This window comes from Metabacillus sp. KUDC1714 (assembly GCF_014217835.1).
Lineage (GTDB): Bacteria > Bacillota > Bacilli > Bacillales > Bacillaceae > Metabacillus > Metabacillus rhizosphaerae.
Genome location: NZ_CP055263.1, coordinates 1,372,672 through 1,603,357, shown reverse-complemented (window position 1 = coordinate 1,603,357; position 230,686 = coordinate 1,372,672). Strand labels below are relative to the sequence as shown.

The window sequence follows — 230,686 nt, the reverse complement described above, 5'->3', positions numbered from 1 at the left end:
CAACCAACGAATTATTAGAGGATCTAATCTCTCAAATAAAAAAAGTATACGCATCATAAAAATGCGAGCACCCTGGGTGCTCGCATTTTTTGGCTTTATTTGGGGACATTTTAAATGGGGACAGTCCCCCACTGCGTTAAAGTGGTAAATGAGGGACAGTCCCCCACAACGTTAAAGCGCTAAAGAAAACTTCTTTATTCTACAACTAAACCTATCAAAAAAATCAGGCTTAAACTAAAATACCATTTTCATTCACATCTTTCTGCCAACCTGTTTATACTATACTACGGTTCAAAAAAATAGATTTAATGAATCGGACCAAAATCTATAAAAACAAGGAGGAATGCACAATTGCAAGTAAAAGATTTATTCGATTTATCAAATAAAACAGCAATTGTTACAGGTGGAGGTAGAGGCTTAGGTGAAATTATGGCCCACGCTATTGCTGAAGCTGGTGCAAATGTTGTTGTTTGTTCACGTGACCTAAAGGCATGTGAAGCTGTAAGTGATGCCTTGGTAAAAAAAGGTGTTTACTCGCTAGCATATGAGTGTGATGTAACGGTAAAAGAAGATATCGAACATGTAGTAGATGAAACAGTGAAGCACTTTGGAACAATTGATATTCTAATCAACAATAGCGGTACATCATGGATCTCACCAATTCTCGACATGCCAGCAGACAAATGGGACAAAGTCATGGCTGTAAACGTCAAAGGTGTTTTTTTATTTTCACAAGCAGTAGCAAAAGTAATGGCAAAACAAAAATCAGGAAAAATCATCAACATTGCCTCCGTATCAGGCTTTGGAGGCACACTAGAATCCTTCATGAACACAACCGCCTATAACACCAGCAAAGGTGCAGTCATGACATTCACAAAAGACTTAGCCGTAAAACTAGCACCCCACAACATTCAAGTCAACGCAATCGCCCCAGGCTTCTTCCCAACAAAACTATCAAAACCCGTACTCGACCACTTCAGCGAACCCGTCCTAGCTCGCACACCAGCAGGCAGAATCGGCGAAGAAAACGACATCAAAGGCGCCACACTATTCCTCGCCTCCCAAGCATCCAACTATATCATCGGCCATACTCTAGTAATTGATGGTGGAATGACAGCCCTAGCTTAGAGAGGACGCATGGAGGGGACGCGCATAGCAGGGGACAGTCCCCAAAAAGCTGCTGCATTGTGCATTGTGGAGAGTCCTCTAGCGTTAGGGGGACTGTCCCCAACGCAACAATCTCTCGACGCAATCAAGGATTCTATAGAAATAAGGAGTGGATAATACATTATTGGGGACAGTCCCCAATAAAAGTCCCCCAATCCAAAAAGGAGTGATCAACCAACATGTCAAACGATAAGGCAAACGAATTTTATAAAGATTTAAAGAAGCTTGCTCAAGGAGGAGAATCACTGCTGAATGAATTCATTCAAAAGTGGCTAAATCAAGAAGAACTAACTCGTCTGGTAGGGAATAACTCAAACATGACAGGCGAAATCATAAAACGACTTCAGAAATATCAAGACCTCGTAACAACGGCACTAAAAATCCCAACAAAAGATGACATCGCAAATGTTGCAAAGCTTGTTCTCCAATCAGAAGATAAACTAGAACTAATAGAAGAGCAATTTCAAAAGCTTCAAAATTCCTTAGGAAATAATTGTGCAGAAAAGGCGCAGGTTCTAGCAGATACATTAGACAAATTAAACGAAAAAGTAGAGTGTCTCTCACATCGCTTAAGAGAAATAGAGCCTGAAAAAGAAAGACACACTAAAAAATCCTCAAGCTCAAAAGAGGAAAAACTAGCATTCCTAAAAGAACAGTTACAAATTAAATTAAACGAAAGCACATCAAAAATGGTAGAAAATGTCCTAAATCAAGAATCTCCACTTACAGCATTAAAGCGGAGATTGAAAAAACGTGGCTAACCACGATAATTACAAAATAGAACTAGAAGAAGCAAAACGCTGGAAAGGCTTTTTAAGCCAATGGGATGATCAAAAGCCTAAAGTAGGGCAAACACCGAAAGAAGCAATTTGGAGAAAAAACAAAGCCACACTCTGGCACTATCCCTCACCCAATAAACAATTTAAAACACCACTTTACCTTATCTACTCTCTCATAAACGAACCATACATCCTTGACCTCGGTCCAAACATGAGCATGATTGAAGCATTTGGAAAAGAAGGCTATGAAGTATACCTAATAGATTTTGGCATACCAGGCTATGAAGATAAAGATATGACATTAGATGACTACTTCACACGCTATATCCAGCCCGGGGCAAAACGAGCATTATCCCATTCAAAAGCAGAAGCCCTCACAGTCATGGGCTTTTGCTTAGGCGGAACCTTAGCCGCGATCTACGCGGCAATTGCTGATGAACCGATTAAAAACCTTGTTCTTCTAACAACACCAGTTGATTTTAGTAATGTGCCTGTCCTTGATAAATGGGCAGAGGCCTTCAAGCACGGCTCTCTAGACCTTGAACCCGCAATAGACGCATTAGGTCTAATACCTGCCTCAGCCATATGGGCAGGTATGCGCCTCGTGACCTCTCCGATCTATTTCAGCCCGCAAGCATCATTACTGCAAAAAAGCTATGATGACAACTTTGTAGAACGCTGGCGTCGCTTCAATATGTGGGCAGAGGGGCACATCCCATTACCAGGTGCAACACTTAAGCAACTATTAAACGACCTAGGAAAAGAAAACAAGCTAATAAACAACAAACTCAAGATTAACAACAAACACGCCTCACTCAAAAACATCAAAGCCAATCTATTATCCATCTCAACAACCTATGACCGACTCGTACCAGAAGAACAAATCAAACCAATCATGAAACACGTAACAAGCAAAGACAAAACCCACCTAAGCATAGAAGGTGGGCACGCCTCAATCGCCCTCACTGGAAAAATCCCAGACTATCTTTCAAGTTGGTTAAAAGATAGGTCCTAGGATTAATTGGGGACAGTCCCCCATCAAGCGGGGACTGTCCCCAACTTTGTAAAAATCTCCACCTTTTTTATTCGAAAAATGGAAAATCACACTTAAAATTTAAAAAACCCTCTCTTAAGGGACAGTCCCCCAAAAAAGGTATGTTTCAATTTATAACGAACTTTACCTAAGAAAGATCATTCCATCAAAAAGAAGAAAGGTGTGTAACAATGGCTAGACAAAATCGAATATGTTTCCCTGGCGCAACCTACCACATAACGGCAAGGGGAAACAATAAAAACACAATATTTCATGACGAAAGAGATTACTTTAAGTATTTGGAATATGTGAAAGAAACCAATAGTAGATACCCCTTCTTGCTTCACTCCTATTGTTTAATGCCCAATCATCTTCACCTCCAAATTGAGACACCACAAGAATCTATCAGTAAAATTATGAAACTTATCCAAATGAGATATGCAATGTACTTTAATAAAAGATACTCATTAGTAGGTCATGTGTTTCAAGAAAGGTTTGGTTCAAAGATAATCCTAAACGCATCCTACTTCATGACAGTTAACCGATACATCCATTTAAATCCAGTAAAAGCAAACATCGTTAAAAAACCAGAAGATTATAAATGGAGTAGCTACACTACATACATCACCCCAAATAAAAACCCGCTTGTAACGACCAGCAAAACCCTATCCTACTTTACAAACTCAAATATTCAATTATATAAAGATTACATCGAAGAAACGAAGGAAGAAATCGAACTTTAATCTGATTGGGGGGACAGTCCCCACATCCATCACAGTCCCCACATCCATCAAAGGGACAGTCCCCCCAAACAACTTCCTCTACCATTTCCCACCAACATCGACTACAATAACTAAAAAACGCTTTCACAACCAAAGGTGGGATAAAATGCACTATTTCCGTCGTTTCCTATACATATCAACCTTTCTAGTATTCTTACTAACTGCTTTTCTAACACTATATTACGGCAAAGAAACGTTTCATTTTGCTGAGGGGACAGTCCCCACTCAAGCATTGGGGACTGTCCCCAACAATACCTACCACTTCGTCCTAATCCCAGAAGAACTCGACAACGACTACTGGCGCTTGGTCGAAGAGGGTGCGCGCGATGCTGCCGAGTATCATAACGTGTATTTAGAATACTTAGGCCCAAAACAAGCCAACAATGATGAGCACTTAAAAACAATTGATATGGCCATCGCAGGGCTCGTTGATGGCGTGATCACTCAAGGCTTAGGGGGAGAAGCGGAGTTCGAAAAGCTCGTCACAAAGGCAAAGGAAAAGCTCATCCCTGTCGTAACGATTGACACAGATGCGCCAAACAGTGACCGCGCTGTCTACGTGGGCACCGATAACTATTACTCTGGATTTCTCGCCGGCAAAGCGATCATTAATGACACAACTGGCCGACAACAAGTTGCCATCATCACCGGCCGCCTCGATGCTTCACATCAAAAGCTTCGTGTCCAAGGCTTCAAAGATGCGGTAGCAACTGAAAAGCGGATCAAAATCATAACAGTTGAGGAGTCAAACATTACCGAAATCGGGGCTGTCGAAGCGGCACATAAAATACTTAAAGCACACCCAGCAATTACAGCCTTCTACGGCACAAGTGCGCTCGACGGCATTGGCATTGCCCAGGTCGTGAAAAATGCAAAAGCAGAAAAAGACCTTTACATCATCGGCTTCGACATCCTTCCTGAAACACTTGAATACATAGAAGAAGGAACAATCGAAGCAACAGTTGTCCAATTCCCATATCAAATGGGCTATGAGGCAGTTGAAAAGATGATCGAACTCAACAAAGGAGAGGACCTTGAACCACTCCAGCATACAGATACAAAGGTAATCCATAAAGAGGATCTCCCAATTTCACCTGCAGCAATAGGCGGAGGGCAACAGCCATGACTAGAATTCAAAACAAAATTTTACTATACTTTCTTGCTTTTGTAGTTTTATTTAACGTCGTATCCTATTCGATTTACCTAAGCAGCTCACAAATTGTTTCCGAATATCACGGTAGCTTTGAGCGCTTTTTACTGTTCAATGAAATCACTCAACAATCAACGCAAATCTATGAAAAAATCAATGCCTATGTTGTCGAAAAAGACCAGGTGTTTATCGATGAATATGAAGACATAAAAAAGCGCCTCCAAAAAAACAACGAAAGTCTAGCAGAAGATGCGATGACAGGCATTAATAAAGAAGAACTCGAAAAATACCAAAGAATGATTAAAAACCTAATCTTTGAAAGTGACGTCACAATCGCAGCAGTGCGCTTTGGCAACCTTGACCAATACACAACACATGCAAAAGAAGTGCGCAACATCTCGTCCTACATACTCGAATCCACCCTCCAGCTCTTAAACCTAGAGCTAGCGGATTATCAAATGTTTTATCAGGAAATGGAGGAGCGCAGACATGCATTCAAATGGTTCACAATAAATTTATTCAGCTCAACCCTGCTTTTTGCGATTTTAGTAGCCGTTTGGTTTTCGCGCGGACTAACAAGGCCACTTCGCAGTTTATCAAAAGCAGCAAAGGAAATCTCAGAAGGCAACTTCGATGGCCCACCGATTAAGGTGAAAACAAATGACGAGGTCAAGGTACTAAGTGATTCCTTCCAACACATGCGTGAAAACATTAAACAACTTATTGATGAAATAAAGGAAAAATCAGAGCTCGATCAATTACTAAAGGAGCTCGAACTTAAGCATCTACAAAACCAAATCAACCCGCATTTCTTATTCAATACGCTGAATACAATTTCAAGAACCGCGTATTTAGAAGATGCAACTGTTACATCGCGCCTAATTCAATCTGTCTCAACCCTATTACGCTCAAGCCTAGGCGACATCAATAAAACCGTAACCTTAAGAGCAGAAACAAACGTCGTCAAAGAATACTTTTACATCCAACAAACAAGATTTGCAGAACGTATATCTTTTGAAACACATATTGATGAAAGCTGCTTAGACGTAAAAATACCAAGCCTAACGCTACAGCCATTGGTAGAAAACTCCTTCATACATGGGGTCGAGAAACTGGAAGAGGGTGGTGTGATCAGTCTATCAATCTATCACAAGCACGACGAGGTCATAATAGAGGTAGGCGACAATGGAATCGGAATGGATGAGCAAAGAAAACAACAAATTCTATCAAAAGCTCAGACCCATTTACATGAAGAGCATAGCGGGCACTCAACAGGCATCGGTCTGCGCAATGTCATCAAGCGACTAGAGCTAGTATACAAGAAGCCAGGAATATTAGAGATTCATTCAGAAAAAAACAAGGGCACAACTATTAAAATCAAACTGCCAAATACAATAGAGGTATAAAGCGAACAAGGGGGATAAGCAATGAACATCATCATTGTCGACGATGAAATCATCGAACGAAAAGCAATGAGAAAATTTATTGAGGAAAGCTTTACACACATCAAAGTGGTGGGTGAAGCAGCAAACGGCAGACTTGCCATCGAACAAGCCAAAATACATAAACCAGACATCATGTTCATGGATATCCACATGCCAGGAATCGATGGTCTTGAAGCGATCAGACAGATTCTTCAAGAGCTGCCAAAAACAAAATTCATTATGGTTTCTGCCTATAACTCGTTTGAATACGCGAAAGAAGCGATGAAGCAGGGGGTAAAAGAATACATCTTAAAACCAAGCAACAAACAAGAAACCCTTGAAGCCATAATAAGAGTTGAACAAGAAATCAACCAAGAAAAGCTGCAGCTGATTGAATCTCAAAAGCTTACAGAACAACATATCATCACAGCGATTATTCAAAATGAACAAACAACAGATATTGAAACAATGTATAAAAATTATTATCAAAACGCATCTATGGCATTTTTTCAAGTTTTCACACAGAGCAAACCAGCACTCATCACAAACCTCCTAAAGGAAAAAGCACCATTCCCATATATCGAAAAGGAACTAGGAGACAAGCATGCAGTACTATTTATTACGGATAAAAAATCAGCGCATCACGTTAAAGCAGATGCGCTCACATTAGCGCGCACAATGAGCCAAGCCCTGCCCACATCAACTACAATCGGCATTGGCAACCCATTTGCTCAGCTAGACAAATTGTCAATATCCTATCAGCAAGCATTATTGGCATCTGCCCAACTAACAAAGGAGGCCAATGTATCCTACGGCTATCCCTTAACAGAGGAAAACGTTGAGGACGGGACATTAATAAAGCTCGAAAAGTCCTTAGTCAATGAAATCCAAGCAGGCAGACTTGAGCAAGCAAACGACTACTTCCATTTATATTACGATTATCTAAGCAAAGAAACAGATGAAAAGAACATGATCCATATTCTCGGAGAATGGGGCATTCGTTTGAAACAGTCATTAGAGAGCCAAGGGATAAAGATACGTGACATCCCGATATTAGAAGCGCAAACAAAGCAGGACTTTCTTAAGCTCATCCGGCAATTTTGTGAAAAAATCACCCTTCAAAAAGAAGGAAACGACTCAATCACTATGGCAAAACACTTTATCCATGCCCATTATCAAGAATCCTTCAGCCTTGAGGATGTGGCCGCCTACGTAGATTTAACACCAACCTATTTTACAAAACTGTTCAAAGAGCAAACAAAGCTAACCTTTATCGACTATGTAACAGCATACCGAATCGAAAAAGCAAAGGAGCTCTTACTGCAAACAAAGCTCAGCTTAAAAGAAATCGCCTATGAAGTTGGCTATAAGGATCCAAATTACTTTAGTCGTGTGTTTAAAAAATGGACAAACCGAACACCAAAGCAATATCGCAAGCCCGATGGTGCAACCACAAAATAATACAGAAATAAATAAAATAGTGCAGAAGTTTTCTAGAAAGAACAGATGCACTGACCTATATAATGGGGTAGGTAAGCGATTTCAACATAAACAAGGGGGATGCAAGATGAAAAAGAGTTTCCTTTTATCATTATTTTTAATATTTACATTGATCGTATCTGCATGTAGCTCAAATTCGAGCACAGAAGAAAAACCAGAGGGCAACAACGAAGAAGGTGGCGGTGACGCATCCGCACCATTAGATATCTTTAGCTGGTGGACAGGTGCAGGTGAAGAAGACGGGTTAAAAGCATTATTGGCATTGTTTGAAGAGGAGTACCCAGATGTACCAATTGAAAACGCAGCCGTAGCTGGTGGAGCAGGGACTAATGCAAAGGCAGTACTCGCCAGCCGTATGCAGGGTGACGATCCTCCGGCAACATTCCAAGTTCATGGTGGTGCCGAGCTTAATGAAGGCTGGGTAGCAGCAGGAAAAATGGAAACGCTTAATGACTTCTATGAAGCGGAAGGCTTAAACGATAAATTCCCACAAGACTTAATTGACATGGTAAGTAAAGATGGCGACATCTACTCTGTACCTGTAAATATTCATCGTGGAAACGTATTATGGTACAACAAAAAAGTATTTGAAGATAACGGCTTAGAAGCACCAACAACTTTTGATGAGTTTTTTGAAGTAGCAGACGCATTAAAAGCAAAAGGCATCACACCGTTAGCGCTAGGTGACAAAGAGCCTTGGACAGCAACACATCTATATGAAACAGTGCTTTTAGGAGTACTAGGCAGTGAAGACTACGGCAAGCTTTGGACAGGTGAACTAGCATTTGATGATGCAAAAGTAGTAGAAGCAACTGAAATCTTCAAAAAAATGCTTTCATATATAAACGATGACCACAGCTCACGCAACTGGCAGGATGCTTCGCAATTAGTAGCAAACGGTGAAGCAGCAATGAACGTAATGGGCGACTGGGCAAAAGGCTACTTAGTAAATGACTTAAAACTAGGAGTAAATGAAGACTTTGGCTATGTGCCAACACCAGAAACTGAAGGACTCTTCATGGTCATCACCGACACATTCGGCCTACCAAAAGGCGTTGACAACCCTGAAGGAGTCAAAAAATTCCTAAGCGTACTAGCATCAGTTGAAGGCCAAGACGCATTCAACCCATTAAAAGGCTCAATCCCAGCACGTATTGATGCAGACGTAACAAAATACGACCAATACGGAAAAGACACAATGGTAGACTTCAAAGCAGCCAAACTAGCACCAAGCCTAGCCCACGGATCAGCAGCATCCGAAGGCTTCCTAACAAAAGTAAACCAAAACATCAACATCTTTGTCACACAACAAAACACAGACCAATTCACACAAGAAATGACAACTGCAGCTGCAGAACTTAAATAATTTGAGTAATTTGGGGACAGTCCCCAAATTACGTAAGGGGACTGTCCCCAAAAGCAAAAACAAGCACCCAATAGCAAAGGGACAAAAAGTGGGGACAGTCCCCACCAACAATAAAACCAGTCCACACAAGCAATGGAGACAATTTCATCTAAAAAAGAGGGACAGTCCCCCCACACCGTAATAGGGACTGTCCCCCAAACCAATATCTCCACCCAAAACAACGCCTCACAAGGAGGAGAACCAATGCAAACAGTCAAACCTTATCCACAACAGAACACGGTTGCATCCCTAGCTAAAAAGAAGAAGCTATCAAGTGATCATCTTATGGCCATCGCATTTATCTTGCCATCATTTTTACTTATCCTGATCTTTGTATACGGCTTTATCGGATGGACTGGTTATGTATCATTTAGTAATTGGAACTCACTCGTTCCTGACTTTTCATTCGTAGGCTTAAAAAACTACATCTATTTATTCCAAGATTTCCGTTTCCAAGCCGATTTACGGAACACGATCTTTTTCACAGTCCTATTCATCGGTCTTGTGATCATAAGCGGCATGGGTTTAGCCGTTCTGTTAGATCAAAAAATCAAAGCCGAACCAGTCTTCAGAAACCTGTTTTTTTTCCCAATGGCATTATCATTCGTTGTAACAGGTGTTGTCTGGCAATGGCTTTTAAATCCATCAACAGGTGTAAACTTATTTTTAAACAAACTCGGCTTAAGCCCGAAATGGTACACAGACACAAACATTCTAGCAGGCTTTCAGTGGGGAAAAATAGAATTCGGAATTCCGGCTGCACTGATCGCGGTTGTAATCGCAGCGGTTTGGCAAATGACAGGCTTCTCTCTTGCGATGTATTTAGCGGGCCTACGTGGAATCCCTGACGAGGTAAGGGAAGCGGCACGTATGGATGGGGCATCAGAATTCCTCATCTATCGAAAAATCATTTTACCATTATTACAACCAATTACAGTAAGTGTTATCATTATCATGGCCCATATTTCCTTGAAAATTTTTGATCTAATCTATGCGATGACTGGCCCTGGCGCAAACTTCGTAACAGACGTCCCAGGTGTCTACATGTTCGAAACAACCTTCCGTGGCAATTATTACGCAAACGGTGCAGCCATTGCGATTATCATGCTCGTATCTGTGGCAATCTTCATCGTGCCATATTTAATCAACAGCAGAAAGGCGGAGGCATAAAATGGTTCTTCAACGAATGAGCAAACCAATCATCTACCTAATTTTAATCGCCATGAGTCTCTTCTTTCTCATGCCTGTTTACGTCATGATCATCACAAGCCTAAAACCTTTTGACGAAGTAACACTAGCAACAATGTGGCAGCTTCCAACCACACTCGACTTCAGTGGTTACTCAGAAGCATTCACAAAACTATCGCCAAACTTAATCAACTCATTTTATCTCGTCATCCCAGCCACATTGCTATCAGCAATCCTAGGCGCGATGAACGGATATGTCCTTGCAAAATGGAAATTTAAAGGTGCAGACGTCTTATTCACGGTCATTTTATTCGGTATGTTCATCCCGTACCAAAGCATTCTAATCCCATTAATCCAATTCTTACGTGAAATCGGACTTTACAACACAATCCCAGGATTAGTTTTCGTTCACGTCGTCTACGGCTTACCAATCACAACACTGATGTTCCGTAACTTTTACGCAAATATTCCAGACGAAATGATCGAATCAGCGCAAATCGATGGGGCAGGATTCATCGGAATCTTCCGTCACATCATGATTCCACTTTCGATTACAAGCTTTGTTGTTGTAGCAATTTGGCAATTTACAAATATATGGAATGAATTCCTTTTCGCCGTAACCATTACAACCTCTGACCAACAGCCGATCATGGTTGCCTTACAAAACCTTTCGGGAAGTCAGATTGTCCATTGGAACGTGCAAATGGCTGGGGCATTATTAGCAGCGCTGCCGACCTTGCTAGTTTATATTCTACTTGGAAAATACTTTGTAAAAGGGCTGCTAGCCGGTTCTGTAAAAGGATAAAAATAAATAGACAGATCCTTACAAACTAACTGTAAGGGTCTTTTTCGATCCAATACATTTAGAACAGTAGTACTCTGAAAATTCATTTTTAATGATTAGCGATAAACACCAATAAGTTGTAAAATGATGTAGAAGGAGGTGAAGGAACGATGGAAGAAAGATTAAATAGGATCGAAGAAATGTTAACTAACCTGATGAAAATGGTAGGAAGCATGCGGGAAGAACAGACTTCAATGAAACAAGAATTAACTTCAATAAAGGAAGAACAAACATCAATGAAGGAAGAGCAAACTTCGACTCGAGTTGAATTAAACGCTCTGAAAGAGGAACAAAAATCAATGCGAATCGAAAATGCGGAACGTCATAAGGAAATCATAAGTAGATTTGAATCACTTGAAGCAGATCACGAGTTCACATGGGAAAAGACAGTTCGAAATGAAAGAGAAATTGCAAAAGTAAAAAAGCAATTTGAACTGTGAACGGATCAAAATCCCCCAAATCCCTCTATACGCTTCAGATCCAGAGAAAAAACGATTAATATAACTCCTCAATTAAAAATTCCATTATAAGAAGTAGTCTCCTTACATAAATAGTAGGTTGCTACTTCTTTTTTATATAACAACCCTATTCCCCCTGTTAAAATAGAACTATATCAACAAAAGGCGGTGTATCTATGAGCATAAATAGAAACGATCCTTGTATATGTGGTAGCGGAAAAAAGTATAAGAAATGCTGTATGAATAATAACGTAGTATCACTGAATCATATTCGTGATGGTGAATTAAATAAACTACAGTTTGAATTGTTGGCTTTTGCTAATAACGAGCATGAAAGCTTACTAACTGATGTGTTAGATGATTTTCTAGATGATGAAGATTTACTTGAGGAAGAGGAAGAACTTCTTACATTTTTCCTAACTGTTTGGTCAATCTTTTCGATTAGATCTGATCATGGTCAATCGATCTTTAGTCAGTTCATTGAGGAGAAAAAGAGAGAGAAAACATTGCGTAGTTCTACACTCAATCAGCTAGAAGCGTGGGATCAAACAACTGCCTCTCTTTCAATCATAACGGACATCATCGACGATCTCCATCTAGTGGTTGAGGACATCTTTACAAATGAAAAGAAGCAGGTCAAGCTAACTGAAAAAAATGAATATCTCGAAGTGGGTGGATCACTTCTTGGCTTTTTGCTTCCATATGGGACTGAATTTACTTATTTCACGGAGTACCTTGACTTCGACGCGAATGAAACACCAATTCTGACTTCAGAGATTTTAAATATCTTTGATGAAAGTGAATACGCAATACACGAGTCATTTATGTTGGATGCCTTTCCGAGCATTATTATAAGTATTATTGTAGGCGAAATGGGCGAGGGCCCAGACATTGAACAAATAAATTGGGAGAACCCAAAGTATGAAGCCGTAGCAAAATTGTACAATGAGAAAAATGAGGAAGAAGATCTACCAAAGCAATTCCGGGATTTAGGTATCACGTTGTGGTATATCTTCTGTACAAAGGAAAAACCAGTTATCCGTAAACCTGAAGTTTATGCTTCAGCATTACACTATTTTATAGACCAAAAAGTACCTTATTTTACTTTCAATACACAAGCTGAACTAGCTGAGATTTATCAAGTAAGCAAAGGTTCTTTATCAAAAGCGTATCATCAGCTTGAAAAAAGCTTAGCAAGTGAGTTAGCAGATCTGTATGATTTCATGGAGGAAGAAGATGATTCATACTACTTACCTGACTATGATCTAGACGATTTTGATGAGGATGATTTTGAGGAAATAGACGATGATGAAATTGATCTTGAAGACCTTTTTTCTGAAGATGAAGAATCTCCTTTTAATAAAAAGCGGAAATAAGTGCTAGGTTTATTAAATGAAAAACGCCTTTCCTATTTTAACCAATGGGAAAGGCATCACTTCACGTAAAATCAACTTTAGTTCAACAATAATGTGAATAATGCGGTTAAAATAAATGTAACAACTGGGAAAGAGATATACAAAAGCGTTTTATTTCGCTTTTTAACTCTAGCAATTTCCTCAGGTGTTGCCCAATAATGGTTTGACATCAAATTGTTCTCCTTTTAGGTATGATGGTAGCTGGCTAGCTTTGCCCTAAGGCAGAGGCCCCTAAAGCTTTGCGTCATCACTTTTAAGTGATTTTGCCATTTTTTCTTATATCGGCTGAAATATGTCGAATTTTGTAGGTCTTTTGACCTATTATGAACTTTTAATGTATTTTAGGATGAAACTCTTATGAAAAAAGGTACCAAGCCTTTTAGATATAATAATAAAAATGCAGAGGGACAGTCCCCACCAATGTCCCTCCCACAAAATATCACCCCAAAAAAAGATAGAAACTAACAATAAAAAACGCTTTCAATATTTCCCTACCCTGATAAACTAAATATAGATATTCGATTGACTCTAGTAATAGAGGAGATTGAAGGAATAATAGATACCTAAATTGGGGACAGTCCCCCAACGCTTTAAAGCGATGAGGGACTGTCCCCGACACACACAAGGAGGAACCAAAATGTACACAATCGGAATCGACCTAGGCGGCACAAACCTGCGCATCGGTCTCTTCAACGAACAAGGTGAAATCATCGAGGAGCACAGCCGCCCAACAGAGGCAGAAAAGGGACCGGAATATGCGGTCAATAATATGACAGAAGTGATTGACAAGTTAAAGACACAATACGAAATCAAAGCAGTTGGCATAGGCTCTCCAGGTCCTCTCAACGCATTCGAAGGCGTCATCATCGAGCCACCAAACCTACCAGGCTGGGTAAACATTCCACTTGTAAATATGCTAGAGGAAAAAATAGGTTTACCAGTAAAACTAGAAAACGACGCAAATGCAGCTGCTCTTGCAGAGGCAACACTTGGCGCAGGAAAAGGAGCTAGCAGCGTGTTTTTTGTAACCGTTAGCACCGGAGTTGGTGGAGGGTACGTTAACAATGGCCAGCTCGTCTCAGGTGCCCAAGGAAATTGCGGGGAAATAGGCAACATGATCGTCAATCCAGATCCGAATGCTTACCAAGGACCTGGTCTAAATAAAGGTGCGTTAGAGGGTCTCGCAAGCGGCACTGCAATTGGTCGCATCGGACAAGAACGCCTAGGCATAACCAACGGCGCCCAGGGAGTGTTCCAACTTGCAGAACAAGGTGACAAAGCTGCACAAGAGATTCTCGACGAAGCGATCAATTACCTTGCGATTGGTCTCGCAAATATCGTTCACACAGTAAACCCAGAAGTAATCGTCATCGGCGGCGGTGTGATGAAATCCAAAGACCTTATTCTCGAACCATTAATTGAAAAAACAAAGCAGTATTTGTATCCAAGCTTAAGAGAATCCTTCATCCTAAAGCCAGCTTTATTGGATCAAAAGGCGGGTTTAATTGGTGCAGGACTGTTACCTAAATAAAAAAATAATCCCTCTCACGTAATTGAGAGGGATTATTTATATAAAAGAATGTATTTACAATATAGTTTTCAATAAAAGAAAGAATGAAAACCACAATGTGATCATTTGCGAAAATTCCCACACATTCCCTTACTTCTATGAAATAAGCGCTCCTTTATTTGTTTACAGTAACTCTCAATGATGCTAATGAATTCTTGTGTAATACCTTTTCAGCATGTGGTTAAAATAACTACATATGAAAGATTTCCAATTACTTGTTTAGTAGAAAATATTACTTTCCATCTACTCTTTTGTTCTAATTTATAGTAATATTTTCGAGAGGTGTTAAATGAAGAATTTTGACAAACTTCCAAAATCAATAAAAAAGACATTAAGATATATAAACCAGGATGTTAATTCTGTAGATAAGTTAGAGCAAATTGAGAAAACAGTAAATCTATACATCCAGAAAAGAAAGCAGCAATTAAAAGATGATTCAAGTGCATAGCAAACCAAAATAAAAATCCATTCTTTCACTTGTAAAAGAATGGATTCGATCTATTTGTCTTTTAAAAAATTCACAATAAGCTTTTCAATAAAAGAAAGAATGACAACCACAATGGAATACTTAGTAACATCCCCCACATAATTCCGTTAAAAACATTTCCTTGTTCTTCCATGATCAAACACTCCTTCGTATGTAAAAGTAACTTCTAATGTATGCTTGTTCTTATAATATTTGAAAACGCTTTCAAAGTAAATAGCCTTTTCAAAAAATGATTAAAACGAACTAAAACTGTTCTGTAAAAAGTAAAAAACAAGTTCCTATTACCCTAAAAAAGTAGGGACTCGTCTTACAAGATTTCTAAGGTGTTCAGACCATACCAGACCTACTACCCATCTTAATCACAGCTTATTAGCGTACTCACTTAGCCTTTTTGAATTTAAGAAATGAAAAATGTTAATTCCTCTTCTATAGAAAATACTTCATAAAGCGTATTGCCCCTTCAAAGTTCACAATAATAACATTACCTGACCAGTATCATACTATTCTTTCCCAATACATAATGAAGCCTATCTCACCAAACTAATCATAAATCAGCTAGAAATAACAAAAACTAACAATAAGTCCGTAAAATATAGGAGGCATAAAGCATGGGATCAAATTCAGGTAGCTCAGGTAGAGTCACTGTCATCTTTCATCATGATGAACATTCACTAAAGAAAATTCATAACCTAGCTGAATTAACAGCATTATTAGGCTCAGACCTAATCTTTATTGATGAATTTAAAGAACCAAAGAAGCTTGATAAAAAGGTTTGGAAGAGCCATGTAAACGGAATGAGTCTCGAAGTGTATCTAAAGTAAGAACAATGAAAAAGAGGCCAAGTAAGGCCTCTTCTAAGAAAAATTAATTTAATAAAAGCGTCACTGCTGCACTCAATACAATCGTAACAACAGGAAGTGCGATCACAAGAAGAGTTTTCTTTCTCTTTCTAGTTCTCTCTATCTCTTCAGGTGTAGTCCATGTCATCAAACCAATCTCCTTTTTTTTATGGAAGCTAGCTTGCATTGCTATAAGTAGAACCTCTATAGCTTTCCGTCATCACTTTCAGATTTTCATCATTACCTAAATTATGGAATACTTTATCAAGAAATTCATAAGGCAAACTCACTATTATTGGTAGTACTTTCTTTGTGGATTTAAGCCAATCAAGATAACCTGTAACTCTTCTCATCATAAACCGTCTAATGATGATAAAGCTGTGATGTTTATTACATATCATATTGGAGGACCCACAATGAAAAGAAAACTCGCCCTCATCATCACAATTTCAACAATCGGACTATACGCCTGCGGTAACGACCAGCCCACAACATCAGGATCAAACGAACAACCACCAAAAGAAGACCCAGCAACAAGCATGCAACTAGAAGGCTACGTCGTTGAAAAGACAGCAAATACAGTATTAGTCGTAAACCCCAATCCAAAGGAAGCAACTCAATCCAATGGCCCAGCCTACTTTTCAAATACACCAGACACACTTAAGATCGGAGACAAAGTCAGCATCTCCTATGACGTCATGCTAGAATCCTACCCAGGCCAAGCAGAAGCAAAAGCCGTAAACGTCCTAGAAAGCCACAAACCAAGTGGAGCAGACCTCACTGAGGAACAAGTGCTCAATAAAGCCTTAAGCAATAAAGAATTAAAAACTCCAATCTTATCAGTCTTTCATTATAATAAGGAAACAGACACATGGAAGATACAGGTGGATAGTATCATGGGAGAAAAAGAAGAGTTTATAATAGAAGATAAATACTAAATAAAAAGGCATTAGCGCTAACCATCAACTATTGCTTCCTAACCTCAGATATAAAAAAACTTACTAAATAGCCACTCCATGAAAAAATATGTCACTTCTCTAAAACCTATAGAAATAAAAACGACTAAGAAAATAACTTTCGACATATTATGTTGATACTTGCTATAACTTGTCAATTTATATTTATTTATTATATAGGAAAAGAACAGTACTATTTAACTACAACTTCTGTTATTTAAACAGAAAAGGGCAAACCTTTCAAAAGATAGGGTCGCAAAGCTACAGGTCTAAGGTGATCAACTATGATGGCTGAGCTGCTTAAAATATTTGATATTTTAGGAGATCCACATGCTAAGTTCTTTAATTATAGAAAAAGGTCTAGACAAAGAGTGGGTAGAATTAATCTTATCCGCACTAGAAATAGGAATATCTGTTGAAGAAATTAAAGCTTTCATCAATCAATCTCCCAGACCTGAATAAGGTCTTTTTTTTTTTACAATCTTATGAACACGTCATTTTCCTTAATTACCTTTATTATTTATACGGAGTGAGCCAAATCATCTATGGATATATCTAGGAACACAATCTTAAATGTAGAACATCAACTAGAAAATACTATAAGAAAGGACTTAATACAAACCATTAGAATCTATGGATTAAGTCACGCAGAAACCATAGCTATCGGTCAAAAAATGGATAAATACATATTTGAACTTCAGCTTATCAAACAATTCAAAGGTAAATGGTTTGTTACCAAAAGCCTATAACGGTGAAATCCATGATGAATTTTGTCAATTTATATTTTCCTAATTTAATTCCAATTATGGTACCATTTTCACAAATATCATTTACATAAGGAAATAATAAATTTAAAAATCAGAAAAAGGCTAACCTATTGAAAAATAGGGTCGCAAAGTTACAGACCTAAGGTTTAACACTATGGTGGCTGGACTACCGGATTTACATTCAGGGGGCTGCTGCGGTTGAAAAAAATCAAAGCAATTATTTGTTTTATTAAAAAGAACCACAAATACAGCTATTATTCAAATCAGTGTATGAGATGTGGGAAGAAGAAGAGAAGAGCTGCTTAGAGTGGTTCTTTTTCCTTATATATTTTTTTGTATGTAACTGTATTTGAACTAAGCTTATTAAATGTCTTTCTTGTAACAAGTAAATTCATCATTAACTTCCTTTGAAAATATGCACGATCGAGGGATGTAGTTTAAAATGTCATGCAAGAAATTATTGTAAAAAACATTATCAGCGTTATGTTGTGCGAGCAAGGAGAAAAGAAAGTACCATATAAAATGGTTATCTTAAGTCTCCTCTAAAATATTCTTCTACAAACTTAGACCCTTCCATTTTAATGCTAAAATTAATTTTCATGGTACGGTCCAATGATTAACAGTCTAATGTAATCATTAGTACGATTCATTGGCTCTATCTTTCAACTAATGTCTTCTGACCTCAGAAGTAAACACCTTACTATATAACCACTCCACAAATCGATAGCACATATATAGAAGTATAAACAAAATCAACCCTGCAACATCATAGCCTACATCCAACAGCCTACCACTCCGTGAAAAAAACAACTGAGCCACTTCTGTCAAAAAAGCAAAGCCTACAGAAATAAGCACAACCAATAACCAACGCTGCAACGCCCAATAAAGCAACATGGCCAAAAAGAAAAAACAAATGAAATGGCCAAGCTTTTGAATAACATATGTAATATCGTATAAACTACGAAGATCGTTAAGAAAAAAATCAGCAAGATTTGGATGACGTGTAAACTGAAAATGTAGCTCTTGCTCAGTAATGAACAAAAACAAACTCTCCGTACATATAAACATTAAAAGAATTCCTATATATAGCATAACAACAAAGATCTTCAACTAGAGTTCACCTCTTTAAGAGGATAAACACCAATGCAGTTATTTATTCCTCTAAATGAAAAAAAGCATCTATACGAGATGCCTAAGCAAACATTCTTTTAACAGGTTTTTTTCCCTTCTTAATATACATCTTCCCATCCTGCTTACACTTAAATAGTTTGATCCTAAACAAACGAAGTGGTGTATACACCTCTTTTAATTGTACTAAAGGCATCCCTATTATCCTCCTTTAACTCTATTTTGAATATGACTATACCGCAATAAGAGACAGAAATGAACCGTTTTGTTCTTATTTGAGAACGAAGTTAATTGTAGATAAATGTCGAAATGAATTTCCAATATTATTCTGTTGAGTGCATATAAATATCAAAGTATATTCATGTAGTTCGTAATACCCACGTTATTAAGGTGTAGATACGATTAACTGTAAAGAAATTCAAGCCGAAATATTATATAAAGATAAAGATAAGATTCGACAACTTTGTCGAAAAAAAGGGGGTCATAAAAGATGGCAAATTGGGTAACACCAGAAGAAATCTCAAGAAAAAAGGAATTAAGAAAAAAACTCATCACTTATTCGTTTCCAGTTCTAGCAATTGTGATCGGTGCACTTGTAACAATTGCAGCAAACGGATTATAGAGGAAGACTACCACCATCAGTGGGTGTAGTGTTCCTTCTCCCCAAGACCTATAGTGAGACTTATCAGATCTTTACTGCCAATAATGACAGGTTTAAAAAAATTTGAATCTGTTACTCTGCATTATACAAAGGATGAAAACACTTCCAACAGCACTTTGGTACAAATTACCCAAAAAATAATGTAAAAAAGCTGACAAAAAGATGGTAAAATAAGTTTTGTAAGTGAAAAACAAGAAGAATAGTATCCTTTTCTGTAAGAAATTGTAGATTTCTTGTGGAAATAGTCATTATATTTCTTTATAATAGTCAAGTCGTACTAAATTAATAGATTAAAATCTTTGGAGGTTATCATGGAAGAAACTATCAGCTTGAAGGAGCTGTTTCAAACTTTAAAGAAACGTCTCTCACTTATTATAATTATTGCAGCTATTGCAACGGCAACAAGTGGAATAGTTAGTTATTTTCTCTTAACACCTATTTACCAATCCTCAACACAAATTCTCGTAAACCAATCAAAGTCTGATGAACAGGTCTATAACGCTGGAGAAGTACAGACAAACCTTCAATTAATAAACACTTACAACGTTATCATCAAAAGTCCTGCAATATTAGATAGAGTCATTCAAAAGGAAAAACTTGATATGTCAGCTGGAGCACTTAATGGATTAGTAACTGTTTCAAGTGAACAAAACTCACAGGTTGTAAACATTACAGTTCAAAATGAAGATCCACAAAAGGCAGCAAATATTGCAAATTCAATCGCAACAACCTTTCAAACTGAAATTTCTAAAATTATGAATGTTGATAATGTAACCATCTTAACGAAAGCTCAATTAGGTGAAGATCCATCACCAATAAAGCCTCAGCCAGTATTAAACATGGCGATTGCATTGGTAGTAGGATTAATGGCTGGTGTTGGTTTAGCCTTTTTGCTTGAATATCTTGATAATACAATCAAAACAGAGCAAGACATTGAAAATCAACTGGGTTTACCGGTATTAGGTGCTATTACTACGATTAATATGGATGGCGAAGCAAACGAACATGCTAGTAAATCATCAATGATTAGAACGCGAGGTGAGTCAGTTGGCTCGTAAGGATCGAAAGCAATTATTTCAACTGCAAAACAGAAGTTTAATTTCATTTACAAGTCCAAAATCACCAATTGCAGAGCAATTTCGAACGGTGAGAACGAATATTCAATTTTCTAGTGTTGATGAAGATCTACAAACGATGATTGTTACATCTTCTGGTCCAGCTGAAGGGAAGTCAACAACAACTGCAAATTTGGCTGTTGTGTTTGCTCAGCAAGGGAAACGTGTATTACTAATTGATGCGGATTTACGTAAACCAACTTCTCATTACACTTTCCGTACGGAGAATCATGTTGGTTTGTCGAATGTTTTAACAAGACAAGCAACACTAGATGAAGCGGTGAAAACAACTGATCAAGACAATCTTTGGGTGTTGACTAGTGGACCAATTCCACCAAATCCGTCAGAGATTCTTGGTTCAAAAGGAATGCAAATGTTATTGGAGAAAGCAAAGAATGAGTATGATGTAATCATTCTTGATTCACCACCAGTATTAGCTGTAACAGATGCTCAAGTGTTGTCTAATTTAACAGATGGTGTCGTTCTTGTTGTTAGTAGTGGGAAAACAGAGATAGAGTCTGCAAAGAAAGCAAAAGAACTTCTTGATAGTGCAAAAGCGAAGATCTTAGGAGTAGTATTAAACAACAAGAAGGTACAAGATAGCCAATATTATTATTACTACGGGGGAAAATAGTCATATTTCGACAATATACCCCCCTTTTCTTTGTTTTTTGACCGTGATACGATTACTTAAGCCAAAATTATAGGGAAATAGAAATAGATAATAACCAATAAATTCCCTTGGGGGTGGGTCCTTTGATTGACATTCATAGTCATATATTACCTGGTGTGGATGATGGTGCACAGACAGTTGAAGATGCGATTAATATGGCAAAGTTAGCTGTTGAAGAGGGGATTACAAAGATAATTGCTACACCTCATCATCAGAATGGGAAGTATTTTAATAAGAAACAAGACATTATAGATAGAGTCATTGAGCTCAACCGTTTACTTCAAAATGAGAATATCCCATTAGAAGTTTTACCAGGTCAGGAAACACGTATTTATGGGGAGTTGCTAGAGGATCTGGAAAAGGGTGATATTCTTCCTCTTAATCATTCAAATTATCTGTTTATTGAATTGCCTTCAGGACATGTACCAAGGTATACAGAAAAGCTCTTGTTCGATATTCAATTAAAAGGGTTAACTCCTGTAATTGTTCATCCGGAGAGAAATTCGGAAGTGATCGAAAATCCTGATAAATTACTTAACCTCGTTAAAAAAGGCTCTCTTACTCAAGTTACAGCAGGGAGTATTACCGGACACTTCGGAAAGAAGATTCAGAAGTTTTCATTGCAATTGATTGAATCCAATTTGACTCACTTTATATCTTCTGATGCCCATAATATATCAACTAGAAGCTTTAAAATGAGAGAATCAATATCTGAAATAGAAAAAGAGTTTGGTAGTCAGGCGGTTTATTACTTTAAAGAAAATGCTGAATTACTTATACAGGGGCAAACAGTGTATAAACAAGAACCAAGTCAAATTAAACGTAAAAAATTCTTAGGTATTTTTTAATTGTTCATTGGTGATGTCTCCTAACCGTTATCAATGGAGGCACTCGATCACACTGTGGGTGCCTTGGATACCTTAGACACTTGTTGTCAAAAGTGGGATGTGAGGAAGGGGTGGATGCCCTTTTACCAATTTATTAAAGTACACATATAAAGATTTTTAACGAAAGAGTGGTTAATAATAAGTGCTTTTCCGTTAGATATCTTACATTTTAAATAACTTAGAAAAGGTGAACACATATGAAAATAGCAGTAGTCGGTACTGGTTATGTTGGTTTAGTTACTGGTACATGTTTATCTGAGATTGGGCATACTGTGATGTGCATTGATATAGATCAGAACAAAGTAAATAAAATGCGTGAAGGTATATCGCCAATTTATGAACCAGGTTTAGATGAATTAATGATAAAAAACATTGAAGAAAAGAGACTTTTTTTTACAACTAATCATAGTGAAGGATTTGAAAATGTTGATGTCATTTATATTGCTGTTGGTACTCCTGAGAGAGAAGACGGTTCAGCTAACCTTTCATTTGTTGAGCAGGTAGCAAAAGATATTGCATCACATATCGAAAAGGATGTAATAGTAGTTACGAAAAGTACAGTCCCCGTAGGAACGAATGATTGGATTAAAAGTGTCATTCAAAATAATCTTGTAAATAACGTAAAGGTTGATATTGTATCAAATCCTGAATTTTTACGTGAAGGTGCTGCCATATATGATTCTTTTAATGGAGATCGTATAGTTGTTGGTGCTGAAAATGTAACTGCTGCAAATACTATAGGAGAATTAAATAAACCATTCGGGATTCCAGTATTTAAAACAGATATTCGCAGTGCGGAAATGATAAAATATGCAGCTAATGCATTCCTTGCTACTAAGATTAGCTTTATTAATGAAATTTCGAACATCTGTGAAAAAGTTGGAGCGAATGTAGAAGATGTTGCCAATGGAATGGGACAGGATAATAGAATAGGATCTCAATTTTTAAATGCCGGAATTGGTTACGGAGGATCTTGTTTCCCAAAGGATACAAAAGCCCTTGTGCAAATTGCAGGTAATGTAGATTATGAGTTTGAATTGTTAAAAGGTGTTATCCATGTAAATCAAAAGCAACAAGAAATCTTATTAAATAAATTGGATGATAGATTTGATAGTTTAGAAGGTAAAAAGATTGCAGTGTTAGGTTTAGCTTTTAAACCAAATACTGATGATATGAGAGAAGCGGCTTCTATTGTAATTACAAAGTATTTAATAGAAAAAGGTGCAAATGTTGTTGCATATGATCCAGTTGCAATGGAGAATGCCAAAAAAATTCTAGATTTAAATGTTAATTATGCATCAAATACAATTGAGGCTCTAAAAGACGCTGATGTTGCTTTAATTTTAACTGAATGGAATGAATTCAAAGATCTAGAAATAGGATCATTTGAAAAAAATATGAAATTACCAGTTATATTTGATGGTCGTAATTGTTATGATCCTAAAATCGTTGAAAATTTTCATGTCGAGTACCATTCAATGGGAAGACCATCTATTAAAAATATACATTTACTAAATGTTTGAAAATCAAGGAGGAAATAAATTGAAAAAAGTAAGAAAAGCAATTATACCAGCAGCAGGATTAGGAACACGTTTTTTACCAGCAACAAAAGCAATGCCAAAGGAAATGCTACCAATTGTGGACAAGCCAACAATTCAATATATTATTGAAGAGGCAATTGAATCAGGAATTGAAGACATTATTATTGTAACAGGTAAAGGAAAACGGGCAATTGAAGATCATTTTGACCATAATTTTGAGCTTGAACAGAATTTGATAGAAAAAGGGAAACTGGATCTGTTAAAAAAAGTACAACATTCATCTGAAATTAATCTACATTATATTCGTCAAAAAGAGCCGAAAGGGCTTGGGCATGCAGTTTGGTGTGCTAGAAAGTTTATTGGTGATGAGCCATTTGCGGTATTACTTGGCGATGATATTGTTGAGGCTGAAACACCTTGTTTAAAACAGTTGATAAATGAATATGAAAAAACGGGTTCCTCTGTTATTGGAGTTCAAACAGTAACTGATGATCAGACTGACCGGTATGGAATTATTGATCCGTTAGAGAAAGACGGAAATCTTCATAAAGTATATCGTTTTGTTGAAAAGCCAGTAAAGGGAACTGCACCATCTAATCTAGCTATTATGGGCAGATACTTATTAACTCCTGAAATTTTTGATCTTTTAGAAAATCAAGAAACTGGCGCTGGTGGAGAAATACAATTGACGGATGCAATTCAGAAGTTGAATGAGGTACAAGCGGTGTACGCCTATGACTTTGAGGGTATTCGTTATGACGTCGGAGAGAAGTTTGGATTTATTCAGACTACCATTGAGTTTGCATTGAAGCATGAAGAACTTAAGGAACAGCTATTAGAGTTAATGGGGAAATTAGTAGAGCAAGAAAAAGTAACTTTATAGGGTGAGGGGAGCGAATTGTAATGACTAACCTCGCAAATCATGAATCGATAAATGCTCCTAGAGAAGGGATAAAGAATGACCTTGAAAAGAAGGTACTCTATAACATCTCGAAAAGAACTTTGGATATATTTGGTGCGCTAGTTGGTTTAGTTATGTTAAGTTTTATTTTATTAGTAATAGCACTTTTAATAAAACTTGAAGATCCGAAGGGTCCAATCTTTTTTTGTCAGAAAAGATTGGGTAAAGACGGAAAAGAATTCAAAATGTATAAGTTTCGTTCAATGATAACTGATGCTGAAACAAAACTTGAAGAATTATTAAAGTATAATGAAGTTGAAGGAGCCATGTTTAAAATGAAAGATGATCCACGAGTTACAAGGATTGGCAGGTTCATTCGAAAGACCAGCATTGATGAATTGCCACAGTTGTTTAATGTGTTAAAGGGAGATATGAGTTTAGTAGGTCCAAGACCACCATTACCACGTGAAGTCAATGAATATACTAATTATCATTTGCAAAGATTATTTGTAACACCTGGTTGTACCGGTGTTTGGCAAGCAAGTGCTAGAAATAGTGTTGGATTTGAAGAAATGGTGGAAATGGACTTATATTATATTCGTAATCGAAGTTTTTGGTTGGATTTAAAGATCATCTTTAAAACCTTTTTGGTTTTATTTGGTTCAAAAAATGCTTTTTAGAAAATGCAAATAATGTTAGTTAATTTGTTTTAACATTTATTTAGAATGCTAATGAATTTTGTGGATTCAAGTTATGTTTACTAGCATGGTGGCACATTATTTAATAATGAAAGAGTGAGATTATGAAAATATGTTATGCAGCTTCATCGGGTGGTCACTTAGAGCAGATTATGATGCTCTATCCTATGATGGAGAAATATAACAGCTTTATTCTAACTGAAAAAACCTTATATGAATTTAATTCAAAGGGTAAGAAATTGTATAATGTTTCCCAAGTAAACAGACGTGAGCTATTATTTGTATTTAAGATATTTCTTGTACTTATACAAACTTTATATATTTTCTTTAAAGAAAAGCCAGATGTTGTAATTTCTACTGGCGCATTAGCGACAGTACCAATCTGTCTTTTAGCTAAATTGTTTAGAAAAAAACTAATTTTTATTGAATCTTTCTCAAAAATCACTTCACCAACTATCACTGGTAAGTTAATGTATAAGATTGCAGATATATTTATAATACAATGGGAAGAGTTAAAAAAGTTTTATCCAAACGGGATCTATGGAGGGGGAATATATTGATATTTGTTACTGTAGGTTCACAAAAGTTTCAATTTAATAGATTATTAGAGGAATTAGATAATTTAGTTGAAAATGATTTTCTAAATTCTCATGAAATATATGCTCAAACCGGCTATTCAACATACGAGCCAAAGTTTTATACGTTTAAAAAGTTTATCAATAAAGATGATTTCTTAATAACTATGGCTAAGAGTTCTATTATTATTACTCATGGGGGAACTGGTTCAATTATTAACGGTGTAAAAATGGAAAAAAAGGTTATTGGTGTTCCAAGATTGAAAGAATTTGGTGAGCATGTTGATAACCATCAACTAGAGATCATAGAACAGTTCTCTAATTCAGGTATGATCTATTCATTATCAGATATAAAAAATCTCGGGAAAGCAATAGATAAAGTGGAGAATATGGATTTTAGAAAATACCAATCAAATACAGAAAACATCATTAATATATTAGAATCTTTTTTATCGCATGAAGATAATTAGCTTCCAAAGTATGTATCAAAAAAGAATTAGAAAAGGTGATTCAATGAAAGTAATTATGATTGGCTCTCATCTGCGTGTAACAGGCGGAATTACTAGAGTTGTAAAAAACTATTTAGAATCTGGATTACCCCAAAAAGTAAATTTCGAATACTTCCCTACTTATCATGGTAGTAATCATTTCCTTAATATATTCTATTATTTTTATCAGTTTTTCAAGCTTTTTATTAGATTATATATACTAAATGAACAATATAATGTAGCTCATATTCATATGTCATATCGAGGAAGCTTTGTACGAAAGAGATTCATTATTAATCTATTAAAAAAGAAAAAAATACCAGTTATACTTCATATGCATGGATCACAATTTAAAGATTTTTATAATGAAAGTTCAAATAGCCGAAAAAAACAGATTAAAGAAACCCTTAATAAAGTTACAGTTATACTGGCATTAGGTGAACAATGGAAAAAATACTATAAATCGATTAGTAATACTAATGTTGTTTCTTTAGATAATGCTGTTTTTCCGAAACAACTAACTAATAGTCCGGAAGAAAAGATTTATGTAACGACGATGGGAGTCCTTTCAAAGAGAAAAGGGACATATGATTTAATAGAGGCAGTTTCGAAAATAAAAGGTAAAATAGATTCTAAGTATAAATTTATAATTGCCGGTGATGGTGAAATTGAAAAGGCCAAAACCAAGATAAAAGAATTAGAGCTAGATGATATGTTTGTTATACCTGGTTGGATATCTGATCAGGAAAAAATTGATGAAATATATAGAAAGAGCATTATCTATGTTTTGCCTTCTTATAATGAAGGTATGCCAATGTCAATTTTGGAGGCAATGAGTTATGGTTTACCAATAGTATCTACAGACATCGGTTCTATTCCATCAGTTGTTAATGAAGAGAACGGCATTATAATCAAACCAGGTGATATTGAAGCCCTTTCTAAAAGTATAATTCAACTCCTTAATAATAATAATAAATTAAAGAAAATTAGAAGAAACAACTCAGAAAAAGTTAAATTAAAATATAACATCTATAATTCAGTTGACGAATTGAATGAATTATATAAAAAAGTGGCAATTAATAATTAAGATTTAATGATTTTAAACCTTAGAAGACAAAACTTTAGTTCAGTAGATTGAATATCAAGATAATATAGTTTAGGAATTTTTAGAAATAACATCCTCAAATTTGAATAGGCTATTTCAAAAGCTAATAAATGTCAATTCCCTAAACTTGGCCAGGAAGAACTATGACTTACAGTTTCGGTTTAAGAAATATAGTATGAATTATTAAAACTTACGAGATAATATTGATTAAGGAACAGTATTAATAGAGCCTAAAAACATACTTTGTCAATTTGAGAAAGATATTATATAGATTATTTGAACTTCATAGTAGGTGTTTAAATGAAATTCAGTATTAAAAAGTTAATTGTTTTTATAATGGTGTGTACCTTTTTATTTCAGGATACAATCCTTTACTATTATAATTCTTCATTTGTAAATAGTTTGGATGAATTATTTATTCTTTTGTATGCTACAATTGCTATTTTTTATTGTATAGGTAATGGGAAAATTAACAGGACTAGCTTTTTTATATTTATCTTATCAATAATTTATTTATTTATAGGCTTCATTTCAGGTGTAATTAATAGTAATTATCAGATATACAACTTATTAATGGGTGGGTTCCTAGTGGTTAAAGTCTATATTTTGATTTTTTCAGTTATAAATGTCCCACTCAAGAAAAATACTTCTATTTATATTGTTGAAGCAATAAAGTTTGCCGCGTACATTTGTGCTATAGTAGGAATATTTAATTTTATTTTACCCAATTTATATTTGAAAATATTCCCTTTTGGTTTTACTGATTATAGATTAGGCTTTACAAGCGTAATGTCTTTATTTATCCATCCAGGAATATATGGGTGGTTTATGTTATTTACTGCCTTTTATTATTTTAGTGAATATACAAGAAAAAAAGAAAAAAAGCTTATCTATAGTTTTTTCTTTTTTTCAGTGATGGCAATATTGTCCTTTAAGGTTAAAGTTATACTAGCAATTTTAGTGGTAATAGTAGTATATGTATATGTTATTGAAAATAGGAAAATAAAAGCAACACAAATCTTTTCTACAATTGGCTTATTATCAATAATTTGGTTGTTTTTTGGGAGGTTAATTTATAATACTTATACACTATATTTTACTCAAACTGATACTATTAGTGCAAGGTATGCTCTTTCACATACAAGTTTAGAAATCTTAAGAGACTACTTTCCAATAGGGGTTGGATTTGGGAAATTTGCTAGCTGGTTTGCAAGAATTAATTATAGTGAATTTTATTATAAATATGGTATAAATGATGTTTACGGATTAGATCCTCAAAATCCCTTTTTTGGTACAGATACTTTTTGGCCAGCAGTTATAGGAGAAACTGGATTTTTAGGCTTTGTTGTATATTGCGTATTACTGATATATATATTTAAAAGGTTATATTCAATCTATAAAAAAAATAAAGACAATCATTTCTGTTTATTTTCAATTTTAATCTTAGTCCAAGCACTTGTTGAATCTTCGGGAGAGCCAATATTCAATAGTTCTCCACAAAATATTATCATAGGTGTCATTTTAGGATTGGCTTTATCGAAAAGGAAGGGATACAATGCAAAAAATAGCATTTTATATGCATAATTTTAATGGAGGCGGTGCAGAGAAAGTAACAATTACTCTTGCCGATTTATTATATAAAGATGGATTTGATGTTTCTATAATAGTTAAAAATAATACTGGTGTTTTAAGTAGTACAGTTCCAAAATATATAAAGATTATCGATCTGAATGTTTCCAATAGTACTAAGATATTACGGAATATAGTAAATGTTTTGAAGTTAATTCAAATATTTAATAAGAATGAGTTTAAATGTATTATAAGTGTCACTAGAGGAATGAATTTAATAGCCTCAATTGCACGACGACTAGCCATTAAAACTAATATTCCACTTTTAGGAACTATCCATAACTCTGTATCCCAAGAGAAGATAAACTATCCTAAAATTAAGAACTATTTAACTAAAAAGTTAGATAGACAGTTGAATAAGATAATTGTTGTATCAGAAGATGCAAGAAAAGAATATGTTAATTTAACAAAAGTAGATCCTAATAAGACTATTACTATATATAATCCAGTTGTAAGTTCTGATATTATTAGAAAGTCAGAAAATTCCTGTCCGCACCCATGGTTAAAAACAAATAGAAATTTTAAAACTATAATTACAGCAGGAAGATTAACTTATCAGAAGAACCAGATACTTTTGTTGGAAATGTTAATAAAACTAAAAGAAGAGGTTGACGTAAGACTGATAATTTTAGGAGAAGGAGAACTAAGGAAAGAACTAGAGTTGTTTTGTAAAAATAACAACATTGAAAAATTTGTTGATTTTGTAGGATTTGTAGATAATCCATATAGTTATTTTAAACATGCTGACGCCTTTATCTTATCTTCTAGATATGAAGGGTTACCTACAGTACTTATTGAAGCCCTAGCTTGTGGATGTAATATAGTTTCAACTGATTGCCCTACAGGACCTAAGGAAATTTTAGATGAAAACAAATATGGTTTTCTATGTAAATTAAATGATAGCGATGATTTATTATTAAAGACGAAAAAATGTTTAAACAATCCTATTAACAAATCGAAATTAGTTAAGCATTCATTAGAATACTCTACTGAAAAAAGTAAATCACAATATGTAAAGCTAATGAGGGAAGTAATAAATGGATAAAAAATTTAAAATATGTTTTTTTTCGGGTGATATATCAAGGAATGGTGGTACAGAAAGAGTTTCGACTATTATTGCAAATGAACTTGTTAAAAGGGGACATGAAGTATCATTTCTTAGTTATCGAAATGGCTTAAAATCCTATTATTATATAGATGAAAGAATACCATTATATAGTCTAGGTATGGAGAATTATAATGGTTTTTTGTCTAGAAAATTAATGCCATATAAAAAACTTATTAGTTTTTTTAAAACAAATAAGACAGATATAGTAATTGATATTGATGTCTTATTAAGCATTTATACACTACCAATAAAGAAAATAATCGGCACAAAGATAATTTCATGGGAGCATTTTAATTTAAGGGAAAATCGGATCAAGACTAGAGTTATTGCTAGAAGGCTTGCTACATTTTGTTCTGACAGTATAGTTACTCTAAATAAGAATGATATGGAAAATTATGTAGGTATTACTCCTTCATTTTATAAAAATAAAATAAGATACATTTATAATCCCGCAATAGCTAAGTATGAAACAAAAACTAATTTAAAAAATAAGACAGTTATTGCAGTTGGTAGATTAACATATCAAAAAAATTTCCACCTTCTAATAAAATTATGGAAAGAAATTGAGATATTAAATCCAAAGTGGAATTTAATAATAGTTGGTGAAGGTGAAGATAAGAAATCATTAGATGAATTAATATCGCACCTTGGAGTGAAAAATGTTGTTATAACAGGATTTAAAGAAAATATTGAAAAAATATATGAGGAATCATCTATTATGGTAATGACATCTAGATATGAAGGTCTACCAATGGTTTTATTAGAGGGGCAAAAAAAAGGATTACCTATTGTTGCATTTAATTGTCCTACAGGACCCGCTGAAATTATTATAAATGGACGTAATGGTTATTTAATTGATATCGGTGATCAACAAGAATTTATTAAAAAGTTACATGAATTAATTAATGACTATGATAAGTTGAAAGAATTTAGCTCTAATGCTATTAAAGATTCAGAGAAGTTTAATTTAACTAGCATAATTGATAACTGGATAAAACTATTTTATAAATTGAATTAGGTGAAGATGCCCATGATTAAGAGTAAGGAAGAATTAATTAATTATTTAGCTAAAGATAAAATAGCCTTATATAAAACTTATAAAAGACCTAAATTAATCGGAGACGAAATCTGGAGATTTCAGATTATCTATAGAAAATATGAATATACTAGGAATTGTTTAAAGAAAAAAATACATCTTCCATATCTATTATTTCTTAAATATAGATTTAATAAATTATCTATAAAATTGGGTTTTTCAATTCCAATCAACACAATAGAATCAGGACTTAGTATAGCGCATTATGGAACTATTGTTATAAATGGTAATTCTAAAATTGGGAAAAATTGCCGTATTCAAGAAGGGGTTACAATCGGTGCTACTAGTGGAGAAGTAAAAGCACCTTTAATTGGAGATAATGTATTCATAGGCTCTGGTGCAAAAATAATTGGAGATATTAAGATTGCTGATGATGTTGTTATAGGTGCTGGGAGTGTTGTTGTAAAAAGTATTTACGAAAAAGGAATAACAGTAGCAGGTGTTCCAGCAAAAAAAGCCAGCAATAATAACTCCCTCAAATTCATAAATTCTGACTTATTAAAATGACATGGAAATTGATAGAAAAGTTAACTATTATTCTATTTTATAAGAAACTGTATATAATACTTGTTTAGTCAAAAATCAATATAATCAATTAAAGGGCAATAGAGATATAGATATAGTCTTTGCAAGATATAAGTATAATAAAATATATACAAGAAATGAATTCTTTAAAAAGGTGATTTAGTGAATGTGAAAAAGAATTATTTGTATAATTTAATGTATAAAATATTAACTATGATTCTACCATTAGTAACTGTCCCATATGTTTCAAGGGTATTAAATCCTGAAGGAGTTGGAACGTATGCATATACTCTTTCGATAGTACAGTATTTTGTAATAATCGGTATGCTGGGAATAGGAACATACGGAAATAAAATGGTAGCAATGGCTAGGGATAATAAAGAAAATCTTAGTAAAACATTTCTTAGTATTTATTCATTGCAATTTATACTGACTCTTAGTTCTGTCTTTTTTTACTTAATATTTGTTTATGTATTTATGCAAGAATTTAGAATGATTGCACTAATTCAAACAATTTATTTACTTTCAATTGTCATAGACTGTACGTGGTTTTTCAGTGGACTAGAACAGTTTAAAAAAGTTGTAACTAGGGATGTTTTAATAAAAGTATTAGGATTAATATCAATTTTTACTTTTGTTAAAAATGAAGATGATTTAGTAATTTACACAATTATTATGAGCTTATCTGTACTTATTGGTCAATTAATAATGTGGTTTTATGTAAAAGAGTATATTATATTCACATCAGTATCATGGAATGATATTTTTCGACATATAAAACCAACTTTTGTTTATTTCCTTCCTCAAGTAGCTGCACAGGTATATTTTGTTCTAAATAAGACTATGATTGGCATTTTTTCGACTACTATTGAAGTGGGTATATTTGACTATGCCGATAAAATACTTAAGGTTGCTTTAGCAGTGGTAACATCTTTAGGTGTAGTTATGTTACCCAGAATGTCAAATACCTTTGCCAAAGGTGATATAGTTAAAGCTAAAGTGTATATTAATAAATCACTAGATTTTACAACACTATTAGCAGTACCCATTATGCTTGGATTAGCAGGTATAGCAAAAGAGCTTATACCATGGTATATGGGAGAAGATTTTAATAGAAGTATTCCGGTACTTATAATCATTAGTCCTACAATTTTACTAATGGCTTGGAGTGGAGTATTCGGTGCTCAATATATGGTCCCCCTAGGTAAAATGAAAGAATTTACAATTTCATTGTATGCAGGAGCAATTGTAAATTTAACAGTTAATTTACTTTTAATTAAGCCATTTGGGTCAATTGGCGCTGCAGTAGGAACTTTGAGTGCTGAATTAGCTGTAACTTTAGTCCAATTATTCTATGTAAGAAAAGAGATTAACGTATTATTAGTTATTCCAAAAACTATTAAATACTTAATATCTGGGATTATTATGTATATTCTAGTTAGATATATTGGGAATACATTGGGTTCATCTATGCTTGTAACATTTCTACAAATTGTCTTTGGAGCAATAATATATTTCACCTTTGTTATTATTTTTGAAATTATAAGTAAAGATGGTTTAATAATAAATGAAATTAAAAAAAGATGGAAAAAGTAAACTATTATTAAAAATGCTGATTGGCTACTGTTTTTAATTAAATATTCCTATAAAAAGGGGCTTAATTATATTAGGGGGAAAGAAGAGTATTTTCCCATTATTTTTGAGAACGAAACGTTTAATAAATCATTATATGAATTTAAAACTAGAATATATAAACCCAAATGATTACATTTACAAAAGCTGTTGATTATAAACATATTGTACAAACCATATGAGTGAATCAAGACTAACTCAGAGAAATAAGGTGAAAGTAAAATGGAAAATAGAGTTATTTACTTAGATATTCTACGTATTATTTCAATAATTGCGGTGATTTTTATACATGTTTCAATGGAATCCTGGATGAATTTTTCAATGAATTCTTCAAGTTGGCAAATCTCAAATGTTTTTAATTCTATTTCTCGTTTTGCAGTTCCTGTACTAATAATGGTAAGCGGTGTTCTATTTTTAAATCCAAGAAAGGCTATAGATTTTAAGTCAATCTTTAATAAGTATATATTCAGAATTGCTACTGCATTTATTTTTTGGTCTGCCCTGTATGCTTTGTTTAATGGTATTTTATTATATAAAGATATAAATATTTCAATGTTAAAATTTTCTGCTAAACGATTTATCATTGGAGAATATCATATGTGGTTCTTATATACAATAGTGGGAATGTACATAATTACTCCCTTTTTAAAAAAAATAGTAGAAAACAGAAAGCTTACTGAGCATTTTATTATACTTTCTTTTATTTTTGGTATTTTAATTCCAACCCTACAAGAGTTCCCTATTTTGAACAAAACGGTTTTTATATCTGATAAGTTAAATTTGTTTTTCTTTTTTGGATATTCATTTTATTTTGTGCTCGGTTATTACTTATTCTCGTATCATTTATCAAAACCAATTAAAAATATACTTTATATTTTAGGAATACTAAGCTTTATTGTTACATTATTAAGTACAAATTTATTGGTACATTATAACAAAATTAAGTATTTATCTACTGATTATGGCTATGAAATTAATTTAATGCCTCATATTGCTTTAATTTCTGTGGTTATTTTTTTAACTTTTAAAGATAAATTAAATTTAGAAAAAAGTACAAAACATAATTTTATATTTAAACTATCAACATTATCTTTTGGAGCTTATTTGATTCACGTTTTATTTATTAAAATTCTTAGTCTGTTAGGGTTATCGTCAGGTTTATTTAATCCTTTATTCTCTATTCCGCTAATTAGTAGTATTGTCATATTATTAAGTTTCTTTTCTTCTTATCTTTTAAGTAAAGTACCGTATGTTAATAAATATATTCTATAAATTTATTAACATAGAATCGAATTACCAAAAGGTCATTTTGTAAATGTACTTGTATAGTATTAATAGATTTAGATTTCTTGAAAATATTTATATTTATATTTACATTTTATAAATAATTATTCAATTTAAAAAAGTTAATTACTTAACTATTAACATATTGTAGATTTATGCTTTTAGGTCTAGATTTCAAGGTAGATTTAGTTTGAATTCACGTAAAGTTTATTTAATAGTTTATTTATTAGAGTGGATAATAGTTCTACTAAAAAGGAGGAGATTTAATGATTTTAGTAGTTGGTGGTGCTGGCTATATTGGTAGCCATCTAGTAAAAGAATTAATAAAAACTAAGGAAGTTGTAGTTTTGGATAATCTTTCAACTGGTCATCGGTTATCTGTTGATAAGCGTGCAGTTTTTGTGGAAGGTGATTTAGGAAATCTAGAGGTTTTAGAAGAGGTTTTCACAAAGTACTCTATAGAGGCAGTAATGCATTTTGCAGCATATAGTTTAGTTGGGGAATCTGTTACAGTACCCTTAAAATATTACCAAAATAATGTTGCATCTACACTTACTTTATTAGAAGCTATGGTTAAACATAACGTTAAGAAATTCATCTTTTCTTCGACAGCTGCAACTTATGGTATACCAAGTGTAGAAGTTATTACAGAAGATACAAAAACAAATCCTATTAATCCATACGGACATTCAAAGTTAATGATTGAACAAATCTTATCTGATTTTGCAGATGCTTATGGTCTTAAGTATGTAACGTTTCGTTATTTTAATGCTGCAGGAGCACATGAGACAGCAGAAGTTGGTGAAAAACATAATCCAGAAACACATTTAATCCCATTAGTATTACAGCATTTACTAGGTAGAAGAGAGCAAGTTGCAATTTTTGGTACTGACTATAATACTCCAGATGGAACATGTATACGAGACTATATTCATGTTACTGATTTAGCGAATGCACATATTTTAGGTCTTGAAGCCTTACTGGAAGGTAAAGTTTCTACTGCAACCTACAATCTTGGCAATAGTCTCGGTTTCTCTGTAAAAGAAATTATTGAGACATGCGAGAAGGTGACAGGTATAAAAGCTAATATTGTACTAAGTGACCGTCGTGAAGGTGACCCAGCTCAATTAGTTGCTTCGGCTGAAAAAATTTTTAATGAACTTGGCTGGAAGGCAAAGTATCAATTGGAGGAAATTATTCAAAGTGCCTTGAATTGGCATAAAAGTGAATCGTTTTAAAAACTATTTCTGTCCCTACTACCATGGTTTGTAGTAGGGGATATTTTCGATTTTCCACTTTATCATGTTATCCATGATGAAACTTTTTGAACTATGTATCCTCTCCTGTGGCTTTTTAGAGCAATGACTTTCTTGCACTAGGTAACCGTTCCTATCTTAATTTGAAAAATCCGCTAAGTAAAAGGTGCAATTATCAAGTTACATGGTATTACAATTTATCTCATAATTTACGATCATAAGAGAAATCAAAAATGGCATATAAAGCTGAATTTGACATTACGTGAAGGTACAATGGCTATTAATTAATTATTGGATAGAGGACATATGTGATTTTATTTCGTGCTTTTATTTCAAAAATAATCTTCAATTTGAGCAGTTTGAGCCTCTCTCTAAGAATCCAGAAATTACATTACTGTGACTTATTTGCCTCATCCTCAATTATTGAACCAAAACAATAACCGTCTTTTCTCTAGGTAGTAAATGACTTTTTTTAAAACCTCGGGATTCTTACCTTTTATATAATGATCATTAAGATATCAAGTTCATTATACAAATTATTTACTATATATTAATCATTAAAAACTAGACTGTAGTTTTCATTCAAAACAAAAAAGAGGAATTTTTCGCTAGAAATATTAAATGTATTGAAAAAGAAAATTTGTAATTAAATTAAGATAGGTTATTTTTTTAGACGATCTCCTATTTTTATTTCATCAAAGTAAACCTTAGCAGAAGAGTTTATAAAAGGATATCTGTATAAACCTAAACGAAAGTTTGTAGTATTGTTTAAATTTGGATATCCTAATGGACCGTTGTACTTAACAATTTCTTTACCATTTTTCCAAACATTTAAAATTCCGTTTAACCCTCCAGAATCGTCAATACGCATTTCAATCATAAAGTCAATCCAGTTATCTTTTTCAATTGTTTTATTATACTGAACTGTAATATTGTTGTGCTGATATTGTCCGTGCCTTGTTAATATACGCATCTTAAATTCATCAGAGTTTGGTGTTATTTCAAAGGCTATCGGTGGTGATGCCGGAGATCCTTGCCACCACTGTGCGAATAAGTTCCAATCAGTAGGTGGTTTGTAATCTTTAGGAAAGAAAACACTAAATCCAATGAATTTTGTTGAATTGTTCGGAATGTCAATAATCCTTATCTCGCTACGACTATCATTAGGAGGTAAACTAAATAATAAAGATTTGTTTCCCTCACGAGATCTGTCAATATCAACCTTTGTATTAATAGATTTTGTTGAGGAGTGTTGAATTGGAATTGATAGGTCATTGCTTTTTACGTTGTCCCCATCTATCACAGCATTTTCAAAATCAATAGATTGATTAGTTATTATTTCAAGACCATTATTTTTAGTTTGACTTTCTTCATGGGAATTATCCCTTTTAAAGAAGAAAAGTAAAATAATTAGCATTACTATTATGATAGCAAGAATAAAAATTATTTTTCTTTCTAGCAAATTATTCTATCTCCTTTCTTAATAAAATCTAACAATAGTATAACACTTCAAAAATAATTGTTGTTGTAATATATGTGAGATATTCAGTAATGTTTGGTTTGATTTGATAGTCGTGATACATAAGGAAGGTCATATGGTGAATAATAAGGTTTCCTTCACTGTGACGTCCCGAAAAATCTTGTTTCATAACAAAGTTCCACAAATACCCGTAACTATAACGAAACACAGGGACGGTTCCTGCTTCAATAGATGAAATTTACCGATGATCATTAACAGGACACGAAAATGGGTGAGGCATAGTTAACGCAGTTGGGCCTGATTCCAATGGTAAAGTGTACGCTAACATCCAAATCGACGGCACCACCCGTCTACTCACTGGAACCTATACACCTTTAAAAGTGCATTAAGACCATGGATGATGATTCAGATGAATTTCTAATAAAAGAGGGGCATACCGAGATTAAAGAACTATTATATGTGATAATTTAGAAAATAATAAGTTGTCAATGATATTTAGCATGTCGTAGGTTTCAAATTGATAGTTTAAAATATTGACAAGAAAAGATTTTTCTTCCTTTGTCCTACTAATTACTGTATTATACTTATAGTTCAAAAGAAGTAGCTAGGGGGAAGAGAAAATGAAAGAACGATTTAATGAGTTGGATTCTATCAGAGGTCTTGCAGCTTTAACAGTGATCTTCCATCACTATTTATTAATATTTCCCGAAATTGTCCAAGAAACAATGGGTGACAATAGTTATATAGCACTAAATATAGCAAAATACAGTCCTCTGCATATTTTATGGGCGGGACACGAAGCGGTAATAATGTTTTTTTTATTAAGTGGCTTTGTTCTGTCCTTGCCGTTTATTCAAGGGGGAAAAGTAAAGTATACTAAATATTTAATAAAAAGGATTTTTAGGATCTATATTCCCTATATTTTCTCAGTATTTATTGCTGTTTTCTGTTTAATGATGTTTTCAAGAGGAGGGATTGTAAACTTAAGTGATTGGTTTAACTCCAGTTGGAATAAGCCAATAGAATGGAAGTTGTTTTTTGAACATTTCTTACTAATAAATAGCTTTAAAAATGGAGAATTCGACCAAGTTTATTGGTCCCTTGTTCATGAGATGAGAATTTCTATAATCTTTCCTTTTCTTATGATTGCTGTTTTGAAATGGAATTGGAAATACATTTTAGGGTCTAGTCTATTTATTAGCTTATTTGGATTTTTATTAATCCATTTCCTAGGTAACACAATTGATTATTTTCTCACTTTACAGTACCTTTTTATGTTTATAGCAGGAAGTTTATTAGCGAAACATAGAATTCATTTAATAAGTTTATTTACTTCTTTATCAAATCCGATAAAGTATATACTAGTATCGTTAGCAGTCTTGTTTTATACCTTTAAATGGTGGGGGTACAATTTATCTCCTTTATACAATTCCTTTAGTGTTGATGTAGTTATAACTATAGGAGCATCAGTTTTCTTAATAATGTCATTATCATCAAAAAAGGTATCTAAATTTCTTAATCTTAAATCTGTACGATATATGGGTAAAATCTCTTACAGTATTTATTTGTATCACTGTATAGTTTTGTTTAGCTTAATAAATATTTTTTATGGTTCAATTAATATTACTTTGATACTGATTGGCTCATTAATTCTAACACTGTTAGTGGCATCATTAGCTTATAATTTAATTGAAATTCCTTCTATAACACTAGGTAGAAAATTATCTCAAGGAAAGAGTATTAAGCCCAAGGCGGTTGAAAAAGCGAGTTAATGACCTTTATAAAAATGAAAATTTATATAAATAATTGACACAATGAGGTGCTTGTTTTTGATTAAGAAAGTAATAAATCATTTATCTTGGCGGTATAACACTACAGTAATTAAACTGAAAAAAATGCATTTCAGACTTAATTACGGCGAAAGGGTTGACTTACCACCCGACCTCCTTTTTCGCAAAGGATTTAAATTGTTAGTTGAAAAAGAGGGGCGTTTCAAAATAGGGAATGGGTGTTTTTTTAATTTTAATTGCACAATCACATGCTTTGGAGATACGACTATAGGAAATGACTGTATCTTTGGAGAAAATGTTAAATTTTATGACCATAACCATAGATTCAGCGATACTGAAGTTTTAATAAGGAATCAAGGTTATAAAGTCGGATCAATCAAAATAGGGAATAACTGCTGGATTGGTAGTAACGTAACTATTTTGAAAGATATAACTATCGGAGACAATGTAGTAATTGGGGCAAACTGTTTAATTAATAAATCCATTCCTAGCAACACAATTGTAAAACCGAAAAATGAATTAATATTTGAAGAAAAAAGATTGTAACATAGTTCGATTTTGGAGGAAATTCCGAATTAGTGTGTATTGATAAATAATTGAATATGATAGTTTGCAAAATACGTTGGCAAAAAGGGCAATAAGATTTAAACTTGGATCAACTTGAAGATGAAGGAATTCATCGAAGAAGAAAAAATGTTACAAGAATATCGAGAGGAAAAGAAACGCCCATGGCTTGGTGCTTCTTTTTGTTAATGTATGGAATAAATTGAAGAAAAAAAGCAAGAATAATGGAGGGAAATAAAATGTAGGTAAAAGGTCTGTTTTTTATTGATATAAATTCCAATGAGTGAAAAAAGATGATTTTCTACAAAAAATAAGAAACGCCTCAGAAGATCTTGCACAATTATATATAGATTATTGGAGGCGATTTTATATCTAAAAATCGATAGAAGTAAAATTGAACTGACCCATCTAAATGAGACTTAGAAAAAACACTTAAGCAGCTGCCTGTTCTCCAAACTCAATTGGTGACAGGTAGTTTAATTTTGCCTGAATATGTATTTGGTTATAATAATACATGTATTGATTTACTATATACACTACTTTAGAATTAGGTATAGATGCTCTTCTTTGAGTGTTGAATCCTTCCGACTTTAGCGAAGCAGTGAAAGGATTCTATGACGACATTATCATGGTAGTTTCCTTTTCGGGATATGCCTGGATGATGCCTTCTTCTTTAGCTAAATTTTGAAAAGCATTGGTTTTCGTCACAGTGACGCCCCGAAAAATCTCGTTTCACAAGAAGTTCCACAGATTATTAGGGATGGTGCACAGTGACTCCCTGAGATTTGTCGAATTTAGTAGAATGGAGAAAAGGAGAGGTGTCTTTTGGCTTTTAAGAAACTTCCTCTCCCTTGTACTAAGTAATGAATCCCGAAATCACTAAATGCTAATACTCTATTTACACTTCTCCTACATTAAGATCAATCTCATATACTTTTAATTTAAACGATTTTATTCGCTTATTCTTTAAGCCCAAAACATACCTATTTTCAAAAAATGATCCATCTATTGGAGGTCTAAAAACATATCAGCAAAAAGATTGAGCTTAAAGAAACTATTCCTCCCATTCGACCCTAACATTCCCAAAGTGGATATCCCCAACTTAGAACTCATTTATATTGAAAATTTACAAGATATTATCGATATCCTTGCTGGACGACCACCACTTTTAGTTTATACAACCAAAACAATTTTTGAAGAGAATAGGGTAGTTGAAAAGGATTTTAATCAAATTATTGGCCATGAATTTGCGAAACGAGCCCTTGAAATTGTGGCAGCCGGTGAGCATTATGTTATGATGGACGGTCCCCCAGTTGCGGGAAAAGCCTTTTAGCAGAATCCTTCCCAACGATTTTGCCACCTTTGTTACAAGAAGCACAACTCGAGAAAATAAGTTTATATTAGTTAGCAGGCGCACCTTACAACTCATTTACTATTCCTCCCTACCGTCATCCTCACCATTCTGCTTCTGCTGTGTCCATCATTGGTGGTGGAACCAACCCAAAGCCTGGTTAAGTGTCTTTAGCTCATCAAAGGGTCCTTTTTTTAGATGAGTTAGGGGAGTTCTCGAAAAAAACATTAGATATGTTAAGGCAGCTCCTAGAAAATGCAAAAGTAACAATTAGCTGTGTTCATTCCACTGTGACATATCCCGCGAAATTTATTTTTATCGCAGCGATGAACCCTTGTCCATGTGGATATTTCTGTTCTGACCGTCAATATTGTACATGTTGTTTATTGCAAAATAAAAGTGCAGAGCTTTGCAAGGAAAAACTGCAAAGCCCTGCACTAATTTTATGTGCATAAAAAAAGACTTGGTAAAGGGCCAAGGGGACTCCCTCTGTCCCCTTCAAATTCCACTATTCTTCCTCAAATTTATCCGAACTATTTATCTCTTTATTTTGCGAAGGAAATAATGGATGATATTCAATTAAGAGTAAATTATACTAGTCTATTCGATAAATACTTACAAAAATTTGCGCAAATTTACATGAGTTTACATAAAATTTAAACAGGATTAATAGTACTTGTCTATACTAATTTTAATGATAACAAATGATAATAATAGATAAAAATGAACTATTAATTTGTTTCATCAGGAGAGAAAAATTCATAAGTAGGGAAGGATGTAAAAAATGACAATAAAGAAAAGATTTAAAAATGCAGCTGTACTTTTAGGATCTTTATTTGTATTGGCGGCATGTGGCAATGGGGCTGAATCAAGTTCTGGAAGCTCAGAAACACCTACATCTGATAACAGTACTGAATCTAGTAGTTCAGAAGAAACATTAGTGGTTTATACTAACTCAAACAGTGACGGCCGTGGTGAGTGGGTTGTTGAAAAAGCGGCTGAGGCAGGCTTTGCTATTGAAATTGTTGGTGCTGGTGGCGGCGACGTTACGAACCGTTTGATATCTGAAAAAGCAAATCCGGTAGCAGATGTTGTTTTTGGTTTAAATCACATGTTCTATGAGCAATTACAAGATGAAGATGCATTAATTCCATATGAGCCTGATTGGGCTGGTGAAATTGAAGAAGGTATAAACGATCCAGATGGTTATTACAATGGTTTAGTAAAGCAAGCCCTAATTCTATCTTTTAATCCTGAATTCGTTGATAAAGCAAATGCACCTGAAAGTTATCTTGACTTAGCTAATAATGAGGAATATGCAGGTATTTATCAGGCACGTGATGATTTAGGTGCTGCTACTTCAAAGGTTATTGTTGCAAGTATCTTATCCCAATTTGAGGATCCAGAAGGTGAATTAGGTATTTCTGATGAAGGTTGGGAAACAATCGATCGTTACTTTGAAAATGGCGTTCAAATTCCTGAAGGTGAAGATTACTTCTCAATGTTTTCATCTGGTGACGCACCTATTGGTACGATGATTTCTGGTGAATTGGCAGCTAAAACAGAACAATATGGAGCTGAACCCACTTTTATCCATCCAGAAGCAGGAACACCTCAGGTTGTTGAAAGTATCGGAATTGTTAATGGAACAGAACAAGAAGAACTAGCACAAGAATTTGTCGATTGGTTTGGTTCGGCTGAAGTACAAGGTGCTTTTGCGGCTGAATTTAATGCGATGCCTGCTAATATAGAAGCACAAGAACAAGTGACGGATTTCCAAAAGGAAGTTTTTGCAGACGTTGTATCACAAGATATTGACTGGGCATTTGTTACAGAAAATATTGACGCTTGGGTAGAAAAATTAGAATTAGAAATCTTCTAATTTATTATTGTCGCAAAATTCCAAAATATAATTTCATAACAGGATTGAAATAATGGTAGAATTACCAGTTGTTTCAATCCTGTTTTACTTAATAATAGACAGCATCTAAGGGAGAGGGATTTTATGATTACCTTTAAAAATATCACCATCAAATTTGACGATTTTGTAGCCGCGAAGAATTTAAATTTTCAAGTTAAGGATGGTGAATTCTTCACATTTTTAGGACCTTCCGGATGTGGCAAAACAACTACTTTACGATCGTTAGTTGGTTTTATTCATCCTGCAGCAGGAAGAATCTATGTAGACAAAAATGATATTACGGATTTACCAACCGAAAAACGTGATATCAAAATGGTTTTTCAAAGTTATGCGCTTTTTCCTACGATGACAGTATATGAAAATATAGCCTTTGGACCTAAGGTGAATAAGGCGAATAAAAATGATATTAAGCAAAGAGTTCACGAAATTGCAAAAAAAGTAGATCTTAATGAAAAGCAATTAAATAAAAAGGTCTCAGAATTATCAGGTGGTCAACAACAACGAGTCGCCATTGCTAGAGCACTTATCAATAAACCGAGCATTTTGGTATTAGACGAACCTTTATCAAATCTAGATGCCAAGCTAAGAAAGCAATTGCGAAATGAGTTAAAAAGTTTACAAAAAAACTTTGGTATTACAACAATCTATGTTACCCATGATCAAGAAGAAGCCCTAACATTGTCTGACCGGATTGCTGTATTTAATGATGGCGAAATTGAACAAATTGGTACACCAGAGGAGATTTATGAACATTCTGCTACCAAGTTCGTATGTAATTTCATTGGGGATAATAATCAACTTACACCACTGGTCAATAAATACCCTCAAAAGTTTAATCAACTCAAACTGGATGAACATACAGAATTTTATTCTCGAATTGAAAAATTAAAAGTTTTTTCAGCAGGGCAACCTTTTCAATTAACAGAAGATGAAATTTCGTTTGAAGGGGAATTGATTGATTCCGAATATTATGGAATTTACACGAAGTATTCCATAAAAGTTGAAAATATCGTTATTCGTACGATTTTAACGGAAAATATTCCAGTTGATTCCATTCAAAGTCAAAAAGTAACAGTCGTCCTTAACCAGAAAAATATTTTACAGTATGCATAGGAGAAGGTTGGAGATGAAAATTTTAAAGAATAAAACCAATAAGTTTAATCCAGTAACTATTATTTTATCCTTATTTATTATGTGGTTTATTTTCGCATTTTTGGTTTTCCCTAATGTTAATACAATTTATGAAACCTTTTTTGGAACCGGTACATTTTCACTTGAACCAGTTCAAAAGCTTTTAGGTTCCGAACGAGCAGTTGAAAGTATTTTGAATAGTATTATTTTAGCGATCATTTTGGTTTTTACAGTAAATATTATCGGCGTTTCTCTAGTTTTAATCATTCATTATTTTGATATTAAAGGTTCTAGAATTATAAAGTTCAGCTACTACACTACCCTTATTTATAGTGGAGTTGCTCTAAATTATGGTTATAAATTAGTTTATGGTGAAAACAGTCTGCTTACGAAGTTTTTGCTTCAAGTTAACCCGAATTTGAATGAAAGCTGGTTTAGTGGTTTATTTGCTGTAGCTTTTGTCATGACTTTTGCATGTACGTCTAATCATGTATTGTTTTTATCTAGCGCGTTAAAGAACGTAGATTATCAAACCATTGAGGCTTCTAAAAACTTAGGGGCATCACAAATAACAATCCTTAAAAATGTAGTGTTGCCAACCTTGAAACCAACTCTCTTTGCCTTAACGATCCTTACCTTTTTAGCAGGACTGGCAGCTACTTCAGCACCATTAGTGTTTGGCGGTGATGATTTTGAAACGATAACCCCTATGATTTTAACGTTTGCTAATAGTTCTAGCTCTAAAGATTTAGCAACCGTGCTTGCATTGATTTTAGGGATTGTTACGATAATTGTTTTATCTTTTATGTTGCGTTCCGAGGAAAAAGGTAATTATATATCAATTTCTAAAACAAAAACGAGTTTAAAAAAGCAAAAGATTGAAAATAAAACGGTTAATATTATCGTTCATATAGCTGCTTACTTATTGTTTATTATCTATATGATGCCTGTACTAACAATTATCGTATATTCCCTTACTGATTCATTAGCTATTTCATCAGGAGTCATTAATATAGATAGTTTAACTTTTAATAATTATTTGCTAACCTTTTCGAGCGTAGAATCACTGCAACCTTATTTAATATCCTTAGGCTACGGACTTACAGCTTCTTTTTTAGTTGTTGTTTTTTGTTTATTATGCTCCTACCTTATGAAAAAATATCAAAATCGATTTACAAAATGGCTAGATTACCTCTTAATGATTCCTTGGTTTCTGCCATCAACATTAATTGCAGTAGGGTTAACGGTAACCTTTAATAAGAGCCAGTGGGTATTGTTTAATCAATTCTTGACAGGGACACTTTGGCTGCTGTTAATTGGTTATATTGTTGCTAATATACCTTTCACATTACGTATTACCAAATCTGCCTTTTTCGGCATCAATAATGAAATTGATGAGGCTGCAAAAAACTTAGGTGCAAATCCTTTCTATACGTTTGTAAAAGTATTATTGCCAATTATCATTCCCTCTATATTAGGTGTCTTTGCTTTAAACTTTATCGGCATTCTGCCAGATTATGATTTAACTGTTTTTCTTTACCATCCTTTATATGAACCTTTAGGTATCACAATTATGAATGCTACAGGTAATTCTGCTACAGCAGATACCAAGGCTTTGAGTTTAGTTTATACCGTCATTTTAATGGTCATTAATACAATTATATTAACGTTAGTATATGGTAATTTAAGTTTTAATAGAAGAAAGAATGGTGGATATGAATAATTTTAGAATTGCTACTTATAACATCCGGATGGAAACACCATCTGATCATGATGATCTTTGGACAAATCGTAAAGCAGATGTCATGAAAATCATTCAAGATTATGATTTTGATATTGTCGGGTTGCAAGAAGTTAAGGGGAGTCAACTAAACGATATAAAGGAATTAACAGATTATGATTATTTTGGATTTGGCAGATCAAATGATGAAGCCAATGAATATAATACAATTTTATATAAAAAGGCAAAATTCAATAAGTTGGAATCAGGTACATTTTGGCTGTCAGAAACGCTTAAATACGCAGAAAAGCCTAAAAGATGGGATGCTGATTGTTCCAGAATTTGTACTTGGGGTCAATTTAGTCTAAAAACAACAGGAAAAGTGTTTTATGTTTTTAATACACATTTTGATCATATGAGTGAAGATGCTCGCTATCATTCGGCGGGAATTTTACTAAATAAACTCTCTAGTATAGGTTCAGACACCCCATTTTTTTTAACAGGTGATTTTAATGGCAATAATAATGAACGCTTTTATCAACTATTAATTTCTAAGCTAGTGAATGTTGTTGAACAGTCACCGCATCATATTGGCCCAAAAGTAACTTGCACAGGGAGCGGTTTTAATCATGAGCTTAGTTGGGAGAAGTACCAATGCATTGACTATATCTTTACAAATGCATTTTCCAAGATTGTTAAAACAATGGTCATTACTGATCAATTTAACCGTCGTTATCCTTCAGACCACTTCCCTGTGTGCTTGGATACAATTTTGTGAGGGAGGGACAAGAGGGACAGTGAGGAAACACGTGGACGGTTCCTGTGCTTCTTTAGGTGATACAGATGCCTCGTGGACCTAAGGTAATGTCATAGTGACCACCCGAAATTTGTCGAAGATTTATAAAATAAAAGAAAAGGAGAGTAATCATTTTTTGATCAGCTCTCCTTTTCTTGGTATAAATAGGTAATGTCACAGTGACCACCCGAGATTTGTCGAATGGTTGAGAGGTAGTTTTGTTATGGGTGTGTTAAAATAAGTATATAGTACCTAAAGCTCCTGTTTTATCCTCAGATTCTATTCTTATATTCTTTCTCTTTTCAATACATTCTATCAATTTCATATTTATTCCCTTTTATCTTTTTATATAATAACCTAGCAAGGAGGTTTTTTAATTGACCGTAAAAATTTCAAGTATTGGCTTAAGAGGACTTGAGGGTTACCGTGTACAGGTGGAGGTACAAGTTTCGGCGGGAAAGGAGTCGATGGTGATTGTTGGGTTGCCGGATGCGTCTGTGAAGGAGTCAAAGGAGAGAGTGTTATCAGCGGTCCGTACGCTGAACTGTGATGTAACCGACCAAAAAATCGTCGTGAACTTATCTCCATCTGAACAAAAGAAAAATGGGCCCTTTTTTGATCTAGCAATGGCAATCGGAGTACTAAAGGATATGGGAGAGTTCAAAGGGGAAATTCCGGAAGATTCCGTGTTTATTGGTGTTTTGTCATTAGACGGAACGGTAGAGAAGGTAGAAGGCATGCTTCCAGCGCTTATTGCAGCCAAGACTTTAGGGTTCATGAGAGTTTATTTGCCATATGATCCATTGCTTCCGGTAGAGATGCTTGAAGGATTGGAATGTATAGTGATTCAACATATTAATGAAGTGCTACAGCATCTAGACGGACAAGGTATTCTTCCACTCCATGACTTTATGTCATCACAAACAACAATGGAACTGACAGAGTCTACATATAAACATTCGAAGGATTTCTGTCATATCATTGGTCATGAACAAGCAAAAGAGGCATTGGAAATTGCAGCGGCTGGTGAACATAATGTCTTGATGAGCGGCCCTCCAGGTTGTGGGAAAAGTCTTTTAGCTGAAACGTTTCCTTCCATTTTACCCCCTTTAACTAAAGAAGCGCAGCTTGAAGTGATCAGCCTTTATCAGTTAGCGAAAGAACAGTATCTTTCACCACAAATCGCACCATATCGAAGCCCACATCACTCTGCATCATCTGTTGCCATTATAGGCGGTGGTTCATATCCGAAACCAGGAGAAATATCACTTGCTCATCGTGGTGTTTTGTTTCTGGACGAAATGGCAGAGTTCCAGAAGAAAACATTGGATATGCTAAGACAGCCGCTAGAAGCAGGGAAGGTCACGATTAGTCGATCACACTCTACGGTTAAGTATCCATCCTCTTTTATCCTCATTGCGGCCATGAATCCCTGTCCATGTGGATTTCTAGGTACCAGTACCCACTATTGCACGTGCACAGCCAAACAAATCCAATCGTACAAAAATAGAATTTCGGGTCCTGTTTATGATCGAATTGATATTCTGCTTTTTTTACAATCGGTCAATTTGAATCAACCGGTGAAAAAAGTAATATGTTCTGCTGATATTCGCGAAAAAGTAGAGCAGGCTCGAGAAAGGCAATATGAGAGATATCAGGAGCAAGTTTGTAACGCGAAAATTCCATTTGAAACATTAATGAAAACAAGTCCTTTAAAGGAACATCAGCTCGGCATGATTAGACAGGTGGCATCGAAACAGCAATGGAGCAACCGCGTTCAAATCAAAATCATTCGGTTGGCTCGAACGATTTCTGATTTAGAAGGAAGTCGAGAGATCACAGATGAATCGATTTGGAAAGGGATCACATTACGTCGTGAGCATCACCGCAAAGCACAGATAAAGGCAGGGGAAAGATAATGCCATACAAGAAAAGAATCTGGATTCCGAATCGATTTTACCATGTCGTTTGTCGTGGAAATCGCCGTGATCCGCTTTTTCGTTCCCATACCGATTTTCAAGCACTCTTTCATATCCTCGAACAGCTCCATCAGAAATATCCATTTGAACTTGCCTCCTACTGCTTTATGACGAACCATTTCCATCTACAGATTCGATCACAAGAGGTACCTCTTTCTAAAGTGATGTCACTTCTCAATAAGCGGTATGCAAATTATTATAATACTCGTTATCGGTTGACTGGCCATGTGTTTGAAAAACGTTTTTATGACAAATTAATAGAAGACAAAGAGGGGATGCTTGAGGTAAGCCGTTATATTCATTTAAATCCTGTCGAGGCAAAGATGGTAAAGAAGCCGGAATTCTATCAATGGAGCAGTTTTTATTTCTTTAAGGATGATCGTTATATTCCCCCATGTTTTTTGAATGTCAATCATATACTTGATTTTTATCTTGGGGAGACGGAGGAAAGAAGGGGGAAATATTGTGCGTCTGTAATATCACAGTGACCACTCGATATTTGTCGAGGATTATTAGAATTTTATTAATTAAATTTACAAAATTTCTTTATTTGACTACCGCTTTTAAGCGAATGGAGATCCTAAGCAGGTGTTAATACACTTGCTCTTTTAATTTTAGTATCAATAAACCCTAATTTTTAGTGTTATGATTAGAATTGGTTAAGGAGGCTATCAAATATGGAGACAATTATTTTTGACGTAGATGATACATTATATGACCAAGCACTTTCTTTTCATAAGACATTTAGAAAAATGTTTGAGGGGCCGTTTACAGATGAAGAGATGGATCAAATTTATAGAGTTAGTCGAAAGTATAGTGAAATTCTATTTGATCAAAGTGAAGCCGGTGAAATCACCCAATTTGAATGGCAGACTGGGCGTATTACCTCTGCATGTAACGAGTTTAATATTCCGATTGATACATAAAAAGCCGTTTCATTTCAACACCTTTATGTGGAGGAACAACAGAAAATCATCTTATTTGATGAAGTGAAAGAATTATTAGAAACTCTTTACAAGGATGGGAAACAGCTTGCAATTCTTACGAATGGGGAGGAAAAGCACCAGTCGAAGAAGATTGAGCAGTTAGAGCTTACTAGGTGGATTTCCGCAGAAAACATCTTTATATCTGGAACACACGGATATGCTAAACCAAAACGAGAAATCTTTGAGATTATGGAAGAAAAACTGGGGCTTGATAAAATAAAAACGGTTTATATCGGGGACTCTTTTGAAAAAGATGTTGTCGGGGCAAAACAAGTTGGGTGGCAGGCAATCTGGATGAATCATCGTAAAAGGTCTTTACCTGAAAACGCTGCTTTTAAGCCGGATCAAGAAGTATATAGTGCAAAAGAGCTTTTGAATGTGTTTGTTGGTAAGTAGAAAGGACGTGGTTCAATGGGTAATCTCTCAGTGACCACCCGAAATTTGTCGAAGATTTATATAATTAAAGAAAAGGAGAGTCAGTCATATAAATTAAATGATTGCCTCCCTTTCATTTATATATTTACTTATGTTTGCAGTTAAAGTTCATTTAAGTGCTTTTTTAGCTGTTAATCTTTTAAATTGTTCTTTCGCTTCGGCTAAGTAATCTTTAAAAGGTGGCTTATCTTGGCATATAGTAGCGATTGCATTTTCATCAAATTTAAGGATTTCTAGTTCTATTACATCACCATTTTTATTTACTTTATGTAGAACTCTGCGCGAATTAATATTTAGTGACCCGTTGTCATTCTTCAAGCTCATCTATTTCCCTCCTTAATAGTTTCCACTCTATTTATAGATAAATCATATAATTGTAAGAAATATCAAAGTTTGCTTCAATCCACTTATTGGGTTTTACTGAATTTATTTCAAGGAAATCTTTCGAATAATGGTTGGTAAGGTAAAAGAACAGCACTTAACCAAAGGGCTGACATTAAAGCGATTTGTCAGCCCTAAAAGGCTTTATTATACAAGTGCAATTTCCGTTACATTACGGTCAATAACTCTTGCACCTTTCTTTGATACAAATTCTCCATCAGTTGAAATAAAAATATTAGCTGCTAAGATTTGATCCATTGCTGCATTTAGGGCAGTTTGATCAACTGGTTCTACTGGAGAATCCACACTGATTTTCACTGTTTTCCCTGCTGTGTTTAAAAATTGAAGCTCTAATGTTTTCGCCATTTTTTTCCCTCCTTTCCTTCCTCATTTGGTTTGTTTTCCTTTAAACGATGTTACGCATCAATTTGATTTGTGTCATTACGCTCAACGAATGTTAGTGTTTCTGATTGTAAGCTTGCAATCGCTTGTGCTGCTTGAAGCAATTGGTCAGGTGTTGCTGATGTTTTGACGTTGTTGTAGTTTTTACGTTTATAGATGTCTTTGCCATTCTCGTCCACTCCCATGTTAAACACTAGGCTTAATTGAGAATCTAATAATGTTGCAACTGCCATGCTCTCACCTCCTTTCACCCTTTATATATAGAGAAAGGGTAGGTAGAGTAGCGTAGTATTTCTATTTTTTTATAAATAATGGATGTACTAGCTTATGTTGCTAACTTCTGGTCTTACTTGATTCCCAAAAGAACCTCAATAGAATGCTTCTTGAGTTTAGCAATCGCATCCCTACGCCATGCTTTAACTGCAGATATTGACACCCCTTCATCCTTTGCAACTTCACTTGGTGTTTTATTTTTAATACAGTAGGCTTTTAACCATTTGCTTTGATTTGAAGTCAAAAGGGAGGCAATACTTTCAATATTAGAATTTGATAGTAGAAGTTTAAAATCATCTTCGCTTGTTTTTTTTTGGGGCGTAAAGAACAAGAGCAGATGATCCGTCTCTTGCTTTTTCCTTTCATTCGTAAGTGCTGTTTTCATTCGACCCATGATATATGAATAAACATAAGACTTAAATTCCCCTTTTTCTTCATTAAAACGTAATGAAGCCTCCCATAATGCAATACAGCCAATTTGATAAAATTCCTGTTCATCTTTGTAAATCGCTAGTTTTTTAATCATGTGATAAATCATTGGTTCAAATTGTTCATGCAGCTTCTCAAATATCTCATCTTCATACATATAAGAATCCTTTTTAAGAATGCATTCTTACGTATTCCGCGGTAATTTGAGAATATCAGTCTATTATTAGTTGAAACACTTTGCATATGGCGAAGTTGGCGATGACTATTAACCTATTAAAGGTTTTAAGGGCTTAGAGATAACAGGCATATTAATAGAAAGTTAATTAGGAAGATGGGTTTATTATGGTATTTTCGGATAATGTACCTGACCTCCAGCAATGTAAAGTCTGTAAGTGAGTAGTTATACCGTCGCTGAGAAGATAAGAACAGTTACAGTAATAAAAGTACTATAAAGATCAGTTAAAATGATGTAAAAGGAATTCCCGAAATGATTCTTGGTGAAAAGTCATAAACAATATTTAATTTATATACGCTAAACTAATCAGTTTACAAATATACAAAAATCATTTATGGTAAAAATAGACTATTTTAATAGAGTAGATTAAGTGAATTGGAGAATGGAATAATGAAGCAATTATTATTAAGAGTAGCATTATTAACTTGCGTAGTACTCTGTTGGTATTGCGAAGAAGCTTCTGCGGCGCCAGTCTGGGCATCTAAATGTAGTTTATATGGTGAATTGCAGCAAATTGAAAATCCTTCTTTTCAGCATTTAAATTGTTTGTTGACGAATGCTGCTATAAATGAGGATATACCTCCTGAAGTTGTAAAAGCAGTGGTTACACAAGAAAGTAGTGGATGGAAACAATTTGAAAATGGTGAGCCAATCATCTCTGAAGATGGTGGAATCGGGCTTATGCAAATTACCAATACACAAGAAGGGTATGATAAAGAGAAATTAAAATATGATATCTACTATAATATTGAGGCAGGCGTCGAAATTCTTAGTAGCATGTACACTCGAAATGATCTTCCTACGATAATTGGGGCAGGAAGAAAGGAAATAGAAAACTGGTATTTCCCTGTTATGGCTTACAATGGTACAAAGCCTGTTAACAGTCCCCTTTACCAGGAAACTGGGGATGAAAATACAGGTGCCTACCAAGAAAAAGTTTTTACACATATTGAAGAAGATAGTTTCTTAGAGGGTACGAAATTAGCTCAGTACCCCTTTAAAACAACTGATTTTAAATATGAAACTGACAGCGATGACAATATTGTATTTCTGAAGAAGGAGTATACACTAACTGATCCATTGCATCAATCTAATTACCATTTTAAAGCAGGAGACAATGTTATTGTAACAAGAGATGAGGTAAGGTTAAGACAACAACCTGGTGGGGACAATATTGTCAGTGAATTAGCAAGGAATACAAGCCTGGTCATAAAAGGAAATTTTACGTATGATCAATCTGAAGATAGTAAAAACCAGTTTGTATGGTACCCAGTCAGTACGGAGGACCAATCGTTAGTAGGGTATGTTTCTTCCTCTTATCTTATGGAAGCCGTTCATATCGATAAAATTGATACGAATGTAAGTAGCCCTCAAGAAGTGAATAAAGCGATAAATATTTCAGTTGTTGCAACAGGTGGTACAGAAAAATTATACAAGTTCTTCTTAAATGACGGAACAGGCTGGAAAGTGCTGAGGGATTACTCGACAAATAATGTGTATGAATGGGTGCCTGAAAAAGCAGGGGATTACCAGGTATCCGTATATGTTAAGGATCGAAATTCAACAAAAGAACAAGATGATTTTAAAATAACCAATTTTAAAATCACTGAACCAATCATTACATCAGTAAAGCTGAATAGCGTGACAACAAACCTATCATCTCCACAACAAGTAAATAAGGAAATACAGATAAATGCAGAAGCAACGGGTGGAACAGAGAAGCTATATAAATTCTATCTATATGATGGAACAGGGTGGAAAGTCCTAAGAGATTACTCAACAAATAATGTATTTAAGTGGGTACCAGTAAAATCAGGAGACTATCAAATATCCGTCTATGTAAAGGATCGGAATTCAACAAAAGAACAAGATGATTTTAAGATAATACCATATAAAGTCACGGAACCAATCATCAAACCAGTAGAAATAAATAGCGTGACAACAAACCTATTATCTCCGCAACAAGTAAATAAGGAAATACAGATAAATGCAGAAGCAACGGGTGGAACAGAGAAGCTATATAAATTCTATCTACATGATGGAACAGGGTGGAAAGTCCTAAGAGATTACTCGACAGATAATGTATATAAATGGGTACCAGCAAAACCAGGGGACTACCAAGTATCCGTCTATGTAAAAGATCGGAATTCAACAAAAGAACAAGATGATTTTAAATTAATCACTTTTAAAATCACTGAACCAATCATTACATCAGTAAAACTGAATAGCGTGACAACGAGCCTATCATCTCCACAACAAGTAAATAAGGAAATACAAATAAATGCAGAAGCGACGGGTGGAACAGAGAAGCTATATAAATTCTATTTACATGATGGAACAGGGTGGAAAGTCCTAAGAGATTACTCGACAAATAATGTATATAAATGGGTGCCAACAAAACCGGGGGACTACCAAGTATCCGTATATGTAAAGGATCGAAATTCAACAAAAGAACCAGATGATTTTAAAGTGATTAACTACTCGATTCAAAATTAGTATGTTTTTAAAAAGTTGAACAAATCCTATTTAGCTTAAAGGATCAAGACATTTTAGTCTTCGATCCTTTTTATTTTCAATTTTATGAAACACATTGGTATTTGTTCTCAAATTGACATTGCTAATTGCGATTTAATACAGTATAAAAATTAAGCAAGTTCACTAATGTTAATAATGATTTACAAAAACTTAATACAAAATTTGTCTAGATAAGAGTCATTATTTGTTGATAAATATTGAAAAACTATGGTAAAGTATGAGAAGTTTGTAGAAAAAGGAAAAATATTGGAGGTTTACAATTTTGTCTGAAAAAATCAAAGTAATGACAATTTTTGGAACAAGACCTGAAGCAATAAAAATGGCACCACTTGTGCTAGAGCTTGAAAAATATCCAGAAGATATTGAATCAATTGTTACTGTAACTGCACAGCATCGGGAAATGTTAGATCAAGTCATGGAAATCTTTAAGGTTAAACCAGATTATGATTTAAATATCATGAAGGATCGACAAACATTAACAGGAGTTACCGTTCGTGCTCTCGAGGGATTAGATCAAATTATGAAAGATGTTAAGCCTGATCTTGTCTTAGTTCATGGAGATACAACAACGACTTTTGTTGCAAGCCTTGCTGCATTATATAATCAAATTTCAGTAGGTCATGTAGAAGCAGGACTAAGAACGTGGGATAAATATTCTCCTTTCCCTGAAGAAGTAAACCGACAAATAACAGGTGTAATTGCTGATCTTCATTTTGCACCAACAGTAAAATCTTATAATAACCTTGTTCAGGAAAATAAATCCCCTGAATCCATCTATATTACAGGAAACACAGCAATTGATGCATTACAAACAACTGTATCCCCTACATATCAACATGAAGTATTAGACAAATTACAAAATTCAAGAATGATTTTATTAACAGCGCACCGTAGAGAAAACCTTGGTGAACCTATGAGGAATATGTTCCGCGCTATTAAGCGACTAGTTGAGGAACATGATGATGTACAAGTTGTTTATCCTGTACACTTGAATCCTGCAGTGAGAGAAGTGGCAGATGAGATCCTAGGACAAGATGAGAGAATTCATCTAATTGAACCATTAGGAGTAGAAGATTTTCATAACTTTGCATCACGAGCATATATCATCCTAACTGATTCAGGTGGTGTTCAAGAGGAAGCACCTTCACTAGGAGTCCCAGTTTTAGTGCTAAGGGATACGACAGAACGACCAGAAGGAATAGAAGCCGGAACGTTAAAATTAGCTGGTACGGACGAAGAAACGATTTATAACTTAGCTTATGAATTGTTAAATAATTCAACAGAGTATGAAAAAATGTCTAAGGCTTCAAATCCTTATGGTGATGGAAAGGCTTCATACAGAATTGTTCAAGCAATTCGCCATCATTATGGAAAGATTAGTGACAAGCCTGAACAATTTAAAGCCTAATCTTTACAAAGGTAACAAAAACCCTTCTCTTAGTATTCAAGACCTATAAGAGAAGGGTTTTATTATGTGTAGAATAAATATAGTGAACTTGAATATCGTATTATTTAAAAGTGTTAGTATATATTACCTAGATAAAAATGTCGTAAATTCTACAAATTTCTTCAATTGTAGTATATACTTACAAAAGGTAATGCAAGAATTGTAAAATAATGCAATACCCCTTGTATGAAAAGTATGATAATAGAAAATAAAAGGGGAGCACATATGAAACGTGTTCTAATAATAAGTCAAAATTTCTATCCTGAAATAGGGAGTGCGGCAAATAGGATAAAAAATATATATGTTGAACTAAGTAACCAGGGATATAAGGTAAAAGTGCTTACTGCAGACCCTTCTTATCCAAATCGTAATATATACAGGAAGAATCCTGAATTTTGGAACGAGGATATTCCTGATGAAGACATCATTAGAATCAAGACAAAAACAAGAAAATACACACGAAATATTTTAAATCGGTTTTTATTGTATATTGAGGTTTTAGTTAAGTTGATTTTTACTATTTCTAAACTAGATAAACAATATGATGTCATATTTGCAACTTCTCCACCCATATTTATTGGATTTGCAGGCATGTTTGCTAAGTTTCGACTTAAGAAAAAGTTAATTTTGGATGTTCGTGATCTCTGGCCTGAATCATTACTTGGTGTTGGTGTATTTACAAATAAACTAGTTTTAAAACTATCTTACTTTCTTGAACAAAAATTATACGATTCAGCAGAAAAAATCATTGTAAATAGTGAAGGATTTATTCCGTATATTACTTCCAAAGGCATTAATAAGGAAGATATTATTTTTATTCCGAATTCATTGACAGAGGAAGAGTTGTCAAAGAAGCCAAAAGCAGCAACTGAATCCAACGAGACAAAGACGATTATTTATACAGGTAATTTAGGTTTGGCCCAAGATTTACTAACATTAGTAGAATTAGCTGAAATGTTTCAACAAAGATCAGATATCCACTTTAAGATAATTGGCTATGGATTTAAGAAAGATCAAGTTAAAAATCTCGTTGATGAAAAGCACTTATCAAATATTGAAATTATACAAGTGAAAAATCGAAAAGACACGTTAAAGGAAGTCTCCTTAGCAGATATTGCGTATGTGGGACTTGTGGAAAAAAGTGTCTTTCAAACTGTCTTGCCAGGAAAAATAATTGATTATATGTGTATGCAAAAGCCAATTGTCGGTAATATCGAAGGTTATTCAAAAAAGGTCATCAAGGAAGCAAAATGTGGCTTTGTATCGGATGATCGAAAAACTGTTGATTTATACGAATCAATATCGAAACTTATAGGTGATGAGCAATTGAGAAATCAATTAGGTCAAAATGGATATGAGTATGCGAAGAAACATTTAAGGTGGAAGAAGAATATTAGTCGCTTAACGAGAGTTATAGAAAACATTTAAGTTGCTTTTCCAATTGTTTATAATATTGTCGATTATCTTAGTGCAAAAGAACCGTTTATATTAAAAAAACTGAGATTTCTTGGAAAGTCAGCTCGAATTATGTATTATTATTTTTAGTATTGTAATGAAATACTATGTTAAAGGATAGAAGAATATGAGAAAAAAAGTTTGTATGTTTGTATGGAATCACTTTACAAACGATGCGCGTGTTCTTAGGGAATGTACAGCATTATCTGAATCAAACTATGATGTGGATTTAATATGTATTCATGATCCTAAGGATCCTAACTTAGCTAAATTTGAAGAACGTAATCCATATTTTCGAGTACACCGTGTCAGAAGATATCCAATTTTGTTGGAAATCTTTCAAAAGGCTTTTAGATTATGTAGCAAATACAAATCCTTAGCATTTGTATTTTTGCTTTGTTGGTTATTTATGATTTATCAATTTCCGGTTCCAGCAATAATGATCACTGTCTTCGTCTTGCTATTAGTAAAAACTAAATTAAAGGCAATTTGGATAAGTGGTAGTATTATTTTAAGAATGATCGGGAAAGGGCTAAAGAAAAACTATGATATCTATCACTCAAATGATTTAAATACTTTACCTCAAGGTTTTATCGCTTCGAAGGTAAGAATAAAGCAAAAGAAATTAATTTATGATTCGCATGAAGTTCAAACAAGCAGGACCGGTTATGAAGGAAACTCATATGGAAAACTGGAATCATTTTTAATTAATAAGATTGATGCGATGATCGTAGAGAATCATACAAGAGCAGCGTATAACGATGAGTTATACAAATTTTATCCACATGTTGTTCACAATTATCCATTCAAACAAGTTGGAGAAAATCAAGAAAAAGCACCTCTTCATGACATGTTAGGATTACCAAAGAATGAGAAAATTCTTTTATATCAAGGTGGAATCCAAACTGGTCGAGGTTTAGATAAATTAGTACAAGCTGCACCACTTTTTAAAGAAGGAACGCTTGTTTTAGTCGGAGATGGGAAAATCAAACCCAAACTAGAAAAAATGGTTGCAGATATGAAGCTTCAAGACAAAGTCAAATTCATCCCGAAAGTACCACTTGCAGAGTTACCAACATACACAAGAAATGCCTATCTAGGCTTTCAAGTACTAAACAATGTGTGCTTTAATCACTTCTCAGCATCTTCTAATAAACTCTTTGAGTACATGATGAATGGTATTCCAGTGATAGCTTGTAGCTTCCCGGAAATCCAGAAAGTTGTGGAAGAAGAGAATGTTGGTGTGTGTGTCGATTCACATGATCCGGTATCGATTGCTGAGGGAGTTAACTATTTACTAGATAATACCGAGAAACATCAACAAATGAAACACAATACATTTATTGCAAAAGAAAAGTATAATTGGGAGCTTGAGAAGCGCCATCTTTTAGCTGTTTATCAGAATGTTAACGAGTCGAAATTATCGACACTTTAAAAATTAGTAAACGATCAAAAGTTTTCATAGCAGAAGTTTAGATTTTTGTATTAAAAGGACTATTTATAGGAGATATGCTTCTTCTAAATATTGTGATTAACAAAGGTGGAGTTATTTATGAAAAAAGTAACAAAGGCAATTATTCCAGCAGCTGGTTTAGGAACAAGATTTTTACCTGCTACCAAAGCTATGCCAAAGGAAATGCTGCCTATTGTTGATAAGCCAACCATTCAATATATTGTAGAGGAAGCCATTGAATCTGGAATAGAAGATATTATTATTGTTACGGGTAAAGGAAAAAGAGCTATAGAGGACCATTTTGATCATGCAGTAGAATTAGAACAAAATTTATTAGAAAAAGGGAAAATGGATCTTTTGGAAAAAGTTAAGTATTCTTCGAATCTAGCAAATATCCATTATATCCGCCAAAAAGAGCCAAAAGGTCTAGGCCATGCTGTATGGTGTGCTAGAAAGTTTATTGGTTCGGAGCCCTTTGCTGTCCTACTGGGTGATGATATTGTTCAGGCGGATACTCCTTGTCTGCGACAATTAATAAATGAATATGAAGAAACTCAATCTTCCATCATAGGTGTTCAATCTGTAGAAGAAGATCAAACACACCGCTATGGAATCATTGCACCAGTAAATAAGATTGAACGCCGTTATGAAGTTGAGAAATTTGTAGAAAAACCAAAACCAGGTACTGCACCTTCAAATTTAGCAATTATGGGTCGTTACATCCTAACTCCTGAAATATTCCAATTTCTTGAACGTCAAGATGTTGGGGCAGGTGGAGAAGTCCAATTAACAGATGCGATTGAAGCATTAAATAAACTACAAAAGGTGTATGCTTTCGACTTTATAGGAAAAAGATATGATGTTGGAGAAACGGCTGGTTTTATAAAAACAACAATTGAATTTGCTTTAGAAAATAAAGATTTACGAGAAGAAATAGTAGCGTTTATGGAAACAATGGTCAATAAAATAAAAATCCATAATTAAGTTATGTCTGAAAGGTGGCTAGGATTGGTGAAGGTTGAAGAGCTATGTCAAGAAAATGAAGATTTACAACTTAAGGTGGAATTTTTAGAAAAAGAAGTTGCGGACTTAAAACAGGAATTAGCGAAACAACTTAACAAAAGAGAGACAGAAATTAAGGAATATGCGAAACAGATTGAAAAATATCAAAACTTAGCATCACGCTATAATGCATTGAAAAATTCAACATTAGGTAAGTTGACCAGTAAATACTGGGTCATTCGTAAAAAGCTTAATAAAGGTTAATCTTAGTATAAAAGGAGTCTAAACTATGAACCCAACTGTAAAGAAGAAACTTGATGAAATTACAAATACCAGAAAATGGTTGGAACAAAAAAACGACCCAAACTATAAGGGGGTTCATATTAAAGAAATCTCAAACAGTAAATGGTTTATGCAGTCAGATGCTCCTATTGAATATGATGTAACGAAAAATGTTTTTACAAGTCAATTGAAGGATAAAAAGCATGCTTACTTATCATTTCACGAAATGAATACAAATTTTTCAAAAGCACCAGAATTTGTTCAAGTAAACTTAAAACCTAGTGAAACATATAAGGTCACTTTTTCAGGTGAAAATGCCTCAAATATAGATATAACTTTAATGATAATCTCTTATTCAGGTGAAGAAAAAAAAGGTGTAATTTCTGTACCTATAAATGAATCAGAAAATATAACAATTTCACCTGAAATTGATAATACTCGGTTTGCAATCAGAATTTCTGGAGCAGGCTTATTTGAAATTGAAACCATCCAAATAGGTGATATTCAACTTTGGAATAATGGTAAGATCCAAACTAATGGAAACTACTCGAAGCTTGATCATACGGAATGGTACACACCTAATAACGCCACAATTCAATTCGATAAGCAATCAGATACTTTCAATGTTGATTTGAAAGAGAAAGAATATGTTTATTTACCTTATAATGAAGCAAATATTAAATTTGCAGATCTTCCACAAAATCCAATTTACATCGAAGATCGAAATTTACCGGTCGTGTTTAGTGGTAAAAAGGACTCTACTCTCGATGTTAAATTATTTATCATCCTTTACAACGGTAAAGAACGAGAAGAAGTTCATCAAATTGATTTAAATTCCAAAAAGTACATTTCACTACCTGCAGATGTCAATCAATATCGTTTGGCGGTTCGAGTATCTGGTTCAGGGAATTTCACAATATCATCTATTATTATTGCGGGTAAAGGATATTGGTTAACGAAAAACTTTAAAAATAAGATCAAAAATAATCAAGGTATAGAAAAGTCTTTTACTATAAATAAGAATGCATTATTTGGATTAGGAAGAGATAATAAAGTCATCTACCACCAAAATCACTCTATTTTTGAATCTAGACTTGTTGGGAAGCAATATTATTATTTACCATGTCTTGAGAACATAGATGTTAAAGGAGCTCCTAATTCACCTATATTTATCCCTAAATCGGGCCATTATTATGAGTTTTATCCTTCAGCAGATTTATACAATGAAGTGAACTTGACATTATTTGTAGCTGGTTATAGAAATCAAACAAGACAAGAGTTATATCAAATTCCCTTTAATAAATTTTCAACACTGCGTTTTAGTGAAAAAACAAATGCAGTTAAGTTCTTTATACGAGTAAGTGATAAAGGTTACTTTAAAAATTTAGAGATTGGATTCAATGAAAAAGCTGTTGAAGTAACAAATTCATTGGAATTAGACTTAGCCAAGCAGAATTGGTATCCTTCCCATAACAAATTAGTCCAACTATCTAATGAAAATGGCCAATTAGTGGGGAATTCTACAATTACGGATGGAAAACGTGTTTATATTTCATATAAAGAAACAAATAATAGCTTTGGTGTTGCTCCATCGTTTCATATTATGTCGGTGAATCAAAATTCTGAATATGAATTTACTATTCAAGCAAATGTAGATGAGGGACTAGAGCTGCTTCCAATGTTCGTTGGCTATGCAGGAGAAAACAAAACACAAGTTCTTCAGCTGAAATTAAATTCATCCACTAAAGTTAAACTTCAGGATGATATTACACAGTTCAGAATTGCATTTCGTGTTGCCGGTATGGGGACATTTAGAGTAGAAGAGTTTTCTATAAAGGAAATGGAAGTTGTCCAAATAAGTGATTCTTCGGATTGGATTTCTAGTAATGAAATTACAGAACTAGGTTTAGTAAAACCTAAACCATTAAATAAACTAAAAATGGCTGTGATTTTTGACGAATTTACTACAGCCTCTTATGAAAAAGAATGTGAGTTAATTAAGTTTACACCAGATAATTGGCTGGAGACGTTAAGTAGTAATAAACCTGATCTATTAATGGTTGAGTCTGCATGGCAAGGAAACGGTGGAAGCTGGAATAAAAAGGTCGGTTATTACGGTGAGGAAAACTTTAAATCACTATCAGCGTTATTAAAATGGTGTAATACTAACAACATTCCTACTGTATTTTGGAATAAAGAGGATCCCGTTCATTTTAATCGATTTATCGAGACTGCTAAAAGATTTGATTATATTTTTACAACAGATGAGAATATGGTGGAGCAATATAAAGAAAACGCAGGTCACGAAAATGCATTTTCCCTACCATTTGCAGCACAACCTATGATTCATAATCCTATTAAAATTGTTGACGAAAGAATAAACAAGGCTTGTTTTGCTGGTTCATATTATCGTCATCATGAAGATCGCTCAAAAGATATGGATCGCGTTTTAGATTATGCAGCAAAATACGGTTTAGAAATATTTGATCGAAATTATGAGAAAACCAAACAAGGATTAATGCCAAATCATACCTTCCCAGACCGTTTTACTCCTTTTATCAAAGGAAGTCTAAAATATTATGAAATCGATAAGGCATACAAAGGCTATAAAGTAATGATAAATGTTAACACGGTTAAATTCTCACCTACAATGTTTTCAAGAAGGGTTTTTGAAGGGTTAGCATGTGGAACTCCAGTTGTAAGCACATATGCTGAAGGAATTGAAAATATCTTTGGGGATTTGGTTTATATTTCGGAGAATGAAGACGAAATAGATAAAGCATTTAATTCATTGTTAAATAGTGATAATGAATATCGAACTAAATCTGTTCATGGCATTCGCGAGGTTTTAAGTAAACATACTTATACACATAGATTAAAATTTATCGCAGAAACAATAGGTTTACCTGTGTACGAAGAAATGCCGAAAGTCACAGTCATTGCTTTTGCACATTCAAAGGATGAGTTCCTACGTGCGCTAGAACAGTTTGAACGTCAAGATTATGAGAACAAAGAATTATATGTGATGGTAGATACATTTGAAGGTTACCTAGAACTGTTCAATAAGTATAATTCAAAAAATGTAAAGACCTTCGTACGAAGCTTTATGCATAATTATCAAAATATAATGGAATGGATTGATTCTCCATATATCACTTTTATCTCTAACAATGATTACTATGGTAAAAACTATTTACTAGATTTAATGCTGTGTACGTCGTTCACAGATAGTGACTTTATTGGTAAATCTACGTATTTTGGTTATAACGAGGACATGCAATCAATAAACGAATATAATACAAATGCTGAGTACGAATTTGTTACATCTTTAAACCCAGCTAGAACCATTGTAAAAACAGATGTATTTGCTAAGGAATCACTCCTGAAGGTTCTTGATGAAGCAGAGAATGGAAATGAGTATGCTGAAAGTTTAAAGTATGGCAAAAAATTCTATAGTAATGATAAATATAATTACTTAGCTGAAGCTTACGGCAATGCTAGTAAAAATAAACATTTGAATCTAATTGAATTGTGAGGCTAAATAATATGAATAAAATTAAAGTTGTTTTTGCAGGACATGATTTAAAGTTCGCAAAGCTTATCATTGATTATTTAGAGCTCACAGGAGATTACTCAGTCCGTCTAGATGAATGGAAAGGTCATAATGTTCATGATGAAAGACATAGTAAAGAATGTTTAGAGTGGGCAGATCTAATTGTATGTGAATGGGGATTAGGAAACGCTGTGTGGTACTCAGAAAATAAGCTACCACGCCAAAAACTAATTGTACGAATGCACTTACAAGAAGTTCAGACGGTTTATCCAAAACAATTTAATCTTGAAAATATAGATAGAATAATTGCGATATCTCCTTACGTATATGAAGAATTTTATAGAGTCTTTAAATTACCAAGAGATAAGATGACGATGATATATAATGTTGTAGATACAGAAATAATGAATCAAACAAAAGAAGAGGATTCAAAATTTCATTTAGGCTTCATTGGAATGAGTCCAAAAAGAAAACGTTTGGACCTAGCTGTAGATGTATTAGAAAAGCTGTGGGAACAGGATTCAAGGTACAAGCTCTTTATTAAAGGGAAATTGCCTCAGGAATACCCATGGCTTTGGAACAAAGAAGATGAACGAGAGTATTATGAAGAACTATTTAGTCGGATCAATAATGCACCATGGAAGGATGCTGTCGTTTTTGATGGCTTTGGTTCTGATATTGCAGGCTGGCTAAGGAAAATTGGTTACGTATTATCAACAAGTGATTTTGAAAGTTTTCATTTGTCGCCGAGTGAAGGTGCAGCTTCCGGCGCTTTTCCGTTAATCTTGAAATGGGATGGCAGTGATACGATTTATCCGAAAGACTATTTATTTGAATCAGTCGATGATATAGTATTACGTGTTAAAGAAATTAATGGTTCGAATCTTAATAACGAACTAGGTGAACAAGCTAAACAGTACGTAAGAAAACACTTTAGCGTTGAAGAAATCGGCGGGAATTGGGATCTGTTAATGAAAGAATTATGTAGAGAGAGAAACATGGCAGATGAAACAACCATGAATACAGTCGAAAATTAACAGCTAATATGGGGTGAATTACTATTAAATGAAGAACATATATATACCATCATATTTGACATTAGACCAGTTAAAAACTATAATTGCTGCGCTACCAGGCAGTCGTAATAAAGACTATATGAAGTCAGCAGATAATATTATTAAAAATAACTTCTATACTCTACCTCCTTTTGGAGTAGTAAAATATAAATCTTTAATAGATTGGAATGATAATAGGTCAAGAAGTTATGAAAGATTAATCCATGGCCATACCTTTTTAGGTTGTTTAGTCGATGCTTATTTGGAGACCAATAATCAATTTTATCTTGATAAAGGGTTAACTTTAATTAGTGATTGGATATCAAAACATAACTATGAACATCAAAAAGATACTATGGCATTTCATGATGAAACGACAGCTATGCGTTTACAATACTTTTTAAAGTTTTATATTTTGGCTAGGACGAATATTCCAAAAGATGAACAAAAGCTGTTGGAAAAAGTAATATGGGAACATGCAGCATTATTGTCGGATAATGACTTTCATTCTACCAATACAAACCATGGAATGTTTCAGGATATTGCTTTATTGCAATTTGCGACATATTTTAAAGGCGAACAATTAAAAACATGCACAAACTATATAGACTTAGCAGTTAAAAGGTTAAAGGAATACTTTACGAATATCTTTACAGTTGATGGAGTGCATAAGGAGCACTCTCCTTCATACCATATGCTAGTGGCTACAAATCTTAGAAGATTAATAAGTTGGATTGAAGAAATCGATTCAACTATAAGCAGTGAATTTAATAGTATATATAAAAAGGCCGAAGATTTTGCAATCTATATCATTCGACCTGATGGATTTTTACCACCTATCTGTGATACAGAGCCCAAGCCAGTGAGATCTAGTAGTTATAAATCCCTATATTCTAGCAAAGAGTTCTTGTATTCTGTAAATGCTGGAGAAAAGGGCTTGGCACCTATCGAAAATGATAAGGTATTTCAAGAGGCTGGTTATGCGATCTTTCGTGATGATTGGAAAAAAAAGAAGGAATCGTCCTATGTACTTTTTGCTGCAGCATACAATGCAGACTACCATAAACACAGTGATGACTTAAATGTTTATATTTATAGGAATGGTGAAATCATCACTGAAGCTGGCCCAAACGGCTATAATTACAAAGATCCATTCACAAAATACGCTTATTCTTCATTCGCTCATAATACATTAGTTGTTGATGGGAAAGGACTTCCTCGAACTGATGGAAAATATGACAAAGTGTTTATGTCAGATTATAAAGTTTCAGAGAGTGAAAGTGAGGCTACTGGAGTAAATCTTAGATTTACAGGTATCGAGCATAAGAGAAATGTAAAATATAATAAAAAAGATCAAGTCGTGACTGTAAATGATGTAATATTATCTGAGAAAAAACATGAGTACAAGCTATTATGGCATGTAGCTTCTGATATTCAAGTTCATGTACGAGATCGTTTTATAGAATTATTTAGAAGCAATAATAAAGTAATGGAAATAGAGTTTTCAACTCATGCACCAATTAATGTAAAGACAGTTAATGGACAAGAAAACCCTAATTTACTAGGCTGGTCTTTTCCTAAAATGGAAGATAAGAGACCATTGACTACTATTGAAGTTGATTTAAGTGGAAGCGATGTTGATTGTACTACTTATTTTCGAATGGAGTCTTTCAAATTAGGGGATGGAAGCAGTAATCCATTTCAATTAGAAAAAACATATGTTACGAATAGAAGTCTTAGATATCATTTTGAACCGGCAAAAGATGATCGATTTAAAGATCGATTGTTTGTAGTATTTTCTGCTTTAACTCCAACGAATAAATTTATCTATAATTATATGAGATCGTTGGAAGAAATACAGGCAAATAAATTATTTATATTAGATGATTTTGGTGATCAGGGTTCCTATTATATTGGAAATAAACGTGACTTTTCAATTGAAACGGCAGTTGCTTCTTTAATACAATATATTATGTCAAAACATGATATATTGCATAAAAATGTCACCACAGTAGGTTCGTCAAAAGGTGGCTATGCTGCACTTTTATTCGGAATTAAATATCATTTTGGAAATATTATTGCAGGAGCTCCTCAAAGCAAAATTGGTCACTTCTTGATCAATCAAGCAGGTCATCCGAATATTGCAACATATATTTCAGGTGGAGCAGATGAGGCGGATTGCTATTACCTAGATCAAATCATCTATCAAATATTAAATCAACCATCAGATCTTTCACCAAAGATTAATATTCTTGTAGGGAACAAAGATCATCATTATGTAAATCATGTTATTCCTTTTTGTGATGCGTTGAGGGAAAAAGGCTATAAAGTTGATTTAGAGGTTGAACAAGGGACAACTCATGATGATTTAAGAACCACCTTTCCGCCATATATGGTACACAAGGTGAAAACAATTGTTGGGTTAAAATCAGAATATACGAATGCGCAAAAAAAATTAAAAATAAATAATATAACATTAAATATGGTAGGTGAAAATTCTGTCGAATTGCAATGTAAGGCAGAGGGTACTGGTTTATTGTATGCCTATTATGTTTTTAAAGATAAAGAAATAATTGAAAAGGTTTCTTATAAGAAGAATGCTAGTTTTAAATATAGTACTAAAGAAACTGGAGACTACTTTATTAGAGTCTATGTGAAAGATTCGAATGATGAAAAAGTTGCAATGAATACAAAGTCATTTGTTATAAAAAAATAATGATCTAAAAAGGAGAAATGAAAATGAAAATTACAACGATAGGTTTAGGGTATATTGGATTACCAACTTCAATTATGTTTGCAAAACATGACGTAGAGGTAGTAGGGGTAGATATTAAACCTGAGGTAATTGATTCTTTAAATGCTGGTAAAATTCACATTGAAGAACCTGGATTGCAAGAAGCGTTAAATGAAGTTATTCAAAAGGGAACTTTTAAAGCTTCTTTAACACCAGAAAATGCAGATGCATTTATCATTTCTGTACCAACTCCAAATAATGATGATTTATACAAATCATGTGACTTAAACTATGTATTAGGTGCTGTCAAAACAGCTCTTCCATATGTTAAAAAGGGAAATGTTATCATTGTTGAATCTACTATTGCGCCAAGAAGTATGGATGACTTTGTAAAGCCGTTAGTTGAAGCGGCTGGGTTCGTAGTTGGGAAAGATCTTTTCCTAGTACACTGTCCTGAGCGTGTATTACCAGGTCAAATTCTTCATGAACTAATCTATAACAATCGTATTGTTGGTGGAATTACGCAGGATTGTACAGAAGCTGGAGCGATGGTTTACAGTACGTTTGTTAAAGGTGAAATCATTAAGACTGACGCAAAAACAGCTGAAATGTCTAAACTAATGGAAAATACATTTAGAGATGTGAATATTGCATTAGCTAACGAATTAACAAAAGTTTGTAATGAGTTAGACATTAATGCTTTAGATGTAATTGAAATGGCAAACAAACATCCACGTGTTAATTTACACACACCTGGACCTGGTGTAGGTGGACACTGTTTGGCTGTGGATCCTTATTTTATTGTTGCAAAAGCACCTGAAACTGCCCAATTAATTAATTTATCAAGAACTATTAATACATCTATGCCACACTATGTTGTAGAAAATGTAAATAAATTAATGGAGCAAACAAACGGCAAGGTCGTTAGTGTATTTGGTTTAACATATAAAGGAAATGTGGACGACATTCGCGAAAGCCCTGCTATGGAAATCATGGAACTTCTTAAACATGAAGGTAAATATGAAATCCGTGCTTTTGATCCACATGTAGAGGCAGATTTCGTTATTGAAGATATTCAAGATGCGACAAAAAATTCAGACTTAGTTCTTATTTTGACAGATCACAATGAATTTAAGAACATTGATTATACTAAACTATCTAATATGTCTACTAAACGTATCCTTGATACAAAAAATATTGTTACAAACTCAGCGGAAAACTTCGAATATATTAACTTTGGAAACTTGCATGAGGCTCTTAAGAAGGATGCAGTTCTTGTATGACCCCTGTTTCTCAAGTGATTAAAGAGCAATTTTCTAATATGCACCTCATCTTTCGATTGGCTGCATATGAAACGAAAAGCAAGAATCAAATGAATTATTTGGGTGTTTTATGGCAAATTTTGAATCCTGTTTTACAGGTAGCTATTTACTGGTTTGTCTTTGGTCTAGGTATAAGACAAGGCACACCAGTAGGGGATACCCCGTTTTTTGTTTGGTTTCTTATTGGGCTGATACCATGGTTTTTTATCAGCCCTTCAATTGTTCAAGGATCAAATAGTGTTTATGCTAAAATAAATGTGGTTTCGAAAATGAAATTTCCTGTGAGTGTATTACCAACCATAACAATTGTGAGCAATGCATTTAACTTTATAATAATGATGTTAGTTTTGGGGGCTATCCTTGTTTTATATCAAATCCAACCAGGGTTATATATGATTCAACTCCCATATTTCTTGATTAGCCTATTTATATTTTTGTTTGCATTTACTTTGTTATGTTCAACAATCTCAATAATAATTAGAGACTTTCAAGTTGCAATACAATCAGTTATGAGGATAATGTTTTTTTTATTGCCAGTATTATGGGATACAAATCGATTGGATCCTTTATATCAAACAATATTAAAAATTAACCCTGTTTACTATATTATCGAAGGTTTTAGAGATACTCTTTTAGGAAGAAAATGGTTCTTTGAAGATTTGAACTATACAATATATTTTTGGTCTATAACTTTTTTAATCCTAATTATTGGAGCAAGTATCCATGTTAAATTTAGGGATAAATTTGTTGATTATTTATAATTCGGGGGCTTATATTAAATGAAGCCAAAGATTAAAGTTAAATTTAATAATGTTTCAAAGAAATATAACTTATATAAAAAACAATCTGATAAATTATTAGATATGTTTCTTGCCAAAAAAAGGTCTCAGAGTTTTTATGCATTAAGAGATATTTCCTTTGATGTATATGAAGGTGAAACTATTGGTGTTATTGGAGTAAATGGATCAGGTAAATCTACCTTATCAAATTTGCTTGCACAAGTTGTACCACCGACTTCCGGAACAATTGAAATAAATGGACAGACATCACTTATTGCCATATCAGTAGGTTTGAATAATAATTTAAGTGGTTTTGAAAATATTGAATTAAAGTGCTTAATGCTCGGTATGAACAAAAGTCAAATTAAGGAACTAACACCTAATATAATAGAATTTGCAGATATAGGTGATTTCATATATCAGCCAGTAAAAAATTATTCTAGCGGTATGAAATCAAGATTAGGTTTTGCAATTTCAGTACACACAAATCCAGATATCTTAATCGTGGACGAAGCTCTATCTGTAGGTGATCAAACCTTTTATGAAAAATGCCTAAAGAAAATTAATGAATTTAAAGCAGAAGGAAAGACAATATTTTTTATTAGTCATTCAATCTCGCAAATTAGATCGATTTCTGATAAGGTTCTTTGGATAAATCATGGGGAAATTGAAGAGTTCGGTAGTGTTAGAATTGTAATAGAAAAGTATAAGAAATTTATTAGTTGGTTTAATGAATTAAGTGATTTAGAAAAAAAGAACTATAAAACCAAAAACATGGAAAAGCAAAAAATGGATGATTTGAATCATTTGAACAGTGAAAAAGATCAATTCATTAGTAGAAAGAATATTCATAAATCCAAAAATGATAAAACAAGTAATCCATTCATTTTTGCTCAATTATCATTCTTTACTTTGTGTACAATTTTCTCTCTCTTATTTATGTTTATCGGAAATCCTGTACAAATAATGAACAAGAACACAACTGATCAAAGCGGTGTGAAAACGATAGATCAGATTGAAGATAAAAAGGATATAATTGTCTTTGAAAAAAATGGATATGTAATTGTTAACAATGCTGATTTCTATATTGATGAACAGCTTACAGAAACAGGATTTGCGATCCCGTTCGGTAGTTCACTAGAAGTATTGGGGAAAACAGATAATGTTTATAAAATTCGTTATAATGATACGACAGGTTTTACTTCAAAAGAAAACATTCAAATTGGAGACGTAAAACAAGATAACGAAAGCGAAAATATCGCAATCAATGAATTTTTGAGTGTTTTTCCTGAAAATTTTAAAAACTCATATCAGTTTTATTTAGCACAACTAAATTTAAATGAGGAACAAATACTTGAAAAATTAAGTGGGTTGACTGGAGAATCGGTTAATATAAACGGTGATAAGACATTAGATTATAAATATGATAATGTTCAGATCATTATTGATAAAGAGACAGGATTAACCTCTAGTATTATTGTGGATAGTATTCAATCAGAAAGTGATACTCTTAATAAGATCAAGGAATCTGCTCAAATAACTTCTAAAAATGGAGATTTATTGTTTTTAAACTTAGATAAATATAATCTTACAATAAATCTGATAAATAATACTATTGCTATAAGTTTATCTGAAGATTAAAAGAAGAGGTGTATTATGTCGAATTTAAAAACAAGAGTTCCAAAAAAAACGTCCAATAAATCTTTGCTGGTTATAATCGCAAGCATTATCATTATTGGACTTGGAATAACCTATTATATTGTTAGTATAGCAGGTAATAATGAAACTAAAATTGTAGAGGCATCATTAAAAAATGATGATATTTTGCCTTTACTAAAAAAAGAAAATCCAAATGTTTACAGTGTTTCTGTTGATAGTAAACAAAATTTAGTAGCTGTATATATTAAAGATAATAAGGTAGTAAATAATAAATCGATTCTTATTAAAACTGCAGATGAAAATATACCTCTAATCGAAAAATTATTTAAAAATCCTAATATCAAAGCAGTAACAGTAACTGTTTTAAAAACTGCGGAAAATTCTAAAGAAGATAAAAGAGCCGTTCAGTTTTCATTTAATAAATCTGAAAATGTAAACATTACTGAGTTCCAAAAAGATCTGGAAGGCAATTATCCTGAGTTTTATAATTCTGCAAATCAATATTATATTTCACCTGAAATTTGGAACGGTTTAAGTGGTGCAGATCATATGAAATTCGAGAATAGGGATCGCATAAAATAGAATAATTTTTTAGGTGAAAGCAAGTGCAAGCATGCATGAGCTTTCACCTTTTTTACTTTTTGCTTTAACTATATACAGTGTAGTTGTTAGTTTGACAAATTTTATATAAAATTAACCAAGTGCAAATTTCTATTATATTATAACCAATTCACCCTTTTGAAATGGTTGCCAAAGTTAGTAACTTAGTATATTCAACTAAGGAATTACTTTGAGTTAGTAGACAAATCAATTACTTATATTAAAGTAAATAATTTTAATAAGGGGTTTAATATGAATAACTTAAAAGAGAATATTTCACTTCAAATTGAAAATTTTTTTCATTTGAAGGTTAACCTTGGTTTTAGCAATAAAGAATACATGTACGCATATTATTTAATTAAAGGCAAAGAAGTAATTGAGAAGACATCATATATAAGGAGAAATAATTGTAAGTTTAACTTATTAGAAAAAGGAAGATATCGAGTAAAAGTATATATTAAGGATTCAACAAACAATATTATTAGTGAAACAAGTGAAGAGATCTTATTTAATGGTTTTAATGAAGGAACTATTTTTAATGATAAAAAATCTATCTCTATTGTAGGGATCAACAAAAAGACTGCTGCAATTAAAAAAATCTTAGAATCCAACTATAATATAGACAGTTTTGTGGATTTGTCAGGGACATATATAGGTGAAACCTTTTTCAATCTTCCAATAAAGTCAATCGATGATTTGTTAGATAATGAAGACATACTGTTGGTTTCTCTGAATAACGATAATTCTAATATTAATTTCCCTATAGAAACTGTACATATGGAAGTAGGGGTAAATGATATTTTAACAAGAACGATGAATAAGATTAGTGCCTTAAATTTGTATAGAATAGCAAAAGCTTGTTATCATGATGGTTTACAAACCGCTGCAAATTTTATTAAAGAGTATATTTTTGTAAAGTATAACTCGTTTATACCATATACTGCAGATATTGGTGAAGGTACGAAACTCGGATATGGCGGTATAGGAGTAGTTATTCACAGTAACGCTAAAATAGGGAAAAATTGTGTTATTTCGCAAAATGTAACAATTGGTTCTAGAGGACTAGACCCAGAGATTGGAGACAATGTGTATATTTCTCCAGGATCTAAATGTATAGGGGGCAAAATAGGGAATAATGTAATAATTGGAGCAAATGCAGTAATTACAAAGGAAATCCCTGATAACTGTGTAGTTGCTGGTGTTCCAGCAAAAATCATTAGCAATGATATAACAAAATACCAAAAGTATTTTAGAAAAAAGTAATGTAGATCTGTCTAGTTGGAAATGTTAGTTATAAAATTATTCGTTTTTACTTATAAAGTAAAAAGTGAAATAAAGGGTACATTAATTGTACTTTATTTCACTTTTTTCATTATTTCAATGTCTATTTTTATTTAATATTATTGTATTTTTTGTATATTCCGTTTTTATTGTTGAATCTAATAATATTTTGATCAATTGTTAACTCTTCTGTATTTATAGATTCTGTACTATTGATAAAATATTTTATATCTTTCGATCCATTAACATCATATTTCACATAGTTTTTTTCTATGATCAAATTACTTAATAGGAAATTAACTGGATTATCTTGTACTATTAACAGAATAAATTCTGTAGATATATTATTTGCTTGGTTATTAGTAATTTTTACAGTACCTTTATCGAATGAGTATGTATCTTTAATATAAATGAAGGAATTCGCTTTAAAGTCTTCAACATTATCAGGCAAAGAATATTTATCAGCTATTTTAGGTACAGCTTTACCAGAAATAGTTTTATTATTTTTTATTATTGCATTTTTACCATATGCTAATAATATACTTGCTCCTTTTATGTAACCAATGAAACTATTACCTTCAATTGTAACATTTGCACTTCTAATATTAATTCCATAATTTAAATTACCCAAAATATTGTTACGAAATATTGTATAATTTGCGGTTGAATGGCTTCCAATGCCGTATTGAGTGTCTTCAGATAAGTAGTTAAAACCATTTTCGTTTTTTCCGCCACCAAAAACTGTATTAAATTCCACAATACTATAGTAATCAGGATATAATCCTGAAATATCAATTCCTCTTCTTGAACCAAATACTGTATTATCTCTAATCATGGAGAAAGAGCTTCCATAAGATTGTATACCATATCCACTGTACTGATCATTTGCCCCTATAATTAATGAATTTTCGATACTCGTTCTAAAACTACTTACTATATGAATTCCAGTTGAAACAGAGTTTTTAACTGTTAGATTGTGGAATACACTATCACTAGTGTATTCCAATTTTATTCCTACTGTTCGATTGTTCGACTTATTACGTTCAACAGTAATATTCTTCATATTTATCGTAATTGGATCAATAATTTTAACAGTTATGATTTCTGAATCTTTAATGTATGTATCCCAAAGGGGATTTTCTATAAGCACACTATTTTTGTTTAAGCCAATAACTCTATGAAGTTCACCTTTATGTAAATTTTCCTTACCAATTCGTGGATCAAAGTACCAGGGAGTATCACTTTCAATTAATAACAGGTCTCCACTTTTTACTCCATTTACTTTTGATAATGCAATGGAGTTATTACCTGTTTTAAGCTGATCTGATTTTATAGTAGTTGTATACCTAATATTTCCCTTTAAATCGAATGCTGGTACTTTACTCTCATTGTTATCCATGAAAATTTTCGCATTATCTTTTTCTGTACTAATAAATGTAATATCTGAAGTAGCTTTAATTGAATCTGTAATTCGATAAGTTTTTCCGGACTCAAACAAAACGGTACCGCGTTTATTTTTTAATGAATCTACAGCACTTTGAATGGCCTTTGTATCATCGGCCTTTCCGTCCCCAATAGCGCCAACAGATTCGACATTAATCGAATCACCATCCTTATAATGAGGTTGTTCTTGCAATGGATTCTGTGTTTTCTGATCTTTTTCAGCATCTATGAAAAAGTAAAAAACACCAAGAATAAAAATGCTAATTATAATTAATAAATTCAATCTTTTATTGGTGAACAAATTTCTCATCCTTTCATTAGAATTTAATTATTATGTAACTTAATAAGTGTATTATAAGTGTATTAAAGAATTAATAATTCTTTAAGAAAAACAGATAATATGAATGTCTGAAAATGAATACAAAAGTGTTGAATAAAACACCTGTAATAAGTAATGATTTTGATTAGTATTTAACAGTATATAGATTAGGCCGAACATAAATTATAGCATTGGGCTAATATAGATGTAAGTGTTAAAAAGCTAGGTATCTGATAGAAGAATGATGATAGAGAACTTATTTTATCTAACAGTGAATATAAAGTGCTTTCTTAATATAAAAAATATAATGGTTATTACTTTATCCATCAGATAATACCGTTGAGACAATGTAGCAATGAGTGTATTGCTGATCATAATTTGTTTAGGAGTTGATAAAAATGAGTTTCTTTATCAACAAATGATTTTTTAATGCAATAAGGAATGATACAAATAATAATCTTTCTGCTGATCTAATTGCTAGGGATATAAAGGGTTCGCTAAGTGGAAATATTATTAATAAACATTAAAAGAAGCTATAATTATCCCATAGATGTTCTCAAATCATATCAATAATATTATAAATGCTTTAAATCAGCTTGGTATTTATCCTTAAAATCAGTAGATTTCTTAATTGTAGTAATTGATGAATAAAATCTTAGGTTAAAACATAAATGATACAAAAATCATTTTTCCATGACCTAGGAAAAAATAATTAGTGCAGATCATGATACTGCTGAGTATCTTTAAAGTGACCCTTCACTAAATGGAAATATACAAAAAATAGCCCCCTGAAATTTGGGCGCTATTTTATTTGATTAATTTTAGGCACTTCAGTTTTCTTCATAAGGAAAGACTTTTTAGAACCTACTTAAACATTAATTTTTTTAACTGGAAACACAATCATTGTGTCATCTTTCTTTACATAACATCTAATTTGATAACTACCTTTTTCTTGGAATGTATAATTTAAGCAGTTACTTTTACTATATGGTATTTTTTTTACTAATTGTTTCTCTTTAAATACATACCATGCGAAGGAGAGACCGTTATACTCATGGCAGATTACTTCAATTTTGTATTCATTTAATGTATTTTGTTTAATTATGGATTGTCGTATGTTAGTTTCAAGAAGATAATTTGAGATTAATTTATCAATTTCAATGTGATCTATTTCATTCAGTTCAGTATTTTCCCTCTTAAACATACTATAAAAACGTAAAAGATTATTATTAGCTTCCTTCTCTTCATAAAACTGACTAATTAAGTTATGCCCCAATTCTCCAAGCTCATCTCGTAACATATCATTTTCTACTAAACGTTCAATATCCTTTTCAATAGATCCTTCAACATAATCTTCGATCTTATTACCAATGCCTCCAAAGTTTGCATATACCCCTTTTAACCAATTATTTTTATCAATTAAACCAATATACCCTTTACTTCCTATAGCAATTGTAGGTTTACCACAACTCATTGCTTCTAGAGCACACCGACCTGGAGCAATAACGATATCACTATTTGAATATGACATTAATAAGTCAATATCTTCTTTCCAACCAACAAAGTTAACAAAATGATTATTAGTGCCTACTATCTCTTCAACTTTTTGTTTCATTTCATCAATTAATGTACCATCACCTACAATAGTCCAAATAACATCATTTGGGTACTTTTCTGTTGTGAACTTTAGTGCTTTGTAAAATACTTCGATAATAAATTCTTTATCTTTATCAAGTCTTGTTACAAGGGAGATGTTTATTTTTCTATTTAAAGCAGGAGGCTCTATTGGCTGGAATAGATGTGTGTCTACCCCATTAGGAACAACAAATAATTTATGATTATATTTATTAAGTCTATTTTTGGCTAGATGTACCTTTAAAAAGTCCTTTATTCCCTCAGAAACTGTAAAGACCATTGCAACTTTATCAATATACGTTTCAATATAGTCAGTATGTCTTCCATGTATAGTTACAAAAAGTGGACTTTTGAGAATTTTTGAAAGAAGCACTGCAACTTTTCGCGATTCAAAAGGATGGGAATGAATAATATCAATTTTATTGGATTTGTTTAATTCTAAAAGAGTTTTTATTGTATTGCTGAACTCTGTAGGAGTAAAGTCTGTATTTATGACGTTTATACCTTTTTCTTTTAAAGTGTCTGTAAAAACACCTGGTCTACAAAGTACCGTTACATCATTTCCATTACTTTTACAATGTAATGCAGTCGACATCACATTAAAATGTAGTCCGCCTAATGGAGCATTGAAAAATACAGGTATGAGAATATGCATGCTTTTTTACACCTCAGAATAATATTTAGTAATAAACATTATACATTAATAGTTGCTGGCCAAAAAGTCTAGTTAATTAGATTCTTGGGCTTAATTTAGGGTAAATCTTATCAACCTTATTGTCTTTTTTAAACGACAATAAATTAATAAAAATAGGAATACTCTCCTAATGAAGAAAATAAGGTTAACATATTTGAAACTAGTAGATTGATAGATTGACTAATAGTGACATCTGAAAAATAGAAAAGGGGTAAGTATACATTATGATGTGTGCACTTTCAAATAGAAAACTGGTGGAAGAGTTTGAAACAACAAGAAAAGGTATGGCATCAGTCGGGTTAGAACATGGATTAACAAACTCAGATACGGTTAAATTAAGTACAAAGCTAGATGACTTATTGAATTAATTGCTTTAACCTCATAATAGGGAACTAGTATATGTCTGTTATCATGAAATTATCGTATTAACAGAGGTTGGTAATAAATCTATGATATTTGAAACTCATTGAAAAGAGTTAGCGGCTTCTTATGAAGAGTAGAATTCACGAGTGATGGGTAAATGGCTATGGAATTCAGTGCATTGGTGAAGTAGTTTCTACACTATCTAATCATTCAAGTACATATACAGAAGAAGCTAGAATGTGAAATAATCCATCGAATAAGTTGTCATACAAATAGAAACGATAAATGAATTTTGGAAAAATAATAATAGCCAAAAGGAAGGGTGAAGTGATGTATTCAAATTAAAAGACTTACCCATGGGGACAACTAGCAAGTTGTGAAAAAAACAGCTAATCCTAGTTCGCCTGGTGAAGGTGGAGATTACTTTGTGACATTTCATATATATATGTCAAGCTAAAACAGTATGGTAAGAGTTCCAGTTAGTTCTTCTTAGTAATTAATACTGTTTTTGACTTATTTCGTTTAGATGATAGAAAGTAAAAAAAATAATAAGTTAAGGTGGATAATATGAAGATAGATATTTTTGGTAGTTGTGTTTCAAGAGACTCATTCAAATACACTTCTAATGTTGAATATAGGGTTAATAATTATTTTGCACGTTCTTCAATCGTAAGTTTGTATGGTCGTATATTCAAAATTAAGATTGATGAAATAAAGTTGGCTTCTGCTTTCCAAAGAAAGATGGTGTATTTTGATTTAATCAAAGAATTCCCAAGACACATTAAAAATTTCAATTCTGACTATTTAATTATTGATTTCATAGATGAAAGAATGAATATTTTAAAAACCAAGGAGAGTTATTTAACGAGATCAAAAGAGTTTGTTGAGTCAAAAATAGATATTAAGGGAAGAGTATTGTCTGATTCTGATAAATTAATGTTATGGGAAAAATGTGCGGAAAGATTTATTAATGATCTAAAAAGCAACCTAAAACCAGAACAAATTATCTTGCATAAAGCCTTTTGGCAAGAGCAGTATAAGGGAGAGGATGGAACAATTCACTACTTTGATGATCCAGAAATTAAAATAAACAATCTTCGTCTTAAACATTATTATGAGATGATTGAAAATGGTATTGAAGGAATTAATGTAATCGAGTTAAACGGTTTTATAGCCGATGAAAATCACGTATGGGGTTTAAGCCCATTTCATTATGAAGATAGATATTATCTAGAGTTTATAAATCAATTAGATAGTATTGTAGAAAATGTATAATAGGGATGGGTGCCTGTCACCACCCGAATTTTGTCGAAATACTTGGAGTTTCTGAGAGGCCAGTTTGTATGTTTGTTCTTTTTTGTTTACAAGAATGTCCTCCTTTCTTTTTATGAAACATCGGTGATTGAATAGCTTATATTAACTAGTAATCTTTTTATTAAAACAAATAAAGATATAATTTAAGTAACATAATGAGGGATCCTATTTCACAAATAGGATCCCTCATTATACTTATCCCTTTTGCAATTGCGTAGGAGGCATTTGGATCGAGTGATTTAATGTGTCGAGCTTGCTTTCGATCCGATTTAGTAAATAGAGTGTGACGATTATAGAAAGCCAACATCACTAATCATTGTTAACCATTGTTCCATCTTATTTGCACCTCTTTCAATTGAATTTATAAATAGGGCTGACAGGGAAAAACGTGTCAGCCCCTATTTAAGTTACCCAAGCGCAATTTCCGTTACATTACGGTCAATAACTCTTGCACCTTTCTTCGATACAAATTCCCCATCAGTTGAAATAAAAATATTCGCTGCTAAGATTTGATCCATTGCTGCATTTAATGCAGTTTGATCAACTGGTTCTACAGGAGAGTCCACACTGATTTTCACTGTTTTCCCTGCTGTGTTTAAAAATTGAAGCTCTAATGTTTTCGCCATTTTTTTCCCTCCTTTCCTTCCTCATTTGGTTTGTTTTCCTTTAAACGATGTTACGCATCAATTTGATTTGTGTCATTACGCTCAACGAATGTTAGTGTTTCTGTTTGTAAGCTTGCAATCGCTTGTGCTGCTTGAAGCAATTGGTCAGGTGTAGCTGATGTTTTGACGTTGTTGTAGTTTTTACGCTTATAGATGTCTTTGCCGTTCTCGTCTACTCCCATGTTAAACACTAGGCTTAATTGAGTATCTAATAATGTTGCAACTGCCATGCTCTCACCTCCTTTCACCCTTTATATATATAGAAAGGGTAAGTAGAGTAGCGTAGTATTGATATTTTTTTATAAATAATGGATGTACTAGCTTCTGTTGCTAACCTTTGGTCTTACTTGATTCCCAAAAGATCCTCAATAGAATGCTTTTTGAGTTTAGTAATCGCATCCCTACGCCATGCTTTAACTGCAGATATTGATACTCCTTCATCCTTTGCAACTTCACTTGGTGTTTTGCCTTTAAGACAGTAGGCTTTTAACCATTTGCTTTGATTTGAAGTCAAAAGGGAGGAAATACTTTCAATATTAGAGTCTGATAGTAGATGTTTAAAATCATCTTCGCTTGTTTCTTCCTGTGGTGAAACAGTCATGAGCCGATTTTCCTTCTCCTGTTTTTTCCTCTCTTTCGTAAGCCATGCTTTCATTCGACCAAGGATATAGGAATAAACATAAGACTTAAATTCCCCTTTTTCTTCATTAAATCGTAACGAAGCTTCCCATAATGCAATACAGCCAATTTGATAAAACTCGTTTTTATCTTTGTAAATCTTTAACTTTTTCATTATGTGATAAATCATTGGTTCAAATTGTTCATGCAGCTTCTCAAATTTCTCATCTTCATACATATAAGAATCCTTTTTAAGAATGCATTCTTAAGTATTCCGCGGTAATTTGAGAATATCAGTCTATTTATCTATGAGAAAATTTCGATATGGGGTAGATAACAGGAGAGATTAACCTAATAAGAGGATTATTTCTTAGTAATAACTAGGTTATTGATTGGGAGTTTATTGGGATGATGGTGCTATTGGGGTTTTTGTTTGAGTATTGGAGTTTTGGGGGTCAGTAACCATTCACTCAGTAGGTGATTGACCTTGTATTGTAAATTCTGGAGAAAGGAAAAGACGCCTCACATATTGCATAACTGCGCAAACAGTTATACGTGAGACGTCCCACGGATGTTGCATCAAATTACAAACTACCTAAATACAATGATCATTCACTTTAGTTTTCATAAAAAAGAGAGGTATTTGCATATAAAGCAGGTGATCCTCCAGAGTGAATAAATAGAATGTGATCATCGCGCTTAAAGTAGCCATTTGAGATGAGTTCAATTAGTCCTGCTGCAGCTTTACCAGTGTACACTGGATCGAGTAAAATTCCTTCTGTTTTTGCTAGTAACTGGACGGCTTCTACCATTTCAGGGGTAGGGAGAGCATAGCCAGGTCCGACATATTCATCAAAGCAAGTAACTGCCTCACGGGGGATGGGATGTGAAATTCCGATATGTGCCGAGGTTTCTTTCACAAGCTGGTATACTTTTTCTTCTTGTTCAGCTTTTCCTCTGCTTACATTTATTCCGATTACAGGGATATTACTTTGACTTCCAGAAAATCCAGTGATCAAACCTGCGTGCATTCCACCACTTCCGCTTACACAAACGACTGACTTTATATTTATGCCTTGATCAAATGACTGTGCTAAAATCTCCTGGGAGCAAGCGGCATACCCTGTTGCCCCAATGGCAGTAGATCCACCGACTGGAATGATGTAAGGGTGATGTCCTTTCTCTTTGACTTCATTTGCTACTTGCTGCATTTCTTTCATCAAGTCTGTTCCATTTGGGACAACCTTGATATTTTCAGCGCCTAGTAAATGATAAAGAAAATAGTTACCGTTAAAGTCAGGCTCAGAACTTTTTGTCAGACCTTCTTCTAAGACAAGAATGCACTTCATCTTCTCTTTCACTGCAGCCGCTAGTGTTAAGCGACAATGATTTGATTGAATGCCTCCACATGTAATTAATGTATCTGCACCTTTTTTCAGAGCATCGGCAACAAGAAACTCTAATTTTCTTGTTTTATTTCCACCAACCGTAAGTCCAAGTAAATCATCTCGTTTTAGATAAATCGTAGGGCCGCCAAGAGCTTCAGATAAATTGTCTAATTTCTCGATAGGTGTATGGGATGGTGTGTATTTTCGTCTGGGGAATTGAGATAAGTTCATATGTAATGTCCTCCTGTTTGGGTGCCTGTCACCACTCGAAATATGTCGAAGATTGTTAAGTTAATAGTTTGGTAGAGCATGATAGAATAGGGATGCAATTGAATATAGTAAGGGTGGATTTAAGTAAAATATAAAGGTCTATGCATTTTACTAATAATTTCAGAAATAACAAACAATATAATTAACAGAGTTAATATACTTAAAGTATCTTAGTCACAAACTGTTTGAATATAGTATCAGCTTGAAGTTGATTCCATAAACTCGTACTTAATGGAGGAACTGGAATGTTATTTACAGGATCAAATAAGTCATTACCTACACACTGATAAAAAATGAAATCTTTTATATTGTTTGTAACAATTGTTAAATCATTATCGAGAGCTGTAAGCATTAATCTTGCATCATTTATTGATGGAATAACATTGTTTCGGATTATACTTCCGTTAGGCAATGGTAGATTGTAAGTCTTTAGAGCATAGGCAATAGCTTGTCTTAATTCGTGTTCACGCTGCACAGATGGGACGTATTTAACCTCTATTAAAGAGGGAATTAGCTGGTATAGTATAAGTTCCAATTCTGTTTCAGGTATTCGAAAACTCTGTAATTCAATTTCTCGTATTGTTTCGTCGCCTACATACATTGTATGATTCTTGTCTAGTACTGTACTTTGCCAGAAGGCTTGTACAAATGGGCTTAATTGGGGTGAACTACCAGCACTGTATCTTAAAACATTTGTATCAAGTAAAAAATTTGTCAAAAAGCACACTCCCCACCATAATTTTCCTAGGAAAATTATATCATATTTTGGAATGAAAAAATCACCCCAATAATTGGAGTGAGTAGGGTGATTAATCTTCAAAATGCTTTTTGTTTTTTTCGATTTCATCGAACATTGTGTGATATTCGTCTAAGTTTGAGAGTTTTTTTATGGCTTCTAGTGTTTGTCTATTCTTTTGTTTGTGCTCTCTTAGCCTAACTAACAATTCATCAAATTTGGGGTGATTCTTATATTGATTTACCTCTACCCGCCATTCGCCTCTGTCTCCCATAGTTCTCCAAGCGTTAATTACTCCTTCTTGACAATACTTTCTTACCATTTGAGGGGAAATGCTTAATAACCAAGAAACATCCATCGTAGATAAATAGTCTGGTATAACATTTCTATTTTCTTCAACAAAGTTTATTTTTGTAACTAAATTTTCTATTGTATCGATTTCAGTATTGGTCATTTGGTCAATTAGTTTTTGTTGTTCTCTTAGAAAGTAAATATACCTTGAAACTTTATCGCTCTCAATTACTTTTACTTCTTCTTCAAGTACTTGTACTTGGGTTTGAGTTAAAGTTTTTAACATAATAATCATCCCTCCCACACCTCCATTATAATATATGTTCGAAAAAAGGGAAATATACGAAACATACGAAACTTATTCTTATTATTAACAAAAAGTCAATTTTTAAACAACTTGAACTTGCCTGTGCAAAATAAATAGTAAAACAATACCTCATAACAACTGAGTTACCACTTGTTCAATTTAAAAAAGACAACTGTATTAGTTTGTTAATAGATAATCATTATCTAAACCATATATATGTATATAAGTAATGTTTACGAAGGGTATTCATATTTTCAACCTTTTAATCTTTTGAATATGAGGTTGGCTTTAGCCTCCCTTCTGTGCAATGTCAGCTGTAATTTCACAATTAGACAGTACACTTTTAAAAAAATCAAAAGTTCATTCAAAGTAAACATAAGCAGTAGATAGTTATATAAAGGCAATTCTTCGATTACACTCTGTAAAATTTTGGTTAATAAAATAAAACATTCTTCCTATATTCATATCAAATTTCACTACTGGAGACTTATGGAAGTGATCTGGTAATTATAGTAACATTTACTTAGCTATGTGTTTTATTGGAAATGAAATTGACGATGAATAGAAAAGTAAGTTAACTCATAATGAGGTGGATTTTATGAATTCGGAAAAAGTCAGAGCATTAGCAAAAGTGTTCCAGGAATCTTCTGAAACGTTAAAATTAGATGAATCAAAATTAATGCAGAGTGTACATACAAATACGGCAACATGGACAGGAGAAGCACGAAAAAAATTTGATTCAATGCTTGATGAAGCAGGTATTTTATTTCAAAGACATTCAGACAATCTTTATCAGATCAGTAAAGAATTAGAAAGCGCAGCAAATGATGTTGACAGAGTGAGAGAAGAGATTGAGAGACAAAGAGAGTTAGAGCGGCTTGCTTGTATGAGGGATGAGTAGAAATAAAGTGAATAAGGTTATAGAGGTGTCATATGAAACCGAAAAATAGGGATAGGAAAAGTTTGGAAGAGGAAGGCTGGGTCCTCCCGGATAAAAATAAGAAAAGTAAAGATGGTAGTTCACTTCCTGGCTGCAGTGATTTTTTTATTTTGTTCATTCAATTTGGTGTTTTGGCGCAACAAGTAATTAGTCTTTTTTAAGACGATCTATTTCCGCTAAAGTAGAGGTTAAAAAAATGGTTCGTAATAAGTATAAAAAGAAAAAAGAAGTTGATGGCAAGAAAGGAATGGATGACAATTGGGTACCTGGTTGTGTCGATCTATTTATCTTGCCGTTTTAGATTATGATATTGGGACATTACTTTTTTCAAAGTATTTAGATGAAATCCTATATATAGGAAAAGAAAAGAGGATGAAAGAGTGGGTAATAAAATTTCAGTAGATCCAGACCGTTTAGAAGATTTAGCAAATGAGCTTGTCTCGAAATTGTCGAAAGTTGAAGAGGAATACAAGGATCTTCATTTGGAGCTTTACAACCTAATTAGCAGTGCTCCAGCAGAGTATAGTCATTGTTTTTATCAAGTAGGGGATCCGTGGGGAACGGGAAATCAATTAGCTGATCTTCTAAGTGAAATGGAGATCGACCTTCGAATGACAGCAAATAAATTTTCAGATGCCGATAACTTAGTCGGTCAACTTTATAAACTGCATGAGAAGTATGGAGCATTAACAGCGATGGGTGCTTTAGCATCGAAACAGCTAGCATTTTATGGGCTGGGTTTTACTCAATTTATGAAAAATAGCGATGATGTGTATATGTATAGACATATGAATGCCCTAAATAAACTTTCTGATGTCGTTGATAATTCCAAATTTCGTAATGTAGCAAGAGCTTATTTAAGTCCAACAAATCTATTAAAAAAATATAGAGATGTGCCATTTTCTGATTTAGTTCATAAAAAAGTTGCTAAATATCTTCCTGGCGATGTTGTTAAGTATACAGATAGTTCAAAGGCTTTATTTGAAGGGATTAAGCATAGAACATTGGACTCGACAACGTTTAAATCATTTGTTAAGACGGGAGCGAAATTTGCAAAAACCAATGCTGTTAGTGCAGTACTAGTAACAGGAGTAATGGAAACAAGCGGAATGGGCCTGAAAATTTCTGAAAACTATGCAAAATACGGAAATAATCCAGAGGTCTTAAAGCGCGAAAATGCAAAAGCCGTGGGAAATGCAGTGAATAATACCGTAGCGATTTCTGGAGGTTCGATTGCGGGGGCATTCGTAGGAGGGGCTCTAGGAAGTTTAGTAGGTCCAGTTGGTACGGTTGTAGGAGCTGCTGCAGGTTCATTTGTAGGAGGACTTGTTGGAGAGCAAGCGGCTAAACTTACTGCAGGGATAGCAGAGAAAGCAGCTATAGCTTTAAAAGAACCGATACATGCTGGTCTTGAAACGATTAAAGGTGGTTTGGAAAAAGCAGGGGAAGTTGTTGAAGGAATTAATAAAGGTGTTGATTTTGTAAATGATCAAATTAAGGATACAATTGCTGACCCAATAGGGAAGGTGAAAGATATTGGTAAGGGGATATCGAAAGCAAAAGAAACAGCGAGTTCTCTTGTCGATGGAGCAAAAGATTTTCTTGACGATAAATTGTCATTTTTTTAAGGAGGACCTATGAATACCATTCAATTAAGTATTGAAGAGTTAATTTTTTCATTTTATAGTGAAGGTTTATTTGAACAAGGAATGTCTATTAAAGAAGCCTATTTTCCAACGCTTCAAGAATCTGAGTTAAAATTAATGCTAGAAGTTGCCTCTCGTTCTTTGTTAGCAAAAGATATGATAAAGGAAGTTCATAACCAATATAAATTAAAGGATGAATTTGCTTCCTATATTCATACATTAAATTATGCAGAAAGTACCGTAAAGGCTTCTAAACATCAGTCTGACTTAAATGGAGAAGAAAGTATCTCCTTTCATTATAAAAATGAAGAGGTTTATTTACATAAAGTATTGTACGACAATCAAGTACATTCTATTTCTAAGCTGCCAGATGAAGAAATCATTTCAGTTATAAGTAGTTTTTTCAATTTCCATACATTAGAAAAGCAAAGTGAAGTACTTTTTCAGTTAAAAAGTGAAGAATTTGAAGAACTTTTAGAGGATGTTAGTCAATCTCATTCTTTATCAGAATCGATTGCTCAGAAATGGGGAAGCAAAAAGGGTCAATCTAATAGTATTCTAGAGTTTTTAAATGACATTTCTACTAGAAACGGTAAAATGGATAGTTTATTAAGTTTAAAGTATGACTCAGATAATAACCCTGAACTAATGGATCTTTATTTTATTATCCCAGGAAAGAATGAATGTTGGCTTGCTACAAGGGACAACAACCTTGATCTGAATATTCAAAGAGCAAATGAGACATCTATTAAAAATCTATTATTAACGAACAAGGTTCTTTCAGCTTAAGGAGGTGCATCGTTTGGTTAACGTTAAGAAAGATAATGACATCATACATATAAAAGGTTCCAAGTTCATGTACGGTTGGGTGTTTCTTGCGACTTTAGGTTTTTTAATTGCTTGTTTTTTCTTAATCATACATGGTTTGAAATTTGATTCCAAGTATTCTATTTTATACCTTGGTGGTGGATTCCTCTTCACTCCTTTCTACCTTTACCTAACTCTTTGGTCACTTCCAGGTTTTATTCCAGGGAAGGTCCTGTTAACGATTATTCAAGGTGAGAATAGTACAATTAAATCAAAGAAAGGTACAGTCCTTATTAAAAATATTCGTAATATCGATTTAGTGAGAAATCCTCTAAATTTAATAAATGATATTGTAATAGAAACCTTCGATAACAATAAAATTAAAATTCGCACCTTTAATTTACTTGATGACCTGGATTATCAGGTGGTAGTTGATCAATATATTTATCCTTATATGACAGAAAATGCAAGAAAAGTTTGGGATCGTAAGGTGAATTTGGATAAATTGCAAAAAGTGGCTAAATACGTTCGGCAGGAGCAGAATATTGATTAACGTTCATTAACTTTATTTAGTCAAGTTTGACTCCATTTCACTACAGTTGGAGTATACGAGGGTTTTTAAATGATCTTTCTACTAGAGAAAGAATGAATGTTGGCTAGCGACAAGGGACAACAGACTTGACCTGACTATTCAAACAGCAAATGAGGCATCTATTAAGCAACTATTCGTAACGAACAAGATTCTTTCAGCTTAGGAGGTGCATCGTTTGGTTAACGTTAAGAAAGAAAATGAAGTCGTCCACATAAAAGGTTCAAAGTTCATGTACTGGTGGATGTTTCTTGCGACTTTAGGTTTTTTAATTGCATGTATTTTCTTAATTATACACGGGCTAAAATTCAATTCCAAATATTCATTATTTTACCTTGGTGGCGGTATTATACTCACGCCTTTTTACCTTTATCTAACTCTTTGGTCACTCCCAGGCTTTATTCCAGGGAAGGTGCTGTTAACGATTGTCCAAGGCGGAAACGGCAAAATAAAATCGAAAAAAGGTACAGTTTTTATTAAAAATATCCGTAATATTGATTTAGTCAGAAATCCATTGAATTTGATCAATGATGTTGTCGTTGAAACCTTTGATGACAAGAAAATCAAAATTCGTACTTACAATATTCTTGATGATCTTGGATATCAAATGATGGTCGATCAATATATTTATCCTTATATGACAGAAAACGCCAGAAAAGTATGGGATCGTAAGGTGGATTTAGATAAATTGCTAAAGATAGCTAAATACGAGCGGCAGGAGCAAAAAATTGATTAACCTTCATTTCCTCAAGGTGTGACACTGTATAAATACAGGTAATAAACTGTGAAAATAATATCTTTTCATGGTTTATACCTGTGTCAATCTTGAGTCAATTAAACAGTTAATCTGTTAACAAATACTGAAGAATTCAGCTTTACCCTCAATAAAAGATTCATCAGTCTAACAATGCACCTCACAGTAAACCCTTCAGATACAGATACCTCTACATTTCTGGCAGTACAGTTACCTTCGTAGGAGGAAAAGTTTGATTAATATAAAAACAGGAGGAAATTCTATCAAAATCAAAGGTTCAAAGTTCATGTACGGATGGATGTTTCTTGCTAAACCATAAAAACACCATATTTTCATGGTTTATCGTGAAGATCAGTTTCAAACGTGAGCCAATCAGACGGTTAACCAGCTCCTTTCCAGTATTTTTAAATACAGCCGAACGTCAGCTTTATTAATCAAAATCTTACCTTTGTATAGATGCTACTTATTTCTCAAACCCCTCACTTAAATTCTTCTTTAACTTAGCAATCGTATCCCTGCACCAAGCTTTAACGGCATAAACAGATAACCCTTCCTCCTCTGCAATGTCAGCTGGCAATTTCCCATAGAGACAGTACGCTTTAATCCATTTGCTTTGATTTGGGTTAAAAGGGTGGAAATGTCCTCAGGTAACCGAATCTAATAGCATGGGGATAAAATCACTTTCTCTTGCTTCTTCAAGGTTCCATCGTTCTCAAGCTGGCATTGCCTATTCATTTTTCTCCTTTCTCTTGTAAGGACTGTTTTCATCAGGTCACTGATATAGGAATAGACATATGATTGAAAATTCCCCTTATCTTCATTAAACCGTTGGGAAGCCTCCTATTAGGCAATACACCCTATTTGATAAAACTCCTGTTTGTCCGATGCCATCAGATCTCAAGGTAGTGCCAACTAAATGGATAGTCACATCCAAAGAAATGCAGTTAAGTGACTGAACATGAACTTTGCTTTGATCGGAATATATAACTTCTTATACTAAAGGATTGAGTGGCGTCTTTAACGGACAAACATGTGATAACCTCAAGCCTTTCCCTATATGAATAAAAGAAGGAATTATAATGAGGCAAATCGAAGTTGTGGGAGGGATTATACTTTGTGTAGATGTTTTACAAAAATACACGTATAGACCGCAACATTATACTAGGTTTAAAACCATTTAATGGTGAATGAGTTCAAATCGGAGTAGCTTCGGCCACTCCTTTGGCGGCTACTATCGCTTAACGTTGGTTGCACTTGACATAATTGTTTTAATAACCCTTTTTAGGTGATGAGCAAAAACACTCCAATAGGAATATAGAGTGAATTTAAAGGATTTGGTTTGGACCAATTGGAATTTCAAAAGAAGACGTAACTACTGATCAGGGGGAGAAGCGGTGAGAAAGAGGAAATTTTATTGGAAGTTGTTTGTATGTATGATGGCGGTTATTTTTGTATATACGGCTGCATTGTCGTTTGTTTATTATTTAAAGAATCGGGAGTTTACGAATTTCGAGCTAGAACAGAGTCAGAAGGAGCTTTTGAAACAGACGAAGGAAAAAGTGGATCATCGTTTGCTGGTGGCGTTGAGCGGGATTAACCAGCTCAAGTCAACGGAGGCGTTTGTGAATTTTAGTCAAAATAGGAATGAAAAATTGAAATATTACTATGTTAATGAGTTGTACAAGGAACTGCAGAAAAATTCGAATGCTTTTAGCCAGTTTGAGTATAAGCTAGGTGTGATGAAAGCAGATGAAGATTTGATTGTGACACCTGATATGACGATTAATCAGGAACAGTATTTTCAGCAGCTTGGTCTGAATAAAGAAGAGAATCAACAGGTGGTTGACTATTTAGCGGAAAAAAACAATAGCTTCGAGCAGTATAAATTATTTACCCTCATGAATCAAAAGAAAGATAACGTGTATATTACCCTGTTGAAAAAAGAGCGGATAGCTGAAGGAAATAACGTTGTCTTTTTTCTTTCCTTCTATACTAAAAACCTGTACCCTGCTCTAAATCCTGTTGATCAGGGAGGGTTTGCTATTGTAGAAGGTAACCGCATTTCAAGTCATCAAACATTTTTTCATGATCTTTCGATTACAGACATCTTGACTAAGGATCGATTAAAACAACTAGAACCTTCAAAGGAAGAGCCTGTTTCATATCAAAAAATAACGGCTGCAGACTTTCAGATTAAATCCTTATCCTCAGAAGTGTTAAAAGATTGGAAGTATCTTTATATTACGCCGAAACAAATAACCGAAACATCGTTTGCCGGGCTTCTAATGGATTCGCTGCCTGTTTATGTACTATTTTTATTAGCTGGTCTTGTGGTTCAAATTTTGTTTGTCAATTATACGTATCAGCCTGTAAAAAAAGTTCTTCGTGTATTGAAAGATGGACAAGAGAGTATTGATGGAGATGAGTTTGCTATTATCCAGCAAATAACGACCAATATGAAAAAAATGAACGAAAAACTGCTTTCTACCATCGATCATCACCAACTGTCGTTGAAAAAAAAATTCATGAAAGATTTACTTCTTGGATTAGTTGAGAAAGAGGAAGTGGAGGAGAAATCGGGGCAATACGGTCTTGCCGAGTTGAAACAAGGAAGGGTTATCCTCTTTGAATTCACCAACTATAAGGAGTGGGGAGAATCGGTCACACCTGAAGAGATTTTGACGATCAAGCTACAGCTGCTAACCTATTTAAAAGAACATTTAGAAAAGGAAACCTCTTACGAAATGATTGAAATGGAAGTAGAGAAACTCGCAATCCTGACAAGTGAAACCAATTTGCAGAGAATTCGCGATTGGTTGAATTCGTTTAAATCAGGGAGGGATGAACGCCTTCATGCAACAATGTTTATTGCGATCAGTGATCCGGTTGCAGAACTTTCTGAATTTGAAAAAGGATATAAACAGGCAAGAAACTTGCTTGAATACAGATATGCGATTGATCGAAAAAACATTGTGTCAACAGAAGATATTGGGACTTTTGAGCAAAAGAGCTACTATTACCCACTCGAGATGGAGAAAGATTTGATTAATTTTAGTTGTAGAGGTCAGAAGGAGAAGGCCATGGCCATTTTGAAAAACGTCTTAAATGATAATCTTCATGTTAGACAGCTTGATGAATCTGCACTCCGAAGCTTGGTATTTGAAATACTTGCTACCATTCATCGAATTTTATCTCAGACTAATCAGGCAGAAAGGACAATCTTTGGTGAAGATGAAACCGTCTATCGAAGACTTCAAGTGATTCGCGGAAAAGAAAAACTTGAACAGACAATTACTAGTCTTTTCGGGGAGCTTCTGGAAAACATTCAAGAACAAACAAAAAAAGCAGATTTGACAGTGGCTGATCAACTGATGAACTTTATTCATGATCATTTTCACAGGGATCTTTCTCTTTCAGATTTAGCTGAACATTTTAATTTAACCTCAAGTTACGTAAGTAAAGTCTTTAAAGAACAAACAGGAGAAAACTTTAAAGAATATTTAAATATGTACAGAGTGAAGAAAGCAAAGGAGATTTTGTCGGCACAAGAGGTGAAAATCAGTCAAGTAGCAAGCATGGTCGGCTTTAACAATGTCAATACGTTTATCAGAACCTTTAAAAAATATGTTGGGCTTTCCCCTGGTCAATATGAAAAAGGATCTTAAGTGACTAATTTATTCTAGTCTTAACGGGCAGTAAAGCCTAATGGCACAAGATTATGAGAAGTAAAGAAGATAAGAAAGAGATAACTGCCCGTAAAGATCCGAAGTAGGACAGGATGTCCAAGTAAGGCGAAGACATTAGGCCGTGGCATTTTATATGTGATAAGTTTCGCTGCTATTCAGTGGGGGAGAACCTAGATAAATGAAATCTCACTTTATCGATACTATTTGTGATCCATCTACATTTCTTATGATTTTGCAAAAAAACGTGATGAAAACAAAGAACTGGTGATAGTAATCAGGGGTATGATCAATTTAAAGTTAGGATAATCAATGAAATCAGTCAGCCAGATTAAAAAAAGGAAAGGAGGAAAGGTATGAATGGTCAAATTCAATCTGAAGAGAAAAAGCATATGCCGCCAATTACTCATAAGGCAGATCTTTCGCGCCTTCAGAGAATCAAAAAAACAATCATCCGTGATAAATATTTGTATTTATTGTTGATCCCGTTTATTGCGTGGTACATTATCTTCTTATACCGCCCAATGTATGGACTTCAGATTGCATTTAAAGATTACAGTATTTTTCAGGGGATTGAAGCTAGTCCTTGGGTTGGATTTCAACATTTCGTACAGTTTTTTGAAAGCGATTACTTTATTAGAACGTTAAAAAACACGATCCTCATTAGTTTATACACCTTAGTATTTGCCTTTCCGGCACCGATTATTTTAGCTCTTCTTTTTAATGAAATTAAATCGGCAACCTACAGAAAGATAACCCAGACGGCGACATATCTTCCTTATTTCATTTCAATAGTCGTTGTAGCAGGACTAGTGACCAACTTTCTTTCGCCATCAAACGGCCTAGTCAACATCATCATTGAAAAATTAGGAGGAGAAAAAAATTATTTTTTAACCAATCCAGAATACTTCCGATCTATCTTTATCGGGATGAATATTTGGAAGGATGTAGGGTTCAACGCGATTATCTATATTGCTGCAATCAGCGGGATCAATCCACAGTTGTATGAAGCAGCCAAAATGGATGGGGCGAACCGATGGAAACAAATGTGGCATGTCACCTTGCCGGGGATAATCCCGACGATCTTAATCTTATTTATTTTGAACATCGGAACCTTCCTGGAGGTTGGGTATGAGGCAATTATCCTGCTCTATCAACCCGCAACGTATGAAACAGCTGATGTCATTAACACATACGTATACCGGGCAGGCTTGCAAGGAGCAAACTATGAGCTCGGGGCAGCAGCAGGCTTATTCAACGCAGTTGTTGGTTTAGTGCTAGTGGTCATAGCGAACAAAATAACGAAAAGATTCAGTGAGAGCGGAGGTTTATGGTAAATGAAGAGTTTTGGAAGTAAAATACCCGATTTCATAATTTATACTGTTGTCGGATTGATTGCCATTATCTGCATTTACCCATTCATTTATGTCCTGTCTGCTTCTATCAGTTCATCTGATGCCGTTCTTAAGGGAGATGTGCTCTTATTTCCGAAAGATATAACATTTGAAGCATACAAACTGGTCCTTGAGGAGCCTGGAATTTGGGTAGCATACGGAAATACAATCTTTTACACGGTAGTTGGAACACTGTTTAGCATGTTTGTTACGATTTGTGGGGCCTATCCGCTTTCTAAAAAACGACTAAAAGGTCGCAGCTTTTTCGCTTTTTTTATCGCATTCACGATGTGGTTCAATGCAGGAATTATCCCTACCTACTTGAATTTAAAAGATCTGGGATTACTTGATACTCGGACAGCGATCATTGTAGGCTTTGCTATTTCAACGTTTTTGGTCTTTATAATGAGAAGCTTTTTTCAATCAGTACCAGATTCCTTGGAAGAGTCGGCAAAAGTGGATGGAGCAAATGATCTGCAGATATTGTGGAAAATCTTCTTGCCCTTATCAAAACCAGCGCTCATAACAGTCGGGCTCTTTTACGCGGTAAGCAGGTGGAACGGCTACTTCTGGTCAATGATTGTATTAAATGATGAAAGTAAAATTCCTCTGCAGGTGCTATTGAAAAAATTGGTTGTTGATATGAGTGTAAAGGAACAAATGGCTAATTCACTGGATACAACCTCTCAATACTCTGCAGAGACCGTGATATATGCGACAATAATTGTTTCGATTATTCCGATCATATTGGTCTATCCGTATTTGCAAAAGTATTTTGTAAAAGGAACGATGATTGGCGGGATTAAAGAGTAGAGAATGATAACTACTAAATAAGTAATGTCCTTATCTATGACGTTTTTGGGATTATGTTTTCGTTTTTATACTAAAAACAGAATTCATTGTTTCTATTAAATTCCTAATTGTTTATACACGTAACAAAAATTAAGGCTGTTTTCGCAAACTTTGTTGCTATTTACCAAGTAATATGGTGTGGTTGATTGCAGCGAGAGATGCTCGCTTTCCGCGGGGCGGGCGGTGAGCCTCCTCGGCGTAAACGCCTGTGGGGTCTCACCTGTCCCGCTACTCCCGCAGGAGTCTCGCACTGCCGCTCCAATCAACCTGAAACAGTTTTCGTTTTAAAAGCAACAATCTCTTAGAAAAGATCCAAAATTAAAAATTAAGTTTTTGGGGGGAGTAAAATTGAAAAAAATCGCTTTGATCTTGTTCTCCATTTTTATGCTACTAATTGGAGGTTGCTCGAATAATAGTGCTTCAAGTGATGTGGATGCTAATAAAAACTCAGAAAGTGAAAAAGGTCTAACGGGGTTTCAGGTATCTAAGGAACCAATTGATCTGAAGATTCACCTTCATCATTTTGATGGCCAGGTTATTTTTAATGATGATTGGACGACGTTTAAGAAGGCAGCTGAGTTAACAAATGTCAACTTGAAAGGAGTGGCTCCAAAGACTTCAACAGATAGTCAGGAAGCTTTTAACTTGATGATTGCTTCAGGAGAAATTCCTGATCTTGTTCATGGGACAAAAGCTGATTTAACGAAGTATGGGAAAGAAGGGGCGTTTCTTCCATTAGATGATTTAATTGAGAAACATGCTCCAAACATTAAGAAATACCTTGATGAGATGGAAGGCTTAAAAGAATTTGCTACAGCTTCTGACGGAAATCTTTATTTTATTCCTTTTATAGCAGATGGGAAGGCGCAGAAGGGATGGTTCGTTAGACAAGATTGGTTGGATAAGCTTGGCCTTAAAACCCCGCAAACGACAGAAGAAGCATATGAAGTGTTAAAGGCATTTAAAGAAAAAGATCCAAATGGAAATGGTAAACAAGATGAGATTCCTTATTTTTCAAGAATTCCGGAAAGTTTGGGAGACCTTACGATTTTATGGGGGGCTCATAATGACCTCTATCTTGATGGAGATAAAATTCAATACGGACCATATGAAGAAAAATATAGTACTGCCCTTTCAGGATTAGCTAATTGGTATGAAGAAAAGTTAATTGATCCAGAGATCTTTACAAGAGGGGCAAAGGCTAGAGATATCTTACTAGGCAATAATCAAGGAGGTATGACACACGATTGGTTTGGAAGCACGGCAGGTTATAACGATTTATTAAAAGATCAGGTAGAAGAGTTTAAATTTGAAACATTTGCTCCTCCTCAAAATACGGAAGGTGAAAAAGTCGAACCTACCGTCCGTGATCCATATGGAGACAAAGCAGGAATAGCGATTGGCTATTCAACAGAAGATCCAGTAAAAGCGATCAAATATCTTGATTTCTTTTATACAGAAGAGGGACGACGCTTGATGAACTATGGAGTAGAAGGAGAAACTTACGATCTAATCGATGGAAAACCTGTATTTAAAGATGAAATTTTGAGTTCTCCAGATGTTCCAACGACTTTGCATGAGCATGGATCCCAAACTCTCTTTTCTTATCATCAGGATTTTGAGTATGAAAAGCAATGGTTAAATCCGATTGCCTTAAAAGGGATAGAAGAATACACTGCCAATAACTATTTTGCAGAGCCGCTGCCACCTTTCACTTTTACTGAAGAAGAAGAAAAGAAGATTATTGAAATTGCAGCAGACTTAAAAACCTACCGAGATGAAATGATGCAAAAATGGGTCATGGGTGCCGAAGAGATAGATTATGAGAAATTTAAGAATCAACTAAAAAATCTTGGTGTCGAGGAATATATTGAGCTCCATCAAAAAGCGTATAATCGATCGTCGGAGAAATGATAGTAAATAGAGTAGGAGGTAACAAAGATGCAGAAAACCGAACAAGTCGTAGATGAAAGTCTCTTAAGAAAAGAAAGGTTTTCAACGAGACCACCTGTAGATCGTGCTTTTATTGAAAAGGCACTAGATGATGTGCTTTTTAAAATCGATCAGAACCTGGAGGCTTTTACATCTCAATTTCCTAGTGCCAGCAGCCAGAATTTAGTTTATTCAGCGATAGAGAATGTCGAATGGACGACAGGTTTCTGGACTGGAATGCTCTGGCTAGGTTATGAATATACCGGTGAAGAAAAATACAGACGAGTGGCTGAAAAACATGTTAATAGTTTTAAAGATAGAATTAAGAACAGAATTGTCGTGAACCACCATGATCTGGGGTTTTTGTACAGTCTCTCATCTGTCAGTGCTTATAAATTAACGGGAGAGAATCCAGGAAAGGAAGCAGCACTTGAAGCAGCTGAATTACTTCTTACTCGCTACTCTGAAAATGCGGGAATCATTCAAGCTTGGGGAGAATTAACAGATCCCAAGCAAAGCGGAAGGATGATTATTGATTGTATGATGAACTTGCCCCTGCTTTATTGGGCAAGTGAAGTAACAGGTGATCAAACCTATCGTCAACTTGCTTATCATCATGCAAAGCAGTCAGCTAAGTATATTGTTCGTCCAGATTCTTCAACATATCATACGTTTTATATGGATCCAGTGACGGGAAAACCTCTATACGGCAACACTCATCAAGGGTTTTCAGATGATTCCTGCTGGGCAAGAGGGCAGGCATGGGGAATGTATGGATTCCCCCTCAGCTATCACTATACAGGTGATGAAACATTTATCAACCTAAGCAAAAAACTAGCAAACTACTTTCTTAATCGCCTCCCAGAGGATCACGTCTGTTATTGGGACTTAGTCTTTACAAAAGGAGAAGAAGAAAGAGATAGTTCTGCTGCTGCCATTGCCGTCTGCGGCTTACTTGAAATGAGTAAAAGGCTACCTCTAACTGATGGTATGAAAGAGTATTATGAAAATAGTGCATTGCATATTGTTCATTCGCTTGCTGAACACTACACAACAAAAGATGAACCCCATGCTAATGGAGTTTTAAAACACGCAGTCTACCATAAACCTAGAAATACAGGTGTTGATGAATGTTGCATTTGGGGCGACTATTTCTACATGGAAGCGCTCGTTCGATTACTGAAGGATTGGAAAATGTACTGGTAATAACATATGGCTGCCTTAAATTTTCCTCAGAATCTATTTGAGGCAGCCATTTTTCTTAAAGGGAACGATAGAGAGTTAAAGATTAGGAAGGTTTTGATATTGGAAGCTTTTTCTGTGGTTAGAAATGGGAAAAGGTAGAGCTGGATACGTGAGAGCCAAAAATCCCTGTGTAAACTTTTATTATTTTTAGGAGAGAAGAAAATGGCAGACAAAGGTATAATTGGAGGCATTTATACAGTAATGGAGTGGATTTCACGCTTAGTATATCTGCAATTCTTATGGGCAATTTTTACTGTAATAGGGTTGATCGGATTCGGTTTTTTTCCAGCGACATTTGCGATGTTTGCTGTAACAAGAAAGTGGGTTCGCGGACAGACTGACATTGCCCTTTTCCCTGCGTTTAAGCAACTTTATAAAAAAGATTTTTATAAAGCGAATGTTGTTGGAGGTATTTCTGTTGCTGTTGGTTTTATTCTTTATTTTTACTTGCGTTTTTTCCAAGCACAGAGCGGTACAGCCTCGATGGTGTTCTTTTTACTCATGTTTGCCATCTGCTTATTGTATTTGATGACTTTGTTCTTTATCGCTCCAGTTTTTACTCATTATGATCTAAAGGTCATCCAATTATTTAAGGTTTCGTTCATGATGACGATCTCTTATCCCTTTCATGTGATTTCAATGACCTTTATCTTGTTTTGTTTTGCCTTACTCATGGAGGCTATTCCGGGGCTCCTTCCTTTCTTCAGCTTTAGTTACCTTGCATTTGCACTTATGTGGATCGCCAATTTAGCGATCGAAGACAAGGAATGTCACACAATGATGACGGTAAGGAGCAATAAGCCAGTTAAGGGAAGGTATCGTGCACTAGGTTAGTCATGTTTGACAACGAGTTGAAGAATGGAAGGACATGCAAAAAATATGTTTCTGTATGTGTCATGTAATAATTAACATTTTGTCTAGTAGTAAATTTTATTATCTTGAGGAGTGTTTAAATGAAAGAATTTGACGTGATCATTTTAGGTGGGGGTATTTCTGGTGCGGTAGCAGGAATAGGGTCTTCAAGGTTAGGGGCCAAAACATTAATCGTTGAATCTCATGGTTTTTTAGGGGGGATGCTAACAGCTGCAGGAGTAGGTCCGATGATGACTTTTCATGCAGGAAAAAAACAAGCTATTCAAGGAATTACGGATGAAATCATTCAACGCTTGAAAAAAATTGGGAAATCTGTTGGACATATAAAGGATTTAACTAATTACACTTACTCAATCACTCCATTTGATTCAGAAGCAATGAAACACGAATTAGAAATGATGTTAGTTGAAAGTGGTGCCGAAATCTTATACCACACAGTATTAGCTGAAGTCATAAAAGAAGGAAGTAAAATAACAAAGATAAAAGTCTGTAATAAAGCCGGACTTTCCGAAATTAGCGGTAAGATTTTTATAGATGCTTCCGGTGACGGAGATTTAGCTGCATGGTCAGGTGTAAAGTTTACCAAAGGAAGAGAAACTGATGGTGCATCGCAACCCATGACATTAAAAATGAAAGTTAGAAACGTAGATATCAATCGAGTTAAACAATATATAAAGGAAAACCCTGAAAATTTTACAAGGGTACCAGAAAACCTAGATGATCTAAATAAAGTTGAGCGACTATCTGTTGTCGGCTATTTAAAAGAGTTCAAAGAAGCTAAAGAAAGAGGGGACATCACGATAAAAAGAGAGGATGTCTTGTTTTTTGAAACCAATAACCCTGGAGAAGTAATCTTTAATACGACTAGATTATTAGGTTTTGACAGTACAGACCCTTGGAGCTTAAGCAATGCTGAAATTGAAGGCAGAAAACAATGCCGGGAACTTGAGTATTTTATGAAAAACTATATGATTGGTTTTGAAAATGCTGTAGTGGTTTCAACTGGTCCTTCGATTGGTGTTCGAAGTTCAAGGCAAATTGAGGGATTATATACGTTAAAGGCAGAAGATTTATTAGAACAACGTAAATTTTATGATGTTATTGCTCACTCAGGTTATCCAATCGATATTCATAGTCCGGATGGAGAAGGCACTTCACATAGGAAACTAGAATGGGGAGGGATTTATGGAATACCTTATAGATCTCTTGTTTCCAAAGAAATTGACAATTTAATTGTTGTAGGAAGGTGTCTTTCTGCCACTTTTGAAGCACAAGCTGGCGTAAGAACAACGCCTACTGCAGGAGCAATTGGGCAGGCAGGAGGAGTTGCAGCTGCAATTGCAGCAAGAGAAAATGTAAAGGTTCAAGAACTTAACATTAAAAAATTACAGGGTATCTTACAAGAACAGGGAGCTTATTTAGAGATAGAGCCGTCTAAAAAGGTAATTAACTAGTTTAATTACTTTTAAGAGAAGAGAAAAGAAAAGAAATGTTGAATATTCCTGGAGACATGAAATATTAAAAAACTTGCAAGTCTTTCTTCAAGAAAAGGATGAAGAGGATAATAGTATACTTTGAATTGTAATGGTCTTAAGAATTTAGAAGTTTTTTAACACCATTTTTCGGAGTGTATTGATTATTTAGTAGCAAATCTACCAAACTCACTATTATTTTTACGGATAAGCACGCTGCTATAATCCAGATTTGTCATCGCACTACTCGTATGCCCTTAAGAGTAATTGGGGATAAATTCACAATTGTTATTTTATTATTTATTGAGGGAGTGAGTACTGAACATGAGAAAACGTGTCAAGAGACCAATATCCTTTATCTTGACCCTAGGTATACTGATCACGAGTTTCATTGGTATAAGGGCAGAACAGGTCCATGCGGTGGAAAACCCGATTATGTTCGAGGATGAGGTAGCCGCCAGCAACAGTGACCCAGTAAATCAACTGCCGATTGTCGGATACCGTGCTAGCGGCAGCGATTCCAATATACCAGAGTATGCGATAGACGGCGATATCACCTCTCGTTGGTCAGTCTTTGGTGACGGACAATGGATTGAACTTGACCTGGGTTCACAGAAGGAGGTTTCATACCTAGGTGTAGCCTTCTACAGGGGCGATAATCGTACTAAAACGATTGATATCGAGGTATCTAACGATCAAACGAACTGGACTAAGGTATACAGCGGTACCAGTAGCGGTACGACGATTCAATTGGAGGCATTCGGCTTCGAGACTGTGACGGCCCGTTATGTTCGAGTAGTAGGACGTGGTGAGAACCAATGGACCAGCATCACTGAAATTCAAGTGTACCCGCCTCATCAAGATGGGTTCGTTCTAAACAATTTGGAAATACCTCCGACCGGGCCAGACCCAGATGCCCCAATTCCAACCAAGCCTGGTATTTACTATGCGGACGGCACGCCCCACAAACCGCATGAGCTGCAAGCGGTTAAGGGAAGAAAACTTAATGTCGTAGCTTTTGGAGCGAATCCTTCCAATAACGGCGAGGATGATGCTAAAGCCATCCGTGAGGCTCTGGATAAAGCACAGCCTGGCGACGAGGTCTATCTTCCTAATGGTCATTATCAATTATCCAGCATGTCTAACGATGGTGTCTCCCACTTGACAATGAAATCAGGTGTCCAATTACGCGGAGAAAGTCAAGATGGCGTTCTTCTAGTTTCTGATCATGCGAACGATTTCGGAGAACACGCAACTAATTATGGGATTATTATCCGGATTTCAGCGCAGAACAATATCAAAATCAGTAATATGACCCTGACCTCAAGTTGGAACCTCAAATATTCCACCAACACTCAGGTTGCCAACCCTGACAGAGGCGGGCCTAAACAAGCAATTTACATTACATCTTCTAGCGGGAAGCCTTCTTACAATATTACACTTGACCATCTAACAGTTGAAAAATTCCAGCGCATTGGTGTAGTGATTATTAATAGTCATGATGTAATTGTGGAAAACTCCTTATTCAGGAATGCAACAGATGTTGCAGAAGGAGGAAGCGGCTACGGCGTTTCCATAGAAGGTAAGCCCAAAGAAAGCCGACTAGGCAGAGAAGACGATTCCTACTTCAATGTTGTGCGCAATAATCGATTTATCGGACCTTATCTGCGTCATGGAACACTTATGCAATTCTACACCCATAATAATCTCATTGAAAACAACAAATATAAGAACATTGCGTTAGATTCGATTGACTTTCATGGAGAAGACGAATATATGAATGAGGTTCGGTTCAACCATATTGTCGGCGGCGGTGAAGCGGCTATCGGTGTAGGCAATCCTGGTGCAACACATGATGCAGCAGGTCCGGGCAACTATATTCATAATAATGTGATCGAGAATGTGGATCGGTACGGTATTCAAGTATATCTTGGCTCTCCCAATACCGTTATAGAGAACAATAAGATCATCCATTTCACCAAAGAGGGCAGTCAGGGGATTCGTCTTAAGAATGCACCTGGAACGATTGTAAAAAACAATAAGATTTATGACAATACAGCGAATGGGTTCTGGGGTATTATCGCATTAGAAGATAAAGGAGATCCGGGGAACGCGGGTAATGGAGCAGGAATTCCAAAGAACATCGTCATTCAGAACAATCGTGTAACGGGCAATACCAACGGTGTTAACATATCTTATGGAACCAATATTTTGTTGTCTGGTAATGAGATAAGCGGCAATAATGAGACCGATTATATAAACAGTGTGGCTATCCCTAAACAGCTGTCTGCTATTGAAGCTGCAAGCGTCCAAAAAAATGCATCGTCCCCTCTGGATACATCCGATTTACTTATCAAAGGCGGAGATGATGACAGTTCGATTCGAACCTATCTGAAATATGATTTGAGTCAACTAAGTGGAAAGATTGCTACGGCGAAACTGTACGTCTATGGACGAACATTGGAAAGCAAAAATGAGAAAAAGACAGTAGCTAATTCCTTATACGGTGTCGAGGATGATTTATGGAGTGGAAACAGTTTGATGTGGGATTCCGACGATACCCAGCCTGCACTCGGCGATCATCTGTCTACAATACAGGTTAAAGATGACGGTTTCGATTCTTGGTATGTATTCGACGCTACCTTGTTTGTGAAAGATCAATTAGCTGGCGATAAGACGGTATCGCTTGCCATCGCCCAAGATCCAGCGCTGACCGGTTATCTTACTCAACTGTACAATGGTGCAGACAGTGATAAGCGACCGTACCTCATGGTGGAAACTTATCCACCTGTCGAATTGGCCAGTGTAACAGTATCTGCGGATAAAACTCAACTTACACCGAATACTTCAACTCTCTTACATGTATCGGGAAAAATGAACACTGGATCTAATACTTCTTTAGAAGATGCTGCGATTGTCTATGAGAGTCTGACACCAGAGATTGCTTCTGTAGACAGCAACGGGGTAGTTACAGCATTAAAGGAAGGTGATGCAGTGATTAAGGTAACAGCTACATTGGATGGAATAACGCAGAACGGTACAATCAAGTTGATCGTGACGAATAACCTGGCAGTAACTGCTCAATTGTCGGTTGATTCCACGCTTGGTACCAATGTAAAAGAAAGAGTAGTGGACAGAAAATTATCTACCAGATGGTTGTCCAGCGGAACACAGACCCCTTTTCTTAAGTTGGATTGGACATCCCCGCAAAAGATCAACCAAGTAAAGCTATGGAGTGGACACGTGCCGGTTACTGGCTCTGCCGGCTGGCATGTGAAGGATTTTGATCTTGAATATTTAGATGGTTCAGAATGGAAGAAGCTGGCGGAAGTAAGAGATAACGACAAGGATGCTTTCTTGGAGCAATTCACACTGCTGAACTTTGATACAATCGAGACAACCTCTATCCGGTTCATATTTATCAGTCCGTCATGGGGGAATGGAGATCCGAATGACACGATTGCTCGTATCAATGAAGTAGACGTCAGCTTTGTCGATCGTACACCTCAAATAGAAATGTAAGATGGCAAGGTGATTGTGTCAAATCAGTAGCTGACCCTTTCGTGGACCGATCCAGGCAATTCTGATTTCTCTAATGTCAGTATCGTTCTTAAAGGAGCCGATGATACCGAGGTAGTTTATGTTAATAAGGGAGTTCACACTGCGGTAGGATGCGCATTTTATAAGATTTCAAACATACAGGAGGGAAATGGATGAGGTGGATTAATAAGCGCGGCGTTGTAGCTTTTGGATTAGGGTGTATCTTTTTCTTAATGTTGTCTGTAATCGCTTTCGCGACATATTATGCAGACCGTGATGTGTATTTCTCAAGTGAGCCAGGTGTATATTCAGATCAACAAGCAATAGAGGATTTTGGAAACACCATTACGAAAACCGAAACCGATCGAATCACGATCAATAGTGTGGGACATCTTGTTTTTCACATGCCCCAAGGCGGTGTAGGAACATCCGGAAGCGGCGGGCAAATATTATCTAGATTGGAGGAGAGGGACGCGTACACAGTGGAATATCGAGTGAAATTCACCCCGACTAGCGGTAGTTATGATTGGACAGAAGGGGGAAAGCTTCCCGGTCTTGGAGGCGGTAAAAACTATACGGGGGGCGGCGATGCGACTATCGGAGACGGATTTAGCGTCAGGCTGATGTTCAAACCTGAAGGTCATTTGATTCCCTATGTATATCATGCGGGAATGACAGAATCATGGGGAGACGGTTTCGGGGTAGATATGAATAATCAACCGTTAAAAGACGTTGTTCTCTCGAGCAATACCTGGTATACAATCAAAATCTTAGTCAAGATCAATAGCGGCAGTAACAATGATGGTGTTCTAAAGATTTATGTCAATGACATGAGTACACCGAAATTCACCAAGACGAATATTAAATACGTAACGGACGGAACTAAAGTTGATACGCTTCATCTGACCGCCTTCCACGGAGGTAGTGATCCAATCCGTTATGGTCCATCTCAGGATCAGAACATACACTTAGATTGGATCAAGATCCATCCATATTAAATCAAAGCATACCAAACACCATGGAAACATTTTATTTCTTGAACCTTTACGAGAAGTTCTTTAAGGGGATTGTACGTGAAATGAGTGCCTATTTCTTTTGGAAAAGCGTTATAGAAAACAAGAAGGCACCCAGCGCCGTTGCAAGCAAAAGGGTGGTTCTCAAGTAAAAATAATGTTTACAACCACCACCCTGACGGTAGAGGTTGTAAAAAGGAGAAGGTCTAGTTGACTTCTCCTTTTAGTTCGGGGTGCCAGTTCCGGGTGCCTGTCACCACCCGAAGTTTGTCGAAAATAGCCACAGATCTCCTCCCATAAACAATTCCACTTATTATGTAAACTAAGTTAAAATTATTACACTTACTAATCCTTTCTAACTAGTTTTTGTAATAATGTATCGCTCACTAGTACCTAAGTTTCAATTTCCTCATTAAGTTTGGTTTTTACCCTTCTAAAGTAACCGTTACCAACACGATAAGGATAGGGGGAACTGCCCTTCCTGTCTGTTTTTTTGACAATTTTCCCTATATTGACGAAATGACTGAAATAGAATTAGATGTTAATAAGAGTAATGAAGGACTTTAGTATTTTGATAGTATCCTACTTCTATCATTCATAAATAGTTTTAATTTGTTTTTGCTTAGGAAACTATAAGATTCTTGTACTGTGGATAACACTTTGACATCCAGCTCCAGCGCCTAGCCCCTCGAGGTCATAAGCCACTTAAGAATTGAAGGCAAAAAACACCTTCTATTCTTAAGCGTCTTATTGCCCGAGGCTGTTCAAGGCGCCCTGAGCTTTTGTTTTTCCCGAATGAAAGGAGCATTTTAGAATTGAAGAGCATCCAGAGTCGCTTATTCCTTATGCTTCTTATTTTCATCATCATACCGTATTTTTTATCTGTTTTTTTCATATATGGATATACAAAAGATAGAGTGGAACAGCAAGCACTTGAGGTTAGTAACAATCAAATGAATAAATTGTCAGTGGAACTGGAGCAATATTTTCAAGATATGATCGATCTTCCTTATATTCTGTATCGGAATCCTGACTTATTTCAGGTCTTCAGAAATGATAGTGAAGATTCAGGGTACTCTAACCCAAACTCGAGAGAAAAAAGCATAGAGACTTTTTATCTTATGCGAAATGAAATCCGCCAGGTTCGTTTCTATCTTGATAGAAACAAAGAATCCTTTACCGCTTATAACGCTAAGGTCAGTGCTCCTAAATTGAAACCTGACTTATTAAACCAAGAATCAATTAAAAAACTTTATCAATCAAACGTAGACTATCTGATTGAGCCTCCTCATCAACTTGTAAATTATAATAATGCTGCGATTGTTCCTCAGTCGGACAACACAGTCGTTATGACGTTTCACCATAAAGTCGTTGATGTGCTTTCAAATGAATTTCTCGGAATTATTACAATAGATATCGATTTAAATGGATATGCTCGTTTATGTAATACTCTCATTCAGGAAAATGAAGAATCTGTATTACTGGTTGATTCAAATGATCGTGTTATGTATGCAAGCGACACTACTCTTATCGGTAAGGTCGTTCCACTTAGCTTACTAGAGCGTATCAATGATAAGGATATTGATTCGGGAGAGGATATTTTATTATCGAAAACTTTATCTGGACCACTAAATCAATGGAAACTAATTAAGATAACTCCTAGTCAGTTCTTATTTCATGATGCAAGACAGACTGCATTTATAAACATAATCGTTGGTATTGGAGTAGGGATGATGGGTTTGCTAATGATAGGTTTTGTTTCATATAGAATCACTCGTCCAATTAAGATTCTTAGCAAAAAAGTGCTGTCTATTGAAGGTGGAAATATGAATGTCCCTTTTGAGCATAAAGGAGAGGACGAAATTGGTCATCTTGAAAAACATATGAAAGATATGATGGACCGCATTAACCACCATATTGAACGTGAATATAAACTAGACATTGAGAATAGAAAAAACCAATTTAGAGCACTAAAGTCTCAAGTGAATCCGCATTTCTTATTTAACGCATTACAATCAATTGGAGCTGTTGCTCTACGTTCTCAGTCTCCAAATGTCTACCAATTAGTAACATCCTTATCCAAAATGATGCGCTACTCTATCCGTGCTGATCAATGGGTCTTGGTACGCGATGAAGTGAATTATATCCAAGCATACCTCTCCCTACAAAAGGAGCGTTTTGGAAACAATCTAAACGTTTCTATTAAACTAAACGAAGATATTCAAAGAATGAAAATCCCAAGCATGGTTATTCAGCCGCTTGTTGAAAACTTTTTTAAACATTGTTATGAAGAAGGATTCCAAGATACAAACTTAAGCATATACGGAGAAATAAAAGGAGAAACGTTAACTCTTACAGTAGAAAACGATGGCTCAAGTGTCACACTCTCAAAGCTGCAATCATTAAGAGAAAATATTTACACCACTCCTTATACAGGAACCTATTCACACGAACATATCGGTCTTAAAAACATCCATGACCGATTGGTGTTAAACTATGGACAAAATGCTGGTCTAAAGCTAGATACGAAACAAGGACAAGGCTTTTTAGTTCAACTTGTCATTCCTCTAGACTCTAATGTATCAAACGATTAGCACGCTTTAATAACAAATCTATACAATTTGATTATTGTTCCATTAAAAAATTTGGCTCTTTTCTAAGGGATTGTTGCTATTAATTAGGTTCCTTGAGCAAAAACTATTTAGGTTGATTGGAGCGGAAGGTGCGAGACTCCTGTGGGCGCAGCGGGACAGGTGAGACCCCACAGGCGCTATGCGCCGAGGAGGCTCACCGCCCGCCCCACGGAAAGCGAGCATCCTGGAGCGGAAATCAACCATTCCAAATACTTGTTATATAGCAACAAAGTTTGCGAAAATAGCAAAAAATTTTGATAAGGAGGCTAAGAACTGTATGAAGGCTCTAATTATAGATGATGAGTTCAATGTTCGTTATGTTATTCGACATTTAGGACAGTGGAAACAACACGGGATCACTGATGTTTTAGAAGCAGCTAATGGTGAGGAAGCAAAAAAAATAATAGAAAGTCAAAATCCGGAAATTATCTTCACTGACATAAAAATGCCCGGAATAAGCGGAATCGAAATAATGGAGTGGTTAAATTCAATCGATTATTCAGGAAAAGTTATTTTCATTACAGGCTTTGACGACTACTCATTTATGCGAAAAGCCATTCAGTTCAACAGTTTCGACTATTTATTAAAACCGATTGAAGCAGATCCATTCAATCATACATTGTCAGCAGCCATTGAATCGTGGCAGAGTGAAAAGGAAGAGCGTCAAAACAAAGATACAGGCGTACTCGAAGAGGTTAAAAGGTTTCGAATGAATCAGGTTGTTACACAAGCTTGTTTAGGGGAACCATTCGAAGAATCAGAAGTTGCTTCATTTCTTCCCCTTGCAGATGAATACGATGTTACACTCATTTCCTTTTATCATATGCATCATTCAGAACCATACATTCAATTATTAGCTGATGAGCTTTCTAATCAAGACTGGGGAAACGCATTTGCACTTCAGCATGATCAAAATCTTTGTCTTGTTATTTCTACACCAAAGCATTGGTTAGCGATTGAAGAATGGATTAGTCATCAATTTGACATTCCAGTTCGACTGGTTAGCGGGAAAACGTTACGTTTATTAAATGAAATACCTAGGTTGTACCAAGACTTACAAAAAACGATGGATGATCAAAAATACCGATCGATACACCGTTTGAATGACTTGGATGATGCGCAGCGCATGCAAAACATTGTGGACTTTGTAGAAACGCATTATATGGAAGAACTAAGCTTAGAAAAACTGGCAAACCGGTTCTTCTTAAGTCGTGAACATATCTCAAGAAAATTTAAACAACAAACTGGAATGCCCCTATCCAAATACATGATGAATCTTAGAATTGATCAGGCAAAATCATGGCTAAGTGAAACAGATGAGAGTATTTTATCTATTTCATTAATGCTTGGCTATCAAGATGAAAAATACTTTTCAAAGCTATTCAAAAAGGTCGTTGGGATCACACCATTTGAATATCGAAACGTAGATAAAAAACTTGCATTGACAAAATAGATAGATTGAAATTATTTCAGTTATCCTGTGAAACATACTTGGGGTGAGTTAATGAGAAAAGAGATACTATACATGTTATTAATTGGCACTCTGAGCCTTTCTTTTGCAGCATGTCAGAAAAATAATCCGGAGTCGACAACAAAAGAGAGAGAAATTACCGAACGAAAAATCACCTTAAATGTACGAAATCCTAAAGTGGAAATTTCAAAACAGTTCGAACAAATGGTACAAGCTTATGAACGGGAAAATCCACATATAGATATTCAGATAGAAACTGTTGGTGGTGCAACTGATGATCTTAGTGATCTAAAAGCACAGATTGCTGCAGGTACAGGTCCTGATATTTTTACAAACACTGGTTACGAAAATGCGAAATTATGGCGGAAATATTTAGAAGACCTTTCAGATCAACCATGGGTGAAGAATGCATATAAGGATACATTATCCCCAGTCACATTTAATGAAGAGGTTTATGGTATGCCAATTAATTTGGAAGGTTACGGTTTTATTTACAATAAGGATTTATTTAAACAGGCAGGAATCAGTACGATACCAAAAACATTAACAGAATTAAGAGAGGCTTCGAAACAATTACAAAAGGCAGGCATCACTCCTTTTGCTAATGGTTATTACGAGGAATGGATATTGGGGGTACTTCTTTCAAATATCGCGTTTGCTCAACAAGAAGATCCAAACACGTTTATAAAAAACCTCAATTCCGGTACAGAAAAAATCACCAATAATCAGCAATTCAAGGATATCATTGATTTGTTGGATTTAACGATAGAATATGGAAATGATAATCCGCTAACAACGGACTACAATATGGAAATGAATTTGTTTGCAACAGGAGCTTCAGCAATGATGCTTCAAGGAAATTGGGTCCAGCCAATGATTGATCAAATATCACCTGATATGAATATCGGATTTCTTCCAATACCTATTAATGATGAACGTAAAAATGATGCCTTGGTCGTTAGTGTCTCAAATTATTGGGTAGTAAACAAACAATCAACACCCGAAAAGAAAAAGGAAGCAAAAAAATTCTTAAACTGGATGGTTTCTTCCCAACAAGGACAAACATTTTTGACTGAAAAATTTAAATTTATCCCTGCTTTTAAAAATATAGAGTCTAACCATTCAGGTCCCCTTGCTAATGATACATTAGCATATTACAAAGAAGGAAAAACCATGAGTTCTAACTGGTTTCATTTTCCTGTCGGAGTAAAAGAAGAATTTGGATCTTCCATCCAGTTATATGTCGGAAAACAGCTTGATCGCGATCAGTTACTGCAAGAATTTCAGAAATCTTGGAATAGTGCTGCTAGTCAGTAACCATGCCAACAATTATTTCTAGCAAAGCAGCGGATAGCCAAATGTTTATGTAATGTGAGACAGAAATTCAGGCTTAAGAACTGTATGAACCTGATGATCCATTTCAGCTTAATCAAATGATATTGTCTAACCCCTTTGTCGGGGGTTTTTTTGTATGTAAACAAAACTATTTCCAGTTGATTGGAGCGGGTTGCGAGACTCCTGCGGGCGTTTCCATTCCAGATGCTCCCCGCCCTCCCCGCGGAAAGCGAGCATCCTCTCGCTACAATCAACCACAAATAGCATCAGAGTTTGGCGAGTCAACCTTTCGTTAAAATCCCCCTATATATATCAATTTACGACTAAATTCGTATCAATCTATGACATATTCACAGAATCGTAACTATCCTATAATTCTATTTGTAGACAAGACACGGTGGCACTTGAGCAGTTTTCTGGTAAAGAACCACCCTTGTAAAAACTAAAAATTCTAGGAGGACGACCGATGAACTTTAAAAGATTTGCCAAACAAGCAACAGTCGTAACACTTAGTACAGCAATATTATTAGGTGCGGGAGAATCGCTGACTTATGCGAAAGAAAAAGACTCCCGAGATCACAATGAATCATATGGAATTTCCCATATGACACGTTCAGACATGTACAAGATGATTGAACAACAAAATGATCCAAGATATACAGTACCTCAATTCGACGAATCTAAAATCAAAAACATCACTTCTGCAAAAGGATATGATGAGTTAGGTAAATTAATTAATTTAGATGTGTGGGACACATGGCCGCTACAAAATGCAGATGGAACAGTTGCAAATTATAATGGCTACCAAATTGTTTTCGGTTTAGCTGGAGACCCTGATAGAGGATGGGACACTTTTATTTACATGTTCTATAAAAAAATTGGTGACACAGGAATTGATAGCTGGAAAAATGCAGGTAGAGTGTTTAAAGATTCTGATAAATTCAAATCAGATGATCAAGTCTTAAGAGACCAAGCGGAAGAATGGTCAGGTTCAGCTACTTTTACTGAAGACGGAAAGGTTCGTTTGTTCTATACAAACCGTCAAGGCTGGGATCCAGCAAATAACTTCTTCGGAAAACAAACATTAACAACAGCTCAAGTCAATGTATCTGAACAAGGTTCAAACACATTGAAAGTAGATGGAATTGAAGATCACAAGTCAATCTTTGATGGTGACAAGAAAATCTATCAAACAGTTGAACAAGCTTTTGGAAATGGCGATTATTCTGATAATCATACATTAAGAGACCCTCATTATATTGAAGAAAATGGTCATAAATATCTAGTATTCGAAGCTAATACAGGAACTGAAACTGGATACCAAGGGGAAGAATCATTATTTAATAAGGCTTACTATGGCACTAGTGAATCTTTCTTCCAAAACGAGAAAAGCAAATTGTTACAAAGCTCTAAAAAGGATTTAGCGCAAATTTCAAACGGTGCTTTAGGAATTATTGAAATTAATGATGATTATACGTTAAAAAGAGTCATGAAACCATTGGTTACATCAAACACGGTAACAGATGAAATCGAACGTCCTAACATCTTTAAAAAGGATGGAAAATGGTACTTATTCACAAGCTCACGTGGATCAAAAATGACGATTGATGGCATTGATAATGAAGATATCTATCTATTAGGATATGTATCTAACTCATTAACTGGAACATACAAGCCTTTAAATAAAACTGGACTTGTTTTACACCATGATCTTGATCCATACGATGTTACTTGGAACTATGCTCATTTTGCAATTCCACAAGAAGGCAGTGACAATACAGTCGTAACAAGCTACATGACAAATAGAGGGTACTTCGAAGATCACAAATCAACATTTGCGCCAAGCTTCCAGCTTAACATTAAAGGCGACAAAACATCTGTTGTGAAAAATAGTATCCTTGAACAAGGACAGGTAACAGTAAAATAATAGTAGAATTAATCAATAAATTTATCAGGTAAAGTTAAAACAAAAAGAAAATGCCAATGATTTAGGTGGCATTTTCTTTTTTATATATAAGAAGTTTACCTTTTCTTAGAAGGAAAACGATAAAGTGGTGAGATAAATGAACAAAGAAATACGTAACAAAAAATGGGTGAAACCGTTGAGTTTTATACTAATTGGATTATCTATCATCATTGCAATCGGGTTTTGGGTTAATAATCAGACAAATAAATCATCAACCAAAAAGGAAGAAACTCCTTCAAAGGAAGAGGATTCAACACCGGAAAATAAAGAACAGTCATATCGGGCTCAATACCATTTTACTGTACCAGATAAATGGAAAAACGATCCGCAGAAACCAATCTATTTTGATGGGAAATATCATTACTATTACCTCTATAATCGAGATTATCCTAATGGTAATGGCACAGAATGGCGCCATGCAACTTCTAAAGATTTAGTTCACTGGAAAGATGAAGGTGTAGCAATCCCTAAATACACAAATAAAAATGGGGACCCCTGGTCAGGCTCAGTTGTCATTGACAAGGAAAACACAGCCGGATTTGGAAAAAATGCTCTCATTGCCATTGTGACACAACCTTCTGCAGATGGCGGCAAACAGGAACAATATCTTTGGTACAGTACAGACAAAGGAAAAACCTTTACCTCATATAGCGAGGATCCGATTATGAAAAATCCGGGTACACATGATTTTCGAGATCCAAAAATTATCTGGGACAAACGAAATGATAATTGGGTCATGGTCATGGCAGAAGGCAGCAAAATTGGCTTTTATGAGTCTAACAATTTGAAGGATTGGCATTATACGAGTGGCTTTTTTACAGAGGGAATTGGAATTGTAGAGTGCCCAGATCTTTATATGATGCGCGCTAATAATGGACAATTAAAATGGGTATTAGGTGTTAGTGCAAATGGAAAAACAAGCGGTAAGCCAAATACGTATGCTTATTGGACTGGATTTTTTGATGGCAAGGAATTCTACCCCGATCATAACGAACCACAATGGTTGGATTATGGCTTTGATTGGTATGGTGGAGTCACATTTGAAGGTGGCAAGGAACCTGATAACAATTTGAAACGTTATGCTTTGGCATGGATGAATAATTGGAATTATGTTCATAACACCCCAACAATGGAAGAGGACTTTAACGGCATGGATTCAATTGTTCGTCAAATTGAACTAAAGCATGAGGAAAACAATCAATACTATTTAGTCTCACAACCAATTAAAGCGATGAACCAATTAACAAACTCTACCGGTTCTCACGAACAAATTGAAGTAAATGGCACTAAAACTATTGATATAAAAGGTGAAATATATCAATTAGAGGCAGATATCTCTTGGTCAGAACTCAAAAACGTCGGATTTCGTTTACGCGAATCAGCTGACAAAGAAAGCCATATTGATGTTGGTATCTTTAATGACCCACTTCACCAATACTCATATGTTAATCGCTCAAGGACCGGTCACCCTGACGAGAGTAATCAATATGTAGAAAGTAAAGCACCATTTGATAGCAGCAAACAACAAGTACATTTGAAAATTCTCGTTGATAGATCCAGCATTGAAGTATTTATTGATGACGGAAAAATCACTCATTCTAATTTGATCTTCCCAAAAGCAGAAGATCAAGGCATTAGCCTCTACTCTGAGGGTGGAACAGCGATATTTGAGAATATTGAGATTAAACATTTAAAATAGTTTCGGGTGGGGACTGAGGGACAAGTTTAGGGTGCCTGTCACCACCCGAAATCTGTCGAATTTGTTCCGAGTACCTGTTACCACCTAGATTTAGAATATACTAAAATATAGAAATCTATTAAATTAACCCCGGAAGAAGCAATTCTTGTTATAGAGTCCTTAATTTGTAAATCTTTACCCTACTTTTCTTAACATTAAATTAATATCTCAAGTGTTCATCTCATTCATACCAAACTAAAAACCTAGTTTCTTCATCCTGCTTTTCACACTCAAATGATCGATTGTATTACAAATGATCGATAAATCACCTAAAAATATTTCCGAATTATCCCAAATAACTATCCATTTGGCTCATTTTTCATCGTAAACTACGAAATTACATTTAATTCACATAGATTTCAAAACCATTTGGTAACGTTTTAGTAGAGCAATTCCATAGAAAAGACTTCAACACTAAAATGAGTAGGGAGGAATAGGTTGTGAATGGTAACAGTAAAGGGTTAAACAGACGTGATTTTTTGAAAGTCGGTGGAATGAGTACGGTCGCATTAACACTTGGAACAACTGGGTTATTATCATTAAACGGTGCATCGGAAGCTATGGCAGGGTCTAGGAATACAAGTGGTGGATTTGGTGGTTATGGTCCTCTAGTGAAGGATCCAAATGGTATTCTTGATCTTCCAAGAGGCTTTCAATACAAGATTATTTCTAAAACAGGAGATCCAATGCCTAACGGTGACTTAGTACCTGCGATGCTTGATGGAATGGCGGCATATAAGGGTGAGAAAAATACGACGATCCTTGTACGTAACCATGAAAATGGAACGAACTCTCAATATCCAGTAAACGGAAAAAATCCTTGGAGCAAGGGAGCAGCTGGCGGTACGACAGCTCTTGTTGTAACACCTGACCGCCAAGTGATTGATGAATATGTCACCAATTCAGGAACGATCCGTAACTGTGCTGGCGGAGCTTCCACTTGGGGCACTTGGTTAACGTGTGAAGAAACACGTGATTTAGGCCACGGCTTTGTGTTTGAAGTAAATCCTCTTGAACCAGAGAATGAAATGTCGAAAACGCCTATTCGTGATATGGGGTATTTTTCTCATGAAGCATGTGCTGTTGATCCTTCAACTGGAATTTGGTATTTAACAGAAGATGCCAGCCCAAGCTTCCTGTATCGTTTTACACCGCATGATCGCAGCCAAACACTTGGTTCGCTCCAAAAAGGCGGAATTCTTGAAGCTGCAGCGATTGATGAAATTTCAACCTCTTCTTCTAGTCAATTAAACAGCGGACAAAAGTTCGGAATCGTGTGGAAAAAGGTAAAACCTGAGCGTGCCCAGCAGGATGCGAAGGATTTAGGTTGTATTCAATTTAGCCGCTTAGAGGGAGCTATTTTTTCTGCGGGAACATTCTGGTTTGATGACACAAGTGCTGGTTCTGAAGATCTTGGTCGTGTGTATCGTTATTTCCCTGCTACAAATATACTTGAGCTTTTCTATGAGTCAACATCACAAAATGAGTTAGAAATGCCTGACAATATCACCATGGCTCCATGGGGAGATCTTTGGATTGCAGAAGATGGTGGCGGAAATGACCGCATCATCGGTTTAACGCCAGAAGGGAAGATTTACACATTTGCAGAGAATATGATGAATGGTTCGGAGTTCGCAGGACCTACATTCTCTCCAGATGGAAAAACGTTCTTCGTAAATATGCAAACACCTGGAATTACCTTTGCAATCTGGGGACCTTTCGCTCGCAGAAATACTGCGCGTCAACGGGCAATGGGACTTGCGGCACCCCCAGCAGGACTAGCACCTGCTGTATCTGACAAGCTTCTTGCGTTTGCTGAAGAGCAAGGAATGTCCCGATTAGAAGCTGCTGCATTAGAGCGCCATGGAATGCCGATTATCTAAGGGACTCGGAGTGGGACTCACGGGACTCAGGGACAGGTACCTTGTCCCAAGTTTTTAGAGGATTAGATTTTACGATAGGTGATCTATGAAAGAAAACACCGAACTCGCTCACTTGAATGGTGTTTAAAATAGGTGAACACCATTTAAGTGAGGATATGGGAATACAACCTAGGATCTTTAAAATCACCTTTTTACCAATTAATATTATATTGTCTAAATTGCGCTAGGAAGAAATGAAAGAGACCATTTAATGTTTTTACAGGTAAATGTTTTATTTACTTTTCAGGTTATTTATTGCTTGTGTAGAATATAAAAAGTGTAACCCAATTCAATATCCTCTGTTTATGTTTTATCCACTTATCATATTTTAATCATATGTTGAAAATCCCACATTTTCTTTTTTAAAAGCCATTAGTTTTGATTAACAAGTGTAAATATGTAACAACCTCAAAAACTCCTTTTGAAATTCTATAACCGCACTAAGACTTCTGATGTTTACTGAAATTCACCAAAATTGAAAATCATAGAAAAAAGTATCTCTTATCTACGAAAAATTAAGTGCAGTACTGAGGTGATTTATATCCCCAGGGTAGCAAGGACAAAGAGCAGTAGTGGCATCTATCACATTATGCTGAGAGGAATAAATAGACAAACGATCTTCGAGGATGATGAGGACAAGATTAAGTTTTTAGTGACACTTAAAAAATATAAAGAAATAAGTAAATTTCAGCTATACAGTTACTGTTTGATGGATAATCATATTCATTTATTATTGAAGGAATCGGGGGAAACCATCTCTGAATCTATTAAGAGAATAAGTTCTAGCTATGTCTATTGGTACAATAATAAATATGAGCGGTGTGGTCTTTTATTCCAAGAACGATTTAAGAGCGAAAATGTAGAAAACATTTTATATTTTTTAACTGTCCTTAGATATATACACCAAAACCCGCTAAAGGCAGGCTTAGCTAAAACCGTCTTTGACAGTAAATAGTTAATCCGTCCAGTCAACGAACTACGGAGGGAACTAAACCTCAATCTTCCTCACATCGTAAACCATCGAAAGGCTCCCTTCTACTCGACTAATTGAAGAAGGATAACAGAAATGATCAAACTTTTTTATAAAAGAATTGATCCAATTGAGTATATTAATAGCGTGTTTTGATCAATCTTTTTTCAAAATACGCTCTTTCGTTTATATAAAGAGGGGAATGTAAATGTAAAGATTAAGGTTAATTTTAATATTAACCTTAACGAAAGGTTAAGTAGTTATAAAAACATCTGGTGGGTATTAGCATCATGAAATCCTCTTTGTTATAACAAGCCATACTTGAAAGGTCTTCTATAGGACTTTCTGTTTCTAGCTCTCAAATGAGTCCTAACCAATAAATACAATGGCGAAAGCCCTTCGCACGATTCTTATGCCATATATTTATGAGACTGTCGGGGGTTTACCGGCTAATATTGCCAATTACTACAAGCGCTTTTATGGATATTTACAGTTTTATCGACCTATTTTGTATTTATGAAATTAGGCGATAAAAAAAGCAGAAGAGGTATTTATGCGGTATCGGCCATTTTGGGAATCGTGGCATGGGTTTTATTAATTTATACAAAAATGACAATCCCAGTATTATTGCTATTTGTTTTACTTTTGGGTTCTGCTACCGGTTTTGGTGCCCAAGCATTTTATGGCTTATGGGCAAGTGAACTTTTTCCAACAAAATATCTTGCTCGGGCACAAGGCATTATGTTCTAGAGCAGGGATTGCGTTATGGTCTATTGTTATGCCAATGATATTCACAAAACTTGGATTCAATATGGCTTGTATGGTCATGATTTCCTTTTTAGTTATTGCTGCAATTATTGGCATAGTATGGGCACCTAAAACTAGAGGTAAAACGCTTAAAGAAATTGAGTTTGAACACTATGGCAATTCAAAAAGTGGGAAATCAGGTTTGGAAGTTTTTCTAATTGGATGGATTGGATACGTTGTAGAATCAATAGGAATTAAAAAACCAATAAATTATTCAAGAATGGTGTAGAAAGTATGCTAGAAAGAAAGGCATTAAGACTTTTACTTAATCAATATCAAGAAGAAATTTATCGAAAAAGAAAAAATGTTAGAAGAAATGAGAATGATTTCATGGCCGAATAAGACAATAACTTGTCCTAATTAGCCATGATATATAATTCTCTATAAAGTAAAATTAGAAAAAAAAGGGGGGATATATTGAAATTAATCTTTATATCATTGGACACGCTGAGAGCTAACCGACTAGGATGTTACGGATACAAACTTCCAACAACTAGTCCATATATGGATCATATAGCAAGTCAAGATGTTCTTTTTTTGAAAACGCTTTCGATTCTGATATTCCAACTGAAGTTGCTCATACTAGTATTTTTACAGGGAAAGTAGGTTTGACAACTGGTGTTGTATCACATGGTTCTCCATCAACTTATCTACCAAAAGAAAGTGATTGGTTACCATCATTGCTTCGGAACGCTGGATACACGACTAGAGCAGTAGATAATTGACATGGGAAGAATGGAAAGCAAATCCTAGAAGAGAGCTTATTGATATGCCAGTTAAAAATTAATGAACAGCACTTCATTAACAAAACTAAAAGTGGAGGAAGTGGTTGGTTAAATATCTGAAAACAATGAATATATTGATAATTATTTTGATTTTCACAAGGGGGAGAATGATGAAGAATGTGACGAAGCTAGCCTTTGCATTTATATTATTGCTATCGATGATTATAGCAGGTTGTACCAATAATGAAAGCGCTAACACGAATAACGAAGAAGAACTAGTTTCAAATGGTGATGAAAATAAACAAGATATGTCAGAAGTCGATGTATCTCAAATTAAGGAGTTCAAACAATCACCAATGCTCAATGATAAGGGGCTGCCAGATGTAAAAGAAAGGCTTCCACTGGAACCGAAATTACCAAACGAAATGCCAGCAAAATTTCTTCAGTTCGAAATTGGTAAATACGGTGGAGAGCTAAATACTGTAACACGGGATCCTAAGTGGGATGCGGATTTGTTTGTCATGAGCAATGAGCCACTATTAAATACACCAGGTATTCTCGGTGAAGAGGTCACTGGAAACGTTCTTAAGGACTATGAAGTTACTGAAGATCAAAAGGAATTTACTTTCTATATGAGGGAAGGACTAAAATGGTCTGACGGTGAGCCGGTTACAACCGAAGACGTAAGGTTTGCAGTAGAGGATGTATTACTTAATGAAGAAATCATGCCAATTGTGCCTTCTTGGTTACATTCAGGTGGTAATGCACAAGGAAACCCATTGAAGCTTGAGGTTGTTGATGAATACACATATAAGATTTCTTTTGATGAGCCGTATGGTGGTTTTCCAATTGCTTTAGCCATTGGAAACTGGCGAGGATATAATGATCTATTGAAACCAGCTCATTACCTAAAGCAGTTTCATAAAAAATATGCTGATGCAGCTGAATTAGAAAAACTAATTAAAGAAGCTAAATTAGGAGAAGATACAGAATCAACGTGGGTGAACTTTTTTAACTACATGGATATTACTGAAAGAGAGATGAGTCATTCTAATGCAGTTGGTTTCCCTTCTTTGTATCCTTGGACTATGAAAGAAATGGATAAAACTTACGCGATATATGAACGAAATCCATATTATTTTAAAGTTGATCCAGAAGGTAATCAGTTACCGTATATTGATTCAATTAAGAGCACAATTGTACAGGATACAGAGGTAGTTGGTTTAAAAACAATTGCAGGAGAAGTTGATTTCTCCCGTGAAACGACGGCATTAACTAAAATGCCAGTTTATAGAGAAAATGCCGAAAAGGGTGGTTACGAAGCATTACTAGCAAATATGCATGTTACTCCATCGGATGTGTTTTTAAATCAAACATATAATGATCCAGTATGGCGCGAAGTAGTACAGGACATTCGTTTTAGACAAGCATTAAATTTTGCGATTGATCGTGAAGAGATTATTGATTCACTTTATTTTGGATTTGCTGAGCCATCAGAAATTACAGATAGTAAATTAGATCTTGATAAAGCCAACCAGCTTTTAGATGAAATGGGGATGAAAAAGGGAACAGATGGATATCGGATTGGTCCAGATGGCAAACGTTTTTCAATTCCATTTGAAGTACAAGCAGCGGCCCCAGATATTGTACCACTTGCTGAGCTCCTTGTAGAAATGTGGAAAGAGATAGGCATACATGCAGCAGTTAAAACGATTGATGGAACATTATGGGGTACGCGTAATACAGCCAATGAATTGAAAGCATCTATTATGTGGACACATACACCTCTTTATTATATGTCTGATTATGGAGAAACATTTTGGGGTCCACTTTGGGATTCTTGGTGGCAATCCGGAGGTGAAACAGGAGAGGAACCGCCCGAACATGTTAAAAAGTTCTTTACCTTGATGGATGAGTTACAGGTAAGTACTCCTGAGGAAGCTAAAGCGGTCGAAGAAAAAATAAGAGAAGAAATGAAAAATAATCTGCATTATTTTGTTCATGTTGAGAAAGTTAAACAACCTTTAATTGTAAATAACAAACTTGGAAATATCACGGATAAAGGGACAGCAATTAGCATCAATTTCGCAGGGGAACAAATGTACTTTAAAGAATAAAACAGAAAAAATCTTAATGAAACTTAGGTAGCTGATCCTGAATCCTACCTAAGTTTTTCCTTAAATCCATTTTAAAGGAAAAGGAGGTTCATAGATGTTAACATTCATTGGTCACCGTCTCATCCAATTAATACCATTACTGTTTGCGATTAGTATCATATCGTTTGTATTAATCCAATTACCTCCTGGTGATTATTTAACAACTTATATTCAGCAGCTTGAAATGGCTGGTACAGATGTATCAGAAGGTACGGTCCAAAGTCTAAAAGCACAATATGGATTGGATCAACCGATGTATGTTCAATACATGATTTGGCTTAAGAATATAGTATTGCACGGTGACTTTGGAAGGTCATTTACTTGGAATGAGCCGGTTTCAGACGTAATTGGGGAACGGCTAGGTCTCACCGTGGTTATCTCTATTTGTACGTTAATTTTTACATGGATTATCGCGATTCCAATTGGAATCTATTCTGCAGTTCGTCAATATTCCTTTATGGATTATATATTCACATTCATTGGTTTTATTGGTCTGGCTTTACCAAATTTCTTAATTGCTCTGGTTGCTATTTATACTGTTTTTGTCAACACAGGCGTAGCCCTTACAGGATTATTCTCACCTGAATATGCAACAGCACCATGGAGTTTTGCAAAGGTCATTGATTTATTGAAGCATATTTGGATCCCAACATTAATTATAGGTACATCTGGGACAGCTGGACTGATTCGTGTTATGCGAGGGATGCTGCTTGATGAATTACAAAAACAATATGTTATAACGGCTCGTGCAAAGGGTGTAAGGGAGCAGACATTATTGTTTAAATACCCTGTCCGGATGGCCATCAATCCTCTTATAAGTACAATTGGTTGGACACTACCTGCAATTATTTCCGGTGAAGCGATTGTTTCAATCGTACTTAATTTACCGACAACAGGCCCAATGCTGTTAGATGCACTAATGACTCAGGATATGTACCTTGCCGGTAGTTTCATCTTGATTCTTAGTATATTGACTGTTATAGGTACGTTAATCTCAGATATATTACTTGCGTGGGTCGATCCCCGAATTAGATTTGGAGGGGTAGAAGAATGAAACTGATTCTAAGAAAGAATAACCAACCAGTTCAGGTAACAGATAATAAAAACCTAGAAAATGAATATGAGATAGCCTCTCAATGGAAATTAATGTGGTGGAAATTTAAAAAGCATAAGCTTGCAATTATTTCGGCGCCTATATTAACACTACTTCTTATTATTTCAGTTTTTGCAGAATTTTTAAGTCCACATGTCCCCTTAGAGCGATTTTCGGATTATAAATTTGCTCCACCTCAAACAATCAATTTTATTGATCCTGAAACGGGCTTTAGTTTTCGGCCGTTTGTTTACGATATGAAAGAGGAAATGAATCAGGAAACGTTTAGAAAAACATTCCAAGAAGATACTTCGAAAAAATATCCAATCCATTTCTTTGTAGAGGGAGAACCCTACAAATTATGGGGACTTATCAAGATGAATACCCATTTTATTGGGCTAAAGGATGCTGATGCACCTTTCTTTCTTATGGGAACAGATTCATTAGGAAGGGACTTATTTACAAGAATTCTCCATGGATCTAGGGTATCGTTATCGTTTGCGTTTCTAGGGATTATCTTTACGGTTATTCTAGGAATTATTCTAGGAGGGATTTCGGGTTATTTCGGTGGTATTACAGATACTGTTATTCAACGTATCATTGATCTTTTATTATGTATTCCTGCAATTCCATTATGGATGGCACTAGCAGCAGCACTTCCGGCAGATTGGTCACCAATCAAGATTTATTTTGGGATGATTATGATATTTTCCATAATTGGTTGGACAGGATTGGCACGTGTTGTAAGGGGGAAAATTTTATCACTCCGTGAAGAAGACTTTACAATGGCTGCTAGGTTATGTGGAGCAAGTCATATTCGTATAATTACCAAACATTTGATTCCGTCGTTTGCGAGTTACATCATTATTAGCGTCACGATCTCCATACCAGCTACCATTCTTGGTGAAACATCATTAAGCTTTCTTGGACTAGGGCTACAGGCTCCTGTAGTAAGCTGGGGAGTTCTTTTAGGGGACTCTCAAAAACTAGAAAACTTAGCGCATCACCCATGGCTCTTGTGGCCAGCTGCTTTTATTGTCGTGGCTGTACTTGTATTTAACTTTCTTGGTGACGGACTACGGGACGCAGCGGATCCTTATAAATAAAGGAGGTATTTAAGATTGAGCAAAATTCAACAAACAATCGAGACTTCAAAAAGTATACATGAAACTAGCATTAATGATAATGAAGAGATTATCTTAGAAGTTAATAATCTGAAAACCTACTTTAAATTAGATGAAGGCATTTTAAAAGCAGTTGATGGTGTTGATCTTCAATTAAAAAAAGGGAAAACACTCGGAATTGTTGGGGAAAGTGGTAGTGGAAAAAGTGTGACAACAAAAGCTATTTTACAAATTGTTGATACTCCCGGAGAAGTGGAGGGTGAAATAAAATTCAGGCGTAGAAAAAATGGTGAAATTATCGATATTGGAAAACTACATTCAAAAGGAAGCGAAGTTCGAGATATTCGCGGTGGCGAAATATCGATGATTTTCCAAGAGCCAATGAAGGCCTTTTCTCCGATTCACACGATCGGAAATCAATTAACTGAAGCAATCCTGTTGCACGATACTAAAGACGAAAAGGAAGCGCGAAAAATCGCAATTGATACATTGGAAAAAGTAGGAATGTCAAATCCTGATCAAAGAATAGATCAATATCCACATGAGCTCTCTGGAGGGATGAGGCAAAGAGCAATGATTGCAATGGCATTATGTTGTAATCCATCCATACTAATTGCAGATGAGCCAACAACTGCACTAGACGTTACCGTTCAAGCACAGGTGCTTGATTTAATTAATAATTTAAAAGAAAACACTGGGTCGGCAGTAATTTTTATTACACATGATCTTGGAGTTATTGCAGAAATGGCTGATGATGTCGCGGTTATGTATCTCGGAAAAGTAGTTGAATATACCGATGTTGATACACTATTTTTCGGTGCCCTTCATCCATATACACAAGGCTTGTTACAGTCAATCCCTTCGTTAGCGATGATAAATCAACGGTTAGAATCAATTGAAGGAACGGTGCCTACTCCTATCAATCTACCGAAAGGATGCGGATTTTATTCTCGCTGTAAAAAAGCAAAGGATGGCGTATGTAATGTAGATGATATTCCATTCGTAAAAGTAAAGGAGGGTCATTATGTTAGATGTGTCCTTGTCGAGTAAAAATCATAGAAGAGAAACAGAGGTCATTAACATTCCAAAGAAAATCTTAGAAGTTCAATCAATGAAAAAATACTATCCAATTAAAAGAGGCTTCTTAAAAAAAACAGTCGCTTATGTTAAAGCTGTCGATGACGTTTCATTATATGTAAATGAAGGAGAGACGTTTGGCTTGGTTGGCGAATCTGGTTGTGGCAAATCAACGCTTGGAAAAAGTTTATTACGTGCGATTGAACCATCAGGTGGTTCCATAAGATTTAGGGATCGACATGATGAACTAGTTGATGTGATGGATTTAGATTATAAAGGCTTACGTGATATTCGCAGAAATATGCAAATGGTCTTCCAAGATCCTTATTCATCACTAAATCCACGAATGACTGTGTTAAATATTATCGGAGAGCCATTGATATGTAACAAAATTGCAAGAGGTGAAGAGCTCAGGGAGAGAGTTAAATACTTAATGGAAGTTGTCGGACTTAACAGCCGACATCTTGAACGTTATCCACATGCATTTAGTGGTGGACAAAGGCAGAGGATTGGAATAGCTCGGGCGTTGGCTACTAATCCAAAATTTCTAGTTTGTGATGAGGCTGTTTCTGCGCTAGATGTTTCGATTCAGGCTCAAATTATAAATTTATTCCAGGATTTACAAAACGAATTTAATTTAAGTTATTTATTTATCTCACATGATTTAGGAGTCATTCAGCATATATCTGATAGGGTTGGTGTCATGTATGTCGGGAAAATGGTGGAAATGGCAAGTACAGAAGAACTATTTGCAAATCCTAAACATCCATATACAGAAGCGCTGTTGTCTGCAAAACCGATTCCAAATCCACGTCTTAAGAAAGAAAGGATTATTCTTAGAGGTGAGGTGGCCAATCCAGCTAATCCACCTTCTGGATGTTATTTCCATCCTCGATGCCCATATGCACAAGAAATTTGCAAGCAGCAAGCACCTGAATTTAAAGAAATAAGTAGCGGTCATCACGTTGCATGTCACCTTGCTAATGAGTTGGAATTAAAAGGGGCAGTCGGAATATGAATTATATTTTCTTGTTTATGCTTATCTTTGCTATATCAGTATTTCTGATTATGTTCGCATCGATTTGGTTTATGAACTTCTTTTCAAGAAAATATATTGGAGAAAAGCACATGGTTTTAGAGGAACTTACAAAAGGAGAAGTACCAAAACTTTGGTCTAAAAGATTTAAAGAAAAGAGTAACAAACTACAAAAAAAAGGAGATCAGCAAGAAAAAATATCTATTTTACAAAAAGAGGAAAATGAAACGCATTTAAAAAAACTCAGTAACATTGTCAAATATATTCAAAAAACAAAATTAATAGAGGATGAAGAAACTAGATCAATCATATTGGCTGATTTGGAGAAAACACGTAAAAAATGGGAGGAAGGTAAATATAATGGGGCTTGATTCAGCGTCGAGTAAAAAGAAGTATTACTTTACGTTTTTAGCCTATTTATTTTCTGCAGTAACCGCATTTATTGGTATTTTGCTATGGTTCACGATTAGAGAAACATTAATGGTTACATTGACGTATGTATCTTTTAATTTCTGGAGTCTTCCAGCGATTGATAATTTTAGTTTTTTGATTCTTGGTATAGGTTGGCTAATTTTGGTTTATTTTAGCTACTATTACTATCAGAAAGGATTCAAAGAAGGGAAAGCTTTGTCTAAGATACTACGTATAACTGGTGTGCAGACTCTCTTGTTTATTGTATGCAAAATCATCATGATTTCACAACTGGATTAGTAACGGATACTAGTAACTACTTAAAAGCAGCAGCTGAATGTTTTGTTGGAATCGGCTTCATATACTATGCCATGAGAAGGAATAGGGAGAAAACGAAAGATAATAGTTTAACATCTTAACATACTGGAAGGAGTATCCTGATTGAAAAAAGCAAACCTATTAAGCATAGTACCGTTAGTTCCAGCTATAGAAATGGAAAAAACAATTGCATTTTATACTGAACAATTAGGGTTTAATAACCATATCAGGGATGGTGAACCACTGACTTATGCTGGATTGAAAAATGGCAATGTGGAATTTCATCTTTATAAGACATCAAAAAAATATTTATGTGACTGGTCTGTCATTCGAATTGAAACGAATAATATAAATGATCATTATGAAAAGTACAAGAAACGGGAATTTCTACATCCAAACGGAAAACTAGAATTGAAAAACTATGGATTAAAGGAATTTTCGTTACTCGATCCAAACGGAGTGTTAGTTACATTTTTTGAAAGAACTTAATTGTCATTAAAACTTTTAAAAACTATGTAGGAGGAGGAGTAATAATGGATGTTGGTGTTGTATCAAGGAGTTTTCCTCAGCTTAGCAACAAAGAAACTGCAAAACTATTAGCGAAAAAAGGATTTAAGTGGACTGAGTTATGTTTTTCTCAAAGTGATTCAAATTATTGGGTATATAATGGCCGGTCAGATATGGATAGTTTATCGAATGAACGGAGTACCGAGATAGTAGAAACATATAGAACAAATGGAATTGAGGTAACTTCAATCGGTGTGTTTACAAATTTACTAGAACCGAATGAAAAGGAAAATGAAAAAAACCTCACTTATTTTGAACGTCTGATGGAAATTGCTTCAATTAATAATGTACCTTATGTATCTAGTGAGTGTGGATTTATTCCTAGTAGGAGGGGAGTAAATTCAGATACCTATGAATCTGCATTTCAAATACTTGTTGAAAATGTAAAATGGTTAGCAGATAAGGCAAAAAAATATAATGTTTCGGTTGCTCTTGAGCCATGTGTCCTAGATGTTGTTCCAAGTGCCAAACGAATGGATGATTTTATTAATCAAGTTGGCTCTGATCGCGTAAAAGTTTTGTTAGACCCGGCTAATTTAATTGCAAATAATTCAGAAGAAGAAATGTTTTCTTATTTAACTCCGCATATTGCCTATTTCCATGGTAAGGATCGCAAAGTTAATGATACATATGGTCGTGTAATAGGAGATGGAGATATTGATTGGCCTTTATTTTTTAATATGTATCATAAATATACCGAGGGTGTTCCATTTATCATGGAATATGTTAATATTGACAACTTTTGTGATATTCGTGATCGTGTAGTAAAGTTTGATGAAATGGCTGTAATGTTAAAATAGTAGATCTATATTTAATAGAACTTCGTATTTAAAAAGCAACAAATTCGACAAGTACATTTGTACTTGTCGAATTTGTTGCCATTATAGCATTACAGCTGAGTCCTTTTTATATACAACAGGGAAATCATTACCTTTAAGTATTTCACCAGCCTTCACGTTAACATGAGCTTCCATCGGATGTGATCCAGTAGGCTCATAGCGTGTATGTCCCGGCATATAGTGAACTGCGATAGCACGACGCTTCCGATCTGAACGGTTGTTTGTACCGCCGTGCCATGTTAAACAATGATGATATCCGACTTGCCCTTTTTTAATTTCAAATGGTACAGCTTTTGTGTTTACACCTTCTGGCAGGAGATCTGGTTGTTTATGGAATGGCATAAAGTTAGAATCAGTTCCTAAATATTTCTGTTGGTCACCCCACTTGTGGCTTCCTGGTACCATCCACATGCAACCGTTTTCGATTATTGCATCATCAAGGGCGACCCAAGCACTGACAAGATTAGCAGGTTGAATAATTGGCCAAGCAGGATGGTCTTGATGCCAAACAGTAGGACCTCCAGTAACCGGTGGCTTATACTGAACTTGATCATGCCAAATTCTTAATGTATCCGAACTGCATAACTGAGCAACTTCCTCACAAATTTTCTGATTACATGCATGTTGATAAAATAAATCACTCGCCATCCAAATATTTACAATTTGTACGACCGTTTCTTTTTGGGAGATTGACATTCCATAGTCGACTTCGTCATCAACAAGATTTCGGTTTAGAACTGGCTTTTTTACAGATTTTCCACTCATGACTAAATCTAATTCTTCACGAAGCTCATCAACTTCAGTGTCGCTTAGTACTACATCACCTTTGATATATCCTAATTTTTCAAACTCTTTTAATTGTTCGTTTGTTAACATTTTCTCCACCCTTTCGAATAATGATTGGTATTTTTATCTTTTTTCATTTTCAGAACCTACAAAGTGAGGATCAGTCATGGAGTTGGGATTTTGAGAATAAAGTTTGCATTGCTTGCATATTTTACAGTTTCTATTAACCTCTTTTGAATCATCACATTTGCGTAAACCTTTTTGATCAATGCGATGGTTGATTAAAATGTTGTTTCACCTCCTGCTTTCTTTTTCTTTATTCTTTGTGTAACTATATGATAACAAGAGCAAAAAGGGTCTGTCGTTAGAATATTCGAATAAATATTTGCATTTTTCACAGATATTGTAATTTGCTAGAAAGCTAGGGAGGTAAAAATGGTTACTGATGAAAAAATTAAAATAGGTATGTTATCGATGTTAAAGCCGACGGTAAACTTCGCAAATAAAATGACTGCAGATCCTGGCCAGGTTTGGGGGCCAAGAACAATTCCTGATTGTCAGCTAATCTACATTGTTTCAGGTAAGGCAACAGTAACCCTTGGGCCAAATGTTTTTCAATTAAATCCAGGTGAGTGTTTATTTTACGGGAATAACCCACATAAGCTTGTTTCATCAAAAGACGACCCATTTACGTTTAAAAGTATTCATTTCAGTTGGGATGAGGAGTCTCCTGTCCCTAATCATCCACTTAATGGCATAAAAAACTGTTCTACAAGTGAACTGGGTGATTTAGTATCACCCTATCAAATTCTTGTAGATGAGCATGGTGAAGTAGAATTCCCAAACCATTTTATATTACCTAATGTTGAAACCTTATTTACCCAAATTATTCGTGAATATCGGTTTGAAGAACCAGGGTATACGTTTGTTATGAGAGGTTTGTTAACTCAGTTAATCACAATTATTATCAGAAATGAAATGAACGGAAAGTATTCTTCTGGAGAAAGGAGGAAAATAGCACCTGCATTGGAAGCTATTCGTAAACAGCCAAACATTAACTGGTCTTCATGTGAATTAGCGGAATTATGTGGGTATCACCCGACCTATTTTGCTTCCATATTCAGAGAAACGATTGGTTCTTCTCCTAAACATTACTTGATCCAAGAACGTATACGAAAAGCGAAACAATTATTATTAGAAGTGAAAACGATAGAAGAAGTTTCAGTAAAATTAGGATATACGAGTCTGCACTATTTCTGTAGAAATTTTAAAACAGTAACTGGTTTAACACCAACAGAATATAAAATACAAAGCCTCGAGCTTTAATATATAGGGTTTTAGTAAATATGGCCGAATCGACCATCAAGGTGGCAGGATGGACAATGAATAATTATCTGAATTTACATAACATTTAGTTAAATAAACAGAATAAAATTGAATAGTTTAGGAAAATGATAATCACATTTTACGGATTCGTTCTTTGTTAGAAAGTATGATAAGTGAGTTCGAAAAGTTGTTGGCTGTTCTCCTGGAAAATACAAAAATAACGTATCAAAAGAAATAATTGATGGATAAAAAGAATTGTAAAAAACGAATTTAAAAAAACGACTAATAACATAGCATTCATTTTTAGGAATTAAGTAAAATATTTTAAGGAGGAATTGATTCATGTATGAAAGTTTAGTAGTTGGGAACAGTTCACTCAATTTAGAGGTAGAATCTGGATGGGGTCTACTTCCAGAAGGTATTTCTTATGGATATACCCATGGAGTCTGTGTCGATTCAAATGACAATGTGTATGTATTTAATACTAGTAAAGATGCGGTTATCGTATTTGATCATGAAGGGAATTTCGTAGACTCCTGGGGTGAAGAATTTGAAGGTGGTGCCCATGGTTTTTATCTTCATAAAGATGTGGACGGTCAAGAGTATTTTTATATTACAGATACTGCGCGTGCCCTAATGGTAAAAACAACCCTAAAAGGGGAAGTACTCCTTGAGGTGGGTGAGCCTAACCTCCCTGATATTTATGATGAAGAGCGACGATATATCCCAACAGATGTTTGTGTAGCACCTAACGGGGATATTTATATTAGTGATGGGTATGGTCAATATTATGTTCACCATTATGATGCAAAGGGAAATTATATTCGTTCATGGGGAGGACGTGGGAGCGAACCTGGTAAACTATTGGAGCCCCATGGTATTTCTATTAATTTACGAGGCTCTGATCCTGAAATCTATGTTGCTGATAGAAGGAATCATCGGATCCAAGTTTTTTCTTTGGATGGTGAGCACAAGCGCTTTATAGATAAAGACTTAGACCTACCATGTAGTTTTTATTTCTTTGGAAAAGACATCTATATCCCTGATTTGAATAGCCGTGTGACAATACTTGATGAGCATGACCGTCTGGTATGTCATTTAGGAGAGGATCAACAAGCCTATAAGCAGAAGGGATGGCCTAATCTACCAAAAACCTATTTTAGAACAAATAGGTTTAGTTCTCCTCATGGTGTTTGTGTCAATTCACATGGCGATGTTTATGTTGTTGAGTGGATTTCGGATGGAAGAGTAACTAAGCTATCTAATACCCGATAGTCACAAAGTGAGTGGATTCCGTATATATAGTCCATTGCTCAATCCAGTTGAAATAGCAGTTAGAAAATAATAATCTCTATTCATGGTATATGGTATCAGGTAGTGGAATTATTGATTAAACAAAGGTATTTGATGTTCAAAACTCTATCAAATTCACAAGAAACTCAAGTTCCAACCCGTTGAATCAATATATTATTGTTAAATCAGACTAAAGCTTCTCCTATTACCTTTAGACTATTACTACTTTAGAAGCAAATACGGATGCATTAGAAATGTACATACACCATTTACCTGATGTTTTATATAGAGTCAATTACCTATCTTAAATAAAAATCCATAAGTTTCACTAACGGGCGCGTTTGTTTAGGAACGCGTCTTTTTCGTGTATTGGCACAGATTGCATAATGAAAAATGTTTTTAAGTTTAAACAATCAGATTAGCAGTTTAGTTCAAATAAACGAGGGATTTCTCAGCAATGGCTTGCAAATAATTCAAAGGTCATTCGTTCTACTATCAGTGAACTATGCAAGGAAGACGCTGATCACGAGCCTACCCAAAGCATTATGAGGAAAATATGAAATACTTTAAGGAAGATTGACCCTAATGTGAAGAGTGATGATTTTTTCGATATTTAGAAACTGGTTAACTGAATTACTTGGTTAACCCTATTTGTTTTCTCTCCTTTGTTTCATCATAATAAGTTCTTAAGTCATTAAAAAAAGGAGCAAAATTTGAACTGCACCTCCAATTGTGTCTAACAATTGGGGTGCAGTTCACTTGAGCTGTTCCTTTTTGTGTGTAACATCTTTAAATCTTAATATCAATCTTCGCATTTTTCTTTAACTCTTCAACCTGCTGAGCGAGTTTTTCATGCTGTTTTTGCTGATGAATAGATTGTTCGATTTGTGGTTTTACTTCTTCAAACTTTGGAACTTCTTGTCCAGTGCTCTTTCCTTGTTCCGCATATTGATCATACGTTTTTTGAATTTCTTCATCGGTTATTTCACCAGCCGTGGCTTCTTTCTCAACGTACTGTTTAAGTTTAATATCGTCAGCTATTTGAGTTTCAAGTGTTTTCATACCCATGCCGGATTTTTTAAGAGCGGTTTTGAATTCTTTTTCTGTTTTAAATTGTTTTTTCGTTTCGTCCAGCTGCTTATTAATATCTACCTCTGAAGCTTTATAGCCTTTTTTATCTGCCTCTTGAAGAAGAAGAGTTTGTCCGACTAAGCTGTCAATTGTTTGTTTTTTCACTTGCTCTGCAGCTTCTTTAGAAGTCGGATCTTGGCCCATTTGCTGCATTTGTCCTTGTATAGATGCTAAGGCGCTATTATAGTCGCTTCCTAAAATTTCTTTATCATTCACTATGGCAACAATTTTCTTTTCATCTACTTGCTGTCCTTCTAATTTCTTTTGCATTTCTTCCATTAGCTTTTGCTGTTCCTTCTGCTGATCGGTTTCCGCTGTTTTTACTTTATCATCATTTTTAGCTTCTTTACTTTCTTCATTTCCTCCGCATGCTGCTAAAACAACGGCCATTAGACCGGTTATTAATGTAAACATTATTTTTTTCATAATCGATCTCCTTCCTTAAGCTAGAAGTATAATTTTTCCCTAAAAAAATTATCTAGTGCGCATTATAAAGTAAACCTTACTAAAAAGAAACATTATGCACTCTTTTTTAAGACTTGTAACAGGATTGAAACGTTTTATAATAATAAAAATGATGCCTGCAAAAAAGCAAATTCGAATACGATTAAGCAATTTAGTTTCTTAAAGTGGATGCCTTGCATTTATGAAAAGATATTAAGCAAGTATTCGTGAGAAAATCGTATTAAACTGAGGGAGTTCAATAACATTAACGAAAAAGGAAGATCATACTGATGAACCTGATAACTTTGCAATTATTGGATACTTGTTGATTTTTACTAAAGAAGATCCTTTCAACATCTAATTCTTCACGTATACAGGAATATCCTGAATATAGTAAATTGCATTATCCTAACGCTACTCTCCATTGAATAATAGGGAATTTTATGCCTGAACGGCCTGTTTTTTTTACAGGAATGTAGATGTCCATTTCTTTGTTCTCTGATTCGTAGCATCTTTCATCATACAGCTCGAATTCCACTGATCCATTATGTTCATAACCCGATTGTGGAAACCATTCTGTAAAAATAAAATTCCATGTGGACTGAATAGACTTTGGCGTAGCTAGAACAACCTCAAAAGTTGATAGAAATATGAGAAAAAGTGAAAATTCTACTATACTTGTTTCCGAGAGCGATAATAAGCTAGTACGTTTCTTAGTCGCTATCGGTGTTGTTACAAAGAGAAACAATCATTCTACTTATATTGTTATAGGTATTAGTTGTACCACTTGGAAAATAAAAGCCGGCACCATCTTTGTCTTGCATGATATAATCCTTATAAGAAATCGCTTACATATAATAAGGTGAAAATTCAGAAAAAATGAGTCTTTTGAGGAGCAGGTGAAAGATGTTACTAGATAATCCATCTTTAATGACCAAAGAACAAACGATTTTTAATCATTCGGGGAGCGAAATTAAATTAAAAGATAGAGAGATTGATATTGTCACCCGTTTAGAAAAGCCTCTCGTTCTAGTTTTAGGGAATGTCCTAAGTAACCAAGAATGTGACGAACTCATACAACTATCTAAAGATAAAGTGCAACGCTCAAAAATTGGCGCTGCACGTGAAGTAAACAACATTAGAACGAGCAGCAGCATGTTTTTTGAAGAAAGCGAAAACGAACTTGTACATCAAATTGAAATGAGAATTTCTGATATAATGGGTTTATCCATTGAGTACGCTGAAGGCCTTCAAATTTTAAAATACTTACCTGGCCAAGAATATAAAGCACATCACGATTATTTCGCTTCTACCAGCAGAGCATCTAAAAATAATCGCATTAGTACATTAATTATGTACTTAAATGATGTCGAAGAAGGTGGAGAAACTTATTTTCCTAAGTTAGGTTTTTCGGTATCTCCCAAAAAAGGAATGGCTGTGTACTTTGAATATTTTTATAAGAATACCGAACTTAACGACCTTACCCTTCACGGAGGAGCACCTGTTGTTAAAGGAGAAAAATGGGTAGCTACTCAGTGGATGCGTAAACAAAAAGTTCGATAAGAAAATCACGCAGAGCGTGATTTTTTATTTTGCTAAGCTATGTAAATAATTCAATTTGCTCCAGGCCTCTATTACGGTTTAAGGTGAAGATATTGTATTATAGAAGTAGCTAATGCAAGAATCTAATGATGATCAATGTTTAGATTACAAAGTAAAAACTAGTGTATCCGATAGTGATGATAGAGAGTATCTGAATAAATTAGGGATTGAAAATATTAGTATGTTACAAAAAATGGAGAAAGGAGATAGAGACCGTACTTTAGCCATACTTAAGGAATTGGAAGGTGTGACCATAAGGCAGTTATCAAGAGTAACAGGAATATCCAAAAGTGTTATTCAACGTGCTAGTTGATGTGAGGATAGGGAGGGGACGGGGGACGAAGGGACAGGAACCATGTCCCTTTTTCCTTTGTATTGTAATGCTAATTTTATTAGATCCTGAAGCTTTTTGATCGGTTAGGTTATTGAATTTCAGAGTCGATCAAACTGTCTTATTATTGTGTTTTAACTCTAATATTATTAGGTTTGCGGAGGGACAAACAACCTGTCCCTCAGTCCCGCGTAAGAACAGGACCGGTCGAAGCTCTCTTTATTAAAGTAGTTGGTAATAGAATTTCTTGATAAACAGCGTCTTTGTTGTTGATTCTCCAGATTAATTGTTCGACTGCTTTTATTCCATAGAGCTTTAGATCAATATCCATTGTTGTTATTTTTGGATTGGATATTTGTGAAAGTTGTCCATTGTCAAAATTACATACCGAGATTTGGTCGGGAATTTTGATGCCAGCGTGGTAGAGGTAGGAGCAAACAAGAAATCCAAATCCATCGTTTACACAAAACCATGCAGTGGGCTGTTTAGGTAATTTGCTCATGGAGATGCGAAGATCCTCATCTTCCTCAAGGACATCAGATAGAATAAAGGTTGGATCAATCTTTATTTCGTGGTGATGTAATGCTAAACGGTAGCCCTCTAATCTCTCATAATAGCTTGGTGAATAGGAGGTATTTCCGACAAACCCAATCTTCCTATGGCCTAACTTCAACAAGTGTTCAACTGCAGTATAAGCACCGAAGCGATTATTCGTTAGGATCGCATCTGCGTTAATATGAGGATGATGATGGTCGATTAAGATTGTAGGAATGTTAGTTGAAAGGATTTCATTAATATAGTCTGTACTTAAATGAGATAGAATTAAAATTCCATCAACCGATTTATTTTGAACAAATGACGGTAATTGACGTTCGGAAATGGCATGCTCACTGATGGGCTGGATTAATAAATGAATCCCTTGCTTCGAGAGCTCTCTCTCAATACTTAAATAGATTTCTCCAAAAAAGCTTTTAAGTGAGAAGGCAAATTCGGATGCGATGAGTGCAAAAGTCTTATTTTGTTCACTTTTCTGTAATTGATTTCGGACGGATGTATATTCATAGCCTAGCTCTCTAGCAGCAGTTTCGACTATCCTTCTTGTTTCCTCACTTACCCCTGGTTTTCCAGATAGAGCTTGTGAAACAGAATTCTTTGATATTTGTAAACGATCTGCGATATCCTGCATCGTGATCTTTTTTGCCATAGGAACGACCAACCTTTCTATTGAAATCATTTATAGTAGGAGAGTTTCATATTTAACCTGATTTTTATTACATTACAAATATAATTATGTAACGTTACAATGATAATATAATACATGACAACATAAAATGCAAACAACATTACAAATCGAATAAATTAAGAGTAATAGGTTGACTTATCATGAGAGCGGTGCAATAATGTTGTTTGTAAGGTTACAAAAATACCAATAATCAATAAAGTAATTTTTGTAACTGAAAAAGTAATTTTAATTAAGTAAGTTTTTGTGCATGACTATAGTCAATTATACTATTTTTTTTAGTAAATTTGATAGCGTTCTCAAAAAATGTACAAAACTTACATTATAGTTGGGAAGACTATTGAAAAGTCTTTCGCCTTTATAAAATAATTGGGGGTATGAAGATGAATCGTGCATTGAAAAAAGGCGCATCATTATTATTCGCAGCAACAATGGCAGTATCTGTTTTATCAGGTTGTGGAAATAAAGGCACAGAGCAAGGTGCTGGAAATGACGGTGTAACTACCATTGAATTCTGGGCGGCTCCAAACCCGACTCAGCAAGTTTATTGGGAAGCAGTAGCGAAGGAATTCGAAAAGGAAAATCCTGAGATTAAGGTCAATGTAAGTGCGATTAAAGAGAGTCCTTCATCAGAAGCTAGTATTCAATCAGCAATTGCAGGGAAAAGTGCTCCAACGATGTCAGAAAATATTAATCGTGGGTTTGCTGCACAGCTTGCAGAAAGTAAAGCACTAGTACCATTAAATGAATTAGAAGGCTGGGATGAGATTGTTTCTGCTCGTCATATGACAGAAACCGTTAAGGGCTGGACGTTTGCTGATGGCAATCAATATGTTCTTCCAATTTACTCGAATCCAATGCTGTTTGGATGGAGACTTGATATTTTAAAAGAATTAGGTGTGAATGAACCGCCTAAAACATATAGTGAAATGCTTGATGTTGCGAAGAAGCTTAAGGAAAAATATCCGGAAAAATATGTGTGGGCAAAAGCGGATTTAGCTGACCCAACAGCATGGAAGAGATGGTTTGACTTCTTTATGCTTTATGATGCGGCGTCAGAAGGAAATAACTTTATTGAAGGTAACAATTTTGTGGCTGATGATAAGGCGGGAATAAATGTTTTAACATTTATAGATAATTTACGAAAAGAAGATGCATTATTAGCAAAACAAGTAACAGATCCATTTGAAACGGGCTTAGGAATTTTCACAGACATTGGACCGTGGACATTCACCTACTGGGCTGAGAAATTCCCGGAAATGAAATATGGTGAAACCTTTACACTTGCAGCACCTCCAGTTCCAGATGGTATGTCAACTGAAAATGTAAAAACATTCGCTGATACTAAAGGGTTAGTTATTTATGCATCTGCGACAGATGAACAAAAGAAAGCGGCAATGGAATTTATGAAATGGATTTATTCAGATCCTAAGAATGACCTAGAGTGGTTAGAAAAAACAAGCTTGCCGCCAGCTCGTGATGACTTAGCAACTAATGAAGCATTTACAACGTTCTTTGAAAAAAATCCAGTATTACAGCCGTATGCAGAGGCTGTACCAAATGCCATTCCTTCAATTGACAATGCGAAATACAATGAGTTACAAACATATATCGGACAGCACGCAGTAAACCCAGTTGTTAAGGGGGAGGTAGATCCTGAAAAAGGCTGGAATGAGATGAAAAAGGCCATTGAGGGGGATCTCAAGTAATGAGAACAACTAAGAGTAATGGATTGGGCTGGCTATTTGCCAGTCCATACCTTATCTATGCAATTATTTTCTTTGCCATTCCGCTCGTGTGGTCATTGTATTTATCGGCAACCGATTGGGATTTAATATCACCAGAAATTAATTTTGAGGGCATTTCTAACTACATCAAAGCACTTCAGTCACCAGGAGTTCAAGCTGCTTTCTTTGTAACCTTTAAATTTATGGCAGTATTTGTACCACTGGTTATTGTCTCATCAATCATTGTTGCGGCAATTATTCATGGATTGCCTAAATTTAAAGGTATTTTTTTAATCGGATTTTTCCTTCCGTATTTAGCATCTGGTGTTGTTTCGTCATTAATCGTAAAAGGGCTCCTTTCTTACAATAGTCCGGTTAATGCATTTTTAAGGACAAAGCTCGGACTTGATATCGACTGGTTAGGATCACCGTTCTCAGCGTTATGTGTAGTAGCCGTTATTATCGCTTGGAAGTTTACAGGGTATTATGCCTTAATTTTAACATCAGGCTTTGAAAGTATTAATTCGGAAATTTACGAAGCAGCCGCCATTGATGGTGTTTCACCTTGGCAACGTTTTTGGAAAATTACTCTTCCGTTACTTTATCCAGCGATTTATACCGTTTTGATTTTATCAATAGGTGTGACATTTGGGATTTTCACAGAGGTTTATCAATTAACAGGTGGAGGACCAAATTACGCAACTAATACATGGCAAATGGAAATCTTTACACAAGCGTTTAAAAATCTTCAGGCTGGTTATGCGTCAGCAGTTGCAATTATTGCATCAGTTGTTACGTTTATTTCTATTTTTGTTATTCGAAAATTATTAGAAATGTGGGGGAAACGCAATGGTTGGGTCTAAAAAAAATGGATTACTCCTACGATATATCGTTGCGATTGTCTTACTAATCATCATGGTGTTTCCATATCTCTATATGGTTCTGAATTCTTTTGCGGCGTGGGATCAGGTTGATAAACGGGTGATTCCGACAGAATTTTCGTTACGTTCCTATCAGTGGCTATTTGGTGGTGGTGATGTCGCCATACCAAGACCATGGATACAAGCCTTTTTCAACAGTGTCATCGTTTCAGCAGGATCTACCGTTCTGATGATGGTGACTGGCGTCATGGTAGCGTATGCGTTAGCAAAAATGAACTTTAAAGGTCGAGAAACCGTTAATAATCTTATTTTGTTTCAAATGTTTTTCCCAGCCATCATTTTATTGGTTCCTACGTTTTTAATTGTACAAAATGTAGGTCTATATGATACGTACTGGGCGATGATCATTCCAAAGGCAATGAGCTTATGGGCGGTCTTTATGTACACAAACTTCTTCCGAGCGATTCCGGATACATTTATTGAAGCGGCGAAACTAGATGGGGCGTCTAATCTGCAAATCATGTTTAAGGTCGTCCTGCCGATGTCAAAATCAATCACAGCTGTTATTTTCTTATTCTTGTTCATGGAAAGATGGACAGAGTTATTATGGGATATGCTTGTTGTTCGAAGTGATCAAATGCTTACACTGAACGTTCTATTATCGCAAATGTTTGGTCCATATGGAGGCTATCCAGGCCCAATGTATGCTGCATCAGTGTTGTTAACATTGCCAATTATTATTCTGTTCCTTTTCTTTGCGAAGAAATTCCAAGAGGGAATGCAGTTTACCCTTAAATAAACAGCACGGAGGAAATTATGGAGAAATGGTGGAAAAAAGCCGTTTTTTATGAAGTGTATATGCCGAGCTTTGCTGATGGAAACAAGGATGGTATTGGAGATTTTAAAGGGCTCACAGAGAAGCTAGATTACTTTACGCATCTTGGCATCGATGGTTTGTGGCTGACACCCTTTTACACGTCTCCAAAAGTGGATAACGGCTATGATATCTCTGATTATTATGCGATTGATCCAGACTATGGAACGATGGCTGAATTTGAATTCTTTATTGAACAGGCACATAAACGAGGCATTAAGGTCATTGCAGACCTTGTGTTAAATCATACGTCGTCAGAACATAAATGGTTTAAGGAATCGATTTCAGATCCACATCATCCGAAGCGTGATTGGTATATTTGGAGAGATCCTGTTGAGGGAAACCCACCGAATAACTGGGAATCGTTTTTCGGTGGCTCTGCATGGGAGTTTAATGAAGAGTCAGGACAATATTATTATCATGCATTCGCCAAGGAACAAGTGGATATCAATTGGGCAAACAAAGAAGCGAAGCATGCCATGTTCGAGGTGATGGCCTTTTGGTTAAACAAAGGAATTGATGGATTTCGCCTTGATGTTATTAATTTTCTAAAGGTCAATGATACATTTAAAAACAATCCAGTCGATGAAAACAATCAGCAAACCCATCTTTATGATAAAGACCAAGCTGGGATTTTAGAGCTGATTGAAGAGATCTCAAGCTTTGTTCATCAATTTCCAGACAAGGTTATCGTCGGAGAAGTAGGATCAGAGGAAATTGACGTTCTCTCAACCTATAGCGGGAAAAACAAATTAGACATTGTGTTTAATTTTAATCTCGGAAGTATCCCAACCTTTCATGTGGATACGATTTTTAAACAATTAAGAAAAATGGAAGACGTTCATCACGAAGATCAATTGCCAACCTTATTTTTCAGTAGTCATGATATGCCGCGTCATATTTCTCGATTCGGGGATGAAGGGATCGAGGAGGAACGGGCAAAGCTGCTTGCGACCCTTATGCTAACAGCAAAAGGTGTTCCATTTCTCTATTATGGGGATGAGATTGGTATGCGTGATTTAGTTCATCATGACATCTCCTTAATGAAGGACATTCAAGGAGTAACAGCCTACGACCTAGCGATCGCAGCCGGAAAAAGCAAGGAAGAAGCATTAGTCATGGCCAATGAGAAAAGTCGTGATAAATCGAGATCACCTATGCAATGGGACAACTCAGAATACAGTGGGTTTTCAACAGTGAAGCCATGGATTGCATTTCCGGAAATTCGTGAGGGTATCAATGTGAAAGAGCAGCTAAACCAATTTGATTCGGTTCTTTCTTATTATAAAAAGCTCCTGGAATTAAGGAGAATGCATCCAGCCTTACATCATGGCGAATATGAGTTGTTAGAAAAAAACGGTGACATGATCTATTTTATAAAGTCGGCTAAAGGGGAACGAATGATGGTCTTGATCAATTTTGGTGAGATAGAAGTTCCTTTCCCTTCAGAAGCTCATTCTGTCACTGACATTTTACTAGCAAATAAAAGGAAAAATGTAGACGGAACCATTCAGCCAGGAGAAGCGTTCATTCTATATCTAGAGGGAGATAAAGCATGAGTAAATATATCAAATCAGAAGTGAAAACATGTGCGAACTTATTGCAAGAATTCAAACAGCAGGCACAGCCACGTCATGCTGAAAAGCTACGATTTATAGGAGTTGGAGATAAAGATGTTTACAATATTTCCGCTCCATTTGAAGATGAAGGACAGCTGGTGATTGCTGGAAGAGTAGAGTCACGAGACAGTGAGCATTCTGAGGTCCATTTCTTTGTTGAGCAAAACGGTGAATGGGCACCAAGAGAAGGTGCGCCTGTTTTTAAGCTGCAGGATCCATTTTTTACAAAAATAGCAGGAGAGCTTGTACTAGGTGGAGTCGAAATATTCCCACATCCTACGCTAGAGAATTCATTAAGCTGGCGCACAGTTTTTCTGAAAGGTGATAAGATTGCTAGCTTAACAGAATTTGCGCAGGGTCCAGATGGAATGAAGGATTTACGACTAATTGAACTAAAGGATGGTTCAATCGGAATGTTAACTCGTCCACAAGGTGAAAAAGGTGGCAGAGGAAAGATTGGCTTTAGACGTCTGCCTTCTTTAGAGCAGTTAACGATCGAAGAAATTGAGAAGACACCATTGCTGGAAAATCAATTTATTGATGAAGAATGGGGTGGAGCAAATGAGGCTCACCTTTTAGCAAATGGTTTGATTGGTGTATTAGGTCATATTGCGAATTTTGATGACGAGGGAAATCGTCATTATTACCCAATGGTGTTTGCGATTGACCCGGAGACTGGGGATTGTTCAGACATTAAGTTAATTGCGACACGATCAAATTTCCTTGAGGGTCCGGCAAAACGTCCTGATTTAATCGATGTTGTTTTTAGTGGCGGTTTAGTCCGTAAACAAGACGGTACAGCTGATTTATATGCAGGTATTAGTGATGCAGACGCACAAAAAATCACAATCGAAGATCCATTTTTAGATTATGAAAACTAAGGAGTTAATTATGAATATTTATCGCTATGAACAAAATCCATTACTTACGCCAAACGATGTATCACCATATCATGAAGGCTTTGAAGTGATCGGTGCTTTCAATGCGGGCATCGCGAAATTTCAGGACGAAGTAATTATGCTGCTACGTGTTGCTGAACGACCAATTAGTACGGATCCGAATGTCGTAAAAGCACCTGCTTATAATCCGACAACAAATGAACTGGACATTTATGAATTTCGTAAGGATGATCCAGCGTTTGATCTATCTGATCCACGTGTGATCAAGGAAACATCAAAGCAAAAATGGTCGTATTTAACGTCACTTTCTTACCTGCGTATAGCACGTAGTAAGGATGGCCGTCATTTTACAGTTGATGAAAAACCATTTGTTTATCCATCAAATAGGCACGAAACCTTCGGGATTGAAGACCCGCGAATTACCCAAATCGGTGATATGTACTATATCTACTTTAGTGTCGCGTCACCAATGGGTGTAGGTGAATCAATGGTTTCGACGAAAGATTTTGAAACGGTTACACAGCATGGAATGATTTTTGCCCCTGAAAATAAGGATGTGTTAATTTTTCCTGAAAAAATAAATGGGAAATACTATGCCCTTCATCGTCCAGTGCCAAACAGCAATGGCTCTCCAGAAATTTGGATTGCTGAATCAGACAACTTATTGTACTGGGGAAACCATCAGCACCTCATTGGGTTAAGACCTGGAAAATGGGATGACGGCAGAATCGGCGGCGGTGCCGTACCATTTAAGACAGATAAAGGCTGGTTAGAGCTATATCATGGAGCAAGTCAGGACCACCGTTACTGCATGGGCGCCGTATTATTAGATCTGAACGACCCGACAAAAGTCATTGCCCGTTCAGAACGACCATTAGTAGAACCAGACGCTCCTTATGAGCAAGAAGGCTTTTTCGGTGGTGTTGTCTTTTCATGTGGAGCCCTCGTAGAAGGCGATGTTGTAAAAATGTATTACGGAGTCGCTGATACTTCAATGGCTTGTGCTGAACTAAGTCTTCAGGAAATCCTTGATTCATTAACTTATTTATAAGGATAAGCAGAGGGTGACTCAAAAGGGTCAGGCCCATCCAAAAAAGATCTTCCCTTCAAACAATTGAAGGGGCTGTATCGTGTGTTGGATGGTCTGAACTATTGGTTGAGTCACTCTCTTTTTTTGATGGGTGCCGAAATGACTAATTTCACGAAAACTTGGAAGCATTCATTCTACCAAAAGAGAAAGAGGTGAGTCATTTGAAAATAAATGACGGTTGGAGAATTCATTCGTTTGATGTGGGGGCTGCAAGAGATCTTGAAGTTGCCGCACCAGAATACATTGATTATTTTTGGATGAAAGCAAAGGTTCCTGGGGATGTGCATTCTACCTTGATTGCTCGCCACATTATTGAGGATCCGTTTTTCGGACATAACGATAAAAAATGCCAATGGGTGGAGGAAAAAGTCTGGTGGTATAGAACGTCGTTTCAATTTGACGAGGAGATTGCAAAAGGCGAGCAATATGAGCTAACCTTTGAGGGCCTTGATACATATGCAACGGTTTATTTAAATGGAGTTGAAATCGGTTCAACGGAGAATATGTTTATGGCTCATACTTTTGATGTAACCCGTGAGTTGAATCGAGGGGAGAATGTCCTTGCAGTAAAATTTGATCCCGTTCATGTGCGTGTAAAGGAGAAATTGCAATATTATTGGTCTGGGTTTAGTAAAAAGAGAATTTGGACACGTAAGGCTCAAAGTCACTTTGGCTGGGACTGGGGACCACGATTGGTCGCTGTTGGGATTTGGAAGGATGTTCACCTCAAAAAAAGACGCCATACAAAGCTTGACTCAATTTGTGCCAAAACCGTCCACATCGGGGAAAACGAGGCAACAGTTGAGGTAGATATCGAACTGAAAGGCTATGGAAAGGCGAAGGAGTTTGAAGTCAAGGTTTTCCTTTCAGACGGTAGCGAGCAGCTTGTGGGGAAAGCAACCGTAAATGGGAAAAAAGCAAAAGTGGCCTTACAAATAAACAATCCTAAGCTCTGGTGGACACATGACCTTGGGACACCGCACTTGTATCAATTAACCGTACAGTTACACCTAGATGGAGAAGTAATTGACCGTCGGGAAGAGGAAGTTGGAATACGTACAATTGAGGTTCTTCAAAAGGATGAACAGGGTAATCATTGCTTTACCTTTGTTTTAAATGGTGTAAAGTTGTTTGCAAAGGGAGCGAATTGGATTCCGATTGACAGCTTTATTGGTGCTGCCCCGGATTCACGCTACCGTCACCTCATTAAGATGGCGAAGAATGCCAATATGAACATGCTTCGTGTCTGGGGTGGAGGCATTTATGAAAAAGATGTCTTTTATCAAGAATGTAACCGACTTGGGCTGTTGGTATGGCAAGATTTTATGTTCGCTTGTGCGCTGTATCCTGATTATAATAAAAACTTTATGGATAATGTTAGAGAAGAAATTATCCATGTCGTAAAAAGGTTAAGGAATCATCCTTGTCTTGCGATATGGTGTGGAAATAATGAAAATGATTGGCTCTATGAAGCATTGTTTTCATCTGGTGAAATCACACATCCATTCTATGGGGAAAAGATTTATCATGAATTAATGCCTGAGCTTCTAGAGGAGCTTGATCCGACACGTTTGTTTTGGCCAAGCTCACCATTTGGCGGGAATGATCATAACTCACGTGAGCAAGGTGATAGCCATAACTGGCAAGTATGGCATGGTAATCTGGAGCCTCGTCTTTTCGGACAGCCGCAAGAGGTTGACTATAGTGTTGATGGTGTATCATTTAAACATTTTAAAGAGGATACAACCAAGTTTGCGAGTGAATTTGGTATGCATGCTTCCTCGAATAGATATACGCTAGAATCCAATATTCCTGCCAACCAATTTTTCTGGGGAAGCGAAGAAATGGCCTATCGCAACAAGGATATTCACCATCCAAAAGGAATATTATTAATGGAAGGATATTCAGGTGCTCCGACGAATTTGGCGGAATATATTGATTTTTCGATGCTAACTCAAGCAGAGGGCTTAAAATATGGAATTGAGCATTATCGTCGCAACAAGCCTTCTACAAGTGGAGCACTATTTTGGCAACTAAACGATTGTTGGCCGGGTACAAGCTGGTCTGTCATCGATTATTACCTGCTACCAAAAGCATCTTATCATTATGCGAAAAAGTTCTTTTCACCAATCCTTTTAACGATTGACCATCACCAAGGGGAAAAGCTCGATATTTGGGTCGTGAATGACCGACTTGAGGACTATGAGGATGTAGTAGAGCTAGCAGTCTATGATTTTACTGGTGAAAAAGTACATGCCTTTGAACAATCTGTATCGGTTAAGGCAAATGAAGCGACATGTGTGGCATCGTTCTTCGAAGCGGATGTAATACGTGGAGTTGATCCTTCACAATCTATCATTGTTTTGTCTTCGAAAACCAACCGTACAGAGGATAACTACTATTATTTCCGAGATCACAAAGACCTGAACCTACCAAAGGCTAAATTTTTTGTTCAAGTTGATGAAGAAAAACAAGAAGTGAAAATAGAAACGAATGCTTTTGCACGCATGGTTAAGATTGAGATCGACGTTGAAAAGGCTGTGATAAGTGATAACTTCTTTGATTTACTACCAAACAACACAGTCACAATTACGATCAATCAAGCGGATGGGAAAAGCATTCCGTGGGATACACTTAAAATATCTGCAATAAATAGCTAACTTCCTTTTGTGGAAGAGAGGGGGAGAACAGACATGGATAATAGGGTGAACATCTATCTGATTTCTGGCCCTTGTGGAGTCGGGAAATCAACTGTTTCAAAGGAAGTCGCACGCATGATCGAGCGGAGTGTTTTAATTGAAGGGGATCTACTCAATGAGATGATTGTCCGTGATTCTGAGCTATCTTGGGAAGAACGCCTTGAAATAAATTGGAACAACATTCTCTCCTTAACTAAGAATTTTGTTCAGTATGACTATCATGTCGTCATTGATTATGTCGTTGAAACTGAGATAGAATGGTTTATTCAGCAACTTTCAGATCTGAATGTCCAAATTAAATATGTAGTATTAAGGGCAGATGTGGCCAAATTAAACGAACGTTTGGTTAAAAGAGGAGATCCACACTTAATTGATCGCTCGTTATTCCTGTTGAATCAGTTTGAATCTTCTAGCCTGCACCGGCATTATTTAATAGATGCGTCAGATAGGGAGCCTTATGAGGTTGCGGAGGAGATTGTTTTAACGACGTAGTTTGGGGTGCCTGTCACCACCCGAAGTTTGTCGAATATTTCGCAGTTTTTGCAAGCCCTTTCTATCCTAGGTAGAGGGGCATTTTTCTAGATGGATAAATGAGGTGCTTTAACATGTCTCCTTTTGTTGAAAAAGCAAAGGTGTTAAGGAAGTACAAGATAAATGATGGGCATTTCTTAGGTAGGGGAATGGAAGCTGAGGTTTATTCTTACGGCAAGGATAAAGTGTTTAAATTATATAATCATATGTCCAGTTTTAAGAAGCAGGAACTGTTAAAACGCTTCTATGCATCAATTGATTCTAGTGCTGTCAGTTATGCATTTCCCTATGTGTATGATATGTATAAAGAAGGAGATATCGTCGTAACGATTGAAAAACGAATTCAGGGGGGGAATATGCAACGTCTATTGCCTAAGCTTTCCTTTGACGAAATGACCGCCATAATGGAATCGAGTCTTGATGCACAATTAGAAATGAGGTCTGTAAAACTAAGCCCCAAATTTGAGGGATACCAGTTATTTCATGACGATCCTAATCACGCAGAGGAAAAGAAGGATTGGCATGGATTTTTAAAACAATACCTGTTGAAAAAACAAAATGAGGTTGAGAAGTTTCTTTCAAAGGATGTTGTCAATTACAAAGAAAAATTAACTGTATTGCATACTCTTTTATCATCTGAATATCAAGGTGATTATACATTAATTCATGGAGACTATTATCCTGGGAATCTGCTAATCGATGGGGAAGGTAAAATTACGGGCTTAATCGACTTCGGATTAATGACAATGGTTGGTGATTACCTATTTGATGTTGCTATTGGATGGGTGTTGTTTGATATGTATGATGAATTAAAAGCAAATGTATTGGATAGATACCTTCAGATTATTGTTACGACGCTAGGTGAAGAAGTAAGAGAAAAGCTCTATTTTTATGTCTTGTTATATAGTGTTTTTTCAGCAAATGTCTATTCCAGAGATTGTAATGACGGACATTATCAATGGTGTGTGCGAAACTTAAACAATAGGATATACTGGGAATAATTTGGCGTGCCTGTCACCAGGGGACAAAGGGAGGGGACAAAGGGACAGGAACCATGTCCCTTTTTTAGGTTTGCAGAGGGACAAAAAACCTGTTCCCCCGTCCCACCCTTATAATTTATAAACCCTCGCTTCAAACGGTTTTAAAATTGTCTTTTGGATATCTTTACTTTGGTTACTATTATAATTACTAATTAGTAACTCCTTTGAGTTATAGGTTAAATCTTCCGGTAAGTCAAAGCGTGCTTCTTTATCAGAAAGATTTGTCAGAATCAATATAGTTTCATCTTTCAATGTTCTTGTGTAAGCATAAATTTGCTCATGTTTTGCGAGAAGAATATCATAAGTACCGTATATAAGCGTTGGGTTATCCTTGCGCATTTGAATAAGTTTCTTATAGTAAAAGTAAAGAGAATCTGGGTCGTTTAATGCATTTTCAACATTAATCTGTTTATAGTTTGGATTAAGCTTGAGCCACGGGGTTCCGGTCGTAAATCCTGCATTCCATTCCTGGCTCCACTGCATAGGAGTTCTTGAATTATCACGCCCACGTTTCCAAATAATCTCCATGATTTCATCATGAGTTTTCCCGTTTTCTTTTTCAAGTTCATATAAATTTTTAATAGCAATGTCATTATAGTCTTCAATCGACTCAAACTGAACATTCGTCATCCCGATTTCTTGCCCCTGATAAATAAACGGCGTTCCTTTCATAAGGAGATACATTGTTGCAAGAGCTTTAGCGGATTGATCCCAATAATCCGAATCATTTCCAAAAGTTGAGACAGAACGGGGGACATCATGATTTTCTAGGAATAAAGCATTCCACCCAGAGCCTTCAAGTCCTTTTTGCCAAACAGTAAACGATTCCTTAAAAGCTGGGAGGTTAATTTCATTATCAGCACTTTTTCCCCAAAGTTCAAATGCTCCAAATTGAAACACCATATTAAATTTCCCTTTTTCTTCTCCTATCCACAAATCTGCATCCTCAATAGTGACACCATTCGCTTCACCCACAGTCATAACATCATACTTATCAAGTGTTTCCTGTTTGAATTCTTCCAAGAAAACATGAATACCTTCTTGGTTCATATGAGCGTCAAATGAAGGAACATACCGTTTATTCTCTGGATTTGGCATGTCTAGGAAACCCGGCCGTTTTTTAATATGAGAGATAGCATCAATACGAAAGCCATCAATTCCTTTATCAAGCCACCAATTCACCATCGCATACAACTCTTGACGGACCTTTGGGTTTTCCCAATTTAAATCAGGCTGCCCTGTTGCAAAGATATGCATATAATATTGACCTGTTTTTTCGTCGTATTCCCAAGCTGAACCGCCAAAAATACTTTCCCAGTTGTTAGGTTCTGTAGCATCTTCTTTCGGGTCTGCCCATATGTAGTAATTCCGTTTTGGATTGTCTTTACTGGAACGGGATTCAACAAACCACGGATGTTCATCTGACGTATGGTTGATTACGAGGTCCATAATAATTTTCATTCCCCGTTTATGAGCTTCGTCGAGGAGTAAGTCAAAATCCTCCATGGTTCCAAATTCAGCCATGATGTCTTGATAATCAGAAATATCGTATCCATTATCTTCATTTGGTGATTTGTAAATCGGACAAATCCAAATAACATCAATACCAAGATCTTTAAGATAATTAAGCTTTGAAATAATTCCTTGCAAATCGCCAATCCCATCCCCATTGCTGTCCATAAAACTTCGAGGATAAATTTGATAAACGACTGCTTCTTTCCACCATTTCTTTAGTTCCATTTTCATAACCCTCCAGTATTTTAACCTTTTACCGAACCACTGGTAATTCCTTCAACATAGTATTTTTGCAGATAGATGAATAACAAAGTTATCGGGATAGCAATCAGGACACAGCCTGCTGTAAAAGCCATATATAAATGATCTGCGTTTTCCCTTGTCATCATGGAGAACAGGCCAATGGCAATTGTATATTTTTCTACATTGTCTCCCATGATTACTTTTGCAAAGATGAAATCCATCCAAGGAGCCATGAAAGCCATCAGTGCCGTATACACAATAATTGGTTTCGACAGCGGTAATGTGATCTTCGTGAAAATCTCTGCTTTTGAAGCACCGTCAATCATGGCAGATTCATCAAGTGTTCTTGGAATCGTATCGAAAAACCCTTTTGCAATAAAGAAATTAAGGGCAGCACCTGCAGAATATACCAATATAAGTGCAAACAGGCTTTGAGTCAGGTTGACCGCCTTCAGCAAATAATAAACGGCAATCATGCTCATGAAAGCAGGGAACATTGTAAGAACCAAGGAAACCTTCATCATTGGTTTTCGCATCTTGAACTGCAATCTGGATAATACATAGGCCATCGATACAGTTAAAAAGGTACTCAAAATACACGTAATAACGGAAACAATGAACGTATTTATAAACCATTTAACGAATGGAAAGTTGCTGTTTCCATTGAATAGATAACGATAGTGATCCAGCGTATACTCTTTCGGGATAATATACGGGACAAACATACCACCTTCTCCCCGAAAAGAAGTCAACACAATCCAGATAATTGGAAACACCCAGATAGCAGCCAAGAAAATGAGCAACCCATGAGAAAGGAAATTGCTTATTGTACCTTTTTTCATCCCAGTCCATCCTCCTTCTTAAAAGAATTAGATCGAGTATAAATTAACAAAGAAAACACAGCACTTAATACAAATGTGATAATGCCGATTACAGAAGCGATATTATAATCAGCGGTTTCAATAGTGAGCTTATAGAGCCAGGTAACCAGCAAGTCCGTTTCACCAGCAGAATAATAATTGCTGTTTACTGGGCCACCCTCAGTTAGTAAGTAGATTACGTTAAAGTTGTTGATATTCCCTACAAACTGCTGAATAAGACTTGGAGTCATGACGAATAAGATTTGAGGGAACGTAATACTCTTCAAGATCTGAAGTCCATTCGCTCCGTCGATTTTTGCTGCTTCTATTTGGTCACTTGGCAAATTCATCAATATTCCTGTAGCGACAAGCATCGTGACCGGAATACCGATCCACATATTGATTGTAATAACAGATAATTTTGCTATTAACCCATCGGTTAAAAATGGAATCGGTGCCGAAATTAAGCCGATTTCTTCGAGAAAAACATTTACTGGACCAGAAGCATGCAATAAATTACGCATAATCAATAAAGATACAAATTGCGGTACAGCCATGGTCAGCACAAACAGGGTTCTGAAGACAGCCTTTCCCTTTATCCCTTTTTTATTAATCAAAAGAGCTAACAATACGCCAAAAATAAAGGAGGTAGCTGTTGCCATAAAAGCCCAAGTCAATGTCCATCCAAGCAATGGAAAGAAAGTGCCAGCCATTCTGCCAGTCAAGACATTGGAAAAGTTTGCAAACCCCACCCAATCAAACAAGTTTTTTGGAGGCAAATGATTATGGTCAAAGCTGGTAAAGGCGATACTAATCATGTAAATCAAAGGTACTACTGTAAAGACAATGACACCGATTACCGGTATACTTAATAAGGTAATATGGAACTTATCATCCAATAGTGATTTAACATCATCTTTAAACTTAGGAATTGCCATACCTTTTTTCTCAAGTTCTGAAATATATTTCATACTTTTAAAATGTGCATGATATACGCACATGAACAGGATACATAGGGTAATCGCCATAATTCCATAGATGAGCATGAGCATTGAATTATCGCCCTTCGCCAGGACTTCGATCCCTAATTCCTGATCCATAACCCAGCCCTGCTGAACAGTCCCCAGGGTCAGCAAGCCACCTATCGCACTGAACCCTTGAAGTATCATAAATAAAATGAATCCAATCTCTGCCGATAAAAATAAACTTCCCTTGACAATCTGCCCTTTCGAAAGATGCAGGGCACCCATGATAAAAAAGGATAGATTTCTAATGGCGCTTCCTTCCTTAAAAAAAGTAGAATATTGTTTTAAGGAAGATGAAATTGTAGTAACGATCTCACTCATTATTTACTCCCCCTCTCAATAATAGATCTATAAACGAATATTGGTTCCATACGGTTATTCGCTGTATCGAACCAATATTGAATTCACCTTACTTGGCTGATAAATCTTCTGCCAATTTATCCAGCTTAGTCTTCATATTTTCTTTTTCGATCTTGCCATTGTACGTATCAATGATAAGAGCATCAGCTGGTGGCCAGAATGTAACCATTTCGGGAATTTTTGGCATTACTACAGATTTCTCTGGTTTTGCCATTTGAATAACAGTTGTAGCTTGTTCGTTTGCTTTTACATCAACATTTTCCTGAACTTCCTTGGATGAAGGAGTATATCCTTTTTCTTTAAATGTTTTTTCCTGAATTTCATTACTAGCTAGATAGTTTGCAAGCTTCATTGCTTCAAGCGGATACTTTGTTGTTGCTTTTACTGAATACAACTTAACTCCCAAGAATGCTTTCAACTGGACAGGACCATTGCCAAAATCAGCAGTAGGATAAACGGCAACCCCCATGTTATCACCCAATACTTCTTTCACTTGTTTGTATGACCAAGGTCCACTGATGAGGGAATTTATTTTTCCGCTTTCCAGGGCACTGATGGAATCAGCGTTAACATGGACAACATTCTTGTTATTTTTTAAACTAGCAATCCACTCTAATACTTGAAGTCCTTCTTTAGAGTTAAAAGTAGATCCTTTTAGATCCTCTCCATTATCCCCGTAGAGTTTGACATTGTTAGCTAAGAAAAAAGGTGCTACTACATAATTTGCTCCTGGCTCAGAGAGATTCAACCCAAGCTTCGCCTTTTTTGTGATTCCTTCAAAGGATTTAACGTCGTCTTCAGTTAATTTACTTTTGTCGTAATAAAGAAATAAACTTTCGATTCCATACGGATATCCGTAAAGATCTCCTTGATAAGAAGCTGCCTCTACTGCTGGTTCAATATTGGATTCTTTAATTTCGTCGGAGTATTTTGTATTTTTATAGACTGTTCCGGCCTCTACTAATTGTCCCAACTGATCATGCGGCATACTGAAAACATCTGCTGCTGCATCAGGATCTTTTTTTACAAATTCCTGTGCTTTCCCTGTATCTGATTCAACTACTTCAATTTCGTATTTCTTATCTGAGTTTTCCTTTATAAAGTTATCTACTACCTTTTTGTAATATTCACCTGAATCAGGATCTACCCATACCTTTAAAGTTACTTTCTCATCACTTGGCTTACCACTTGGCGCGCCGCTAGATTCATTTGAACATCCGGCCACAACCATTAGGACGCTGATGCAAACAGTGAATAATAGCATTAATTTTATTTTCATTTTTACTTCCTCCTGTGGTTTAATTTTATTTTCAATATTTATAAAAAAATGATTTATCCCATTAGCTTAAAATAAGTAATGTCGATGTTGATGCACATCAAGTTGCTAGACGGCTGAACCATTCACCTTTGAATTTTCTTCGTTTCTATGATGTCACTACCATTTTTTGTTTCTGAAAATAAAAAACTTGATTTAAAAATTAAATCTTGCAGTTTACGTAACCGGTTACGTAAGTGCGCAAAAAAAAATAATGAACATCTACGTAACCATTTTAAATTATTTCTTACTCACACTCTGTCTCTCAACAATTCTGTGCGGGACAATGCAATTGGTTACTGCTTTGTTTGATTCAATGATCTCGAACATCAAATTTGCAGCCTTTTTTGCCATCTCACTGTGTGAAAGTGAAACTGATGTTAGAGGGGGGTTCAAATATTCACAAAATTTCACATTGTCCATGCCTATAACAGATACCTCTTCAGGAACCTTTATACCTAACTGATAAGCTGCAGATATAACACCCATCCCGATTTCATCATTTTCTGTGAAGATAGCTGTTAAATCAGGAACCTGCTTAAATAATTGTGTCAGACCGGCTGCACCATCTTCGCAAGAAAATCCACCATACACAACATGTTTTTCACTGACCGAAAGCTTGTTGTCCAAAAGGGCAGCTTTGAATCCTTCCACCCTAGGAAGATGATTACCTACAATCCATTCTTCTTTATTGCCGCTTATCATTCCAACCTTTTTATGCCCTTGCTGAATTAAATATTTCGTTGCCATGTAAGCTGCAGCGTAGTCATCTGCTGTAACAGAAGAGACCGGATACTTAGAATCAGTTGACAAAAGGACCATCGGAATTTTCGTTTTTTTAATGTAATCATAATACTCTTTTTTTAAAATTGTACTAGCTAAAATAACACCATCTACTCGTTTTTCATGTAATAACTGAAGATACTTCATCGTTTTCGTACCTTTTGACTCGGTATGACATACGATAACGCTTGAACCTGCTTTGTGAGCAACTGCCTCAATTTCATTTAAAAAGCTCGTAGTTAAGGAGCTTATTAAATCGGGTAACACAATTCCAATAGTTTGTGTTCTCTTATTGGTTAGGCTTCGCGCAACCGCATTTGGATTATACTCTAGCTCTTCCATAACTTTAAGTACGTGCCTCTTTGTTTTTTCAGAGTAACCACCCTGATCGTTCAACACCCTTGAAACTGTTGCTTTTGATACGTTTGCTCTCTTAGCTACATCTAATATTGTAACAGTCATACCATACCTTCTTCCTAAACTAACGAAACCGGTTACGTAAGTAATGCTAACACAAATTGATAACCCTTTCAATATTTAATTTTTAAGATTTTTTTTGGGGGGGACGAAGGGATGGGGTGGGGGGACAAAGGGACAGGAACCATGTCCCTTTTTTAGGTTTGCAGAGGGACAAAAAACCTGTCCCTTTGTCCCGCCTCAACTTAACCCTTTTGCAACTGCGAAGGAAGCATCTGGATCGATTGATTTAATGTGTCGAGCTTGCTTTCGATTCGATTTAGTAAATATAATGTGACGACGATTGGGAAGCCGACATCACTAATCACTGTTAACCATTGTTCCATCTTTTTACACCTCTTTCATTTGAAATTATAGAAAAGGGCCGATAGGAAAAACTTGTCAGCCCTATTCGCAATTATTTATCCAAGAGTAATTTCTGTTACATTACGGTCAATGATTCTTGCGCCTTTTTTTGAAACAAATTCTCCATCCGTTGAAATGAAAATATTTGCTGCTAAGAGTTGATCCATTGCTGTATTTAACGCAATTTGATCAACTGGTTCAACTGGAGAGTCCACACTGATTTTCACTGTTTTCCCTGCAGTGTTTAAAAATTGAAGCTCTAGTGTTTTCGCCATTTTTTCTTTCCCTCCTTTCTTGGATTGAAGGAAAGGAGATCTGAATCACTCCATTTTCCTTCGATAGTAGTTGTGTTTACATGTTTCTGGTGTTACGCATCAATTTGATTTGTGTCGTTACGCTCAACTGATGCTAGTGTTTCTGTTTGTAAGCTTACAATTGCTTGTGCTGCTTGAAGCAATTGGTCAGGTGTTGCTGATGTTTTGACATTGTTGTAGTTTTTACGTTTAGTCACTGCTTTTCCATTCTCATCCACTCCCATATCGAAAACTAGGCTTAATTGAGAATCTAGTAATGTTGCAACTGCCATGCTCTCACCTCCTTTCACTCTTTATATATAGAGAAAGGGGGAGGAGAGTAGCGGGTGGTGTGAAATTTTTTAAGTGCCTGTCACCACCCGAATTTTGTCGAAGGTTGGTAGGTTATTAGTTTTAGTAGGCATGGTAGAATATAGGAGTAACTGAATATTGTGAGGGTGGTTGGTTGTCATGCTTCTTTCCTTAAAGGAAAGGAGGTGATAATTATGGAAACATTTCTTGAACTTTGTCGAGAAGCTTTGAAGGGAGTTGTACGTGAAATTGGTGCATATTTCTTTCGAAAGAACTTTCTAGAAAACAAGAAAACCACCCCGCGCCGTAGGAAGCAAAAGGGTGGTACTCGAAAATCTAATTAATTTTTGACAACCACCACCCTGACGGTAGAGGTTGCAGGGAGAAGGTCAAGTTGACTTCTCTCTTATATTATATGTCAATTATACATGAAAATATTCCGTCTGAGAAGGTGTGTTTTGAGTGCATGCACACTTTCACTACTTGGATTTGATGAAACTTTAAGTGTGATTTCATGTGCCTAAAATGATCACTTATTTTAATGTAATATCTTTCATTTTCACGCGCATGATTAAATTCTTTTCTCCTTTTAGAAAGACTTCTTCTGAAATAATTTCATGGAATTTTAAGTATCTTAAATAATAGTGGATGGTTTTGGCAGTACCATTTTCGATCTTAGGTAGTTGGTTTGCCTCCTCAACTTTATTTAAATTAGTTACAAGCTCAATGTCAAACAACTGCAATTGTTCATTTTGTAAGCATGTTTCAGCATATTGAATAATATCCTCTCTCCGAACTTGGTACATCCGTTTTCCGTACTTTTTACCACCATACAAACCTTCCTTTGCACCGGTAAGTAATTTATTATAATGTGATTTATCATTTTGGTTTGTTATCCGTAGTATACGTAAAACAATTTTATTGGCTTCGGGTACGGTTACATAACCAAGGTCTAAATGATAGTTTTTTGTCATTTCAACCCCCCATTATCTTTTTAATCCCTTATTAGGTTTTATGGTGATTTTTTTATTTTATTCCTCAAAAATGGTGATTTTATCCTATTTAGGTTTCCATTTATCCTCTAAAAGGTAGAGGGTAGATGAATTGTGGTAGAACAGTAGATTAATAGTAACGAATCCTCTAGCAAGTTTCGGAAGAGTGGTGTCATGATTCCACAACCACACTGCATATAATTCTATATTGAGAAAAAATAGAGAAGGGAAGGCAGGTGAGTATAGTGAACTCCAATTATCTTATACATGAAATTGATTTCTACCGTGCGATCATACAGGAAACAAATGACCCTTATTATTGGTATTATTTAGCGGATGCGCAAGTGAGAGCAGGCTACAGGTCAGAAGCACTGCATACAATCTCAAAGGCTTTGTCATTACCAACTCCGTATCCTTCAAAGCAAGCGCTGCTAAATATGCAAGCGTGGCTTCAGTCTCCTTCATATAGAGAAACAAATTCGAATGAGAAAACAATTGTGGCTGCTAAGCAAGGTGATATCGACGGAGATGGGATAATCGACAAGGTGTTTCTTACCGCAAACAAAACACCTGATAGCCCCTTTTGGCAAAATATCACGCTCGTCGTCCAAAATGGGCGAACAAACCAATACATTCAAATTCCATTGAAGGAAAACTCGGGGTACAATCCGACTCTCTTTCTCGGTGATTTTACCGGGAATAAGGTAGATGATATCCAGGTGGTCATTGATACAGGGGGCAGTGCAGGTACAGTTTATACGTATATCTTTTCATTTATGAACGGTGAAATGAGAGAGATTTTTAATTTTGAAAAGTTTAATGAAACGTATCAATATGATGTGAATTATGAGAATGACTATAAAGCGAATGTGATTAGTCGCAACCTGAAAATAAAGTATATTCTTGACCTTACTTACAAGGGAAAGGACTATTTATCTGAAATTTATCATGAAAATGGTCAATTGAAGGAACCGATACAAGGGTGGGTGAATCCTTTATCAGGCTTGTATCCAATTGATTTTAATCGGGATGGGACGTATGAGCTTGATGCCTATCAGCGGATTGCTGGAAGATATAATGCAGACGGTCTTGGATTTGTCGAGACTGTATTGAAGTGGAATGGGCAGGGTTTTGGTGTTGATAGGCAGAATGTTGCTGTTTTTGGTGGAGAGATTTGAGTGCCTGTCACCACCCGAAATTTGTCGAATAGAGAGGGCTGCCATTTGAAAAAGTCAGCTCTCCTTTTTGTATTCTAATAGGGGTACCGCCACATAGCCATCAAGTTAATATTTTTGCAGTACCTCCAGAACGAAATTTTAGACCTTCTTGTAACAAAGAAGTTTTTAATTGGTGTTCACTTACAACAAAGTTTAAAATAAATCTTCTTCATCAATTTTCATGTCTTTATAATTATTCCAGAAAAGGGCCATTATATTAAATAAGCGTTTGCATAAAAACGGACAAGAGCCAAATCCTTGATACATATGGGTTTGGCTCTTTTGTCTACAATCTGAGAGTTAAAACCGGTGATGGTTTTTAGCTCTTTTTGTTATGCGAACGAAATGGTTTTACGATTTTCAAATTTTGGAATCCAGTCACCGTGTGCTTCAATTAAATCATCGCACATCGCAATGATGTCGTCCATTGATAATTCAGCGGCCGTATGAGGATCAAGCATTGCTGCCTGATAGATATGTTCTCTCTTTTTCGTTACCGCTGCTTCAATTGTTAAGAGCTGTGTATTAATATTTGTACGGTTAAGAGCTGCTAACTGTTCTGGAAGATCTCCTACATAGCAAGGAGTTATTCCGCTGCGGTCAGCAACACATGATAGTTCAACAACAGCTTTTTCCGGTAAATTGCTAATTAAGCGTCCTGTATTTAAAATATTGCCACCAAATTTAAATGGAACATTCGTCTCAATCGCTTCAATAATGCGGGAACCATATTCGTGAGAACGAGTATGGGTAAGCTGTGCATTGTTGACCATCTCGTCGCGCATTTTGTCCCAGCGTTCAATTTGCTCTACACAACGACGCGGATACTCATCGAGAGGGATATTGAATTTCTCGATTAATTCTGGATAATTGCGTTTAATGAAGTACGGATGGTACTCGGCATTATGCTCAGATGATTCCGTTACGTAATATCCGAATTTGTCCATTAATTCGAAGCGGACCATATCATCGTGTTTCGTTTGTTGTTTTTCTCTAGCACGGCGTTTAATTTCTGGATATAAATCTTTGCCGTCGCGTTTGATCTCAAGGAGCCAGGCCATATGGTTAATACCGGCGATTTTTTCTTCGACTCCTTCATGATCCATTCCTAAAGCTTTAAACAGGTGTTCACTGCAAGCTTGTACGCTGTGGCATAATCCGACTGTTTTGACATTTGTATAACGCAGCATTGCTCCTGTTAATGTTGCCATCGGATTTGTGTAGTTTAAAAATAGGGCATCCGGACAAACCTCTTCGATATCCTTGGCGAAATCCCACATAACCGGAATGGTACGAAGCGAACGGAAAATTCCGCCAATCCCGATTGTGTCGGCAATTGTTTGGCGAAGGCCGTATTTTTTAGGGATTTCAAAATCTATTACTGTGCTTGGTTTATAGCCACCGACTTGAATGGCATTTATAATGTATTTTGCTCCTCTTAATGCTTCTTTGCGATCAGTATAGGTTTTCACTACTACATTTGCCTGTAAGCTTTGTTTTAAATTGTTCAACATATTTTCGGAATCTTTCAAGCGTTGTTCATTAATATCAAATAATGCGAACTCGAACCCGGCTAATGCCGGAACATACATACAGTCACCAAGAACATTTTTTGCAAAAACTGTACTTCCGGCCCCAATAAACGTGATTTTTGACATGAATTTACCTCCTGTAAAGTGAAACTGGGACTGTCCATCTAATCTTCCAGTAAGTAAAAAAATTGTTTTGGAAACAAAGTGCTGTCCCGTATTCAACTTTGTGTTTTTTGTTGTTATAATAATATTAATTCGCTTTCATAATAACAGCAATGGTAAGTTAGTGCGATTGGAGGGTAAAATATTGTCTTCGACTTATGGAGAGAGACATGTGAAGGATTATGGAACGTGTGGTTTTCGTTTTCAAGATGCGCTTCCTAATGATGTGGCGAACATTTCAGTGATCGGTCGGGAAGAAAAAATGCCCGGTACAATCTATGATTGGCATGGATTAAAGCGGAGAGATGTCGGCACGTATGTGTTTCAATATACTCTGTCAGGATCAGGAGGGCTTGATATAGACGGTAAGAGTTATTCATTGAAGGCGGGGGAAGCATTCATTGTCGAGATCCCCAGTGATCATCGTTATTACTTTCCAAAAGATAGCAAAGGATGGGAGTTTATATTTATTACGTTAGTGGGAAGAGAAGCCGCCGAGTGCTGGCGGTTTATGAAAGAACAGAGTGGCCCAGTCTTGAAAGTACCTCCGGATTCAAAGCTGATTCAGCTTTTGCTGAAAATCTATCAAGACATATATGACCAAAAGATTACAGACGCATATTATGCCTCTGCAAAAGCTTATGAATTTATTATGGAGTGTTACCGTTGCATAAGGAATATTGAAAAAGCAACGAAAGATTTCTCTCTCCAGATTACAAAAGCCTTATCCTTTATCCAAACACATTATCATGAACCGATCACACTCGACGAAATAGCGGCCGTATCTGGTTTCTCAAGATATTACTTTATTAAGCAGTTTCAACACCAACTAAATATGACACCTGTGCAATACCTTACTAAAATCAGGATTCAAAAAGCGGCTGAGCTTCTTCGTTCAACGAGCTCCTCTGTAACAGACATTGCTGCCCGGGTGGGGTATGCAAATGCCAACTATTTCAACAAAGTTTTTCGCAAAGTGGTTGGTGTATCCGCCGGGACGTTTCGTGACAGTAAAGACGTTGTCGGAATTGATCATTTGATCATTGATTAAGCTTATGGCAATATGCATTGCTTGGTAGAAAAGGAGAGTTATGTATAATAAAACACCAGAGTGGCAAGATCATTATACATGCCAAGTTTCGCTAATGGGAGGGGTCTATTACGGTTTAACCTTACAAGGGGTAGTACCACATGCCCATCAAGCTAAGTTAAAACAATACCCTCAAAAATGAAAAAACACTATGCTTATCGTAAGAAGTTTACGAGTAAGGATGGTGTTTTTTATGAATCCTATCATCTCTAGTGAACTGACACTTTTCGAGGGACAAAGGACCTGTCCCTTTGTCCCGTATTAACGCGATTTAATCCTGTTATATCCTCGCTCCCCATATGGCTGCAGGTTTTCTAACCACTTATTCTCAAGTTCTGCCAATGCTTCCTTCTCATTAAAGTATGGTTCATCTTTCTTTTTGAGCACCTCTAATACCTCAATAGTAAACGCGTCTTTCCCAAACTGGTTCCATTCCTCTTGAAGCTCTTTGTTGTAGCTTCCACCTGTTTCAAGAGTGAACTTTACTCCGTTTAACGTTTTTAAGTTTTTTGTGCTTCCGATAAAGATTTTTTGGTTTTTGGTATTTTTAATTTGGTATACACCAGCTTCAATCTTTGTTTCTTCTATATAACGTTGTTTTAATTCCCTTTTACGGTCCATGTTTATTCTACCTACTTTCTCTTCTTATTTTTTTAACCAATATTTGCTCCCATCAGGTTTACGATCTAAAAATCCGTATTCGATTAAATATCTTCTAATCATGACATGATCTTCATAAATCGCCTTTAAGATTTGATTTAATTCTTGTTCCGTATACATATGGTCCGGTTTTAATTGATTTGTGATTTCCCGGAGGATGACAAGTCTTTGCTTTTCCTTTGGTGGAAATTTGTTCAAGCTTTTATTTGTTCCTTCTGGAAAGTATTTGCTGATTATTTTTTCTTGTTCCTCTTGGGTAATGTTATATCGTTCATCCACCATTCTCGCAGTTTTATGAACAGGTAAAAAGGCTGGTGCATACTGATCCTTTTCCTTTAATAATTCCATCATGGCCAAAAAGGACTTTGCTTGTCGTTCTTTCTCCTTTAAGGCAAAACGGTGATGACGAATTGTTGAGGTGCTTCCCAAGCCCAGCTCCTCTTGGACTTCTTTATCACTCTTTCCTTGATAGAAAAGACGAAGGAGACCTTTTTGATGGTCGGTAAGCCCGGTAAGTTTTTTATCCATTCCGAGTAAGGATTCAAATACTGATTGATGGGTCAGCTCAATATGAATTCGCATATATCTTTCCGCTTCGTAAAAGATATTTTCGTGAGGATAAACAATCCCCTTTTCTACTTTCTCGCCACAAAGCAGGCATAAATAAGAATCATTATCTTGAATATATCCTCGTTTTAGTTCCTCCAAAGAAGCATTCCAAAAAATATCCGAGATCTCCATGTTAAAAAACACATCCAATCAAAGTGTATATAAAATTGAACAAACGATTAATTTGTTTGGTTAATAATAAACATATTAGTATAAAGTTTGGTTTGTGTCAATGGAATACCAAACGAATAAGATGAATGTTTGATAATGACTAAACACTAAGCTATAAAGTTTGATTTTTTCTATCACCATTCGGAAGTGTATCGTGGGCTATAAAAATAGTTTTACGTAACTTTTTAAAAAAATTAAATTTACACGCTACTCTAGCCTCTATAAAACCCTATATAGAGGGTGAGGGAGTTTTGTGCTGCTCTATCAACTAGAAATGGATCTAGGGACTGTTGTTGGTCAAAAGAAGCCTGAATTATAGGCCAACAGGTTTTTGCTAGCGCAAAACTACTTACTTTTAAGGTTTTAAAGGAGAGAGTAGACGTGGAAAAGCTAAACTATGAAACAATCCAGAAGTATCAATCATTTAAAACAATAGAAGAAATGGATCAAGCGGTCCGTGGCTTTTTGTATAAGCATAAAGCGGAATTATCTGAAGGGACGATTGCAGTTCTTACTTTTATTTGGAAGCATTCGGTTAAGGTAGTGGGTGTTTCTTTTGCAAAATATGAGTATATTGCTGAGGAAGTAAACCTGAGCAGACGAACGGTAATTCGCGCTGTCAATGTACTGGAAGAGAGAGGGATTATTAAAAAGGTTCCTACCTCTCGTATGAATGGAAAACAAGGTGTGAACCTTCTCGTGATTCAACATTTTGAGCCGATTGATTCTATCATAAATAATAAGTCACCCCAGGATGTCACTCTACCTGACACTGCTAATAAAACAGAGAATAAGCAAAGCTCACTCTGTGAGAAAGAAATAAAACCTACTAACGTAAAGGAGACGCCAAAATCGTCATCACATGATTTGGATTTAAGTTACCTTCCTGAGTCCATTTCAAACGAGTTTGTCGAAGTGACAAAACCCTTCCTGAACACAGTGGAAATTTATAAGCTTTGGCAAAGAGTGTTAATTGTTTATAACAAAATGAAGCTGCAACGCTCCTTAAGTGATGTCATTGATTGTGTCGTTCTCGCCTTTAAACAAACTGTGTTTGCTCAAAAACTCGGGAAAATTCAAAAGACATTTGAAGGTTATTTTTATGGGACTTTGTATGCTAAATTAATTGTGGAGAAACGTCAGGAGAATAAGCATATGTTTTTTGATTTTATAGGGGAAGAGTAATCAGATATACATAATGAACATAAATTTAAGCTTTATCATCAATGGCGTTTTTATTATGCCTTTGTAAATTCAAGAAGAACAGGTAGAATTGATATATACTGATTCCCTTTGGGGAAATACATAGTAAACAAATATACAGGTGTGATTGAATGAAAATCAAAACTTTATTTATAGCTCCATATCCTGCCATGACACATTTAATCGAAGAGTGCCGGCAGGAAGAACAAAAGCTTGATCTCCATATTGAAGTAGGGAATCTTCAGGATGCGATTCCATTAGCGAAAGCTGCGGAGAATCGTGGGTTTGATGTGATTATTAGTCGCGGTGGAACAGCCAAACTAATTGAAAAAGAAGTAAATATTCCTGTGGTAGATGTTCATGTTTCTGGCTATGATATGCTTCGGGTATTAACATTAGCGAATGATTTTCCAGGAAGAAAAGCAATTGTTGGCTTTTCGAATATTACTCTTGGTGCGAAGGCGATTACGGACTTGTTAGATATTCCTATTGAGGTACATACAGTTGATACAGCCCAAGAGGTAGAGACGATTGTGGAACAACTCAAAACAGAGGGCTGTGAGCTTATTATGGGGGATGTTATCACCATAGATGCCGCTTCTAAGCATAATCTTGAAGGTATTCTCATACAGTCGGGGCGTGAAGCAATCTTTGAAGCTTTTCAAAAAGCACGATCAATTTATCGGTTGCATCAAAAGCAGCAAAAGAAAATTACCTTTTTAAAGACCCTTCTTGAGGAATCGGCTTCAGATTTGATTGTGATATCGGCAGAAGGGGAAGTTGTGTATCAAAATTGGACGACCTTTGATTCGTGCCCAAGTCCAATTGTTACCTTAAAGGATCTTGTTCAACAAGGACTACCGAGTCATGGCGTGAATCTAATTGAATCGAGTGAGTTAAGAAAGATAAAACAAAAGGTGATTGAAAAGGTTATAGATGATCAGACTTATTATTTAGTCCAATTTTCAGAGTTTAACCATGAAAGCCAACAACTTGGACTGCATTTTCAAACAATTTCACAGCAGCCAATGCTGATGACCAAAAGTAAAAAAATGCAGAGATGTATGAATGTGATTGATAATAACCTTATATATAATCGGTGGACTCTTATTGGTGCAAGTGGGTCTGGTAAAATGTTGATTTCGCAGTATATTCATTATCTAAAGAATGAGGGAAATGGACTCTTTGCTAGTTCATCAGCCGAAAATGTGCTGAAAATGAATGATATCAACGACCCTGATATTCACACGATCTATATTAATGATGTAGAAGTTTTATCTCCTCAAAATATCGAAAAGCTTGCAGTATTAATTAATAACTGGGCGAGGAGGGGAATAACTGTAATAACTGCGATTCAACAGGAAGATCCTGTGTTTCATTCATTGATGTACGATGATGGAGCGATTCGCGTCACAATTCCTTCTCTATTTGAGCGAAAAGAAGATATTAAGCCTTTGACAACTTATTTTATTGCCTCATTACATGGAGAACTTGGCACTTCCGCCATAAAAATTAAGAATGATGCGATGGAGCTACTTGAGCAATATTCATGGCCTGGAAACGTAGCTGAACTAAAAAACCTACTAAAGGATGCAGTATTAGAGGAAAAGGGGTATGTCATTGGAAAAGAATTGATTTCCGAGCTTCTTGGTGAGAAGCAGGGAAAAACAGCTTCCTTCGACAATGAATTTTTAACGGGCACATTAGATGAAATTGAAAAGAGGATAATCCTTAAAATCATGGAAGAAGAAAACCATAATCAAACAAAAGTGGCCGAGCGGTTAGGCATTAATCGTTCAACACTATGGCGCAAGCTGAAACAATAATGTTCAGCTTGTTTTTTTATGGGAATAATAAAATTCATGTACATTTAATAACTGTTTAAAATTGCAACGTTTTTAATTTAATGTGTTGCATTTTTATTTGTAAGCCATTACAATAACACTTGTAAACGATTTCTTAATAGTTTAAGTGTTTAATATTGAAACAACAAATAAAGGAGTGTTATGATAATGAAGATAAAAGCAACGTTAGATCGAATTCCTGGCGGTATGATGGTTGTACCGTTGTTAATTGCAGCAGTGATTAATACATTCTTTCCAGACTTACTACGAATCGGAAACTTTACCCAGGCTTTATTTGTAGATGGTGCTGGAACGTTAATCTCTCTTTTCCTTTTATGTACAGGAGCACAAATCAATGTAAAATCATTTGGTGTTTCAGTTGGTAAAGGTGCTACCCTTTTAGCAACAAAATGGGCTGTAGGGGCAATCTTTGGATTGATTGCTTATATGCTTGCAGGAGACAACGGCTTATGGTTAGGCTTAGCTCCAATTGCAGTTATTGCAGCAATGACAAATAGTAATGGTGGCTTATTCGTTGCCCTTGTTGGTCAGTATGGAAGCAAAGAAGACCGTGCGGCATATTCCCTTTTAGCGCTTAATGATGGTCCTTTCCTAACAATGGTAGCGTTATCGATTTTTGGGGCAATGGGCTTTGTTGATGGGATGTTCTCATTTACATCATTCATTTCTGTTTTACTTCCAATTGTTGTTGGTATGGTGTTAGGTAACTTGGATGAAGACATGCGTACGTTCTTGGACAAAGGAAGCTCGATGTTAATACCATTCTTTGCCTTTGCGCTTGGTATGGGAATTGACTTTGCAGCAATTCTTGAAGGTGGTTTATCAGGTATTATTCTTGGTATCTTAACAGTATTTGTCACAGGGTCTGCAGGTTATTTTGTCTTTAAAGCATTAAAATGGAATCCGATTGTGGGAGCAGCAGAAGGATCAACAGCAGGGAATGCTGTAGCAACACCAGCTGCGATTGCTGCAGCAAATGCAAGTTTTGCGTCTGTTGTTGATATTGCAACGGTTCAAGTTGCTGCATCTACAGTAACAACAGCAATTCTTCTCCCGATATATGTAGGCTTTTTGGTCAAACGATTAGAGAAAAAAGGCTACAATTTTGAACAAGGAAATTCAGAGAAAGCAAACATCTAAGGGTGTGATCATAATGAAAAATAATATTGGTATTGTATCTGATGATTTAACTGGTGCAAATGACTCAGGTGTACAATTAGCGAAAAAGCATCTTTCATCAACGGTTGTGTTTGACTTTAACAAAACAAATGTGACAGTAAAACCTGATGTGTTAATTGTTGATACAGACAGCAGGGCAAAACCGGTAAATGAAGCATATGAAGCAGCCTACCAAGCTGCTTCCTTTCTTAAGAAGGAAGGGTATCAACATCTTTATAAAAAAGTTGATTCTACATTAAGAGGGAATATTGCAGCAGAATTATCTGCACTTGAAAAGGTCTTTCAACCAGAGATTATTGTTATTGCACCTGCCTATCCGAAAATGAATCGCCAAACGATCAAAGGCCATCATTACGTGAATGGAGTGTTAATCACTGATACTGAGTTCTCGAAGGATCCCAAAACGCCTGTAACAGAATCCTATATTCCGGATTTACTTAAGAAATATCAGGATAGGGGAATTGCGTTAATCGATAAGGCTACATTAGCTAAATCAGTAGTAGAAGTGATTCAAGCAATTAATACCTTTCTTGAAAAAGGGATTAAATGGTTTGTGTGTGATGGGGAAACAGAGGCTGATTTGCAAAAGGTGACAGAAATTTTTTCTGAAATGAATAAACGAACAATCTGGACAGGGTCTGCAGGTTTAATTGAGTATTTACCAGATTCCTTACAGCTAACACCATCAAATGAAGGAAACAAACTAGATTTAACGATTGATAAAACCTTGGTTGTGTCAGGGAGCTTATCACAAGTAACAAAGCAGCAGCTTGTAAAGGTTGAGGAACTATCGAAATCATTTTTTCTAGAAGTAGATCCGGTAGAATTAGTGAAGCAAACGTTTCATCCTAAAAGATATGTAGAACAATTAACCAAAAATCTTCATCACGATTATTTTGTTCTTTATGTCGAGGCTTCTGAGGAAAACCGTGTTGCTGCTAAGATAGCTGGAGAAGAGCTTGGCTTAACGGTAACAGAAGTAAGTGAAGCTATTTCACAAGGTTTAGGGAAGATTGCAAAAAGTTTATTACAAGACAATTCCTCCATTCAAGGACTAGTGTTAACAGGTGGAGATACGGCTAAGGCTGTATGCTCTGCGCTTGAAATTTCAGAAATGGAGCTGTATTCAGAGGTTGAACCAGGGCTTCCATTTGGTAGGGTAAGTAGTGAAGAGCAAAGCTATTGGGCAGTCACAAAAGCTGGTGGATTTGGACATGAACAATCATTAGTCAATGTTGTAGAATTTATGGCAAACAAGAGAAGGGTGAGAGCATGAATCAACAAAAACCAATCGTTGGAATCACAATGGGAGACGCTGCAGGTGTTGGCCCGGAAATCATCTTGAAAAGTTTAGCAAAAGAAGAAATGTATGAAATCAGTCGTCCGCTTGTCATCGGTGACAGCAAAATCTTAGAACGAGCGAAATCTTTTGTAAACAGTGAGTTAAAGATTGAGTCTGTTAATGCTGAAAACTTAGAAAATCTAGCCTATGAATACGGAACGGTCTACTGCTTAGATTTAAATCTTTTATCTGAAGAGCTGAAAGTAGGTCAAGTATCAAAAGAGGCTGGACATGCTGCATTTAAATATTTAGAAACAGCTATTGAACTCGCAAAGCAACAGAAAATTAGTGCGATCTGTACAGCTCCATTAAATAAGGAAGCCTTGCACAAAGGTGGACATAAATATCCGGGTCACACAGAAATCCTTGCTGACCTAACGGGAACACAAGATTTCTCAATGATGCTTTCCGCACCAAACTTAAAGGTTATTCATGTGACAACACATGTTGGAATTCTTGATGCAGTCAAATTGATTAACCCTGAACGTGTCTATCATGTGATCAAGCTTGCACATGACACACTCCAAAAAGCAGGAATCAACGCACCTAAAATTGCCGTTTGTGGTATTAATCCACATGCAGGTGAAAATGGATTATTCGGATATGGAGAAGAAGAGGAAAAAGTCATTCCTGGTGTTGAAAAGGCACAAGGTGAAGGCATTGATGTTGTAGGTCCACTACCAGCTGACACATTATTCTTCCGCACGGTTCGTGGTGACTTCGATATCGTTGTGGCAATGTACCACGATCAAGGACATGGTCCGGTTAAGGTTTTAGGCTTAGATGCAGGAGTTAATATTACAGTCGGTTTACCAATTATTCGTACAAGTGTTGATCACGGTACAGCATTTGATATTGCTGGCAAAGGAATCGCTGATGAGAAAAGTTTAATGGAAGCAATGCGTCAAGCGGTTGAATTGGCGCCGAAGAAGTAGTACCTGTCATATTTAAAGTATTGAAATAGGCACTGATAGTAAAGGGAGAAGAGTATAAGTACTTTTCTCTCTTTTTTGCTATACATTTGTTTTAGTAAAGGCTATTTTCTAAGAGATTTTTGCTTTTTTAACAAATACTATTTGGTTGATTGGAACGGATTGCGAGACTCCTGCGGGAGAAGCGGGACAGGTGAGACTCATGCAGGCGTTTACGCCGAGGAGGCTCACCCCGCCCGCCCCGCGGAAAGCGAGCAACTGGTGCGGAAATCAACCACATCGTATACTTGGTAAAAAGCAACAAAGTTTGGCGAGTCAGCCTTAGTAAAAGAAAGTTATAAAATTAGCCCCTTTTAATAATCTCCAGAAAATTATGATATACTACCCAAAAAGGAGGGATTTTCCATGATTAGTGAAAAACTAGTAAATGGCTTAATTAAACAGATGAATTATGAATTTTATTCTGCACATGCGTATTTAGGAATGGCTGCTCATTGTTCTGCAGAAAGCTTAGATGGCTTTGCGAACTTTTTTCTTGTACAAGCTGAAGAGGAACGTTTTCATGCGATGAAGTTTTATAACTTTATTAATGATATGGGAGAGCGAGCAGTGGTAGAGGGTTTCCCTGCACCAAATAATGATTTTACTTCGATTTTAGATGTATTTGAAAAGGGCTTACAGCATGAGAAAGAGGTTACTCGTCGCATTTATGAGCTTGCTGACATTGCGTTAGATGAGCGTGAGCATGCGACGATGACCTTTTTGAATTGGTTTATTGAAGAACAGGTTGAAGAAGAAGCTACTTTTGATAGTCTTATTCAGAAATTGAAGCGAATTGATACTGATAGTAATGCGTTCTTTATGCTTGATAGTGAGCTTGGGAAACGGACGTTTGTTCCTGACGGAGAGTAGTCGCTAGGGGTCACAACTTCGACAGCTTGTCGGTGTTCGTTAATTTAAGAGAAATTCACCACCACCAGCTGATCATCATCAGGTGGTGGTGGATTTCTTAGAATTTAAATTCATATCTTTACGACTCTTCGACAATCCTCTCAGATACCCAACCTTCTTTTCCAGCGTCTGTTTCAACCTTAAGCCATGTGATCCCTTTATCATCCGTTTGTTCCTCGTCAAGGTATGTGACGGTTTCGCCTTCCTTTATGTCAGCGACAATTTTACCGTTGAGGGATGGGGTTTGGCGGATGTTGCCGCCTTCTGGATAATCTGCTTTTAGTGTCAGCTTTGTAGGACTGACAGATTGCACTGTTGTTTGAATCTTCCCTTGGAGCTGGTCAAGATTAAATCCAAGTGATTTTTGGACCTTTTCTTCTGTTGCCCATGTTTCAAATTTATACCATGTTTTTGAGTAGGCTTGACTCGGGTTATTCATCACTGCGATTGGTAAAAGGATGGCCAGAGTCATTGCAGCTACTCTGAAGGTTTTTTTCAGACGTGCTTTATTTCTTGTTCGTTTTTGGGAAAGACCTTGTGTTTTGTTTAATCCCTTTAAAAGAAGAGCACAAGTATCCTCTAGTATATCAACCCATGTTGGGATCAGGTGGTTACCTGCATGTCTCCGTTTTGTTAAGGAGCGACTAATCCCCACCATCAAAGGATAGGAGAGTAGCTCAATTGCTTTTTTCAGAAGGATGCTTCCCCATACTATCAGTTTCGGGAGGAGACGTAATAGGATGGGTCTTGATAGAATGATAACCAAATAGGTTATGATCGCAAGTCTTAACCAAACTGGCAATAAAGACAGTGGGACCCAAAGCCAAAATACTTGATTTATAATGGTTTCCACATTATTTACTCTCCTTTAGTTGATTGATAGATATTTCTTAAGTAAGCTAGCGGGTCATCCATGCTGCTTTCGTTCGAAGTAGGGTACTGTCCACTAAATGATTCGTGTGGGAAATAGGCTCTAATTTTCATGATTTGCTCGTTTGCCTCAACCGCATCCACTGTTGGATCTAGTAATAGTTTTCGGACTTGATCTTGAACCTCAAGTCGGAAATGTTCTTCGTTGTATAAGCGATTTTTCACAATTTCTAAAGCATCTTTGTTTTCTTCAGCTATTAAGACGGCTTCAAGAAGGTTTCCAGATTCAATTGCTTCCTGGATGCTTTTCGCTAGTATGCTGGCTTTTTTAAGTCTTTTTTCACGGCGGTATTCATCTAGTTCATCCTCTTGATCGATCACTCTGAATCTCTTGTCATGCTCCTGGTCATCTTCACTTTGTTTAACAAGAACATTGATATCTGTGACAGCAACTCCAACTTGCTTTAACCCTGCGACCATTGAGGAGTGTTCATGAAGATCCTCGATATGACGTTTTACACGCTTCGCTTCAGATACTGGATAGTCACTTGTGATTTCTTCTAGCCAATAAGGAAGCTTCTTTTGGATATAGGTGACAATTTCTCCTGCACCTTGCTGAATAAGTGAGATTGGGTCAACAACTTTGTAATCAATCGACAGGTCGACTAGGAAATGACGTCCACGATCCTGTGAAGGAACCTCATTTTCATAATGGAAATTTAAGGTTGTCATGTTGACACTATAAACTTTCGTGTATTTTCCTGCCCGAAGATCACTGCGTGTGATCCGATCCCCATTTTTTACCACTAAAAAATGATTTTCTTCATTTGTATAAACAAAGGCCTGTGTCATCGAGGAAGCTGGCGGCTTTTCGAAAAAACTAAATTTGACTGGTTGAACATCGATTAAATTCATATGGTTTTCCTCCTGTTTTTTCAATCTTTATATAGATAATTCGGTAAATGATTAATTATATGGTGTTGGCATCTGGTTTCAAGCAAGCTAAGCACAAGCAGAGTTAGTTTGTTAGGTTTATCAAATGCTACTGAGTGCAATGTGATTATAGTAATCTCCTAATCTTACTATGTAATCTCGACTCGTTTAGAAGGCTTTATTTAGCTGTTAGTGTGTGAGTAGGTCTGTAGTTTCGTACAGCACACTTCAAGAGAAAGGGATGAGGTACATAAGTTGATTCCTCGCTCAAGAAAATGTTCAGTAATAAGCTGTTCATAAGTAGGTGCTAATTGTGTTAAACAAAGAATCGAATCAGCTACATTTTTTTGAATAACGAGCAGAGCTTATCATGATCTAAACTAAACCAAGCCATAAATATATATGAAAAGAAGCGTCAATTATGTGTATTGCTTGGCATTTTTCTTAAATGTTGAGCGAATGAATGGTTTGTAAACTCTATGGTGAAGTTAAAAACAGGGCGATCTTAGGTTAATATAATTAAACATTATACAAAAAAAGACGCTTATTTCCCAGGAATTAATCGATTATTGTCTTTTTTTGGAGGGAAGAGGACATAATTTACACATAGTACATTTTAGCTTTTAAGTCTGAAAAAACACAATAATTTTAATAATGGATCTATTCTATATTCGGTGGCTTTTACATGATGAACTTGTTATAATTCAGCCTATTATAAGTAAGGAGAATTATTATATGTTTAAGAAAACTGAACTAATCTTTATTAGTTTTATGTTATTTTCGATGTTTTTTGGAGCAGGGAATTTGATTTTTCCTGCCTTTTTAGGAAGATCAGCTGGGGTAGAGGTTTGGCTATCATTGGCTGGCTTCATTATTACGGCTGTGGGGCTGCCGATTCTCGGGGTCATCACTGTTGCGAAGGCAGGTAGCTTTCATAACTTAGCGACACGTGTTCATCCATTATTCGCGCTCATCTTTCCTTTATTAATTTACGTTTCGATCGGACCAGGTCTTGCGATTCCGCGTGCTGGAACGATAGCGTTTGAGATGGGCTTAAAGCCGTTTTTACCACAGACTTTGATGGACAAGCCTTCCATGCTACTGGGGTACACGGTTGTTTTCTTTGCCCTTACGCTATGGCTTAGTCTTAACCCGTCAAAGCTAGTTGATCGTTTTGGGAAGTTGTTAACGCCATTGCTGTTACTGATGATTGTCGTGATCTTTACGAAAAGTATGATCACACCAATTGGATCTTTTTCCTCCCCTTCAGAGACATATAAGGAAACTCCATTTTTTCAAGGGTTTTTAGATGGGTATTTAACGATGGATGCATTAGCAGCTCTTGTGTTTGGCATTGTAGTTGCGAATACGATCAGGGCAAAGGGTGTACAAGATCCAAAGCAACTCTCTAAATATATGAGCTTTGCAGGAATTGGGGCAGGAATTTTGCTGGCTTCGATATATGGAATTTTAAGCTACCTTGGTGCTTCAAGTGCATCGCTTGGGCAGCCTGAAAATGGTGCACAGGTATTAACGATTGTCATGAATGAGTTATTTGGGCAAACTGGTATTTTGATGCTCGGATTGCTATTCACGCTTGCGTGTCTTTGTGTGTGTATTGGGTTAATTATTTCATGTAGCCAATACTTCTCAGAAACCTTGTCCTTTATAAGTTATAAAGGCTGGGCTGTTGTGCTAGCGATTGTCAGTATGATTGTCGCGAATATGGGTCTAACGCAAATCCTGTCTGTTTCAGTTCCGATTTTAGGAGCGATTTATCCTGTTGCTGTTGTTTTGATTACTTTAGGATTAATAAACAACTATATATCAACCCGTGTTTATTTCTTTGCAACATTGTTTACCGGGGTGTTTAGTTTAGTAGAGACTGTTAATTATACGTTTTTAGGAAATTCACTGGATTCTCTTTTAGGAGTAGTTCCTCTTTATGATGTAGGAGTTGGTTGGGTGCTGCCGGCGGTTGTTGGGGGATTGGTTGGTTTAGTGGTGCCTGTCACCACCCGGAAATTGTCGAATGTTTAGAGGTGCCTGTCACCACCCGAATATTGTCGAACAAAGATATTTGACTTTTATCATTGTATGCTATATTCTAAACTAAAAAACAGGAACGTTTGTTCTGTGTGAGGGAGAATAATGGCTACAATGAAAAATTATATTATAGGGCAAGTGTGGTAAAAGAATGGGAAGAAAGAAACGAGTTTGGATACCTCATTACTTTTACCACATTGTTTGCCGTGGAAACCGTCGTGACCCTTTATTTATGGATAATGGCGATTTCCTTACCTTTTTATATATCCTCAGAAAGATCCACGAAAAATACTCTTTTGAACTAGCCTCTTACTGTTTAATGACGAACCACTTTCATTTACAACTCAGATCAACAGAACAATCCATTTCCAAGATAATGGCTCTTATTAATAAAAGATACGCAAACTATTTTAATACTCGCTACAATCTAACAGGACATTTATTTGAGAAAAGATTTTTCGATAAGGTGATTCTTTCTACAAGTGGAATGTTGGAGGTAAGTCGATACATTCATTTGAATCCTGTAAAAGCCAACATAGTAGAAAAGCCAGAGGATTATCGATGGGGGAGTTATCTGTATTTTATGGGGAAGGGGAAGATAGAGCAGCAATATTTTAATCCTTCGATTTTATTGGATGAATTTGAGGGGGAGGTTGATGAAAGAGTGAGGAAGTATTGTGAGTATGTAGGCGGCGGTGCCTGTCACCACCCGAAATATGTCGAAAAAGAGCTTAACCCTTGAAAATAAATGGATTAAGCCTCAACAACATTATACCGCTTTTCTACGAATATAAACTAGCCCACTAGCAAAGAAAATCACGAACCCGCCAATAATTGCAAAGATAATCGATTCGAACGAGACAAAGAATCCGCCCCAAGGACCATCTCCTTTTGGGATCATCGTTAAAAACGGCTGAACCCAAGGGTAGTAAGGGGCATATGTTTCAGAGTTCGCGACTAATATGTTTGGTAAGGTAAAGACGACGTTCAATGCAAGTGGTGCGGCAAAGCTTGACCATGCCATTGATACTAACAGCATAATTGAAGCTAGTGGTAGGGTTGCAATCCAGCCGCCGACTAAGCTTTTGAACATAACGAGAGTAGGAAAGGGATCTGAGAATCCTTTTATAAGTCCTACTGAAATCCAGCACAACATAAACAGAATTTGGTTTAAGGCGATTAATGACATCACGAGTGAAAACTTAGAAACATACACTTGAGTTCTTTTGACAGGTAAACTTAAGAGCTGTTTCCAGCCTCCGTCCTTGTGTTCATATCGGCAAATAAAGCTTGTAAAAACACCGATAATTAGCGGTAAGAAAAGAATCGTATGAACAGGTGTCATCATGAGTAAGGTTGTTGTCCATTCATTGATAGTTCCTTCCATTGTCTCTGTTGTTGCTAAACCAACTGCAAAGGCAAGTAAAGGGCTAACGAATAACAGGAGCCAAATATTTGTTTTTCTCATTTTTAAGATTTCAGATTGTACAAGGTGCCAAAACATTATTTCACATCCCTTTTTTGGAAGTCGATCATACCGATTAACAGGATGATAACCCCAACGATTATTCCGACGGTTACAAACCAAATAGGCTCCTTGTCCCCATATAGCAATGGCCATTTCCAGATGACCCAATCTGGTGCATAATAGGCGAATAACGTCACAACTGCACCGAAAATCCCAACCGTTAGTGGGATGGCTTGATTATCTAGGGTAATTGACAGCCATATATGAATCGCTAATAATGGCAGACCTGCCAATAGCGGGTAAAAGCTATTTTTTAAGATGGCTACAAATGGAATAGGTGATTCAGCAAATCCCAGCCCTATCCCTAAAAGGCAAGTTCCTATGAATAATAGGAGACAAGAGAGTAAGAGCAACATAAATGTGACGATAAACTTTGAAGAAAAAACGACACGTCTTTTAACAGGTAAGCTTAGAAGCTGCTTCCATGAGCTTTGTTGATGCTCGATTGTGGCAATTTGTGAGGCTAGAATCGTTATCCCTAGTAACAAAGCAGGGGCTACAAACATATTTACATTTTGAATGAGGTCCTGCCAGAGATTCTCTCTACCTTCAACTAAATATTCGTAGCGGACACCATAGTTCACCATTTGCAGCGCGATCACGCCAAATGGTCCGAGAAAAACAAGGAACCAAAACCACTTCCGTTTAATTTTTAGTAAATCAGCTTGCAGAACCGCCAGCATGTTGGGCTCCTCCTTCACTTGTTAGGTCTAGGAAGATTTCCTCAAGTGATTTCCGCTTTTCTTCCACTCGGTAAACAGCAAGACCGCCATTGACTAAAATCGTAATGATCGTTGCTACCTTTTCATCCGCCATATCCTCACAAATGACATAGTCATTTTCAACGTCCACTAAAAAGCCTTTTGCTAAAAGCAGTGCTTTTGCCTTTTTTGCATCCTTCACTTTTATCATAATTTGTGCCATTGCTTTATTACGTAGCATCTCGATTGAATCTTGAAAGATCATTTGTCCTTTTGAAATGATGCCAACCTGTGTAGCCATTTGATCAATTTCACTTAATAGGTGGCTAGAAATCAATATCGTAATTCCATATTGCTCGGGCATATTCTTAATAAGATCACGAATTTCATGAATACCAGAAGGATCAAGTCCATTTGTTGGTTCATCTAAAATTAATAGCTCTGGTCTACCTAATATAGCTGCAGCGATTCCGAGGCGCTGCTTCATACCAAGGGAATAGCCCTTAACAGCTCGGTCTGCATCCTTGGTTAACCGAACGATTGAAAGCACCTCGTCAATTCTACTTTTGCTCACTTGTAAGATTTTTCGTAATGCTTCTAAATTTTCTCTTGCGGTTAAATGTCCATAATAGGAAGGGGACTCTACTAATGATCCAATTTTCTTAAGTGCCTTCAGATGATTATGCTTCACATCTTCACCAAACAATTCAATTTTTCCGCTTGTTGGCTTCATTAACCCAAGCAACATTCGAATTGTTGTTGTTTTACCTGCCCCATTTGGTCCAAGAAATCCGTAAATTTCTCCCTTTTTAATTGTAAGATTAATATCATCTACGACTGTTTTTCCTTTGAACTTTCTTGTTAAATCCGTTGTTTTTATCATCATTTCATTCATTATTTATCACCTCATGTATAGCTTAGAGGGTTAGAGTTAAAATTGAGTTGTTGTTTTGTTTAAATTTTGTTTAAAAAATTGGGTGGGATTTGGTAATTGAGGATATTCGTAAGTTATGAAGGAGGAATGTGATTTTTTATTAAAAATCGAACTAACGTTCTGTTTTGGGCTAGTACAACGGATTGAGAGATGATAATATATAGGTAGCAACTACATATGCAGGTGGGCGGTTAGCCACTTCCTTGAAGAAAGGAGGTGGTAAAATGGTGACGTATGAAGTATTGAATATGCTATTTCAATTCGGTATCTTTCTTGCAACTACTCTAGCAGCATTTGTTGCTATAATTGCACTTGTCACCAATAGAAAAAAGAAGTAACCGCCTAACCTCACGCCAAGTTTAGGTAGTTACTTCTTTTTTAAACACATCGAAACAGACTGCCGCTCATTTGCGGCATGTAGTGCGCTGATCTGATCAGGTGGATCCTTCGCCTGATCTTTTTTATCTTAACTAAATTATAAGTAATTCATACATAATTATCAAGAGGGAGAGTGGATTTGCACAGGTAGAAACAAACACTAAAAACCTGAAACTTTCCCCTTCCTTATTCGTAATACTAAGATAGAACAAATTAGTTAAAATAAAGCCGAGGTGGATTCATGAGTTTTTTTAGTAAATTATTTGGCAAGAAAGTGAACACCCCTAAACCAGTAGTAGAACGGAATATGTTCAATCTGCAGCTCGATGACATTGTCACATATGATTTAGAGGATTATAAGGTTGTCGGAAAAATTAGTTATGATGACCATGGCTTCAAATGGCATGCTTATCAGCTTGAAGGGGTTTCTAGAACCATTTGGTTAAGTGTCGAAATGGATGATGAGCTTTATCTTGGAATTTATGAAAAAATAAAAATGAAGCTTCAAGAACCAATTCCTAAAAAACTTGAATATGACGGAACAGTGTATTACTTAGATGAATCAGGTTCTGCAAAAGTAACAGGAATTGGTCGAAATCAAAACATAAACGGTATGATTTGCGGGTACTATGACTATTGTGATGAAGAGGAAGAAAAATTCCTATCTGTTGAAATATGGGGCAGTGAAATTGAAGTAAGTGCAGGTTATGAAATTGAACAATATGAATTAAAAATAATCGCGAGTAAATAGGAGGAAAATTTGATGTTTAAATTATTTAAACGAGTAAAAACGGTTGTTGATTCTGAATTAAATGCGTTATTGGATAAGGCGGAAGATCCAGTAAAAATGCTTGAGCAATTTATGAGAGATATGGAATCAGATATTCGTGATGCGGAAACAGCAGTCGCGAAACAAATTGCCAATGAAAAAATGCTGCAAAAGAAATATGAGGACGCAACAAAAATGGTCGAAAAGCGTGATGAACAAGCAATCAAGGCAATTGAAGCAGGAAATGATGACCTTGCTAGACGTGCCTTAGAGGATAAAAAGATTCACAGTCAAACAGCTGACACATTAAAGGAGTCTTATGATCGTGCTAAGCTTGACTCAGATTCGGTAAGAAAGAAATTAGATGAAATGAAAGCTGAATACTACCAAATGAAATTGAAAAAAGATTCGTTAAAGGCTCGTGCAGAATCCGCGAAAACAAGAACAAAAATGAATCGCACCTTGTCTGGAATTGGCAGTGATGATTCAAAAAGAGGCTTTGAACGAATGGAGGAAAAAGTCCTTCAATATGAAGCAGAGGCTGAAACTAGTGAAGATATGAGATCCTCAAATAGAAGCTTAGATGACGACTTTGCGGCATTAGAAAAAAATGATGTTGATGATGAACTAGCAGCATTAAAAAGAAAATTAGGAAAAGAATAGGCAAAAAGTGAATGGGACTTCCAAGGGCTATTCCTATAGAACGGTTTTTGGATGTCCTCATTAATAGATTGTCGTGAAAGAAGGTGAGGTAATGAAAAAACCACTTCTTTTTGTTATGCTGTCTTTTATTCTCCTGTTGTCAGCTTGTGGGAGTGGAGGCCAGGGCTCAACAAGTGGGTCAATTTTTAAAGATGGAATTGCTGAATTTATTAGTACGAATTATATCTTTCAAGATGCTGTGAAGAGTCAAGCGAGGTCTGAAGACATTTCGGAAATTTATCTTGCTGAAGATAAATCCATCGATGAGGTTGCTAAGGAATTACAAGCGCATGAAAAGCCAAAAGAAGTCAGTGAGAAAAAAGACAACAAACAGGTACTCATCTATCAGGATTCGTTCGTAATCTTAACAAATGATGAAAATAACTCCCAAAATACAATGGTTGAAATTGCTACACACAACTTTGTACGTGACAATTACAATCCAGACTTTTTTGACGGGTTATTTGTCCTTTGGCTTCTAGATGATATATTAGATGTCGATGATTGGGGAAAGAAACAACGAAATAAGTGTACATCAAACAATGAAGATTGTTACCGAGGCTATGGTACATCTGGTGGATACTATAAAGGTTCAGGCACTTCTTCGACTGTCAGAGGTGGAACATCTTCTGTTCGAGGCGGCGGACCTGGTTCTGGAAAATAAACAAGAAGGGAAGATATAATATGGAGCCATTTATCTTAACGGCTGTTTACTTTGTTGTAGCAATTGCAATCGTATTAATTGGTTTAACAATATTTGAATTTATGACAAAGAAATATAAAGACTGGGATGAGGTTTTAAATGATAATCACGCTGTGTCCCTTTCTATTGGTGGTAAGATCATTGGAATTTGTATTATTCTAGCATTCTCAATTTATCACAGCGCTAGTGTTTTAGACACGATTATTTGGGGTGCATTTGGGATTCTACTTCAAATGATCGCCTACTTATTATTTGAGCTCTTTACAAGAAAATTTTCTGTCGAAGAACAACTTCAAAAAGGGAATATATCTGTAGGGATTATTAGTATGTGTGTATCAATTGGATTAGCATTTGTTATTGGAGCATCCATTACGTAAAGATTTTTAACAAGGAGACCATTGTGTGATTGAACATCCTATAAAACAAAGCAAAGCCATTTATTGGGCGTCAGGAATTGTATCTGTATGTGGAATTATATTTGAAGTATTATTTGGTGCAGCTGGCTCCTATTTACTTGGTGATGGTGTAAAACAATACACCCTCACCATTTCTCTTTTTTTAACTGGTATGGGAATTGGCGCCTCCATTAGTGAGAAGGTAACGAAAAATTTGATTTTGTCATTTGTTTGGATCGAATATTTAATCGGGATCATTGCTGGCTTCTCGACATTTTTACTATTTGGGGTTTCAGCCTTTCTAAGTGATGGTATGGACGGCTTCTTTCTTTACTTTATTACCTTGGTTGTTGGTGCTTTAACAGGTGTAGAGTTGCCAATTTTAATCAGAAAGGCAAATGAGATTGGCGTCACAGTGAAAAAAAGTACAGCAAGAGTGCTGTTTTCTGATTATGCTGGCGGATTAATTGGTGGACTTCTCTTTGTCTATCTATTAAGGCCTGAATTTGGTCTTGTCAAAACAGCGTTTTTAGTAGCGATAATAAATGTTGGTGTTGCGTTATGGATTTTAGTTTATTTTAAACGTGAAATCAGAACTTTTAAACGCCATTTTGTCGCCGGAATTGTGATTTTCCTTCTGCTTATCGTTGGAGTGCTTTTTGGCGAAGAAACAGCCTTTACATTTGAACAAAAGTTGTACAGAGATCCAATTATTTATACCGAGCAAACAGATTATCAGCAAATAATATTAACAAAGGAACAAGGTGATTTACGGTTATTTCTTGATGGGCAGCTACAATTTAGTTCAAGTGATGAATACCGCTATCATGAAGCACTCGTACATCCGGCAATGGCTACTGCTGAGAGAAAAGAAAACATTCTCATCCTCGGTGGTGGAGACGGTTTAGCACTTAGGGAATTGCAAAAATATGATGAAGTCAAATCAATGACACTTGTTGATTTAGACCCAAAAGTCGTTGAGATCGGCAAAACAAATCGAGATGTTGTAACCCTAAATGAGCATTCATATGAGGATGCACGTGTACAGGTGATTAACCAGGATGCCTTCCAGTTTCTAAAAAACAAGCAAACCTTTTATGATGTCATACTTGTTGATTTACCTGACCCAAATAATGAGTCATTAAACAAGCTGTATACGCTTGAATTTTATCAACTTTTACGAAATCATCTCACCCCAGGCGGATCGATTATGATTCAAGCGACAAGTCCAACCTTTGCAACCGAGGTATATTGGTCGATTAACCAAACAGTCCAAGCAGCAAATCTACATACTGAGAATTTACATGTCGATGTTCCGAGCTTTGGTGATTGGGGTTTTGTCTTAGCGAAAAGAGAAGCAGTTAAACTTGAAGAAGCTGACATTACAGTTGAGACGAAGTTTTTAACCAAAGAGGTACTTAGTGGGCTTACAACGTTTGGAAAAGATATTGATAAAGAGATACTTGATGAAAAGGGAAATCCGGTCCCACTTGAAACCAATACGTTAACAAGGCCGACGATTATTGAGAAGTATGAGAAGGCATGGAAGAGTTATTGATTGGGGTGTCTTTATTAATAAAAAGGGAAGTAACTGTCTAAACTTTAAACTTGAGTTGGACAGTTACTTTTTTTGCATTCTCGAACTGTATTCAGACGGATTTCGTGTAGTATGTTTAGGGTGGGGTATTTCTACACCTAACCATCTGTTGCTTTTGTCTAGGTTACTGATTAGTAGTGGTACCTTTATACTATGCGTAATTCAACCAATAACCAGTTGTCAAAACTTAATCAAAATATTTTCAATTATCGACAAATTTCGGGTGGTGACAGGCACGCAACATGCTAAAATGAATACACCAAAGGAATATATCTACAAAGGGGAACAGTAAAGTAATGACATATGAAATGAAAGTACTGAATGGACTTTTCCGACCAGGCACTAGTCTTTATCAATTACAAAGAGCAGAAGCAATGACAGGTGTTATTCCTAAATTGTTATTGCTTTATCTAGTAGCGTTAATTAGTTTTGCGGTAAGTACATATTTTGGAATTGGAGCAGAGACATACTCGGGGACCATTACGGACCAAACCAAAGCGGAGTTTGAAGCAGGGAAGCTGTTATTGTTCGGTGGGAAACTTGCTTCAAGCGTTTTGTATACCACGCTTTTTATTTGGTTGGGTGCACTTTTTTTCTGGATCATGCTTGAAATCTCTTACATTAAAGCAGTGATTGTTCAGATGTTTGTGTTTACCGTTCACTTATTTGAACAGGCAATCACAGTTCCAATTCTTGTATTCTTTGATTTAAATCAAGTAAGTAATCCCTTTTCATTTGGGGTCATTAGCCAGTATTTGTTCAAAAATGAGTTTTGGCAGCATTTTTTCGGGGCAATTACTCTATTTCACTTTCTAGCAATCTCAGTTCTTTTCTATTACTTGAAAAATCTTTCTGATAAAAATAAGTATGGTACGCTCACTGTCATTGTTTTATTTTATCTGATGATCTGGATGTTAACAGCATTGATGGCGTATGTAGAGGTACCCGTTATCGTGAGGAGGGTGCTGTGATGAAAAAGTGGATTATCATTTCGTTAACAGCTGTTTCATTAGGGTTTATTGCCTTAAACGGGTATTTAATTGTAAAAAAGGATAGCAAGGTTCAGCATACCGTTTACGTTGAAGATTGGGCACGTGTTGCAAAAGACGATGTTGTCGAAACATTTGATACAGAGGGCGTTATGATGCCTCAAGAAGAGTATAAAATTTACTTTCATGAAGCAGATAAAGAATTTCAACGTTTCCTTGTCAAAGAAGGAGATGTAGTAACGGCAGGAACACCATTATTTGAGTATATCACTCCTGAACTCGATAAGCTGAGGGAAACACTTGAAGCTGAAAAGCTGCAGGCTGAGGGAGAAATAACAGGTATTGACGATTACATTAGCACATTACTAGATTATCAAGCTAGCATCCCTGATCCTTCCTCTGAAGTACAAGAGGTTGCTGCACTTGGACTTGAAGAAGGCTTAAAAATTGAGGTTGATAAACATGCATCCTCCGAGATGATTATTAGTGCAATTGATCAAGAAATCTATAAACAAGAGCTCGAAAAAAGTAAGCTTGAAGAAGAAGTGTACAAGTATGATAGTCAATTAAGCACGATCGATGAACAAAGCGGCACAGCGATGATCGTAAGTGAAACAGATGGGATTGTCAAAGAAGTTAATGAAAAGCTCGGTAACCCAGTCATAACCATTGTTTCCGATGTCCTTTCTGTAGAAGGATTGCTTACAGAATCCCAATTAAAAAAAGCTGAAACGGGCATGAAGTTTTCCGCTGATATTAATGGAGAGAAAAAGAAGCTTGAAGGAACACTTGCGAAAATCAATCCTTATCCAGCAAAAGAGCCAGAGGTCAATAAAGACAATCACTACCAATTTGAAGGGAATCTTACCGAACAATCTGAAACACTCGCCATAGGCTCAAATGCAACTGTTTCATTTGTGACAGCGGAGGCAATCGGTGTCTTAACAGTTCCTGAAAAGGCGATTCAGAAAGGCAAGAAATCTTATGTCTATCAATTAAATGGAAATGGTCTCATCACAAAAAAAACGGTACAAACTGGGTTAGGCTTTAATGGAATCAAAGAAATTACCAATGGTGTTGAAGTGAAAGAAATCATGATGGTTTCTCCAGAAAAGGTGCCAAAAAACAATGCTCATTTTGTTACAGAAATGAAGCCTACAAGAATAAAAAAGGCAGCTTTTAAAGAGTTCTCAACGCGTGATAAGTGGGAAGCATTTTTAATTGGGTTGATTGAGAAATAAGGGATTTTTAAGCAGGATTATCATGGGTATATACTAAGGATAAGTGCAGTTTATTAACGGGTTCTGTGCCCTATCAAAATAGTAATAATGTAAACAAAAATGACTATCAAATTGTAAACTAATTTGATAGTCATTTTTTTATTGATAGATCAAGTTTTTTCAGAATTAGTGCTTAATTGTGTACAAGAAAATGTTTGTTATCATTTTAGCTCCTTATGCTGGTGGTCTTGGTGGGGAAATTAGTCAATTAGAGAGTGACTTGATTGCCGTATTCGTTTGGGTTCTTTCCGTATTTGTTGCTAATTATATGCATCAAAGATCTATAAGAGGACCTTTTGAGACCATCTTAAGAAAGAAATCGACAATTTAATAAACCAAAATGGAGAAAAAGCTGAAGACCTAACTGGTTATCTCCAGCTTATCTTTGTTCAACGAACGGGAGGTTACTTGAAAAGAAAATAATAAAATGTTATTTTCCGTTAAGTGATACAATGAAATTATTAACTTAAAATGGGGTCAAAAAATGAATAAAAATCTATTGTCTTTTTCTATTATTTTCTTAGGAATATGCTTACTTTTAGGTTCTTGGTTAATTTTACAGTCTTTAAAATCTGAAGAAGTTAATACAACACAGGTAGAACAATTTAGGTATGAGTTAATCTCACCAAATGATAGTAATATCATAATATTTGATAAGAAAAGTGGAGAGTATTGGCGGAAGTTTATTGAACCTAATGAGGGTCCGACAGATTGGGAGAAACAAAAATCACCAATTTCTACATCATCATCAAAATAAAGATATTGTTGTGCTGAAATATTTTCTAATCTGATTAACCTTATAATACGAACGGGTGCGATTGTTTCATAAAGTAGTCGTTTTTTAATCAACTAAAGAAGCAGTAATCTTTTAATAATGTAGTTAATAAATTCAGGTATAAATAACGATCACCTTGGGAAACTACAAAATAAAAGAAGGTGGGTTTATTTTGTTAAATAAAGTTGTACTTTGGACGATTCTAATTGTTCCATGGTTCACATTATTCTTTTTAAAGAAGGAAGATATAAAACGTTTTATGCCTGTTGCGATATTAGCTGCTTTTCTTATGGTTCTTTATAACTTGATAGCTCACAATCAAAAACACTGGATCATTAAAGAAACAATTTTACCATGGTTTAAGCCTGCATTTGTTCCAGGGGTATTAGGTGCTTTTTTAGTTGTAACTATATGGATATTTCACTTTACATATGGAATATTCTGGATTTATTTAGTGACTAATATTGTACTTGATTTTATGTTTGCAATTTTCCCTGTTCATTTTTTACTTCAGGAAAAATTAGGGATTTATCAATTGGTTACCATAACTCCTTGGGGTCGTTATGGTATTTTTGTCGCACTTGCAATTGTTCTTTATGGCTACCACTTTTGGCAAGAGGAAGTGTTTAAGCCCTCTTAATAAAGAAAGCGAACAAACATAATTATTTGTTTTATACACAGGAATTGGAAACTACCATATCCTGACCAGTTTGAAGAGAGTGATTTTGAAGAAAGCACACGAATTTAGGAGGAAAATAAGGTTATTTAACTTTACATTATCTTGAAATGAAAATAATCAGTTGAAGAACCCCTTAAACAAAAAAATTGTTCTCTTTTGTTGTTTAAGGGAGTTATTGTAATAGAATTCTTATTAAACTCTTAGGCCATGATACTATATATAAATACCATATTCTTGAATAACTAACGAAAGTACACTTGTCATAAGAAAGAGCCTATCAAGGTAAGCTCTTTCTTATTTTCCTTTTAATAACCAAAAACCAATTAATATAATTGTGATACCAACCCCTGTTCGCCAATTAGGAATTTCTTTTAAGAATATATATCCAATTGCGACACTAACTAGTAACTAGACAAGGATAAATGCATGCTTGAGCCGTATGTGCTGAAAGGCACACGTGCGGTTCTTAGGGGGGAAGGGGATAGCGATATCCCTGACCTACCCGACAAAAGGGAGAGATAACTTCAAACCCTTACCTATCTGTATCAATAATATATACCTAATTTTACTAAGAATATTTTTTGAAAAAAGCATCTTGAAGAATAAAAAAAGTATGTTTAAAGGATACTAATGTATAAATTATACCTTGTGAGGTTCTTATGATTAGTAAAAGAAAAGTTTTATCATTTTGTACATTAGTTATCCCTTGGTTAACTACACCATTGCTAGGGAAAAATTCATTTGTTCGCTTTCTTCCAGTCGCAACTTTTATTGGTTATACCTTTAGTTTTTTAAGCGAAATAGCTGATAGACGTAAGTGGTGGAAAGTGAAAAATGCTTTATTTCCAAACTATCGTTTAGATTTCTCTTACCTTTTAGGCTTATTTTTCATAACAACTATTTGGGTGTTTAAATTAACATACGGTAGCTTTATAAAGTACTTAACATTAAACATGGTACTCGATTATCTTCTTGCATTCCCTATCGTAAAATTTTTCACTTAAGTAGGAGTATTCAAATTCAAGAAAATGCAACCTAAACATTTTTACATATTGTCAGTTGTAACAGCAATCGTTATTTATTTTTATCAACTATTAGTGGAACGAACTATTATTAAAGAGGTAAATAAATATTAAAAGAAGTGTTTGGGTTAAAAATAGAACCAAGCATAATTAAAGAATAGTCCTTGTTTCACTAACGGGGCATTTAGTTGAGTAAAGGATTTTGCTGCAACTCTTTTTTTATTGGTGAGTGGAACAAGAGAGATTATATTCCATCTCTCTTTATTGTCGTATTTGAAGAAAATTGCGACATGAGTAATTGTTTATATTTCATCTAATCATGGTGGGGTAAAATTATCTTCTTATAATTTTTAAGTGAATCGGTAATAAGAAAGAAAAAGCGATTATAAAAACAATGAGAGAAAAAGCCGTATTCCATCCTTTGTATTTCATGTATCCAAAATAAATCATTCCGGTATCAATCATAAATGATAATACAGTGAAAAGGATAGTTAATCTCCATTTATTTTCTTTAGTAAAGTAATTTAGAAATAAAATGGCAATAGATGTTGGTATAAACGTATACGAGAGTATATCTCCAATTCCAGTCCGAATAGGATCACCTAAATCTATTAGATCAAATGCCCTAGCGATAATGGAATCGCTTATCCAAGTACCAAGTCCTACGATACCAAAAGTAATATACATTTCTTTCCAAGAAATGTTTTTCTTTGGAATTAATAATGCTGTTATTGCTAATAAAATACTCACTGTAAGGGGGAACCAAAGACCTTTTGCCCCTAAGTTTAAATTATGTATAAATTTATCCATAGGTATTCTCCTTTTGTGGACATAATCACCAAATCTGTCATAAGAAAAATATATTTTTTTAGTTGTTGTTAGATATCTTTGCTCAAGAGGTATCGTATTATTCAATTGAAAAGTGTCGCAGTTCGCACAAATTGTTGAACTGATTCAGCCTTGTTCAACTGAAGGAGCAGGTTAGTTGAAGAAGAAATTTCCTTTTCTATGAAAGGTAGGTGTGCTATTACTTGTCTGGCAACGTTCATTTAGTTAACGAATAAGATATATGGTTACTATTTCAATGAACAAAAAGCGCATTCCTATATTGATTTATAGAAATGCTGCTTTTTGAATTGTTATTTTATTATTTAAATATGACTAGTCATGAATAGCCATTAAGGTGTGAAACGTTTTGCTTCACTCTCTTCTGGGTAAACTAACCCATTTGGTATATAGCTAATAAGTTCGATTAACATTCCCCAAGGTGCACGACCATATACAAAATGTCCTGTTCCATCTTCAACATCTCCTAACAATTCGCCAGGATCATTTAATAGTTCTCCGCCTGCTTCAACGAAACGATTAGCAGCTTCTTTTATGTCATCCACATAGAAGCCAAAATGTTGAACACCGTAATCAGAAGCAATAGACGGTTGTCGTTGATCAGTATCTACGAATTTAAATAGTTCAATACTAGCACTATTTTCGAACGAAAGTATACGCATATGGACAACCCTTGTTCCTTTTTTGATGCCTAATGTTTTTTCTACATCGGGTCCGGCTAAAGGTTCATCTTCTAATTTTTTATTATCATAAGCAATTTTAGCGTCAAAAGCTTTTTTAAAGAAAACTGTAGCTTCTTCGATATCGGGTACTGTTACTCCAATATGGTCAATGCCTCGTGTAATGTTTGTCATGTTGTAAAATCTCCTTTGTTAAACGTTTGATTAGTATCAGTCTTGTTTTGAAAGCGTATACACACATTCTGAAACAAGACTATAGCGTTTTTTAGGAAAGAAATGTTTTTGAAACGTTATCGAATTGCTCTCTCGTACTGTACAGGAGGTGTTACTGTTCTAGCTACTACTTTTATAGCATGCAAACCCCAATATGGGTCATTTAACATTCCTCTAGCTACAGCTACAAGATCTGCATCTCCATTTGCAAGTGTAGCTTCTGCTACCTGTGCGTCACTTAAGTTACCTACTGCAATAACAGGAATATTTAATGCTTCTTTGAATGCACGTGCAAAAGGTACTTGATAACCCGGATGATTTGCTGGCTTTAATTCGCCTGGAGGTCCTTCTCCACCACTTGAAATATGGAACATATCGACACCGGCTTTTTTAAATTCTTTAGCCATTTCAATAGCATGTTCAATCTTATAACCGCCATCTATATATTCAATAGCTGACATTCTCATAATAAGGGGCATGTCCTTTGGCATAATACTGCGCACAGCTTGAACAACTTCCACTCCAAATCTAGATAGGTCTTGACCATACTCATCAGTGCGATTGTTAATAGCTGGTGATAGAAATTGATGCATTAAATAGCCATGTGCACCGTGAAGTTCAATTGTGTCAAAGCCAGCTTCAACAGCTCGACGTGCAGCTTCCTTAAATTGAACTACTGTTTTTTTTACTTCTTCTGTTGTCAAAGCTCTTGGAGGTTTTAACTCTCCATTTTTGCTTTCCTCTGGTAAAGGTTCCACTGCGATCTCTGAGGGACCTACTGGTTGATTTGCATCTTCAGCTTTTCGACCAGCATGTGCAATTTGAATACCAATTTTTGCTCCATATTTATGAACTTCATTGACAATTCTTTTATAAGCAGGAATTTGTTCGTCTGACCACAACCCTAAATCTCCATTTGTAATACGACCCTCAGGATCAACACTTGTCATTTCAACGATGATAAGTCCTGTTCCACCTACTGCTCTTGAAACATAATGAACAAAGTGCCAGTTGTTTGGCGTACCATCCTGTTTATCTACTGAATATTGACACATAGGTGCCATCACGATTCTGTTTTTAAGTTCTAACCCTTTTATGGTAAAAGGAGTTGGTAAAGTTGCCATAAAAATCACTTCCTTTATTTAATTGTTTGCGCAAGCAACTAAATTATTGTTATATTGCTTGCGCATGCAAGTAATATAATCCAATCCTATATATTTGTCAAACATTCAGTATGGTAGATGAAAAATTAGAAAACATAACACATGACATGTTATAGTGATTTTATATTTAGTTGTAAAGTAGGGTGAATTATTTGAAGAATTCTGATCATATAGTTGATTCATGGGTTAATTATGCCAAGTTTTTTTCTAGATTACAAAGTAGTATTGATTATACGTTACAACAGCAATACCAATTAAGTTTAAACGAATTTTATTTTCTGTACTACCTTTCCAAAGCAGATAGTAAGACACTAAGATTGACTCAACTTCAACCTAAAGTTGGTCTTAGTCTTAGTGCAATATCTAGGCTGGTAACACGCATGGAAAGTTATCAAAATAACCAAATTGTAAAGAAATCCACATATTTAGAAGATAAACGGAGTAGCACTGTTATGCTAACAAATGAAGGAGAGGAATTGCTTGCTTTAGTTGAGGTGACGTTAAACGATAAATTACGCGGATTTTTAACAGATAGTGACTTAGAACACATACTTAAAATTGCAAATGAATAAACATTAGATAGCTGTTTTAGTTTACTTCAGTGGACATTCCTGTATTAAATGAAGTGGAAAGCTTTCTTTAGTTTATGGTGAAATCTATTTCAACTAAAGGGTGCTTTTTTCAAAGATCCAACTGCAAATGCTGGGTTTTTTCTTATATAACAAACAAGGCAGCATTCCTGTAATACAAGAAACTGTTAAAAGAACAAGAATGTGAACTAATTCACTTAAACTATAGGGTGCATTACTTCAAGTAGGGGTAATGCATTTTCTTATTGCACAAATGTAGCAGGATAGTTCATTAAAATTAAGGAAAGAATATGAAAAAAAAGGCATATTTGAAAAAAGGAGAGCTATGTTGAACGAGGAAAAATATATAGATTTAATAAAGAAACAATATGAAAACGTCGACAAGGCAAATACTGAAATTTTCAATTTATGGTATGAGAATAGTTTCTTAGGATGGGAATGGTGGGTAAATCTCTTATTAACCTTTTTACCTTGGATAATATGGTTAAAACTTCGACCAAAAGATAGTGCAGATAGGTTACTATATATCGGATTTTTAGTAATGATTATTACTTGCGGTCTTGATTTTATTGGGATTGCATTAGGTTTGTGGGTTTATATACATAAACTTGTACCAATCATACCAACATTTGCACCGTATGATTTTTCTATTTTACCAGTTATTGTAATGTTGCTACTCCAATATAAACCACACGTTTCACCATATATTAAAGCCTTTCTTTTTGCTATTATAGGTTCATTTATTGGCGAACCATTTTTTAAATGGATTGATTTCTATGAAGAAATAAAATGGAATTCTTTTTTCTCATTTCCAATCTATTTTCTGATTTTTCTTATTGCATATTATGTGAGTAAAAGAAATGGCTTTTCTCCTTTTAATAATACTAAAGGAAAATGAACACCTTCATTACTGAACTAAACCAGCTAATAGTTTGTCAACATTTTTCACATGATATACTAAAGGTGCTCACGCCAAATAACCTTCCTCTATACTGAAATTGGAAGGTTTTGTTGTATTTAGTTAGATATAGTTATTAAGCTATATTCTGGAAGGTAGTTCTGCTTTTTAGTAAGGCGTAAATCCAATGTAAGAGCTTATTAACACATGCAATAACTGCTACTCTGAAGGGTTTTCCTTCTGCACGTTTCTTATCGTAAAACTCTCTTAAATCTTTTATTACGTGCAATTATCTCATCAGTCATTTTCTTCTTACGAGAATCACGAATGCCACTTTGAACAGCCAGATGGCCACAGCCGGCTTGAACTTTCGCGATTTCTCACCCCACCTACTATATCAGATCACCGGGCTGCTCCTGTAAACGCCCTCGGTTATCTACTTGAAGAAGCTCAGTTAAAATAGGACTGGGGTATGTATTTTCACAATCAAAAAGCACCGAAAAAACGGTGCCAATGTCATATGAATTTTACTATACACTATCAGCTACAAATACTCGTTTTGCTATAGGTAACGGAACCCGTTAGCTGCGGACACTTCTCTCTAGCAATGGTGTGCTTTAAATTCTACGGGCAAACAATCTTAACAACAGTACCTTCCTCACTCGTCTCAATCGACCACGTCAATCCCATTTCTTTCACCATAAGATCAACAATTGTAAGGCCAATCCCTGCACCTTGTTTCTCACTTTTTTCCTTAAATCCATTTCCCTTGTCCTGAATAAGGAGCTGCCCGCCATTCCCTTGTTTGCTTAAGGTAATGCCGACATACCTTCCTTCAGCTGCATGACGAATGATATTTTGCAGGAGATTTTCGATTAATCGTTCCATCCACTGTGGATCAATTGTCCAATAGATTGGCTCTTGATGTGTGTTGATGTCAATTGCAAATTGTTGCTGTTCCAAAACTGGATACCATTGTGCAGCTATTTTTCGGATTAATCGGTTAAGGTCCGTTTGTTCTGGATGATACGGATACTTCCCTGCTGATAAAAGTGTGTATGAGAACAAGTTATCAATCAGAGCACTAAGATAATCGATTTTCTGGTCAACTGATTTAAGAGCTTCATTACCCTTGATTGACTTTACCTCTTCATTCACAATCGAAAGCTGCGCACGAATCGTTGTCAGCGGTGTGCGGAGATCGTGGGATAAATTTGCGATCAGGTCCTTTCTAAGTGTTTCTGCCTCTTGTTCCCGTTTACGACTGTGTTCTAATTCGGTAATCATTTGATTAAAGCTTTTTTCAAGCTCCCCAATTTCATCGATCTTTGAGATGACAACTGTATGGGGGATGCCAAGTTCACTTCTATCCTGCATAGCATTTGTTAAACGGAGTAATCGTTTATGGATGCCTTTAAAAAACAGCCAGGATAGGAAAATAAATAAAAAGAGGATGAAAATGACAATGATCATATAAAGATAGCTATAATGATCACTTAACCTTTGAATTGGCGGTTCTAGTAGGGTGCGGTCAACTTGGATGACCATAAACCCATTGGTAGAATCACCGCCGAGAAATGCGACAACAGTAAACGGATCTGCGTCAAAATGCTGCTTCATAAATTGAATCGTGTAAGAGGGTGTCCATTTGTCAGGAAGCTCACCCTCGTAATTATATGTTTCACGCGTTTTTCCTGAGCGGTCGACCCAGAACATTTGCGATTCAGGATACTTTTTGTGTAGTTCTTGAAGGTGTTGGCTAATGATTGTGTCAGATTGATCAGCTAGTTGTTTCGCTTCCTCATGCCACAATTCTTCTAGCTGGCTAAAGCCTTCGAAGGTGCTCTTTTGATCATCCATTGCAATTTGTGGGACAAATACAAGCATTGAAACAAATGGAACTGAAAATGGAATAATCAAAACTGCGATGAAAATGATCATTAAATATTTAACCTGTAAGGATTTCACCCATTTCATGATTTCACCCGATAACCGATTCCGCGAATTGTTTCAATAATTTCTGGCTGTGATGGATTTATTTCTAGCTTTTCTCTTAAAAACCGAATATGAACCATTAAGGTCTTATCACCTTCGATATAGGGTTCCTCCCAGACACCTTCATAGAGCTGTTCCTTTGTTAAAATTTGATTAAGATGTCTCATAAAATATGTGAAAATTTGATGCTGTTTGCCAGTTAAGAGGATCTCTTCTCCGCTAGTTGTATTGATAATGATATTGCTTGCTAGATCGATCTCTAAATGCTTTAGCTGTTTTTTGGCTGGTGAGCTGCGATCAAACCTACGCAATAAAATTTCAACCCGTTTCGCAAGCTCCTCTGGATGAAACGGCTTTGTAACATAATCATCCGCAAATTCGAGTCCTTCTAATTTATCCTCAAGCGATGACCTTGCTGATAGCATAATAATTGGGAGCTCAGGGTTTCCTTTTTTAATTCTTCTCCCAAGTGAAAACCCATCTAACCCAGGAAGCATCACATCTAAAATAACAAGATCAAATTTATCAAAGCTTGCTGGCAAATTGATACCAGAGGTTAGCCAGGTAACATCGAATCCTTTTGAAGTTAAGTCATTTTGAACCCATTGGCCGATTTCTTTGTCGTCTTCTATGTATAGGATGTTCATTTTTGTTCCCTCCCTATCTATTTACTATCTTACAACGGGATGGTGCCTGTCACCACCCGAAATTTGGCGAATTTTGGGTTTTGTGTATCTGTGTATTGTGTGAAATATTCTTTTCCCTGAACGCTCTCAACTAAATGTAGCTTTAACAGAATTTTTGTAGAATAATCTATGGCGAGATTTGTCTAGAGAAGATTTGAAGGGGAGATAAACTAAAAAGTTAGTGAATAATTCTTTGGGAATAATGATAGTTTTAATTTTTATAGGTATTTAATCACGATTTATAGGAGTGATTAAAAGGTTGTTGCAAAAAAACAACATGAATAAATAGTCTAAAATAATAATATCCCCTTATTCCAACAATATGTGACTGAATTCTCTTCGACGAAAGTACTATTCCAATAAAACGAATAAGGACTTTTACTTCATTTTCTCGTTTTGAAAAGGAGTATTTATTTCGTGGGACGAAATGGTTTAGTCAGGAAACATAAACGTACAAATAAAGGGGAGATTGGGTTGAAGAAGGGGAAAGCAATAAAAACCGCTATGGCAATGGCACTAGGGCTAAGCACATTTGCGCTAGGGGCCTTTTCACCTGCGCAGAAGGTAGCCGCTGAAACAGCATTAAAAGAAGTGACGGCACCGACTCTCGGTGTAACCGCTGATTTAGGTATGGCCAATGATGAGAGATTAATCGAAATGCTTAAAAAGCAAGGGAAGATTTCTAAAAATGCTACTCAAGCTCAAGCAGATAAGGCCTTGCAAGAGTATCTTAAAGGGAAAAATAAAGTAGGTTCAGCTAAAGATAAACTACCAAAGCCAATTGAGAAGCTTGAAGGTTCTGATGAGTCCACTAATCAAGGCTTAAAAAATGGCAATGGCAACAAGCTTGGACAAGCAAAGAAAAATAAGGTTGATTCTGTCGTACAAGAGGATTACACAGGAGCTGTTCGTGAGGATAAGGTTCTTGTGCTTGCGATAGATTTTCCTGACTATAAGCAAGGTTCAATTACAAAGGAAGAAACAGACATGTTTTATGAGGATTATCCACTTGAGCACTTCCAGAGTATGATCTTTGGTGATGATGGCTATGAAGGTCCAAATGGAGAAAGCCTTGTCTCAATGAAACAGTACTATGAGAAGCAATCAGGTGAGAGCTATACCGTTGAAGGGCAGGTAGCTGGCTGGTATACCGCTGAACATCCTGCAAGCTATTATGGAGGGAATGATCCTGCGCCTGACGGCAATGATGCACGCCCGCGTGAATTAGTTTATGAAGCACTGAAAAAAGCATCAGCAGATCCTAATGTTAATTTAACAGAATACGACCAATGGGATCGCGATGATTATGATGGTGATGGTGTGTATGCTGAGCCAGACGGGATTATTGATCATTTAATGGTGATTCATGCAGGTGTTGGTGAAGAGGCTGGGGGCGGCAAGCTTGCTGGTGATGCAATTTGGTCCCATCGTTCTAAGTTAAGTACGGGTCCTGTTGCGGTTCCAAATGCAACGTCTAATAGTGACCGCTTCGGTGGTTTGTTAGGTGCTTGGGATTATACAATTGAACCAGAAGATGGCGCAGCTGGTGTGTTCGCGCATGAATATGGCCATGATTTAGGCCTTCCAGATGAATATGACACAATCTATAGTGGTGCAGGTGAGCCTGTTGAATACTGGTCGATTATGTCAGCGGGCAGCTGGGCAGGGAAAATTCCTGGAACAGAACCAACTGGTTTTAGCCCATATGCAAAAGAATTTCTACAGGCAGCACATGGTGGTAACTGGTTAACGGGAACAACAATAAATGGTGCCGATGTAACAAGCGAAGGAACAACAATCTTATTAGATGAAGCTGTTACAAAGGGAACAAATCAAGATGCAGTAAGAGTAAATCTTCCTGATAAAAAAACGATTGTAAACACGCCAGCTAGTGGGCAGTTTGAGTATTTTAGTGGTAGTGGTGATGAGCTGGATCATTCGATGACCACTTCTGTTGATTTAACGAGTGCGACAAGTGCTGAACTTACATTTAAAGCGTGGTATGACATTGAGGCAGATTGGGATTATGCATCTGTTCAAGTAAAAGAGGCAGGTGCTAGTGAATGGACGGCTATTTCTGGAAACATCACAACGACTGAAAATCCAAATGAACAAAATCCAGGGCATGGGATTACAGGGAATTCGAATGGGTGGGTTGATGCTAACTTTGATCTTTCCGCATATAAAGGGAAAACTATTGAAGTGAAATTTAACTATTGGACAGACGTAGCGGTGGCGATGCCTGGCTTCTATGTTGATGATATTGTGATAAAGGCTGATGGTAATACGCTAGTAAATGATAATGCTGAAGGAGATTCTGCCTTTACATTTGCAGGCTTTAAGAAGGATGAAGGAACCTTCTCTTCTGAAAACTACTATTTATTAGAATGGAGATCACATAATGATGTGGATGCAGGCTTAGCACATATCCGCCGTGGTGCTAGCCTAATGAGCTTTGATCCAGGCTTAGTCGTTTGGTATGTCGACAATTCCTATGATAATAACTGGACAGGTATTCATCCAGGAGAGGGTTTTCTAGGTCTTGTTGATGCTGATCAGCATACGAACTATTGGAGTGACGGTACAGTTGCTTCGGCTCGTTACCAATTAAATGATGCGGCATTTAGCCTTGATAAATCTAGTAAAATGTTCTTAGATTACTCAAGCATCAATGGCTTAACATTAAAGGATAACTTTACCCAGCGCAATCCGTTATTTGATGATAGTGCCGACTACAGCAACAAAGGACTTGTCGATGCTGGACGAAATGTACCAAATACAGGATTGAAGTTCCGTGTTGTTGGAGAGAGTGAAGATGGTACGGTTGGGAAGGTGATGATTTTTAAATAAGCTCTTAGCTTGAAGATATCTTTATATGAAAATATTTTTAGAGGGGTTGGACCATATTGCCTGAGTCCAGCCCCTTTTCTTATGATATTTTTGGTAGAAAAAAACAAACTGGATTTTTATTGTAAAATCTCCTTCTCTCCAATATGATAGATATAGTTCAAAAGTAATAGGGGAGGGGTGATCTGAAGAAGGAGTCTACTACTACCAAGACTACCTAGATGATTTTGGTTATTTTAGGGTGGAGATTATAGCTTGAAGATGCTGGTTATGAAGAAGAGATACCTGATGATTCATATATAGAAGAAGAAACGAATGTTGAAGGGGAAGAGACGGTAGAGCCTTCTCCAGAAGAAAATGTCCCGGCAATAGATGAAGAGATAACCAATGAATGAGATTCATAAGGGTGATCAGCAAGTTTATGGGTTGAACAAAAAGTTCAACCCATTTTCTTAAAGTGAGTTAATTTACTGGTTGAAAAGCGTTTTTTTATAAAGGATAAACGGCTTTTAAGTCAAATATTATAGAAGATGATTGTTAAAAATAATCCCTTTGTAGTAAACACTTTTTGTCTGATAGTTGCTGTCGGCTTTAAGTACATTCATGATAAATTTGAGTTGGTTCACCGCATCAACAATCCCACTAGCATTGAAGATAAGATCACGTTGACAATCGTTCGTATCAAATGTGAATACATATTGTTTCAAAGCTACCACCCCTTTGTGATTTACAGTTATACCAATCATAATAGAATGAAACATGAGATTATTCCATGCTATTGTTCGTTTTACTTACATGGTTTTTGCGGAAAACTTTGTCCCTAATGTAATCAAACTACATAGTTGAATCGAGGTGAACTCGTACTTTGGAAAAAACAGTTAATGTAAGGAATGCAGACTCTAAAAAGGAATACCTGGAACAATTCGGATTGAAATCATTTATTGAATTTTATTTTCATAACTACCATGGTTATCCATGTCCACTAAACAATCCCCAAACATTATCAGAAAAAATTCAATGGTTGAAGCTGAATGGAAATTTAGAAAAATTCGCGCGTTATGTTGATAAATATCAAGTTAGAGAGTTCATAAGCAAAACAATTGGTGAAGAGTTCTTAATCCCCCTTTTCGGTGTTTATTCAACAGTAGATGAAATAGACTTCGAAAAGCTGCCTGAAAAATTTGTGCTTAAGGCCACACATGGTTCAGGGTGGAATGAAGTGATCCTTGATAAAAGCAAGCTTGATTTAGCGGAATTAAAAAAGAAATGTGGAGATTGGCTTGGAACTAATTTCTATGATGTCAGTGGCGAGCCGAACTATAAACCTTTAACAGGAAGGATTATCGTGGAAGAATATATTGGTAAAGAAGAAGAGGATCTAAAGGATTACAAATTCTTTTGTTTCCTTGGTGAACCATTATTTATCCAAGTGGACAGTGAAAGGTTTGACAGCCACAAGCGAGACCTTTTTACACCAAAGTGGGAGCCGTTAGCATTTCGTTTGCTTTATCCTAAATCAGAAGAACAAATTCAAAAACCCACGATGCTAAATGAGATGGTGACGATCGCTAAGGAACTGTCTAAGGATTTTCCTTTAGTTCGTGTCGATCTTTATCAAACAGCCAATAAGATTTATTTTGGTGAGCTTACATTTACGCCAGGGAGTGGGTTTATAGCCTATGATCCGCGGGAGTATGATTTGTTTTATGGGTCGAAGTTGGATTTGACGAGGTATTAGATTCTAAGGGGTAAATAAATAGATGAAAAAGGAACGTATGTTTGATTTTGGTAGTAGTTTAGTAATGTAAATGATAAAATAGATTTAGCAACTACATAAGCGGGTGGGCGGTTAGCCACTTTCCTTGAAGGGAGGTGGAAATGATGACAACATTTGAAGCAATGTCTATTGCACTAAAATCAAATCTAGTTTTGATTGGTGTTTTAACAATTGTCATTATGTTACATCAAAACAAAAAGAAGTAACTTGCCCAACCCGACCAAGGTAAATGGGTAATTACTTCTTTTTAAAACTATATACTTGATTAGCCGCTCTCGTGCGGCATGTAGTCTGCTTGATCAGGTGTTCTTAGCACCTGATCTTTTTTATTCTTACCTAGATTATAAGTAAATAATACATCGATATCAAGAGATAGGATTGATTTTCTCTTGAAGTAACCGTACGAAACAAATTGTTAATTTAAATAATGTATCATAAATAAACCTCAACCGAACGCATCATTTCTTCTTCAGTTTCCTTTGCCACTTGCGCAACAATCTTAGCTAATGAGGATGTTTTGTTCTGTTGATCAAGCCATTTTGCCAAGGCTTTTGTTGTGCTGATGAAATCCTTTATGGCTGTTTTAGTCAAGACCTCATAAAGTCCGATAAAGTCGATGATCATAACTCGGGTCCAGAATTCTTGATCACAGTTCTCCCAGCTGTTAAGTTCATAATTCTCTAATATCATTCTTAAGTCAGATAGACTAAATCTATATTTTCTGATTGTATTCTCAGATTTACCTTCTGTTTTTTCTTTAAAGAAGGCCACAAAGTCGTCTGAGTAGAAGGTGTTAACATTATCTGGTGTGAAGCCGAGTTGCTCGTAGTATGGGATGTCCTCTTTTTTCACTACATGTTGGCCCTCGGGATTCTGAGTTGCAAGCTTTTCAAAAGTTGATGTTCTATTTTCTCCACCTGTAACAAAGGGTGAAAGGGCAAGGCCGAGCTCTTTACGAACCGTATTATAGTCTGCTGTCGTTGCGACTTGTTTAAATTGTTGCTGTACTTGTTGATACATATTGTATTCCATTTGTTTTAGCCAGCTGTCTGCGTCATCTTTTCTTCCCGCATCAATCAATTCTCTAATGGATAGACCGTTAAACAGTCCAATTGGTTGATCTAATTCAAATTGTATGTTATTTTGCGCATATAGAGCAAAGTATTGAGGTATGCCCTTATCATAAGAAACCACCAATTCTCTTATTTCAGCTTGGAAAGGAATTGTTAGTGTATTTATTTTTTCATTCTTAAACGATAGAGCAGAAGAAGCAATTAAGCTTTCCATAAGTTGTTTGAATTCCTCAACACGAGCATGATCCAAGCTAATGAACTGTAAGACATTATTTTCTACAGTAAATTTCCCTGATAATTTCCCGAGATGTATCGGACTTGAAATTTCACTATCTGTATACACGTACCAGCTATCAACCCAACTGCCAAGCTTTTTATTTATTTCCCAAGAGTCAATCATAAACTGCTGATTGCTTTCGAATAGAGCAGAAAGAGCTTTTTCATCTAGAACATGATATTGAAGCGTATATTCACTAATCTCTTTACTTTCAGAGTTCACCATCGCTTCATCTGTTTTTAATGCAGCTATTACCTCTGGAAAGTAATTAAATAGTACTTGCTCATGGCTTTGATTAAAGGTTTCAGCTAGTTCTTCAACCTTTTTAACTGCTCGATTTACACCCATAGGATCTTCGAAAACTCTTACACCATTAAAATAGAACAATTGCTCAAATGGTTCAAGCAGTCCAATTGTGCCATACCACGGGACAAACTCAGGATCATCATTTTTAATAAAAGGTACACGGTATTGCTTATTCGTAAACCGATCTTCATAATAAATGATATCTGCTTCCCTATTAACTGCCTGGACGATTTTTGGCGTTAGCTCCTGCCAAGTATTAGCCATCTGACGTTCTTCTTCTGAAAGACGTGGGGCTATTTCCCTTGTAAACCATTCGATCCCACGAAGTCCATTTTCAAAACGATGGAAGAAAAACAACCAAAACTCGAAAAAGCCCGTTTCATATTTTCCTTTAATCGCATGCTGGGACCGTTTTTTGAATTCAGATTGCAATTGGTAATACTTGTTTGCCGGTACCTCTTTGTTCATAAAATCTCTAAGCTTTAACACAAGCATATGTTTATTTTGAAAGAATCGTTCTTCCTTAACTTCTTGAATTTGAATGACATTCGCTGTATTTAAACAGCATTTTTTATATTTTTTTCCACTGCCACAAGGACAAGGATCATTACGTTTTATTACCAAATTTATCACCTATCAATTTTTATTATATAAATATGTAGCCATATGTGATTTTAGATGAATAGTTACAACTATTCAAGTGGTAGTTTTTCTTTAGAAGAAAGTATAAGGTTTTTGTACTTAGTTTGGTGTCTAGCTCCAGTACCCAGCGACTAGTGAACTTCACACTCCTCCTTACGATAAGTCAACATCGAATCGCTACGCTCTTCGTGTTTCCTTTATCTCATACGGAGTGCTCCAGTTCATACGTCGCTAAACGGGTACTTCCGCTTTTCTAAATAATGAAACTTTCTTCCTTCATCATACGTACTAATATTAGTACGATAATAATAGGAGTCGATACGATTGAAACAATTAGTTAACTTTTTACTTCGGTCATCAGTAGCTACATTTTCAACAGGTACAATTTGGCTTGGGAGTTTTTTCGCATTTCATCAACCATTCCTCCTTGCAAGCGCTTATGCATTAGGTGGAGGTGGTGTCGTTTACCTAACAATTAAAGGGATGACAACACATCGCTTTTTAAAACAGAATCAGCTTACGAAGAAGGAATATCAATATATAAAGAAGAACTTAAACGAAGCCAGCAAAAAAATCAGGCGACTCAGAAAGGCACTTTTGAATGTGCGATCAGTCGCTTCTATAAAGCAAAACATTGAAATTATTCGGATCGTTAACAAAATCTATTCGATTACCAAAAATGAACCTAAACGTTTTTACTTAGTAGAACCATTTTTTTATTCTCACTTAGACTCAATGGTCGAAATCAGTGAAAAATATGCATTTTTAGCAGCGCAACCAAAGAAGAATGCTGAGTTATCAATTTCTTTAAGTGAAACACGCAGAACGATCTCTAATCTTGCCGAGACCTTGGAGAAGGATTTATACGATGTGCTATCAAAGGATATTGATCATTTACAATTTGAACTAGATGTTGCCAAGCTTTCTATTAATAAAACAATCAAAAAATGACACTAGGAGGTCTGTTCATATGAGTAAAAATAGTGAACTTGATGATTTACTTTCTAACCCATTTGGTGAAAATGAGGTTGTAATCGATGATAAAGCTACACCAGCAAAGCCAAAACGACTAGTTGATGTCTTACCTGAAGAAAATCGCCAAAAAGCCATTCAGCTAGCGGAACAAATTGATCCGAAAAACCAGCAAGCTATCTCTTTATATGGCAGCCAAGCGCAAACAAAGCTATTAAACTTTTCACATACAATGCTAGACCATGTGCAAAAGAAGGATAGCGGTGAAATTGGTGAGATTATCGGTGATCTCATGAAAAAGCTAGAACAAGTGAGTCCTGATGATTTAAAGCCGGAAAAACGCAATCTTCTTTCAAAGATGTTTGGCAAGATATCGAACTCAGTTCAGGAGGTCTTGTCAAAATACCAAAAAACCGGAGCGCAAATTGATCGCATTACAGTGAAATTAGAACACTCAAAAAATGATCTTCTCGGTGACATCAATGTTCTTGAACAACTATATGAAAAAAACAAAGAATATTTTCACGCATTAAATGTCTATATTGCTGCAGGAGAACTAAAGCTTGAAGAATTAGAGAAAAAATCAATCCCAGAATTAAAGAAAAAGGCTGAATTAACCCAAGACCAAATGGCTTTTCAAGAGGTCAATGATCTCATGCAATTCGCCGACCGCTTAGAAAAGCGTACACATGACCTAGTCCTAAGCAGACAAATCACAATGCAAAGCGCACCACAAATTCGCTTAATTCAAAGTGCCAACCAAGCATTAGTAGAGAAAATCCAGTCATCAATCACAACAGCCATCCCACTTTGGAAAAACCAAGTGGCAATCGCTCTCACCTTGCTTCGTCAAAAGAACGCTGTTGAGGCGCAAAAGCTAGTCTCGAAAACTACGAACGATCTTTTGTTAAAAAATGCTGAAATGTTAAAGGTAAACACACTGGAAACTGCAAGGGAAAACGAACGAGGCCTTGTCGATGTTGATACTCTTAAAAAAGTACAGGATCATTTAGTATCAACACTAGAAGAAACCCTCCGTATTCAAGCAGAGGGTAGAGCAAAACGTATTCAGGCTGAACAGGACTTAGCATCAATGGAGACTGATTTGAAGAAGAAGTTGACGGGGATGTGAGTCTCTGCGGAGTTTCTTAATGAATTTTATCCAACCACAGATTTTGGTTCTGTGGTTTTTTTGTATTGGAATAGAAGAAGTGGAAGAAGTGGGGACAGTCCCCACTTCTATTTAAACCTTTAATTTTAGGACTATTCTCACTTAAATGGGGACAGTCCCCATTCATTTTAAAGAACGTTCATCAGCGTTTGATTGATTAAAAGATGTCTGATCTGGAGTAGGTAATTGCCTTTCAATTTTCCTTTGGGGAGTATGGATCTCTATTGGCTTAGGTTCCTCTTTAAAGGCATATGCACTTCCTAGTGTACAAATAAAAATTAAGATAATAGCAAAAATGACATAATGTCTAGTGTTCACACTTACTACCTCCCGTCATAAGGTTTTATCTTACTATTTTTGTCTTTTTATTAATGCTTTAAACATGATCTAGAGTATATTTATAGAGAAGTCTACTATGATTTAGGCTATCTTTATTTGTGAGTTTAATATTGAAACCTTACTTCCATGAACTGGTATAATAAATTGGGGGACAGTCTCCAATCTGGTGCTTTAAAGCAGTGAGGGACAGTCCCCACCAAACAGTCCCCACCAAATGAAAAGGAGGCAAACCAAATGACCAAAGAATCGATACTTATCGTAGAAGACGAAGAAAAAATTCAAAGGCTACTCGAATTAGAGCTAGAATACGAAGGCTACCAAGTCGGAAAGGCCTCTGATGGCGTTGAAGCTCTTGAAGCCTATCGATCTGGGAACTGGGATTTGATCTTACTAGATGTCATGCTTCCAGGGTTAAGTGGAATTGAACTGCTTCGTCGGATCCGAGCGAATGACACGATGACTCCTGTGATTTTATTAACTGCAAAGGGGTCTGTTGAGGATAAAGTGTCTGGCCTTGATCTTGGCGCGAATGACTATATAACAAAACCGTTCCAAATTGAAGAATTATTTGCTAGAATTCGCGCTGTTTTAAGGATGCGATCTACCACTCCAACAAGTGAAGTGAATAATGACGAATGGTTATCTGCTGGTGATTTAAAGCTGAATGATAAAACTCGTGAGGTCATTAGAGGAGAAAGCGAAATTGATTTAACTCCAAAGGAATATGATTTACTGCTATATTTGCTGAAAAATAAGCGACAAGTGTTGAACAGAGATCAAATTTTGGAGGCAGTTTGGGGCTATGATTATTTTGGCGACACGAATGTTGTGGATGTGTATATTCGTTATGTTCGTAAAAAGATCGATTTCAACTTTGAAACACCACTTATACATACAGTTAGAGGCGTTGGATACGTCTTAAAGGATCCAAAATGAGGCTTCGAAATAAAATCAATTTATATACCGCCGTGTTATTTATTTTCCTGTTAATTTTAATGAATGTCGCAATTTATCTTGTTTTTAGCAACATGATCATGACGAATGAACTTGATCGGACAAAAGCGGAAACTGAAAAAATTGCGAAAGATGTTAGTGATGCTGTTAATCAAATTGCACCAAATAATCTTCTTCGTGCTTATGTGCCGATTGATGGCATGGTGCAAATTGTAGGAGAAACAAATAAAAAGTCCTCGACCATTACATCACATTCAGAAAACCCTTTAAAGGATCGAAAACCTATTTTTTATCCAGGAGAAAAAAGTGAAATCATCACTTATAATCAGAAAAAATATGTATTTGCATCAAATCCAATCATCTGGACAGATGGAAGTATTGTCAATCTCCAAATCACGAAAAGCATTCACACAACAGAAGAAATGCTTGGCATTTTACGCATTGTGTTAATCGCAGTAACCATTATTGCAATGATACCGGTGCTAATCTCAAGTAGTATCCTTAGTAACTTAATTACCCGTCCAATCAGATCGATGATTGATACGATGAAAGAAATTCAACAAAGTGGTCAATTCAAGCGCATCAGTTTTAAAGGTAAATCCAAGGATGAACTTGTAGAAATGGGTGAAACCTTTAATCACATGATTGATCTACTGCAGACTAACTTTGAAAAGCAGGAGCAATTCGTATCAAATGCATCACATGAATTAAAAACACCATTAACGATTATCGAAAGCTATGCCGATCTTTTAAAAAGAAGAGGGATGGAACGCCCTGACTTATTTGACGAATCAATCGAGGCCATTCATTCAGAAGCAATTAGAATGGGAGAAATGACTGAGCAATTGCTCCTCCTGGCAAAACATCAGGAACAATGGAATATCAAGCTTGAAAAAATCAACCTAATTGAATTCATGGCCGAATCAGCAAAAGTGTTTCAAAATGCCTACCATCGAAACATCGAGATCCATTCAAAAGATGAGGTTTTTGCAACTTCAGACGTACAAAAGTTAAAACAGCTATTGTTTATCTTTTTAGACAATGCGAGAAAATACAGTGATGAGTTTATAGCTGTCTACATTGGAAAAACAGGCAACGAAGCTTATGTTCGAATTGAAGATAGAGGAATTGGAATCCCAAAAAATGAACTGGAGAAAGTGTTTGACCGCTTTTATCGGGTAGACAAAGCGAGAACGCGAAAGCAAGGCGGATCTGGTTTAGGATTATCTGTAGCAAAGGAAATTGCAGATGCAATACATGTACGGATTGAAATGAATAGTCTTGAAGGCAGAGGTACAACTGTGACACTATTTTTACCGAGCAAATAACCTGCTTTCTCAGCAAGTTCTCATTTTTCAACGATATAATATAGCCAACAAAATGTTGGATGAGGTGACACGATGAAAAATAAAAAATGGATATGGACCGCCGCAGCTACTCTCGTTTTAGCTCTGATTGTCATTGTCGGATTCCAATTATGGGCGCCATCATTATCAGCCCAATCGCTAACAGAAGATGAAGCAAACAAAGCGGCACTGGATAAATACCCTGGTGACATACTAAAGACAACTAAATCTGCAGATGAATATCACGTTGAAATGCAGCTTGAAACAGGGGTCTATCATATTAGAATTGATGCAAAAAGTGGGGAGGTCAATTCTATAAAAAGGGGTGAAAAGCCCGAGGAGATCCCTAAAGAAACTCCTGAAAAAACAGCACCAAAGCAACTTACTCAGAAACAAGTCGAAGCGATAGTTTCCTCACAAGGTACGGTGAAATCAATTGATCTCGTGCAAGAAAACAACAACTCGTATTATAAAGCTGTTGTAAGTAAAAATAACGAAAACATAACATTAAAAGTAGATTCGTATTCAGGGGATATCATTAGCTCAACAAAAGAAAAACCACGTATCTTAACTGAAACCGAAGCAATCACGATTGCCGAAGAACATGTAAAAGGTACAGTAGATGAAGTTGACTTTTATGAACCACCTAATCAAACGCCATATTACCTAGTCGAAGTCGAAATAAATGAAGACCAAGAGGCCGTACTGCAAATTGACGCCTACACCCGCGAAATCAAAAACGTCTCCTGGGAGGACCATGAAGAGGACGAGGACGAAAGTGATGAGGAGGAATGAATTGTTTAATTGGGGACAGTCCCTAATCAATAGTGGGGGACTGTCCCCAACATAGTAAAACACAATGAACTCAAGGATTAAGATAGCAGGGGGACAGTCCCCACTATAAAAAGAGGGACTGTCCCCAAATAAATGAGAAAATCTAAAAACTTTCTCAGCAAATTTTAATCTTTCTTTTTCCTTCCTCTAATCTTCACTGTTTATAGTAGAGACTGTAAGACAAAACACTTAGGAGGAAAGAGAAAATGAAAAAGATCGTTACTGTTACGTTAGCTGCAGCAATTGTACTAGGTGGTTCAATAGCAATTAATCATGGATATGCACAAGAGGATAATCAGAAAAAGGCTGAGCAGACAAAGGAATTAATAGGAATTGAAAAAGCGAAAGCAGCCGCATTGAAAAAGGTAGATGGGCATGTCGAGAGCGTTGAATTAGATAGAGATTATAATGGTAAAACGTACTATGAAGTGGATATAGATAAAGATAATAAAGAATTTGATATTGATGTAGATGCATATACAGCTGAAATTATTAAGGTTGATGAAAATCGCAATGACGATGATGACGATGATGATCGTGAGGTTCAAGCTTCATCATCAGCGACAGAATCAATGATTTCAGAAGAAGAAGCAATTGCAATTGCAAAAAAGAACGTAACGGGTGAAGTTGTTAAAATTGAATTAGACGAAGATGACGGTAGATACGAGTATGAAATGGAATTAAAGACAGATAAGGGTGAAGCAGAAATCACAATTGATGCTCACAGTAAAAAGGTAGTAGAGTTGGAATTGGATAACGACGACGATGACGACGATGATGATTGATAGATAGTAGTATAAACCGGGCCTCCACGCATAAAATAGTGGGGGTCCTTTTAATGGATAAAAATAGATATCTAAGCTATGATAAAGTTAGATAAATTGGTTAATTTTAGTAGGGGGGCTTAGGAAATGTCAAATTCTATAAAGTTTGATCTCCACACACACCATCATCGCTGTGGACATGCAATCGGAACAATCGAGGATTACGTAAAGCAAGCTATTGAATATGGGCTTCATTATATAGGGATCTCAGACCATTCTCCCTATTTTTATAGTGAAGAAGATCATCTCTACCCAACAATTTCGATGGCTAAAAGTGAATTTGTCTCATATATTAATGAGGTTCTTCATCTAAAAGAAAAATATCAAGATAAAATCCATGTGTTATTAGGAATGGAAAGCGACTTCTTTCCAGATCATATTGACGTCTATAAAGATCAATATATTTTACATCCATTCGACTACATAATTGGCTCCGTTCACTATGTTCAAGACCTTAATATTTTTAAAAAAGGTCGTTGGGATGGTTTAGCTAGTCAAGAGCAGATAAAATTGAAAGAAGAATACTATGACTTAATTCAAAAATCAGCAAAAAGCGGAGTGTTTCAAATCCTCGGTCATATTGATGCGATGAAAGGATTTTATCCAGCATTTTCAGATATTGAAACAGACGTGATTGAAAAAACACTAAAAATAATCGGACAAGAAGATATCGCAATCGAAATTAATACATCGGGGAAAACAAAGGATTGTGGAGGATGGTACCCAGCAGATGACATCTTAGAACGAGCACTTTTCCACAATGTGAAAGTAACATTTGGATCAGATTCCCATAAGCCAGAAAGAATTGGCGATGAATTTGAACAAGTTCAAAAAAGACTGAAAGAAATCGGCTTTACTGAGTGGGCTTATTTTGTACAAAAGAAAAGGATTATGACTTCACTTTAATAACTAGAAAAAAGAAGTAACAAACTTAGGGCCTTTATGGCAACTAAGTTTGTTACTTCTTTTTATTTGACTATAGATCTACATCATCATCTTTTCTTCTAATCTTTTTGAAGATTAATTTTGTGATAATCAAAAACACAGCTATTACTACATATACTAAAAACAATGCAATAAATCCCCAAAGCCCAATGATAGCATCAACAAACTCCATGTTTCCTCTATTGGTTATCGCCTGCTGAATTTCGATTGCAAAAACCAATACAAACATAAATGTTAAGGTATATAAAAAAGCGATAAGATGAATCCCAAATGGAAACTCTGATAACCATTTAGAAATAACATATACACAAGCAAAGGTGAAAATGCCGATAAACCCCATAATCCAAAAATGCATGTCTTTATCAGTCATTTGAAGTCCCAGTACGTCATTCAATATAAGAATCAATATGTCATGGATGTTGTTTACAACCTCAACAAGAAACTTAATTCCTTCTCCCATTAACTCTTTCACTCGCTTCTAAAGTTTATTCTGAACCTCTATTATACCAACAATTGATAAGGATTTGCTGTTTTTCCTTAAATTGTTATTTGGTAACTGGTGAAAAAGTGGGGACAGTCCCCGACTAAGTTAATGCGATAAAGTGGGGACAGTCCCCGACTAAGTTAATGCGATAAAGTGGGGACAGTCCCCGACTAAGTTAACGCGATAAAGCGGGGACAGTCCCCCAAAACACAGTCCCCAAAACAAAGTCTCCCAATCAAAATAAAAGCAAAAGAATATTCGTCCACACCCCATCATAGTCTGTTAGTAGACAGGCAGCGAGGTGTGAACATGAGAAGACGAAATTCAAGTAAGCTTCCTATTTTGATAGTAGTTGTAGCAGTGATTTTGTTCGTGATTTTCTTTATTAGGGTTTTATCAGGTGTTGGAGAACAGGATCCAAAGGACATAGTTGAAGCTTTTTATCATTATGAGCAAGAAGGTGACTTCGGAAGTGCGTGGGAGCATTTCCACCCTGTGATGCAGGAGCGGTTTTCAAAAAATGCATACGTGACAGAGCGTTCACATATTTATATGAGCCACTACGGTGTTGAGACCTTCTCATTTGAGCTCGGAGATGAAGAGGAAGTGAAAAACTGGAAGATGGCCAAGGACGCAGAGAAGTTCTCGAATGCCTATCGTGTAGAGGTCGAGCAGACGTTTAAAAGTAAGTTTGGAACATTTAGAGTCATTCAGGATATTTATGTTGTGAAAGATGAGGAAGAGTGGAAAGTTGTGTGGGCATTTGATTAGGGGGACAGTCCCCAAAATAGAGTAAGGACTGCTCAATAGTCAGCAAAAAGATAATGTGGGGACTGTCCCCGAATTACACCTTACAACTCAAAAGTCAGTAAAAGGAGTAATGCGGGGGACTGTCCCCAGCATTACTCCTTTTCCACTTACATTCCATTAAACAAAAAGAACATACCAACTGAGAATAATATGATCACAAGTAAAAGAAGTAAGATGGAAATAACTAAGATAATCCATCCGGCCACTTTTCGGCCAGTGACTATTAAGTAAATCCCAAGTACGATTGGTCCGAATACGAACCCTAAGATTCCCCATAGCCATGGATTACGATCATGCTTTGGTGCGTCAATTGCCAAAAAGATTGCAATAGCAATGGAAATTATAAATCCAAATGAAAATTCCATAATAAATCCCTCCTCAAACAATTATCCTTAAAGGATATGGTGTTCAATCCTTTTTATTCGTATACCGAATAAAAAGTTACCACAGCCTTAATTACAGTATATGAGCCCTCATATATTGAATATTTCATTATCTTCATAGAAAATTTAATTTTCACCAAAGTAAAATTAAAATCCCACTTGTTAAAATTAGGTAAAAATCCCATAAAATAATATTTTTTACCTACTACTAAAGGTATAATGATATTTGTATAAATAACCTAAATTCGATTAAGTCAAACCCCTTTATTCCTACATCTTTGTTTTCAAACACATTAAATCCGTGAATCTACTATGTTATTCGGAGGTGTTTATCCCAAGTCATCAGTTCTAAGTAAAATGTGATCTATAGTACATAAGTCACCAATCTAAAAATAAAAATGTAAAAGAGGTGCAACGATGAAAGTTGTAAAAGATGAATATCTTATTTCAAGGGAAACACAATTAATCTACTCCGTTTATGATGAGTGCGGAAATGAAAACACCATAGTCCTTGAGCAATATCGCAAGCTAAGAGTGTTGAAGTCAGTTAAGCAATTATTAGAAGACAATTGTGAATTTCATGGTTGCACTCTCGAAGGAAAGTTTGGAGCTGCTAGGACCGTATTAAAGGGGAAAAGAATGCTGCCACTATGTTTATCCGCAACATTTCGGATTTGTTTGTTCCCGACACATTCAGCAGAAAAATCAGAATGTATGTGGATTTCAGTCAATCACATTCGAGAAATTATTCCTTATAAGGATCGAGCAATTATTGTATTTGAGAACTATGATAAAGTAGTTGTTTCAGTTAGCTATGATGTGTTAACAATGAAAAAAGCATTTGCTTCAGATCTCCTAAATACGTATATTAACAATCATGATAAGCTGGAGAATACATTAAATCTTGACAGGACATCAAATCCATTATTAGGTATAGATCGATTACCATCATAAATCAGTATAAAAAATGTCAGCCCGTTATGGACTGACATTTTTGTGTTAATTAGTACTTGCTGTATTTGTAGTAATCTCTAAATGCTCTTTTAACTGATTCGATAAGGCTAAACGCTCTTCCTCTGGAACGATATAATAGTAAATACCGTCAATTTTATCCCCTGTACCTTTTACTTGAAACTGTTCAAGGTTTGCGCTAGCCGCTTTATAGTTAGCTTGAATTTCCCACATTTCATCAAATGTTAGGTTTGTTTTTACATTGTCACGTACTACTCCGAACATATCACCAAACTTTGTGATTGATGAAACATTTGCACCTTTTTTAATAACTGCTTCAATTACTTGACGCTGACGGTCTTGACGACCGAAGTCACCACGTGGATCTTCATAACGCATTCTTGTATAGGCTAATGCTTTTTTACCATCTAAAGAAGTAGTACCTTTCGTGAAATGGTAACCTTCGTAAGTGAAATCAAGTGTGTTATTAACTTCTACACCACCCACAGCATCAACCGTATCCTTAAAACTCTCCATGTTAATTTTCACAAAGTAATCAACAGGGACATCGAGAAAGTGCTCAACTGTGTTGATTGCCATTTCTGTTCCACCAAAAGCATACGCGTGGTTGATTTTGTCCTGTTTCCCTTTACCAACAATCTCAGTTCTTGTATCACGCGGAATACTTACCATTTGCGTTGTATTCGTATTAGGATTTACAGTCATTAAGATTAAGGAGTCAGAACGACCTGCATCACCTTCACGCTCATCAACACCCATTAATAGAATTGAAATTGGGTCTTTTTCAGTAAATTCAACTTCTTCCGTTCTCTTTTCAGACTTTTCTCTGTCAATATCCTCATGAATACTAGCAACTGTATCTGCGGCAGATTTATAAAGGTAAAATGCATAACCACCTGTACCTAAAACAAGCACACCGATAATACTAAGCATTATCCATAGTAACTTCTTCTTTTTCTTTTTTGTTTCGCGCATTTATCGTTCATCCTTTTTTTATTTAATTTAATTAATTAGTCTATAAAGATTATAGTTCTCTCCTACTTTTATCACAATCCTTTTTTGTAAAAAAATGTTTCCAGTTATAAGACGATAGGTAATAAAAAAAGTTTCATAATTTTGTAGAAATTTGTCTAATAATTCTTATATGCAGAATCTTAAATAAAAATTATAATGAATCCTGACAATATATAGAAAGTTATAGGAGGAAAGACGAACTTGACTAGACGTTTCGTTTCATTATCACTCGTTGTTACATTACTATTTACTCTCATTACCCCATTCTTATCAACTGCGGTTGCCGCTAATGAAAGCATGACAATTTTACCAGCAGAAAATATTGAGAGTGGAATTAAGCTTCAATGGAGTACAATTTCTACATATCAATCAGAAGAAAACTTTACTCTATTGAAAAATACAGAAGAAACTTCTTTGCCTTTAGTAGAAGTCATTGAGTCATCAGAAGATCAAGATGGGAATCTCCATAGAACCTATCAGTTCGTTGATCAACAAGTGGTAGTAGGTGAAACGTATAAATATACTGTGCAAAAAACTGGCGATTCAAAGCTTCAAACACAACCAATTGAAGTTACTTATGAACTAGTTAAGGAAGCATTAGCCCCATTCGAAATGAACACGACAAGTGTAACAGACCACTCAATCAAGGTTTCATGGTCAGAGTTCCTAGAAGCTGATCGTTATCAAGTCGTTGTTGACGGCAAGATTATTGAGGAAGTCAACCAAGCTGGTTCTTATGAGCTAAAGGATCTTCAAAGTGGGACAAGCTATTCTGTTAGCATTAGAGCAATTGGTGATGGTGCTATTTTGAAAGAGGCATTAGGAAAAATTACCACTGCACAAAAGCCTGAAGAAGAAAGTGTAGATACTACCAGTGTTATCGAAAGCAAAGAAAAGGTAAGTATAACAGCTTCTGAACCTTCAGGTGAGCTTGTTACAGTACCTGATTCTGCTTTAAAGCGTGAAATTAAAGCAGCTCTACAATTGAAACGTGATGAAATTTATGTATCAGATATGGAAAGCTTAACGACGTTAGATGCATCTTACAGTGGAATTAAAGATGTGACAGGATTAGAAAAGGCGATAAATTTAACAAAGCTTGAATTGGCAGGAAATGATATCAAGGGTGCCGCTGCATTACAAGGATTAACAAAGCTTAACTACCTTGATCTTACTTCTTTCCAAGGAGAAAACATTGAATTTTTAACATCATTAACAAACTTAAAAACTCTTATACTCGCAGAATCATTGGTAAATAATGTAGCACCAATCGCAACGCTTGCTAGCCTAGAAACGTTAGATATTAGCTACATAGAGGTTGCAACAATATTACCGCTGCAGCAGCTAACCAATTTATCTACATTAACAATTTACGGTGAGCTTTATTTTACTCTAATTGATGAGGTACAATCACTTGAGCGCGAAGGTCTAACGATTGACCACGATGATTCATATAAGATGTACATCACATCAATAAAGGCGAATGAAGAGAGAGCAATCATTAGCTGGGAATATGATGATGAGGAATCTGTAGCTTATTATGAGGTAAAAGTTGCTGATAAGGTAACAATGGTAGACCCTGATGAAGTTGGGAACCAAATAACAGTTGAGACACTTCAGCAAAATACAGAATACTCAGTAGAGATTTTTGCTTATAACAACAAGGATGAGCAAATCGGAAAAGCTGTTTCTACGTTTAAAACTCTTTCAGCTCCTGTAGGAGAAAAAGCTGTATTTAAGGATGCACAACTAGAGAAAGCAATAAAAGCTGAATTTGGTTTAGAACGTGATATTTTTATTAGTGACTTAAAAGGACTAGAAGAACTATATCTCGACAGTAAAAGAATTAAAGATTTATCAGGTATTGAAGCAGCAACTAATCTCAGAAGCTTAAGCTTGTCTGGAAACAGAATATCTGATTTAACACCACTCGCTTCATTAAAAAACCTAAGAGATCTATATGTAGATGGAAATCCGCTTGTGACTTTCACTGCATTAAAAGGGCTAACGAATTTAGAAAGTTTACACTTAGGTGAAACAGGAATAAAAGATCTGTCTATTTTAGCAGATTTGCAAAACTTAACTGATCTTTCTCTAAATGGAAACAATTTAGAGAGCATTGAAACACTGCCAGCACTTGAAGGTCTTAGCTACTTATCGCTTTACGAAAATGATTTAAAAGATCTTAAAGGAATTGAAAAATTAACACAGCTGGAATATATCGATGTGGATGATAACCCTATTAGCTCGCTCGCTGATATTCAGCAGCTGACAAAGCTAGAGAGTATTAATTTAAGTTATACAAGCATTGAAAAGATTGATGAATTGCTGAAATTTGAGCGGCTTCAATATGTAACTTTATATGGAACAGAACAACTCGATTTATCAGAAGGGTCAGCCGCTCAGCAAGTAATTGAGGAGCTTATCGCAAATGGCGTAATGGTTGATTATGAAGGTGCTGAAGAGGAAGAATGGCTTGAAGTCTATATTAATACAATAACAGAAGATTCACTTTCACTTTATTGGGATTATTACGGTGAACAAGAAATTAAAATGTATGAGGTATACGTCAATGGTGAACTTCACAGCGAGTTATCAGGTGAAGAAAACTTCTTAGAATTAGATGGTCTTAAACCAGCTACTGTGTATGACTTAGAGGTTAAGGCATATAACGGTGATGGAGATCTTGTTCTTAGTTCGAATATCTCTGAAATGACATGGTCTGAGCCAACAGGTGAAACCGTACCATTTAAGGATAACAATTTACAAGAGCTTATTAAAGAACAGCTTGGACTTGATCGTGATTTAAGAGTAAGTGACTTAGAGAAGCTAACCTCGTTATCTTTAATTGAGTCAGATATTAAGGATCTTTCTGGCTTAGAGATTGCAAGCAACCTATATGATTTTTATGTATTTGGAAATGCATATACTCTAGACTTATCACCGCTTAAGAATTTATCAGAGCTAAGCTATGTTCATATTGAAGATGCAGATTTAAAGAATTATTCAATTTTAAAGGATTTAAAAAAGGTAAGTTCTTTAGCTATCGTCAATAGTAATCTATCTGATATCTCCTTTTTAAGTGGAATGACTAATCTGCAAGATCTGACATTAATAAATAATAGTATACAAGATATTTCCGCTTTATCAGGATTAAGAAAACTTAACTTTATTAGTCTTGCAAATAATAAAATAGAGGATCTATCGCCACTATCAGGATTGAAGGAAAATCTTAATTATTTCGATGTAAGTGGAAACCTAATTAAGGATCTTTCAAGCCTTGCAGAGTTAGAAAACCTATATTATTTAATTTTAGATGAAACGAAAATTTCAGATTTAACACCTTTACTTGAATTGCCAAGCCTAGAATATGTTTCGTTATACAATATTGCAACACTTGATGTAAATGATAAGGATAATGCCAGAGTATTTGCAGCTCTAAAGGATTGGGGCGTTCAAGTAAATCTTGACGTAGATAATAGTCCTGAGCTAAATATCGATGAAGTAACTGAAGACTCTATTTCAATTTCATGGGATCCAATGCTACCAAAAGGTACAGGCACTTACAACGTTTCTCTATATTCAGATGACGGAGAACTTGTTGAGGACGTAGAGCTTGATAGTAATGAAACTAGCTATCAATTTTTGAATCTCTCACCAAATACTAATTATTACATTGAGATTAATGTTGAAGAAGATGAGTATTATGGCTTTTTATCTGCAGATGTGACAACCTTACCTGTAGAAGGATCAGTTAAGGATGTTAGTCTGTATGTGTACAAAACAGTCGATCTTCCTGAGGTTGATGCGACATTTGACCTTTACGGAATCGATGAAGAAACAGAGAATATTTATTACTTTGGTTGGTCTGATGAACAAGGAAGATTAATTGACGTTTCAACAGATGAAGAAATGGATATAGTGGAGCTCCCTGTTGGAAATTACGAAATAACGTTTGTGACAGCGGATGGAGAAGAAGTAACCTTCCAGTTTGAAATAAACGGAACGGAAGATTACCTAGTAGATCCAATTCTCTTTCTGTTAGAAGATAGTGACGATAATCCAGTAACAACACCTGGTGATGGTCAAGATGGGGGCGTGGATCCTCAAAAGCCAACTCCTGACGGTGAAAATCCAGCTAATGGAAATAATTCATCTATTGGGGAAAAACCAGTAGATTCGAACAACATCATTACTGAACCTGTTAAAGTTGAAAATAAGAATCAGCTTCCTAAAACAGCCACTATAGTGTATAACCTTTTAGCAGTGGGACTCATTGTCCTAGCTTTAGGAGGAGTAATACTTTTTATTCAGAAAAGAAAACGCGTAACTAATATGTAAATGAGAAAGAAGGGAACCGAGTGGTTTCCTTCTTTTTTGAGTCTTTTTCTTATTTATGTCTATAAAAGCTTAAAAAAAGTAATTTTATGCCGAAATAATAATAGAAGTCACTATATAAGATTAGAGAAGGAGTTTAATCTAACGATGGTAGGCACAGAGTTATCACAGCATTTACAGCAATTAGAGGAACAACTAACTAAATTGATGAAAAGCTATCAAGATTACGAGTCTAGGAACAGTCAAAAAGAGCAAAAAACAATTCCATTATTACGTCATATTCTATACGTAGCAGCAATTATCTTCATTAGTATTACTGCAACCTTTGTAATTTGCTCATTTATCGTTGATGCAAGGAAGTTTATTACATATATTGCTGCGGCTCAAGCGATCCTTTCTATTGGTTTTTATATGGTTTTTGTGAGAAAAATGACAAAGGACATGGAAAAGGAGCAAAAGCCACAGCTAAAATCAAGTTCAACAAATTCAATCTATGAACTTGACCAACAACGATTTGCGATTTTAAAAGAGCTTGCAGCATCGCCAATTCCTCATAACTATATTACTCCAACTGCGATTACAAAAATGAATCAGTTTGTGAAAAGCGGTATGTGCATAACTATTGATGAATGCACAACTCAATTTAATCGAGAATCAAAAAAACAAAAGCATGAAGAAGAGCTAAAGCTTATTCAAAAATTACAAATGATTTCCTATCATTGAAAAATAGAAAATCCATTTCTTGTTATTTAGGAAATTTAAAATTCTTGTACTGTGGTTAAGCGCTAGGCATTCAGCTCCAGCGCCTAGCCCCACTAGGGTCTAGCTAATTTAGAATTGAACGCAAAGGACGCCTTCTATTCTAAATCATCTTATGCTTGTCGGTGCTGTTCAAGACGCTTGCACTTTTGTTATTATGGAAATTATTGTAGAATCAATGTTTTTGTGTATAATTTTAGATAGAAATATGTCGAAAATTGGGGGATAGCATTGTGAAAAAGCTTTTAGTTTTTCTAACACTAATTTTGTGCGTGGCAGTAATTATTTTTGGTAATCTCCATTGGAATAATAAAATTTCCGCACAGGGTGAGAAAGTGACAAGCACTAGTAAGTCAGTACCTTTACAGGAAGAGCCTGAAATTGAGATAGATGTTGAAAAGTATTCTAGTAATCTACCTAAAAATCTCCAAGATAAAGTAAGTAATGCTACAAGTACTGGTAAACAGCTAAAGCTTGTGATTTTTGGAACCTCTGATGCAAAAGGGGCTTGGTCAGAACAATTTAGCAAGGAATTAAAGACTACATATGGTGAGAATGTATTCGAAGTAACCATACTTTCAACAGGTGACAAAACAACTCGTGATGTCATAAAGGACCAATCCTATGAGGGAATTAACGAATTGAACCCTGATATTCTATTATTTGAACCATCGATGCTAAAAGATAATGGACATATTGGAATTGAAAATACTTTGGATAATATTCAAAAAATGGTTGATTCGTGGCTAGAGGCAAATAAAGATATGACACTTATGATTCAGCCTCCAAATCCTCTATATGCTGCAACCTACTATCCAATTGAGGTATCACAATTAATGGCTTATGCGGAAGAAAATGAAATGATTTATTTAAATCATTGGGAGAATTGGCCTGATTTAGATGATGTGAAAATGAAGGATTATTTAACGGATTCGAAAGCGAATGAAAGTGGAAATGAAGTTTGGGCGGATTATTTATTGAATTATTTTATTGCGAAGTAATTATTGATACTTTAATGCTAAACTACAAAATGCATCGAAAGAATTAATCTTTCGATGCATTTTGTAGTTTTCGTATTTATTTTAAGATGCTAGCGTTAAATTTCCATACAAAGCCTATTCTTCCTAAGAAGTCAATTTTATACCAGTTTCCTGTTTCTTCTAGTATTGGATAAACAACTCCTTTATTTATCTTTCCAAAAGTAATCTGTTTTCCTGTAATATTTTGTTTCACATATAAATCTGATATGGCTGTTACTTTTATTGAACTACTTGTGGAACCATTATTTAATGAAGGCACTGAGACATTTGTAAGATATCTTGTTTCATCCTTTTTTATATATCCCAATGTATTACCTATCTTCACCTTATACCAGTTTACAAATTGGTCATCTATTATTGGATATACTTCATCCTTGTAGAGGGTACCAATTGTATCATTTCCGGTCATATGCTTGTAGACATCTATATTATTCTTGGGTGAGAAATAACCTTCATCCAATGATGTATTTGCTTTCCACACATAGCCTATTCGACCTGAAAAGTCAATTTGATACCAATTTTCAGATTCACTAATAATAGGATATGATATTCCTTTCTGAATCTTACCAATCGTAATTTGATTTCCTTCTGTATTCGCCTTTACATATAAAACATTTTTCGCCGTAAATGACTTTGAGAGTGCTTTACTATTAGTTAACTTATTACGATCTATTGTGGAAACGCCTTTTGTATTTGCCTTTTTGATATACCCATAGGTGCTACCTAGTTTCACTTTATACCAATTAATAAATTCATCTTCTATAATTGGAAATATTTCTCCCTTATATAGAGTACCGATTGTAGCATTTCCGGTCATATGCTTATAAACTGGAATGCTTTTTGTTGGAGAAAAATAATTATACTGTTTTTCTGTATTTTCCTCCTTATCATCTGTCATTCCCTTTGTGAACTCTGAAATCGTTTTGTTTAAGCTTCCTTTTTCACTAATAATGATATGCGGGTTTAATTTAGGATCTAATTGTTTCATTATTTTAACTAAGCTGTCCTTATAAATTGCCACGCACCCTAATGTATATTGCGTCTTAGAAGTCCTTGTATGAAGAAATATTGCACTTCCTTTCCCTTTAAGGATAGGAGAAGTATTGTAATCAATGACTACTGCGTGGGAATACAAGGAATGTGTTAATTTTTCATAAGAATTCCATCTTTTATCAGCGTTTCCTTTGTAATAAATCATTTTATTATAGTCGTTAGATTTTACATCATCTATCCAATAATAATATTTGTTGGTTTTTGTATAAGGCAGTTTTAAACCTGAAGGCTTTGTTGCTGTACCGAAAGAAGTAGAGAGATTGTAGACACCTTTTGGCGTTTTCCCGTCTCCTTCCTTCTTATTTGTGGTTATTCCGTTTTTTCCCACTACACCACTCATTTTAGAATATACTCTTACCCATTTGCCGTTTTTCTTATTATAGAAAGAGACTTCTGCGTTCCTAGAACTTGTTTTATCCGTTGTAGCAATAATTACCTGACTTATACCACCTTTAAGTTGATTTAACTGACTTTCAACTGAAGGTGTTGCAGCACTTGTTTGAATTGATATGAATGGGGAAATTGCAATAATCAATGTTAATAGGAAAATAAGCATTGCTCTTCTCATTATTATCTTTCTCCTCGCTTAGTCTTTTCTTAAAATTATAGTGCTTTCTTAGTGATTAGAAAAGAAAATCCTTTAGAAAGAGTATTCGTACAATATAACTCTAGGTACAAAGACTTGTTTGAAAGTTAGCAATTATACTTGAAATAAAATGTTTTTTAGGAGTTATTTTTTCACTTGGAGAGTTTGTAGGTACAGGGAGATGAGGTTGATAAAGGCAAAAGTATTTCGTCTAATTAAAGTTATTGCTGTTGTTTAAATTGATGGAAATAGAATACTGTTTGGGAAGACGAATGGTTAGCCCTTCCGATAGAAAGGGCTTTTTTTAAAACATTTTAGACCATGTTATTGGACCTACAATACCATCTACGCTAAGACTATTATTCTTTTGATACTTTATTACAGCTGCCTCTGTCTTGGGTCCAAAAATTCCGTCTACAGTTACACCAACAATCTGTTGGATTCTTTCTACGTTCTTACCTCTTGATCCCTTTTTTACTAAGTCACCAGGATAAGCAACATTATTATTCTCAATAGTAATATCTAACTTTTTTAATGTTACAGGACCTACGATACCATCAACAAGAATACCTTGTTGTTTTTGAAAGGCACGTACTGCTTTCTCTGTCTCTTCTCCAAACACACCATCATTTCCATAACGATCTAAACTAAAACCCTTTGACATAAGTTGAGATTGAATATTCTTAACTTTTTCTCCACGGTCTCCAAAATCTATAAACTTACTATTACTCTTTCTAACTTTATATCCATTATCCTTTAAATAACCTGAGTCGTCTTTAAAATATTCAGCTACTTTTCCTTTTCTATCTAAGTAACGGATATATACACTTTCTAGAATATCATTATCAAACGTAATAGAAACATGGTATTTGAGCTTACCATTCTTTATTCCATCCACATCAACTGCATCATTGTTTGGATTATCAAACTCATAACTTTCAACTTTACCAATTATATAAGTCCATGATTCATGACTATTCAAATGGTTAATTCCTTTTGTATACTCATTACCTAATGCTTGTTTAACTTGTGATTTCGACATACCAGCGCCTAAGTTTTTCTTCAAGTATTCTAGATCAATATTTGCATTTACTTGCGCACTAGATGTTGCCGCATGAGTTAATGATGGATCAAGATTTAATGCGAACAATGGAGTTGCTAGTAATGTTGAAATAAGTATTTTCTTATACATAAAGATGCCCCCTTATTTGTATTCCCTTATATAAGACGTATAAGAAGGGGGAAAGTTTCAAAAATATTACAAATATTACAAATTAATCTGGGAACTTATCCTGAACCCTACAAAACAAAAGAGCCACCGAATGGCAGCTCAAAAATAAACTATGTGGCTTTTTTTGCATAATTGTTAATTAGTTATTCCAGACCAGTCACCTATGGATTTTTTCAATCACAAAAAACCTTTACTACTGCCTTTTTAATATATCGAGGTTCGTGAACACAAAGTGTTGGCATATGTGCATCTTCAGGTGAAAAGATAGTAAAGTATCCTTGTTTCACCAACAATAAGTCACCATTACCTTCAAGAAACATTAGATCTTTTTCTTTATGTTGTTCAACTACTTCCATTGCCTCAATATTTGCATAACCCATTCTTTCCTCGCCATTTATCATAAATTGAATATCGGTATATTTATGATGAGATTCCCAACGTCCTTGTTCAACGTCTATTGTCTCGTACTCCTGAATCATAACAAAAATATTATCTTCTTCAATTTCGTATTTACCAGGAGTTAATGAATTCAAGTCGTTATCAAAAAGAAATTGTAGTCCTTTTTTTATACGAGGATGCAGTCCATAATATATTTCAGCATTTGAAAGTTTGTCGATAATCAATGTTATCCCCCATTAATTCATAATAAAGTCAATTATTAATTATAAGGTATATAAAATATGATTACCATTTTATTAGGAAGTTTATGTTGGGATTATCTCCAAATGAGACATAATAAAAAGTAATCTAGGCAAAACCCTATTTATTTGGATCTTGATTATTAATGTATTTTCGATCATTTCATTCCTTTGAAGTACTTCTGCCTACCCAGTTGCGGTTATCGTTAGAGGATAGACTATTATTAAGAAAATATCCTTGTTAAATTAATTTTCTTAATTGTTAGGGGAAGACTATCATTACTTGATTCTTTACAGTTAGGATAATATTAAGTAAAATTATCCTTGGAAATTTTGTTCGAATTGATCATACTAAATAGGTCTTATCTGCTTGTTTAATGGAGAAAATGAATATTTTGTTTTGTAAGCAGTCTTTAATTTGCTATATTTAATAGGTAATAGAGAAATGTCCTTAAGTTTTTATAAAAAATGAGAAAATTGTATGGAGGTAATCCTTATGTCAAAAGAAGTTATATTAAATGATATAAAATTTGGTGGGAAAAACCCATTTGTATTAATTGCAGGCCCTTGTATGATTGAAGATGAATCACTTGTCTTATCTACAGCAGAAAAAGTAAAAGAGTTAACAACAAAGCTTGGTATTCCGTATGTATTTAAAGCTTCATTCGATAAAGCGAACCGTTCTTCAATACATTCCCATCGTGGACCAGGTCTTGAAAAAGGGCTAGAAATTCTAGCTAAAGTAAAGGAACAATTTGATTTACCAGTTACATCTGATATTCATGAGCCAGGACAAGCAGCAGTAGCAGCTGAAGTTCTAGATATCCTACAAATTCCAGCTTTCTTATGTAGACAAACAGATTTATTAGTAGCTGCAGGAAAAACTGGAAAGATCGTCAATGTGAAAAAAGGTCAATTTTTAGCACCTTGGGATATGAAAAATGTTGTAACGAAATTACGTGAAACAGGTAATGATAATATTCTTTTAACTGAAAGAGGTTCAACATTTGGTTATAACAATTTAGTGGTAGATTACCGTTCACTTATTACGATGCGTGAACTTGGTGTTCCAGTTGTTTTTGATGCTACACATAGTGTTCAAATTCCAGGTGGTAATGGTACAACTACTGGTGGAAAACGTGAATATGTTCCTTATCTATCTCGTGCAGCTGTTGCTGTTGGTGTAGATTCAGTCTTTATGGAAGTTCACCCTAACCCAGATGAGGCGTTATCTGATGGACCAAATACTGTTAAATTAGAAGAACTAGAAAATATACTTAAGCAAATCAAAGAAATTGACAATATCATGAAGCTTTAATTTTATTAGGAGGTATGAAGATGGCAAGTAGCAAAATTTCTACAAGTTATCTTTCAAGTTTTAATGATGTATTAGAGCAAGAAGCTGCTGCAATATTAGCTTTAAAAGAAGTACTAGAGGAAGAAACAATCAATCGTACAATCGAGATGATCCTTGCTTGTAAAGGAAGAGTTGTCATTACTGGTGTGGGGAAATCAGGTATTATTGGTAGAAAAATGAATGCAACCTTGGCTAGCACTGGTACACCATCTCTTTTTCTCCATCCAGCGGAAGGATTGCATGGAGATTTAGGTATGGTAACAAAGCATGACATCGTGATTGCTATTTCAAATAGCGGTGAATCTGATGAGGTGCTTAGACTAATTCCTTCTATCAAGAAAATTGGTGCTAAGATGATTGCAATTTCTAAAAATACAAAATCTACTTTAGCAATAAAATCAGATTTAGTTCTTAGTATTGGAAATGTAACTGAGGCTTGTCCGCTCGGTCTTGCTCCAACAACTAGTACGACAGTAACCTTAGCACTAGGGGATGCACTTGCGATCGCTTTATTAAAGGCAAGAGATTTTAAGCCAGAGGATTTCGCAGTGTACCACCCAAGTGGTGCATTAGGGAGAAAGCTATTATTAACAGTGCATGATGTTGTTAGGTCTACAAATAAAAACCCAATTGTTCAGGGTGATGCTACGATTAAAGAGGCGCTATTCCTAATGACAGCTCAAGGAATGGGCGCAACAAGTGTTGTCGATACAGAGGATAAATTAGTGGGAATCTTAACAGATGGTGATATTAGAAGAGCATTTGCTCTATCAGATAATCTCTTATTATCAAATGTTGATGAGCTTTGTAATCGAAATCCGATTGTTATTACCGCTGATTTACTCGCAGTTGATGCACTTAAAATAATGGAAGAGCGCAAAATTAATGTACTTCCTGTAGCTGATTCAAATCATCGTCCAATTGGGATGATTCACATTCATGATTTAATGAATTTAGGAATATAGGGTGCTTATATGAATATTAAATTGATCGTTTTTGATGTTGACGGCGTATTAACAGATGGAAAGCTTTACATTGGCTCAGATCGCGAAGAATATAAAGCCTTTCATACGCAAGATGGAATGGGCATTAGTCTAGCACATTATGCTGGGATTAAAACAGCAATCATTACCGGAAGAACTTCTGAGTCTGTTCTAAAAAGAGCGGAAGAATTAAAAATAGATTATGTTCATCAAGGTATCCATGAAAAGCTTGAAGTCATGGAGCAAATTATGAATGACTTAAATATAACCTTGGAAGAAGTTTGTTATGTCGGAGATGATATTAATGACCTTCCAATCCTACAAGTTGTAGGATTTTCCGCGGCACCACTTGATGCAGTGCCAATTGTAAAACAGCATGTTCAGTACATCTCGACTGAAACGGGTGGAAATGGAGCAGTACGCGAGATTATCGACCATATTCTTAATCAAACGGTTGATTACAATGCTCTATTACAGGATTATTTAAAAGGTAAATTTAAGATTACCCAATAATTTTAAAAGTGATTCCGTCATATTTAGTGGATTAAAATAGAACCTTAGCCCAATTTATACTATTGGGCTAAGGTTTTTTATGTTACCTTGGTAATTGTAAAAAATGAGTATAGTACATTTATCTTCCTCCTAATTAGTTAATTCGTTCACTTTTTTCATTTATTAACAAAAACATTAAATATTTAGTTATGATAGATATTAATAGTAAAATGGTTTTCTTAAAATATTTATTTTTAACCCGAATTCAGCTTCTTTTTAAAAAAGTAAATAAAAGTAATGCAAAAGTGAGGGAATAGGATGAAGTCAGTTTTAAATATACCAGTGTTTGTTATGTGTTTTTTAGCTTTTTTTATTGGTTTTCATTTATTAGTATTATCTGTAAACGCTGAAACGGATTTATCAAAACAGGAGTTGCTAAAAAGTGAAAATGCTAGTAAAGAAGAAAAGGAATCAAAATTACTAGTTTCGTATAAAAAAGGTGCGAATTTAGAGAAGAGTATAAATAAAGCACTCCTGAAGGATAAAAAAACCTTTAAAAATTTGAATATAGATGTGATAACCTTAGATAATCGTAAGGATAAAGATAAATTAATCGAGGAACTTAAGAGAAATAAAGCTATACAAAATATTGAAGAAAACAACACTCGACAATTATTTTCTCTTCCAAATGATCCCTATTATAAACAACAAGGCTATATTGAAAAGCTAGAATTACCTTATACATGGGATATCATGGACGCTCAACCTACTAATGAGGTTGTAGTTGCAGTTTTGGACACGGGTTTAGATACTAAGCATGAGGATTTACAAGGAATTGTGGCTCCTGGGGGCTATAATTTTATAAACAACAGTTCTAACATTTATGATTTAAACGGGCATGGAACAGCAGTAAGTGGGGTAATTGCTGCTAATACAAACAATGGAAAAGGAATTAGCGGTGTAAGTGGAAATGCTAATGTAAAAATTCTCCCTTTGCAGATTGCTCATTCTGATGGTGTAATTTATCAGGAGGACGTTTTAAAGGCAATAGACTATGCGATTGAAAAAAATGTAGATATTATGAATATGAGTTTTGGAGGAACAACATCTTCAACGATTGAGCAAGAGGCGATAAAACATGCTGTTGATAATGGAATCACAATTGTGGCATCTGCAGGTAATGAAGGAAATACGAAATACGTGTATCCAGCATCATATGAAGGTGTTATATCAGTAGGGGCAGTTGATGAATCAAACTCCATTTTTACTTTTTCTAATAGAAATGATAACGTTGATATAGTAGCTGATGGGAGCGTTACCTCAACTAGTGTCAATAGTACTTATGATCAATGGGTTGGAACTTCCTTTTCAGCACCTATAGTCTCAGGAGTTGTAAGTCTATATAAATCACTTGACTCAACCTTATCTCCGAATAAAATTAGTGGAATTTTAGAGTATACTGCTGTTGATTTAGGTAAGTCAGGGAAAGATTCCATATATGGATATGGATTAATAAATCCTAAAGCATCTGTTACGTATTTGCTCCATCCGATCCCGAGCCAACCAAAAGTTGATCAAATAGGTGATAATGATGTCAAACTTACTGGTAAATCTATAAATATTGGATTTCAAATTGTCGCTTCTGTAAATGGAAAAACAATAGGAAGTTCAAAAATAAATGATGATGGTAGTTTTTCAATCAGTATTCCAAAACAAAAGGTTGGAACAATCATTAAAATTATCTTAAATAATAATGGATTAGAAAGTGAACCATATTCATTAAAAGTTATAGATAACACCCCACCTGCTATCCCGAATATTGGAAAATTTACAAATAAGACTACAACGATAACAGGGAAGGCAGAAGCGAATTCAACTGTTAAAATTAACAATGGGAAAACTGTTATTAAATCTACAACGGCATCATCAACTGGTACTTATTATATGACAATTTCACCGCAAAACGTAAACACTGTATTATCAATTATTTCTACTGATCGTGCGGGAAACAATAGTAAATCTCTTACTATAAAAGTTACGAACGAGGGAGTCTTTGAGGTAAAACAGGCAGTTTCTCTTGCGAATAATGTTAAAGTCTTAAATGGATATTTGCCACATAATAAATTGGTAGGATCTCTAGAAAATGGAGAAGCTGTTAAAGTCATTGATTTAAAGAATGGTTATTATCGTGTCATTGGTGCAAAAACTAGAGGATGGGTACATCATAGTTACTTACTAGCAATACCAACGAAATTTATTTATTACGGAACTGTAAGTGCATCATCTGCGTCATTACGAAATGGTTTTAAGGATCATAATAAAGTAATTGCAACACTAGCTAACAATGAGCCATTAACGATTATTGAAACAAAGGAAGGGTATCACAGAGTCATAGCTTCCTATACTAGAGGCTGGGTAAAAGCAACAGATGTAAAAGTGACGTTAAACTCTTTGCCTTATCCGGTAAAATCAGGTTTTATAAAAACTAGTGAAGCAGCATTGAAAAATGGTTATATGCCATGGAACTATATTACAGGACACTTAAAAAAGGAAGAGGCAGTTCAACTAATTGACCTTAAGATGGGATATTATCGTGTTATTACGAAGGACGGTAAAAGAGGGTGGGTTCATTATACCAATATTAGGATGTAGATAATCGGTAAACTAAGCTTTTCTATAATTAACGGTCTAAATAGGGGAGACAGATTCTCCCCTAATAAGTGGTACTATATAATAAAGTCTTGGCGCATACTTACAATTTACAAGCCTATTGTCAATGAGTCATAAGAAGAGGTTGCTTAAAGTTGTTTTTGCATCCTCATAATCTGCATAATCTATTAATCCTTTTTCGAACATTTCCTCTAGCCTTTGAAACCCATTTGGTACCTGCCCAGATGAGATTTCAAAAAGTTCATCCCAGACTTTTTCATTTTGTTCTATTTCCATTAAACATTCCCCTTTCATTAAAAAATGTAAAAATAGAAAGATATAATCATTATTACACTTTTTGTTGGAAAATAAACAATAAGAACCAAATTGAGATTCTTTGATTACAAAATTTATTCCTTTGTATAGTTGAATATGATAGGGAAATGCTGGAATGAAAAATAACCTACCGAATCATAAATTCGGTAGGTTATTTTCAATTTTGTTATTGAATTTTCTCTTCTTTAACTTCAGGTTGTTCAGATGTTGTTTCTGGACTAGTTTCAGTGCTAAGCATTTTTGACATGTTCTGTTGAGGAGAATATGGGACAAGAGTTGCATCTGTTTTGACCCAATATTCTTTTCCAGAATATTCGACTAAAATCCAATCTTTCCAAGTTTGCTTTCCGGTAACAACTGAATCCTTAGCAATTATCAGACTTTCAGCGGTTGTAGAAGGAATTGTAAACCCTCTTTTCTCTTGTGAGAGCTCATACTGTTGATTGATTGCTGTTGGATGATAGTCTGTTATAACAGAAGCACTAGAAATCCAGCGTTCACCATTTACCGTATTAAACGCGTACCAGTTTCCTCGTTGACGAGTTGCTTTTACAATCATAGGTTCAACAGATTCATTTGTATTGCTTCCGTATGAAGGAAGTGTAAATAGTGTTTTTCTTGTTATTAAAACAAGTTCTTGATCGATAGGCTCTGTTGATTGTTCAACTGTAAATGGCTTTAATACGCTATCAGTTCTTAACCAGTATGTTTGCTGATCATAAATAACTGATGTCCAGTCTTCCCATTCACTTGTTGCTTGTACAATTGTACCAACAGGTATTGATCGAACAGCTGCTGATCCTGATGGAATGCTGTGTGCAACCTTTGGTCTTACAAGTTCGTATTGTGTATTTATTTTATTTGTTTGGTTGTCAGTAATAGCAGATGAATGACTTACCCATTTAGTACCATAAGATGTTTTAATTCCATACCAATTATTCATCTTTCTTACTACTTGATATGTTCCTGCTTTAACTGATTTACCTGAATTAGATCCATATGAAGGGAGGTTGAATAATACTTTATTCGTTAATAATACAATTTCTTGGTTAACATTCTCTGTAGAGTTATTAACATTAAATGACTCTAATGTGTGATCTTTTCTCATCCAGTAATGCTTACCGTCAAATTGTACGCGAATCCATCCATTCCATTGTTGTGTAGCATTTATAACAGTATTTTTTTGCAATGATGTTCTCTTAGCTGTATAGACTGGAGCTTCCCAAGCTACTTTTGGAACTAATAGTTTATATGTTTCGTTAATTGTAGTTGGAGAATAATTTTTTAGTACAGATGCATCTGTAATCCATCTATCACCATAAGTTGTATTAATTAAGTACCAATTATTCCACTTCTTTTTAGCCGTTACGATTTGTTGGTCAATTAATACCTTTGTATTTTTATTTTGTAAAGGCATGCTGAATAGTGTTTTCTTAGTAAGTAACAATAAAGGTTCATTAACATTAGAAACTTCTCCATATACGAAACTAGATGCATATACCCAAGTTTTTACTGTACCTGTTGATACTCGCAACCATTTGTCTTTCGTAGCATCAACTGTATAAACCCCAGGTTTAAGTGTTTTTCTAGAAGCATGATCTGGGTCTGGGCGATTTAGAGTTGACTTAGTATCAAAGGTTGTAATGGTTTTATTAACATGTGTCACTTTCTTTTCCCACAGCTTATCTGACTCTTGTGCGAGGTATAAGCCTACTGCTTTATTTCTTCGCCATTCCTCTGGGAATACAGAAATAGGTGGATTTGTATTAGGAACGTAATAGCTAATCTCAGGAGTTAAGCCAGGACGATCAAATGTTTCAATAAACCAGTCTTTGTAGCCAGAACCGCTTGGTGTTGAGGTTGGCATTACAAGACTATACCCTGTCATATTTCCAACCTTTTTAGCTATTGTATAATCACGATCATAATTGCCTTTTTTTACTTTATAGTTCCAGAATAGTGTTCTTCCTGAAGAATGGTACGAAACTGTAATTTCTGGGTCAACCCAATAAGTAAAAGCTGCAAGTTTAGCTGCTTCTGGGGCTTCTAAAGCTCGTTTACCAGGATAATTCATATAAGAATTCGTTAATCCACTTTTAAGTTCCCAGCCAGCTGGATATTGACGGTTTAAGTCAATTCCTTGAGCGTTTGCTTTCCATCTTTTGAAGTTTTTACTGCCGTTGTTCATTTTAATCAAGGATTGATGGGTCCAAGAAGGAAAGGCGTTTAATCCACTTTTTTGGAGAGTAACGCCATCAGGATTTACCATCGGTACAAACCAAATCGTAACTTCATTCAAAAGAGACCTAGCAGAATAGCCGTCTATTTTAGTATTATTTACGTATGATTCACTGTACTGATCGATCATTTCCATGGCGATATTTGTAGTTAGCCATTCTCTTGCATGATGTGAACTATTGATAAAAAGGGTTGCATCGCCTCTACCGACTCCAACAGCCCACATTTCTCTCCCAAAAGGTGTTTTTCCTAATGATTTGTAAGTTATAAGTTCTGGATAAGCCATTCCTAAATTTTTTATATCGGCTGTCATCTCTTCATACGTATAAGTTTGATTAGGATTGACTAAACTTTTTGCGTTGGAATTCTCTGGGAAAACCAATAAAACAATACAAAGAAAAAACGCTAACAGAAGTGATTTTTTCATTTTTCATCTCCTTATAGTAATAAATAACCAAGTTCTATTATACTAGGAAGTTATATTCATATAAATACAAAGTTCTACAAAAATAGCAAAAAAAAGAGCTGCCGTTTATGGCAACTCTTTTTTGTAGGCTCTTTTCTAAAAGATTGTTGTTTTTGAACAAAATTGATTAGGGTGATTGGTGCGGAAGGTGCGAGACTCCTGTGGGAGTAGCGGGACAGATGAGACCCCGCAGGCGCTTCGCGCTGAGGATGCTCATCGCCCGCCCCACGGAAAGCGAGCATCCTGGAGCGCCAATCAACCAACCCAATACTATTTTAAAAGCAACAAAGTTTGCGAAAACAGCATTTTTGTATTAAGGATATACTCGTTTTGCATAGGTATTACTTACCCAGCCTATTTTGCCATCTGGGGTTCTAACCTGATACCAGCTTCCACTTGTTACTATATTCTTATTCTCATCTACAATGCCCTCAACATGTGTATAGTTATTTAATGTTGAAATTTTATCACTGCTAGTTGTAGGGCTTTGTCGAACATTTAAAGTTTCATCAACCTGTATTCTAATAAGATTATTTATACTAATGTAATCTTTATATGTTGAGAAGTTAAAGGTAGTCCAGTACGTATTGCCATTATATCGAAGTTGAATCCAATAATCATTTGTTTTGGCAGTGACTGCAAAAAGCTCACCCATTGGTATTTTTATTTCGGATTTTCCACCATTTTTGCTTAAATACAATGTAAGATCAGAATTTGCTTTAGCAAAAACACCATTAGGGAAACTATCAGTATGATCTGGAAGTGAGTAGGTTGGTGTGCCTACTTCAAAAGCAGTAACATTCTCATAATCATTTGGATTATACGCTAAGATCTTTTGCATATGACTTGCAATTTTACTTCCCCATGCTGTGTCACTTGCATATTTTACATTCAAACCGCCAGTTTTATCACCTAAGTAGGCACCGTTAAATTGAAAATACCCAGGTGATAAGTATTTGTGACGAATATAAGCAGCTTCATAATTAATATTATCTTCGACACTGTTAAAGTAATAAGCGGAATCATATGGAGCACTATCATAAGCTCCTAATCCAAAAAGGTTATTTTTCGACTTTGCAATTATAGATGTGCCGTAAGCAGATTCATGGATTGCAAAGGCTGCGAAAAATAATTCATTAACACCATATTTTCTAGCAACATTTATGAATGTTTGACCCTTACCAGAAAAAACACTTTTCTTATTATTCGCCTTTTCGAAGTTAGCTATATAGCTATTGATTTGCTCAGCAGTTACATTTGATGGTTTTCTAAGATTAATATATTGATACGTATCAGCTTTTAATGGAATGATTTCAATGTAGCTTCCAGCTGACCAGCCTGTAATATTGCCGCTTTGGATTTTGTACCATCCGTCTTTTTCATCGATAATTTTTACATCTGAATTAAAACTTAATGATCCAACACTGCCATAACTAGTGCTTGGTCCTGAACGTATATTTAATGTAGAAGCAGTAATGATTCCATCTTTTGATACTGGATCCTCTGAAACAGGATTTTCTGATTCATTAGGTTCTTCTGTAGGAGGTGGTGTTGACCCATTTGTTATTTCGATTGAACGATAGGAAACCCATCCTCTTGTATTATTAGCAACGACACGGTAATATCCATTTTTTATATCAATTATTTCAACTGCTTGATTATCCTGTAATGTTCCAACTTTATGATTATGAGGCATGTATCCATTGAGGACTGAAACATTACCTGCAATTGAAGCCCCAGTTTGTTTATCATACGGTACTGCTTCATTTTGAATATTCACAGATGTTGTTTTGATCCAACCTCTTGTATATGGAGCAATAACTCGATGGTACCCATTTTTTGTTTCTAGAACAGTAAGTGGTTCATTTTGATCTAGAGTTGAAATTGTTTTGTTACTATCAGAATACCCATTTTTTACTGCTGTATTACTATTTGTCGTCACACCATAATAGACTCCTGTTGGCATCAACTGTAAGTCGCTCTTATGAACCCAGCCGCGTGTGTTTTCGCCAACAACTCGATAGAATCCATTTTTTAAGTCGATGATTCTTACATGCACGTTTAGATTTAATGTTCCAACCTGATGATTATGTGGCATATATCCGTTTCGAACAATGACTCCATTTTTGTCTGCTACAGCTTGATGCTCAGTATATGGAACTGCACTTGTACGTAATTTCACATCTGAGACAGGCATCCATCCTCTTATATGAGGAGCGATTACGCGATAGTACCCATTTTTAACCTCTAAAACAGTTAAGGGCAGATTCGCATTAAGAGTGTCTAAAACTTTATTGTGAGGCATAAATCCGTTTTTAATAATGGTGTTCGATGATGTCGTTACACCGTACATCACACCATTAATTGTTACAGCTGCCACTTGTTGTTTTGGAGAATATTTTTTTAGAAGATCTGAAGCCTGCAGTTCTTTATTTGCAACCCATCCCTTTAGATCTACTGATTCTACTAAAGACCAATTACCTTCAACTTGAATAACGTCAAATTTGGTACCATCGGCTAAAATACCTATTTTTTCTTCTAGCATTCCTGGACTCTTACGTACTGTTAAGGTGTCTTGAGTAACATATGCTGACACTTCTACTTCTGATGTTTGATAATCCATTGCGAAAACGTGATTAGCAGAAAGTCCGCTTAATAAAAGTGTAGATGCCACTGCAAGATTTCTGGCTTTCTTCAATTTATCTCCTCCATTTAATCATTCATATAAAAAGTAGAATTGAATTCTACGAAATTAATATTTTACTTGTAGTAGTATACTAGAAAAGCAGGAGAGAAATCTACAAAAAATGACATTTAGATTACAATTATTAAAAATTATTGCAGTAAGTTAGATCTTTTGTCCTGTTTTACTTAAAACGATATGTAATGAACAATATTTTTAAGCTATACTTTAATAGGTATGTAATAAAACAGTAGGAGGATCTTTATGCAGAGAGTAAAAAAAGCAGTAATTCCAGCAGCGGGATTAGGAACGAGATTTTTACCTGCAACAAAGGCACAGCCGAAAGAAATGTTACCTATTGTAGATAAGCCAACGATTCAATATATAATAGAAGAAGCTGTTCAATCTGGTATCGAGGATATCTTAATTGTTACTGGCAGAGGAAAACGTGCAATTGAAGATCATTTTGATAAATCATATGAGCTTGAAGAAAATCTTGCTCAGAAAGAAAAGTGGGAGCTTCTTGAACAGGTCAGATCGATTTCAGAATTAGCTAACATTCATTATATAAGACAAAAAGAGCCTAAAGGTTTAGGTCATGCAATATATTGCGCAAGAAGATTCATTGGAGATGACCCATTTGCAGTTATGCTCGGAGATGATGTCGTACAATCCGTGGATAAGCCATGCTTACAACAGTTAATTGATGTTCATTCTGATAGTGGATCTTCAGTAGTAGGTGTTCAAAAGGTAATACATAAAGATGTTTCAAAATATGGAATCATTGGTTATAAAGAGAAAATGGATAATTCCATTTATCGTGTGAATTCTTTTGTAGAAAAGCCAAACCCACTTGAAGCACCTTCAGATATAGCGATTATGGGAAGATATATATTAACACCAACCATCTTAGATATACTTGAAAATCAACCACCAGGTTCAGGTGGAGAGATTCAACTTACTGATAGTTTAAATACATTATTAACAACAAATGAAGTTCTTGCTTATGAATTTTCAGGAAAACGATACGATGTAGGTGATAAACTAGGATTCATTAAAGCAACTTTAGACTTTGGTTTGCAACGACCAGAATTAAGAGAAGATCTTATTCGTTATATAATGGAGTTAGATGAAGTTAATAACAGCTAATTTTATGGAGAGGTTTGACATTGCTTTCTAGTCAGCCTCTTTTTCATGTGAATTTTACTTGAACTAGACTTTTTTATGTCAAAGAAGTCCATACTTGTATAGATGAGACTTTTTTGATAACTTTGTACTTTAGTTTAGTAACAAAATTGTAACCTTACCTATTATAGAATTATTTTGATCGTTATGTATAATAGATAATAGTGTTTCAAACACATATTGTTAGGAGTAGAGATTATGGTTGAGAGTATAAAACAATTACGAGAGCATAAAGGTTTTATTTTAGCTCTTGCGCAGAGAGAACTAAATGCAAAATATAAACAATCATTTTTAGGT

The 230,686-nt window shown here is 35.6% G+C and carries 209 protein-coding genes, 5 pseudogenes and 3 riboswitches (2 of these 217 running past the window's edge); of the genes and pseudogenes, 156 read left to right on the top strand and 58 right to left on the bottom strand.

Features of this window, described 5'->3' with window-relative positions:
• From HUW50_RS07710 to HUW50_RS07650, 13 genes are all read left to right on the top strand, one after another.
• Nucleotides 1-59 carry the 3' end of a YwzD family small protein gene (locus HUW50_RS07710; protein ID WP_185653808.1) on the top strand. It extends 85 nt beyond the left edge of the window, so 59 of the gene's 144 nt are visible here — the last part of the coding sequence; its start codon lies off the left edge, out of view; its stop codon occupies nt 57-59.
• 292 nt (nt 60-351) lie between these two features.
• On the top strand, nt 352-1,128 hold the full coding sequence (locus HUW50_RS07705; protein ID WP_066328759.1) for an SDR family oxidoreductase: 777 nt from the start codon (nt 352-354) through the stop codon (nt 1,126-1,128).
• Nucleotides 1,129-1,346: 218 nt separating this feature from the next.
• Nucleotides 1,347-1,928 carry a hypothetical protein gene (locus HUW50_RS07700; RefSeq protein ID WP_066328762.1) on the top strand — a complete coding sequence of 194 codons (582 nt, stop codon included), beginning with the start codon at nt 1,347-1,349 and terminating at the stop codon, nt 1,926-1,928.
• A complete protein-coding gene (locus tag HUW50_RS07695; protein WP_260445672.1) occupies nt 1,921-2,961 on the top strand; it encodes an alpha/beta fold hydrolase in 1,041 nt (346 codons plus the stop codon). Before HUW50_RS07700 ends, HUW50_RS07695 begins: the two co-directional genes overlap by 8 nt.
• Nucleotides 2,962-3,170: 209 nt before the next feature.
• Nucleotides 3,171-3,722, top strand: coding sequence for an REP-associated tyrosine transposase (locus HUW50_RS07690; RefSeq protein ID WP_066328766.1), 552 nt, complete (start codon nt 3,171-3,173; stop codon nt 3,720-3,722).
• 145 nt (nt 3,723-3,867) lie between these two features.
• Nucleotides 3,868-4,887 carry a sugar-binding protein gene (locus HUW50_RS07685; RefSeq protein ID WP_066328768.1) on the top strand — a complete coding sequence of 340 codons (1,020 nt, stop codon included), beginning with the start codon at nt 3,868-3,870 and terminating at the stop codon, nt 4,885-4,887.
• Nucleotides 4,884-6,317: a sensor histidine kinase gene (locus HUW50_RS07680; protein WP_066328771.1), complete on the top strand. Its 1,434-nt coding sequence runs from the start codon at nt 4,884-4,886 to the stop codon at nt 6,315-6,317. The genes HUW50_RS07685 and HUW50_RS07680 overlap by 4 nt, the downstream gene beginning before the upstream one ends.
• A 21-nt stretch (nt 6,318-6,338) precedes the next feature.
• Nucleotides 6,339-7,796, top strand: coding sequence for a response regulator (locus tag HUW50_RS07675; RefSeq protein WP_066328772.1), 1,458 nt, complete (start codon nt 6,339-6,341; stop codon nt 7,794-7,796).
• A 106-nt stretch (nt 7,797-7,902) separates the two neighbouring features.
• Nucleotides 7,903-9,201 carry an ABC transporter substrate-binding protein gene (locus tag HUW50_RS07670; RefSeq protein WP_066328774.1) on the top strand — a complete coding sequence of 433 codons (1,299 nt, stop codon included), beginning with the start codon at nt 7,903-7,905 and terminating at the stop codon, nt 9,199-9,201.
• 243 nt (nt 9,202-9,444) lie between these two features.
• Nucleotides 9,445-10,410 carry a carbohydrate ABC transporter permease gene (locus tag HUW50_RS07665; RefSeq protein WP_066328778.1) on the top strand — a complete coding sequence of 322 codons (966 nt, stop codon included), beginning with the start codon at nt 9,445-9,447 and terminating at the stop codon, nt 10,408-10,410.
• 1 nt (nt 10,411) lies between these two features.
• Nucleotides 10,412-11,233, top strand: coding sequence for a carbohydrate ABC transporter permease (locus HUW50_RS07660; RefSeq protein ID WP_066328781.1), 822 nt, complete (start codon nt 10,412-10,414; stop codon nt 11,231-11,233).
• A gap of 149 nt (nt 11,234-11,382) precedes the next feature.
• Nucleotides 11,383-11,712, top strand: coding sequence for a hypothetical protein (locus tag HUW50_RS07655; protein ID WP_066328785.1), 330 nt, complete (start codon nt 11,383-11,385; stop codon nt 11,710-11,712).
• Nucleotides 11,713-11,906: 194 nt separating this feature from the next.
• Complete coding sequence (locus tag HUW50_RS07650; RefSeq protein ID WP_066328787.1) at nt 11,907-13,106, top strand: SEC-C domain-containing protein; 1,200 nt, start codon at nt 11,907-11,909, stop codon at nt 13,104-13,106.
• Between the two features lie 77 nt (nt 13,107-13,183).
• On the opposite strand, the gene HUW50_RS27015 is transcribed toward HUW50_RS07650, so the two are convergent.
• Nucleotides 13,184-13,315 carry a hypothetical protein gene (locus HUW50_RS27015; RefSeq protein ID WP_260445671.1) on the bottom strand — a complete coding sequence of 44 codons (132 nt, stop codon included), beginning with the start codon at nt 13,313-13,315 and terminating at the stop codon, nt 13,184-13,186.
• Between the two features lie 23 nt (nt 13,316-13,338).
• A riboswitch (cyclic di-GMP riboswitch) is annotated at nt 13,339-13,423 on the bottom strand.
• 320 nt (nt 13,424-13,743) lie between these two features.
• Between HUW50_RS27015 and HUW50_RS07645 the strand changes: the two genes are divergently transcribed.
• The 3 genes from HUW50_RS07645 (at nt 13,744) to HUW50_RS07635 (ending at nt 16,023) form a co-directional block, all read left to right on the top strand.
• Nucleotides 13,744-14,676: an ROK family protein gene (locus HUW50_RS07645; RefSeq protein ID WP_311774053.1), complete on the top strand. Its 933-nt coding sequence runs from the start codon at nt 13,744-13,746 to the stop codon at nt 14,674-14,676.
• 328 nt (nt 14,677-15,004) lie between these two features.
• Entirely contained in the window at nt 15,005-15,163 is a 159-nt protein-coding gene (locus tag HUW50_RS07640) for a LytR family transcriptional regulator (RefSeq protein WP_066328794.1), read from the top strand.
• A gap of 647 nt (nt 15,164-15,810) precedes the next feature.
• A complete protein-coding gene (locus HUW50_RS07635) occupies nt 15,811-16,023 on the top strand; it encodes a hypothetical protein (RefSeq protein ID WP_066328796.1) in 213 nt (70 codons plus the stop codon).
• 43 nt (nt 16,024-16,066) lie between these two features.
• On the opposite strand, the gene HUW50_RS27010 is transcribed toward HUW50_RS07635, so the two are convergent.
• Nucleotides 16,067-16,189 (bottom strand): hypothetical protein, encoded by a 123-nt coding sequence (locus HUW50_RS27010; protein WP_260445670.1) that lies wholly within the window; start codon nt 16,187-16,189, stop codon nt 16,067-16,069.
• A 268-nt stretch (nt 16,190-16,457) separates the two neighbouring features.
• Between HUW50_RS27010 and HUW50_RS07630 the strand changes: the two genes are divergently transcribed.
• The 3 genes from HUW50_RS07630 (at nt 16,458) to HUW50_RS27495 (ending at nt 17,746) form a co-directional block, all read left to right on the top strand.
• Entirely contained in the window at nt 16,458-16,979 is a 522-nt protein-coding gene (locus tag HUW50_RS07630) for a DUF3221 domain-containing protein (RefSeq protein WP_185653807.1), read from the top strand.
• Nucleotides 16,980-17,217: 238 nt separating this feature from the next.
• Nucleotides 17,218-17,301: riboswitch (cyclic di-GMP riboswitch) on the top strand.
• Nucleotides 17,302-17,327: 26 nt separating this feature from the next.
• Nucleotides 17,328-17,459 (top strand): anti-repressor SinI family protein, encoded by a 132-nt coding sequence (locus HUW50_RS07625; protein WP_083964494.1) that lies wholly within the window; start codon nt 17,328-17,330, stop codon nt 17,457-17,459.
• Nucleotides 17,460-17,542: 83 nt separating this feature from the next.
• A complete protein-coding gene (locus tag HUW50_RS27495; RefSeq protein WP_066328800.1) occupies nt 17,543-17,746 on the top strand; it encodes a Spo0E family sporulation regulatory protein-aspartic acid phosphatase in 204 nt (67 codons plus the stop codon).
• 108 nt (nt 17,747-17,854) lie between these two features.
• Nucleotides 17,855-17,938, top strand: a riboswitch (cyclic di-GMP riboswitch).
• A 492-nt stretch (nt 17,939-18,430) separates the two neighbouring features.
• Here HUW50_RS27495 and HUW50_RS07615 read toward each other — a convergent pair.
• Together HUW50_RS07615 and HUW50_RS27005 are read right to left on the bottom strand one after the other, a co-directional pair.
• Nucleotides 18,431-18,874 carry a VanZ family protein gene (locus HUW50_RS07615; protein WP_066328801.1) on the bottom strand — a complete coding sequence of 148 codons (444 nt, stop codon included), beginning with the start codon at nt 18,872-18,874 and terminating at the stop codon, nt 18,431-18,433.
• Nucleotides 18,875-18,956: 82 nt separating this feature from the next.
• Nucleotides 18,957-19,088: a hypothetical protein gene (locus tag HUW50_RS27005; protein WP_260445669.1), complete on the bottom strand. Its 132-nt coding sequence runs from the start codon at nt 19,086-19,088 to the stop codon at nt 18,957-18,959.
• A 294-nt stretch (nt 19,089-19,382) separates the two neighbouring features.
• On the opposite strand from HUW50_RS27005, the gene HUW50_RS27000 reads away from it, so the two are divergent.
• The 17 genes from HUW50_RS27000 (at nt 19,383) to galE (ending at nt 36,048) form a co-directional block, all read left to right on the top strand.
• Nucleotides 19,383-19,514 (top strand): hypothetical protein, encoded by a 132-nt coding sequence (locus HUW50_RS27000; RefSeq protein WP_260445668.1) that lies wholly within the window; start codon nt 19,383-19,385, stop codon nt 19,512-19,514.
• Between the two features lie 350 nt (nt 19,515-19,864).
• Nucleotides 19,865-20,611 carry a YveK family protein gene (locus HUW50_RS07610; RefSeq protein ID WP_066328805.1) on the top strand — a complete coding sequence of 249 codons (747 nt, stop codon included), beginning with the start codon at nt 19,865-19,867 and terminating at the stop codon, nt 20,609-20,611.
• Nucleotides 20,601-21,302, top strand: a complete 702-nt coding sequence (locus HUW50_RS07605; protein WP_066328808.1) for a CpsD/CapB family tyrosine-protein kinase — start codon at nt 20,601-20,603, stop codon at nt 21,300-21,302. Before HUW50_RS07610 ends, HUW50_RS07605 begins: the two co-directional genes overlap by 11 nt.
• A gap of 122 nt (nt 21,303-21,424) precedes the next feature.
• On the top strand, nt 21,425-22,189 hold the full coding sequence (locus HUW50_RS07600; protein WP_066328810.1) for a tyrosine-protein phosphatase: 765 nt from the start codon (nt 21,425-21,427) through the stop codon (nt 22,187-22,189).
• Nucleotides 22,190-22,425: 236 nt separating this feature from the next.
• Nucleotides 22,426-23,751, top strand: a complete 1,326-nt coding sequence (locus HUW50_RS07595) for a UDP-glucose dehydrogenase family protein (protein ID WP_066328814.1) — start codon at nt 22,426-22,428, stop codon at nt 23,749-23,751.
• A gap of 19 nt (nt 23,752-23,770) precedes the next feature.
• Nucleotides 23,771-24,652, top strand: a complete 882-nt coding sequence (galU, locus tag HUW50_RS07590; protein ID WP_066328815.1) for a UTP--glucose-1-phosphate uridylyltransferase GalU — start codon at nt 23,771-23,773, stop codon at nt 24,650-24,652.
• Between the two features lie 20 nt (nt 24,653-24,672).
• Nucleotides 24,673-25,350, top strand: coding sequence for a sugar transferase (locus HUW50_RS07585; protein WP_066328816.1), 678 nt, complete (start codon nt 24,673-24,675; stop codon nt 25,348-25,350).
• Nucleotides 25,351-25,472: 122 nt separating this feature from the next.
• Nucleotides 25,473-25,928 (top strand): PssD/Cps14F family polysaccharide biosynthesis glycosyltransferase, encoded by a 456-nt coding sequence (gene pssD / locus HUW50_RS07580; protein ID WP_066328826.1) that lies wholly within the window; start codon nt 25,473-25,475, stop codon nt 25,926-25,928.
• Entirely contained in the window at nt 25,925-26,413 is a 489-nt protein-coding gene (gene pssE / locus HUW50_RS07575) for a PssE/Cps14G family polysaccharide biosynthesis glycosyltransferase (RefSeq protein WP_066328831.1), read from the top strand. Before pssD ends, pssE begins: the two co-directional genes overlap by 4 nt.
• A 43-nt stretch (nt 26,414-26,456) precedes the next feature.
• Complete coding sequence (locus HUW50_RS07570; RefSeq protein ID WP_066328833.1) at nt 26,457-27,518, top strand: glycosyltransferase family 4 protein; 1,062 nt, start codon at nt 26,457-26,459, stop codon at nt 27,516-27,518.
• Nucleotides 27,519-28,124: 606 nt separating this feature from the next.
• Nucleotides 28,125-29,120, top strand: a complete 996-nt coding sequence (locus HUW50_RS07565) for an O-antigen ligase family protein (protein ID WP_157094312.1) — start codon at nt 28,125-28,127, stop codon at nt 29,118-29,120.
• Nucleotides 29,092-30,210 (top strand): glycosyltransferase, encoded by a 1,119-nt coding sequence (locus HUW50_RS07560; protein WP_066328842.1) that lies wholly within the window; start codon nt 29,092-29,094, stop codon nt 30,208-30,210. The genes HUW50_RS07565 and HUW50_RS07560 overlap by 29 nt, the downstream gene beginning before the upstream one ends.
• Nucleotides 30,203-31,291 carry a glycosyltransferase family 4 protein gene (locus HUW50_RS07555; RefSeq protein ID WP_066328848.1) on the top strand — a complete coding sequence of 363 codons (1,089 nt, stop codon included), beginning with the start codon at nt 30,203-30,205 and terminating at the stop codon, nt 31,289-31,291. Before HUW50_RS07560 ends, HUW50_RS07555 begins: the two co-directional genes overlap by 8 nt.
• 12 nt (nt 31,292-31,303) lie before the next feature.
• Nucleotides 31,304-31,876, top strand: a complete 573-nt coding sequence (locus tag HUW50_RS07550; protein ID WP_185653806.1) for a serine O-acetyltransferase — start codon at nt 31,304-31,306, stop codon at nt 31,874-31,876.
• Nucleotides 31,877-32,062: 186 nt separating this feature from the next.
• The gene (locus HUW50_RS07545; protein WP_232328989.1) at nt 32,063-33,490 is read left to right on the top strand and encodes a flippase; all 1,428 of its coding nucleotides are present in this window, start codon (nt 32,063-32,065) and stop codon (nt 33,488-33,490) included.
• Between the two features lie 258 nt (nt 33,491-33,748).
• The gene (locus HUW50_RS07540) at nt 33,749-34,798 is read left to right on the top strand and encodes an acyltransferase (RefSeq protein ID WP_066328855.1); all 1,050 of its coding nucleotides are present in this window, start codon (nt 33,749-33,751) and stop codon (nt 34,796-34,798) included.
• A gap of 278 nt (nt 34,799-35,076) precedes the next feature.
• Nucleotides 35,077-36,048, top strand: a complete 972-nt coding sequence (gene galE, locus HUW50_RS07535; RefSeq protein ID WP_066328857.1) for a UDP-glucose 4-epimerase GalE — start codon at nt 35,077-35,079, stop codon at nt 36,046-36,048.
• Nucleotides 36,049-36,727: 679 nt separating this feature from the next.
• Here galE and HUW50_RS07530 read toward each other — a convergent pair.
• Nucleotides 36,728-37,528, bottom strand: coding sequence for a heparin lyase I family protein (locus tag HUW50_RS07530; protein WP_066328862.1), 801 nt, complete (start codon nt 37,526-37,528; stop codon nt 36,728-36,730).
• A 638-nt stretch (nt 37,529-38,166) separates the two neighbouring features.
• Between HUW50_RS07530 and HUW50_RS07525 the strand changes: the two genes are divergently transcribed.
• Together HUW50_RS07525 and HUW50_RS07520 are read left to right on the top strand one after the other, a co-directional pair.
• Nucleotides 38,167-39,318 carry an acyltransferase family protein gene (locus tag HUW50_RS07525; RefSeq protein ID WP_066328864.1) on the top strand — a complete coding sequence of 384 codons (1,152 nt, stop codon included), beginning with the start codon at nt 38,167-38,169 and terminating at the stop codon, nt 39,316-39,318.
• Between the two features lie 57 nt (nt 39,319-39,375).
• Nucleotides 39,376-39,882 (top strand): acyltransferase, encoded by a 507-nt coding sequence (locus HUW50_RS07520; RefSeq protein WP_185653805.1) that lies wholly within the window; start codon nt 39,376-39,378, stop codon nt 39,880-39,882.
• 450 nt (nt 39,883-40,332) lie between these two features.
• Here the strand turns inward: HUW50_RS07520 and HUW50_RS27490 are convergent.
• Nucleotides 40,333-40,485 (bottom strand): annotated as a pseudogene (locus HUW50_RS27490) (IS3 family transposase); the annotation flags it as partial.
• 454 nt (nt 40,486-40,939) lie between these two features.
• Here HUW50_RS27490 and HUW50_RS07515 point away from each other — a divergent pair.
• The 10 genes and pseudogenes from HUW50_RS07515 (at nt 40,940) to HUW50_RS26985 (ending at nt 50,180) form a co-directional block, all read left to right on the top strand.
• Nucleotides 40,940-41,233 (top strand): ATP-binding protein, encoded by a 294-nt coding sequence (locus tag HUW50_RS07515; protein ID WP_066328868.1) that lies wholly within the window; start codon nt 40,940-40,942, stop codon nt 41,231-41,233.
• Nucleotides 41,234-41,373: 140 nt separating this feature from the next.
• Nucleotides 41,374-41,706: pseudogene (locus tag HUW50_RS26995) on the top strand (ATP-binding protein).
• A 329-nt stretch (nt 41,707-42,035) separates the two neighbouring features.
• Entirely contained in the window at nt 42,036-43,133 is a 1,098-nt protein-coding gene (locus tag HUW50_RS07500) for an extracellular solute-binding protein (protein WP_066328871.1), read from the top strand.
• A 123-nt stretch (nt 43,134-43,256) separates the two neighbouring features.
• Nucleotides 43,257-44,285, top strand: coding sequence for an ABC transporter ATP-binding protein (locus HUW50_RS07495; RefSeq protein WP_066328873.1), 1,029 nt, complete (start codon nt 43,257-43,259; stop codon nt 44,283-44,285).
• A 13-nt stretch (nt 44,286-44,298) separates the two neighbouring features.
• Nucleotides 44,299-46,026, top strand: coding sequence for an ABC transporter permease (locus HUW50_RS07490; protein ID WP_066328875.1), 1,728 nt, complete (start codon nt 44,299-44,301; stop codon nt 46,024-46,026).
• Nucleotides 46,019-46,801 carry an endonuclease/exonuclease/phosphatase family protein gene (locus HUW50_RS07485; protein WP_066328887.1) on the top strand — a complete coding sequence of 261 codons (783 nt, stop codon included), beginning with the start codon at nt 46,019-46,021 and terminating at the stop codon, nt 46,799-46,801. The genes HUW50_RS07490 and HUW50_RS07485 overlap by 8 nt, the downstream gene beginning before the upstream one ends.
• A gap of 395 nt (nt 46,802-47,196) precedes the next feature.
• Nucleotides 47,197-48,738: a YifB family Mg chelatase-like AAA ATPase gene (locus tag HUW50_RS07480; RefSeq protein ID WP_066328889.1), complete on the top strand. Its 1,542-nt coding sequence runs from the start codon at nt 47,197-47,199 to the stop codon at nt 48,736-48,738.
• Nucleotides 48,738-49,286, top strand: a complete 549-nt coding sequence (locus tag HUW50_RS07475) for a transposase (protein WP_066328891.1) — start codon at nt 48,738-48,740, stop codon at nt 49,284-49,286. The genes HUW50_RS07480 and HUW50_RS07475 overlap by 1 nt, the downstream gene beginning before the upstream one ends.
• Nucleotides 49,287-49,475: 189 nt before the next feature.
• Nucleotides 49,476-49,724, top strand: coding sequence for an HAD family hydrolase (locus HUW50_RS26990; RefSeq protein ID WP_232328990.1), 249 nt, complete (start codon nt 49,476-49,478; stop codon nt 49,722-49,724).
• A 27-nt stretch (nt 49,725-49,751) separates the two neighbouring features.
• A complete protein-coding gene (locus HUW50_RS26985) occupies nt 49,752-50,180 on the top strand; it encodes an HAD family hydrolase (protein ID WP_232328991.1) in 429 nt (142 codons plus the stop codon).
• Between the two features lie 147 nt (nt 50,181-50,327).
• On the opposite strand, the gene HUW50_RS07465 is transcribed toward HUW50_RS26985, so the two are convergent.
• From HUW50_RS07465 to HUW50_RS07450, 4 genes are all read right to left on the bottom strand, one after another.
• On the bottom strand, nt 50,328-50,543 hold the full coding sequence (locus HUW50_RS07465) for a hypothetical protein (RefSeq protein ID WP_066328893.1): 216 nt from the start codon (nt 50,541-50,543) through the stop codon (nt 50,328-50,330).
• Nucleotides 50,544-50,747: 204 nt separating this feature from the next.
• A complete protein-coding gene (locus HUW50_RS07460) occupies nt 50,748-50,966 on the bottom strand; it encodes a DUF2922 domain-containing protein (protein WP_066328898.1) in 219 nt (72 codons plus the stop codon).
• A gap of 50 nt (nt 50,967-51,016) precedes the next feature.
• Nucleotides 51,017-51,235, bottom strand: a complete 219-nt coding sequence (locus HUW50_RS07455) for a DUF1659 domain-containing protein (protein WP_066328899.1) — start codon at nt 51,233-51,235, stop codon at nt 51,017-51,019.
• A gap of 113 nt (nt 51,236-51,348) precedes the next feature.
• Nucleotides 51,349-51,861, bottom strand: a complete 513-nt coding sequence (locus HUW50_RS07450) for a sigma-70 family RNA polymerase sigma factor (protein ID WP_066328901.1) — start codon at nt 51,859-51,861, stop codon at nt 51,349-51,351.
• 468 nt (nt 51,862-52,329) lie between these two features.
• Here HUW50_RS07450 and HUW50_RS07445 point away from each other — a divergent pair, with 468 nt between their 5' ends.
• From HUW50_RS07445 to HUW50_RS26980, 14 genes are all read left to right on the top strand, one after another.
• Nucleotides 52,330-54,435 (top strand): triple tyrosine motif-containing protein, encoded by a 2,106-nt coding sequence (locus HUW50_RS07445; protein ID WP_066328904.1) that lies wholly within the window; start codon nt 52,330-52,332, stop codon nt 54,433-54,435.
• Between the two features lie 301 nt (nt 54,436-54,736).
• Nucleotides 54,737-55,882, top strand: coding sequence for a non-hydrolyzing UDP-N-acetylglucosamine 2-epimerase (gene wecB, locus HUW50_RS07440; RefSeq protein ID WP_066328907.1), 1,146 nt, complete (start codon nt 54,737-54,739; stop codon nt 55,880-55,882).
• Nucleotides 55,883-56,146: 264 nt separating this feature from the next.
• Nucleotides 56,147-57,349, top strand: coding sequence for a glycosyltransferase family 4 protein (locus tag HUW50_RS07435; protein ID WP_066328912.1), 1,203 nt, complete (start codon nt 56,147-56,149; stop codon nt 57,347-57,349).
• A gap of 154 nt (nt 57,350-57,503) precedes the next feature.
• Nucleotides 57,504-58,811, top strand: coding sequence for a glycosyltransferase (locus tag HUW50_RS07430; RefSeq protein WP_066328914.1), 1,308 nt, complete (start codon nt 57,504-57,506; stop codon nt 58,809-58,811).
• A 117-nt stretch (nt 58,812-58,928) separates the two neighbouring features.
• The gene (gene galU, locus HUW50_RS07425; RefSeq protein WP_066328917.1) at nt 58,929-59,813 is read left to right on the top strand and encodes a UTP--glucose-1-phosphate uridylyltransferase GalU; all 885 of its coding nucleotides are present in this window, start codon (nt 58,929-58,931) and stop codon (nt 59,811-59,813) included.
• Between the two features lie 27 nt (nt 59,814-59,840).
• Nucleotides 59,841-60,095 carry a coiled-coil domain-containing protein gene (locus HUW50_RS07420; RefSeq protein WP_066328919.1) on the top strand — a complete coding sequence of 85 codons (255 nt, stop codon included), beginning with the start codon at nt 59,841-59,843 and terminating at the stop codon, nt 60,093-60,095.
• Nucleotides 60,096-60,120: 25 nt separating this feature from the next.
• Complete coding sequence (locus HUW50_RS07415; protein ID WP_066328920.1) at nt 60,121-63,648, top strand: CgeB family protein; 3,528 nt, start codon at nt 60,121-60,123, stop codon at nt 63,646-63,648.
• An 11-nt stretch (nt 63,649-63,659) separates the two neighbouring features.
• Complete coding sequence (locus tag HUW50_RS07410) at nt 63,660-64,703, top strand: glycosyltransferase family 4 protein (protein ID WP_066328921.1); 1,044 nt, start codon at nt 63,660-63,662, stop codon at nt 64,701-64,703.
• Nucleotides 64,704-64,731: 28 nt separating this feature from the next.
• Nucleotides 64,732-67,437 (top strand): heparinase II/III domain-containing protein, encoded by a 2,706-nt coding sequence (locus HUW50_RS07405; protein WP_066328922.1) that lies wholly within the window; start codon nt 64,732-64,734, stop codon nt 67,435-67,437.
• A 23-nt stretch (nt 67,438-67,460) separates the two neighbouring features.
• Nucleotides 67,461-68,738 (top strand): nucleotide sugar dehydrogenase, encoded by a 1,278-nt coding sequence (locus HUW50_RS07400; RefSeq protein ID WP_066328923.1) that lies wholly within the window; start codon nt 67,461-67,463, stop codon nt 68,736-68,738.
• Entirely contained in the window at nt 68,735-69,538 is an 804-nt protein-coding gene (locus tag HUW50_RS07395; RefSeq protein WP_066328925.1) for an ABC transporter permease, read from the top strand. The genes HUW50_RS07400 and HUW50_RS07395 overlap by 4 nt, the downstream gene beginning before the upstream one ends.
• 18 nt (nt 69,539-69,556) lie before the next feature.
• A complete protein-coding gene (gene tagH, locus HUW50_RS07390) occupies nt 69,557-71,197 on the top strand; it encodes a teichoic acids export ABC transporter ATP-binding subunit TagH (RefSeq protein ID WP_066328932.1) in 1,641 nt (546 codons plus the stop codon).
• Between the two features lie 15 nt (nt 71,198-71,212).
• Nucleotides 71,213-71,797, top strand: a complete 585-nt coding sequence (locus tag HUW50_RS07385) for a hypothetical protein (RefSeq protein ID WP_185653804.1) — start codon at nt 71,213-71,215, stop codon at nt 71,795-71,797.
• 270 nt (nt 71,798-72,067) lie between these two features.
• Nucleotides 72,068-73,078 (top strand): serine O-acetyltransferase, encoded by a 1,011-nt coding sequence (locus HUW50_RS26980; RefSeq protein WP_232328999.1) that lies wholly within the window; start codon nt 72,068-72,070, stop codon nt 73,076-73,078.
• Between the two features lie 127 nt (nt 73,079-73,205).
• On the opposite strand, the gene HUW50_RS07375 is transcribed toward HUW50_RS26980, so the two are convergent.
• Together HUW50_RS07375 and HUW50_RS07370 are read right to left on the bottom strand one after the other, a co-directional pair.
• Complete coding sequence (locus tag HUW50_RS07375; protein ID WP_066329661.1) at nt 73,206-74,840, bottom strand: right-handed parallel beta-helix repeat-containing protein; 1,635 nt, start codon at nt 74,838-74,840, stop codon at nt 73,206-73,208.
• Between the two features lie 886 nt (nt 74,841-75,726).
• Nucleotides 75,727-77,148 (bottom strand): glycosyltransferase family 4 protein, encoded by a 1,422-nt coding sequence (locus tag HUW50_RS07370; protein ID WP_066329660.1) that lies wholly within the window; start codon nt 77,146-77,148, stop codon nt 75,727-75,729.
• A gap of 263 nt (nt 77,149-77,411) precedes the next feature.
• Between HUW50_RS07370 and HUW50_RS07365 the strand changes: the two genes are divergently transcribed.
• Nucleotides 77,412-77,555 carry an aspartyl-phosphate phosphatase Spo0E family protein gene (locus tag HUW50_RS07365; protein ID WP_083964524.1) on the top strand — a complete coding sequence of 48 codons (144 nt, stop codon included), beginning with the start codon at nt 77,412-77,414 and terminating at the stop codon, nt 77,553-77,555.
• A gap of 562 nt (nt 77,556-78,117) precedes the next feature.
• Nucleotides 78,118-78,825 carry a DUF6270 domain-containing protein gene (locus HUW50_RS07360; protein ID WP_066329658.1) on the top strand — a complete coding sequence of 236 codons (708 nt, stop codon included), beginning with the start codon at nt 78,118-78,120 and terminating at the stop codon, nt 78,823-78,825.
• A 234-nt stretch (nt 78,826-79,059) separates the two neighbouring features.
• On the opposite strand, the gene HUW50_RS27485 is transcribed toward HUW50_RS07360, so the two are convergent.
• The 7 genes from HUW50_RS27485 to HUW50_RS07325 form a co-directional block, all read right to left on the bottom strand.
• Nucleotides 79,060-79,128: a hypothetical protein gene (locus HUW50_RS27485; protein ID WP_396652622.1), complete on the bottom strand. Its 69-nt coding sequence runs from the start codon at nt 79,126-79,128 to the stop codon at nt 79,060-79,062.
• Nucleotides 79,129-79,271: 143 nt separating this feature from the next.
• Nucleotides 79,272-79,490: a DUF2922 domain-containing protein gene (locus tag HUW50_RS07350; RefSeq protein WP_066329656.1), complete on the bottom strand. Its 219-nt coding sequence runs from the start codon at nt 79,488-79,490 to the stop codon at nt 79,272-79,274.
• A gap of 50 nt (nt 79,491-79,540) precedes the next feature.
• Nucleotides 79,541-79,759: a DUF1659 domain-containing protein gene (locus HUW50_RS07345; protein WP_066329655.1), complete on the bottom strand. Its 219-nt coding sequence runs from the start codon at nt 79,757-79,759 to the stop codon at nt 79,541-79,543.
• A gap of 113 nt (nt 79,760-79,872) precedes the next feature.
• Entirely contained in the window at nt 79,873-80,385 is a 513-nt protein-coding gene (locus tag HUW50_RS07340; RefSeq protein ID WP_066329649.1) for a sigma-70 family RNA polymerase sigma factor, read from the bottom strand.
• 379 nt (nt 80,386-80,764) lie between these two features.
• Nucleotides 80,765-81,766 carry a D-cysteate sulfo-lyase gene (locus HUW50_RS07335; RefSeq protein ID WP_066329646.1) on the bottom strand — a complete coding sequence of 334 codons (1,002 nt, stop codon included), beginning with the start codon at nt 81,764-81,766 and terminating at the stop codon, nt 80,765-80,767.
• Between the two features lie 199 nt (nt 81,767-81,965).
• Nucleotides 81,966-82,523 carry a PIN domain-containing protein gene (locus tag HUW50_RS07330; RefSeq protein WP_066329640.1) on the bottom strand — a complete coding sequence of 186 codons (558 nt, stop codon included), beginning with the start codon at nt 82,521-82,523 and terminating at the stop codon, nt 81,966-81,968.
• A 91-nt stretch (nt 82,524-82,614) separates the two neighbouring features.
• Nucleotides 82,615-83,118, bottom strand: coding sequence for a hypothetical protein (locus tag HUW50_RS07325; RefSeq protein ID WP_066329637.1), 504 nt, complete (start codon nt 83,116-83,118; stop codon nt 82,615-82,617).
• 619 nt (nt 83,119-83,737) lie between these two features.
• On the opposite strand from HUW50_RS07325, the gene HUW50_RS07320 reads away from it, so the two are divergent.
• The 32 genes from HUW50_RS07320 (at nt 83,738) to HUW50_RS07165 (ending at nt 126,028) form a co-directional block, all read left to right on the top strand.
• Nucleotides 83,738-84,040 (top strand): WXG100 family type VII secretion target, encoded by a 303-nt coding sequence (locus tag HUW50_RS07320; protein WP_066329634.1) that lies wholly within the window; start codon nt 83,738-83,740, stop codon nt 84,038-84,040.
• A 32-nt stretch (nt 84,041-84,072) separates the two neighbouring features.
• Nucleotides 84,073-84,240, top strand: coding sequence for a hypothetical protein (locus HUW50_RS07315; RefSeq protein ID WP_157094332.1), 168 nt, complete (start codon nt 84,073-84,075; stop codon nt 84,238-84,240).
• A gap of 219 nt (nt 84,241-84,459) precedes the next feature.
• Nucleotides 84,460-85,707, top strand: coding sequence for a glycine zipper domain-containing protein (locus HUW50_RS07310; protein ID WP_066329632.1), 1,248 nt, complete (start codon nt 84,460-84,462; stop codon nt 85,705-85,707).
• A 9-nt stretch (nt 85,708-85,716) separates the two neighbouring features.
• Nucleotides 85,717-86,514, top strand: coding sequence for a hypothetical protein (locus HUW50_RS07305; RefSeq protein ID WP_066329628.1), 798 nt, complete (start codon nt 85,717-85,719; stop codon nt 86,512-86,514).
• Nucleotides 86,515-86,527: 13 nt separating this feature from the next.
• On the top strand, nt 86,528-87,085 hold the full coding sequence (locus tag HUW50_RS07300; protein ID WP_185653803.1) for a DUF5381 family protein: 558 nt from the start codon (nt 86,528-86,530) through the stop codon (nt 87,083-87,085).
• Nucleotides 87,086-87,299: 214 nt separating this feature from the next.
• Nucleotides 87,300-87,857 carry a DUF5381 family protein gene (locus HUW50_RS07295; protein ID WP_185653802.1) on the top strand — a complete coding sequence of 186 codons (558 nt, stop codon included), beginning with the start codon at nt 87,300-87,302 and terminating at the stop codon, nt 87,855-87,857.
• 1,412 nt (nt 87,858-89,269) lie between these two features.
• The gene (locus HUW50_RS07290) at nt 89,270-91,540 is read left to right on the top strand and encodes a helix-turn-helix transcriptional regulator (RefSeq protein ID WP_066329626.1); all 2,271 of its coding nucleotides are present in this window, start codon (nt 89,270-89,272) and stop codon (nt 91,538-91,540) included.
• Nucleotides 91,541-91,914: 374 nt separating this feature from the next.
• Entirely contained in the window at nt 91,915-92,895 is a 981-nt protein-coding gene (locus tag HUW50_RS07285; protein WP_083964523.1) for an ABC transporter permease, read from the top strand.
• A complete protein-coding gene (locus tag HUW50_RS07280; protein WP_066329623.1) occupies nt 92,896-93,765 on the top strand; it encodes a carbohydrate ABC transporter permease in 870 nt (289 codons plus the stop codon). It abuts the gene before it with no gap.
• A gap of 387 nt (nt 93,766-94,152) precedes the next feature.
• Entirely contained in the window at nt 94,153-95,718 is a 1,566-nt protein-coding gene (locus tag HUW50_RS07275) for an extracellular solute-binding protein (protein WP_083964522.1), read from the top strand.
• Nucleotides 95,719-95,745: 27 nt separating this feature from the next.
• A complete protein-coding gene (locus HUW50_RS07270) occupies nt 95,746-96,942 on the top strand; it encodes a glycoside hydrolase family 88 protein (RefSeq protein WP_066329622.1) in 1,197 nt (398 codons plus the stop codon).
• A 201-nt stretch (nt 96,943-97,143) separates the two neighbouring features.
• Nucleotides 97,144-97,815 carry a YesL family protein gene (locus HUW50_RS07265; protein WP_066329619.1) on the top strand — a complete coding sequence of 224 codons (672 nt, stop codon included), beginning with the start codon at nt 97,144-97,146 and terminating at the stop codon, nt 97,813-97,815.
• 119 nt (nt 97,816-97,934) lie between these two features.
• The gene (locus tag HUW50_RS07260; RefSeq protein ID WP_066329615.1) at nt 97,935-99,308 is read left to right on the top strand and encodes an FAD-dependent oxidoreductase; all 1,374 of its coding nucleotides are present in this window, start codon (nt 97,935-97,937) and stop codon (nt 99,306-99,308) included.
• Between the two features lie 342 nt (nt 99,309-99,650).
• Entirely contained in the window at nt 99,651-102,848 is a 3,198-nt protein-coding gene (locus HUW50_RS07255; RefSeq protein ID WP_066329612.1) for a galactose-binding domain-containing protein, read from the top strand.
• 191 nt (nt 102,849-103,039) lie between these two features.
• Complete coding sequence (locus HUW50_RS07250) at nt 103,040-103,864, top strand: polysaccharide lyase (RefSeq protein WP_066329609.1); 825 nt, start codon at nt 103,040-103,042, stop codon at nt 103,862-103,864.
• A gap of 830 nt (nt 103,865-104,694) precedes the next feature.
• Nucleotides 104,695-106,473 carry a cache domain-containing sensor histidine kinase gene (locus HUW50_RS07245; RefSeq protein ID WP_066329606.1) on the top strand — a complete coding sequence of 593 codons (1,779 nt, stop codon included), beginning with the start codon at nt 104,695-104,697 and terminating at the stop codon, nt 106,471-106,473.
• 316 nt (nt 106,474-106,789) lie between these two features.
• Entirely contained in the window at nt 106,790-107,965 is a 1,176-nt protein-coding gene (locus HUW50_RS07240; RefSeq protein ID WP_066329603.1) for a response regulator, read from the top strand.
• A 51-nt stretch (nt 107,966-108,016) separates the two neighbouring features.
• Entirely contained in the window at nt 108,017-109,300 is a 1,284-nt protein-coding gene (locus HUW50_RS07235) for an ABC transporter substrate-binding protein (protein WP_066329599.1), read from the top strand.
• Between the two features lie 484 nt (nt 109,301-109,784).
• A complete protein-coding gene (locus HUW50_RS07230) occupies nt 109,785-111,245 on the top strand; it encodes a glycoside hydrolase family 68 protein (RefSeq protein ID WP_066329597.1) in 1,461 nt (486 codons plus the stop codon).
• A gap of 136 nt (nt 111,246-111,381) precedes the next feature.
• Nucleotides 111,382-112,983, top strand: a complete 1,602-nt coding sequence (locus HUW50_RS07225) for a glycoside hydrolase family 32 protein (protein WP_066329588.1) — start codon at nt 111,382-111,384, stop codon at nt 112,981-112,983.
• Between the two features lie 479 nt (nt 112,984-113,462).
• Nucleotides 113,463-114,905, top strand: coding sequence for an alkaline phosphatase PhoX (locus HUW50_RS07220; protein WP_066329586.1), 1,443 nt, complete (start codon nt 113,463-113,465; stop codon nt 114,903-114,905).
• A 571-nt stretch (nt 114,906-115,476) separates the two neighbouring features.
• Nucleotides 115,477-115,899, top strand: coding sequence for a transposase (locus HUW50_RS07215; protein ID WP_332310325.1), 423 nt, complete (start codon nt 115,477-115,479; stop codon nt 115,897-115,899).
• A gap of 697 nt (nt 115,900-116,596) precedes the next feature.
• Nucleotides 116,597-116,950, top strand: a complete 354-nt coding sequence (locus tag HUW50_RS27385; RefSeq protein WP_185653801.1) for a hypothetical protein — start codon at nt 116,597-116,599, stop codon at nt 116,948-116,950.
• Nucleotides 116,951-117,613: 663 nt separating this feature from the next.
• Nucleotides 117,614-119,563: an ABC transporter substrate-binding protein gene (locus HUW50_RS07205; RefSeq protein ID WP_083964521.1), complete on the top strand. Its 1,950-nt coding sequence runs from the start codon at nt 117,614-117,616 to the stop codon at nt 119,561-119,563.
• Nucleotides 119,564-119,657: 94 nt separating this feature from the next.
• Nucleotides 119,658-120,656, top strand: a complete 999-nt coding sequence (locus tag HUW50_RS07200) for an ABC transporter permease (RefSeq protein ID WP_066329571.1) — start codon at nt 119,658-119,660, stop codon at nt 120,654-120,656.
• Nucleotides 120,653-121,801, top strand: a complete 1,149-nt coding sequence (locus HUW50_RS07195; protein WP_066329570.1) for an ABC transporter permease — start codon at nt 120,653-120,655, stop codon at nt 121,799-121,801. Before HUW50_RS07200 ends, HUW50_RS07195 begins: the two co-directional genes overlap by 4 nt.
• A gap of 15 nt (nt 121,802-121,816) precedes the next feature.
• Complete coding sequence (locus HUW50_RS07190; RefSeq protein ID WP_260445667.1) at nt 121,817-122,869, top strand: ABC transporter ATP-binding protein; 1,053 nt, start codon at nt 121,817-121,819, stop codon at nt 122,867-122,869.
• Nucleotides 122,870-122,900: 31 nt separating this feature from the next.
• Nucleotides 122,901-123,914 carry an ABC transporter ATP-binding protein gene (locus tag HUW50_RS07185; RefSeq protein ID WP_269748939.1) on the top strand — a complete coding sequence of 338 codons (1,014 nt, stop codon included), beginning with the start codon at nt 122,901-122,903 and terminating at the stop codon, nt 123,912-123,914.
• A gap of 110 nt (nt 123,915-124,024) precedes the next feature.
• Nucleotides 124,025-124,303 carry a hypothetical protein gene (locus tag HUW50_RS07180; protein WP_157094331.1) on the top strand — a complete coding sequence of 93 codons (279 nt, stop codon included), beginning with the start codon at nt 124,025-124,027 and terminating at the stop codon, nt 124,301-124,303.
• Complete coding sequence (locus HUW50_RS07175; RefSeq protein WP_066329566.1) at nt 124,293-124,643, top strand: hypothetical protein; 351 nt, start codon at nt 124,293-124,295, stop codon at nt 124,641-124,643. The genes HUW50_RS07180 and HUW50_RS07175 overlap by 11 nt, the downstream gene beginning before the upstream one ends.
• Nucleotides 124,644-124,784: 141 nt before the next feature.
• Nucleotides 124,785-125,150, top strand: a complete 366-nt coding sequence (locus tag HUW50_RS07170) for a VOC family protein (protein WP_083964519.1) — start codon at nt 124,785-124,787, stop codon at nt 125,148-125,150.
• A 44-nt stretch (nt 125,151-125,194) separates the two neighbouring features.
• Nucleotides 125,195-126,028, top strand: a complete 834-nt coding sequence (locus HUW50_RS07165; protein WP_066329564.1) for a sugar phosphate isomerase/epimerase family protein — start codon at nt 125,195-125,197, stop codon at nt 126,026-126,028.
• A gap of 81 nt (nt 126,029-126,109) precedes the next feature.
• On the opposite strand, the gene HUW50_RS07160 is transcribed toward HUW50_RS07165, so the two are convergent.
• Entirely contained in the window at nt 126,110-126,943 is an 834-nt protein-coding gene (locus HUW50_RS07160; RefSeq protein ID WP_066329562.1) for a phytanoyl-CoA dioxygenase family protein, read from the bottom strand.
• A 345-nt stretch (nt 126,944-127,288) separates the two neighbouring features.
• On the opposite strand from HUW50_RS07160, the gene HUW50_RS07155 reads away from it, so the two are divergent.
• The gene (locus HUW50_RS07155) at nt 127,289-128,179 is read left to right on the top strand and encodes an AraC family transcriptional regulator (protein ID WP_066329559.1); all 891 of its coding nucleotides are present in this window, start codon (nt 127,289-127,291) and stop codon (nt 128,177-128,179) included.
• 342 nt (nt 128,180-128,521) lie between these two features.
• Nucleotides 128,522-129,454, top strand: a complete 933-nt coding sequence (locus HUW50_RS07150; protein ID WP_066329557.1) for a 6-bladed beta-propeller — start codon at nt 128,522-128,524, stop codon at nt 129,452-129,454.
• Nucleotides 129,455-130,261: 807 nt separating this feature from the next.
• Here HUW50_RS07150 and HUW50_RS07145 read toward each other — a convergent pair.
• Nucleotides 130,262-131,029 (bottom strand): SurA N-terminal domain-containing protein, encoded by a 768-nt coding sequence (locus HUW50_RS07145; RefSeq protein ID WP_066329556.1) that lies wholly within the window; start codon nt 131,027-131,029, stop codon nt 130,262-130,264.
• 421 nt (nt 131,030-131,450) lie between these two features.
• Nucleotides 131,451-131,675 (bottom strand): annotated as a pseudogene (locus HUW50_RS07140) (GyrI-like domain-containing protein); the annotation flags it as partial.
• A gap of 278 nt (nt 131,676-131,953) precedes the next feature.
• Here HUW50_RS07140 and HUW50_RS07135 point away from each other — a divergent pair.
• A complete protein-coding gene (locus HUW50_RS07135; protein WP_066329550.1) occupies nt 131,954-132,610 on the top strand; it encodes a 2OG-Fe(II) oxygenase in 657 nt (218 codons plus the stop codon).
• A gap of 112 nt (nt 132,611-132,722) precedes the next feature.
• Nucleotides 132,723-132,962: a helix-turn-helix domain-containing protein gene (locus tag HUW50_RS07130; protein ID WP_066329548.1), complete on the top strand. Its 240-nt coding sequence runs from the start codon at nt 132,723-132,725 to the stop codon at nt 132,960-132,962.
• Between the two features lie 199 nt (nt 132,963-133,161).
• Here the strand turns inward: HUW50_RS07130 and HUW50_RS07125 are convergent, their stop codons facing one another.
• Nucleotides 133,162-134,184: a LacI family DNA-binding transcriptional regulator gene (locus HUW50_RS07125; protein ID WP_066329546.1), complete on the bottom strand. Its 1,023-nt coding sequence runs from the start codon at nt 134,182-134,184 to the stop codon at nt 133,162-133,164.
• A gap of 419 nt (nt 134,185-134,603) precedes the next feature.
• Between HUW50_RS07125 and HUW50_RS07120 the strand changes: the two genes are divergently transcribed.
• The 9 genes from HUW50_RS07120 to HUW50_RS07080 all read left to right on the top strand — a co-directional run bounded on the left by HUW50_RS07120 (nt 134,604) and on the right by HUW50_RS07080 (nt 145,541).
• Nucleotides 134,604-135,929 (top strand): ABC transporter substrate-binding protein, encoded by a 1,326-nt coding sequence (locus HUW50_RS07120; RefSeq protein ID WP_396652608.1) that lies wholly within the window; start codon nt 134,604-134,606, stop codon nt 135,927-135,929.
• Complete coding sequence (locus HUW50_RS07115; protein WP_066329543.1) at nt 135,929-136,810, top strand: carbohydrate ABC transporter permease; 882 nt, start codon at nt 135,929-135,931, stop codon at nt 136,808-136,810. The genes HUW50_RS07120 and HUW50_RS07115 overlap by 1 nt, the downstream gene beginning before the upstream one ends.
• Nucleotides 136,797-137,627, top strand: a complete 831-nt coding sequence (locus HUW50_RS07110; RefSeq protein WP_066329536.1) for a carbohydrate ABC transporter permease — start codon at nt 136,797-136,799, stop codon at nt 137,625-137,627. The genes HUW50_RS07115 and HUW50_RS07110 overlap by 14 nt, the downstream gene beginning before the upstream one ends.
• A gap of 17 nt (nt 137,628-137,644) precedes the next feature.
• Nucleotides 137,645-139,261 carry an alpha-glucosidase gene (locus HUW50_RS07105; protein WP_066329534.1) on the top strand — a complete coding sequence of 539 codons (1,617 nt, stop codon included), beginning with the start codon at nt 137,645-137,647 and terminating at the stop codon, nt 139,259-139,261.
• Nucleotides 139,258-140,202, top strand: coding sequence for an MTP-1 family protein (locus tag HUW50_RS07100; RefSeq protein WP_066329531.1), 945 nt, complete (start codon nt 139,258-139,260; stop codon nt 140,200-140,202). The genes HUW50_RS07105 and HUW50_RS07100 overlap by 4 nt, the downstream gene beginning before the upstream one ends.
• A 10-nt stretch (nt 140,203-140,212) precedes the next feature.
• Nucleotides 140,213-141,271: a BtaManbiosPhlase gene (locus HUW50_RS07095; RefSeq protein WP_066329529.1), complete on the top strand. Its 1,059-nt coding sequence runs from the start codon at nt 140,213-140,215 to the stop codon at nt 141,269-141,271.
• 200 nt (nt 141,272-141,471) lie between these two features.
• Entirely contained in the window at nt 141,472-143,970 is a 2,499-nt protein-coding gene (locus HUW50_RS07090) for a beta-mannosidase (protein ID WP_066329526.1), read from the top strand.
• 33 nt (nt 143,971-144,003) lie between these two features.
• Nucleotides 144,004-144,501, top strand: coding sequence for an AAA family ATPase (locus HUW50_RS07085; protein WP_066329523.1), 498 nt, complete (start codon nt 144,004-144,006; stop codon nt 144,499-144,501).
• Nucleotides 144,502-144,614: 113 nt separating this feature from the next.
• Nucleotides 144,615-145,541: an aminoglycoside phosphotransferase family protein gene (locus tag HUW50_RS07080; protein WP_066329519.1), complete on the top strand. Its 927-nt coding sequence runs from the start codon at nt 144,615-144,617 to the stop codon at nt 145,539-145,541.
• Between the two features lie 108 nt (nt 145,542-145,649).
• On the opposite strand, the gene HUW50_RS07075 is transcribed toward HUW50_RS07080, so the two are convergent.
• From HUW50_RS07075 to HUW50_RS07040, 8 genes are all read right to left on the bottom strand, one after another.
• Nucleotides 145,650-147,320 carry a glycoside hydrolase family 13 protein gene (locus tag HUW50_RS07075; protein ID WP_157094329.1) on the bottom strand — a complete coding sequence of 557 codons (1,671 nt, stop codon included), beginning with the start codon at nt 147,318-147,320 and terminating at the stop codon, nt 145,650-145,652.
• Between the two features lie 20 nt (nt 147,321-147,340).
• Entirely contained in the window at nt 147,341-148,180 is an 840-nt protein-coding gene (locus HUW50_RS07070) for a sugar ABC transporter permease (RefSeq protein ID WP_066329511.1), read from the bottom strand.
• On the bottom strand, nt 148,177-149,544 hold the full coding sequence (locus HUW50_RS07065; RefSeq protein WP_066329508.1) for a carbohydrate ABC transporter permease: 1,368 nt from the start codon (nt 149,542-149,544) through the stop codon (nt 148,177-148,179). Before HUW50_RS07065 ends, HUW50_RS07070 begins: the two co-directional genes overlap by 4 nt.
• A gap of 88 nt (nt 149,545-149,632) precedes the next feature.
• Nucleotides 149,633-150,862 (bottom strand): extracellular solute-binding protein, encoded by a 1,230-nt coding sequence (locus tag HUW50_RS07060; protein ID WP_066329506.1) that lies wholly within the window; start codon nt 150,860-150,862, stop codon nt 149,633-149,635.
• Between the two features lie 276 nt (nt 150,863-151,138).
• The gene (locus tag HUW50_RS07055; RefSeq protein WP_066329504.1) at nt 151,139-152,143 is read right to left on the bottom strand and encodes a LacI family DNA-binding transcriptional regulator; all 1,005 of its coding nucleotides are present in this window, start codon (nt 152,141-152,143) and stop codon (nt 151,139-151,141) included.
• A gap of 200 nt (nt 152,144-152,343) precedes the next feature.
• Nucleotides 152,344-152,484, bottom strand: a complete 141-nt coding sequence (locus HUW50_RS07050; protein ID WP_066329499.1) for a YvrJ family protein — start codon at nt 152,482-152,484, stop codon at nt 152,344-152,346.
• A 75-nt stretch (nt 152,485-152,559) separates the two neighbouring features.
• Nucleotides 152,560-152,778: a DUF2922 domain-containing protein gene (locus HUW50_RS07045; RefSeq protein WP_066329496.1), complete on the bottom strand. Its 219-nt coding sequence runs from the start codon at nt 152,776-152,778 to the stop codon at nt 152,560-152,562.
• A gap of 92 nt (nt 152,779-152,870) precedes the next feature.
• Nucleotides 152,871-153,089, bottom strand: a complete 219-nt coding sequence (locus HUW50_RS07040) for a DUF1659 domain-containing protein (protein WP_066329494.1) — start codon at nt 153,087-153,089, stop codon at nt 152,871-152,873.
• A gap of 213 nt (nt 153,090-153,302) precedes the next feature.
• On the opposite strand from HUW50_RS07040, the gene HUW50_RS07035 reads away from it, so the two are divergent.
• A complete protein-coding gene (locus tag HUW50_RS07035) occupies nt 153,303-153,452 on the top strand; it encodes a hypothetical protein (protein WP_185653799.1) in 150 nt (49 codons plus the stop codon).
• 189 nt (nt 153,453-153,641) lie between these two features.
• Here HUW50_RS07035 and HUW50_RS07030 read toward each other — a convergent pair whose 3' ends face one another.
• Entirely contained in the window at nt 153,642-154,082 is a 441-nt protein-coding gene (locus HUW50_RS07030) for a hypothetical protein (RefSeq protein WP_066329492.1), read from the bottom strand.
• A gap of 455 nt (nt 154,083-154,537) precedes the next feature.
• Between HUW50_RS07030 and HUW50_RS07025 the strand changes: the two genes are divergently transcribed.
• Entirely contained in the window at nt 154,538-155,278 is a 741-nt protein-coding gene (locus HUW50_RS07025; RefSeq protein ID WP_232329000.1) for a VCBS repeat-containing protein, read from the top strand.
• A gap of 371 nt (nt 155,279-155,649) precedes the next feature.
• Here HUW50_RS07025 and melA read toward each other — a convergent pair whose 3' ends face one another.
• Nucleotides 155,650-156,975: an alpha-glucosidase/alpha-galactosidase gene (gene melA / locus HUW50_RS07020; RefSeq protein WP_066329491.1), complete on the bottom strand. Its 1,326-nt coding sequence runs from the start codon at nt 156,973-156,975 to the stop codon at nt 155,650-155,652.
• Nucleotides 156,976-157,183: 208 nt separating this feature from the next.
• Here melA and HUW50_RS07015 point away from each other — a divergent pair, with 208 nt between their 5' ends.
• Together HUW50_RS07015 and HUW50_RS07010 are read left to right on the top strand one after the other, a co-directional pair.
• Nucleotides 157,184-158,062: an AraC family transcriptional regulator gene (locus HUW50_RS07015; RefSeq protein ID WP_066329672.1), complete on the top strand. Its 879-nt coding sequence runs from the start codon at nt 157,184-157,186 to the stop codon at nt 158,060-158,062.
• 40 nt (nt 158,063-158,102) lie between these two features.
• The gene (locus HUW50_RS07010) at nt 158,103-158,243 is read left to right on the top strand and encodes a hypothetical protein (protein ID WP_157094328.1); all 141 of its coding nucleotides are present in this window, start codon (nt 158,103-158,105) and stop codon (nt 158,241-158,243) included.
• Between the two features lie 119 nt (nt 158,244-158,362).
• Here HUW50_RS07010 and HUW50_RS07005 read toward each other — a convergent pair whose 3' ends face one another.
• On the bottom strand, nt 158,363-158,722 hold the full coding sequence (locus HUW50_RS07005) for a GIY-YIG nuclease family protein (protein ID WP_066329489.1): 360 nt from the start codon (nt 158,720-158,722) through the stop codon (nt 158,363-158,365).
• A gap of 24 nt (nt 158,723-158,746) precedes the next feature.
• Nucleotides 158,747-159,502: a DUF2087 domain-containing protein gene (locus HUW50_RS07000; RefSeq protein WP_066329487.1), complete on the bottom strand. Its 756-nt coding sequence runs from the start codon at nt 159,500-159,502 to the stop codon at nt 158,747-158,749.
• A gap of 420 nt (nt 159,503-159,922) precedes the next feature.
• On the opposite strand from HUW50_RS07000, the gene HUW50_RS06995 reads away from it, so the two are divergent.
• The 6 genes from HUW50_RS06995 to HUW50_RS06970 all read left to right on the top strand — a co-directional run bounded on the left by HUW50_RS06995 (nt 159,923) and on the right by HUW50_RS06970 (nt 166,974).
• A complete protein-coding gene (locus HUW50_RS06995) occupies nt 159,923-160,726 on the top strand; it encodes a helix-turn-helix domain-containing protein (RefSeq protein WP_066329485.1) in 804 nt (267 codons plus the stop codon).
• Nucleotides 160,727-160,875: 149 nt separating this feature from the next.
• Nucleotides 160,876-162,570 carry a sigma-54-dependent Fis family transcriptional regulator gene (locus HUW50_RS06990; protein ID WP_066329484.1) on the top strand — a complete coding sequence of 565 codons (1,695 nt, stop codon included), beginning with the start codon at nt 160,876-160,878 and terminating at the stop codon, nt 162,568-162,570.
• Between the two features lie 186 nt (nt 162,571-162,756).
• Nucleotides 162,757-163,749 carry a 2-keto-3-deoxygluconate permease gene (locus HUW50_RS06985; RefSeq protein ID WP_066329483.1) on the top strand — a complete coding sequence of 331 codons (993 nt, stop codon included), beginning with the start codon at nt 162,757-162,759 and terminating at the stop codon, nt 163,747-163,749.
• Between the two features lie 13 nt (nt 163,750-163,762).
• Nucleotides 163,763-165,064, top strand: coding sequence for a four-carbon acid sugar kinase family protein (locus HUW50_RS06980; RefSeq protein ID WP_066329478.1), 1,302 nt, complete (start codon nt 163,763-163,765; stop codon nt 165,062-165,064).
• Entirely contained in the window at nt 165,061-166,065 is a 1,005-nt protein-coding gene (gene pdxA / locus HUW50_RS06975; protein WP_066329476.1) for a 4-hydroxythreonine-4-phosphate dehydrogenase PdxA, read from the top strand. The genes HUW50_RS06980 and pdxA overlap by 4 nt, the downstream gene beginning before the upstream one ends.
• Before the next feature lie 402 nt (nt 166,066-166,467).
• Nucleotides 166,468-166,974 carry a ferritin gene (locus HUW50_RS06970; RefSeq protein ID WP_066329474.1) on the top strand — a complete coding sequence of 169 codons (507 nt, stop codon included), beginning with the start codon at nt 166,468-166,470 and terminating at the stop codon, nt 166,972-166,974.
• Between the two features lie 118 nt (nt 166,975-167,092).
• Here the strand turns inward: HUW50_RS06970 and HUW50_RS06965 are convergent, their stop codons facing one another.
• Together HUW50_RS06965 and HUW50_RS06960 are read right to left on the bottom strand one after the other, a co-directional pair.
• Entirely contained in the window at nt 167,093-167,866 is a 774-nt protein-coding gene (locus HUW50_RS06965) for an SH3 domain-containing protein (RefSeq protein WP_066329473.1), read from the bottom strand.
• A 5-nt stretch (nt 167,867-167,871) separates the two neighbouring features.
• Nucleotides 167,872-168,798, bottom strand: a complete 927-nt coding sequence (locus HUW50_RS06960) for a hypothetical protein (RefSeq protein WP_066329469.1) — start codon at nt 168,796-168,798, stop codon at nt 167,872-167,874.
• A gap of 753 nt (nt 168,799-169,551) precedes the next feature.
• Here HUW50_RS06960 and brnQ point away from each other — a divergent pair.
• On the top strand, nt 169,552-170,856 hold the full coding sequence (gene brnQ, locus HUW50_RS06955) for a branched-chain amino acid transport system II carrier protein (RefSeq protein ID WP_066329467.1): 1,305 nt from the start codon (nt 169,552-169,554) through the stop codon (nt 170,854-170,856).
• Nucleotides 170,857-171,013: 157 nt separating this feature from the next.
• Nucleotides 171,014-171,604, top strand: coding sequence for a transposase (locus HUW50_RS06950; RefSeq protein WP_066329464.1), 591 nt, complete (start codon nt 171,014-171,016; stop codon nt 171,602-171,604).
• A 27-nt stretch (nt 171,605-171,631) separates the two neighbouring features.
• Here the strand turns inward: HUW50_RS06950 and HUW50_RS06945 are convergent, their stop codons facing one another.
• Genes HUW50_RS06945 through HUW50_RS06935 form a run of 3 tightly spaced genes read right to left on the bottom strand, consistent with a single transcriptional unit; the run spans nt 171,632 to nt 173,986 of the window.
• Nucleotides 171,632-172,366, bottom strand: coding sequence for an ABC transporter permease (locus tag HUW50_RS06945; RefSeq protein ID WP_066329462.1), 735 nt, complete (start codon nt 172,364-172,366; stop codon nt 171,632-171,634).
• Nucleotides 172,366-173,073, bottom strand: a complete 708-nt coding sequence (locus HUW50_RS06940) for an ABC transporter permease (RefSeq protein WP_066329460.1) — start codon at nt 173,071-173,073, stop codon at nt 172,366-172,368. Before HUW50_RS06940 ends, HUW50_RS06945 begins: the two co-directional genes overlap by 1 nt.
• Nucleotides 173,051-173,986 (bottom strand): ABC transporter ATP-binding protein, encoded by a 936-nt coding sequence (locus HUW50_RS06935; RefSeq protein WP_066329457.1) that lies wholly within the window; start codon nt 173,984-173,986, stop codon nt 173,051-173,053. The genes HUW50_RS06940 and HUW50_RS06935 overlap by 23 nt, the downstream gene beginning before the upstream one ends.
• Nucleotides 173,987-174,249: 263 nt before the next feature.
• Here HUW50_RS06935 and HUW50_RS26820 point away from each other — a divergent pair, with 263 nt between their 5' ends.
• From HUW50_RS26820 to HUW50_RS06880, 12 genes are all read left to right on the top strand, one after another.
• Nucleotides 174,250-174,363, top strand: coding sequence for a putative holin-like toxin (locus HUW50_RS26820; RefSeq protein ID WP_221629145.1), 114 nt, complete (start codon nt 174,250-174,252; stop codon nt 174,361-174,363).
• Nucleotides 174,364-174,644: 281 nt separating this feature from the next.
• Nucleotides 174,645-175,154 (top strand): DUF4178 domain-containing protein, encoded by a 510-nt coding sequence (locus HUW50_RS06930; protein WP_066329455.1) that lies wholly within the window; start codon nt 174,645-174,647, stop codon nt 175,152-175,154.
• Nucleotides 175,155-175,166: 12 nt separating this feature from the next.
• Nucleotides 175,167-175,835, top strand: a complete 669-nt coding sequence (locus tag HUW50_RS06925; protein WP_066329454.1) for a PspA/IM30 family protein — start codon at nt 175,167-175,169, stop codon at nt 175,833-175,835.
• 91 nt (nt 175,836-175,926) lie between these two features.
• Nucleotides 175,927-176,538 (top strand): DUF4247 domain-containing protein, encoded by a 612-nt coding sequence (locus HUW50_RS06920; RefSeq protein ID WP_066329451.1) that lies wholly within the window; start codon nt 175,927-175,929, stop codon nt 176,536-176,538.
• A 20-nt stretch (nt 176,539-176,558) separates the two neighbouring features.
• On the top strand, nt 176,559-176,954 hold the full coding sequence (locus tag HUW50_RS06915) for a DUF350 domain-containing protein (protein WP_066329449.1): 396 nt from the start codon (nt 176,559-176,561) through the stop codon (nt 176,952-176,954).
• A 25-nt stretch (nt 176,955-176,979) separates the two neighbouring features.
• Complete coding sequence (locus tag HUW50_RS06910) at nt 176,980-178,530, top strand: polyamine aminopropyltransferase (RefSeq protein ID WP_066329443.1); 1,551 nt, start codon at nt 176,980-176,982, stop codon at nt 178,528-178,530.
• 335 nt (nt 178,531-178,865) lie between these two features.
• Nucleotides 178,866-179,540: a hypothetical protein gene (locus HUW50_RS06905; protein WP_066329441.1), complete on the top strand. Its 675-nt coding sequence runs from the start codon at nt 178,866-178,868 to the stop codon at nt 179,538-179,540.
• Complete coding sequence (locus HUW50_RS06900; protein ID WP_066329436.1) at nt 179,540-180,799, top strand: efflux RND transporter periplasmic adaptor subunit; 1,260 nt, start codon at nt 179,540-179,542, stop codon at nt 180,797-180,799. The genes HUW50_RS06905 and HUW50_RS06900 overlap by 1 nt, the downstream gene beginning before the upstream one ends.
• 190 nt (nt 180,800-180,989) lie before the next feature.
• Nucleotides 180,990-181,169: a DUF418 domain-containing protein gene (locus HUW50_RS06895; protein ID WP_066329434.1), complete on the top strand. Its 180-nt coding sequence runs from the start codon at nt 180,990-180,992 to the stop codon at nt 181,167-181,169.
• Nucleotides 181,170-181,322: 153 nt separating this feature from the next.
• Nucleotides 181,323-181,595 carry a hypothetical protein gene (locus HUW50_RS06890; protein ID WP_066329433.1) on the top strand — a complete coding sequence of 91 codons (273 nt, stop codon included), beginning with the start codon at nt 181,323-181,325 and terminating at the stop codon, nt 181,593-181,595.
• Nucleotides 181,596-181,785: 190 nt separating this feature from the next.
• Nucleotides 181,786-182,253, top strand: coding sequence for a hypothetical protein (locus tag HUW50_RS06885; protein WP_066329431.1), 468 nt, complete (start codon nt 181,786-181,788; stop codon nt 182,251-182,253).
• 698 nt (nt 182,254-182,951) lie between these two features.
• Entirely contained in the window at nt 182,952-183,296 is a 345-nt protein-coding gene (locus HUW50_RS06880; protein ID WP_232328998.1) for a hypothetical protein, read from the top strand.
• 351 nt (nt 183,297-183,647) lie between these two features.
• Here the strand turns inward: HUW50_RS06880 and HUW50_RS06875 are convergent, their stop codons facing one another.
• The 3 genes from HUW50_RS06875 to HUW50_RS06865 form a co-directional block, all read right to left on the bottom strand.
• Nucleotides 183,648-184,124 (bottom strand): hypothetical protein, encoded by a 477-nt coding sequence (locus HUW50_RS06875; RefSeq protein WP_066329428.1) that lies wholly within the window; start codon nt 184,122-184,124, stop codon nt 183,648-183,650.
• 368 nt (nt 184,125-184,492) lie between these two features.
• Nucleotides 184,493-185,014: a VOC family protein gene (locus tag HUW50_RS06870; RefSeq protein ID WP_066329426.1), complete on the bottom strand. Its 522-nt coding sequence runs from the start codon at nt 185,012-185,014 to the stop codon at nt 184,493-184,495.
• A gap of 116 nt (nt 185,015-185,130) precedes the next feature.
• Nucleotides 185,131-186,177, bottom strand: a complete 1,047-nt coding sequence (locus HUW50_RS06865; protein ID WP_066329425.1) for an NADH:flavin oxidoreductase/NADH oxidase — start codon at nt 186,175-186,177, stop codon at nt 185,131-185,133.
• Between the two features lie 191 nt (nt 186,178-186,368).
• Here HUW50_RS06865 and HUW50_RS06860 point away from each other — a divergent pair, with 191 nt between their 5' ends.
• Both HUW50_RS06860 and HUW50_RS06855 read left to right on the top strand, forming a co-directional pair.
• Entirely contained in the window at nt 186,369-186,788 is a 420-nt protein-coding gene (locus tag HUW50_RS06860; RefSeq protein ID WP_066329422.1) for a MarR family winged helix-turn-helix transcriptional regulator, read from the top strand.
• 343 nt (nt 186,789-187,131) lie between these two features.
• Nucleotides 187,132-187,704, top strand: a complete 573-nt coding sequence (locus HUW50_RS06855; RefSeq protein WP_066329420.1) for a CBO0543 family protein — start codon at nt 187,132-187,134, stop codon at nt 187,702-187,704.
• 136 nt (nt 187,705-187,840) lie between these two features.
• Here HUW50_RS06855 and HUW50_RS06850 read toward each other — a convergent pair.
• A pseudogene (locus HUW50_RS06850) lies at nt 187,841-188,054 on the bottom strand (IS110 family transposase); the annotation flags it as partial.
• Here HUW50_RS06850 and HUW50_RS06845 point away from each other — a divergent pair.
• Nucleotides 188,048-188,143: pseudogene (locus tag HUW50_RS06845) on the top strand (VOC family protein); the annotation flags it as partial. The pseudogenes HUW50_RS06850 and HUW50_RS06845 sit on opposite strands and share 7 nt — an antisense overlap.
• 185 nt (nt 188,144-188,328) lie before the next feature.
• Here the strand turns inward: HUW50_RS06845 and HUW50_RS06840 are convergent.
• Both HUW50_RS06840 and HUW50_RS06835 read right to left on the bottom strand, forming a co-directional pair.
• Complete coding sequence (locus HUW50_RS06840) at nt 188,329-189,681, bottom strand: HAMP domain-containing sensor histidine kinase (protein WP_066329410.1); 1,353 nt, start codon at nt 189,679-189,681, stop codon at nt 188,329-188,331.
• Complete coding sequence (locus tag HUW50_RS06835) at nt 189,678-190,346, bottom strand: response regulator transcription factor (protein WP_066329406.1); 669 nt, start codon at nt 190,344-190,346, stop codon at nt 189,678-189,680. Before HUW50_RS06835 ends, HUW50_RS06840 begins: the two co-directional genes overlap by 4 nt.
• Nucleotides 190,347-190,859: 513 nt before the next feature.
• Here HUW50_RS06835 and HUW50_RS06830 point away from each other — a divergent pair.
• On the top strand, nt 190,860-193,235 hold the full coding sequence (locus HUW50_RS06830; RefSeq protein WP_420038479.1) for an immune inhibitor A domain-containing protein: 2,376 nt from the start codon (nt 190,860-190,862) through the stop codon (nt 193,233-193,235).
• Nucleotides 193,236-193,753: 518 nt separating this feature from the next.
• Here the strand turns inward: HUW50_RS06830 and HUW50_RS06825 are convergent.
• Nucleotides 193,754-193,939, bottom strand: a complete 186-nt coding sequence (locus HUW50_RS06825; RefSeq protein WP_157094325.1) for a hypothetical protein — start codon at nt 193,937-193,939, stop codon at nt 193,754-193,756.
• Nucleotides 193,940-194,097: 158 nt separating this feature from the next.
• Here HUW50_RS06825 and HUW50_RS06820 point away from each other — a divergent pair, with 158 nt between their 5' ends.
• On the top strand, nt 194,098-194,970 hold the full coding sequence (locus HUW50_RS06820) for an ATP-grasp fold amidoligase family protein (RefSeq protein ID WP_083964515.1): 873 nt from the start codon (nt 194,098-194,100) through the stop codon (nt 194,968-194,970).
• A 471-nt stretch (nt 194,971-195,441) separates the two neighbouring features.
• Here HUW50_RS06820 and HUW50_RS06815 read toward each other — a convergent pair whose 3' ends face one another.
• Nucleotides 195,442-197,289 (bottom strand): SEC-C domain-containing protein, encoded by a 1,848-nt coding sequence (locus tag HUW50_RS06815; protein WP_185653798.1) that lies wholly within the window; start codon nt 197,287-197,289, stop codon nt 195,442-195,444.
• A gap of 342 nt (nt 197,290-197,631) precedes the next feature.
• Here HUW50_RS06815 and HUW50_RS06810 point away from each other — a divergent pair, with 342 nt between their 5' ends.
• On the top strand, nt 197,632-198,258 hold the full coding sequence (locus HUW50_RS06810) for a 5-bromo-4-chloroindolyl phosphate hydrolysis family protein (protein WP_066329401.1): 627 nt from the start codon (nt 197,632-197,634) through the stop codon (nt 198,256-198,258).
• 19 nt (nt 198,259-198,277) lie between these two features.
• Nucleotides 198,278-199,411: a toxic anion resistance protein gene (locus HUW50_RS06805; protein ID WP_066329400.1), complete on the top strand. Its 1,134-nt coding sequence runs from the start codon at nt 198,278-198,280 to the stop codon at nt 199,409-199,411.
• Nucleotides 199,412-199,573: 162 nt separating this feature from the next.
• Here HUW50_RS06805 and HUW50_RS06800 read toward each other — a convergent pair whose 3' ends face one another.
• The gene (locus HUW50_RS06800) at nt 199,574-199,768 is read right to left on the bottom strand and encodes a hypothetical protein (RefSeq protein WP_066329398.1); all 195 of its coding nucleotides are present in this window, start codon (nt 199,766-199,768) and stop codon (nt 199,574-199,576) included.
• Between the two features lie 255 nt (nt 199,769-200,023).
• Between HUW50_RS06800 and HUW50_RS06795 the strand changes: the two genes are divergently transcribed.
• The 5 genes from HUW50_RS06795 (at nt 200,024) to HUW50_RS06775 (ending at nt 204,653) form a co-directional block, all read left to right on the top strand.
• Nucleotides 200,024-200,725 (top strand): response regulator transcription factor, encoded by a 702-nt coding sequence (locus tag HUW50_RS06795; RefSeq protein WP_066329393.1) that lies wholly within the window; start codon nt 200,024-200,026, stop codon nt 200,723-200,725.
• A complete protein-coding gene (locus HUW50_RS06790; RefSeq protein ID WP_185653797.1) occupies nt 200,722-202,071 on the top strand; it encodes a sensor histidine kinase in 1,350 nt (449 codons plus the stop codon). The genes HUW50_RS06795 and HUW50_RS06790 overlap by 4 nt, the downstream gene beginning before the upstream one ends.
• 72 nt (nt 202,072-202,143) lie before the next feature.
• Complete coding sequence (locus HUW50_RS06785; protein ID WP_185653796.1) at nt 202,144-202,884, top strand: PepSY domain-containing protein; 741 nt, start codon at nt 202,144-202,146, stop codon at nt 202,882-202,884.
• 245 nt (nt 202,885-203,129) lie between these two features.
• Nucleotides 203,130-203,708 carry a PepSY domain-containing protein gene (locus HUW50_RS06780; protein WP_066329383.1) on the top strand — a complete coding sequence of 193 codons (579 nt, stop codon included), beginning with the start codon at nt 203,130-203,132 and terminating at the stop codon, nt 203,706-203,708.
• A 126-nt stretch (nt 203,709-203,834) separates the two neighbouring features.
• Entirely contained in the window at nt 203,835-204,653 is an 819-nt protein-coding gene (locus HUW50_RS06775; RefSeq protein ID WP_185653795.1) for a histidinol-phosphatase, read from the top strand.
• Nucleotides 204,654-204,723: 70 nt separating this feature from the next.
• Here HUW50_RS06775 and HUW50_RS06770 read toward each other — a convergent pair whose 3' ends face one another.
• The gene (locus tag HUW50_RS06770; RefSeq protein ID WP_066329381.1) at nt 204,724-205,152 is read right to left on the bottom strand and encodes a hypothetical protein; all 429 of its coding nucleotides are present in this window, start codon (nt 205,150-205,152) and stop codon (nt 204,724-204,726) included.
• A gap of 333 nt (nt 205,153-205,485) precedes the next feature.
• Between HUW50_RS06770 and HUW50_RS06765 the strand changes: the two genes are divergently transcribed.
• A complete protein-coding gene (locus HUW50_RS06765) occupies nt 205,486-205,947 on the top strand; it encodes a nuclear transport factor 2 family protein (protein WP_185653794.1) in 462 nt (153 codons plus the stop codon).
• Between the two features lie 146 nt (nt 205,948-206,093).
• On the opposite strand, the gene HUW50_RS06760 is transcribed toward HUW50_RS06765, so the two are convergent.
• Complete coding sequence (locus tag HUW50_RS06760) at nt 206,094-206,351, bottom strand: hypothetical protein (RefSeq protein WP_066329374.1); 258 nt, start codon at nt 206,349-206,351, stop codon at nt 206,094-206,096.
• A 435-nt stretch (nt 206,352-206,786) separates the two neighbouring features.
• Between HUW50_RS06760 and HUW50_RS06755 the strand changes: the two genes are divergently transcribed.
• Entirely contained in the window at nt 206,787-207,323 is a 537-nt protein-coding gene (locus tag HUW50_RS06755; protein ID WP_185653793.1) for a competence protein ComK, read from the top strand.
• A 45-nt stretch (nt 207,324-207,368) separates the two neighbouring features.
• Here the strand turns inward: HUW50_RS06755 and tagU are convergent, their stop codons facing one another.
• Nucleotides 207,369-208,316 carry a polyisoprenyl-teichoic acid--peptidoglycan teichoic acid transferase TagU gene (tagU, locus tag HUW50_RS06750; RefSeq protein WP_066329369.1) on the bottom strand — a complete coding sequence of 316 codons (948 nt, stop codon included), beginning with the start codon at nt 208,314-208,316 and terminating at the stop codon, nt 207,369-207,371.
• Between the two features lie 240 nt (nt 208,317-208,556).
• On the opposite strand from tagU, the gene HUW50_RS06745 reads away from it, so the two are divergent.
• The 3 genes from HUW50_RS06745 to HUW50_RS06735 all read left to right on the top strand — a co-directional run bounded on the left by HUW50_RS06745 (nt 208,557) and on the right by HUW50_RS06735 (nt 214,453).
• The gene (locus HUW50_RS06745) at nt 208,557-212,696 is read left to right on the top strand and encodes a leucine-rich repeat domain-containing protein (RefSeq protein ID WP_066329367.1); all 4,140 of its coding nucleotides are present in this window, start codon (nt 208,557-208,559) and stop codon (nt 212,694-212,696) included.
• Between the two features lie 144 nt (nt 212,697-212,840).
• Entirely contained in the window at nt 212,841-213,416 is a 576-nt protein-coding gene (locus tag HUW50_RS06740) for a hypothetical protein (protein ID WP_066329364.1), read from the top strand.
• Nucleotides 213,417-213,685: 269 nt separating this feature from the next.
• Nucleotides 213,686-214,453: an SGNH/GDSL hydrolase family protein gene (locus HUW50_RS06735; RefSeq protein WP_083964514.1), complete on the top strand. Its 768-nt coding sequence runs from the start codon at nt 213,686-213,688 to the stop codon at nt 214,451-214,453.
• A gap of 76 nt (nt 214,454-214,529) precedes the next feature.
• Here HUW50_RS06735 and HUW50_RS06730 read toward each other — a convergent pair whose 3' ends face one another.
• The 3 genes from HUW50_RS06730 to HUW50_RS06720 all read right to left on the bottom strand — a co-directional run bounded on the left by HUW50_RS06730 (nt 214,530) and on the right by HUW50_RS06720 (nt 217,985).
• Entirely contained in the window at nt 214,530-216,113 is a 1,584-nt protein-coding gene (locus tag HUW50_RS06730; RefSeq protein WP_066329361.1) for a L,D-transpeptidase family protein, read from the bottom strand.
• Between the two features lie 322 nt (nt 216,114-216,435).
• Nucleotides 216,436-217,323: a peptidoglycan-binding domain-containing protein gene (locus HUW50_RS06725; RefSeq protein WP_066329358.1), complete on the bottom strand. Its 888-nt coding sequence runs from the start codon at nt 217,321-217,323 to the stop codon at nt 216,436-216,438.
• Nucleotides 217,324-217,535: 212 nt separating this feature from the next.
• Nucleotides 217,536-217,985, bottom strand: coding sequence for a NanQ anomerase/TabA/YiaL family protein (locus HUW50_RS06720; protein ID WP_066329355.1), 450 nt, complete (start codon nt 217,983-217,985; stop codon nt 217,536-217,538).
• A 511-nt stretch (nt 217,986-218,496) separates the two neighbouring features.
• Here HUW50_RS06720 and kdsA point away from each other — a divergent pair.
• The 4 genes from kdsA to HUW50_RS06700 all read left to right on the top strand — a co-directional run bounded on the left by kdsA (nt 218,497) and on the right by HUW50_RS06700 (nt 223,484).
• Nucleotides 218,497-219,318 (top strand): 3-deoxy-8-phosphooctulonate synthase, encoded by an 822-nt coding sequence (gene kdsA / locus HUW50_RS06715; protein WP_066329353.1) that lies wholly within the window; start codon nt 218,497-218,499, stop codon nt 219,316-219,318.
• A gap of 20 nt (nt 219,319-219,338) precedes the next feature.
• On the top strand, nt 219,339-220,322 hold the full coding sequence (locus HUW50_RS06710; protein WP_066329351.1) for a KpsF/GutQ family sugar-phosphate isomerase: 984 nt from the start codon (nt 219,339-219,341) through the stop codon (nt 220,320-220,322).
• 9 nt (nt 220,323-220,331) lie between these two features.
• Nucleotides 220,332-220,853: a KdsC family phosphatase gene (locus tag HUW50_RS06705; protein WP_066329348.1), complete on the top strand. Its 522-nt coding sequence runs from the start codon at nt 220,332-220,334 to the stop codon at nt 220,851-220,853.
• 297 nt (nt 220,854-221,150) lie between these two features.
• On the top strand, nt 221,151-223,484 hold the full coding sequence (locus tag HUW50_RS06700; protein ID WP_066329346.1) for a S8 family serine peptidase: 2,334 nt from the start codon (nt 221,151-221,153) through the stop codon (nt 223,482-223,484).
• 129 nt (nt 223,485-223,613) lie between these two features.
• Here HUW50_RS06700 and HUW50_RS06695 read toward each other — a convergent pair whose 3' ends face one another.
• The 3 genes from HUW50_RS06695 to HUW50_RS06685 all read right to left on the bottom strand — a co-directional run bounded on the left by HUW50_RS06695 (nt 223,614) and on the right by HUW50_RS06685 (nt 229,219).
• The gene (locus tag HUW50_RS06695) at nt 223,614-223,778 is read right to left on the bottom strand and encodes a hypothetical protein (RefSeq protein ID WP_157094323.1); all 165 of its coding nucleotides are present in this window, start codon (nt 223,776-223,778) and stop codon (nt 223,614-223,616) included.
• A gap of 205 nt (nt 223,779-223,983) precedes the next feature.
• Nucleotides 223,984-226,482, bottom strand: a complete 2,499-nt coding sequence (locus tag HUW50_RS06690) for a M14 family zinc carboxypeptidase (RefSeq protein WP_185653792.1) — start codon at nt 226,480-226,482, stop codon at nt 223,984-223,986.
• Between the two features lie 352 nt (nt 226,483-226,834).
• Complete coding sequence (locus HUW50_RS06685) at nt 226,835-229,219, bottom strand: SH3 domain-containing protein (RefSeq protein WP_066333142.1); 2,385 nt, start codon at nt 229,217-229,219, stop codon at nt 226,835-226,837.
• A 249-nt stretch (nt 229,220-229,468) separates the two neighbouring features.
• On the opposite strand from HUW50_RS06685, the gene galU (HUW50_RS06680) reads away from it, so the two are divergent.
• On the top strand, nt 229,469-230,353 hold the full coding sequence (gene galU, locus HUW50_RS06680) for a UTP--glucose-1-phosphate uridylyltransferase GalU (protein ID WP_066333146.1): 885 nt from the start codon (nt 229,469-229,471) through the stop codon (nt 230,351-230,353).
• 234 nt (nt 230,354-230,587) lie between these two features.
• On the top strand, nt 230,588-230,686 hold the 5' end (the start) of the coding sequence (locus HUW50_RS06675) for an ABC transporter permease (protein ID WP_066333152.1). 684 nt of this gene lie beyond the right edge of the window; the window shows 99 of its 783 coding nt (coding positions 1-99); its start codon is at nt 230,588-230,590; the stop codon falls past the right edge of the window.

Coding starts and splice junctions, on each gene's coding strand:
- HUW50_RS07700 (WP_066328762.1), top strand. CDS start 1,347: ATGTCAAACGATAAGGCAAACGAATTTTATAAAGATTTAAAGAAGCTT.
- HUW50_RS07690 (WP_066328766.1), top strand. CDS start 3,171: ATGGCTAGACAAAATCGAATATGTTTCCCTGGCGCAACCTACCACATA.
- HUW50_RS07685 (WP_066328768.1), top strand. CDS start 3,868: ATGCACTATTTCCGTCGTTTCCTATACATATCAACCTTTCTAGTATTC.
- HUW50_RS07680 (WP_066328771.1), top strand. CDS start 4,884: ATGACTAGAATTCAAAACAAAATTTTACTATACTTTCTTGCTTTTGTA.
- HUW50_RS07675 (WP_066328772.1), top strand. CDS start 6,339: ATGAACATCATCATTGTCGACGATGAAATCATCGAACGAAAAGCAATG.
- HUW50_RS07670 (WP_066328774.1), top strand. CDS start 7,903: ATGAAAAAGAGTTTCCTTTTATCATTATTTTTAATATTTACATTGATC.
- HUW50_RS07665 (WP_066328778.1), top strand. CDS start 9,445: ATGCAAACAGTCAAACCTTATCCACAACAGAACACGGTTGCATCCCTA.
- HUW50_RS07660 (WP_066328781.1), top strand. CDS start 10,412: ATGGTTCTTCAACGAATGAGCAAACCAATCATCTACCTAATTTTAATC.
- HUW50_RS07655 (WP_066328785.1), top strand. CDS start 11,383: ATGGAAGAAAGATTAAATAGGATCGAAGAAATGTTAACTAACCTGATG.
- HUW50_RS07650 (WP_066328787.1), top strand. CDS start 11,907: ATGAGCATAAATAGAAACGATCCTTGTATATGTGGTAGCGGAAAAAAG.
- HUW50_RS27015 (WP_260445671.1), bottom strand. CDS start 13,315: ATGTCAAACCATTATTGGGCAACACCTGAGGAAATTGCTAGAGTTAAA.
- HUW50_RS07645 (WP_311774053.1), top strand. CDS start 13,744: ATGAGGGACTGTCCCCGACACACACAAGGAGGAACCAAAATGTACACA.
- HUW50_RS07640 (WP_066328794.1), top strand. CDS start 15,005: ATGAAGAATTTTGACAAACTTCCAAAATCAATAAAAAAGACATTAAGA.
- HUW50_RS07635 (WP_066328796.1), top strand. CDS start 15,811: ATGGGATCAAATTCAGGTAGCTCAGGTAGAGTCACTGTCATCTTTCAT.
- HUW50_RS27010 (WP_260445670.1), bottom strand. CDS start 16,189: ATGACATGGACTACACCTGAAGAGATAGAGAGAACTAGAAAGAGAAAG.
- HUW50_RS07630 (WP_185653807.1), top strand. CDS start 16,458: ATGAAAAGAAAACTCGCCCTCATCATCACAATTTCAACAATCGGACTA.
- HUW50_RS07625 (WP_083964494.1), top strand. CDS start 17,328: ATGCTAAGTTCTTTAATTATAGAAAAAGGTCTAGACAAAGAGTGGGTA.
- HUW50_RS27495 (WP_066328800.1), top strand. CDS start 17,543: ATGGATATATCTAGGAACACAATCTTAAATGTAGAACATCAACTAGAA.
- HUW50_RS27005 (WP_260445669.1), bottom strand. CDS start 19,088: ATGCCTTTAGTACAATTAAAAGAGGTGTATACACCACTTCGTTTGTTT.
- HUW50_RS27000 (WP_260445668.1), top strand. CDS start 19,383: ATGGCAAATTGGGTAACACCAGAAGAAATCTCAAGAAAAAAGGAATTA.
- HUW50_RS07610 (WP_066328805.1), top strand. CDS start 19,865: ATGGAAGAAACTATCAGCTTGAAGGAGCTGTTTCAAACTTTAAAGAAA.
- HUW50_RS07595 (WP_066328814.1), top strand. CDS start 22,426: ATGAAAATAGCAGTAGTCGGTACTGGTTATGTTGGTTTAGTTACTGGT.
- HUW50_RS07585 (WP_066328816.1), top strand. CDS start 24,673: ATGACTAACCTCGCAAATCATGAATCGATAAATGCTCCTAGAGAAGGG.
- pssD (WP_066328826.1), top strand. CDS start 25,473: ATGAAAATATGTTATGCAGCTTCATCGGGTGGTCACTTAGAGCAGATT.
- HUW50_RS07570 (WP_066328833.1), top strand. CDS start 26,457: ATGAAAGTAATTATGATTGGCTCTCATCTGCGTGTAACAGGCGGAATT.
- HUW50_RS07560 (WP_066328842.1), top strand. CDS start 29,092: ATGCAAAAAATAGCATTTTATATGCATAATTTTAATGGAGGCGGTGCA.
- HUW50_RS07555 (WP_066328848.1), top strand. CDS start 30,203: ATGGATAAAAAATTTAAAATATGTTTTTTTTCGGGTGATATATCAAGG.
- HUW50_RS07550 (WP_185653806.1), top strand. CDS start 31,304: ATGATTAAGAGTAAGGAAGAATTAATTAATTATTTAGCTAAAGATAAA.
- HUW50_RS07540 (WP_066328855.1), top strand. CDS start 33,749: ATGGAAAATAGAGTTATTTACTTAGATATTCTACGTATTATTTCAATA.
- galE (WP_066328857.1), top strand. CDS start 35,077: ATGATTTTAGTAGTTGGTGGTGCTGGCTATATTGGTAGCCATCTAGTA.
- HUW50_RS07525 (WP_066328864.1), top strand. CDS start 38,167: ATGAAAGAACGATTTAATGAGTTGGATTCTATCAGAGGTCTTGCAGCT.
- HUW50_RS07500 (WP_066328871.1), top strand. CDS start 42,036: ATGACAATAAAGAAAAGATTTAAAAATGCAGCTGTACTTTTAGGATCT.
- HUW50_RS07495 (WP_066328873.1), top strand. CDS start 43,257: ATGATTACCTTTAAAAATATCACCATCAAATTTGACGATTTTGTAGCC.
- HUW50_RS07490 (WP_066328875.1), top strand. CDS start 44,299: ATGAAAATTTTAAAGAATAAAACCAATAAGTTTAATCCAGTAACTATT.
- HUW50_RS07485 (WP_066328887.1), top strand. CDS start 46,019: ATGAATAATTTTAGAATTGCTACTTATAACATCCGGATGGAAACACCA.
- HUW50_RS07475 (WP_066328891.1), top strand. CDS start 48,738: ATGCCATACAAGAAAAGAATCTGGATTCCGAATCGATTTTACCATGTC.
- HUW50_RS26990 (WP_232328990.1), top strand. CDS start 49,476: ATGGAGACAATTATTTTTGACGTAGATGATACATTATATGACCAAGCA.
- HUW50_RS07465 (WP_066328893.1), bottom strand. CDS start 50,543: ATGAGCTTGAAGAATGACAACGGGTCACTAAATATTAATTCGCGCAGA.
- HUW50_RS07460 (WP_066328898.1), bottom strand. CDS start 50,966: ATGGCGAAAACATTAGAGCTTCAATTTTTAAACACAGCAGGGAAAACA.
- HUW50_RS07455 (WP_066328899.1), bottom strand. CDS start 51,235: ATGGCAGTTGCAACATTATTAGATTCTCAATTAAGCCTAGTGTTTAAC.
- HUW50_RS07450 (WP_066328901.1), bottom strand. CDS start 51,861: ATGTATGAAGATGAGATATTTGAGAAGCTGCATGAACAATTTGAACCA.
- HUW50_RS07445 (WP_066328904.1), top strand. CDS start 52,330: ATGAAGCAATTATTATTAAGAGTAGCATTATTAACTTGCGTAGTACTC.
- HUW50_RS07435 (WP_066328912.1), top strand. CDS start 56,147: ATGAAACGTGTTCTAATAATAAGTCAAAATTTCTATCCTGAAATAGGG.
- HUW50_RS07430 (WP_066328914.1), top strand. CDS start 57,504: ATGAGAAAAAAAGTTTGTATGTTTGTATGGAATCACTTTACAAACGAT.
- galU (WP_066328917.1), top strand. CDS start 58,929: ATGAAAAAAGTAACAAAGGCAATTATTCCAGCAGCTGGTTTAGGAACA.
- HUW50_RS07415 (WP_066328920.1), top strand. CDS start 60,121: ATGAACCCAACTGTAAAGAAGAAACTTGATGAAATTACAAATACCAGA.
- HUW50_RS07410 (WP_066328921.1), top strand. CDS start 63,660: ATGAATAAAATTAAAGTTGTTTTTGCAGGACATGATTTAAAGTTCGCA.
- HUW50_RS07405 (WP_066328922.1), top strand. CDS start 64,732: ATGAAGAACATATATATACCATCATATTTGACATTAGACCAGTTAAAA.
- HUW50_RS07400 (WP_066328923.1), top strand. CDS start 67,461: ATGAAAATTACAACGATAGGTTTAGGGTATATTGGATTACCAACTTCA.
- HUW50_RS07395 (WP_066328925.1), top strand. CDS start 68,735: ATGACCCCTGTTTCTCAAGTGATTAAAGAGCAATTTTCTAATATGCAC.
- tagH (WP_066328932.1), top strand. CDS start 69,557: ATGAAGCCAAAGATTAAAGTTAAATTTAATAATGTTTCAAAGAAATAT.
- HUW50_RS07385 (WP_185653804.1), top strand. CDS start 71,213: ATGTCGAATTTAAAAACAAGAGTTCCAAAAAAAACGTCCAATAAATCT.
- HUW50_RS26980 (WP_232328999.1), top strand. CDS start 72,068: ATGAATAACTTAAAAGAGAATATTTCACTTCAAATTGAAAATTTTTTT.
- HUW50_RS07370 (WP_066329660.1), bottom strand. CDS start 77,148: ATGCATATTCTCATACCTGTATTTTTCAATGCTCCATTAGGCGGACTA.
- HUW50_RS07365 (WP_083964524.1), top strand. CDS start 77,412: ATGATGTGTGCACTTTCAAATAGAAAACTGGTGGAAGAGTTTGAAACA.
- HUW50_RS07360 (WP_066329658.1), top strand. CDS start 78,118: ATGAAGATAGATATTTTTGGTAGTTGTGTTTCAAGAGACTCATTCAAA.
- HUW50_RS07350 (WP_066329656.1), bottom strand. CDS start 79,490: ATGGCGAAAACATTAGAGCTTCAATTTTTAAACACAGCAGGGAAAACA.
- HUW50_RS07345 (WP_066329655.1), bottom strand. CDS start 79,759: ATGGCAGTTGCAACATTATTAGATACTCAATTAAGCCTAGTGTTTAAC.
- HUW50_RS07340 (WP_066329649.1), bottom strand. CDS start 80,385: ATGTATGAAGATGAGAAATTTGAGAAGCTGCATGAACAATTTGAACCA.
- HUW50_RS07335 (WP_066329646.1), bottom strand. CDS start 81,766: ATGAACTTATCTCAATTCCCCAGACGAAAATACACACCATCCCATACA.
- HUW50_RS07325 (WP_066329637.1), bottom strand. CDS start 83,118: ATGTTAAAAACTTTAACTCAAACCCAAGTACAAGTACTTGAAGAAGAA.
- HUW50_RS07320 (WP_066329634.1), top strand. CDS start 83,738: ATGAATTCGGAAAAAGTCAGAGCATTAGCAAAAGTGTTCCAGGAATCT.
- HUW50_RS07315 (WP_157094332.1), top strand. CDS start 84,073: ATGAAACCGAAAAATAGGGATAGGAAAAGTTTGGAAGAGGAAGGCTGG.
- HUW50_RS07305 (WP_066329628.1), top strand. CDS start 85,717: ATGAATACCATTCAATTAAGTATTGAAGAGTTAATTTTTTCATTTTAT.
- HUW50_RS07285 (WP_083964523.1), top strand. CDS start 91,915: ATGAATGGTCAAATTCAATCTGAAGAGAAAAAGCATATGCCGCCAATT.
- HUW50_RS07280 (WP_066329623.1), top strand. CDS start 92,896: ATGAAGAGTTTTGGAAGTAAAATACCCGATTTCATAATTTATACTGTT.
- HUW50_RS07270 (WP_066329622.1), top strand. CDS start 95,746: ATGCAGAAAACCGAACAAGTCGTAGATGAAAGTCTCTTAAGAAAAGAA.
- HUW50_RS07265 (WP_066329619.1), top strand. CDS start 97,144: ATGGCAGACAAAGGTATAATTGGAGGCATTTATACAGTAATGGAGTGG.
- HUW50_RS07260 (WP_066329615.1), top strand. CDS start 97,935: ATGAAAGAATTTGACGTGATCATTTTAGGTGGGGGTATTTCTGGTGCG.
- HUW50_RS07255 (WP_066329612.1), top strand. CDS start 99,651: ATGAGAAAACGTGTCAAGAGACCAATATCCTTTATCTTGACCCTAGGT.
- HUW50_RS07250 (WP_066329609.1), top strand. CDS start 103,040: ATGAGGTGGATTAATAAGCGCGGCGTTGTAGCTTTTGGATTAGGGTGT.
- HUW50_RS07240 (WP_066329603.1), top strand. CDS start 106,790: ATGAAGGCTCTAATTATAGATGATGAGTTCAATGTTCGTTATGTTATT.
- HUW50_RS07235 (WP_066329599.1), top strand. CDS start 108,017: ATGAGAAAAGAGATACTATACATGTTATTAATTGGCACTCTGAGCCTT.
- HUW50_RS07230 (WP_066329597.1), top strand. CDS start 109,785: ATGAACTTTAAAAGATTTGCCAAACAAGCAACAGTCGTAACACTTAGT.
- HUW50_RS07225 (WP_066329588.1), top strand. CDS start 111,382: ATGAACAAAGAAATACGTAACAAAAAATGGGTGAAACCGTTGAGTTTT.
- HUW50_RS27385 (WP_185653801.1), top strand. CDS start 116,597: ATGGCTTATGGGCAAGTGAACTTTTTCCAACAAAATATCTTGCTCGGG.
- HUW50_RS07205 (WP_083964521.1), top strand. CDS start 117,614: ATGATGAAGAATGTGACGAAGCTAGCCTTTGCATTTATATTATTGCTA.
- HUW50_RS07200 (WP_066329571.1), top strand. CDS start 119,658: ATGTTAACATTCATTGGTCACCGTCTCATCCAATTAATACCATTACTG.
- HUW50_RS07195 (WP_066329570.1), top strand. CDS start 120,653: ATGAAACTGATTCTAAGAAAGAATAACCAACCAGTTCAGGTAACAGAT.
- HUW50_RS07180 (WP_157094331.1), top strand. CDS start 124,025: ATGGTTTTAGAGGAACTTACAAAAGGAGAAGTACCAAAACTTTGGTCT.
- HUW50_RS07175 (WP_066329566.1), top strand. CDS start 124,293: ATGGGGCTTGATTCAGCGTCGAGTAAAAAGAAGTATTACTTTACGTTT.
- HUW50_RS07165 (WP_066329564.1), top strand. CDS start 125,195: ATGGATGTTGGTGTTGTATCAAGGAGTTTTCCTCAGCTTAGCAACAAA.
- HUW50_RS07160 (WP_066329562.1), bottom strand. CDS start 126,943: ATGTTAACAAACGAACAATTAAAAGAGTTTGAAAAATTAGGATATATC.
- HUW50_RS07155 (WP_066329559.1), top strand. CDS start 127,289: ATGGTTACTGATGAAAAAATTAAAATAGGTATGTTATCGATGTTAAAG.
- HUW50_RS07150 (WP_066329557.1), top strand. CDS start 128,522: ATGTATGAAAGTTTAGTAGTTGGGAACAGTTCACTCAATTTAGAGGTA.
- HUW50_RS07145 (WP_066329556.1), bottom strand. CDS start 131,029: ATGAAAAAAATAATGTTTACATTAATAACCGGTCTAATGGCCGTTGTT.
- HUW50_RS07135 (WP_066329550.1), top strand. CDS start 131,954: ATGTTACTAGATAATCCATCTTTAATGACCAAAGAACAAACGATTTTT.
- HUW50_RS07130 (WP_066329548.1), top strand. CDS start 132,723: ATGCAAGAATCTAATGATGATCAATGTTTAGATTACAAAGTAAAAACT.
- HUW50_RS07125 (WP_066329546.1), bottom strand. CDS start 134,184: ATGGCAAAAAAGATCACGATGCAGGATATCGCAGATCGTTTACAAATA.
- HUW50_RS07120 (WP_396652608.1), top strand. CDS start 134,604: ATGAATCGTGCATTGAAAAAAGGCGCATCATTATTATTCGCAGCAACA.
- HUW50_RS07115 (WP_066329543.1), top strand. CDS start 135,929: ATGAGAACAACTAAGAGTAATGGATTGGGCTGGCTATTTGCCAGTCCA.
- HUW50_RS07110 (WP_066329536.1), top strand. CDS start 136,797: ATGGTTGGGTCTAAAAAAAATGGATTACTCCTACGATATATCGTTGCG.
- HUW50_RS07105 (WP_066329534.1), top strand. CDS start 137,645: ATGGAGAAATGGTGGAAAAAAGCCGTTTTTTATGAAGTGTATATGCCG.
- HUW50_RS07100 (WP_066329531.1), top strand. CDS start 139,258: ATGAGTAAATATATCAAATCAGAAGTGAAAACATGTGCGAACTTATTG.
- HUW50_RS07095 (WP_066329529.1), top strand. CDS start 140,213: ATGAATATTTATCGCTATGAACAAAATCCATTACTTACGCCAAACGAT.
- HUW50_RS07085 (WP_066329523.1), top strand. CDS start 144,004: ATGGATAATAGGGTGAACATCTATCTGATTTCTGGCCCTTGTGGAGTC.
- HUW50_RS07080 (WP_066329519.1), top strand. CDS start 144,615: ATGTCTCCTTTTGTTGAAAAAGCAAAGGTGTTAAGGAAGTACAAGATA.
- HUW50_RS07075 (WP_157094329.1), bottom strand. CDS start 147,320: ATGGAACTAAAGAAATGGTGGAAAGAAGCAGTCGTTTATCAAATTTAT.
- HUW50_RS07070 (WP_066329511.1), bottom strand. CDS start 148,180: ATGAAAAAAGGTACAATAAGCAATTTCCTTTCTCATGGGTTGCTCATT.
- HUW50_RS07065 (WP_066329508.1), bottom strand. CDS start 149,544: ATGAGTGAGATCGTTACTACAATTTCATCTTCCTTAAAACAATATTCT.
- HUW50_RS07060 (WP_066329506.1), bottom strand. CDS start 150,862: ATGAAAATAAAATTAATGCTATTATTCACTGTTTGCATCAGCGTCCTA.
- HUW50_RS07055 (WP_066329504.1), bottom strand. CDS start 152,143: ATGACTGTTACAATATTAGATGTAGCTAAGAGAGCAAACGTATCAAAA.
- HUW50_RS07050 (WP_066329499.1), bottom strand. CDS start 152,484: ATGGAACAATGGTTAACAGTGATTAGTGATGTCGGCTTCCCAATCGTC.
- HUW50_RS07045 (WP_066329496.1), bottom strand. CDS start 152,778: ATGGCGAAAACACTAGAGCTTCAATTTTTAAACACTGCAGGGAAAACA.
- HUW50_RS07040 (WP_066329494.1), bottom strand. CDS start 153,089: ATGGCAGTTGCAACATTACTAGATTCTCAATTAAGCCTAGTTTTCGAT.
- HUW50_RS07035 (WP_185653799.1), top strand. CDS start 153,303: ATGGAAACATTTCTTGAACTTTGTCGAGAAGCTTTGAAGGGAGTTGTA.
- HUW50_RS07030 (WP_066329492.1), bottom strand. CDS start 154,082: ATGACAAAAAACTATCATTTAGACCTTGGTTATGTAACCGTACCCGAA.
- HUW50_RS07025 (WP_232329000.1), top strand. CDS start 154,538: ATGCAAGCGTGGCTTCAGTCTCCTTCATATAGAGAAACAAATTCGAAT.
- melA (WP_066329491.1), bottom strand. CDS start 156,975: ATGTCAAAAATCACGTTTATTGGGGCCGGAAGTACAGTTTTTGCAAAA.
- HUW50_RS07010 (WP_157094328.1), top strand. CDS start 158,103: ATGTATAATAAAACACCAGAGTGGCAAGATCATTATACATGCCAAGTT.
- HUW50_RS07005 (WP_066329489.1), bottom strand. CDS start 158,722: ATGGACCGTAAAAGGGAATTAAAACAACGTTATATAGAAGAAACAAAG.
- HUW50_RS07000 (WP_066329487.1), bottom strand. CDS start 159,502: ATGGAGATCTCGGATATTTTTTGGAATGCTTCTTTGGAGGAACTAAAA.
- HUW50_RS06990 (WP_066329484.1), top strand. CDS start 160,876: ATGAAAATCAAAACTTTATTTATAGCTCCATATCCTGCCATGACACAT.
- HUW50_RS06985 (WP_066329483.1), top strand. CDS start 162,757: ATGAAGATAAAAGCAACGTTAGATCGAATTCCTGGCGGTATGATGGTT.
- HUW50_RS06980 (WP_066329478.1), top strand. CDS start 163,763: ATGAAAAATAATATTGGTATTGTATCTGATGATTTAACTGGTGCAAAT.
- pdxA (WP_066329476.1), top strand. CDS start 165,061: ATGAATCAACAAAAACCAATCGTTGGAATCACAATGGGAGACGCTGCA.
- HUW50_RS06970 (WP_066329474.1), top strand. CDS start 166,468: ATGATTAGTGAAAAACTAGTAAATGGCTTAATTAAACAGATGAATTAT.
- HUW50_RS06960 (WP_066329469.1), bottom strand. CDS start 168,798: ATGAATTTAATCGATGTTCAACCAGTCAAATTTAGTTTTTTCGAAAAG.
- brnQ (WP_066329467.1), top strand. CDS start 169,552: ATGTTTAAGAAAACTGAACTAATCTTTATTAGTTTTATGTTATTTTCG.
- HUW50_RS06950 (WP_066329464.1), top strand. CDS start 171,014: ATGGGAAGAAAGAAACGAGTTTGGATACCTCATTACTTTTACCACATT.
- HUW50_RS06945 (WP_066329462.1), bottom strand. CDS start 172,366: ATGTTTTGGCACCTTGTACAATCTGAAATCTTAAAAATGAGAAAAACA.
- HUW50_RS06940 (WP_066329460.1), bottom strand. CDS start 173,073: ATGCTGGCGGTTCTGCAAGCTGATTTACTAAAAATTAAACGGAAGTGG.
- HUW50_RS06935 (WP_066329457.1), bottom strand. CDS start 173,986: ATGAATGAAATGATGATAAAAACAACGGATTTAACAAGAAAGTTCAAA.
- HUW50_RS26820 (WP_221629145.1), top strand. CDS start 174,250: ATGGTGACGTATGAAGTATTGAATATGCTATTTCAATTCGGTATCTTT.
- HUW50_RS06930 (WP_066329455.1), top strand. CDS start 174,645: ATGAGTTTTTTTAGTAAATTATTTGGCAAGAAAGTGAACACCCCTAAA.
- HUW50_RS06925 (WP_066329454.1), top strand. CDS start 175,167: ATGTTTAAATTATTTAAACGAGTAAAAACGGTTGTTGATTCTGAATTA.
- HUW50_RS06920 (WP_066329451.1), top strand. CDS start 175,927: ATGAAAAAACCACTTCTTTTTGTTATGCTGTCTTTTATTCTCCTGTTG.
- HUW50_RS06915 (WP_066329449.1), top strand. CDS start 176,559: ATGGAGCCATTTATCTTAACGGCTGTTTACTTTGTTGTAGCAATTGCA.
- HUW50_RS06905 (WP_066329441.1), top strand. CDS start 178,866: ATGACATATGAAATGAAAGTACTGAATGGACTTTTCCGACCAGGCACT.
- HUW50_RS06900 (WP_066329436.1), top strand. CDS start 179,540: ATGAAAAAGTGGATTATCATTTCGTTAACAGCTGTTTCATTAGGGTTT.
- HUW50_RS06895 (WP_066329434.1), top strand. CDS start 180,990: ATGTTTGTTATCATTTTAGCTCCTTATGCTGGTGGTCTTGGTGGGGAA.
- HUW50_RS06890 (WP_066329433.1), top strand. CDS start 181,323: ATGAATAAAAATCTATTGTCTTTTTCTATTATTTTCTTAGGAATATGC.
- HUW50_RS06880 (WP_232328998.1), top strand. CDS start 182,952: ATGATTAGTAAAAGAAAAGTTTTATCATTTTGTACATTAGTTATCCCT.
- HUW50_RS06875 (WP_066329428.1), bottom strand. CDS start 184,124: ATGGATAAATTTATACATAATTTAAACTTAGGGGCAAAAGGTCTTTGG.
- HUW50_RS06870 (WP_066329426.1), bottom strand. CDS start 185,014: ATGACAAACATTACACGAGGCATTGACCATATTGGAGTAACAGTACCC.
- HUW50_RS06865 (WP_066329425.1), bottom strand. CDS start 186,177: ATGGCAACTTTACCAACTCCTTTTACCATAAAAGGGTTAGAACTTAAA.
- HUW50_RS06855 (WP_066329420.1), top strand. CDS start 187,132: ATGTTGAACGAGGAAAAATATATAGATTTAATAAAGAAACAATATGAA.
- HUW50_RS06840 (WP_066329410.1), bottom strand. CDS start 189,681: ATGAAATGGGTGAAATCCTTACAGGTTAAATATTTAATGATCATTTTC.
- HUW50_RS06835 (WP_066329406.1), bottom strand. CDS start 190,346: ATGAACATCCTATACATAGAAGACGACAAAGAAATCGGCCAATGGGTT.
- HUW50_RS06805 (WP_066329400.1), top strand. CDS start 198,278: ATGAGTAAAAATAGTGAACTTGATGATTTACTTTCTAACCCATTTGGT.
- HUW50_RS06795 (WP_066329393.1), top strand. CDS start 200,024: ATGACCAAAGAATCGATACTTATCGTAGAAGACGAAGAAAAAATTCAA.
- HUW50_RS06790 (WP_185653797.1), top strand. CDS start 200,722: ATGAGGCTTCGAAATAAAATCAATTTATATACCGCCGTGTTATTTATT.
- HUW50_RS06785 (WP_185653796.1), top strand. CDS start 202,144: ATGAAAAATAAAAAATGGATATGGACCGCCGCAGCTACTCTCGTTTTA.
- HUW50_RS06780 (WP_066329383.1), top strand. CDS start 203,130: ATGAAAAAGATCGTTACTGTTACGTTAGCTGCAGCAATTGTACTAGGT.
- HUW50_RS06775 (WP_185653795.1), top strand. CDS start 203,835: ATGTCAAATTCTATAAAGTTTGATCTCCACACACACCATCATCGCTGT.
- HUW50_RS06770 (WP_066329381.1), bottom strand. CDS start 205,152: ATGGGAGAAGGAATTAAGTTTCTTGTTGAGGTTGTAAACAACATCCAT.
- HUW50_RS06765 (WP_185653794.1), top strand. CDS start 205,486: ATGAGAAGACGAAATTCAAGTAAGCTTCCTATTTTGATAGTAGTTGTA.
- HUW50_RS06760 (WP_066329374.1), bottom strand. CDS start 206,351: ATGGAATTTTCATTTGGATTTATAATTTCCATTGCTATTGCAATCTTT.
- HUW50_RS06755 (WP_185653793.1), top strand. CDS start 206,787: ATGAAAGTTGTAAAAGATGAATATCTTATTTCAAGGGAAACACAATTA.
- tagU (WP_066329369.1), bottom strand. CDS start 208,316: ATGCGCGAAACAAAAAAGAAAAAGAAGAAGTTACTATGGATAATGCTT.
- HUW50_RS06740 (WP_066329364.1), top strand. CDS start 212,841: ATGGTAGGCACAGAGTTATCACAGCATTTACAGCAATTAGAGGAACAA.
- HUW50_RS06730 (WP_066329361.1), bottom strand. CDS start 216,113: ATGAGAAGAGCAATGCTTATTTTCCTATTAACATTGATTATTGCAATT.
- HUW50_RS06725 (WP_066329358.1), bottom strand. CDS start 217,323: ATGTATAAGAAAATACTTATTTCAACATTACTAGCAACTCCATTGTTC.
- kdsA (WP_066329353.1), top strand. CDS start 218,497: ATGTCAAAAGAAGTTATATTAAATGATATAAAATTTGGTGGGAAAAAC.
- HUW50_RS06710 (WP_066329351.1), top strand. CDS start 219,339: ATGGCAAGTAGCAAAATTTCTACAAGTTATCTTTCAAGTTTTAATGAT.
- HUW50_RS06705 (WP_066329348.1), top strand. CDS start 220,332: ATGAATATTAAATTGATCGTTTTTGATGTTGACGGCGTATTAACAGAT.
- HUW50_RS06700 (WP_066329346.1), top strand. CDS start 221,151: ATGAAGTCAGTTTTAAATATACCAGTGTTTGTTATGTGTTTTTTAGCT.
- HUW50_RS06695 (WP_157094323.1), bottom strand. CDS start 223,778: ATGGAAATAGAACAAAATGAAAAAGTCTGGGATGAACTTTTTGAAATC.
- HUW50_RS06690 (WP_185653792.1), bottom strand. CDS start 226,482: ATGAAAAAATCACTTCTGTTAGCGTTTTTTCTTTGTATTGTTTTATTG.
- galU (WP_066333146.1), top strand. CDS start 229,469: ATGCAGAGAGTAAAAAAAGCAGTAATTCCAGCAGCGGGATTAGGAACG.